The 222,514-nt window shown below is 62.7% G+C and carries 217 protein-coding genes (1 of these 217 cut by a window edge); 84 read left to right on the top strand and 133 right to left on the bottom strand.

The window, feature by feature from the left end:
* The 3 genes in view from J4P02_RS16420 to J4P02_RS16410 are tightly spaced (at most 31 nt apart) and all read left to right on the top strand, a layout consistent with a single transcriptional unit that may run on beyond the window.
* On the top strand, nucleotides 1–228 hold the 3' portion of the coding sequence (locus J4P02_RS16420; protein ID WP_426192058.1) for an FMN-binding negative transcriptional regulator. It extends 396 nt beyond the left edge of the window; only the last 228 of its 624 coding nucleotides appear in the window; its start codon lies beyond the left edge, outside the window; it ends in the stop codon at nucleotides 226–228.
* Between the two features lie 31 nt (nucleotides 229–259).
* Nucleotides 260–700, top strand: coding sequence for a GNAT family N-acetyltransferase (locus tag J4P02_RS16415; protein ID WP_426192056.1), 441 nt, complete (start codon nucleotides 260–262; stop codon nucleotides 698–700).
* 19 nt (nucleotides 701–719) lie between these two features.
* Nucleotides 720–1,391: a GNAT family N-acetyltransferase gene (locus tag J4P02_RS16410; RefSeq protein WP_426192054.1), complete on the top strand. Its 672-nt coding sequence runs from the start codon at nucleotides 720–722 to the stop codon at nucleotides 1,389–1,391.
* A gap of 99 nt (nucleotides 1,392–1,490) precedes the next feature.
* Here J4P02_RS16410 and J4P02_RS16405 read toward each other — a convergent pair whose 3' ends face one another.
* Nucleotides 1,491–2,390: a homocysteine S-methyltransferase family protein gene (locus J4P02_RS16405; RefSeq protein ID WP_426192052.1), complete on the bottom strand. Its 900-nt coding sequence runs from the start codon at nucleotides 2,388–2,390 to the stop codon at nucleotides 1,491–1,493.
* A gap of 110 nt (nucleotides 2,391–2,500) precedes the next feature.
* Here J4P02_RS16405 and J4P02_RS16400 point away from each other — a divergent pair, with 110 nt between their 5' ends.
* Together J4P02_RS16400 and J4P02_RS16395 are read left to right on the top strand one after the other, a co-directional pair.
* The gene (locus tag J4P02_RS16400) at nucleotides 2,501–3,322 is read left to right on the top strand and encodes an ABC transporter substrate-binding protein (protein ID WP_426192050.1); all 822 of its coding nucleotides are present in this window, start codon (nucleotides 2,501–2,503) and stop codon (nucleotides 3,320–3,322) included.
* The gene (locus J4P02_RS16395; RefSeq protein ID WP_426192048.1) at nucleotides 3,319–4,146 is read left to right on the top strand and encodes an amino acid ABC transporter permease; all 828 of its coding nucleotides are present in this window, start codon (nucleotides 3,319–3,321) and stop codon (nucleotides 4,144–4,146) included. Before J4P02_RS16400 ends, J4P02_RS16395 begins: the two co-directional genes overlap by 4 nt.
* 132 nt (nucleotides 4,147–4,278) lie before the next feature.
* Here the strand turns inward: J4P02_RS16395 and J4P02_RS16390 are convergent, their stop codons facing one another.
* From J4P02_RS16390 to J4P02_RS16375, 4 genes are all read right to left on the bottom strand, one after another.
* Entirely contained in the window at nucleotides 4,279–4,599 is a 321-nt protein-coding gene (locus J4P02_RS16390; protein ID WP_426192046.1) for a helix-turn-helix domain-containing protein, read from the bottom strand.
* Nucleotides 4,596–5,852, bottom strand: a complete 1,257-nt coding sequence (locus J4P02_RS16385) for a type II toxin-antitoxin system HipA family toxin (protein WP_426192044.1) — start codon at nucleotides 5,850–5,852, stop codon at nucleotides 4,596–4,598. The genes J4P02_RS16390 and J4P02_RS16385 overlap by 4 nt, the downstream gene beginning before the upstream one ends.
* A 259-nt stretch (nucleotides 5,853–6,111) precedes the next feature.
* Nucleotides 6,112–7,920, bottom strand: coding sequence for a sodium-extruding oxaloacetate decarboxylase subunit alpha (oadA, locus tag J4P02_RS16380; RefSeq protein ID WP_426192042.1), 1,809 nt, complete (start codon nucleotides 7,918–7,920; stop codon nucleotides 6,112–6,114).
* 93 nt (nucleotides 7,921–8,013) lie between these two features.
* On the bottom strand, nucleotides 8,014–9,429 hold the full coding sequence (locus tag J4P02_RS16375; RefSeq protein WP_426192040.1) for an acetyl-CoA carboxylase biotin carboxylase subunit: 1,416 nt from the start codon (nucleotides 9,427–9,429) through the stop codon (nucleotides 8,014–8,016).
* Nucleotides 9,430–9,619: 190 nt separating this feature from the next.
* Between J4P02_RS16375 and J4P02_RS16370 the strand changes: the two genes are divergently transcribed.
* A complete protein-coding gene (locus J4P02_RS16370; RefSeq protein ID WP_426192038.1) occupies nucleotides 9,620–10,582 on the top strand; it encodes a LysR family transcriptional regulator in 963 nt (320 codons plus the stop codon).
* Here J4P02_RS16370 and J4P02_RS16365 read toward each other — a convergent pair.
* The 3 genes from J4P02_RS16365 to J4P02_RS16355 all read right to left on the bottom strand — a co-directional run bounded on the left by J4P02_RS16365 (nucleotide 10,524) and on the right by J4P02_RS16355 (nucleotide 14,747).
* The gene (locus tag J4P02_RS16365; RefSeq protein WP_426192036.1) at nucleotides 10,524–10,736 is read right to left on the bottom strand and encodes a PA3496 family putative envelope integrity protein; all 213 of its coding nucleotides are present in this window, start codon (nucleotides 10,734–10,736) and stop codon (nucleotides 10,524–10,526) included. The two genes, J4P02_RS16370 and J4P02_RS16365, sit on opposite strands and share 59 nt — an antisense overlap.
* Nucleotides 10,737–10,848: 112 nt before the next feature.
* Nucleotides 10,849–11,715: a transcriptional regulator HexR gene (gene hexR, locus J4P02_RS16360; RefSeq protein ID WP_426192034.1), complete on the bottom strand. Its 867-nt coding sequence runs from the start codon at nucleotides 11,713–11,715 to the stop codon at nucleotides 10,849–10,851.
* 167 nt (nucleotides 11,716–11,882) lie between these two features.
* Nucleotides 11,883–14,747 (bottom strand): EAL domain-containing protein, encoded by a 2,865-nt coding sequence (locus J4P02_RS16355; RefSeq protein ID WP_426192032.1) that lies wholly within the window; start codon nucleotides 14,745–14,747, stop codon nucleotides 11,883–11,885.
* Between the two features lie 246 nt (nucleotides 14,748–14,993).
* Between J4P02_RS16355 and uvrD the strand changes: the two genes are divergently transcribed.
* From uvrD to J4P02_RS16335, 4 genes are all read left to right on the top strand, one after another.
* Complete coding sequence (uvrD, locus tag J4P02_RS16350; protein ID WP_426192030.1) at nucleotides 14,994–17,177, top strand: DNA helicase II; 2,184 nt, start codon at nucleotides 14,994–14,996, stop codon at nucleotides 17,175–17,177.
* Nucleotides 17,178–17,259: 82 nt separating this feature from the next.
* The gene (locus J4P02_RS16345; protein ID WP_426192028.1) at nucleotides 17,260–17,700 is read left to right on the top strand and encodes an EamA family transporter; all 441 of its coding nucleotides are present in this window, start codon (nucleotides 17,260–17,262) and stop codon (nucleotides 17,698–17,700) included.
* 180 nt (nucleotides 17,701–17,880) lie between these two features.
* Nucleotides 17,881–18,756, top strand: coding sequence for a Tim44 domain-containing protein (locus tag J4P02_RS16340; protein WP_426192026.1), 876 nt, complete (start codon nucleotides 17,881–17,883; stop codon nucleotides 18,754–18,756).
* Between the two features lie 138 nt (nucleotides 18,757–18,894).
* Nucleotides 18,895–19,302, top strand: coding sequence for an SMI1/KNR4 family protein (locus tag J4P02_RS16335; protein WP_426192024.1), 408 nt, complete (start codon nucleotides 18,895–18,897; stop codon nucleotides 19,300–19,302).
* A 74-nt stretch (nucleotides 19,303–19,376) separates the two neighbouring features.
* On the opposite strand, the gene J4P02_RS16330 is transcribed toward J4P02_RS16335, so the two are convergent.
* On the bottom strand, nucleotides 19,377–21,140 hold the full coding sequence (locus J4P02_RS16330) for a cation:proton antiporter (protein ID WP_426192022.1): 1,764 nt from the start codon (nucleotides 21,138–21,140) through the stop codon (nucleotides 19,377–19,379).
* Nucleotides 21,141–21,427: 287 nt separating this feature from the next.
* On the opposite strand from J4P02_RS16330, the gene J4P02_RS16325 reads away from it, so the two are divergent.
* Together J4P02_RS16325 and J4P02_RS16320 are read left to right on the top strand one after the other, a co-directional pair.
* Entirely contained in the window at nucleotides 21,428–21,913 is a 486-nt protein-coding gene (locus J4P02_RS16325) for an acyl-CoA thioesterase (RefSeq protein WP_426192020.1), read from the top strand.
* 253 nt (nucleotides 21,914–22,166) lie between these two features.
* Nucleotides 22,167–23,567 (top strand): APC family permease, encoded by a 1,401-nt coding sequence (locus J4P02_RS16320; protein WP_426192018.1) that lies wholly within the window; start codon nucleotides 22,167–22,169, stop codon nucleotides 23,565–23,567.
* A gap of 13 nt (nucleotides 23,568–23,580) precedes the next feature.
* Here J4P02_RS16320 and pdxY read toward each other — a convergent pair whose 3' ends face one another.
* Entirely contained in the window at nucleotides 23,581–24,453 is an 873-nt protein-coding gene (gene pdxY / locus J4P02_RS16315) for a pyridoxal kinase PdxY (RefSeq protein ID WP_426192016.1), read from the bottom strand.
* Nucleotides 24,454–24,570: 117 nt separating this feature from the next.
* Here pdxY and J4P02_RS16310 point away from each other — a divergent pair, with 117 nt between their 5' ends.
* Nucleotides 24,571–24,963, top strand: coding sequence for a DUF3301 domain-containing protein (locus J4P02_RS16310; RefSeq protein ID WP_426192014.1), 393 nt, complete (start codon nucleotides 24,571–24,573; stop codon nucleotides 24,961–24,963).
* 20 nt (nucleotides 24,964–24,983) lie between these two features.
* Here J4P02_RS16310 and J4P02_RS16305 read toward each other — a convergent pair whose 3' ends face one another.
* The 4 genes from J4P02_RS16305 to dksA form a co-directional block, all read right to left on the bottom strand.
* Entirely contained in the window at nucleotides 24,984–25,946 is a 963-nt protein-coding gene (locus tag J4P02_RS16305) for a CobW family GTP-binding protein (protein ID WP_426192012.1), read from the bottom strand.
* Between the two features lie 104 nt (nucleotides 25,947–26,050).
* Entirely contained in the window at nucleotides 26,051–26,758 is a 708-nt protein-coding gene (locus J4P02_RS16300) for a DUF1826 domain-containing protein (RefSeq protein WP_426192010.1), read from the bottom strand.
* Nucleotides 26,758–27,966, bottom strand: coding sequence for a zinc metallochaperone GTPase ZigA (zigA, locus tag J4P02_RS16295; protein ID WP_426192008.1), 1,209 nt, complete (start codon nucleotides 27,964–27,966; stop codon nucleotides 26,758–26,760). Before zigA ends, J4P02_RS16300 begins: the two co-directional genes overlap by 1 nt.
* Before the next feature lie 29 nt (nucleotides 27,967–27,995).
* Complete coding sequence (gene dksA / locus J4P02_RS16290) at nucleotides 27,996–28,400, bottom strand: RNA polymerase-binding protein DksA (protein ID WP_426192006.1); 405 nt, start codon at nucleotides 28,398–28,400, stop codon at nucleotides 27,996–27,998.
* 121 nt (nucleotides 28,401–28,521) lie between these two features.
* On the opposite strand from dksA, the gene J4P02_RS16285 reads away from it, so the two are divergent.
* Complete coding sequence (locus tag J4P02_RS16285; protein ID WP_426192004.1) at nucleotides 28,522–28,899, top strand: glutamine synthetase; 378 nt, start codon at nucleotides 28,522–28,524, stop codon at nucleotides 28,897–28,899.
* A gap of 10 nt (nucleotides 28,900–28,909) precedes the next feature.
* On the opposite strand, the gene J4P02_RS16280 is transcribed toward J4P02_RS16285, so the two are convergent.
* A complete protein-coding gene (locus J4P02_RS16280) occupies nucleotides 28,910–30,130 on the bottom strand; it encodes an N-acetylmuramoyl-L-alanine amidase (protein WP_426192002.1) in 1,221 nt (406 codons plus the stop codon).
* 132 nt (nucleotides 30,131–30,262) lie between these two features.
* Between J4P02_RS16280 and folE2 the strand changes: the two genes are divergently transcribed.
* The 4 genes from folE2 to J4P02_RS16260 all read left to right on the top strand — a co-directional run bounded on the left by folE2 (nucleotide 30,263) and on the right by J4P02_RS16260 (nucleotide 33,551).
* On the top strand, nucleotides 30,263–31,156 hold the full coding sequence (gene folE2 / locus J4P02_RS16275) for a GTP cyclohydrolase FolE2 (RefSeq protein ID WP_426192000.1): 894 nt from the start codon (nucleotides 30,263–30,265) through the stop codon (nucleotides 31,154–31,156).
* Between the two features lie 64 nt (nucleotides 31,157–31,220).
* Nucleotides 31,221–31,664, top strand: a complete 444-nt coding sequence (hisI, locus tag J4P02_RS16270; RefSeq protein WP_426191998.1) for a phosphoribosyl-AMP cyclohydrolase — start codon at nucleotides 31,221–31,223, stop codon at nucleotides 31,662–31,664.
* Nucleotides 31,654–32,214, top strand: a complete 561-nt coding sequence (locus J4P02_RS16265) for a DapH/DapD/GlmU-related protein (protein WP_426191996.1) — start codon at nucleotides 31,654–31,656, stop codon at nucleotides 32,212–32,214. Before hisI ends, J4P02_RS16265 begins: the two co-directional genes overlap by 11 nt.
* A gap of 2 nt (nucleotides 32,215–32,216) precedes the next feature.
* Entirely contained in the window at nucleotides 32,217–33,551 is a 1,335-nt protein-coding gene (locus J4P02_RS16260; protein ID WP_426191994.1) for a dihydroorotase, read from the top strand.
* A gap of 1 nt (nucleotide 33,552) precedes the next feature.
* Here J4P02_RS16260 and J4P02_RS16255 read toward each other — a convergent pair whose 3' ends face one another.
* Nucleotides 33,553–34,077 carry a DUF3617 domain-containing protein gene (locus tag J4P02_RS16255; protein WP_426191992.1) on the bottom strand — a complete coding sequence of 175 codons (525 nt, stop codon included), beginning with the start codon at nucleotides 34,075–34,077 and terminating at the stop codon, nucleotides 33,553–33,555.
* 131 nt (nucleotides 34,078–34,208) lie between these two features.
* Here J4P02_RS16255 and cls point away from each other — a divergent pair, with 131 nt between their 5' ends.
* Complete coding sequence (gene cls / locus J4P02_RS16250) at nucleotides 34,209–35,648, top strand: cardiolipin synthase (protein WP_426191990.1); 1,440 nt, start codon at nucleotides 34,209–34,211, stop codon at nucleotides 35,646–35,648.
* A gap of 7 nt (nucleotides 35,649–35,655) precedes the next feature.
* Here the strand turns inward: cls and cfaB are convergent, their stop codons facing one another.
* From cfaB to hflK (J4P02_RS16210), 8 genes are all read right to left on the bottom strand, one after another.
* Nucleotides 35,656–36,843, bottom strand: coding sequence for a C17 cyclopropane fatty acid synthase CfaB (gene cfaB, locus J4P02_RS16245; protein WP_426191988.1), 1,188 nt, complete (start codon nucleotides 36,841–36,843; stop codon nucleotides 35,656–35,658).
* A gap of 85 nt (nucleotides 36,844–36,928) precedes the next feature.
* Nucleotides 36,929–37,717, bottom strand: coding sequence for a putative DNA-binding domain-containing protein (locus tag J4P02_RS16240; protein ID WP_426191986.1), 789 nt, complete (start codon nucleotides 37,715–37,717; stop codon nucleotides 36,929–36,931).
* The gene (locus J4P02_RS16235) at nucleotides 37,708–38,553 is read right to left on the bottom strand and encodes a DUF692 domain-containing protein (protein WP_426191984.1); all 846 of its coding nucleotides are present in this window, start codon (nucleotides 38,551–38,553) and stop codon (nucleotides 37,708–37,710) included. The genes J4P02_RS16240 and J4P02_RS16235 overlap by 10 nt, the downstream gene beginning before the upstream one ends.
* A 65-nt stretch (nucleotides 38,554–38,618) precedes the next feature.
* Entirely contained in the window at nucleotides 38,619–38,870 is a 252-nt protein-coding gene (locus J4P02_RS16230) for a membrane protein (protein ID WP_011064355.1), read from the bottom strand.
* A gap of 140 nt (nucleotides 38,871–39,010) precedes the next feature.
* Nucleotides 39,011–40,915, bottom strand: coding sequence for a heavy metal translocating P-type ATPase (locus J4P02_RS16225; RefSeq protein WP_426191982.1), 1,905 nt, complete (start codon nucleotides 40,913–40,915; stop codon nucleotides 39,011–39,013).
* Nucleotides 40,912–41,970 carry a protease modulator HflK gene (hflK, locus tag J4P02_RS16220; protein ID WP_426191980.1) on the bottom strand — a complete coding sequence of 353 codons (1,059 nt, stop codon included), beginning with the start codon at nucleotides 41,968–41,970 and terminating at the stop codon, nucleotides 40,912–40,914. The genes J4P02_RS16225 and hflK (J4P02_RS16220) overlap by 4 nt, the downstream gene beginning before the upstream one ends.
* Complete coding sequence (gene hflC / locus J4P02_RS16215) at nucleotides 41,967–43,007, bottom strand: protease modulator HflC (RefSeq protein WP_426191978.1); 1,041 nt, start codon at nucleotides 43,005–43,007, stop codon at nucleotides 41,967–41,969. Before hflC ends, hflK (J4P02_RS16220) begins: the two co-directional genes overlap by 4 nt.
* On the bottom strand, nucleotides 43,004–44,950 hold the full coding sequence (gene hflK, locus J4P02_RS16210) for a protease modulator HflK (protein ID WP_426191976.1): 1,947 nt from the start codon (nucleotides 44,948–44,950) through the stop codon (nucleotides 43,004–43,006). The genes hflC and hflK (J4P02_RS16210) overlap by 4 nt, the downstream gene beginning before the upstream one ends.
* A 245-nt stretch (nucleotides 44,951–45,195) precedes the next feature.
* Here hflK (J4P02_RS16210) and J4P02_RS16205 point away from each other — a divergent pair, with 245 nt between their 5' ends.
* From J4P02_RS16205 to J4P02_RS16180, 6 genes are read left to right on the top strand one after another with little or no spacing between them, the layout of a single operon-like run.
* Nucleotides 45,196–45,819: a CDP-alcohol phosphatidyltransferase family protein gene (locus J4P02_RS16205; RefSeq protein ID WP_426191974.1), complete on the top strand. Its 624-nt coding sequence runs from the start codon at nucleotides 45,196–45,198 to the stop codon at nucleotides 45,817–45,819.
* 10 nt (nucleotides 45,820–45,829) lie between these two features.
* A complete protein-coding gene (locus J4P02_RS16200; RefSeq protein WP_426191972.1) occupies nucleotides 45,830–47,587 on the top strand; it encodes a bifunctional alpha/beta hydrolase/class I SAM-dependent methyltransferase in 1,758 nt (585 codons plus the stop codon).
* A complete protein-coding gene (locus J4P02_RS16195) occupies nucleotides 47,587–48,933 on the top strand; it encodes a phosphatase PAP2/dual specificity phosphatase family protein (protein WP_426191970.1) in 1,347 nt (448 codons plus the stop codon). The genes J4P02_RS16200 and J4P02_RS16195 overlap by 1 nt, the downstream gene beginning before the upstream one ends.
* Nucleotides 48,923–49,378: a hypothetical protein gene (locus J4P02_RS16190; protein ID WP_426191968.1), complete on the top strand. Its 456-nt coding sequence runs from the start codon at nucleotides 48,923–48,925 to the stop codon at nucleotides 49,376–49,378. Before J4P02_RS16195 ends, J4P02_RS16190 begins: the two co-directional genes overlap by 11 nt.
* Before the next feature lie 11 nt (nucleotides 49,379–49,389).
* On the top strand, nucleotides 49,390–50,013 hold the full coding sequence (locus tag J4P02_RS16185) for a lysophospholipid acyltransferase family protein (RefSeq protein ID WP_426191966.1): 624 nt from the start codon (nucleotides 49,390–49,392) through the stop codon (nucleotides 50,011–50,013).
* A gap of 1 nt (nucleotide 50,014) precedes the next feature.
* Nucleotides 50,015–50,947, top strand: a complete 933-nt coding sequence (locus J4P02_RS16180; RefSeq protein ID WP_426191964.1) for a phosphatidate cytidylyltransferase — start codon at nucleotides 50,015–50,017, stop codon at nucleotides 50,945–50,947.
* Nucleotides 50,948–51,302: 355 nt separating this feature from the next.
* On the opposite strand, the gene J4P02_RS16175 is transcribed toward J4P02_RS16180, so the two are convergent.
* The gene (locus J4P02_RS16175; RefSeq protein WP_426191962.1) at nucleotides 51,303–51,776 is read right to left on the bottom strand and encodes an Lrp/AsnC family transcriptional regulator; all 474 of its coding nucleotides are present in this window, start codon (nucleotides 51,774–51,776) and stop codon (nucleotides 51,303–51,305) included.
* A 132-nt stretch (nucleotides 51,777–51,908) separates the two neighbouring features.
* Between J4P02_RS16175 and J4P02_RS16170 the strand changes: the two genes are divergently transcribed.
* Nucleotides 51,909–52,547 carry a LysE family translocator gene (locus tag J4P02_RS16170; protein WP_426191960.1) on the top strand — a complete coding sequence of 213 codons (639 nt, stop codon included), beginning with the start codon at nucleotides 51,909–51,911 and terminating at the stop codon, nucleotides 52,545–52,547.
* A gap of 9 nt (nucleotides 52,548–52,556) precedes the next feature.
* Here the strand turns inward: J4P02_RS16170 and J4P02_RS16165 are convergent, their stop codons facing one another.
* The 44 genes from J4P02_RS16165 to J4P02_RS15950 form a co-directional block, all read right to left on the bottom strand.
* Nucleotides 52,557–54,689, bottom strand: a complete 2,133-nt coding sequence (locus tag J4P02_RS16165; RefSeq protein ID WP_426191958.1) for a hypothetical protein — start codon at nucleotides 54,687–54,689, stop codon at nucleotides 52,557–52,559.
* A complete protein-coding gene (locus tag J4P02_RS16160) occupies nucleotides 54,676–55,878 on the bottom strand; it encodes a DUF3142 domain-containing protein (protein ID WP_426191956.1) in 1,203 nt (400 codons plus the stop codon). Before J4P02_RS16160 ends, J4P02_RS16165 begins: the two co-directional genes overlap by 14 nt.
* 136 nt (nucleotides 55,879–56,014) lie before the next feature.
* Nucleotides 56,015–58,054 carry a pyridoxamine 5'-phosphate oxidase family protein gene (locus tag J4P02_RS16155; RefSeq protein WP_426191954.1) on the bottom strand — a complete coding sequence of 680 codons (2,040 nt, stop codon included), beginning with the start codon at nucleotides 58,052–58,054 and terminating at the stop codon, nucleotides 56,015–56,017.
* Nucleotides 58,055–58,078: 24 nt separating this feature from the next.
* A complete protein-coding gene (locus J4P02_RS16150; protein WP_426191952.1) occupies nucleotides 58,079–58,708 on the bottom strand; it encodes a glutathione S-transferase family protein in 630 nt (209 codons plus the stop codon).
* Between the two features lie 125 nt (nucleotides 58,709–58,833).
* A complete protein-coding gene (locus tag J4P02_RS16145; RefSeq protein WP_426191950.1) occupies nucleotides 58,834–59,736 on the bottom strand; it encodes a LysR family transcriptional regulator in 903 nt (300 codons plus the stop codon).
* Between the two features lie 93 nt (nucleotides 59,737–59,829).
* Nucleotides 59,830–61,071 carry an MFS transporter gene (locus tag J4P02_RS16140; protein WP_426191948.1) on the bottom strand — a complete coding sequence of 414 codons (1,242 nt, stop codon included), beginning with the start codon at nucleotides 61,069–61,071 and terminating at the stop codon, nucleotides 59,830–59,832.
* Entirely contained in the window at nucleotides 61,058–61,792 is a 735-nt protein-coding gene (locus J4P02_RS16135; RefSeq protein WP_426191946.1) for a 2OG-Fe dioxygenase family protein, read from the bottom strand. Before J4P02_RS16135 ends, J4P02_RS16140 begins: the two co-directional genes overlap by 14 nt.
* 4 nt (nucleotides 61,793–61,796) lie before the next feature.
* Complete coding sequence (locus J4P02_RS16130) at nucleotides 61,797–63,164, bottom strand: ATP-grasp domain-containing protein (protein ID WP_426191944.1); 1,368 nt, start codon at nucleotides 63,162–63,164, stop codon at nucleotides 61,797–61,799.
* Between the two features lie 31 nt (nucleotides 63,165–63,195).
* Nucleotides 63,196–64,350: a KamA family radical SAM protein gene (locus tag J4P02_RS16125; protein WP_426191942.1), complete on the bottom strand. Its 1,155-nt coding sequence runs from the start codon at nucleotides 64,348–64,350 to the stop codon at nucleotides 63,196–63,198.
* A 193-nt stretch (nucleotides 64,351–64,543) separates the two neighbouring features.
* Nucleotides 64,544–65,755 carry a hypothetical protein gene (locus J4P02_RS16120; RefSeq protein WP_426191941.1) on the bottom strand — a complete coding sequence of 404 codons (1,212 nt, stop codon included), beginning with the start codon at nucleotides 65,753–65,755 and terminating at the stop codon, nucleotides 64,544–64,546.
* 27 nt (nucleotides 65,756–65,782) lie between these two features.
* Nucleotides 65,783–67,090 (bottom strand): ATP-grasp domain-containing protein, encoded by a 1,308-nt coding sequence (locus J4P02_RS16115; RefSeq protein ID WP_426191939.1) that lies wholly within the window; start codon nucleotides 67,088–67,090, stop codon nucleotides 65,783–65,785.
* On the bottom strand, nucleotides 67,087–67,956 hold the full coding sequence (locus J4P02_RS16110; protein WP_426191937.1) for an arylamine N-acetyltransferase family protein: 870 nt from the start codon (nucleotides 67,954–67,956) through the stop codon (nucleotides 67,087–67,089). Before J4P02_RS16110 ends, J4P02_RS16115 begins: the two co-directional genes overlap by 4 nt.
* Nucleotides 67,946–68,668, bottom strand: coding sequence for an SDR family NAD(P)-dependent oxidoreductase (locus tag J4P02_RS16105; RefSeq protein WP_426191935.1), 723 nt, complete (start codon nucleotides 68,666–68,668; stop codon nucleotides 67,946–67,948). Before J4P02_RS16105 ends, J4P02_RS16110 begins: the two co-directional genes overlap by 11 nt.
* Nucleotides 68,661–69,002, bottom strand: a complete 342-nt coding sequence (locus tag J4P02_RS16100; RefSeq protein WP_426191933.1) for a hypothetical protein — start codon at nucleotides 69,000–69,002, stop codon at nucleotides 68,661–68,663. Before J4P02_RS16100 ends, J4P02_RS16105 begins: the two co-directional genes overlap by 8 nt.
* Nucleotides 68,992–69,540, bottom strand: a complete 549-nt coding sequence (locus tag J4P02_RS16095) for a hypothetical protein (protein WP_426191931.1) — start codon at nucleotides 69,538–69,540, stop codon at nucleotides 68,992–68,994. Before J4P02_RS16095 ends, J4P02_RS16100 begins: the two co-directional genes overlap by 11 nt.
* A 475-nt stretch (nucleotides 69,541–70,015) precedes the next feature.
* Entirely contained in the window at nucleotides 70,016–70,546 is a 531-nt protein-coding gene (locus tag J4P02_RS16090; RefSeq protein WP_426191929.1) for a hypothetical protein, read from the bottom strand.
* A gap of 8 nt (nucleotides 70,547–70,554) precedes the next feature.
* Entirely contained in the window at nucleotides 70,555–72,576 is a 2,022-nt protein-coding gene (locus J4P02_RS16085; protein ID WP_426191927.1) for a nicotianamine synthase family protein, read from the bottom strand.
* A gap of 15 nt (nucleotides 72,577–72,591) precedes the next feature.
* On the bottom strand, nucleotides 72,592–73,854 hold the full coding sequence (locus J4P02_RS16080; RefSeq protein WP_426191925.1) for a beta-ketoacyl-[acyl-carrier-protein] synthase family protein: 1,263 nt from the start codon (nucleotides 73,852–73,854) through the stop codon (nucleotides 72,592–72,594).
* On the bottom strand, nucleotides 73,851–74,993 hold the full coding sequence (locus J4P02_RS16075) for a hypothetical protein (RefSeq protein WP_426191923.1): 1,143 nt from the start codon (nucleotides 74,991–74,993) through the stop codon (nucleotides 73,851–73,853). The genes J4P02_RS16080 and J4P02_RS16075 overlap by 4 nt, the downstream gene beginning before the upstream one ends.
* Nucleotides 74,986–75,354, bottom strand: coding sequence for a phosphopantetheine-binding protein (locus J4P02_RS16070; RefSeq protein WP_426191921.1), 369 nt, complete (start codon nucleotides 75,352–75,354; stop codon nucleotides 74,986–74,988). Before J4P02_RS16070 ends, J4P02_RS16075 begins: the two co-directional genes overlap by 8 nt.
* 337 nt (nucleotides 75,355–75,691) lie before the next feature.
* Entirely contained in the window at nucleotides 75,692–78,739 is a 3,048-nt protein-coding gene (locus J4P02_RS16065; protein ID WP_426191920.1) for a multidrug efflux RND transporter permease subunit, read from the bottom strand.
* Nucleotides 78,736–79,896, bottom strand: coding sequence for an efflux RND transporter periplasmic adaptor subunit (locus J4P02_RS16060; RefSeq protein WP_426191918.1), 1,161 nt, complete (start codon nucleotides 79,894–79,896; stop codon nucleotides 78,736–78,738). Before J4P02_RS16060 ends, J4P02_RS16065 begins: the two co-directional genes overlap by 4 nt.
* 312 nt (nucleotides 79,897–80,208) lie before the next feature.
* A complete protein-coding gene (locus J4P02_RS16055; protein WP_426191916.1) occupies nucleotides 80,209–80,490 on the bottom strand; it encodes an SMI1/KNR4 family protein in 282 nt (93 codons plus the stop codon).
* A gap of 30 nt (nucleotides 80,491–80,520) precedes the next feature.
* Nucleotides 80,521–80,844, bottom strand: coding sequence for a hypothetical protein (locus J4P02_RS16050; protein ID WP_426191914.1), 324 nt, complete (start codon nucleotides 80,842–80,844; stop codon nucleotides 80,521–80,523).
* A 122-nt stretch (nucleotides 80,845–80,966) separates the two neighbouring features.
* Complete coding sequence (locus tag J4P02_RS16045) at nucleotides 80,967–81,317, bottom strand: hypothetical protein (RefSeq protein ID WP_426191912.1); 351 nt, start codon at nucleotides 81,315–81,317, stop codon at nucleotides 80,967–80,969.
* 107 nt (nucleotides 81,318–81,424) lie between these two features.
* Nucleotides 81,425–83,257 (bottom strand): glutamine--fructose-6-phosphate transaminase (isomerizing), encoded by a 1,833-nt coding sequence (gene glmS / locus J4P02_RS16040; RefSeq protein ID WP_426191910.1) that lies wholly within the window; start codon nucleotides 83,255–83,257, stop codon nucleotides 81,425–81,427.
* Between the two features lie 10 nt (nucleotides 83,258–83,267).
* On the bottom strand, nucleotides 83,268–84,035 hold the full coding sequence (locus J4P02_RS16035) for a DeoR/GlpR family DNA-binding transcription regulator (protein WP_426191908.1): 768 nt from the start codon (nucleotides 84,033–84,035) through the stop codon (nucleotides 83,268–83,270).
* A gap of 207 nt (nucleotides 84,036–84,242) precedes the next feature.
* Complete coding sequence (gene glmU, locus J4P02_RS16030) at nucleotides 84,243–85,610, bottom strand: bifunctional UDP-N-acetylglucosamine diphosphorylase/glucosamine-1-phosphate N-acetyltransferase GlmU (RefSeq protein WP_426191906.1); 1,368 nt, start codon at nucleotides 85,608–85,610, stop codon at nucleotides 84,243–84,245.
* Nucleotides 85,611–85,722: 112 nt separating this feature from the next.
* Nucleotides 85,723–86,148: a F0F1 ATP synthase subunit epsilon gene (locus J4P02_RS16025; protein ID WP_058438442.1), complete on the bottom strand. Its 426-nt coding sequence runs from the start codon at nucleotides 86,146–86,148 to the stop codon at nucleotides 85,723–85,725.
* A 45-nt stretch (nucleotides 86,149–86,193) separates the two neighbouring features.
* Nucleotides 86,194–87,570: a F0F1 ATP synthase subunit beta gene (gene atpD, locus J4P02_RS16020; protein ID WP_044465897.1), complete on the bottom strand. Its 1,377-nt coding sequence runs from the start codon at nucleotides 87,568–87,570 to the stop codon at nucleotides 86,194–86,196.
* 27 nt (nucleotides 87,571–87,597) lie between these two features.
* Complete coding sequence (gene atpG / locus J4P02_RS16015) at nucleotides 87,598–88,458, bottom strand: F0F1 ATP synthase subunit gamma (RefSeq protein WP_031320767.1); 861 nt, start codon at nucleotides 88,456–88,458, stop codon at nucleotides 87,598–87,600.
* Nucleotides 88,459–88,508: 50 nt separating this feature from the next.
* Nucleotides 88,509–90,053, bottom strand: coding sequence for a F0F1 ATP synthase subunit alpha (gene atpA, locus J4P02_RS16010; RefSeq protein WP_068576573.1), 1,545 nt, complete (start codon nucleotides 90,051–90,053; stop codon nucleotides 88,509–88,511).
* A gap of 21 nt (nucleotides 90,054–90,074) precedes the next feature.
* Nucleotides 90,075–90,611 carry a F0F1 ATP synthase subunit delta gene (locus J4P02_RS16005; RefSeq protein ID WP_282879133.1) on the bottom strand — a complete coding sequence of 179 codons (537 nt, stop codon included), beginning with the start codon at nucleotides 90,609–90,611 and terminating at the stop codon, nucleotides 90,075–90,077.
* Nucleotides 90,612–90,623: 12 nt separating this feature from the next.
* A complete protein-coding gene (locus J4P02_RS16000; protein WP_426191902.1) occupies nucleotides 90,624–91,094 on the bottom strand; it encodes a F0F1 ATP synthase subunit B in 471 nt (156 codons plus the stop codon).
* A 57-nt stretch (nucleotides 91,095–91,151) separates the two neighbouring features.
* A complete protein-coding gene (atpE, locus tag J4P02_RS15995) occupies nucleotides 91,152–91,409 on the bottom strand; it encodes a F0F1 ATP synthase subunit C (protein WP_002555987.1) in 258 nt (85 codons plus the stop codon).
* A gap of 134 nt (nucleotides 91,410–91,543) precedes the next feature.
* The gene (gene atpB / locus J4P02_RS15990; RefSeq protein ID WP_426191900.1) at nucleotides 91,544–92,416 is read right to left on the bottom strand and encodes a F0F1 ATP synthase subunit A; all 873 of its coding nucleotides are present in this window, start codon (nucleotides 92,414–92,416) and stop codon (nucleotides 91,544–91,546) included.
* 16 nt (nucleotides 92,417–92,432) lie between these two features.
* Nucleotides 92,433–92,840 (bottom strand): F0F1 ATP synthase subunit I, encoded by a 408-nt coding sequence (locus J4P02_RS15985; RefSeq protein ID WP_016964883.1) that lies wholly within the window; start codon nucleotides 92,838–92,840, stop codon nucleotides 92,433–92,435.
* A gap of 148 nt (nucleotides 92,841–92,988) precedes the next feature.
* A complete protein-coding gene (locus J4P02_RS15980; RefSeq protein ID WP_426191897.1) occupies nucleotides 92,989–93,861 on the bottom strand; it encodes a ParB/RepB/Spo0J family partition protein in 873 nt (290 codons plus the stop codon).
* 9 nt (nucleotides 93,862–93,870) lie between these two features.
* Nucleotides 93,871–94,668, bottom strand: a complete 798-nt coding sequence (locus J4P02_RS15975; protein WP_047290154.1) for a ParA family protein — start codon at nucleotides 94,666–94,668, stop codon at nucleotides 93,871–93,873.
* Nucleotides 94,669–94,686: 18 nt separating this feature from the next.
* A complete protein-coding gene (rsmG, locus tag J4P02_RS15970; RefSeq protein ID WP_426191895.1) occupies nucleotides 94,687–95,331 on the bottom strand; it encodes a 16S rRNA (guanine(527)-N(7))-methyltransferase RsmG in 645 nt (214 codons plus the stop codon).
* Nucleotides 95,328–97,220, bottom strand: a complete 1,893-nt coding sequence (gene mnmG, locus J4P02_RS15965) for a tRNA uridine-5-carboxymethylaminomethyl(34) synthesis enzyme MnmG (RefSeq protein WP_426191893.1) — start codon at nucleotides 97,218–97,220, stop codon at nucleotides 95,328–95,330. Before mnmG ends, rsmG begins: the two co-directional genes overlap by 4 nt.
* A gap of 547 nt (nucleotides 97,221–97,767) precedes the next feature.
* On the bottom strand, nucleotides 97,768–98,466 hold the full coding sequence (locus tag J4P02_RS15960; RefSeq protein WP_426191891.1) for a hypothetical protein: 699 nt from the start codon (nucleotides 98,464–98,466) through the stop codon (nucleotides 97,768–97,770).
* 224 nt (nucleotides 98,467–98,690) lie between these two features.
* The gene (locus J4P02_RS15955; RefSeq protein ID WP_426191889.1) at nucleotides 98,691–99,503 is read right to left on the bottom strand and encodes a phytanoyl-CoA dioxygenase family protein; all 813 of its coding nucleotides are present in this window, start codon (nucleotides 99,501–99,503) and stop codon (nucleotides 98,691–98,693) included.
* A 4-nt stretch (nucleotides 99,504–99,507) separates the two neighbouring features.
* Nucleotides 99,508–100,911, bottom strand: coding sequence for an amino acid permease (locus tag J4P02_RS15950; RefSeq protein ID WP_426191887.1), 1,404 nt, complete (start codon nucleotides 100,909–100,911; stop codon nucleotides 99,508–99,510).
* 326 nt (nucleotides 100,912–101,237) lie between these two features.
* On the opposite strand from J4P02_RS15950, the gene J4P02_RS15945 reads away from it, so the two are divergent.
* Nucleotides 101,238–102,071 (top strand): AraC family transcriptional regulator, encoded by an 834-nt coding sequence (locus J4P02_RS15945; protein ID WP_426191885.1) that lies wholly within the window; start codon nucleotides 101,238–101,240, stop codon nucleotides 102,069–102,071.
* Nucleotides 102,072–102,114: 43 nt separating this feature from the next.
* On the opposite strand, the gene mnmE is transcribed toward J4P02_RS15945, so the two are convergent.
* The 5 genes from mnmE to rpmH all read right to left on the bottom strand — a co-directional run bounded on the left by mnmE (nucleotide 102,115) and on the right by rpmH (nucleotide 106,058).
* Nucleotides 102,115–103,485 carry a tRNA uridine-5-carboxymethylaminomethyl(34) synthesis GTPase MnmE gene (gene mnmE / locus J4P02_RS15940; RefSeq protein ID WP_426191883.1) on the bottom strand — a complete coding sequence of 457 codons (1,371 nt, stop codon included), beginning with the start codon at nucleotides 103,483–103,485 and terminating at the stop codon, nucleotides 102,115–102,117.
* 79 nt (nucleotides 103,486–103,564) lie between these two features.
* Nucleotides 103,565–105,265, bottom strand: coding sequence for a membrane protein insertase YidC (gene yidC, locus J4P02_RS15935; RefSeq protein WP_426191881.1), 1,701 nt, complete (start codon nucleotides 105,263–105,265; stop codon nucleotides 103,565–103,567).
* Nucleotides 105,266–105,267: 2 nt separating this feature from the next.
* Nucleotides 105,268–105,513, bottom strand: a complete 246-nt coding sequence (yidD, locus tag J4P02_RS15930; RefSeq protein WP_426191879.1) for a membrane protein insertion efficiency factor YidD — start codon at nucleotides 105,511–105,513, stop codon at nucleotides 105,268–105,270.
* Nucleotides 105,506–105,907: a ribonuclease P protein component gene (rnpA, locus tag J4P02_RS15925; protein ID WP_426191877.1), complete on the bottom strand. Its 402-nt coding sequence runs from the start codon at nucleotides 105,905–105,907 to the stop codon at nucleotides 105,506–105,508. The genes yidD and rnpA overlap by 8 nt, the downstream gene beginning before the upstream one ends.
* Before the next feature lie 16 nt (nucleotides 105,908–105,923).
* Nucleotides 105,924–106,058, bottom strand: coding sequence for a 50S ribosomal protein L34 (rpmH, locus tag J4P02_RS15920; protein WP_003213577.1), 135 nt, complete (start codon nucleotides 106,056–106,058; stop codon nucleotides 105,924–105,926).
* Nucleotides 106,059–106,623: 565 nt separating this feature from the next.
* Between rpmH and dnaA the strand changes: the two genes are divergently transcribed.
* The 6 genes from dnaA (at nucleotide 106,624) to J4P02_RS15890 (ending at nucleotide 113,799) form a co-directional block, all read left to right on the top strand.
* Nucleotides 106,624–108,156, top strand: a complete 1,533-nt coding sequence (dnaA, locus tag J4P02_RS15915) for a chromosomal replication initiator protein DnaA (protein ID WP_426191875.1) — start codon at nucleotides 106,624–106,626, stop codon at nucleotides 108,154–108,156.
* Nucleotides 108,157–108,194: 38 nt separating this feature from the next.
* Complete coding sequence (dnaN, locus tag J4P02_RS15910) at nucleotides 108,195–109,298, top strand: DNA polymerase III subunit beta (RefSeq protein WP_023967688.1); 1,104 nt, start codon at nucleotides 108,195–108,197, stop codon at nucleotides 109,296–109,298.
* Nucleotides 109,299–109,315: 17 nt separating this feature from the next.
* Complete coding sequence (gene recF, locus J4P02_RS15905) at nucleotides 109,316–110,419, top strand: DNA replication/repair protein RecF (protein WP_426191873.1); 1,104 nt, start codon at nucleotides 109,316–109,318, stop codon at nucleotides 110,417–110,419.
* A gap of 4 nt (nucleotides 110,420–110,423) precedes the next feature.
* Entirely contained in the window at nucleotides 110,424–112,841 is a 2,418-nt protein-coding gene (gene gyrB, locus J4P02_RS15900) for a DNA topoisomerase (ATP-hydrolyzing) subunit B (protein WP_426191871.1), read from the top strand.
* 120 nt (nucleotides 112,842–112,961) lie between these two features.
* Nucleotides 112,962–113,453 carry a DUF4265 domain-containing protein gene (locus tag J4P02_RS15895; protein ID WP_426191869.1) on the top strand — a complete coding sequence of 164 codons (492 nt, stop codon included), beginning with the start codon at nucleotides 112,962–112,964 and terminating at the stop codon, nucleotides 113,451–113,453.
* Nucleotides 113,437–113,799 carry an immunity protein Imm33 domain-containing protein gene (locus J4P02_RS15890; protein ID WP_426191867.1) on the top strand — a complete coding sequence of 121 codons (363 nt, stop codon included), beginning with the start codon at nucleotides 113,437–113,439 and terminating at the stop codon, nucleotides 113,797–113,799. Before J4P02_RS15895 ends, J4P02_RS15890 begins: the two co-directional genes overlap by 17 nt.
* 3 nt (nucleotides 113,800–113,802) lie before the next feature.
* On the opposite strand, the gene J4P02_RS15885 is transcribed toward J4P02_RS15890, so the two are convergent.
* Entirely contained in the window at nucleotides 113,803–114,525 is a 723-nt protein-coding gene (locus tag J4P02_RS15885; protein ID WP_426191865.1) for a response regulator transcription factor, read from the bottom strand.
* A gap of 232 nt (nucleotides 114,526–114,757) precedes the next feature.
* Here J4P02_RS15885 and J4P02_RS15880 point away from each other — a divergent pair, with 232 nt between their 5' ends.
* The 3 genes from J4P02_RS15880 (at nucleotide 114,758) to J4P02_RS15870 (ending at nucleotide 118,757) form a co-directional block, all read left to right on the top strand.
* A complete protein-coding gene (locus tag J4P02_RS15880; protein WP_426191863.1) occupies nucleotides 114,758–115,045 on the top strand; it encodes a hypothetical protein in 288 nt (95 codons plus the stop codon).
* 382 nt (nucleotides 115,046–115,427) lie between these two features.
* Nucleotides 115,428–116,420 (top strand): FecR family protein, encoded by a 993-nt coding sequence (locus J4P02_RS15875; protein WP_426191861.1) that lies wholly within the window; start codon nucleotides 115,428–115,430, stop codon nucleotides 116,418–116,420.
* An 18-nt stretch (nucleotides 116,421–116,438) separates the two neighbouring features.
* A complete protein-coding gene (locus J4P02_RS15870; protein ID WP_426191859.1) occupies nucleotides 116,439–118,757 on the top strand; it encodes a CHASE2 domain-containing protein in 2,319 nt (772 codons plus the stop codon).
* 180 nt (nucleotides 118,758–118,937) lie between these two features.
* On the opposite strand, the gene J4P02_RS15865 is transcribed toward J4P02_RS15870, so the two are convergent.
* The 4 genes from J4P02_RS15865 to glyQ form a co-directional block, all read right to left on the bottom strand.
* The gene (locus J4P02_RS15865; protein ID WP_426191857.1) at nucleotides 118,938–119,708 is read right to left on the bottom strand and encodes a lysophospholipid acyltransferase family protein; all 771 of its coding nucleotides are present in this window, start codon (nucleotides 119,706–119,708) and stop codon (nucleotides 118,938–118,940) included.
* A gap of 81 nt (nucleotides 119,709–119,789) precedes the next feature.
* Nucleotides 119,790–120,323 carry a D-glycero-beta-D-manno-heptose 1,7-bisphosphate 7-phosphatase gene (gmhB, locus tag J4P02_RS15860; protein ID WP_426191855.1) on the bottom strand — a complete coding sequence of 178 codons (534 nt, stop codon included), beginning with the start codon at nucleotides 120,321–120,323 and terminating at the stop codon, nucleotides 119,790–119,792.
* A 17-nt stretch (nucleotides 120,324–120,340) separates the two neighbouring features.
* Nucleotides 120,341–122,395: a glycine--tRNA ligase subunit beta gene (gene glyS, locus J4P02_RS15855; protein WP_426191853.1), complete on the bottom strand. Its 2,055-nt coding sequence runs from the start codon at nucleotides 122,393–122,395 to the stop codon at nucleotides 120,341–120,343.
* The gene (gene glyQ, locus J4P02_RS15850) at nucleotides 122,392–123,345 is read right to left on the bottom strand and encodes a glycine--tRNA ligase subunit alpha (RefSeq protein ID WP_003177094.1); all 954 of its coding nucleotides are present in this window, start codon (nucleotides 123,343–123,345) and stop codon (nucleotides 122,392–122,394) included. Before glyQ ends, glyS begins: the two co-directional genes overlap by 4 nt.
* 82 nt (nucleotides 123,346–123,427) lie before the next feature.
* On the opposite strand from glyQ, the gene tag reads away from it, so the two are divergent.
* The 3 genes from tag to J4P02_RS15835 all read left to right on the top strand — a co-directional run bounded on the left by tag (nucleotide 123,428) and on the right by J4P02_RS15835 (nucleotide 125,233).
* Nucleotides 123,428–123,991 (top strand): DNA-3-methyladenine glycosylase I, encoded by a 564-nt coding sequence (gene tag, locus J4P02_RS15845; RefSeq protein WP_426191850.1) that lies wholly within the window; start codon nucleotides 123,428–123,430, stop codon nucleotides 123,989–123,991.
* 42 nt (nucleotides 123,992–124,033) lie between these two features.
* Nucleotides 124,034–124,921 (top strand): lysophospholipid acyltransferase, encoded by an 888-nt coding sequence (locus J4P02_RS15840; RefSeq protein ID WP_426191848.1) that lies wholly within the window; start codon nucleotides 124,034–124,036, stop codon nucleotides 124,919–124,921.
* 72 nt (nucleotides 124,922–124,993) lie between these two features.
* Nucleotides 124,994–125,233 carry a PilZ domain-containing protein gene (locus J4P02_RS15835; RefSeq protein ID WP_426191846.1) on the top strand — a complete coding sequence of 80 codons (240 nt, stop codon included), beginning with the start codon at nucleotides 124,994–124,996 and terminating at the stop codon, nucleotides 125,231–125,233.
* A 17-nt stretch (nucleotides 125,234–125,250) separates the two neighbouring features.
* Here J4P02_RS15835 and J4P02_RS15830 read toward each other — a convergent pair whose 3' ends face one another.
* From J4P02_RS15830 to def, 5 genes are all read right to left on the bottom strand, one after another.
* Nucleotides 125,251–125,568, bottom strand: coding sequence for a tetratricopeptide repeat protein (locus tag J4P02_RS15830; RefSeq protein WP_426191844.1), 318 nt, complete (start codon nucleotides 125,566–125,568; stop codon nucleotides 125,251–125,253).
* Nucleotides 125,569–125,664: 96 nt separating this feature from the next.
* The gene (gene trkA, locus J4P02_RS15825) at nucleotides 125,665–127,038 is read right to left on the bottom strand and encodes a Trk system potassium transporter TrkA (RefSeq protein WP_426191842.1); all 1,374 of its coding nucleotides are present in this window, start codon (nucleotides 127,036–127,038) and stop codon (nucleotides 125,665–125,667) included.
* Nucleotides 127,039–127,060: 22 nt separating this feature from the next.
* The gene (rsmB, locus tag J4P02_RS15820) at nucleotides 127,061–128,386 is read right to left on the bottom strand and encodes a 16S rRNA (cytosine(967)-C(5))-methyltransferase RsmB (RefSeq protein ID WP_426191840.1); all 1,326 of its coding nucleotides are present in this window, start codon (nucleotides 128,384–128,386) and stop codon (nucleotides 127,061–127,063) included.
* On the bottom strand, nucleotides 128,383–129,330 hold the full coding sequence (gene fmt / locus J4P02_RS15815; RefSeq protein ID WP_426191838.1) for a methionyl-tRNA formyltransferase: 948 nt from the start codon (nucleotides 129,328–129,330) through the stop codon (nucleotides 128,383–128,385). The genes rsmB and fmt overlap by 4 nt, the downstream gene beginning before the upstream one ends.
* A gap of 116 nt (nucleotides 129,331–129,446) precedes the next feature.
* A complete protein-coding gene (gene def, locus J4P02_RS15810; protein ID WP_102862442.1) occupies nucleotides 129,447–129,953 on the bottom strand; it encodes a peptide deformylase in 507 nt (168 codons plus the stop codon).
* Between the two features lie 331 nt (nucleotides 129,954–130,284).
* Here def and dprA point away from each other — a divergent pair, with 331 nt between their 5' ends.
* Together dprA and J4P02_RS15800 are read left to right on the top strand one after the other, a co-directional pair.
* Nucleotides 130,285–131,391 carry a DNA-processing protein DprA gene (dprA, locus tag J4P02_RS15805; RefSeq protein ID WP_426191836.1) on the top strand — a complete coding sequence of 369 codons (1,107 nt, stop codon included), beginning with the start codon at nucleotides 130,285–130,287 and terminating at the stop codon, nucleotides 131,389–131,391.
* A gap of 54 nt (nucleotides 131,392–131,445) precedes the next feature.
* A complete protein-coding gene (locus J4P02_RS15800; RefSeq protein WP_426191834.1) occupies nucleotides 131,446–132,003 on the top strand; it encodes an L-threonylcarbamoyladenylate synthase in 558 nt (185 codons plus the stop codon).
* Between the two features lie 75 nt (nucleotides 132,004–132,078).
* Here J4P02_RS15800 and J4P02_RS15795 read toward each other — a convergent pair whose 3' ends face one another.
* The gene (locus J4P02_RS15795) at nucleotides 132,079–133,056 is read right to left on the bottom strand and encodes an NADPH:quinone reductase (protein WP_426191832.1); all 978 of its coding nucleotides are present in this window, start codon (nucleotides 133,054–133,056) and stop codon (nucleotides 132,079–132,081) included.
* A 166-nt stretch (nucleotides 133,057–133,222) separates the two neighbouring features.
* Between J4P02_RS15795 and hemF the strand changes: the two genes are divergently transcribed.
* Complete coding sequence (gene hemF, locus J4P02_RS15790) at nucleotides 133,223–134,140, top strand: oxygen-dependent coproporphyrinogen oxidase (protein ID WP_426191830.1); 918 nt, start codon at nucleotides 133,223–133,225, stop codon at nucleotides 134,138–134,140.
* Nucleotides 134,141–134,236: 96 nt separating this feature from the next.
* A complete protein-coding gene (gene aroE / locus J4P02_RS15785) occupies nucleotides 134,237–135,058 on the top strand; it encodes a shikimate dehydrogenase (RefSeq protein WP_426191828.1) in 822 nt (273 codons plus the stop codon).
* 173 nt (nucleotides 135,059–135,231) lie between these two features.
* On the opposite strand, the gene J4P02_RS15780 is transcribed toward aroE, so the two are convergent.
* The 3 genes from J4P02_RS15780 to betC all read right to left on the bottom strand — a co-directional run bounded on the left by J4P02_RS15780 (nucleotide 135,232) and on the right by betC (nucleotide 139,451).
* Complete coding sequence (locus J4P02_RS15780) at nucleotides 135,232–136,800, bottom strand: SulP family inorganic anion transporter (protein ID WP_426191826.1); 1,569 nt, start codon at nucleotides 136,798–136,800, stop codon at nucleotides 135,232–135,234.
* Nucleotides 136,801–137,001: 201 nt separating this feature from the next.
* Entirely contained in the window at nucleotides 137,002–137,919 is a 918-nt protein-coding gene (gene choX, locus J4P02_RS15775; protein ID WP_426191824.1) for a choline ABC transporter substrate-binding protein, read from the bottom strand.
* A gap of 17 nt (nucleotides 137,920–137,936) precedes the next feature.
* Nucleotides 137,937–139,451 (bottom strand): choline-sulfatase, encoded by a 1,515-nt coding sequence (gene betC, locus J4P02_RS15770; RefSeq protein ID WP_426191822.1) that lies wholly within the window; start codon nucleotides 139,449–139,451, stop codon nucleotides 137,937–137,939.
* A 114-nt stretch (nucleotides 139,452–139,565) separates the two neighbouring features.
* On the opposite strand from betC, the gene J4P02_RS15765 reads away from it, so the two are divergent.
* Together J4P02_RS15765 and J4P02_RS15760 are read left to right on the top strand one after the other, a co-directional pair.
* Nucleotides 139,566–140,516 carry a choline sulfate utilization transcriptional regulator gene (locus tag J4P02_RS15765; RefSeq protein WP_426191820.1) on the top strand — a complete coding sequence of 317 codons (951 nt, stop codon included), beginning with the start codon at nucleotides 139,566–139,568 and terminating at the stop codon, nucleotides 140,514–140,516.
* Between the two features lie 147 nt (nucleotides 140,517–140,663).
* Complete coding sequence (locus tag J4P02_RS15760; RefSeq protein WP_426191818.1) at nucleotides 140,664–140,990, top strand: DOPA 4,5-dioxygenase family protein; 327 nt, start codon at nucleotides 140,664–140,666, stop codon at nucleotides 140,988–140,990.
* 66 nt (nucleotides 140,991–141,056) lie between these two features.
* On the opposite strand, the gene J4P02_RS15755 is transcribed toward J4P02_RS15760, so the two are convergent.
* The 3 genes from J4P02_RS15755 to trpB form a co-directional block, all read right to left on the bottom strand.
* On the bottom strand, nucleotides 141,057–141,500 hold the full coding sequence (locus J4P02_RS15755; RefSeq protein WP_426191816.1) for an RcnB family protein: 444 nt from the start codon (nucleotides 141,498–141,500) through the stop codon (nucleotides 141,057–141,059).
* Between the two features lie 121 nt (nucleotides 141,501–141,621).
* A complete protein-coding gene (gene trpA / locus J4P02_RS15750) occupies nucleotides 141,622–142,434 on the bottom strand; it encodes a tryptophan synthase subunit alpha (RefSeq protein ID WP_426191814.1) in 813 nt (270 codons plus the stop codon).
* Nucleotides 142,434–143,654, bottom strand: coding sequence for a tryptophan synthase subunit beta (gene trpB / locus J4P02_RS15745; RefSeq protein ID WP_426191812.1), 1,221 nt, complete (start codon nucleotides 143,652–143,654; stop codon nucleotides 142,434–142,436). Before trpB ends, trpA begins: the two co-directional genes overlap by 1 nt.
* A gap of 129 nt (nucleotides 143,655–143,783) precedes the next feature.
* Between trpB and J4P02_RS15740 the strand changes: the two genes are divergently transcribed.
* Complete coding sequence (locus J4P02_RS15740; RefSeq protein ID WP_426191810.1) at nucleotides 143,784–144,677, top strand: LysR family transcriptional regulator; 894 nt, start codon at nucleotides 143,784–143,786, stop codon at nucleotides 144,675–144,677.
* Here the strand turns inward: J4P02_RS15740 and J4P02_RS15735 are convergent.
* Nucleotides 144,674–145,000, bottom strand: a complete 327-nt coding sequence (locus tag J4P02_RS15735) for a DUF883 family protein (RefSeq protein ID WP_426191808.1) — start codon at nucleotides 144,998–145,000, stop codon at nucleotides 144,674–144,676. The two genes, J4P02_RS15740 and J4P02_RS15735, sit on opposite strands and share 4 nt — an antisense overlap.
* A gap of 158 nt (nucleotides 145,001–145,158) precedes the next feature.
* Between J4P02_RS15735 and J4P02_RS15730 the strand changes: the two genes are divergently transcribed.
* Nucleotides 145,159–145,374: a dodecin gene (locus J4P02_RS15730; protein ID WP_092318141.1), complete on the top strand. Its 216-nt coding sequence runs from the start codon at nucleotides 145,159–145,161 to the stop codon at nucleotides 145,372–145,374.
* A gap of 134 nt (nucleotides 145,375–145,508) precedes the next feature.
* Nucleotides 145,509–145,733 carry a DUF1161 domain-containing protein gene (locus J4P02_RS15725; protein ID WP_426191806.1) on the top strand — a complete coding sequence of 75 codons (225 nt, stop codon included), beginning with the start codon at nucleotides 145,509–145,511 and terminating at the stop codon, nucleotides 145,731–145,733.
* Between the two features lie 61 nt (nucleotides 145,734–145,794).
* On the opposite strand, the gene J4P02_RS15720 is transcribed toward J4P02_RS15725, so the two are convergent.
* Nucleotides 145,795–146,796, bottom strand: a complete 1,002-nt coding sequence (locus J4P02_RS15720; protein ID WP_426191804.1) for an LLM class flavin-dependent oxidoreductase — start codon at nucleotides 146,794–146,796, stop codon at nucleotides 145,795–145,797.
* A 239-nt stretch (nucleotides 146,797–147,035) separates the two neighbouring features.
* Here J4P02_RS15720 and J4P02_RS15715 point away from each other — a divergent pair, with 239 nt between their 5' ends.
* Both J4P02_RS15715 and J4P02_RS15710 read left to right on the top strand, forming a co-directional pair.
* The gene (locus tag J4P02_RS15715; RefSeq protein ID WP_426191802.1) at nucleotides 147,036–147,467 is read left to right on the top strand and encodes an OsmC family protein; all 432 of its coding nucleotides are present in this window, start codon (nucleotides 147,036–147,038) and stop codon (nucleotides 147,465–147,467) included.
* Between the two features lie 154 nt (nucleotides 147,468–147,621).
* Nucleotides 147,622–147,855: a DUF1161 domain-containing protein gene (locus tag J4P02_RS15710; protein ID WP_426191800.1), complete on the top strand. Its 234-nt coding sequence runs from the start codon at nucleotides 147,622–147,624 to the stop codon at nucleotides 147,853–147,855.
* A gap of 6 nt (nucleotides 147,856–147,861) precedes the next feature.
* Here the strand turns inward: J4P02_RS15710 and J4P02_RS15705 are convergent, their stop codons facing one another.
* Both J4P02_RS15705 and J4P02_RS15700 read right to left on the bottom strand, forming a co-directional pair.
* Nucleotides 147,862–148,281 carry a hypothetical protein gene (locus J4P02_RS15705; RefSeq protein WP_426191798.1) on the bottom strand — a complete coding sequence of 140 codons (420 nt, stop codon included), beginning with the start codon at nucleotides 148,279–148,281 and terminating at the stop codon, nucleotides 147,862–147,864.
* Nucleotides 148,282–148,323: 42 nt separating this feature from the next.
* Nucleotides 148,324–148,737, bottom strand: a complete 414-nt coding sequence (locus tag J4P02_RS15700) for a hypothetical protein (protein ID WP_426191796.1) — start codon at nucleotides 148,735–148,737, stop codon at nucleotides 148,324–148,326.
* Between the two features lie 59 nt (nucleotides 148,738–148,796).
* On the opposite strand from J4P02_RS15700, the gene J4P02_RS15695 reads away from it, so the two are divergent.
* The gene (locus tag J4P02_RS15695; protein ID WP_426191794.1) at nucleotides 148,797–149,870 is read left to right on the top strand and encodes an aminopeptidase; all 1,074 of its coding nucleotides are present in this window, start codon (nucleotides 148,797–148,799) and stop codon (nucleotides 149,868–149,870) included.
* Between the two features lie 135 nt (nucleotides 149,871–150,005).
* On the opposite strand, the gene J4P02_RS15690 is transcribed toward J4P02_RS15695, so the two are convergent.
* A complete protein-coding gene (locus J4P02_RS15690) occupies nucleotides 150,006–150,656 on the bottom strand; it encodes an HAD family hydrolase (protein WP_426191792.1) in 651 nt (216 codons plus the stop codon).
* Nucleotides 150,657–150,682: 26 nt separating this feature from the next.
* The gene (locus tag J4P02_RS15685) at nucleotides 150,683–151,228 is read right to left on the bottom strand and encodes a gamma carbonic anhydrase family protein (RefSeq protein ID WP_426191790.1); all 546 of its coding nucleotides are present in this window, start codon (nucleotides 151,226–151,228) and stop codon (nucleotides 150,683–150,685) included.
* A gap of 75 nt (nucleotides 151,229–151,303) precedes the next feature.
* On the opposite strand from J4P02_RS15685, the gene prlC reads away from it, so the two are divergent.
* Both prlC and J4P02_RS15675 read left to right on the top strand, forming a co-directional pair.
* Nucleotides 151,304–153,382 (top strand): oligopeptidase A, encoded by a 2,079-nt coding sequence (gene prlC / locus J4P02_RS15680; protein WP_426191788.1) that lies wholly within the window; start codon nucleotides 151,304–151,306, stop codon nucleotides 153,380–153,382.
* Nucleotides 153,379–153,657, top strand: a complete 279-nt coding sequence (locus tag J4P02_RS15675; RefSeq protein WP_426191786.1) for a YheV family putative zinc ribbon protein — start codon at nucleotides 153,379–153,381, stop codon at nucleotides 153,655–153,657. The genes prlC and J4P02_RS15675 overlap by 4 nt, the downstream gene beginning before the upstream one ends.
* Before the next feature lie 94 nt (nucleotides 153,658–153,751).
* On the opposite strand, the gene J4P02_RS15670 is transcribed toward J4P02_RS15675, so the two are convergent.
* Nucleotides 153,752–154,411, bottom strand: a complete 660-nt coding sequence (locus J4P02_RS15670; protein ID WP_426191784.1) for a dual specificity protein phosphatase family protein — start codon at nucleotides 154,409–154,411, stop codon at nucleotides 153,752–153,754.
* A 288-nt stretch (nucleotides 154,412–154,699) separates the two neighbouring features.
* On the opposite strand from J4P02_RS15670, the gene J4P02_RS15665 reads away from it, so the two are divergent.
* From J4P02_RS15665 to J4P02_RS15655, 3 genes are read left to right on the top strand one after another with little or no spacing between them, the layout of a single operon-like run.
* Nucleotides 154,700–155,452 carry a gluconate 2-dehydrogenase subunit 3 family protein gene (locus tag J4P02_RS15665; RefSeq protein ID WP_426191782.1) on the top strand — a complete coding sequence of 251 codons (753 nt, stop codon included), beginning with the start codon at nucleotides 154,700–154,702 and terminating at the stop codon, nucleotides 155,450–155,452.
* A gap of 2 nt (nucleotides 155,453–155,454) precedes the next feature.
* The gene (locus J4P02_RS15660; protein ID WP_426191781.1) at nucleotides 155,455–157,239 is read left to right on the top strand and encodes a GMC family oxidoreductase; all 1,785 of its coding nucleotides are present in this window, start codon (nucleotides 155,455–155,457) and stop codon (nucleotides 157,237–157,239) included.
* Nucleotides 157,240–157,251: 12 nt separating this feature from the next.
* A complete protein-coding gene (locus J4P02_RS15655; protein WP_426191780.1) occupies nucleotides 157,252–158,553 on the top strand; it encodes a c-type cytochrome in 1,302 nt (433 codons plus the stop codon).
* Between the two features lie 46 nt (nucleotides 158,554–158,599).
* On the opposite strand, the gene J4P02_RS15650 is transcribed toward J4P02_RS15655, so the two are convergent.
* The gene (locus J4P02_RS15650) at nucleotides 158,600–158,956 is read right to left on the bottom strand and encodes a hypothetical protein (RefSeq protein ID WP_426191778.1); all 357 of its coding nucleotides are present in this window, start codon (nucleotides 158,954–158,956) and stop codon (nucleotides 158,600–158,602) included.
* A gap of 136 nt (nucleotides 158,957–159,092) precedes the next feature.
* Between J4P02_RS15650 and J4P02_RS15645 the strand changes: the two genes are divergently transcribed.
* On the top strand, nucleotides 159,093–160,151 hold the full coding sequence (locus J4P02_RS15645) for a PA0069 family radical SAM protein (RefSeq protein ID WP_426191776.1): 1,059 nt from the start codon (nucleotides 159,093–159,095) through the stop codon (nucleotides 160,149–160,151).
* A gap of 234 nt (nucleotides 160,152–160,385) precedes the next feature.
* Nucleotides 160,386–161,120 carry a carbonic anhydrase gene (locus J4P02_RS15640; RefSeq protein WP_426191774.1) on the top strand — a complete coding sequence of 245 codons (735 nt, stop codon included), beginning with the start codon at nucleotides 160,386–160,388 and terminating at the stop codon, nucleotides 161,118–161,120.
* A gap of 102 nt (nucleotides 161,121–161,222) precedes the next feature.
* Here J4P02_RS15640 and J4P02_RS15635 read toward each other — a convergent pair whose 3' ends face one another.
* Nucleotides 161,223–161,873 carry a hypothetical protein gene (locus tag J4P02_RS15635; RefSeq protein WP_426191772.1) on the bottom strand — a complete coding sequence of 217 codons (651 nt, stop codon included), beginning with the start codon at nucleotides 161,871–161,873 and terminating at the stop codon, nucleotides 161,223–161,225.
* A 370-nt stretch (nucleotides 161,874–162,243) separates the two neighbouring features.
* Here J4P02_RS15635 and coxB point away from each other — a divergent pair, with 370 nt between their 5' ends.
* From coxB to J4P02_RS15615, 4 genes are all read left to right on the top strand, one after another.
* Nucleotides 162,244–163,371: a cytochrome c oxidase subunit II gene (coxB, locus tag J4P02_RS15630; protein ID WP_426191770.1), complete on the top strand. Its 1,128-nt coding sequence runs from the start codon at nucleotides 162,244–162,246 to the stop codon at nucleotides 163,369–163,371.
* 82 nt (nucleotides 163,372–163,453) lie between these two features.
* Nucleotides 163,454–165,049, top strand: coding sequence for a cytochrome c oxidase subunit I (gene ctaD, locus J4P02_RS15625; protein WP_426191768.1), 1,596 nt, complete (start codon nucleotides 163,454–163,456; stop codon nucleotides 165,047–165,049).
* A gap of 120 nt (nucleotides 165,050–165,169) precedes the next feature.
* Nucleotides 165,170–165,727 (top strand): cytochrome c oxidase assembly protein, encoded by a 558-nt coding sequence (locus tag J4P02_RS15620; RefSeq protein ID WP_426191766.1) that lies wholly within the window; start codon nucleotides 165,170–165,172, stop codon nucleotides 165,725–165,727.
* Nucleotides 165,728–165,760: 33 nt separating this feature from the next.
* On the top strand, nucleotides 165,761–166,648 hold the full coding sequence (locus J4P02_RS15615; RefSeq protein WP_426191764.1) for a cytochrome c oxidase subunit 3: 888 nt from the start codon (nucleotides 165,761–165,763) through the stop codon (nucleotides 166,646–166,648).
* Nucleotides 166,649–166,655: 7 nt separating this feature from the next.
* Here J4P02_RS15615 and J4P02_RS15610 read toward each other — a convergent pair whose 3' ends face one another.
* Nucleotides 166,656–166,859, bottom strand: a complete 204-nt coding sequence (locus J4P02_RS15610; RefSeq protein ID WP_426191762.1) for a twin transmembrane helix small protein — start codon at nucleotides 166,857–166,859, stop codon at nucleotides 166,656–166,658.
* 70 nt (nucleotides 166,860–166,929) lie between these two features.
* Here J4P02_RS15610 and J4P02_RS15605 point away from each other — a divergent pair, with 70 nt between their 5' ends.
* The 5 genes from J4P02_RS15605 to J4P02_RS15585 are packed head-to-tail and all read left to right on the top strand — an operon-like array spanning nucleotide 166,930 to nucleotide 170,838.
* Nucleotides 166,930–167,670: an SURF1 family protein gene (locus J4P02_RS15605; RefSeq protein ID WP_426191760.1), complete on the top strand. Its 741-nt coding sequence runs from the start codon at nucleotides 166,930–166,932 to the stop codon at nucleotides 167,668–167,670.
* Entirely contained in the window at nucleotides 167,636–168,226 is a 591-nt protein-coding gene (locus J4P02_RS15600) for a hypothetical protein (protein ID WP_426191758.1), read from the top strand. The genes J4P02_RS15605 and J4P02_RS15600 overlap by 35 nt, the downstream gene beginning before the upstream one ends.
* A gap of 10 nt (nucleotides 168,227–168,236) precedes the next feature.
* Nucleotides 168,237–169,316, top strand: a complete 1,080-nt coding sequence (locus tag J4P02_RS15595; protein ID WP_426191756.1) for a COX15/CtaA family protein — start codon at nucleotides 168,237–168,239, stop codon at nucleotides 169,314–169,316.
* Nucleotides 169,304–170,206, top strand: coding sequence for a heme o synthase (gene cyoE, locus J4P02_RS15590; RefSeq protein WP_426191754.1), 903 nt, complete (start codon nucleotides 169,304–169,306; stop codon nucleotides 170,204–170,206). Before J4P02_RS15595 ends, cyoE begins: the two co-directional genes overlap by 13 nt.
* A complete protein-coding gene (locus J4P02_RS15585) occupies nucleotides 170,203–170,838 on the top strand; it encodes an SCO family protein (protein ID WP_426191752.1) in 636 nt (211 codons plus the stop codon). Before cyoE ends, J4P02_RS15585 begins: the two co-directional genes overlap by 4 nt.
* Before the next feature lie 87 nt (nucleotides 170,839–170,925).
* Here the strand turns inward: J4P02_RS15585 and J4P02_RS15580 are convergent, their stop codons facing one another.
* From J4P02_RS15580 to zur, 7 genes are all read right to left on the bottom strand, one after another.
* Nucleotides 170,926–171,699 carry a MetQ/NlpA family ABC transporter substrate-binding protein gene (locus J4P02_RS15580; RefSeq protein ID WP_426191750.1) on the bottom strand — a complete coding sequence of 258 codons (774 nt, stop codon included), beginning with the start codon at nucleotides 171,697–171,699 and terminating at the stop codon, nucleotides 170,926–170,928.
* Between the two features lie 58 nt (nucleotides 171,700–171,757).
* Nucleotides 171,758–172,429, bottom strand: coding sequence for a methionine ABC transporter permease (locus tag J4P02_RS15575; protein WP_426191747.1), 672 nt, complete (start codon nucleotides 172,427–172,429; stop codon nucleotides 171,758–171,760).
* On the bottom strand, nucleotides 172,429–173,436 hold the full coding sequence (locus tag J4P02_RS15570; protein ID WP_426191745.1) for a methionine ABC transporter ATP-binding protein: 1,008 nt from the start codon (nucleotides 173,434–173,436) through the stop codon (nucleotides 172,429–172,431). Before J4P02_RS15570 ends, J4P02_RS15575 begins: the two co-directional genes overlap by 1 nt.
* A gap of 225 nt (nucleotides 173,437–173,661) precedes the next feature.
* Nucleotides 173,662–174,381 (bottom strand): PA5502 family lipoprotein, encoded by a 720-nt coding sequence (locus tag J4P02_RS15565; protein ID WP_426191743.1) that lies wholly within the window; start codon nucleotides 174,379–174,381, stop codon nucleotides 173,662–173,664.
* A 37-nt stretch (nucleotides 174,382–174,418) separates the two neighbouring features.
* Nucleotides 174,419–175,207: a zinc ABC transporter permease subunit ZnuB gene (gene znuB / locus J4P02_RS15560; protein WP_426191741.1), complete on the bottom strand. Its 789-nt coding sequence runs from the start codon at nucleotides 175,205–175,207 to the stop codon at nucleotides 174,419–174,421.
* Nucleotides 175,200–175,985 carry a zinc ABC transporter ATP-binding protein ZnuC gene (gene znuC / locus J4P02_RS15555; protein ID WP_426191739.1) on the bottom strand — a complete coding sequence of 262 codons (786 nt, stop codon included), beginning with the start codon at nucleotides 175,983–175,985 and terminating at the stop codon, nucleotides 175,200–175,202. The genes znuB and znuC overlap by 8 nt, the downstream gene beginning before the upstream one ends.
* A complete protein-coding gene (gene zur, locus J4P02_RS15550) occupies nucleotides 175,985–176,467 on the bottom strand; it encodes a zinc uptake transcriptional repressor Zur (RefSeq protein WP_426191737.1) in 483 nt (160 codons plus the stop codon). Before zur ends, znuC begins: the two co-directional genes overlap by 1 nt.
* Nucleotides 176,468–176,533: 66 nt before the next feature.
* Here zur and J4P02_RS15545 point away from each other — a divergent pair, with 66 nt between their 5' ends.
* Nucleotides 176,534–177,454 (top strand): zinc ABC transporter substrate-binding protein, encoded by a 921-nt coding sequence (locus J4P02_RS15545; protein ID WP_426191735.1) that lies wholly within the window; start codon nucleotides 176,534–176,536, stop codon nucleotides 177,452–177,454.
* A gap of 90 nt (nucleotides 177,455–177,544) precedes the next feature.
* Here J4P02_RS15545 and J4P02_RS15540 read toward each other — a convergent pair whose 3' ends face one another.
* On the bottom strand, nucleotides 177,545–178,495 hold the full coding sequence (locus J4P02_RS15540) for a homoserine kinase (protein WP_426191733.1): 951 nt from the start codon (nucleotides 178,493–178,495) through the stop codon (nucleotides 177,545–177,547).
* A 65-nt stretch (nucleotides 178,496–178,560) separates the two neighbouring features.
* Nucleotides 178,561–178,848 (bottom strand): DUF2782 domain-containing protein, encoded by a 288-nt coding sequence (locus J4P02_RS15535; RefSeq protein ID WP_426191731.1) that lies wholly within the window; start codon nucleotides 178,846–178,848, stop codon nucleotides 178,561–178,563.
* A 74-nt stretch (nucleotides 178,849–178,922) separates the two neighbouring features.
* Between J4P02_RS15535 and polA the strand changes: the two genes are divergently transcribed.
* Nucleotides 178,923–181,712, top strand: a complete 2,790-nt coding sequence (gene polA / locus J4P02_RS15530; protein ID WP_426191729.1) for a DNA polymerase I — start codon at nucleotides 178,923–178,925, stop codon at nucleotides 181,710–181,712.
* 418 nt (nucleotides 181,713–182,130) lie between these two features.
* Here the strand turns inward: polA and yihA are convergent, their stop codons facing one another.
* Complete coding sequence (gene yihA / locus J4P02_RS15525) at nucleotides 182,131–182,772, bottom strand: ribosome biogenesis GTP-binding protein YihA/YsxC (RefSeq protein WP_426191728.1); 642 nt, start codon at nucleotides 182,770–182,772, stop codon at nucleotides 182,131–182,133.
* Between the two features lie 193 nt (nucleotides 182,773–182,965).
* Here yihA and J4P02_RS15520 point away from each other — a divergent pair, with 193 nt between their 5' ends.
* The 7 genes from J4P02_RS15520 to J4P02_RS15490 all read left to right on the top strand — a co-directional run bounded on the left by J4P02_RS15520 (nucleotide 182,966) and on the right by J4P02_RS15490 (nucleotide 190,394).
* Nucleotides 182,966–183,256, top strand: a complete 291-nt coding sequence (locus tag J4P02_RS15520) for a c-type cytochrome (protein ID WP_426191725.1) — start codon at nucleotides 182,966–182,968, stop codon at nucleotides 183,254–183,256.
* 45 nt (nucleotides 183,257–183,301) lie between these two features.
* Nucleotides 183,302–183,907 carry a c-type cytochrome gene (locus J4P02_RS15515; RefSeq protein ID WP_426191723.1) on the top strand — a complete coding sequence of 202 codons (606 nt, stop codon included), beginning with the start codon at nucleotides 183,302–183,304 and terminating at the stop codon, nucleotides 183,905–183,907.
* A gap of 197 nt (nucleotides 183,908–184,104) precedes the next feature.
* Complete coding sequence (locus tag J4P02_RS15510) at nucleotides 184,105–184,734, top strand: thiol:disulfide interchange protein DsbA/DsbL (RefSeq protein ID WP_426191721.1); 630 nt, start codon at nucleotides 184,105–184,107, stop codon at nucleotides 184,732–184,734.
* Between the two features lie 11 nt (nucleotides 184,735–184,745).
* Entirely contained in the window at nucleotides 184,746–185,624 is an 879-nt protein-coding gene (locus tag J4P02_RS15505) for an endonuclease/exonuclease/phosphatase family protein (protein ID WP_426191719.1), read from the top strand.
* The gene (locus tag J4P02_RS15500; RefSeq protein ID WP_426191717.1) at nucleotides 185,621–187,819 is read left to right on the top strand and encodes a diguanylate cyclase; all 2,199 of its coding nucleotides are present in this window, start codon (nucleotides 185,621–185,623) and stop codon (nucleotides 187,817–187,819) included. The genes J4P02_RS15505 and J4P02_RS15500 overlap by 4 nt, the downstream gene beginning before the upstream one ends.
* 99 nt (nucleotides 187,820–187,918) lie before the next feature.
* Nucleotides 187,919–188,698 carry an N-acetylmuramoyl-L-alanine amidase gene (locus J4P02_RS15495; RefSeq protein WP_426191715.1) on the top strand — a complete coding sequence of 260 codons (780 nt, stop codon included), beginning with the start codon at nucleotides 187,919–187,921 and terminating at the stop codon, nucleotides 188,696–188,698.
* A 76-nt stretch (nucleotides 188,699–188,774) separates the two neighbouring features.
* A complete protein-coding gene (locus tag J4P02_RS15490; protein ID WP_426191713.1) occupies nucleotides 188,775–190,394 on the top strand; it encodes an EAL domain-containing protein in 1,620 nt (539 codons plus the stop codon).
* Here the strand turns inward: J4P02_RS15490 and J4P02_RS15485 are convergent.
* Together J4P02_RS15485 and algB are read right to left on the bottom strand one after the other, a co-directional pair.
* Nucleotides 190,391–192,178 (bottom strand): KinB sensor domain-containing domain, encoded by a 1,788-nt coding sequence (locus J4P02_RS15485; protein WP_426191711.1) that lies wholly within the window; start codon nucleotides 192,176–192,178, stop codon nucleotides 190,391–190,393. The genes J4P02_RS15490 and J4P02_RS15485 overlap by 4 nt on opposite strands.
* A gap of 10 nt (nucleotides 192,179–192,188) precedes the next feature.
* A complete protein-coding gene (gene algB, locus J4P02_RS15480; RefSeq protein ID WP_426191709.1) occupies nucleotides 192,189–193,535 on the bottom strand; it encodes a sigma-54-dependent response regulator transcription factor AlgB in 1,347 nt (448 codons plus the stop codon).
* A 440-nt stretch (nucleotides 193,536–193,975) separates the two neighbouring features.
* Between algB and J4P02_RS15475 the strand changes: the two genes are divergently transcribed.
* The 5 genes from J4P02_RS15475 (at nucleotide 193,976) to J4P02_RS15455 (ending at nucleotide 198,367) form a co-directional block, all read left to right on the top strand.
* The gene (locus J4P02_RS15475) at nucleotides 193,976–194,251 is read left to right on the top strand and encodes a hypothetical protein (protein ID WP_426191707.1); all 276 of its coding nucleotides are present in this window, start codon (nucleotides 193,976–193,978) and stop codon (nucleotides 194,249–194,251) included.
* A gap of 81 nt (nucleotides 194,252–194,332) precedes the next feature.
* Entirely contained in the window at nucleotides 194,333–194,497 is a 165-nt protein-coding gene (locus tag J4P02_RS15470; RefSeq protein ID WP_003170804.1) for a DUF1328 domain-containing protein, read from the top strand.
* 2 nt (nucleotides 194,498–194,499) lie between these two features.
* Complete coding sequence (locus J4P02_RS15465) at nucleotides 194,500–194,964, top strand: inhibitor of vertebrate lysozyme family protein (RefSeq protein WP_426191705.1); 465 nt, start codon at nucleotides 194,500–194,502, stop codon at nucleotides 194,962–194,964.
* A 745-nt stretch (nucleotides 194,965–195,709) separates the two neighbouring features.
* Nucleotides 195,710–197,041 (top strand): glutamate/aspartate:proton symporter GltP, encoded by a 1,332-nt coding sequence (gltP, locus tag J4P02_RS15460; RefSeq protein ID WP_426191703.1) that lies wholly within the window; start codon nucleotides 195,710–195,712, stop codon nucleotides 197,039–197,041.
* A gap of 96 nt (nucleotides 197,042–197,137) precedes the next feature.
* On the top strand, nucleotides 197,138–198,367 hold the full coding sequence (locus tag J4P02_RS15455) for a nucleoside recognition domain-containing protein (protein ID WP_426191701.1): 1,230 nt from the start codon (nucleotides 197,138–197,140) through the stop codon (nucleotides 198,365–198,367).
* 131 nt (nucleotides 198,368–198,498) lie between these two features.
* On the opposite strand, the gene J4P02_RS15450 is transcribed toward J4P02_RS15455, so the two are convergent.
* The 9 genes from J4P02_RS15450 to J4P02_RS15410 all read right to left on the bottom strand — a co-directional run bounded on the left by J4P02_RS15450 (nucleotide 198,499) and on the right by J4P02_RS15410 (nucleotide 208,658).
* Nucleotides 198,499–199,128, bottom strand: coding sequence for an ABC-type transport auxiliary lipoprotein family protein (locus J4P02_RS15450; RefSeq protein WP_426191699.1), 630 nt, complete (start codon nucleotides 199,126–199,128; stop codon nucleotides 198,499–198,501).
* Entirely contained in the window at nucleotides 199,125–200,063 is a 939-nt protein-coding gene (locus J4P02_RS15445; RefSeq protein ID WP_426191697.1) for an MlaD family protein, read from the bottom strand. Before J4P02_RS15445 ends, J4P02_RS15450 begins: the two co-directional genes overlap by 4 nt.
* Before the next feature lies 1 nt (nucleotide 200,064).
* A complete protein-coding gene (locus J4P02_RS15440; RefSeq protein WP_426191695.1) occupies nucleotides 200,065–200,868 on the bottom strand; it encodes an ABC transporter ATP-binding protein in 804 nt (267 codons plus the stop codon).
* Nucleotides 200,865–202,013, bottom strand: coding sequence for an MlaE family lipid ABC transporter permease subunit (locus J4P02_RS15435; protein WP_426191693.1), 1,149 nt, complete (start codon nucleotides 202,011–202,013; stop codon nucleotides 200,865–200,867). Before J4P02_RS15435 ends, J4P02_RS15440 begins: the two co-directional genes overlap by 4 nt.
* 54 nt (nucleotides 202,014–202,067) lie before the next feature.
* The gene (locus J4P02_RS15430) at nucleotides 202,068–203,111 is read right to left on the bottom strand and encodes a DUF5924 family protein (protein WP_426191691.1); all 1,044 of its coding nucleotides are present in this window, start codon (nucleotides 203,109–203,111) and stop codon (nucleotides 202,068–202,070) included.
* Between the two features lie 89 nt (nucleotides 203,112–203,200).
* Complete coding sequence (locus J4P02_RS15425) at nucleotides 203,201–204,583, bottom strand: M16 family metallopeptidase (protein ID WP_426191689.1); 1,383 nt, start codon at nucleotides 204,581–204,583, stop codon at nucleotides 203,201–203,203.
* A 56-nt stretch (nucleotides 204,584–204,639) separates the two neighbouring features.
* Complete coding sequence (locus J4P02_RS15420; protein ID WP_426191688.1) at nucleotides 204,640–206,298, bottom strand: Na/Pi cotransporter family protein; 1,659 nt, start codon at nucleotides 206,296–206,298, stop codon at nucleotides 204,640–204,642.
* Between the two features lie 217 nt (nucleotides 206,299–206,515).
* Nucleotides 206,516–207,283 carry a TerC family protein gene (locus J4P02_RS15415; RefSeq protein WP_426191686.1) on the bottom strand — a complete coding sequence of 256 codons (768 nt, stop codon included), beginning with the start codon at nucleotides 207,281–207,283 and terminating at the stop codon, nucleotides 206,516–206,518.
* Nucleotides 207,284–207,350: 67 nt separating this feature from the next.
* Entirely contained in the window at nucleotides 207,351–208,658 is a 1,308-nt protein-coding gene (locus tag J4P02_RS15410; RefSeq protein ID WP_123723794.1) for a CitMHS family transporter, read from the bottom strand.
* A 319-nt stretch (nucleotides 208,659–208,977) separates the two neighbouring features.
* Here J4P02_RS15410 and J4P02_RS15405 point away from each other — a divergent pair, with 319 nt between their 5' ends.
* The gene (locus J4P02_RS15405; RefSeq protein ID WP_426191684.1) at nucleotides 208,978–209,379 is read left to right on the top strand and encodes a GFA family protein; all 402 of its coding nucleotides are present in this window, start codon (nucleotides 208,978–208,980) and stop codon (nucleotides 209,377–209,379) included.
* Nucleotides 209,380–209,396: 17 nt separating this feature from the next.
* On the opposite strand, the gene J4P02_RS15400 is transcribed toward J4P02_RS15405, so the two are convergent.
* The 11 genes from J4P02_RS15400 to J4P02_RS15350 all read right to left on the bottom strand — a co-directional run bounded on the left by J4P02_RS15400 (nucleotide 209,397) and on the right by J4P02_RS15350 (nucleotide 219,519).
* Nucleotides 209,397–211,358 carry a DUF4105 domain-containing protein gene (locus tag J4P02_RS15400; protein WP_426191682.1) on the bottom strand — a complete coding sequence of 654 codons (1,962 nt, stop codon included), beginning with the start codon at nucleotides 211,356–211,358 and terminating at the stop codon, nucleotides 209,397–209,399.
* Entirely contained in the window at nucleotides 211,355–211,675 is a 321-nt protein-coding gene (locus tag J4P02_RS15395; protein ID WP_426191680.1) for a DUF2388 domain-containing protein, read from the bottom strand. The genes J4P02_RS15400 and J4P02_RS15395 overlap by 4 nt, the downstream gene beginning before the upstream one ends.
* A gap of 27 nt (nucleotides 211,676–211,702) precedes the next feature.
* Complete coding sequence (locus J4P02_RS15390; RefSeq protein WP_426192102.1) at nucleotides 211,703–211,975, bottom strand: DUF2388 domain-containing protein; 273 nt, start codon at nucleotides 211,973–211,975, stop codon at nucleotides 211,703–211,705.
* A 126-nt stretch (nucleotides 211,976–212,101) separates the two neighbouring features.
* Nucleotides 212,102–212,419, bottom strand: a complete 318-nt coding sequence (locus J4P02_RS15385; protein ID WP_426191678.1) for a DUF2388 domain-containing protein — start codon at nucleotides 212,417–212,419, stop codon at nucleotides 212,102–212,104.
* 168 nt (nucleotides 212,420–212,587) lie between these two features.
* Complete coding sequence (locus J4P02_RS15380; RefSeq protein ID WP_426191676.1) at nucleotides 212,588–212,797, bottom strand: DUF1127 domain-containing protein; 210 nt, start codon at nucleotides 212,795–212,797, stop codon at nucleotides 212,588–212,590.
* A gap of 267 nt (nucleotides 212,798–213,064) precedes the next feature.
* Nucleotides 213,065–213,280 carry a DUF1127 domain-containing protein gene (locus J4P02_RS15375; RefSeq protein ID WP_426191674.1) on the bottom strand — a complete coding sequence of 72 codons (216 nt, stop codon included), beginning with the start codon at nucleotides 213,278–213,280 and terminating at the stop codon, nucleotides 213,065–213,067.
* Nucleotides 213,281–213,599: 319 nt separating this feature from the next.
* Nucleotides 213,600–215,093: an acetyl-CoA hydrolase/transferase family protein gene (locus tag J4P02_RS15370; protein WP_426191672.1), complete on the bottom strand. Its 1,494-nt coding sequence runs from the start codon at nucleotides 215,091–215,093 to the stop codon at nucleotides 213,600–213,602.
* 179 nt (nucleotides 215,094–215,272) lie between these two features.
* Nucleotides 215,273–216,709: an NAD(P)(+) transhydrogenase (Re/Si-specific) subunit beta gene (locus J4P02_RS15365; protein ID WP_426191670.1), complete on the bottom strand. Its 1,437-nt coding sequence runs from the start codon at nucleotides 216,707–216,709 to the stop codon at nucleotides 215,273–215,275.
* Nucleotides 216,709–217,032 carry an NAD(P) transhydrogenase subunit alpha gene (locus tag J4P02_RS15360; RefSeq protein ID WP_005783507.1) on the bottom strand — a complete coding sequence of 108 codons (324 nt, stop codon included), beginning with the start codon at nucleotides 217,030–217,032 and terminating at the stop codon, nucleotides 216,709–216,711. The genes J4P02_RS15365 and J4P02_RS15360 overlap by 1 nt, the downstream gene beginning before the upstream one ends.
* A 15-nt stretch (nucleotides 217,033–217,047) precedes the next feature.
* A complete protein-coding gene (locus J4P02_RS15355; RefSeq protein WP_426191667.1) occupies nucleotides 217,048–218,169 on the bottom strand; it encodes a Re/Si-specific NAD(P)(+) transhydrogenase subunit alpha in 1,122 nt (373 codons plus the stop codon).
* A 450-nt stretch (nucleotides 218,170–218,619) separates the two neighbouring features.
* Nucleotides 218,620–219,519, bottom strand: a complete 900-nt coding sequence (locus J4P02_RS15350; RefSeq protein ID WP_426191665.1) for a LysR family transcriptional regulator — start codon at nucleotides 219,517–219,519, stop codon at nucleotides 218,620–218,622.
* 157 nt (nucleotides 219,520–219,676) lie between these two features.
* Here J4P02_RS15350 and J4P02_RS15345 point away from each other — a divergent pair, with 157 nt between their 5' ends.
* Both J4P02_RS15345 and J4P02_RS15340 read left to right on the top strand, forming a co-directional pair.
* Entirely contained in the window at nucleotides 219,677–220,858 is a 1,182-nt protein-coding gene (locus tag J4P02_RS15345) for an acyl-CoA dehydrogenase (RefSeq protein WP_426191663.1), read from the top strand.
* A gap of 13 nt (nucleotides 220,859–220,871) precedes the next feature.
* On the top strand, nucleotides 220,872–222,092 hold the full coding sequence (locus J4P02_RS15340) for a CaiB/BaiF CoA transferase family protein (protein ID WP_426191661.1): 1,221 nt from the start codon (nucleotides 220,872–220,874) through the stop codon (nucleotides 222,090–222,092).
* Nucleotides 222,093–222,514: the final 422 nt, after the last annotated feature.

The following is a 222,514-nucleotide window of genomic DNA, read 5'->3' as shown; positions in this document are numbered from 1 at the left end:
CGCCACGAGGCCGGCCGCAAGCAGCCATGGAAGGTGGAAGACGCCCCCGCCGACTATATCGATGGCATGCTGCGGGCCATTGTCGGCTTCGCCCTGCCGATCCAGCGCCTGGAGGGCAAGCGCAAGCTCAGCCAGAACCGCAGCGCCGAGGACAGCGCCGGGGTGCGTGAAGGCTTGGCGGCCAGCAGCGACCTGCGTGACCGCCAGCTGGCCCAGTTGATGCCCTAGCTTTCCATCCAGAACAACAACAGGAGATTGCATGAGCCAGATCCGCCCCGTTACCGCCGCCGATAAGGCCGCCTGGCTGCCACTGTGGCAGGCCTACCTGCGCTTCTACCAAACCGAGCTGGCGGACGACGTGACCCAGAGCACCTGGCAGCGCCTGCTCGACGAGCGCGAGCCCACCCACGCCGCCCTGGCCTGGGACGGCGAGCGTGCGGTGGGCTTGGTGCATTTCATCTACCACCGCTCCAACTGGAGCATCGAGAACGCCTGCTACCTGCAGGACCTGCTGGTGGCCCCGGAGCAGCGCGGCACCGGCGTGGGCCGGCAGTTGATCGAGTTCGTCTATGCCCAGGCGAAGAAGGACGGTTGCGCCAAGGTCCATTGGCTGACCCATGAAACCAATGCCACGGCCATCCAGCTGTATGAGCGGATTGCCGAGCGCCCCGGCTTCATCCAATTCCGCAAAGCCCTTTAAGCCCTCTAGGAGCCTTCACATGTCTATCTCCCTTGCCGACTGGAAAGGCGCCCCGGCGCCTTCGGCCACGCTGCTGGAAGGGCGCTTCATCCGCCTGGAACGCCTTGACCCGGCACGCCACGGCGATCAGTTGTTCCAAGCCCTGCAAGGCCCTGGCGCCGACCCCAAGCTGTGGGACTACCTGCCTTACGGCCCCTACCCCGAACGCCCGGTGTTCGACACCTGGCTGGCGGGCCACGCGGCGGCCAGCGACCCGTATTTCTTCAGCGTGATCGACAGTGCCAGCGGCCAGGTGCAGGGCCTCATCAGCCTGATGTCGATCGTGCCGGTGCACGGCCGGATCGAGATCGGCCACGTGACCTTCGGCGCGGCCATGCAGCGCTCGCCCAAGAGCACCGAAGCAGTGTACCTGCTGGCCAGGGAAGCCTTCGCCATGGGCTACCGGCGCCTGGAGTGGAAATGCAACAACGCCAATGGCCGCTCACGCTATGCCGCGGAGCGCTTGGGCTTCAGTTTTGAAGGGGTGTTTCGCCAGCATATGGTGGCCAAGGGGCAGAACCGGGATACCGCGTGGTTCTCGATTCTCGACTCGGAATGGCCGGCCATCGCCCGGGGGTTCGAGCGGTGGCTCAGCGATGAGAACCAGAGCGGTTCGGGGCAGCTCAAGACACTGGCGGAGTGCCGCGGCTAGAGGGCTTTTTCGCCGCCCATGCCTCGCGTAAGAGCTGGCCGGGCGGCGCAAGGCTTGAAGGCCCTTTCGCCGGCAAGCCGGCTCCTACCAGTGCTGTGGTTAACCCAACTGCTGCGCCAACACCGCAATATGCTCCGGGCCGATGCCGCAGCACCCGCCGATATGACTGGCACCGCGCTGGTGCCAGTCGGCCACCCAGCGCAGGTAGCCCGGCGGGTCCAGGTCTTCGCGCAGCGGGCACAGGCCATCGTTGGCGGTGGCATCCTCGGGCTGCGGCGGGAAGGCGTTGGCGTACACGCCGATATCGATCTGCACACCCAGGCGCTCGAACGTTTCACGGGCCGCGTCCACCGCCGCCCCGATGACTTCTGGCTGGCTGCAATTGAACAGCAGGGTCTGCACCCCGAGTTCGGCCGCTACCGCCGCCGCTTCAGCCACTGTTTCACCGGAGCGCAGGCGCGGCACTTCATCGACCTCTTCGTCCTTCAGGGTGAAGGACAACCAGAACGGCTTGCCGTCCTTGGGCAGGCCACTGTGAATGGCCCGCGCCTCGACGATGGCGCTCTGGGTTTCCGCCAGCCACAGGTCGACATGGGGCGCCAGGCCCGTGACCAGCGGCTGCAGCAGCTCCGCGGCCCGTGCGGCATCGAACAGATCCGGGCGATAGGAACCGAACAGTGGCGGCAACGACCCCGCCACCCGCACCGGCTTGCCGGAAGCCTGCACCGCACGGCGCGCCAGCTCGCCGGCCAGGGCGGCCAGGGCCTGGCCTTCAGCGGCAAAGCGCTGCTCGCCGATATGGAACGGCACCACCGCGTAACTGTTGCTGGTGATCACCTGGGCCCCGCTATCGATATAGGCCGCGTGCACCGCCTGCACCGCCTCGGGCGCTTCGCTCAACGCCAGGGCCGACCACTCGGGTTGCCGGAACGGCGCACCACGGCGCTGCAGTTCACGACCCATACCGCCATCCAGAATTACCGCCTTGCCTGCGCCCATATGCTTTTCGCTCATATGCTTATGAAAATAACTCACTACCGGAGTCGTTCTTATAACTATTAAATACGCACCATTCAGTTAATAACAACTCTTTTTCAGTCAGGTTTCCGATGAATTTCAAACCCCTGCTGGCCCTCGGCCTTGGCCTTCTCGCCGCCTCTTCCCAAGCCTTCGCCGGCACCACCCTGGAGCGTATCGAGCAGAAGAAAGAGCTGGTGGGGGTGTTGATGGAAAGCTATCCGCCCTTCTCCTTCCTCAACGAGCAGAACCAGCTGGACGGCTTCGATGTCGAGGTGGCCAAGGCGGTGGCCGACAAGCTCGGGGTCAAGCTGCGCCTGGAGACACCTTCCTGGGACGTGATCGCCGCCGGCCACTGGAGCGGGCGCTACGACATCTGCATCTGCTCCATGACCCCGAGCAAGGCCCGCGCCGAAGTCTTCGACTTCCCGGTGCAGTACTACGCTTCGCCGGCGGTGATAGTGGTCAACGCCAAGGATGAGCGTATTCACGGCGCCCAGGACCTGAGCCAGAAGAAGGTCGGCCTCACCGCGGCGTCCAGCTACGAGGGCTACCTGAACAAGAACCTGGTGATCGAGGGGGCCGAGGACACCCAGCTGCAATACCCCTTCGAGAACGTGCAGATCGCCCCCTACGACACCGACAACGTGGCCTTCCAGGACCTCGGCCTGGGCCCCGGCGTGCGCCTGGATGCAATCCTTACCAACCTGGTAACCGCGCAACCGCGCCTGAACCAGGACTCGCGCTTCAAGCTGGCCGGCGAGCCGCTGTACGCCGAGCCCAACTCGGTGGCCATCGAGAAAGGCGATGCGCAGTGGAACGCCAAGGTGCGTGAGGTGTTCGCCCAGCTGAAGCAGGACGGCACCCTGAGCCGGCTCTCGCAGAAGTGGATCGGCGCCGATATCAGCCAATGACTGCCTATACACCACCCCCCGCGCCCGAGGCCGAATCGCGCTTCAGGCGCCTGCTGGGCTTTCGTACTCGCCTGTACCTGACCTGGGCGGTGTTGCTGGGGTTGTTCGCCAGCTTCTTCCTGGGGTTCGAGCTGAAGTTCTCGATCATCCTCGACAAGCTGCCGAACCTGATCGGCCTGCACCTGTCCCCCAGCGGTTTTCTCCAGGGCGCGGCGCTGACCCTGTTCCTTTGCGCCTGCTCCATGGTCGCCTCGTCGCTGCTGGGCTTTGCCACCGCGCTGGCACGGCTGTCGTCCAGCGCCGTGGGGTTCGGCATCGCCAGCTTCTATGCCTCGTTCTTTCGCGGCACGCCGCTGCTGATCCAGATCCTCTTGATCTACCTCGGCCTGCCGCAGTTGGGGGTGGTACCGGGCGCCATCACGGCCGGGATCATCGCCCTGTCGCTGAACTACGGCGCCTACCTCAGCGAGATCTTCCGCGCCGGCATCCTCGGCGTGCCCCACGGCCAGCGCCAGGCGGCCTTGGCCCTGGGCATGAGTGACCGGGTGATCTTCTGGCAGGTGACCCTGCCCCAGGCCATGCGCACCATCATTCCGCCGGCCACCAACCAGTTCATCTCGATGCTCAAGGATTCGTCGCTGATCTCGGTGATGGGGGTGTGGGAGGTGATGTTCCTGGCCCAGTCCTATGGCCGTTCCAGCTACCGCTATATCGAGATGCTGAGCACCGCGGCGCTGATCTACTGGCTGCTGTCCATCGGCCTGGAACTGATCCAGGCGCAGTTGGAAAAGCATTACGGCAAGGGCTACGCCAAGCGCGGCTGAAACCCTGGCGGCCAGTAGATAACCTGTGGCGAGGGAGCTTGCTCCCGCTGGACTGCATGGCAGGCCCATTTTTGGGGCCACTTCGCGGCCCAGCGGGAGCAAGCTCCCTCGCCACTCCTGATGTGTTTGCCGTTATGGCTGTAGCGGGCGCTCAAGCGAGTTGAGCAACGAACGGGCACGGCTGGTTTTCTGCACTTTCACCACGCCCATCTGCAAGCCGAAAGGCTTGAACACCGCGGTCAGTGACTTGAGGGTCGGGTTGCCATCACCGTGCTCGATATGGATCAGGGTGCGCAGGGAAATCCGGCACATGCGGGCGAACTGGCTCTGGTGCAGGCCCGTGACTTCGGTGCGCAGGCGTCGCACCGCATCCCCCAGGGACAGGCGGCCGGCGGCCAGTTCCTGCTGGATCTCGTCGATCAGCGCGCCTCGCTGCTCCAGGCTCATGTTCATCGCAAACCCCACTCCTTAAGGCATTGGTCCAGATCGCGCAGATGAATGCGCGGATGGTTCAGGGTCACCGCGGGCAGGCCGCTGGCGCTCAGCAGGTCGGGTAGGGCCCGCAGGCGCTCGGCGTCTTCGCGCAGCCGCGCCAGGGCAGCCTCGGGATCGGTCAGCGGCTTCAGGCTGGCGCAAACCAGGCGCCAGTCCACTTCGCCGGCCACTTCCATGCGCCCGGGCCATTTCAGGGTGCGGGTAATGCCTGCCGCGTCCATGACCCTGGGCGCCAAGTCGTAGATCGGCGCCAGCCGTACCCCCTGGTCGCTGCGGATAACCGCGAGGCTGCGGCCATGGTTGTCCGAGTTGCCGAGGATCTTGTTCAGCAGGTCGCGCCGCAGATAATCCGCCACCAGTTCGGGGATCGACGCTGCCTGGCCGGTGGCTCGCCACAGTTCGGCGAGGATGCCCAGCACCTCGGTATGGCGCATGCCCTGGCCATGCCCCACCAGCCCGGCCAGGGAATAGATCGACTCCAGCGCCAACCGCTCGACCCCTTGCGCCGATACCCGGCGGTCGAAGCGCTGCATCCATAGGCTCGGCCTGCTTGCCTCTTCCAGCGCCAGCCCCTGGACCGGAACGGTATCGATGCCCAGTTGCTGCAGGGCCCGGTAGTAGTGGAACTCGCTCCTGAGAATGTCGTCATCCTGCTGGCTGGCCGGGTTGCGCGGCAGCTTCACCCGCCAATGGGCTAGCGTGGCGCCATCGTCGAGCAACACGTCGGGGTAGAACAGGCCATCACGGCCCTGGCTCAGCAGCAGGTCATTGGCCGCGCCCCCCAGGGCCACGCGCTGCTCCTGGGCATATTCGAGAAAGCGATTGTCGAGCTGGCTCACCTGCTCCCGGGAGAAACCCCGCAGTGGCCTGCGCCCCAATGCCGCCAGCGATTCCTTGATCCGCAGGTTGCCCAGCGGCGCGGCGCCGCAGCGAGCCAGCAGAAACAACTCGGCGCTGACGCCGTCCGGCCGTTCGTGACCGATCTGTTCCAGGGCAGAACCTGCGGCGGCGCCTGTGGGGGTCAGGTCATAGAGAAAGGCCGGGGCCCGCTCTTCCCGCCAGGGCTCCCAACCCAGGGGCACCAGGGCACTGACCGAACGGGCCAGCGGGCTGCCAACGGCTTCGAGGTTGTGCACCAGGTATTGCTGCACATAACCGAAGTGGCAGGGGCTGGCGAAGCCCGCTTCGGGCCGCTCGAACGCCAGGGTCATGGCATCGCTCCAGGCCCCTGCGTGATGGATTTGTAAGGTCAGCCGCAACACTGAAACACCTGCATTTTAATACACATATTAATATTCAATATTCTATTTAATGTATTTTAATGCATTAACAACCAAACTCTACCTATCAGAATGCAGTAAAAAGCATTTTATTTTCTCAACCCTCCCCCCCTTTACCGCACAAATTGCAGGCAAAAAAAGGGAGGCCGTAGCCCCCCCGAGGTAAACAGTTGCAGATGAAGGCCTGAACTCAGCCCTCGATCTCGATCAGGATCTCGCCCGGGTTGACCCGGTCGCCCTTGGCCACGTGAATGGCCACGACCTTGCCGGCAATGGCCGCCTGGACTTCGGTCTCCATCTTCATGGCTTCAGTGATCAGTACCGCCTGACCTTCCTTGACCACGTCGCCTTCCTTGACCAGCACGTCGACGATATTGCCCGGCATGGCGGTGCTCACATGGCCCGGCTCGCTGGCTTGCTTGCGCTTGCTGCTGCCGCCGCCGACGAATTCGTTGAGCGGCTCGAACACCACCTCTTCCGGCATGCCGTCGATGGACAGGTAGAAGTGACGCTTGCCTTCGGCCTTGACCCCTACGCCGGTGATATCGACGCGGTAGGTTTCACCGTGCACGTCGATGACGAACTCGGTCGGCACGCCCTCGCCGCCCGGCTTGCTGACGCCGCCCGCCTCGGGAATCGGCAGCAGCGCTTCCGGCACCAGGGTGCCGGCCTCGCGCTCTTCGAGGAACTTGCGCCCGATGTCCGGGAACATGGCGTAGGTCAGCACGTCTTCTTCGCTATGGGCCAGGGCGCCGATTTCGCCGCGCAGCTTGGTCATTTCCGGCTTCAGCAGGTCGGCCGGGCGCACGTCGATCACCTCTTCGTTGCCGATGGCCTGGCGCCGCAGTTGCTCGTCCACCTGGCCCGGCGCCTTGCCGTAGCCGCCTTGCAGGTAGAGCTTCACTTCGTTGGTGATGGTCTTGTAGCGCTCGCCGGCCAGCACGTTGAAGAACGCCTGGGTACCGACGATCTGCGAGGTCGGGGTCACCAGCGGCGGGTAGCCCAGGTCGTGGCGCACCCGCGGGATCTCGGCCAGCACTTCGTTCATGCGGTTCAACGCGCCCTGCTCTTTCAGCTGGTTGGCCAGGTTGGAAATCATCCCGCCGGGCACCTGGTTGACCTGCACCCGGGTGTCCACTGCGGTGAACTCGCTTTCGAACTGGTGGTACTTCTTGCGCACCGCGTAGAAGTACAGGCCGATTTCCTGCAGCAGCTCCAGGTCCAGGCCGGTGTCGAATTCGCTGCCTTTAAGGGCCGCGACCATGGACTCGGTGCCCGGGTGGCTGGTGCCCCAGGCGAAGCTGGAGATGGCGGTGTCGATATGGTCGGCGCCGTTCTCGATGGCCTTGAGCTGGCACATCGCGGCCAGGCCGGCAGTGTCGTGGGAGTGGATGAATACCGGCAGCGACTGCTCGGCCTTCAGCGCCTTGACCAGCTCGCCGGTGGCGTAGGGGGTCAGCAGGCCGGCCATGTCCTTGATCGCGATGGAGTCGCAGCCCATGGCTTCCATCTGCTTGGCCTGGGCCACGAAGGCCTCGATAGTGTGCACCGGGCTGGTGGTGTAGGCGATGGTGCCCTGGGCATGCTTGCCCGCGGCCTTTACCGCTTCGATGGCCACCCGCAGGTTACGCACGTCGTTCATGGCGTCGAAGATGCGGAACACATCGATGCCATTGACCGCCGCCTTGGCCACGAACGCCTTGACCACGTCGTCGCTGTAATGCCGATAGCCCAGCAGGTTCTGCCCGCGCAGGAGCATTTGCAGGCGGGTGTTGGGCAGCGCCGCGCGCAGTTTGCGCAGGCGCTCCCAGGGGTCTTCCTTGAGGAAGCGCACGCAGGCGTCGAAGGTGGCGCCGCCCCAGACTTCCAGGGACCAGTAGCCGACTTTGTCGAGCTTGTCGCAGATCGGCAGCATGTCGTCGGTGCGCATGCGGGTCGCCAGTAGCGATTGGTGGGCGTCGCGCAGGATGGTGTCGGTAACGAAGATCTTTTTAGTCATTGGTATCTCCTCATAGCGGCGAGCTTCAAGCTACAAGCTGCAAGAACAAGCCAATCGGCTGTTGCTTGCCGCTGAAAACTTGCCGCTGCTAATTCATAGGCCTGCGTGGGCGGCGATGGCGGCGGCGATGGCCAGGGCCAGCTCTTCGGGTTTGCGCTTGATCGAGTAGTTGGTCAGTTCCGGGTGGCTCTCGACGAAGCTGGTATTGAACTGGCCGCTACGGAATTCCGGGTTGCGGAGGATTTCCTGGTAGTAGGCCGCAGTGGTCTTCACCCCTTGCAGACGCATGTCGTCGAGGGCGCGCAGGCCACGGTCCATGGCTTCTTCCCAGGTCAGGGCCCAGACCACCAGCTTCAGGCACATGGAGTCGTAGAACGGCGGAATGGTGTAGCCGGTGTAGATCGCCGTGTCGGTGCGCACACCAGGGCCGCCGGGAGCGTAGTAACGGGTGATCTTGCCGAAGCTGGGGAGGAAGTTGTTCTTCGGGTCTTCGGCATTGATGCGGAACTGCAGGGCAAAACCACGGTGGTGGATGTCTTCCTGCTTGACCGAAAGCGGCAGGCCCGAGGCAATGCGGATCTGCTCACGGACGATGTCGATGCCGGTGATTTCCTCGGTGATGGTGTGTTCCACCTGGACCCGGGTGTTCATCTCCATGAAGTACACCTCGCCATCGGCGAGCAGGAACTCCACGGTGCCGGCGTTCTCGTAGCCCACGGCCTTGGCCGCGCGCACCGACAGGTCGCCGATATAGGCGCGCTGTTCCGGGGTCAGTTGCGGGCTCGGGGCAATCTCGATGAGCTTCTGGTTGCGCCGCTGGATCGAGCAGTCGCGCTCGAACAGGTGCACCACGTTGCCAAAGCTGTCGCCGAGGATCTGCGCCTCGATGTGCTTGGGATTGACGATGCACTTTTCCAGGAACACTTCCGCCGAGCCGAAGGCCTTGGTGGCCTCGGAAATCACCCGGGGGAAGGCCTGTTCCAGTTCTTCACGGCTGTTGCAGCGACGAATGCCGCGGCCGCCACCGCCGGAGGTGGCCTTGAGCATCACCGGGTAGCCGATGCGATCGCCTTCGGTCAGGGCTTCGTGGATATCCGCCACGTTGCCTTCGGTGCCCGGGGTCACCGGCACGCCGGCCTTGATCATGCTGCGGCGGGCTTCGGTCTTGTCGCCCATGCGCCGGATCACTTCCGCCGACGGGCCAATGAACTTGATCCCGCGTTCGGCGCAGATATCCGCCAGCTCGGCATTTTCCGAGAGGAAGCCATAGCCGGGATGCAGGGCATCACAGCCGGTTTCCACCGCCAGGTTCACCAGCTTGCGCGGGTTCAGGTAGCCGGCCAGGGGCTCGGCACCAATGCTGTGGGCCTCGTCCGCACGCTTAACATGCAGGGCATGGCGATCGGCGTCGGAGAAGATCGCCACCGAACGTATGCCCATCTCGGCGCAGGCACGCACGATTCGTACGGCGATCTCACCGCGGTTGGCAATCAGGATCTTTTTTATCACTTGGAGGTTCCCTTGAGCCGTTGACACAAACGACCCGCTAGACCGAGTCGGCGCGTGACCAAATGTTTCAAGCCAGTCGCAGCGACACACTAGCTCCGAGGAGGGATTAACAAAAATCAATAATTATTGGGCTGGTCATAAGTAAAGACTTATAGTCGCTTCACCACCCCTTGGCGCGAGCCCTGAAGAAATGCGTAAGTCCCTGATGAGGCTGACTTTGCGTCAGCTACAGATCTTCAATGAAGTCTGCGATCTGCGCTCCTACAGCCGCGCCGCCGAGGAAATGGCCCTGACCCAACCGGCGGTGAGCCTGCAGATTCGCCAGCTGGAGGAGCTGATCGGCCAGCCGCTGTTCGACTATGTGGGCAAGAAGCTCTACATGACCGAGGCCGCCGAAGCCCTGCAACGGGCCAGCCGGGACATCTTCGGGCGCCTGGAAAACCTCGACATGCAGCTTTCCGACATGCAGGGCTCGCTGCAGGGCCAGCTCAAGCTGGCGGTGGAGTCCAGCGCCAAGTACTTCGTGCCGCACCTGTTCGCCGCGTTCAAGCGCCAGCACCCGGAAGTGCACCTGCAACTGACGGTGGTCAATCGGGCCCAGGTGATCCGCCGGCTTTCGGACAACCGCGACGACCTGGTGATCATGTCCATGGTGCCCCAGGACATGGAGCTGGAGTTCTTGCCCTTCCTCAACAACCCGATCGTCGCCGTGGCCCCGCCGGATCACCCCCTGAGCCATATGGGCGCGCTGCGCCTGCAAGACCTGGAGCCCTACACCCTGGTGCTGCGCGAGCAGGGGTCGGGCACGCGCCTGGCCTGCGAGGAATACTTCAAGGAGAAGCGCGTGCACTTCACGCAGATTCTCGAAGTGTCGTCGGCGGAAGCTCAGCGTGAGTGTGTGCGGGCAGGCCTGGGCGTGGCCTTGCTGACGCGCCACGCCCTGAACCTTGAGTTGGCGACCGGCGGCTTGATCGAGTTGCCGGTCGAAGAGCTGCCATTGCTGCGCAGCTGGTGCCTGGTGCAGGCCAAGGCCAAGCGCCTGTCACCTGTAGCCCATGCCTTCCTGGGCTTTATCCGCAGTGAGCGGGTGCAGATCAGCGGGCTGGTTGCGCGCTTTGACGGGAAGCTGCCGGGGCCGCCTGCCAGTAGTTGACGGCTTCCAGCTCGGGGTAATCGTTGAATTCCTGCTGCAGGCGGCGCAGTTCCGAGCGGTGCTCGATCGCACGACGAAATTCCATGCGCCGCTGGTCTTCCTGCTGACGGCGGGTTTTGACTGCGCTGTTGCTGTCTTCGTAAGGCCGGGCCATTTCGAGTCTCCCAATGCGAGTACGGGAGCTTCACGATGGACGTCGGCAGTTACGGTTTGGCGGCGGGTCGGTTACAGGACGATGAACATTCACCGCGCCCGGCAGGCCCGGCTCAATCGTCCAGGGCTTTGACCGCCTTGGGCGACAGGCGCAGGCTGCGCAAGCTGCGCTTGACGCTTTTCAGGTGGTTGACCAGGCTCGGGCCACGGGCCATGGCCACGCCCATCGCCAGCACATCGATCACCACCAGGTGGGCGATACGCGAGGTCAGCGGGGTGTAGATCTCGGTGTCCTCGTGCACGTCGATGGCCAGGTTGACCGTGGACAGCTCGGCCAAGGGGGTCTGGCTCGGGCACAGGGTGATCAGCGAGGCGCCGCTTTCGCGCACCAGGTTGGCGGTGATCAGCAGGTCCTTGGAGCGTCCGGACTGGGAAATGCAGATGGCCACGTCGCTGGGCTTGAGGGTGACCGCCGACATTGCCTGCATGTGCGGGTCGGAATAGGCCGCAGCGGTCAGCAGCAGGCGGAAGAACTTGTGCTGGGCATCCGCCGCCACCGCGCCCGAGGCGCCAAAACCGTAGAACTCCACGCGCTGGGCCTGGGACATCAGGGTCACGGCCCGCTGCAACTCCACCGGATCGAGCTTCTCGCGCACTTCCATCAGGGTGTGCAGGGTGGTGTCGAAGATTTTCAGGCTGTAGTCGGCGACGGAATCGTCTTCATGGATCGCGAACTGGCCGAAGCTGGCCCCGGCCGCAAGGCTTTGCGCCAGCTTGAGCTTGAGGTCCTGGAACCCCGAGCAGCCGATGGCCCGGCAGAAGCGCACGATGGTCGGCTCGCTGATGCCCACGCTGTGCGCCAGGTCCGCCATGGAGCTGTGCATTACGGCCGCCGGATCAAGGAGCACGTGATCGGCGACCTTGAGTTCCGATTTGCGTAACAGATGACGTGACTGGGCGATGTGCTGCAACAGGTTCAAAGGGCTGGACTCATTGTTATTGGCGGGTGCCGGGGATGTAGCGAGCTTGTAGTTATACTACAGGAATCGGCTTTTTGCCCGTTCAATGCATCACTAACTTGCCTGCCTGCCCCCCATTTTCAGCCGGGTACGACTTATGTAGCCCTTGCGGCGCACCGCGTCGGCAGCTACCGGGCCTGAGCCCGCAACAGCAGCGCCAGGCCGTCGGCATCCACCGGGCGGCTGATCAGGTAGCCCTGCACTTCATCGCAGCCCTCGGCCCGCAGGAAGTTCAGCTGGGCCGGCTCCTCCACCCCCTCGGCCACCACTTTCAGCGACAGCCCATGGGCCATGGCAATGATCGCCCGGGTGATTGCCGCATCTTCGCCACCCTCGGCCAGGCCGCGGATGAACGCCTGGTCGATCTTCACGTAGTCCACCGGAATCCGCTTCAGGTAGCTCAGGGACGAATACCCGGTGCCGAAGTCGTCGATGGCCAGCTTCACCCCCAGGTCACGCAGCTGCTGGAAGGTGGCGATGATGTGCTCGACGCTGTCGAGCAACTGGCTTTCGGTCAGCTCCAGTTCGAGAAAATGCGGCGCCAGGCCGGTTTCCTCCAGCACCTGGCGCACCAGGCTCACCAGCTTGCCCTGGCGCAACTGGTGCACCGACAAGTTCACCGACACGCGAATCGGCTCCAGGCCCTGGCGCTGCCACTCACAGGCTTGCAGGCAGGCCTGGCGCAGCACGAACTCGCCAATCGGGCCGATCAGCCCGGTTTCCTCGGCCAGGCCGATAAAGTCCCCTGGCGGCACCCGCCCCAGCACCGGATGCTCCCAGCGCACCAGGGCTTCGGCGGCATTCAGGCGGCCCGTGGCCAGGCACAGCTTGGGCTGATAGAACACCATCAGCTGGTCTTCCTCGATGGCCTTGCGCAGCTGGTTCTCCAGTTGCAGGCGCTCCAGGGTGCTGGCCTGCAAGCTCTCGGTGTAGAACTGGAAGTTGTTACCCCCCAGGTGCTTGGCATGGACCATGGCCATGTTCGCCTGGCTGATCAGGGCCGGAATCTGCCGCGCGCTGTCGGGCAGCATGCTGATGCCGATCGAGGCACTGACCACCAGCTCATGGCCTTCGACGGTGATCGGCAGGCGCAGCTTGCTCAGCAACCGGGTCGCTACCCGGGTCAGGCTCGACAGGCTGCCGTAGGCATCGAACAGCACGGCGAACTCGTCCCCGGACAAGCGGGCGATGGTGTCGGCCTCGGGCAGGGCATTGACCAGGCGCCGGGCCATTTTCTGCAACAACTGGTCAGCCACTTCATGACCGAGGCTGTCGTTGAGCAGCTTGAAGCGGTCCAGGTCGATATGCAGCAAGGCCAGGCTGCGACCGCCCTGGCGCACCCGCTGGTGAGCCTCGCGCAGCCGTTCACGGAACAGCGAACGATTGGCCAGCCCGGTGAGCTCGTCATAGTGGGTGAGGTAGCGCATGCGCTCCTCGGACTCACGGCGAGCGGAAAGATCGGCGAAGAAGCCGACGATATGCCGCACTTTCCCCCGCTTGTCCCGCACCGCATTCAATTGCAGCCACTGTGGATACAGCTCGCCGCTCTTGCGGGTTTCCACCAGCTCGCCCTGCCAGCTGCCGTACTGCTCCAGGGCCTGGTGAATCAGCGGGTAATGCCGACGGGCGTCGCGACTGCAGGGCAGTTCCACCACATTGCGCCCGAGCATGTCTTCGATCTGGTAGCCGGTGACCCGGCTGAAGGCCTGGTTGGCGGCGATCAGGGCATAGTCCGGATCAAGGATGACAATGCCCTCGCTGGCCGCCTCGAACACCGTGGCCGCCAGGTTGCGCTGCACTTCCTGCTCCTTGTCGGCGCTGATATCGCGCCGCGTGCCCACCATGCGCAGCACCCGCCCATCGGCCGCGCGCTCCACCGCTCGGCCCCGATCCTCGACCCAGACCCAGTGCCCATCGCCGTGACGCACCCGGTACTCCACCTGGTAATCCTCACTGCGGCCCTTGAGGTGTTCCACCAGGGCGCGCTTGAGCAGCGGCAGGTCCTCGGCGTGCAGGCGCGGCTTGAGATGGCTGAGCATCGCCGTGACGCCCTCGGGCTCCAGGCCGAACAGCTCCTTGAGCTGGGTGTGATGGACTTCGTCGGTTTCCAGGTTCCAGTCCCACAGCCCCAGTTCACTGGCGCTCAGGGCCAGGGCCAGGCGTGCCTCGCTCTTGCTCAGGGCCTGGTTGGCGGCGTCCAGCTCCAGGCTGCGCTGCACCACCCGCTGCTCCAGGCCGACCTGGGCCTGGCGCAATTGCTCCTCGGCGCGGCGGCGCTGTTCAACTTCCCGGGCCAGCTCGCGGTTGAGCTGCTCGCTGCGAGCCTGGGCGTCCTGCAGGTGCTCGATCAGCGCCTGGTTCTGAAAACGCCGCAACAGGCCGCCCTGGATCAGCCGGTTGACCTGCCAGGCCACCACACTCAGGGACACCAGCAGAATCAGTCCCAGCCAGCCCCAGCCGCGCTGTTGTTCGTCGCCCCCCCAGAACAGGTAGGCGATGGCCGGCAACAGGCAAGGCAAGGTGAAGGAAAGAAAGGCCTGCAGGCTGACCGCATAAGCCACGCTGGCAGAGAGGATCGCCGCGCCGATCAGGCCGAACACCCAGGCCTGCTGCAAGAAGCTGTCGGTGGGCACCAGGGCGATACCGGCGCAGGCCAGGGTCAGGCCGCTGACCGTGGAACCCAGGAGAAACATCCGCTGCCACACCGGCTGCGCCTGCCGACTGGGAATCGCCGAGTCGAACGCCGCCACCTGGATCACCCGCAGGGCCACCAGGGCCAGCAGCCAGACCATCCAGATGCTGAGTAACAGATAGCGCGTCGGGTTCCACAGCAACCAGGTGCATACCAGGCCATTGAGCAGCATGAACAGGGTCGGCAGCAGCGAGCCCTGATACAGCAGGCGTGTACGCTCCACCGCCATCTCGACGGCGTAGCGCTGACGGATGACCCGCAGCTCGACGAAGGGCCCGGACAGGTCGGGGTTAAGGGTCATAGGCAGTGTTCTTATAATGGTTGAGCCTGAAACGTCGCCGGAGCATACACAAGCGCAGGCGCGAGCCAAACTGCTCCAAGTCATAAAATCGATAAAACTGCGCGCCGCTCATCCACCGCGAAAGTGCCCGGGCAAGAAGCGCCAACCGCTGCGGCCCGTGACCGGCCGGTCGTCCCCCACCGCTGTTTTATCGGCTAATGCACTGCCGGGTTTGCCCGGGGTGGCGTCGCCCCCTAGAATGCGCCGATGCGCGATGATCTCTCTCTCCTGTTGAATTCCCTCAACGATGCCCAACGCCAGGCCGTAGCCGCCTCCGTGGGTCGTCAGTTGGTCCTGGCCGGTGCTGGCTCCGGCAAAACCCGTGTGCTGGTGCACCGTATCGCCTGGTTGATCCAGGTCGAAAACGCCTCGCCGCACTCGATCCTGTCGGTGACCTTCACCAACAAGGCCGCAGCCGAGATGCGCCACCGCATCGAGCAACTGCTGGGCATCAACCCGGCAGGGATGTGGGTCGGCACCTTCCACGGCCTGGCCCACCGCCTGCTGCGAGCCCATTGGCAGGAAGCCGGCCTGAGCCAGACCTTCCAGATTCTCGACAGCGACGACCAGCAGCGCCTGGTCAAGCGGGTGATCCGCGAGCTGGGCCTGGACGAGCAACGCTGGCCGGCCCGCCAGGCCCAGTGGTTTATCAACGCGCAAAAAGACGAAGGCCTGCGCCCGCAGCATATCCAGGCCAGCGGCGACCTGTACCTGGCCACCATGCGTGGCATCTACGAAGCCTACGAGGCCGCCTGCCAGCGCGCCGGGGTCATCGATTTCTCCGAATTGCTGCTGCGTGCCCTGGACCTGTGGCGCGATCACCCGGGCCTGCTGGCGCACTACCAGAAGCGCTTCCGTCACGTGCTGGTGGACGAGTTCCAGGACACCAACGCCGTGCAATACGCCTGGCTGCGGTTGCTGGCCAAGGGCGGTGACAGCCTGATGGTGGTGGGCGACGACGACCAGTCGATCTACGGCTGGCGCGGGGCGAAGATCGAGAATATCCACCAGTATTCCGCCGACTTCCCCGACACCGAAGTGATCCGCCTGGAGCAGAACTACCGCTCCACCGCCGGCATCCTCAAGGCCGCCAACGCCCTGATCGCCAACAACACCGGGCGCCTGGGCAAGGAGCTGTGGACCGACGGCGGCGACGGCGAGGCCATCAACCTGTACGCCGCCTTCAACGAGCACGATGAAGCCCGCTATGTGGTGGAAACCATCGAAAGCGCGCTGAAGACCGGCATGGCCCGCAGCGACATCGCCATTCTCTACCGTTCCAACGCCCAGTCCCGGGTGCTGGAAGAGGCCCTGCTGCGCGAGCGCATTCCGTACCGCATCTATGGCGGCCAGCGCTTCTTCGAGCGCGCCGAGATCAAGAACGCCATGGCCTACCTGCGCCTGCTGGAAGGCCGTGGCAACGATGCGGCCCTGGAACGGGTGATCAACGTGCCGGCCCGGGGCATCGGCGAGAAGACCGTCGAGGCGATTCGCGAGCACGCGCGCCACAGCGATGTATCGATGTGGGAAGCCATGCGCCAGCTGGTGGCCAACAAGGGCCTCACCGGCCGTGCCGCCGGCGCCCTCGGGGCCTTTATCGAGCTGATCGAGAACCTCGCGGCCAAGACCCTGGACATGCCCCTGCACCTGATGACCCAGACGGTGATCGAACAGTCCGGTCTGATTGCCTACCACGAGGCGGAAAAGGGCGAGAAAGGCCAGGCCCGAGTGGAAAACCTCGAGGAACTGGTGAGCGCCGCGCGCAACTTCGAGAACAGCGAAGAGGACGAAGACCTGACGCCGCTGGCGGCCTTCCTCGGCCATGCCTCCCTGGAAGCCGGCGATACCCAGGCCGACGAGCATGAAGACAGCATCCAGCTGATGACCCTGCACAGCGCCAAGGGCCTGGAATTTCCCTATGTGTTCCTGGTGGGCATGGAAGAGGGCTTGTTCCCGCACAAGATGAGCCTGGAAGAACCCGGCCGCCTTGAGGAAGAACGGCGCCTGGCCTATGTCGGCATCACCCGGGCGATGCAGAACCTGGTGATGACCTACGCAGAAACCCGCCGCCTGTATGGCAGCGAGACTTACAACAAGGTGTCGCGTTTCGTACGCGAAGTGCCCAAGGGGCTGATTCAGGAAGTGCGTCTGTCCAACAGCGTCAGCCGACCTTTCGGCGGCGGCCAGTCGCAAAGCACCAGCAGCCTGTTCGGCGGCACGGCGATTCCGGAGACTGGCCTGAGCCTGGGCCAGGCGGTCCGCCATTCGGTATTCGGCGACGGGGTGATCCTCAACTTCGAAGGCGCCGGCGCCCAGGCCCGGGTCCAGGTGAACTTCAGCGAAGGCAGCAAATGGCTGATGCTGGGCTACGCCAAGCTGGAAGCCATCTAACCTCACTGGCGAAGATCGGCTCCAGGGCCTCTTCGCCGGCAAGCCGGCTCCTACAGGTCAGTGCAAAAAGGGCAGCGCGAACATGGGTTCAGGCTTTTTTTCCTCGTGGACATTCTGGGCCCTGTTGTCGGCGGTTTTCGCCGCATTGACGGCGATCTTCGCCAAAGTCGGGATAGAAAACGTCAATTCCGACTTCGCCACCCTGCTGCGCACCTGCGTGGTACTGGTCAGCCTGGCCTTGATTTTGTACGCAACGGGCCAATATCAGTCCCTGGGATCTATTTCCTCCAAAAGCTACCTGTTCCTGCTGCTGTCCGGATTGGCCACGGGCGCGTCCTGGCTGTGCTACTTTCGCGCCTTGAAGCTCGGCCCCGCCTCGTTGGTGGCTCCTGTGGACAAGCTTAGCGTGGTGTTCGTCGCGATCATCGGCGTGGCGCTGCTGGGGGAGAAACTCGATCTGCGGCAATGGGGCGGAATCGGCCTGATCACGGCCGGCGTGGTGCTGCTGGCACTGCGTCGCTGAACCCTCCGGAACCTGCACCATAACCGCGTCCCCAGGGACCAAAATCCACCGGCGAAGCATCTGCGCCGACAGCGCTGGACCGAGCCTGTCAGGCAAAAGCCCGAAACATTATGCCGCTCGCCACTGTCACTTCACCTGTGCAATATGGCGCGCGTGCAACCACAAATGGGAATCCCCTTTATGAAACGTTTTCTTAGCATCGCCATGGCGCTGTGCATCGGCTTGACGATGAGCCTCGATGCCAACGCCAAGCGCTTTGGTGGCGGCAAAAGCGCCGGCGCGGCGCCTACCCACCAGACCCGCCAGGCGGCACCCGCCGCTCCGGGCGCCCCTGCCGCTGCAGCCACCGCTGGCGCAGCCGGTGCTGCGGGCGCCGCGGCCAAGGCCGGTGGTGCTTCGCGCTGGCTCGGCCCTCTGGCCGGCATCGCCGCCGGCGGCCTGCTGGCGTCCATGTTCATGGGCGGCGGCTTCCAGGGCATGCAGATCTTCGACATCCTGATCATGGCGGTCATCGCGTTCGTGATCTTCCGCTTCATCGCCGCCCGTCGTCGCAAGCAGCAGGAGCAGTTCGCGCCGGCAGGCCATGCGCCAATGCAACGTGAAGCCTTCCAGCCGCAGCCACCTGCCGGCGGTTCGATCTTCGGTGGTTCGGCTGCACCTGCCGCACGCCCCGTGATCAACGCCCCGGCCTGGTTCAATGAAGAGCGCTTCATCGAGGCCGCGCGCAACCACTTCCAGTCCCTGCAGCAACACTGGGACGCCAACGAAATGGACAAGATCGCCGAGTTCGTGACCCCGCAGATGTTGCAATTCCTCAAGCAGGAACGTGCCGATCTGGGCGACGGCTTCCAGTCCACCTACATCGACAACCTGCAAGTGCAACTTGAAGGCGTGGATGATCGTGCCGAGAAGACCATCGCCACCCTGACCTTCAGCGGTGTGTCGAAGACCTCGCGCTTCGACCAGGGCGAAGTCTTCAGCGAAAGCTGGAACATGGAACGCGCCCAGGGCGACAACCAGCCATGGCTGGTGGCAGGTATCCGCCAGAACGGCTGATTCATTCCGCTGTCACAGCAGTAAGGCAAAACCCCGACTCAGGTCGGGGTTTTGCATTTCACGATTGCACTTATAGCGAGCTACTGTATAAACCGCCGTCAAATAAACCGCGCCATAGAAGCTAAGAGGACCCAGGCCGTGGAAGAAGTCATCGAACAACTGCGAGAAGCCAACGAACCAGTACCCGTCCCCCTGGAGCTGCCGGACGAAGACATGCTGGTGGAAATTGAGGAACAGCTGTTCATCAATATCCCGTTCGTCTTCAAGGAGTTCCTGTTGACGGTCAGCGATGTGGTGTACGGCAGCCTGGAACCCGTGACCGTTACCGACCCGCAATCCCACACCTACCTGCCGGAAGTGGCGGCGACGGCCTGGGACATCGGTGTACCCCGCGAGCTGATTCCGCTCTGCCAGGACGGCGACGACTACTACTGCGTCGAGGAAGACGGCACCGTGGTGCTGTGGTCCGGCGAAGAAGAACTGATCACCGAGGAATCCTGGGAATCGGTGTGGCACTGGGCTCGGGACGTCTGGCTGGAAAGCTGAGGTCCTGGCGTTGCCGCCTCATCAGGCCGCAACGCCCGCCAGGCTCGCCAGCACCCTGCTGGCGAGTGGCAGGGTCAATGCCCGCCGTTGTCCTTGCTGTGCTCGAAGGTTTCGATCAGCGCCACCTGCATCCGCGTATGCACGCGGATAAACCAGCGCCAGAGCAGCGCGGCCACCACCGACGCCACCACGGCGATCAGCAGCAGTAGTTCCAGGGTCGGCAAGATGCTCGACGACAACGCCGCCAGCAGCAGGAAAATCACCAGCAGCGAGAGGATCGGAATCACCTCGGCGATCACTCGACGTACCCGCTGGGTATGGCGCCCGGCCATTTCCGCCTTGACCCCCATCTCTGCCAGCAACATCGACAGCGCCTTGAGCTTGCGATAGGCGGCGATCAGGAACGGCAACGACAGCAACAGCGCCCCGCCCCAGATCAGCGCCTTCTGCCCGCCAGGGTCGCTGACCCAATCTTCCAGGTAAGTGCCTATGCGCTGGGCGAAGTAGCCGCCGGAAAAGAAGATCGCCACCACCAGCGCCAGATTCACCCCCACTTGCAGCAGGATCTTGCGGATCATCGACGCCAGCAACGCGCCCTCACCCTGGGGCTGGATGCTGCGCAGCCACTCGCCGTACATGCCCAATACCCGGCTCAAGCGCTTGGGCAGTATTCCCGCGAGCTTGATCGACAAGGGATCGGCACCACGAATCAGATAGGGCGTGAGCAAGGTGGTGATGGCCGAAACCGCCACCGCCACCGGGTAGAGGAAATCGCTGGTGACCTGCAGGGTCATGCCCAGGGCGGCGATGATGAAGGAAAATTCGCCGATCTGTGACAGGCCCATGCCCACCCGCAACGAGGTTCGTCCGTCATTGCCGGCGATAAAAGCCCCCATGCCACAGGACAGCATCTTGCCCAGCACCACCGCTACGCTGATCACCGCAATCGGCCAGGCGTATTGCAGCAGGATCTGCGGATCGATCATCAGGCCGATGGCAACGAAGAAGATCGCGCTGAACAGGTCGCGAACCGGTTCGATCAACCGCTCGATCTTCAGCAACTGCCGGGACTCGGCCATGATCGCGCCAATCAGGAAGGCCCCCAGCACCATGCTGTATTCCAGCTTGACCACCAGCAGGCAGAAGCCGAAGCACAGGCCCAACACGGTAATCAGGAGCATTTCGTTGCTGTCGAATTTCGCCACATAAGCCAACAGCCGTGGCACCAGCAGGATGCCGATCACCAGCGCCACGATCATGAACAACGAGAGCTTGCCCACCGTGGAAAACACCTCGCCGGAGCTCACCGTGCCGCTGACCGCGATGCTCGACAGCAGGGCAATGATGCCGATACCGAGGATGTCCTCGACGATCAGCACACCAAAGATCAGCTGGGCGAAGCGCTCGTTCTTCATCTTCAGGTCGTTGAGCGCCTTGACGATGATGGTGGTGGAGGAAATGGCCAGGATCGCCCCGAGGAACAGCGAATCCATGGTGCTCCAGTCGAACCAGCGGCCGATCTCGTAGCCGATCCAGATCATCAGCACGATTTCCAGGAACGCCGCGATAAACGCCGTGGCCCCAACCCTGAACAGCTTGCGCAGGCTGAACTCCAGGCCTAGGCAGAACATCAGGAAGATCACCCCCAGCTCGGCCAGGGTCTTGATCGTCTGCTCGTCATGAATCAGGCCGAACGGTGGCGTGTGCGGGCCGATGATAAAGCCGGCGACTATATAGCCCAGCACCACCGGCTGCTTGAGCCGGTGAAAGAGCACCGTCACCACCCCGGCCACCAGCATGATCACGGCCAGGTCCTGAATGAAGCTGATGGCATGCATGGCCGGGGCTCTCCTTGAATGCGGGGCGGGGGCAAGCGCCTAAAAAGAAAATTCTTATCAGTAGAAGGAAATATCCAAATAAGGAGCGGAAACTGCCCAGGAATGGCTGTTTTGCAGGTTAACACCGCGACTTCCGCCAGCAAGGCGATGCAATATAAGGAAACAGATCCACCTCAGCGTGACGGCGCGGCCCGCCCCGGCGTCCCGTTATCGATGGTTTGAAAACCCTTGAACCCAGCACCCGCAGAGGTGCTCAAGCAACCCCTGCCTTGAATCGTGAGTGCGCTATGGAACCCGGAAACGCCCAGCTGTCGATGACGGTACTGATGACCCCTGACATGGCCAATTTCTCTGGCAATGTCCACGGCGGCACCCTGCTCAAGTACCTCGATGAAGTCGCCTATGCCTGCGCCAGCCGCTACGCCGGCCGCTACGTGGTGACCCTGTCGGTGGATCAGGTGATCTTCCGCGAGCCGGTGCATGTCGGCGAGTTGGTGACCTTCCTGGCCTCGGTCAACTACACCGGCAACACCTCCATGGAAGTGGGCATCAAGGTGGTGACCGAGAATATCCGCGAGCGCTCGGTGCGCCATACCAACAGCTGCTTCTTCACCATGGTGGCCGTGGACGACCAGCGCAAACCGGCGCCGGTGCCGCCCCTGGAGCCCGAGACCGCCGACGGCAAGCGTCGTTACATCCAGGCCCAGCAACGCCGGCAGATCCGCCAGGAACTGGAAAAGCGCTACCAGGAAATCAAGGCCGACGCGCCTTGAGCCTCTCGCCAACCCGCTGATTCAGCCGGGCCACGGACGGCCCCCCAGTGACCCTCGCCCCCAAGCCTTTGCGCTTCCTCAACGCCTTTGCAGGCAGTCTTCTGCGGTCATCCCGATTGGCCAGATCCATCCCTTTTTGACCACTTAGAGAGTTATCCCCACCCGGCAGCGCTGCCAGAATCCTTGGGCACGGCACAAACGCACTCCCCTTACCGGGAGCCTTCGAGCCAACGAACGCGTGAGAACAATAACAATGCCCAGCGCCAACTCTGTGTCCCACAACCCCGCCCTCGCCTCCAGCGATTTCACCCACAGCGCCCAGGGCACCTCCCTGCGGCGAATTCTCGGCCTGCCGGCCCTGGTGTTCTTCGGCCTGGTGTACATGGTGCCGCTGACCATCTTCACCACCTATGGCGTGGTCACCCAAATCACCGGCGGACGCACTGCCGCTGCCTATGTGGTGACCTTGCTGGCGATGATCTTCACCGCGCTGTCCTACAGCGTGATGGTGCGCAAATACCCGATTGCCGGCTCGGCCTATTCCTACGCCAGCCTCAGCTTCGGCCCGAGCATCGGCTTTCTCGCCGGCTGGTCGCTGCTGCTGGATTACCTGTTCCTGCCGATGATCAATTACCTGGTGATCGGCCTGTTTCTCAACCTGGCCTTCCCCGCCGTACCGGCCTGGGTCTTTGTGCTGGCGACCATTGCCCTGGTGACCCTGCTGAACATTCGCGGCATCGGCTCGGTATCGGGCATGAGCAACCTGATCGTCTGCGCCCAGCTGGTGTTCGTGGTGGTGTTTGTCGCCCTGGTGATCCGCCAGCAGGCCCAGGCCCCGAGCCTGGACCTGGCCGCCCCCTGGATTGGCGACGGCAGCCAGCCCGGCCTGCTACCGCTGATGGCCGGCGCCGCAGTATTGTGCCTGTCGTTCCTGGGGTTCGACGCGGTGTCGACCCTGGCCGAGGAAACCCGCGAGCCACGCCGGGACATCCCCCGGGCCATCGTCATCACCACCCTGGGCGCCGGCCTGCTGTTCATTGTGTTGGCCATGGCCAGCCAGCTGGCCTTCCCCGGCAGCAGCTTCAAGGATGCCGACTCGGCGGCCAGCGAGGTGATGCTGCACGCCGGCGGGCGCTTCCTGGAGATGTTTTTCACCGCCGCCTATGTCGCCGGCGCCGCCGGCTCGGCGCTGGCCTCCCAGGCTTCGGTGTCGCGCATCCTCTACAGCATGGGCCGCGACGGCATCCTGCCGCAGCGGGTGTTCGGCAGCCTGTCGGCGCGCTACAAGACCCCGGTGATTGCCATTGTCCTGGTGTCGCTGGTGTCTTTGCTGGCGGTGGTGGTGGACCTGACCACCCTGGCCTCGATGATCAGTTTCGGTGCCCTGGTGGCGTTCTCGGTGGTCAACCTGGCGGTGATCAAGAGCCACCTGGGCCAGGGCCAGGGCCAGCCCCGCAGCACTGCACGGCTGCTGCAATACGGCCTGCTGCCGCTGATCGGCTTCGCCCTGATCGCCTGGCTCTGGACCAGCCTCTCGCTCCTGACCCTGGGCATTGGCCTGGCCTGGTTCGCCCTGGGCCTGGGCTACCTGGCGCTGCATACCCGGGGGTTCCGCCAGCCGGCGCCCCAGGTGCAGTTCTCGGAACAGGGCTGAGGCGCGGCGCCAATCAGAAGCCGATCGGCGTGGCCTCGAAGCGCACCCGCGGATGGGCGATCCGATCCTGGGCCCGTACCAGCTCCAGCTCGTAGCTGGCACAGGCCTGGGTTTCCAGCAGCACTTCATGCACCGCCGCAGCGGTGAACTCGAACGCCGCCAGTAGGCTGTCGCCCAGCAGCACCCGGGCCAGGAACAGGCCCGAAGTCAGGTCGCCCACCCCCACCGGCTGGCGCGGGAAGGCCAGCAGCGGGCGCCGCAGGTGCCAGCTGCCGTCGGCAGTCACCAGCAGCATCTCGAAGCCATCGGCCAGCTTGCCCGGGTAATCCAGGTGCTTGACCAGCACCGCCTTGGGGCCCTTGTCCAGCAGCGAACGGGCCATGCCCAGGCAGTCGAACAGCGACTGCGGCCGGCGTCCGCAGAAGCTGTCCAGCTCTAGCTGGTTGGGGCAGAGAAAGTCCGCCATGGCCAGCGCTTCGTCCAGCAGGAAATCACTGACTTCAGCCGGCACGCTGCAGCCCTTTTCCGGATGCCCCATCACTGGGTCGCACAGGTACAGGGCCTTGGGATTGACCGCCTTGATCCGCGCCACCCCGCTGAGAATCGCCCGGCCCTGGGCGGCGCTACCCAGGTAGCCGGAAAGCACCGCGTCGCAGTTGCCCAGCTCGCCGATGCTGGCGATGCCTTCCACCAGCTCGGGAATCTGCTGCGGCGCCAGCACGTCCCCGGCCCACTGGCCATACTGAGTGTGGTTGGAAAACTGTACGGTGTTCAGGGGCCAGACATTCACCCCAACCCGCTGCATGGGGAATACCGCGGCACTGTTGCCGGCGTGGCCAAAGACCACATGAGACTGGATCGCAAGCAGATGAGGCGTACGTTTCATGCAGGATTTTCCATAGAACCGGTGGAATTCAAGCCGCGCAGTATGCGACTAAACGCAGCCTGTACGACAGACCGGAGTCACAGTTAAGCTGATGCCACTTCGTTGGAGCAAACCTTCATGCTGACCCTTGGAAACATCTTTGTGCTGATGCTGCTGGCAACCGGCGCGGCCTGGCTTTGGCACAACCACGGCCTGCGCGAGCGCGCCCTGGAGCGGGTCAAGCAGCACTGCGCGCGGCTGGATATCGAGCTGCTGGACGGCAACGTGGCGCTCAAGCGCATCGGTTTCGTCAAGGATGCCAATGGTCGGCGGCGCCTGGCGCGAATCTACAACTTCGAATTCACCGTGACCGGCGAAACCCGTCACGCCGGCACCATCACCCAGTTCGGCGCCCACAGCGCGCAGATCGAGCTGGCGCCCTACCCGTTCGAAGCCAAGGAGCCGCTGCCCAGCGCCGAGGTGATCGAGCTGAGCCAATGGCGCGAGGAACATCGCAAGTGGCGGCAGTGAAAGGCAAAGGCTTGTCGCCCCTACAATCGACAGGCCGCAAGGCTGGCTTGCAGCGCGGCAATCTCTTGCGGGGCACTGAAGATCAATTCCAGGCGTGAATCCCGCCGCCACTCGCTGGGCAGCCAGTTGGGCGGCGAGTTGTCCAGGCCGTTGCCCGAGCGCCAGCCCTGGTCGCTGTGGATCACCAGCTTGGCCCGACGCCAGTCGAGGTTCTGCAACCAGTGCTCGACCCGGGCCAGATCGAATTGCTGGCTCGGGTGCCAGCGCCAGCCAATGCTCCAGCCGTCTTCCTGGGCCTGACTCAGGCAGATCGGCAGCGCCGGATCGCTCCAGACCGTCGCCAAGGGCGTTTGCCCCAGGGGAATATCCAACTGCTCCAGCGCCGCACCGGCGCACGCCTCCAGCCCCGGCAGTTCGGCCAGGGGCAAGGCGGCGTGGCGGGTCCAGAACAGCGGCAGGTCGGGCAGTTGCTCCAACACCCGCAGGCGATCGCTGTCGCTGAGCAATTCTTCCTTGTTCAATACCAACAGGCCAGCGCTAGCCAGGGCCTCCTGCTGGGCCTGGGGCAATGGCTTGCCGGCCGCCAGGGCCTGGGCGTCCAGCACCAGCACGCAAGGCTGCAGCGCCAGCACCCCTTGCCAGGGCGCGACACTCAACTGCTTGAGCAACTGCGCCGGGTGACCGAGGCCTGACGGTTCGATAAACAAGCGGTCCGGCCGGGCCTTGCGCAACAGGCGACCCAACCCCACCTGGAACGGCGCGCCATTCACGCAGCACAGGCAGCCACCGGCCACTTCGCCGAGGGCGATACCGTCTGCATCCCGGGTCAGCAGCGCCGCATCCAGGCCGATCTGGCCAAACTCGTTGATCAGCACCGCCCAGCGCTCATGGGCCGGGCGCTGTTCCAGCAGATGGCGGATCAGGCTGGTCTTGCCAGCACCCAGCGGGCCGGCAATCACGTGGGTAGGAATGTTCTGCAGCATGAAGGGATTTCCGCAACCTTGTGCGCCGATGCTACGCCCTCCCCGCCAAGGCGAAAACCGCCCCTGCAGAAACCAGGCATATGTGAAGGCGAACGGCCCGTGACTTATCCCAGCCAATCCAGGGTGAGAATCAACCGGCGCTCCCCCGGTGCCGGCTGCGGCGAACGGTGGATCACGCCGAACCCTTGGTTGCCATGCCATTTCTCGCCCTTGAACAGCGCCACCTCGCCGCTGCCGATCTGCTGGATCAGCGCCGCGCTGCGGGGTTCGGCCTCGGCCTGGCCCAGGCGCCGGCGGTCCATCACCCCTTCGCGCAACCACTGGCTGCCGATGCCGGCATAGGTGGTAATCAGGCGCACCGGTACATGGTCGACGTGAAAGCGCGGGCACATGGCCTTGTCCAGCACCCGCAGGCGCAAGCCCACGCGCTTGGCCCCCAGCAGGCAGGCAAAGGCGCTGACCAGCCAGGCCACATCGGCGATAAAGCCCTCGTAACCCTGCAAGTCGCTGTAGCCCGAGGCCAGGCCTCGCAGGTCGGGCTGCGAGTCTTCCTCGGGCAGTTCCAGGAACAGGGACTCGGCCAAGGGTTCGTTCAGCGACAGCAGCAACTCGGCAAAATCGGCGATGTGCACCGGCAACCGGCGCTGCCAGAGGCCGAGGTTGACCTCATCTTGCAGCACTTCGGCGAGTACCGCCGGGGTCGTGCCCAGGGCCTGGCGTCGAGACAGCAGCGGCGTCACAGTCGGCAGCAGCAGCCATTGGGCCGGTAGCGGATTGGCAAGGGGTATCACCGGCGAATTCAGGGTCAGCATCAGGCCGCCTCCTCTTCATGCCAGGGCCCGAAGGGGTCGTTCATCAGGCTCCAGCCTTCGACGCCAAGGGCCATTTCGTCGTCGTCCAGCAGGCACAGGTCGAGCTCGGCGCCGAGCCGGGCAAAGTCGATGTTCTGACCGATGAATACCAGCTCCTGGCGACAGTCGCCGCTGGCCGGGGTCCAGTTGTGCATGATCGCCGCGGTGCTTTCCTGATCCTCGGGCCAGTGCTGCTTGGGCACGAAACGCCACCAGCGACCGGCGAAGCCGTGACGCATCAAGCCGCCGGCCTGGGACCAACTGCCGGCCTCCTGATACTTACTGGCCAGCCAGAAGTAACCCTTGGAACGCAGCAGCTTGCCGTTGACCCAGGGCCGGTTGATGAAGTTGAAGAAACGCTGGGGATGAAAAGGCCGGCGCGCCCGGTAGGCGGTGGAAGCGATGCCGTACTCCTCGGTTTCCGGTACATGCTCGCCGCGCAGTTCCTGGAGCCAGCCCGGCGCCTGGGACGCGCGCTCGAAGTCGAAGCGGCCAGTGTTGAGAATCCGCTCCAGGGGCACCTGGCCCATGACCATGGGAATGATCTCGGCCTGGGCATTGAGCCGCGCCAGGATCGCCATCAGTTCTTCGCGCTCGGCGCTGCTGATCAGGTCGATCTTGCTGATCAGGATCACGTCGGCGAACTCCACCTGCTCGATCAGCAAGTCGGTGATCGAACGCTCGTCCTCCTCGCCCAGGGTTTCCCCCCGGGAGGCCAGGCTGTTCGCGGCCTGGTAATCGGCGAGGAAGTTCATGCCGTCGACCACGGTGACCATGGTGTCGAGCCGGGCGATGTCCGCCAGGCTCTGGCCCGACTCGTCGCGAAAGGTGAAGGTCTCGGCCACCGGCAGCGGCTCGGAAATACCGGTAGATTCGATCAGCAAGTAGTCGAAACGGCCGTCGCGAGCCAGCTTGCCGACTTCTTCCAGCAAGTCTTCGCGCAGGGTGCAGCAGATGCAGCCGTTGCTCATCTCCACCAGTTTCTCTTCGGCGCGATTGAGGCTGACATCGCGCTGCACTTCGCCGCCATCGATATTGATTTCACTCATATCGTTGACGATCACCGCCACCCGCAGCTGGTCGCGGTTGCGCAATACGTGGTTGAGCAGGGTGCTCTTGCCGGCGCCGAGAAAGCCGGACAGCACGGTAACGGGAAGACGCTCGGTCATGGGGGTTCCTCATCAGGTTCGGGGCTGGGTCAAAGCACCCGCAGGTGGCGTTCGCGCAGCTCTTGGCGTTCTTTGGCTTCGATACACAGGGTGGCGGTGGGACGCAGCAACAGGCGCTTGAGGCCGATTGGCTCGCCGGTGTCGCGGCACCAGCCGTATTCCCCCCGGGCCAGGCGCTCCAGGGCTTCGTCGATCTTGTCCAGCAGCTTCTTTTCCCGTTCCAGCAGGCGCAGTTGCCATTGCCGCTGCTCTTCGGCGCTGCCGATATCGGCGGGGTCGCTGTGGGGTTCCTGTTCGCGCAACTGGTCGAACTCAGCGGCGATGCGCTCCTGCAGCTCGCTGCGCTGGCTCAGCAGCAGTGCGCGGAAATAGCCCTGCTGGGCGTCATTCATGTAATGCGCCTGAGGTTCGGCGAGGAGCTCTTGTTCAGTCATGGCAAGTCACGAGTCGGGCGTTCACTTAATGTTATATTATAACAATGCAAATTAGCCAACACTCCCTTGCCGCCCACGACGAAGGGCGCGATGCTGAGCCCCTGCCGCCACGAGAACCGCCATGCGCCCCGTCCTGCCCACCCTGCTTTCGAGCCTTCTGCTGTTTGCCGGCCATGCCGCTGCCGCCATGCCCAGCACCCTGGCCACCTGCACCCGCAGCGCCACCTTGCTGGCCTGCGTCGATCCCCTGGGCAATGCCTACAGCGTCGCCACCGCCGGCAGCACCACTTACCTGCGGGGCTTTGAAGTGATCGGCAAACGCTATTGGGCGCAGACCAACAGCCGCTACGGGCAACTGACGTTCTTCACCGGGCTGGCCTCCGACGGCGAGGCCTGGGTGGGCTACAGCCAGCGCGTGGGCTGGACCACCCGCAACCGTTTCTCCAGCTCCGGCGGCAGCAGCGGCAAGTTCACTTGCAGCCGCATCAGCGGTTGCTAGCTCGCCACGCTTACGCCGGGCGGTTGTTTTTCGATTCCTGGAGCCAGGCCATGTAGCTGTTGGCCGGCGGATTTTTCTCGAAATAGCGCTGCAAGCCCTGGAACAGGCCGTCGGCAATCGCCTGTTGATGCCGCGCCGTCACCAGTCGCTGGCTGTCGCGGCTGTTGGAGATAAAGCCGGTTTCCACCAGGATCGACGGCACGTCCGGCGACTTGAGCACGGCAAAACCGGCCTGTTCCACGCGCTTCTGATGCAGGCTGGTGATCCCCGCCAGGCTGCCCAGGATGCTGCCTCCCAGTTGCAGGCTGGCGGCGATGGTGGCGTTCATCGACATATCCACAATCACCCCCGCCAGCATCGGGTCCTTGTCCTTGAGGTTGAGCAGGGTGCTAGCCCCCAACAGGTCGGCACCGTTTTCCCGCTGGGCCATCAGGCGCGCGGTGGCCGAGGTGGCGCCGCCTTCGGACAGGGCATACACCGAAGCCCCCGAAGCGGTGAGACGGGGCGCGGCGTCGGCATGCACCGAGATAAACATGTCGGCCTGGTGCTGGCGGGCAATCTCCACCCGCTTGCGCAGCGGCACGAAGAAGTCATCGTTGCGCACCAGCTTCACGCTGAAACCCTTCTCGCGCTTGAGACGCTTGGCCAGCAACTGGGCGATGGCCAGTACCACGTCCTTTTCCCGCTCGCCCCTGGCCCCCACCGCGCCCGGGTCCTTGCCACCGTGGCCGGGGTCCACCACCACCGTGATGTCGCGCTTGGGGTGCGGCTTGTTCGGGGCGCGCTCGGGCTGGGGCACGGCCGCAGCAGCCGCGATTTGCAGCGGCGCGTTGCCGGCGCGGCTCAGGTCCAGCACCAGGCGATGGCCCTGGCCTTGCTGGGGTGGCAATTGAAAGCTGTTGAGCTGCAGCGGCTCGTTCAGGTCGAGCACTATCCGGGTATCGCCCTGGCCGAAATGCCCGGAGCGGATCGAGTGAATCGGTGTATTGGCCAGGGGTAACCGGCTGAAGTCACCACTCAGGCGCGCGCCGCTCATGTCGATGATCAAGCGCTCCGGCGCACTCAGGGTGAAGGTCTTGTACTGCACCGGGCCACTCAGATCGAACACCAGCCGCAGCTTGTCGGCATCCTTCCACAGCCGCGCATTGCGGATCTGCACCGCATGAGCGCTCCAGGGCAACAACAGGGCCGTACCGGCCAACAGCAGGTTGAGCAATTGACGTCTGTGCATGGCAAATACCGCAGATAGGGGAGCGTCCGTACTCACAGGAACAGGTTGAAGAGGCGTTGCGGAAAAAGTGTTCACCGATTGAATTGTTATAATATAACATATTCAATTATTCCCCCAACGACGGACCTTTCCATGAACGCGCTGACTCTGCCGGATATCGCCGCGCAGGCCTCACGCCAAGCCTTGCCCCTGGAATGGGTGGGCATGTGCGGCATTGCCTTACCTGTTTTGCTCGATGGCCAGCGCATTGCCGCCAAAGCCGATGCCGGGGTCAGCCTCAACGACGGCGAAGCTCGGGGCATCCATATGTCGCGGCTGTACCTGGCCCTGGAAATGCTCGAACAGCAGAACCTCACCCCAGCGTTGCTGCGCCGCCTGCTGCAACGTTTTCTCGACAGCCACGAGGGCCTGGCCCACAACGCCTACCTGCGCCTGCACCTGGATCTGCTGCTCAAGCGCCCGGCGCTGGTCAGCCCCCTGGCCGGCTGGAAAAGCTATCCGCTGAGCATCGAAGCGCGGCTGAAAAACGCAATGTTCCACGTGGAACTAAAAATCCAGGTGCCTTATTCCTCGACCTGCCCTTGCTCGGCGGCACTATCGCGGCAATTGATACAGCAGCAATTTATCGAGGATTTCGCCGACCAGCCGCTGCAACACGCCGAGATTCTGGCCTGGCTGGGTTCGGCGCAAGGCATAGTCGCCACCCCTCACAGCCAGCGCAGCCACGCCGAACTGCACCTGCGCCTGGATGATTTTCTCGATGAGTTGCCGCTGATCGCGGTGATCGACGATGCGGAAAACGCCCTGGGCACCGCAGTGCAAACCGCGGTTAAACGCGCCGATGAGCAGGCCTTCGCCTTGGCCAACGGGCAGAACCTGATGTTCTGCGAAGACGCCGCGCGCCGCCTGAATCTGGCCCTGCGCCGCTCCCCCGGAATCAATGCCTGCCAACTGCGGGTGGTGCATGCCGAAAGCCTGCACGCCCATGATGCCGTGGCCCACAGTCAGTGGAACTGGGAGAGCTGATGATCGGTTGCCAGGGTTTGCGCTGGCTGCACGCCAGCGGCCTGTACCAGGCTCTGAACCAGCCATGAGCGAAGGTCCGCCCCTGTCGCTGCTGGATCTGGAAGGCGCGCCCCTGGGCAGCCGCTGGCCTTTGACCGCAGTACTCGACGCCCTGCCCTGGAACAGCGACGGGTTAATTGCCGCCATCGCCCAGCAACACTCCAGCGGCGAAGTGCTGATGCTGGCCTGGATGAACCGCCAGGCCCTGGCCGTCACCCTGGATAGCGGCCAGGTGTGCTACTGGTCGCGCTCGCGCCAATGCCTGTGGCGCAAGGGTGAAAGCTCCGGGCATCGGCAGCGGCTGATCGAGGCCCGACTGGATTGCGACGGCGATGCCCTGTTGCTGCTGGTGGAGCAACAGGGCCCCGCCTGCCACACCGGTCGCCCCAACTGTTTCTACAACGCCATCCGCGATGGCGCGGTGGAAGTCATCAGTTCCCCCATGAAGGACACCCGCCATGATCCGTAAGAACCCCTCCGGCGACCTGCCGGTCATCGCCGAATCCGCCTATGTCGACAAGACCGCCATCATCTGCGGCAAGGTGGTGATCGGCGACAACGTCTTCGTCGGTCCCTACGCGGTAATCCGCGCCGACGAGGTGGACGCCAGCGGCCAGATGGAGCCCATCACCATCGGTGCCAATTCCAATATCCAGGATGGCGTGGTGATCCACTCCAAATCCGGCGCGGCAGTGACCATCGGCCAGCACACCTCCATCGCCCACCGCTCCATCGTCCACGGCCCCTGCGTGGTCGGCGACCGGGTGTTCATCGGTTTCAACAGCGTGCTGTTCAACTGCGTGGTGGGCGACGGCAGCGTGGTGCGGCACAACTCGGTGGTGGACGGCCGCGATCTGCCCCAGGGGTTCTACGTGCCCTCCACCACCCGCATCGGCCCCAAGACCGACCTCGGGCAATTCCCGCCGGTGAGCATCAGCGCCTCGGAATTCTCCGAAGACGTGGCCCGCACCAATATCGATCTGGTGCGCGGCTACAAGGCCCTGCAGAACGAGTTCTGAACATGAGCCGAATCCTTATCCGCAATGCCCGGCTGGTCAATGAAGGACGGGAAATGGACGCCGACCTGCTGGTGCGGCATGGCCGAATCGACAGCATCGGCAGCCTCGACCACCTCAGCGCCGAGGTGGAGATCGACGCCCAGGGCCAATGGCTGCTGCCGGGAATGATCGACGACCAGGTGCATTTTCGTGACCCCGGCGCACCGGACAAAGGCAGCATTCACAGTGAATCGCGGGCGGCCGTGGCAGGTGGCATCACCAGCTTCATGGACATGCCCAACACCTCGCCGGCAACCCTGACCCTGGACGCCCTGGAGGCGAAGAAACGTCGCGCGGCGGCAACCTCGGTGGCCAACTACGGGTTTCACTTCGGCGTCAGCAACCACAACCTGGATACGGTTGCCGCCCTCGACCCGAGCACGGTGGCCGGGGTGAAAGTCTTTATGGGGGCCTCCACCGGCAATATGCTGGTGGACGATCCGCGGGTGCTGGAGCGGCTGTTTCGCCAGATGCCGACCCTCCTCCTCGCCCACTGCGAACACACCCCGAGCATCCAGCTCCAGCAACAGCGCTGGCAGCAGCTCTATGGCGAACAGATTCCCGCCGCCGCCCACCCGCGCATCCGCGATGCCGAGGCCTGTTATCGCTCATCGTCCCTGGCGGTGGAACTGGCTCGGCGCCATGGCACGCGCCTGCATGTGCTGCACCTGACCAGCGCTCGGGAACTGGCGCTGTTCGAAGACCGGCCACTGGCCGAGAAACGCATCACCGCCGAAGTCTGCCTGCATCACCTGTTGTTCGATGACCGCGACTATTCACGCCTCGGCCACCTGATCAAATGCAATCCGGCGATCAAGACCCAGGCCGACCGCGATGCTCTGCGCCAGGCCCTCAACAGCCATCGCCTGGACGTCATCGGCAGCGATCACGCGCCCCACACCTGGGAGCAGAAGCAGCAGCCCTATACCCGTGCGCCTGCCGGCCTGCCCCTGGTGCAGCACGCCTTGCCGGCGCTGCTGGAACTGGTGGCGGACGGGCTTTTGCCACTGACCACCCTGGTGGCCAAGACCAGCCACCGGGTGGCCGACCTGTTCGCCATCCCCGACCGTGGCTACCTGCGCGAAGGCTACTGGGCCGACCTGGTGCTGATCCGCCCCGAGCCCCAGGGGCTGGCCGTGGACAGCCAGCCGATCCTCGCCCATTGCGGTTGGACGCCGTTCGCCGGGCAACGCCTGCGCCATAGCGTGGCCACCACCCTGGTGTCGGGCCAGCTGGCCTGGCACCAGGGGCGCCTCTATCCGCAGTGCCAGGGGTTGCCCTTGCGCTTTACACGCTAGTTCAGGACGCCCGTGGCTTGACCGTGCCGCAGTCCTGGCCGAGCCACACCGCACGGGTGTCCATGCTGCCCTTCTGCTGCATGCCGGTGATATTGAAGGTGCCCAGCACATTGGTGGTGAACTCGCGGTCACTGACGAACTTGGCCACGCCATTGCCCTGGGCCTTGGGGCAACTGAAGCGGAATTTCCACTGGTTGCCGTTGCGTTCGGTGATCTGCTGCTGGCAACCCGATTGCGGGTCTTGCAGGGGAATGGTGTCGGACTTCACCTGCTCTGGCGTCAGGCAAACCCGGATGCCCTTGCCGCCCATGGTCACGCCCTGCTTCTCCAGCATGGCCCGTTGCTGCGGGGTCATCTGCTGCTGCAACTGGCCGAGGATCAGCGACAGGTCCGGCATGTTCTGGTCATCGACCTTCATATTGCTGCTGGTCAGTTCCCACAAACCCGGCTGCAGCATCTGCGCCTGTGCAACCAGTGGCACTGCCAATCCGGCCGCCAGGGCCCAACCCAGTAAACGAAGTTTCATCGAATGACTCCTAGACAATAGTGGCCGTTAGACTTCGGCCAGGGCACGGCGTTGCATGCAGAATAAAATAGCGACATTCGCTGTGGAACATGGTCTGTTAGGCATTGAATCTTCAGGAGCACGACTGCCCCATGGATTATTTTGGCCCGCACCCCTTTGGATATCTCATCGCGCTGCTGCACCTGCTTGGGCTGATCGCCGCCATCCATGCAGTGTTCACCGTGCGCACCGCCCAAGGCGCCATCGCCTGGGCCCTGTCGTTGATGTTCATCCCCTACCTGACGCTGATTCCCTACCTGGTGTTCGGTCGCAGCACCTTCGATGCCTATATCCAGGCGCGGCGCCAGGCCAACCTGGAAATGCACAAGGCCATCAGCGCCCTGAACTGGCGTCCCTGGGTCGAGGAAGCGCTCACCGCCCGGGCATCCCAGGCCTATGCCGCATTGCGGGCCATGCCCAAGCTCGGGCGCATGCCGTGCCTGGCCAATAATCAGGTACGCCTGTTGATCAACGGCGACGCCACGTTCGAGGCGATCTTCAATGCCATCCGCCGCGCGCACAAGGCGGTGCTGATCCAGTTCTTCATCATTCACGACGACGAACTGGGCCGACGCCTGCAACGTCTGTTGCTGCAGAAAGCCGCCGAGGGCGTGGAGATCCACCTGCTGTATGACCGCATCGGCAGCCACTCGCTGCCCGCCAGTTATGTGCAGCCACTGCGCGACGCCGGGGTCCAGGTGCACGCCTTCGCCACCCGCAGCGGTTGGCTCAACCGCTTCCAGGTGAACTTCCGCAACCACCGCAAGATCGTGGTGGTGGACGGCATGCTGGGTTTTGTCGGCGGGCACAACGTCGGCGACGAATACCTGGGCATGAAACCGCCCCTGACGCCCTGGCGCGACACCCATATCCAGGTCAGCGGCCCGGTGGTGGCCTGCCTGCAGGAATCTTTCGCCGAAGACTGGTTCTGGGCCGCGCGGCAATTGCCACCGTTGATCCTCCCCGACACCTACCCCGATGGCGGCGTGCTCTGCCAGCTGCTTGCCAGCGGCCCGGCGGATGCCTACGAAACCTGCTCGCTGTTCTTTGTCGAGGCCATCCATGCCGCCACCGAGCGGGTGTGGATCACCAGCCCCTACTTCATCCCCGACGAAGCGGTGTTTGCCGCGTTGCGCCTGGCGGTACTGCGGGATGTGGATGTGCGCATCCTGCTGCCGTCACGCCCGGACCATCGCATTGTCTACGCCGCCTCCAGCCTGTTCGCCTTCGAGGCGGTGCGCGCCGGGGTCCGGGTGTTCCGCTATCAGCCCGGGTTCCTGCACCAGAAGGTGGTGCTGATCGACAACGAGATCAGCGCCATCGGCAGCGCCAACCTGGACAACCGCTCGTTCCGGCTGAATTTCGAAGTGATGTTGCTGACCGTGGACGACGACTTCGCCACCGAGGTCGAGCAGATGCTTGAGGCCGACTTCGCCAGGGCCCGGGAAGTGGCACGGGAAGACAGCCGCCAGACCCACCGCCTGCAACAACTGGGCATGCGGGTCGCGCGGCTGATTTCACCGATTCTGTGATGGCTGTTTACGGTAGATAGAGATCGTCGCGGGTCCAGGGCAACTCATGACTACCATCGGCATGCGCCTTGACCGCAAGAATCTGATGCAGGTTGATCCAGCCCTTGGCGAAGGCATAGGCGCAGCCGGCCAGGTACAGCCGCCAGATGCGCAGCGCCTGCTCCGGCACCTGCTTGGCGGCAGCCTCCAGATTGTCTTCCAGGCGTTCGCTCCAGTGATCCAGGGTGCGCGCGTAATGCAGGCGCAGGCTTTCCACATCGACGATTTCCAGCCCGGCTTCGCTGATCTGCGCCGAGATCATCGACAGGTGCGGCAACTCGCCATTGGGGAACACATAACGCTCGATGAAATCCCCGGCGCCCCGCCCCACCGGGCGACCATCGATATGCTTGGCGGTGATCCCGTGGTTCATCACCAGCCCGCCCTCGCGCACCGCATTGAACAGGGTCCGGCAATACTGCGGCAGGTTGGCGTGGCCCACATGCTCGAACATGCCAACGCTGACCACCTTGTCGAAACGGCCATCCTGGGGCAGGTCGCGATAGTCCAGCAGTTGCAGCTCCACCAAGTCATCCAGGCCCTCGGCGCTGACTCGCTCACGCGCCAGGGCCAGTTGCTCCTTGCTCAGGGTGATACCGAACACCTTGGCGCCGAACTCGCGGGCGGCATAGCGCGCCAGCCCGCCCCAGCCGCAACCCACATCCAGCAGGTAATCCCCCGGTTGCAGGCGCAGCTTGCGGCACAGATGGCGGAACTTGGCTTGCTGGGCCTGTTCCAGGGATTCGCTGCCGGTCTCGAAATAGGCACAGGAATAGGCCATGTCGCTGTCCAGCCACAGCTGATAGAAGGCGTTGGACAGGTCGTAGTGATAGGAAATGGCGGCAGCGTCGGTGGCCTTGTCGTGCAGTGAACGCACCGGCTGATCGTCGTCATCCTCGTTGAGCAGGGCCTGGCTGAGTTCGTCACAAACCCGGATCACCTCGCTGATGGAGCCTTCCAGCTCCAGCTTGCCTTCGACAAAGGCGCCCCCCAAGGCGTCCAGGCTGGGATGCGTGAATTGGGCGACCAATTGCGGGTCCTTGACCACTATGGTGACGTTGGGCTCCGGGCCCAGATTGATTTCGTGGCCGTCCCAGAGCCGCAGGCGCAAGGGCAATTGCAGATTCTGTAAGGCCGGTGGAAGTTGCACGAGCATGGAAAATCCCCCTTGTTTCAGACGTCTGAAAATGAGGGTAGACCATCCCTGAAAATTAGCAGGCTATCGATCTGATAGCGGCCGTCTATGACAGGTCATGCACAACCAGGCCATCCTCGACCCACTGTTTCAGCCAGGTCACCGCCTGCAACGGAGCCCCCTCGGCATAAGTGACGGCCAGTTCGGCGCAGAGTTCCGCGAAATTCCAGCGCGCCTCGATCATGCCCTTCAAGGCCTGGGCTTCCTCGACCGGCAGGCTGCGATAACGGCACACCCGCTCCGCGCGCCACACCAGGCAAACCTGTTGCTGATCGAGCAAGGCACTGTCGGGAAACGCCGCCTGATCCTTGACCGCACGCCACTGCGCCACGCTGTTGTAGCGACAGTCGAGCCACTGCACACAGGGCGCCAGGCGCAGTTGCAGCGCCGGCCATTGCTCGGCGTCCAGCCCGGCCATGGCAGCCACCGTCAACACCTGGGCTTCGGCCGCATCGAAGGCCAGGGTGAAGGCCCATTCCAGCCGCGCCAGTTCCGCCAGGGGCGCGCCCTGCTCCGGCACCAGATGGCCCTGGATAAACTCGGCGAAGCCCTGCCCCAACCAGCGCAGGCTGAAATGCCGGGACGGGCACTGGCGTAGATAGGCACCCGCCAGTGCCTGGAACTCGGCATCGCCCAGCCAGTGCCAGATCACCGGGAAGTCGCTGCCCATGACCTCCTGCAGTCGCGCCATATAGGCGTTGTGATAGATCGCCAGGCCGGTCTCGACATCCAGGGTCGGGCCACCGATCAGGCTGTCGCCCAGAACGGCGCCGGCCTGGGCCTGTTCGCCCAACAGATAGGCCTCAAACGCCAGTTGCCAGTCATTCAGGCGCATTGCTGCCTCCCGGCCAAGGTCTGGTGGCCCAGTTCACGGGCCTTGTGCAGTTCGGCCAGCAGCTCCTCCAGGGGCGGAAAATGATCGTCGCGCTCCAGCAGGGTCGCCACCGGCCCCAGGTGTTCCAGGGTGCGTTGATACAGCGCCCAGACCGGATCGCACACCGGATGATCGTGGGTGTCGATCACGTAGTCGCCGTAGTCCTGGTGACCGGCCAGGTGCAGTTGCCGCACGCGATGCGCCGGCAGAGCTTGGATAAAGTGCCAGGGATCGAAACCATGGTTGCGCGAGCTGACATAGACATTGTTCACATCCAGCAGCAGCTCGCAGCCGCTGAGTTGGCTCAAGGCGGCGAGAAACTCCCACTCGCTGAATTCGTCGGCCGCCGCCCGCACATAGCTGGAGACGTTCTCCAGCACCAGCGGGCGCTCGAGGATTTCCTGCACCTGACGCACCCGGCCGGCCACGTACTCCAGGCTTTCCTCGGTATAGGGCAGCGGCAGCAGGTCGTGCAATTGATGGGCGTTGCCCCGGCTCCAGCACAGGTGGTCGGAGATCCAGGCCGGGTGTACCCGCTTGGCCAATTGCTTGAGCTGTTGCAGGTAGTCCCGGTCCAGGGCATGGGGACCGCCGATGGACAGCGACACCCCGTGCATCACGATCGGGTAGCGCTCGGCGATGGCGTCCAGGTAATACAAAGCCTTGCCGCCCTGCACCATGAAGTTCTCCGACACCACTTCGAACCAGTCCACATCCGGAGCTTGATCGAGAATCTGCTGGTAGTAGGCGCTGCGCAAACCCAGGCCATAGCCCAGGCTTGAAGACAATTCAGACATCACGAACTCCTTGGCAAGTGGCCGCAGTGGTTGCCAACCCCACTGCGGCAGCACTCGATCGCCGCTTACTCGCCGACTTTGCCGCCCGCTTTGTCGCACGCGGCCTGGGTCATGGCCTTGAAGCCCTGGCCTTTGCAGGCGCCCATGCCTTTGCAGGCGTGGTCCTTGGTCTTGCAGTCGTTCTGGCCTTTGCAGGCGTTGACGCCGTAGCAGTGCACCTGGGCATCGGCAGCCGACGCTTGAGTCACGACACCGGCAAACAGAGTGGCGGCAGCGAAGGCCAGGGCAGCGCCGGCAGCGGTTTTCTTCATGTTCATTTTTTATTCCTCAATAGTCGCAGGGGGTCGGCGGGTGCTTGTGCAAGCCCGTCATAGCACTAGAGAGAAGCGCCACCCCGGCGTTACAGCCGGGATGAAAAAAACTGAAAAATAAATACCCCGCCGAACAACCGACCCGGCTACAGCTTGAGCAGCGGTTCCTGGAAACGCAGCAGGCGCCCGGCATTGCCCAGCACCAGCAAGGTGCTGAGGTTGTGCAGCAGCGCCGCGATCATCGCCCCCGCAGCCCCCAGCCAGCCGAACGCGGCAAAGGCGACTATGGCCAGGGTCCAGCCCAGGCCGATGATCACATTCACCTGCAAGGTGCGCCGGCATTCACGGCTCAGGCGCACGCAGGTGCCAAGGCGGCGCAGGTCGCTGCCGATCAGCACCACATCGGCCGAAGCCAGGGCGATATCCGCACCACCGGCGCCCATGGCCACCCCCACTACCCCGGCCTTGAGCGCCAGGGAATCGTTGATGCCGTCGCCCACCACCAGCGGCCGGAAACCCTTGTCGATTTCGCTCAGCACCCGTTCGAGCTTGTCCTGGGGCAAGGCCTGGGCCTCGACATCGCGGATGCCCACTTGCGCCGCCAAGCTGTCGGCCACGCTCTGGCGGTCGCCGGTCAGCAGCAGTTGGCGCCCCAGGCCCAGCTCGCGCAGTTCAGTGAGTGCTAGCCCGGCCTCGGGCTTGACGCTGTCGGCCAGCAGCAGCCAGCCCAGAAACTCGCCATTGAGCGCCAGCCCGGCAATCGGCCCGTCATGCTCCGGCACCGGGGTGCTGGCAATGCCCAACTGCACGAACAGCTCTGGTCGTCCCAGCGCCGCTTCGCCTTCGGCGGTGCCTGCCACTACACCCAGGCCCTGACGTTCATGGATATCGCCCAGGGCCCACTGCTGTTCCTGAGGCACCAGCCCGGCCAGTGCCCGACTCACCGGGTGGCTGCTGGCCGAACCCAGGCTGGCGGCCAGAGCGAGCATGGCGCGCTGATCTTCTTGCTCAGTGTCGATGGATTGCAGACGCAAGGTGCCGTAAGTCAGGGTGCCGGTCTTGTCCACCACCAGCGAGGTCAGGTCGGCCAACTCTTCGAGGAACGCCGAGCTGCGAATCAGGATGCCGTGGCGCGCCGCCACGGCAATTCCGGCAATCGCCGTGGCCGGCGCCGACAGCACCAGGGCACACGGACACGCCGCCACCAGCACCGCAAGCATGGCCTGGGCATCGTTGGTAATGAACCAGGTCACCGCCGCCAGCAGCAGCACCAGCACCAGGTAACTGCCTGCGTAGCGCTCCAGCAAACGGGTGATCGGTGGCTTGGCGCGTTCGGCGCTCTGCATCAGGGCAATCACCTTGCCCAGGGTCGACTCCTCGCCGGTGCGGGTCACTTGCAGGCGCAACAGACCGTCGAGGTTGATCGCCCCGCCATAGACCTGGGTACCGACGCTGGCTTCCAGAGGCACCGACTCGCCGGTGATCGGCGCAGTGTCCAGGCTCGCCTGGCCGGACAGCACCACACCGTCGGCCGGCACTCGGTCACCGGCGCGCACCTCCACCCAGTCCCCGGCCTTGAGGCTGGCGTTATCCACTTCCTGCACGCTGCCATCGGCCAGGACCCGGCGCGCCTGACTGCGGGTCAAGCGCCCCAGGGCATCGATGGCTTCCTGGCTGCCGATCACGCTGCGCTCTTCCAGCACATGGCCGAAGATCATGATCACCGGCAGCAAGGCGGCGGTCAGCAGATCACCCGTGGCCCAGGCGCCAAGCATGGCCAGGGCGATCAGTTGATCGGTGATGCCGTGCAGGCTGGGATAACGCAGGCTGAACCAGGCCGAACGCATCACCGGCAAGGCCACCAGCAACGAGGCCACACCCAGCAGAAGCTGGCTCACGCCCTCCTGCTCCGGTGCCAGCCAGCGCCATGCCAGGCCCAGGCCGAGCAAGCCCAGGGCGAGCATGGCCAGGGTCAACTGGCGTGCGGCGCTGCGCTGTTCGGTCGAGGTCAGCATGCTGGCGGCGGCCGGCCCATGGCTACAAGCACTCATTGTTCAGCTCCCTGGATGATCAGGCGGGAATCGTCTTTGGGGTCGACCGTGGTCACTGAGCCGGCCTGCCCGAGAACCTTCGGCAAGCGCTCGCGGTAGATACGCAGGAGCATTTCCGGGTCGCTGCCGTTGCGTTGCGCCTCGGCCAGGCTCTGCACCGTGGCGGTCTGGGCGCGAGCCAGGGCCAGGCGTTCACTGGCCTGGGCATGGGCCACTTGCAGGCTGTGGTCGGCCTGCTGGTTGGCGCCCTGGGTCAGCTTCTCGGCGTCGGTGCGGGCATTGGCCACGGCCTTGTCGGCTTGCTGGCTGGCGGTCAGCACTGCGTTGAAGGCACTCACCGCCGGGCCAGGCAGGCTCGACTGCACATCCACCCGGGTCACCTCCACGCCAATGCCCTGGCCGCTGGCGGTCAATTGGGCCAGGCGCTGGTTGATGCTTTGCAGCAAGTCGCCACGCAGGCGTTCGCGGCGCTCGGCGGCCTGCTTGTCACTGCCGAGCAATTCCGGGCGCGCCACCAGAATGGTGTCCAGGTCCCGAGCCGCGGTCAGGGCCACGGCACTGCGGGTCACCAGGCGGTCGAGGGCCGGCAGCACATGCTCGCCCTGCAACACATAGGCGTAGGGCTCGCTGACCTTGTAGAACACCCGCACATCCAGTTGCACCACCCCGGCGTCGCCGGTCAGCAGGTAACCCGATCCGGCCAGGGCATCGCTCAAGGGCGTGGCCAGAGTCGCCACCCGGTCGCCCTCCACCGCCGCATCAGAGCGCAGCAAGCCTTCTATCCGCCGCTCCAGTACCCGGTCGGCAGCGGGCAACAACACCACCTGTTCGAAAGGCCGCGGCCAGGCCAGCAGCAAGCCGGCATTCTGCACCCGCTGCAAGGCACCAAAGTGCAGGACCAGGGCGCGATTCTGCGGATCGATCTGCCGCACATTGGACAAAGCCCAGGCCAGGGCGGCCAGTACCGTCACGCCATACAGGGCGATAAAGGCCAGGCGTCCGGCCTGAATCCACGGGCTGCTCAGCTCATTTGTTCCACGTGGAACCTTGTTCATGGCTGCGATCCGGGCGCTTTGTTCGGCAGGCTCGGCGGGCCATCCACCAGCACCCGGAACGGCGCCGCATCGGTGCGCAGGATCAGCTTGGTGCCCGGGGTGACCACGGTACCCAGGGTGTCCAGCGAGCGCAGCAGGTTATACAGCTGCGGCGAGCTGGCGTAGGCGCGACCGTAGATCTGCGCCGCTTCGACCCGGGATTGCGCTTCTATATCCGCGGCCTTGACCCTGGCGTCAGCCTGGACGATCCGCGCATCGCGCTCGGCGGCGGAACGGATCTGCGCCGCCTCGCGCTTGCCGATGGCGGTGCGTTCGGTGGCGATGGTTTCGCGTTCGGCGCGCATGCGGTCGACGGTGGCGGTCAGGGTCACCGAGGGCAAGGTCAGGCGTTCCACCCCCACTTGCACCACTTGCACGCCATAGGTGGAGAGCAATGGCTGTTCGATCTGCTTGCGCAACTGCGCTTCAAAATCGGCAATCCGCACCTTGTCCCCATCGGTGTTCACCAGGTTGGCCAGATCGAAACTGCTGGCGGTGGTTTCCAGGGCCGAGCCAACGAAGGTGCGAATCTGCCGCGCCGCTTCATCGGGCTGGTTCTGTACCGCGCGCATAAAGCGCTGCACGTTGCCCCCATCGCCCTGCACCCGCCAAGCCACATAGGCCTGGACAATGATCCGCAAACCGTCGCGGGTGCCCACATCCTGCAGGCCGCTGGAGGTGGTGCGCAGACGCAGGTCCACCGGAATCGCCGCTTCGAAAGGTGCCGGCCAGCGCCAGCTCAAGCCCGGCTCCAGCAACACCCGCGCCGGGTTGCCGAAACGGGTGATCACCGTGGCTTCGCCGGAACGCACCTGCACCAGGCTCGCCGCGGCCACGGCGAACAGCACCAGCAGCAGGGCCCAGCCCATGCGCCGCCAGGGGAAAGGCCCGGCCTCGGCCGGCGCGCCATGGTGATGGTGGTGATGCCCGTGATGGTGATGAGCATGACTGTGGTCATGGGCAGGTGGGTGGCTGTGGCTATGGGCAGACTGGCTCAATGGACGGCTCCTGGCTGAGCGGCTTTAGGCGACGCCGCAGGGTCGGCCGGCAAGGTGAAGGTACGCAGATCGAGGGTCGGCGCACTGTCGCCCCCCAGACGATGATCAAGAATCAGCAAGCGGGCCTGGCTCAAGCCCTGGCTCAACTGGCTCAGGTACTGCTCCAGCACAAAGGCCTGCCCGGCAGTGGCATAGGCGCGCTGCTCGGCGGCAAACCGCAGGTTGGCGGCCTGGGCTGTGGCCTGGGTTTCCCGCGCGTCGGCGCGGGCCTGGTCGTCGGCCACGCTGGCCTGCAACTGCGCCTGGTTGGTCTGCTCGGCGGCGGCGCCGCGCTCCCGGGCGATCAGCGCCTGGGCGGCGATCTGCGCAGCCTGCACCCCGTGATAGGCATTGGCCGCCCCTGCCGGAGGATGAATGGCCTCGACCACGGTGGCGAGAATCTCCACGCCGCTGTCGAGCCGCGCCAGGTCGGCCTGCACTGCCCGGCCGATATCGTCCGCCAGGCGCGTGCGGTCTGCGCCCAGCAAACCGTCCAGGGTGCGGGCGGCAAAGTCGTGTACCAGCACCCGGCTGGCGGTGCTGCGAATCAGGGTCGGCACATCGTTGCTGTTGTAGGTCGCGGCCAGGGCGGCCGCATCGTCCAGGCCGATGCGATAGACGAAACGCACGTCCATATTGACGATCTGCAAGCTCTGCTGCTGGCCGCTGCCACTGGCGATCACCTGGGACTTGTCATTCACATGGCTGGCGTCCCACAACCGGTTGGCGATGGCAGGCGGCGGGCCTTCGGCCGCGGCCGGCTGCAGCACTGGCGGCGTATCGCCGACGCTGGTGGCCAGCTCATGCACCACGCCGTTTTCCAGGGTGATCACCCGCCCCAGGGGCCAAGGCAGGCCCAGGTGCAAGCCAGGACCGAAGACCGTCACCGGCTTGCCGAAACGCTCATAAATACCGCGACTCTGCATGGATAACTCATGAACCCCGGTCAACAGCCAGCCAATAAACAGCACCAGGGCCAGAATCGGCAGGAATGCCCGGCGCATATAGGCGAAGGCCCAGATCTGCCGCAGATCGATGCCGAAACGGTTGTGCAATTCATGTTGCAGGCTGAGCAACGGCTGCGGCGGCCAGCGCAGCATATCGGCGATAAAACTGTGGGCCAGCAGCCGCGGTTCCAGCTGTTCGCGCCGTGGACTGAACAGCGACAGCAGCGCCCGCAGCAGCAACTCGGCGGCCACCAGCATCGGCAACAGCCCGATCAACACCGCCAGGCGCACCGGCCACAGCGCCTCGGCACTGCTGAACAACAGGCACAGGGCGCTGCCCAGCAGGCACAGAATGGCCACCCGCAACAGCTGCGCCAGGGCTCCGGCTTCCGGCCATTGGGCGGCGGATTCCTGGGCCAGCCGGCGTTCCAGCACCAACAGGGCAAAGGCCAGCAACAGGGCCAATACCGCGGCAACGCTGGCGCTCAGGCCCAGGGCACTGGCAGGCAGCGCCAGGTTGAACACCTGCAGCGCGCTGTAGAGGATCAGCAGCGACCAGCCGGCCAGCCACAGGGTGGGCGCGCCGATCTGCTGCAACAACCGGCGCCAGCGCTGCATCACCAGCGCCGAGAGCCCTGTGGGGGGCGGCTCCTCGGTTTGCGCCAGTGCCTCGGGCGGCGCAGGGTTGATCGCCTCCTCGCGCCAGCGGCTGACCCAGCAGGCCGACTGCAGGCCCGCCACCGCCACCAGCAAGGCGCAGGACAGGTTCACCAGCACCACCGGCCAGAGGGTCAGCGCGGCGAACAGATCGACAAATACCGCCGACACCAGCCCCAGCACCGCCAGGCCAAGCAACACCCGGCCCCAGCGCTGCAACCCCGAGGCGTGCACCGCGGCCTGCTGAAAACGTGGCAAGGCCGGCACTTCGGCCGCTTGCGTGTGTAGATCGACTTGCATACCACCCCGCCGCTCTGGTCCGGCCCTGTGGATCATTTCCGCGGCCGAAGAAAACCGAAATAATTCGTTACTGTATAACGAAGCGAGTGAAATTTTTGTCGCTCGCCATGCCTTTTCATCTATTGCGTACGTCGTAGACGAAGAAACGGCCGTTTGCTGCTGCTGAAACTTCTGATGTCAGCCCCCTGGCATTTAAGGCAATAATCCAGCCCTGCTCCCCGCGTGCGACAAGGAACCGTCCCATCATGCTCTCGATTTACCAGCTCAAACCGCGCTTTCAGAACCTGCTGCGGCCCCTGGTGCAGCGCCTGTACGACAACGGCACCACGGCCAACCAGATCACCCTGCTGGCCGCCGTCATCTCGCTGCTGGTGGGCACCGTCATCGCCCTGTTCGCCAGCCACGCCTGGCTGTTCGCACTGATTCCCCTGTGGATGATCCTGCGCATGGCGCTGAATGCCATCGACGGCATGCTGGCCCGGGAATTTGGCCAGCAATCGCGCCTGGGTGCCTACCTCAACGAACTCTGCGATGTGGTCGCCGACAGCGCGCTGATCCTGCCTTTCGCCCTGCTGCCCGATGTCAGCCTGCTACTGGTGCTGGGCGTGACCCTGCTGGCGCTGTTCAGCGAATACGCCGGGGTGCTCGGGCCCATGGTCGGGGCCTCGCGACGCTACGACGGCCCCATGGGCAAGAGCGACCGGGCCTTTATCCTCGGCGTGCTGGCCAGCGGCATCGCCCTGGGCTGGCTTGGCGCCCTGTGGGTCAACGGCGTGCTGGCACTGGTCGCCGCGCTGTTGGTCTACACCCTGATCAACCGGGTCCGCCAGGGCCTTAAAGAAGTTCAGCACAACGCTCCCTCTGCATAAGGAAATGGCTATGCGCGACGCTCAACACCAGACGTTCCGAACCCATGACGGTGTCGAACTGTTTTACCGCCACTGGCCGGCCACCGAGGTCGCCCTGGGCGCGCCACGGCAGGCGGTGATGCTGTTCCATCGCGGCCATGAGCATTCCGGGCGCATCGCCCACCTGGTGGAACAACTCAACCTGCCGCAGTTCGATTTCTTCGCCTGGGACGCCCGTGGCCATGGCCAGTCGCCGGGCGAACGCGGCGACAGCCCGAGCTTCGCCACCAGCGTGCGCGACGTGCAAACCTTCTGCGACCACCTGGGCAGCGCCCACGGCATCGACGAGGAAAACATCGCGGTGGTGGCGCAGAGCGTCGGCGCGGTGATCGCCTCCACCTGGGTCCACGACTACGCGCCACGAATTCGCTCCCTGGTGCTGGCCTCGCCGGCGTTCAAGGTCAAGCTGTACGTGCCCTTCGCCCGTCCCGGCCTGGCCCTGATGCGGCGCTTTCGCGGCAACTTCTTCGTCAACAGCTACGTCAAGGCGCGCTTCTTGAGCCACGACCCGGAGCGCGTGCGCAGCTACGACAGCGACCCGCTGATCACCAAGGCGATCTCGGTGAACGTGCTGCTGGGCCTCTATGAAGCGGCGGACCGGGTGGTGGCCGATGCCCAGGCGATCCAGGTGCCGACCCAATTGCTGATCTCCGGCTCCGACTTCGTGGTGCACCGCAAACCCCAGGAGCAGTTCTTCGAGCGCCTGGGCAGCCTGCGCAAGGAAAAACACATCCTCCCGGGCTTCTTCCACGACACCCTGGGGGAGAAGAACCGGGCGCCGGCCATGGCCAGCATCCGCCGCTTTATCCTGGAAAATTTCGCCCAGCCGCTGAACCGCCCTGCCCTGCTGGACGCCGACCGCCTAGGGGCCACCTGCACCGAGGCCGAAGCCCTGGCCGCGCCGTTGCCGCACAACTCCCTGCGTGACCTGTACTGGCGCACCACCCGCGCCAGCATGCGCCTGGGCAGCCAGCTGTCGGCGGGGGTCAAGCTGGGCTTCGACACCGGTTTCGACTCCGGCAGCACCCTGGACTACGTCTACCGCAACCAGCCCACCGGGCACTCGGCCCTGGGCCGGATGATCGACCAGAACTACCTGAACTCCATCGGCTGGCGCGGCATTCGCCAGCGCAAGCTGCATGTGGAAGAACTGCTGCGCCTGGCCATGGAAAAGCTCCGTGAACAAGACAGCCCGGTGCGCATCGTCGATATCGCCGCCGGCCACGGCCGCTACATCCTCGAAGCCCTGCAGGGCGAGGCCGCGCTGCCGGAGTCGATCCTGCTGCGCGACTACAGCGATATCAACGTGCGCGACGGCAGCGCCCTGATCCAGGAGAAAGGCCTGGGCGACATCGCCCGTTTCGTCAAAGGCAACGCTTTTGATCGCGAAGACCTGGCGGCCCTCGATCCCAAGCCGACCCTGGCGGTGGTGTCCGGTCTCTATGAGCTGTTCGCCGACAACCAGATGGTCGGCGACTCCCTGGCCGGCCTGGCCAGCGCCGTGGAACCCGGCGGCTACCTGGTGTACACCGGCCAACCCTGGCACCCGCAGCTGGAACTGATTGCCCGGGCCCTGACCAGCCACCGCGAAGGCCAGGCCTGGGTGATGCGGCGCCGTACCCAGGCGGAGATGGACCAGTTGGTGGAGGCCGCGGGCTTTCGCAAGGTCACCATGCGCGTGGATGAGTGGGGCATTTTCAGCGTATCCCTGGCGCAGCGGGTGCAATGATGGCCGCAGGCGCCTTGCCGGCGCGGGAGCCGGGCCTGCTGAAACCCGCGGTGCTCTGGCTGCTGTTGCTGGCACCGCTGTTCTTCGGCACCTACGGCTTCGCCACCTGGGTCAGCGCGCAGCGGGACGACGTCGGCAGCCTGGTCTTCGACTGGGAACGGCATATGCCGTTCTGGGCCTGGACCATCGTGCCCTACTGGTCCATCGACCTGCTCTACGGCTTCTCCCTGCTGCTGCCCCGCAGCCGTGACGAGCTCAAGCGCCACGCCCTGCGCCTGCTCAGCGCCCAACTGATCGCGGTCAGCTGCTTCCTGATCTGGCCACTGCGCTTCACCTTTCCCCGGCCGGAACTGGACGGGGTGTTCGGCTGGCTGTTCGCGGTGCTGGCGGGGTTCGACAAGCCCTTCAACCAGGCGCCGTCGCTGCATATCGCCCTGCTGGTGGTGCTCTGGGTCTGCTATGCGCGGCATACCCAGGGCTTCTGGCGCTGGCTGGTGCACGGCTGGTTCGCCTTGATCGGGGTCTCGGTGCTGAGCACCTATCAACACCACTTTATCGATGTACCCACAGGCGCCCTGGCCGGCTGGCTGTGCGTCTGGCTGTGGCCGCTGGATCGCCCCAGCCCGCTGTTCAGTGCGCGCCTGGCGCAAGACCCGAAGCGCCGCCAACTGGCCCTGCGCTATGGCCTGGGGGCGGCACTGCTGGCCGTCGCGGCCCTGGCCTGGGGCGGTACGGCGCTGTGGCTGATCTGGCCCGCCGTGGCGCTGCTGCTGGTGGCCCTGAACTACGCCCTGCTGGGCGCCGCGGGTTTCCAGAAGCGCCAGGACGGCAGCCTGAGCCCCGCCGCGCGCTGGCTGCTGGCGCCTTACCTGGCGGCGGCCTGGATCAACTCGCGGCTCTGGACCCGCAAGCATCCACAGCCGGACCCGGTTGTGGATAACCTCTGGCTCGGGCGCCTGCCCACCCCGGCGGAACTCAAGGACAGCCCCTTTGCCGCGGTGCTCGACCTGTGTGCCGAGCTGTCCCTGGACAGCCGCGGGCTGCGGGCCTACCAGAGCCTGCCAGTGCTCGACCTGTGCGCCCCCAGCGCCGAACAGTGCCGGGCCGCCGCCGAAGCCATCGAACGCCTGCGCCAGCATGGCCCGCTGCTGGTGTGCTGCGCCCTGGGTTACTCGCGCAGCGCCACGGCGCTGGCCGCCTGGCTGCTGCACAGCGGCCGCGCCGCCACGGTGGATGCCGCCCTGGTGCAGATCCAGCGGGCGCGCCCGCAGATCGTCCTGCATGCGGCCCATCGCCAGGCCCTGGAAAGCCTGGTGGGTAACCGGAGGCCGGCCCATGTCCAGTGAAATGCAGCTCTACAGCGTCGCCAGCCTGCTGCGCCGGGGTCGCGCCCTGGATCAGTTATCCACAGGCCTGACCCTGCTCGGCGCGCTGTATGGCCTGGGCCAGTACCTGCTGGCCAGCGTCAGCCTCGGCGGCCTGCTGGTGAGCCTGGCCCTGGTGCTGCTGGGCCTGGTGGAAAAGTACCTGGCGCTGCGGGTGGCATTCGACGCCGAGCTGTTTCAGCGCGTGGCCGATGCCCCTGTACCGCTTGAACACAGCACCCAGGCCCTGGACCAGGCCCTGAGCGCCCTTGGCCTGCAACCGGCGGAACGCGGCGGGCGGCCCTGGGACCAGCGCAGCCGTGGCGCCCTGGGCCTGTTGCGACGCCAGGCGTTGCTGCTGGCCGCCCAGGTGCTGGTGCTGTTGAGCGTGATTCTGGTCAGCCCCTGGCTGACCTTCACCGGATAAGGAGTGCCCCGATGTTCGAACCCCTGGTTGCCAGCCTGATCACCACCGCCGCCCGCAGCATCACCGGCGCCCGCAGCCTGTGGCTCGGCTCGGCGCCGCGGCCGGTGCAGCGCATCTACTTCGCCAACCACAGCAGCCACGGCGACTTCGTGCTGCTCTGGGCCTCGTTGCCGCCTAGCCTGCGCAAGCTGACCCGGCCCGTGGCCGGCGCCGACTACTGGCAGAAAAGCGGCCTGCGCCGCTACATCATCAACCGGGTGTTCAACGGCGTGCTGATCGACCGTGAACGCAAGGAGCCCGGGGACAGCAACCCCCTGCAACCCATGCTCGACGCCCTGGACCACGGCGACTCGCTGATCATCTTCCCGGAAGGCACGCGCAACCCCGAAGAGGGCCTGCTGCCGTTCAAGAGCGGCATCTACCACCTGGCCAAGGGTTATCCACAGGTGGAGGTGATTCCGGTGTGGATCGCCAACCTCAACCGGGTCATGCCCAAGGGCCGCTTCCTGCCCCTGCCGCTGCTGTGCACCACCAGCTTCGGTGCGCCATTGACCCTGGAAGAGGATGAAAGCAAGGCACACTTTCTCGAACGCAGCCGCGCCGCATTGCTGGCCCTGGCCCCGGAGCACAGCTGAGATGGATAAGCAGACCCTGATGTTGTTCGGCGGCATCGGCGCCATTCTGGTGCTGGCCTCGCTGATCGGTTTCATCCTCAAGTGGCGCACCCGTGGCGCACCCAACTCGGTGATCGACAACCTCAACGCGCGGATCAACGCCTGGTGGGTGATGGTGCTGGTGATCGGCATCGCCTTCTGGCTCGGCACCGCGGCGGTGATCCTGCTGTTCTACGCGGTGTCGTTCTACGCCCTGCGCGAGTTCCTCACCCTGACCCCGACCCGGCGCAGCGACTACCCGGCCCTGGTGGCGGCCTTCTACCTGGCCCTGCCCCTGCAATACCTGCTGATCTACTCCGACTGGTATGGATTGTTCTCGATCTTCATTCCGGTCTATGTGTTCCTGCTGCTGCCGATCCTCGCCTCCCTGGGCGGCGACAGCACGCACTTCCTCGAGCGCGCCTCCAAGGTCCAGTGGGGGCTGATGATCGCGGTGTTCTGCGTGTCCTTCGTGCCGGCCCTGCTGACCCTGGACATCGCCGGCTACGAGGGCCGCAACCTGCTGCTGATCGCCTTCCTGGTGATAGTGGTGCAGCTCTCGGACGTGTTGCAGTACGTCTGTGGAAAACTCTTCGGCAAGCGCAAGATCGCCCCCAACCTGTCGCCGTCCAAGACCGTCGAGGGTTTTGTCGGCGGTGTGCTGCTGGCGTCGATGATCGGTGGCGCGCTGTTCTGGATCACCCCGTTCAAGATCTGGCAGGCCTTCCTCATCGCCCTGCTGATCAACCTGCTGGGCTTTGCCGGGGGCATCGTGATGTCGGCGATCAAGCGCGACCGCGGGGTCAAGGACTGGGGGCACATGATCGAAGGCCATGGCGGCATGCTCGATCGGCTGGATTCGGTGTGCTTCGCCGCGCCAATCTTCTTCCATCTGGTGCGCTACTGGTGGACCTGAGCCACTGAAGGGCAGCCACAAGCTGCCCGCCCTGTGGCAAGCGAGCTTGCTCGCGCTGGAAGGCGCAGCCTTCCCGAGGCCTGAGTCCGCGGTCTATCAGGCAGATCGCAGATTCAGGGTATGCGGCCGCTGCGCGCCCGAGCGGGAGCGAGCTCCCTCGCCACTGAAGGACAACCCAAGCCCTGTGGCGAGCGAGCTTGCTCGCGCTGGAAGGCGCAGCCTTCCCGAGGCCTGAGTCCACGGTCTATCAGGCAGATCGCAGATTCAGGGCATGCGGCCGCTGCGCGCCGGGACGCCGGCCGCCCGGGCGGGAGCGAGCTCCCTCGCCACGAACGGCAACGCGCTTGCGGGATCATCAGCTGGGCAAATGCCCCAATGGCAGGGGCCCCGGGGTTTTCACCGTGTGAATGGCGAAGTTGCTGCGAATATCGCTGACCCCGGGGATCTTCAGCAGGCAACCGGTGAGGAAGCGGTCGTAGCCACGCAAGTCCGGCACCACCACCTGCAGCAGGAAATCCGACTCGCCGGACACCAGGAACGCCGAGATCACTTCCGGCAATTGCAGCACCGCCTGGCGAAAGGCCTCGGCCTCGGCGTCGTTGTGCCGTTCCACCTTGACCCCGACGAACACCGTCAGCCCCAGGCCTACTTCATCGCGGTCCAAGGTCGCCTGGTAGCCACGGATCACCCCGGCTTCCTCCAGCATGCGCACCCGACGCAGGCAGGGTGACGGCGACAGGCCGATCTCCTCCGCCAGCTGCACATTGCTCAGGCGTCCGTCGCGCTGCAGGGCGGCGAGGATCTTGCGGTCGTAGGCATCGAGTTTCATCTTTGGCACATCCGCCTGGTCAGCCCATTGAAAAATGGAAGATTATGCCAATTTCAGAGCCATTGCTGGTTGATTACGCAAGCACCTGCCCTGCCCTTCGGTCCTAAACTGGGCGCTCCAACTCGATAACCAATGGGGTGCAAGGTGGCGCAACTGTGGATGTATTTCCTGGCCCTGGCGGTGGTCTACCTGCTGCCGGGCCCCGACATGATCCTGCTGCTGCAGACCGGCGCTCGCCAGGGGCGGGCCCAGGCGTTGGCCACGGCCCTGGGCCTGGCCATCTCCCGCGGCTGCCATGTGGCCCTGGCCGCCCTGGGCCTGGCGGCGCTGTTCAAGGCCGCGCCCTGGACCTTCGACCTGGTGCGCCTGGCGGGTGCCGCCTACTTGCTGTGGATCGGCATCCAGTGCCTGCGGGCCAATCTGTTGCCCAGCCTCGAAGGCCATGGCCAAGCCGCCACGCCCCTGCGCTGGCGCCAGGCGATCCAGCGCGGGGTGCTGACCAACCTGCTGAACCCCAAGGCGCTGCTGTTCTGCTCGGTATTGCTGCCGCAGTTCATCGACCCCGAGGCCCTGGTAGCACCGCAGTTCGTCACTCTGGGAGTGCTGCTGGTGGCCGTGGGCGGCTTGTTCGATTGCTGCTACGCCCTGGCCGGCGCCGGGCTGGGTCGCTGGATGCAACGCAGCCCTTCGGCGCAGCGCGTGCAGCAGTGGCTGTTCGGCAGCCTGCTGATCGGCTTTGCCTTGCGCCTGACCTTTGTCCAGCAGGCCTGAGGGCCCGGGTCAGGCGCTGCGCCGACGGCGTAGCAGGTAGGCCGCCCCCAGCACCAGCAGACCAGCGCCTGCGGCGCTCAGCAACGTGTGGCGAACCACGGCCGAGCGGGCGGCATCCAGCCCTTGGGTCAGGTAGCGCTTGTTGGCGCTGCCGAAGTCCGGCTCCTCGCAGTTCATGCCGAAGTTGCCGGCCCACTCCACAAAGGGGCCGTTCTTCACATAGCGCTGGTAGTAGTCGATCTCGGCATCGCTGCCCCGGGTCCAGCGCGCCGCCTTGCACAGCACCGCGGCGTAGGCCTGGCTAGTGTGGGGCAGGAAGTCCGCGGCGCGGTTGCCCAACTCCCCCGCCACGTAGCGGTAGTGGTAGCGCACATCGGGCTCGGCGGTGGTGGCCTGCTGGCGCTGCACTTCGTCGGCACTGATGAAGGGCCCGGCCTGCACCGGCGGGATCTCCAGGTTATAGCTGCCCCACAGGCTGTGATAATCCGGGCCCATCTCGTAGCCGAGAATCTCCATCCCCGAAGCCCGCGCCAGCTTGCCCGCCTGGTAATAGGCCTCGGCCCGGCGCGTGGGCAGCCAGGCGGACTCGGCACTGCGCCGGTACTCGCCGTAAGCCTTGGCAATGGCCTGGCGTTCCGGGCTGTCGAAGTAGCCCCAGCCTTCCTCGTAGCGGCCTTCTCGCAGCAGCCGCCGGCCCAGCAGTTCTCGCACCTGGGCGGCAATCGGCAGGCTTTCGTAGTAGGCGTCGGCCTGTTTTGGGGTCGGCGGCGGCGCGGGTACCTGGGTGTCGACGAAGTGCTTGAGCTCATCCAGGGTCAGCACCCGCTCGGCCACGGTCGCCGCGTCGTGCCAGTAGATATCGCCACTGCGGTAGAGCAGCTCGAACGCCTGTACGTAGTCGCCACGATCCAGGGCCAGCACGGCGCTTTCGCCCTCGACCCGGCAGCCCGGCTTGAGGTCTTCATAGTTGCCGTCGTAGTCGCCACGAAAGCCCCAGCTCTCGTCCCGGGGAAAGGCCGCGGCCGCCTTGGCGTAGGCAGCTGCGGCCGCCACCTTGTCGCCACCGCGCACGGCCATCTTGGCCCGCAGCCACCAGGCCAGGCCGCCGTCGCCAGCATGCTCCAGCAACTGCTGGGTGGTGACGAAATCGCCGTTCTGGTAATTCAGCGCCGCCAGCCGGTCGGCGTTGTCGAACGTGCCGGCGGTGCCCTGGCTCAGCAGCTTGATCAGGTTCAGCTCGGAGGCCGGCCGCTCGCCAAAGGACCAGGCCTGATGGGCCACCAGCGAGGCCGTCAGCAAGCGCGCCACCAAGGGTTGCTTGAGCTGCTCCAGCAACTGCGCGTCGGGCAGGCCGCCGAGCTCGCCCACCACCTGCTTCAGCGAGCTGTAGCCGACGATCGAGCCCAGGCGGCTCTGGCTGGCATACAGCTCGATGGCCTGGCTCCAATGATTCTGGTTCTTGAGGATCAGCGCCTCCTCGCCCAGGCTGGCCACGCCCAGGGCCAGGGGATCGCTGAAACCCTCGATGCTCAGCTGGCGCGCCTGGACAAAGGCCTGGCGCGCCGCCTGCAGGGTGTCGAGCCGGCCCTGGTCATCCAGCTCGTTGGCCTCCTGGCTGATCAACACCAGGGCCCGGCCCAGGGAATAGGCCGCCCAGGTACTGCGCAGGGGCCGCTGTTCGGCGGGCAGCGCCAGCACCTGGCGGAAATACTCTGCCGCCAGTTGGTGATCGCCGGCGCCGAAGGCCACGGCGCCCGCCGTGTAGAGATTGACCTCCGGCGCCAGGCTGCTGCCCTGCTGCTGCGCCGCCCGCCCATCGGCCAGCTTGCGCAGCTCGGCGACCAGGGCCCGCTGAGCCGGGTTCAGCCCCTGCTCTTCAGCCTTGGTGCGCTCTTGCACATCGGCACTGATGGGGCTGCTGTAGTCGGGGCTGAAGCCTTCCTTGGGCAGCGGCTTGAGCCCGGCGATGTCCTGGCCCAGGCGGTTGACCTCGAACTGGAAGCTGCCTTCGGGCAACTGCGCCAGGGTGTGCGGCCGGTCGTCCAGCAGGCGCATGGGAAAGGTCGGCCCACAGGCCAGGGCTGGAGCCAGGGGCAGGCACAGGCTCAGGCACAGCAGATGGCGGGATCTAGGGACGAACATGCGCAGCTCCTTGGTCAATTTTTGTGCAGCGGGCCCAGGCCACGGCCCGGCTGGCGCCAGCGGCCAGACGGCCACTCTGCTGGCGGGTCAACAGCAGCTGGCCGTCGACCAACCGGGCGCTGTAGCCACCCAGCCCGTCGAATCCGTCGCATTGGGCAACGGCCAGGGTCAGTTGTTCAGGCAGGGGCCTATCAAGATTGCCCGGGTTGTCCAGGCGAATATCGAACAGGCCGTCCTGCTCATGCAGGCGGATGCCCAGGCGGCTGTCCAGGGCGTCGCCGCGGGCCACGGCGCGCAGGGTGTCCAGGCTCCAGGCGCGGACATCGCCCTTGAGCGGCAGGCGGAACCAGATCAGCCCCGCCAGGTGCGGCGGCGGGTCTTGCCGCAGGCGCAGGCCCAGGCGGCTCAGTTGTTCAGGGTCGGCCAGCAGTTCCTGGCGCTGGCCGGGCCGGGCCAGCGGCGCCTCGCTTTCCACCAGGGGCGCACCATCGCCCGCGGGTAGCAGGGCCACGCCATAGGCAGGCAGGGCCAGGTAGAAAGGCTTGTCGCTGACTTGCCCCCAGCGCCTGGCCCATTGCTCGGCCTGCTTGGGGTCGAACAGGCCACGTCGCGGATCGCTCACCGCATGCACTTGCAGCACGCTGCTGTCGACCTGGGCCAGCAGCGCCGGCAACTCGCGGCTGTCGAGCCAGGCCGGCAAGGCGGTGATGCTCAGGGGCAGCTCTGGCGGCAGTGTGGCCCGCAATCGTTGCAGGAACTTGGCATAGGCCGGCAGGCGCGCACTGCCGGCATCGTGATCGATCTCGATACCGGCCAGGGTCAGGCCCTGGGCGTGCCAGTCGAGCAGCAGTTGCTGGATCTGGCGGACGATTTCGGCGCCGTCCAGGGCCGGCAGTTGCCCATCGAGACGCACCACCGCGATCAGCCGCCGACCATCCTGCTTGAGCAATGCCGAGTCGATCCGCGCACGGCTCCAGCCGGCCTGTGGAAAAGCCTGCAGGGCCAGCACCCGGACTGTGGAAAAGTCGGCCCGCGAGGCCGCCAGGGCGTCGCTGTGGGCCGGGGTCCACTGGCGTTGCCAGATATACAGTTGTTGTTCCAGGGCGGGTGCGTTGGCGTTGCCGCAGGCATTGAGCAACAGCCCGCAGAACAGCAGGGTGCAAAGGCGCAGAAAGACCCGGGGGAGCATGAATCGTTGATTCCCTTTAACGCTAAGACTCCGGGTGGCCACGGCAGGAAAGCCGCCCAAGCCCTCACCCGAATCGCGCCAGCCTACGCAGGGCCGGGGCTGGCGGCAATCGCTGGCGGGGACTTTTTTCTCGCGGTTACAGGTCCAGCACCAGGGGCGCTGAGTCTTTATCCACAGCGGCAGGCACCGCACAACAGATCAGCACCTGGCCAGGCTCGGGCAATTGCGCGGGCACCTGTGGATAACTGACCTGGCCGCTGATCAGGCGGGTCTGGCAGGTGCCACAGGAACCGCCTCGGCAGCTGAAGGGCGGCTGCAGGCCGGCGCTTTCCGCCAGTTGCAGCAGGCTGCCGCTGGCGGGGCTCCAGCACAAGGATAGAGCGGCCTGCTGCAAGCCTACGGTCACCTCGCCGGTGGCCGCGGGCGGTTGCGGGAACGCTGGCGCCTGGGAGTCGGCGCGGCGGCGCAGGGTGGAAGGGCCGAAGGTTTCGGCATGAATCTGCCGGTCGTCGATATCCAGGTCACGCAGGCTGTCGTACAGGCCCTGGGTAAAGGCGCCGGGACCACAGAGCACGAAATCCGCACGGTCCAGATCCAGCTCCGGCTGGGCCAGCAGCAACGGGGTAGCGATGCGCCCGCACTCATCGAAATCGATACCCAAGCGCGCCTCCGCTTCCGGCTGGCTGAGCAGGCGCAGCACTCGCACCGAGTCTCCGCCCTGTTCACGCAAGGCCTGCAGTTCGGCGGCGAAGGGCTGCTCGGCGAGGCTACGGGACCCCAGGATCAGCCAGGTGGGACGGGTACGACGGGTGCGCCGGCCCTGGTACAGCACTTCGCGCAGCATCGACAGCAAGGGCGTGATCCCCACCCCGGCGGCCAACAGCACCAGGGGCTGCGTGGCCTGGGGGTCGGCACTGAACAGGCCCTGGGCAGCCCGTACCTGGAGCAGGTCGCCGACCTTGAGCTGCTGGTGCAGGTAGCTGGAAACCCGGCCCTCGCGCTTGACGCTGATACGCAGGAAATCATCGGAAGGCGCGCTGGACAGGCTGTAGGTGCGCACCAAAGGCTGGCCATCGATCAGCACCTGCAGCGGCAGGTGCTGGCCGGGCAGGAAGCTTGGGAAACCGGCGCCATCGGCCGGTTCCAGGTAGAAGGAACGGATGCTGCGGCTCTCGTCCTCGATGCGCACCACCCGCAACGGCCGCCATTGCCGCCCCAGGGCACTGGCCCGCAGGCGTGCCTCGGCTTGCGACCAGTTGCCGGTGAGCAGGCTGTTGGGAGAAAAACCCTGCAATTGCCCGCGCAGGGACAGGGCCGCAGGGCGGCGCACCAGGCGCTCCACATGAAAACGCCAGAGCCGTTCGGCCCCCTGGAAGGCGCTGAGCAGCGGCCCGTCGAGCATGATCTCGGTGTGGCCAGTCAGGTGCAGCAGCTCACCGCTGAGAAAGTCGATGAACAGCAACCCGGCCCGTGGGTTGAGCAGCAGGTTGCCCAGGGTATTGAAATGCAGGTTGCCGGAGAAATCCGGGATGGTCAGGCAATTGCCCTCGATCCGCACGAACCCTGCCTGCCCGCCACGGTGGGACACATCCACACTGCGCTCACCGGCCAGGTCGACGTAGCTGGCGACGAAAAAAGTATCGGCAGCGCTGATCAGGGCCCGGGCGGCAGCGTCCAGGTCCTGTCGATATTCGGCCGGGCGACTGGCCGGATCGCTCAAGGGCTGGGGCTGCATGTCCCGCAGTTGGATGTACTGCGGGCAGTTGCCGAAGCTCTGCTGCACCCTGACGCTGAAGCCGGTGCCATCCAGGGTACTGACCAGGCCATTGAGGCGGTTGCGGCGCCGGGTGTGCAACTCGATGCCCAGCAGGCCCAGGGCCGCGCCGGGCTGCAATTGCAGCGGATCGTCAGCGGCCGGCAGCCGCTCCAGGCGCAACAGGTCGGCTTGGGGCGCCTGGGCGAACCCGGGCGGCCCTTCGAGAAGGCTCGCCCAGGGGTTGCCCTGGTTATCCACACCTCCCAGCAGGATGAACGGCAGCTGTGGATAAAACTGCCGGTGCTGCTCGGGCATCTCACGGCGAATAACCTTGCTGCCGTAGGCCTGCATGCGCTCGGCCACCCCGGCCTGGGCCTGCAATTGCCGCTCGCCGGCATGCCAGGGGGAATCCGTGCTCATGTCACCACCTCCGCGGGTTCGACTTCAGGCGCTTTTCAAGCCGGCCGCCGTGGCGGGCATGGGGACAAAACCGGGCAAGGCTTCGATCCGCTCGAGCCAGGCGCGCACATGGGGGTAATCGTCCAGCGACACGTTGCCCTCGGGGGCATGGGCGATGTAGCTGTAGCCGGCGACATCGGCGATGGTCGCCTGCTGCCCCACCAGGAACGGCCGCTGGCTCAGCTGCTGATCCATGACCTTGAGCAGGGCATGGGCGCGGGCAATCACTTCCTCGGCATTGAAGCTGGCGCCGAACACCGTGATCAGCCGCGCAGCGGCCGGGCCAAAGGCGATGGGACCGGCCGCGACCGAGAGCCAGCGCTGCACCTGGGCCGCACCGGCCGGGTCCTCGGGCAGCCAGCGGCCCTTGCCGTATTGCTGCGCCAGGTACACCAGGATCGCGTTGGAATCTGCCACCACCACGCCCTGGTCATCGATCACCGGCACCTGGCCAAAGGGGTTGAGGGCGAGGAACTCGGGCTGTTTGTGGGCGCCCTTGGCCAGGTCGACAAAGATGGTTTCAGTGGGCAGGTCGAGCAGCGACAGCATCAGCTCCACGCGATGGGCATGCCCGGAACGGGGAAAGTTGTAGAACTTGATGGGTAGCAGGGACATGGGCGACTCCACGGCTGGAGCGCGAGCGAAAGGTCGCGCTGGGAGAGCCATCTTGATCCCCGGACAAAAACAACAGAATCACCAGAAATCGCAATCCATCATTTCATCCAGCGTAATAAATCCCCTCAAGAATCGAGCGCCGGGTGTTCCCGCAGGGCCTGCACGGCGAAGTCGACAAAGCTGCGCACCCGCGCCGGCGCCTTGCGCCCACCCTGGTACACCACATGGATCGGCAGCGGCGCCAGCTCGAAGTCTTCGAGGACGATTTCCAGTTGCCCGGCGGCGACCTTGTCGGCCACCTGATAGGACAGCACCCGGGTCAGGCCCAGCCCCAGGCAGGCGGCGCTGATGGCCGCCTGGTTGGCGCTGACCAGCAGCCGCGGTTCGGGGCGCAGGCTCAGGGCGCGACCGCCATCGTTGAACGGCCAGTTGCGTGCCTGGCCGATCGACGACGGCGCGATCAGCGGCGCCTGGCGCAGGTCATCGGGATGTTGTGGCCGGCCGTGGGCAGCGAGGAACTCCGGCGCGGCACACACCACCCGCCGCACCTGGCCGACGCGGATGCCGTGCTGGCCGCTGTCGGCCAGCTCGCCAATGCGCACCGCCACATCGATGCCCTCCTCCACCATGCCCGCCACCCTGTCCATCAGCAGCGCATTGACCCGCACCTGTGGATAACGTTGCAGGTAGCGCACCAGCAGCGGGGTGACGAAGAGTTCGCCGAACAGCACCGGCGCGGTCAGGGTCAGCAGGCCCCGGGGCTGGGCATGGATGCCGGCGGCCGAGGCTTCGGCGTCCTGGACCTCGGCGAGAATGCGCCGGCAATCCTCCAGGTAGCCCTGCCCGGCCTCGCTCAGGTGCACGCTGCGGGTGGTGCGAATCAGCAACTGGATGCCGATGCGCTGCTCCAGGGCGGCGATCGCCCGGGTCACGCTGGCCGCCGACAGGTTCAAGCGCCGCGCGGCCGCGGCAAAACCCTGCTCCTGGGCGACGCAGACGAACACCTGCATTTCCTGAAATCTGTCCATGCCTTACCTCAACTGCCGGCACCTGCCCGGTGGGCACCGCGAGCCGGCAGCATAATCCAGCGGCATGGCCACCGGGGATGGTGCAGACGCCTGTCACTCCTTCAGAAGGGCCTTCACTGGGAATCGTCGACGCTTGAAATACATCCACAAGCCCATGATCAGCAGTGCGGTTAAAGGCAAGCCATGGAACAGCACAATCACCTGCGCCGGCGCCCAAACCACATAGAACGGCCCCACGATAAGCATCCCCACGCCAAAGCCGGCCATCTGAATCAGGGTCAACAAGCTGAACAGGGGAAGGCGCAGCGTCTCGGGCTCGCTTTGCGCCCGGGAGATCAACGCCACCTCGGCAAAACCGTCTCCCAAGCCCGCCCAGACAATGAACACCAGCGCCAGCCACAGCTCCGTTTGCTGGAATGTGCAGATGAAACCGCTGGACATCAGGGCCACACCTGCCATGAACAGGCGTTCCATGCCGCGGGTGCCACGTCCGTTCAAGATCACACTGGCCAGCCGCGCACCGGCAAACTTGCCGCAGGCCCAGACAGCCAGCAAATAGCCCATGACGGTGTTCGACGTATCAGGGGCCATGTACTGCGACAGGACGGGGAAGCCGACGTTATGGGCCGCGCTGCCCAGGGTATCGAGCAGGCTGATCAACAACATGGCCGCAAGCACCGGTGAGCTGCGCAACCCGACCCGCAGTTTGCGCCACTCGCTGGATATGCCCTTCTGCTCGGCGGCGGTGGCCGGGTACAAGGCTCGCAATGGCAGAATCAGGCAGGCGGCGAGCACATAAGTGGCGATGTTGGTTGCAAAGACCGCTTCGAATCCCCCATTGGCGATCAGTAACCCGGACAGCAAGCTACCCAGCACCGCCCCGGTGGCAGCGGCAGAAGTCACCCAGGCGTTGGTGGCCACACGCTGGCTGGCCGCGACCCATGTCGGCAACTGGCTATTGAGACCGATGGCAAAGAGCGAGTTGCACAGCCCAATGCCGAAGGCGATGAAGGGCAGGAGGCTCAGTTGATGCGCAGGCGCCAGGAACAGCAGCGGTACCAGTAGCAGAGCCCTGAACGCATCCAGCCCGGCCAAGGCACCACGGCCGGCAAAACGCCTGAAGAAGCTGATCCCCAGCAAACTGGCAACAATCCCTCCTATGACCCGACACGCCAGAAAAACGCTGACGAACACCACGCTTTGGCTGAGCCAGTACACATAGGTGGATAACGCCACCATATTGAGAAAGGCGCCGAAATCGGAAACGCCCCGGGCAAAGATGATCAGGCGTCCGTTCCGCGTGGACTGGGCCAACCCAGCGTCATCCTTCAGCATGAGCGGTCTCCTCTGCATCATTTGCCAGGCGGCGAAACCCGACCAGCAGCAAGTCGCGCCAGGCAGGCTGCTGGCGGGCCATCTGCTGGACATCCCCGGCGCGGTGATAGAGCACGTTGTCATCAAGCACGATGGTTTCCAGGAAGCGCTCCATGGGCACACTCAGCAGGCAACTATCCGCCTCCTGCGTGGCGTAGATATCGGACACCACCGGAACGGTATTGCACGCGTCGATAAAGTGCATGAACACCCAATCCAACCCGTCCTGGTGGATGCCCGAGGTCGTCGGGCTGCTGGTTTCACTGTCCGTCCTGACCCGAAACTGATGGATATCGATGGCATAGGAGTGCCCTGCCAAGGCTGCGCCAAGTGCAGCGATATCGGTGGCCAACAGTTGCTGCATGATCGGATGGGCGATAAAGCCGTCTTCAGAGTAAGTCAGGGCATTCACGCCCTGGCGATAGTTGATGGGATAGACGACCGACGATTTGTACTCGGCATTTCTATCCATCTGCAGTTGCCCGCAAGGCAGCAGGCGATAACGCAGGATGCGCCGCTCGCGGTGGGTGTATTCCTTGAAGGCCTCGTCCCGCACCAGGTTCGACCAGTACGCCCGAAAGCTCTGTTCTTCATCGGCTTCGATATGGATCAACTCGCGAAAGTGACGTCCATGCCAGTAATGATGCTGGCTCAAGTGAGCCGAGATCTGTGAGATATCCATTACGCTACCCTGCGATGGTGTTTTCGATGATTGCACTGAGGTTGTCGCTGACGGCGGCATGCAGGGCATGGGCCTGTGCGGCGCCCTCGACCTTGGCCCAGCACTTGAGCAAGTAGTGCTCTTCAATATCGGCGTCGATGTAACTGCCGGCGTCCTGCACCGCGTACTCCACTACGCAAGCGTTCTGGTCCAGGTAGTCGACGCCTTCAAACCCTTTGAAATAGCCGCTTGTTTCGGGATAGACCGCCAACATTGCATAGCCTTGCGTGGCCTCGCCAACCTGTTGCGCAGCGGCCTCGAGCCGGGCATCCAGCGCCTCGTCGCGCAACAGCAGCGAGATGTAGAGTTCATAGGGATTGATACCCGCCAGGTCGCGTAGCGCCGAATTGACGTACAAGCCCCCCAGGCGCGGGTTGATCTCGATGACGATCGGCCCAGCCTCGGTCATGCGAAACTCGAAATGCACACAGGCATTGGTCAGGCCCACCGCCTCCAGGCACTGCACCGCATAGCGGCGAATCTCAGCGCATTGGCCCGCAGTGAATGACGCAGGCGGGGTGATCAGCAGGTTCTCCAGCATGGTGCCGCTGCGTTCCGTGAGCAGAAGCTTCTCGTTGATCAGAATCGGGTGAATGCGCTTATCGGTAGCCACACACTCCAGGGTGCCTTCGGTGCCCTCGATATAACCTTCAAGCAGGATGCTTCGACCCGGAATGTAGTCGCGTGCAAGCCCGTCATCGCCGGCCAGGGTATGCGCGCACCCATAGAAGTCGGCGTAGGCCGCGTCAGCATGATGGGCAAGGAACAGTTGGTAATGACTGTGCAACTGTGCCCAGTTTTCACACCGCTTGATAAACACCGAAGCGCCACCAAACGCCGGCTTGGCGATCAGTGGAAAACCCACGCGCGCCGCGCTGGCTTCCAGCTCTTGTTGATCATTGCAAAGTGCGAATGGAACAGACCGCAACCCGTGCGCCTGCAGCACCTGGCGCATCAGGAACTTGTTGTTGCAAGCGGCTATCGCCTCGGCCGGCGCAGAGACCAGACCCAACTGCTGGCAGACCCCGGCGACAATGCAGCCCACCTGCCCTTGCGCCGATGCATGGCCGGCGTGGCAGAAGATTGCGCGCACCTGGTATTGCCCATCGAGCTCCTGTACCAACTCGAGAATGCTTTGCTCGCTCAAGGCTTCGAGTAGAAAGACTTCATCACTGTCACGCCGCAGGCGGTCCAGGTGATTGCGTCCGGACAGACCCGCGATCAGACACGCCAACCCGCGTGAGCGGGCAGCGGCAAAGTGTGGTTCACGGTAGCTATAGCGAACGGATGGGCTGTCATCGACATCAATGAAAAGAATAGCGTCTTGTTTCATGATTGATCACCACTTCAGGCTGGAGGTTCGCTTATGCATCGTGCCAAGTGCATCGTTGACCATCCCACCCCTGGAATGAGTAATAGCGCTGGCCGTTATGTAGTTCAAAACGAGGCAGTTCGTCGGGCTGTTCGAAGTTCAACAATGGCACGGTGAACTTCCCCCGCGCGTGGGGCAGGACGTATTCCGGCAAGGCGATGTTGGACACACGTCTCTTGAGGCGACTCATAATGGCGATGGCATCGCCAATGGACGCCTTGTATTCCGAGGCACCGGGAGAAAACGGCATGAAGTGGTACAGGTAGTAGGGCTTGACCCCCAGCCGGTACAAGTCGATGAACAGGCTATGAAGTGTTTCTTCATCGTCATTCACACCGCGTAGCAGAGGCGTGTTGGCAAAGACTATTGGCACAGCCCCGCGGATGCGTTTGACCGCCGCGGCAAAGTCGCTACTGAGTTCGAGCGGGTGACAGACATGCACGCCAAAGGCATTGACCTTGTACTTCTCCAGCATGGCCACCAACTCATCGGTGACCCGGAACGGGTTGAAACTCAATGCCCGTGAGTGAAGGCGGATCAGCAGGTCGTCACTGATGGAACGCAGTGCCGCCAGGTGTTCCTCCAACTTGCGATCAGCGAGCATCAGCGGATCGCCACCGCTGAGGATGACTTCCTCGATAGCCGGTGTATTGCGGATATAGTCGATCGAATCGGCAAATGAGTCGGTGTTGGCGTTCGCTTTCTCGGTGCCCACCTGCAAGGTTCGTAGAGCCTCGAAACAGAACTGGCAATAGGCATTGCAGGTGTTGGTCATGCGCAGAATGACGCGGTTGTCGTACTTGTGCTGGCAGATGGGTGTCTTCATCTCATGATGCAACTCCCAGTTCTCCGAGACCCCATCGTAGTCATTGAGTACGTTTTCATTCCAATAAGGTACAACCTGTCGCCACAGTGGGTGTTCAGTCACCTGGTTTGACTCGAGCGAACTCATGATCAAGTCAATGTAGTAAGGCGTGATCTGCATCTTGCGCCCTTGCAAATTGTGCTCGATATGGGCGGTCACCTCTTCCGTCCAACCGCCACAGGCCGTGCGCAGGGCCATTTCATCGCGCACGGCATTCTTCTGCTGCCAGCGCCAGTCACTCCACTGACCCGAGCCAAGAATATTCTGCTTAAATATCGACATTTTGCGGTGCCTCCACTAAGTAGATCATTATTAAGGATTAGTTCATCCAACTAAGGCCAGGCCCGTTTAAAAACAGGATCGGCCAAAACCATTCAATAAATAATCGGGTTCAACAGGTTAATCAGGCGTGCGCATGCCGCGCCGACATTCAATAACGTCAAGCATCTGGTTTAGGCATGAGCACTATTTATCGCTAGCGTAAATCGCGCAAAGTTGGAACTTTCTCACGGGCACTCAGCCAGAGTTCGGTATTGCACTCGACACTGATCGTGGCCACTCCACGGCGCAGTCCTTCTTCCAACGCCGCCATTCCAAGCAGTGCAGACTCAATATCAAGGCAGGCCGCCTGCGGATCGGCAAATGAAGTGAAATCGCCACTGACGCATAAATGATCCTTGCCTGCATCACCGCTGGTGAGCGTCAACTGCAGTACAAATGACTGGCCGCAATGGCGCCATATCGTTTCGCAAACATGGGCAAGGCTTAATAAATTACCGCAGAAGTTGAAGCTGGTATCACTGCGGCCCTGCAAGACCAACGTACCGATGCGGTTGTGTGAAGCCGGTAGCAAGGTTGCCAGGTCACCTGTTTCATAACGAATGACCGGGACAATAGGAGCCTTTAAGTCGCTCAAGTACAACTTGCCGCTTTCATCGACTTCAGCGAACACCCACTTGCTTAGAAAATCGTAATGCCCCGGGGGATGGGCTGGGGTCGAGACGCCGATAAAGCCGACTTCGGTATTCCCATAGAGACCATAAAACTGTGCATCCGGCCAGACCGACCTGATGTAGTTCTGTTTTGCCGCAGAGAATGCCTCGCCAATATAGACAACCTTCTTGATATCTAACTGTATTCCCGCCTTCTGCGCCAAGTGAGCAGCTTGAACTATGCCTCCGGGGGTCGCCAACAAGGCGGAAACCCCGGCTTCGCGGCAAACCTCCAAACACACATGAGGCAGATCCTGTGCGTCCAAACGCCCCACCGGCAAGATCGTGCAGCCAATGGGTTCCAGCAGGCGCGAAAGGCCTTCGTAGAGACAGCCGAACCCGCCAGGCACCAGTAGATTGGCTACCACGTCTTTGCTGGAAAATACTTTCTGTCCCAGAAAACGGCGTACTTCCAACGAGTAAGCGTCTCTCGACACGCTGGGCCAGAAGTCATTGGCAATGACCAGCGGTGATGCCGTGGTACCTGAAGAACTGACCAGGTAGCAGTTGCGCAAACGGCCTTCGAGCCGAGCCTTTTCCGCCAGACGCTGCACGTCGGATTTCGAAGAGGTGGGATACAGGCGGGCAAAGGTCTCATAGTCCTGTACCTGCCGATAACCGGCATAGCCCGCACTGTCATAGTGCTCGAACAGTCGAGCGAAAGACTGGGTATCAAAAAAAGAGTGTCTCATCATGTAAGCTTCCGTCCTTGGAGAGTCTCACTAAAAATAGGCGCAATACTCCTCCCGGAGGTACTGCCACATGGGGGGACTCAATTGCGCGCCATTTAGAGAACTGCCTGTCAGTGCTTCAAAAGCCTGCAGGTCTTGCCAAAGAATATCGTCATCGGCATGAGAAAAAGCGGCATTCATTGAAGAAGAGAACAAGTCGCTGGTTTTCTTGAAGCGTTCTCCCTGTTCAATTGAAATCTGCATGCCCTTTAAACTTTCAAGACGATCGAGTGCTGTAGAAAAGCCATTATCAGGGGAATTGAAAACCCCAGGCTCGGAACTGATGACATCGCTGATGATGCCTGGCTGTATCAAGCTAGCAGGCTTGACCTGATCCCGCCCCATGACGCTGGAAGAATAAAGCTGCTCGAGCAAATGAGGCTCATAGCAATGCGCGAACAGCACGGGCGTAATAGTCCCGTGCAGCCGTGCCCCCACTTCAATCATCACCGGGCCATTCGGGCTATCGAGCAATTCCATATGAATGGCGCCGGTACGAATACCCAAGGCTGCAGCGGCCTTTTCCGCATATTCAACCAAGGCCCTCAGGGATTTCGCGCCGGGGTCCAGGAGGAAGGTGAATTTTTTAACGAAAGGGCAACTATCAATACCCAGCTCATCACATCGAATGTATCGACACACCGAAGAGACGAAGTACTGCCCTTCATGGGCAACCATATCAACCACGTACTCTTTGCCGGTGATGAAAGGTTGTAAGACGAAGCGCTCGTTGTCTGACCAGGTCGAAGAAAAGCCCCCCCAGTCAGCCCCCCGAATGGCCTGCTGCAGTTCGACGCGATCCCGGCACAGTACAACCCCTTCACCCCCCGCCGAAGAATGAGGTTTCAACACACAGGGATAGCTGTCCCAGTGCTCCAGTACTGAAGCGGCCGCCTGCGGCCCATCGATCGAGCGCGTCGGTATAAAGGCCAACCCGGCGTTGGCCAAAGCCTGTTGCATGGCGTCTTTATGGCGGCGGAGTTGGGAATGCTGTGGATCATTGCCAGGCAAACCGTGGCGTTGGCTCAAGAGATCGGCAAGAAAAACACCATTCTCGCTACCGGCCAGAATAATATCGAAGGGCAATGCTTCGGGCCCTGGAACATCGTCTGCCGATATGAAAATGCCCTGATAGAGTTCGGCATTGAACTCGCCTTTCTTCGTTTCACTCAAGACCGGCATCTTCTCGACTTTATCCATCTCGATGACGGCATAACAGTCCACGCCCTGCTCCTTCAAGTACCCCACCAGGAGATTGGCATTGGACACAGGGTTGGTGATCAGGCAACGCTTAGTCATCGTATGTCATCCTTGATGATTCCCGGAGGCAGATGCTGAAAGTGTTGTGCACAAAGAACGATGTTGAAATGCGCCTGCAGCAGGTCGATCAACTCATCAAGGTGACTGGCTGTATAACTCGAGCGGCGTTTGCCTCGCACACAGACCAAGGTCCCATTCTGTAGGAGGTCGCCTCCTTCCAAATGCGGCCGAGCACAGATCAAGTGTTGGGCAAACAGTGATGTCGGCGCATGGGTGTTATAAAAATGGGTCACGCGAAACTCTTCATAGCTGTAGTCGGCATCACGCACTACCAGCAACCCCTGCCAGCATTCACCGCGCAGATACTCCACCAGCCACTCGCGATTGATCAGACGCTTGACCCTGTAACGGTGACATCCTTGAACTTGCGGAACCTGTTCATCGCACTGCTCGAGTGACAGAGGCCTGATGGGACCTCGCAGGCCAAACCCGACATCGCAAAGCCAGCGTTTGCCCTCGACCTTGACCAACAACACCATATGGGTGGACAGCTCCCGACATACTCCGTGCTGAAAGGTCTTGGCCAACGTGCGTTGAACCGAGAACCCGAGGCTGTGCAGCACCTCGGCAAAAATGCCATTCATCTGCGTACAGCCACCGCCCCGCCGCTCGTAGACAATTTTCTGGACCACATGCTCCAACGTAAAGGGCACGTCCTGGCCCAGAAAACCGTCCGCCATATCGAATGGAATATGGGTGATGTGCGCCTCGTGCAGCCGAGCCAGGGTGGCCAGATCCAACTTGCACGCGCCGGGATTTTCCAGGCGTTCAAGGTACCCGGCCAACCACGGCAGCGTGCCCTCCAAGGGGGGGGCCTGGCGCTCCGTTGAATGCTCAGCCGACATTTTCGCCATTCCCCACACGCAGCAGACTGCCGGTGGTAGAAAGACGCCGGGTCGCCAGCAGGCTAACCATCTCGGCAACTTCTTCGGCGGTCATTACCCGTCTTCCGGGTATCGACTTGAGAATCTCCCTGGCGTGTTCACCGGCGAAAGCCTGAAACATTTCAGTGTCGACAAAACCGGGCGAAACGCAGTTGACGCGAACATCGAAGCGGGCCAACTCTGCGGACAAGCCCAGGCTCAAACGCTCAATGGCGGCCTTGGCGCAACCGTAGGCGGTATTACCCAATTTGACCTTCTGCGCTGCCACAGAGCCTATGTTGATGATATTGCCGTGGCGGACCGTGGCCATGTGCGGTGCAAAGACTTCACAGAAATTCAATGTACCGCCGAAGTTATTGGCCATGACCTGTTCGAAGGTGGCCGGTTCCTGACTCAGGAACAGCCCGTCACGGGCAATACCGGCGTTGTTCACCAGCACCGAAGGCATTGGATAATCGACAAACTGTTGGCGAAACTGCTCGACCTGATCGCGCTGGCTGCCGTCCACCCGCGCCGTGATTACCCTCGCCCCCAACTCGTCACTGAGGCACTGTGCGGCGGCCTCATCCTTGTGGTAAGTGGCAAACACAGTAAAGTCCTGGGCAATCAGTTTTCTGACAATGGCCCGCCCTATTCCACGCGTTCCCCCCGTCACAACAGCAGTCTTAGACATACATCACGCTCCCTCGACAATGTATAAAACCGGAGGAGCTGAGGGTAAAACCCAACTCTCTTGGCTCACTCCGGTGCAACCCCGTGAACTGCAACTGCAAGGACAATCCTGGTGTGATCGGCTCGGTGAATACCACCCGTTTCACCTGAAAGGATTTACCCGGCATCAGTGTTCGACAGCAGGCCAGGACAAAACCCACAGTGAACGCCGCCGGGACAATCGGATAACCGGGAAAATGCTCAGCAAAAATGGGCGCAAGCGTGTCGACCTCAACCTGCAGGGTCGAGTTTGAATCCATCAAATCCATTGATGTGCTGAAGACTTCATATTGCACGACTGCTCTCTCCATGAGCCAGGTAATAGTCCGGGTACTTCTCGGTAAAGACCACGGCACACAAAATCGTAAAATAGGACATCAACAAGTAGATGGGCCAGTAATCAACAAACATCAGGCTCAATAGCGCAAACCCTAAGTTCAAGCTGAATACGCTATTCCACACCAGGGTGATTCTCTTGTTTATGGATAGAAAAGTCGGTGTATGCCAAAACTCTTCAGGCGTTTCTTGCCGGGCATACTGCTGAGTAAAGGGTTTGCCCACTCCGTAGGAAATCCACCCCGCCAGTGCCAATACGCCATAAATAAGCGGCTTGGTGTATGAGAGGCTAAAGAAGCTCGGCTTGACTAGAGAAACCATCAGGATCAGAGCAAAGCCGAACGCCACGCTCCAATCGATGACAAACTTGTTCTTCAGCCCCTTGTAGCAAAGAACCAGCAACACCAAGAGCGCCAGCAGCGCCGCTTCAGCGTAATTACCAGCCCGCCACTCGAGGAAATAGGGGAACAACAACGGCGGAATAATCAGGTTGATCATGACAGGTTCACCTCAACGCAACAGCGAAGCTGCAAGCGTTAGTGCAGTGTTAGTTTGTAGTTCGTGTGTCCATCACCGTCACCGAACAAAACAGGTCTTCATGTTCATTTGAACCCGTGGATGAATAGACCTGTACTATTCCACCCCGCTCTTCCCTGGAAACCTGGCCAAACAAATAACTCACGTCGCGGATATTTTCGCCATGCAAATTACGCAGGGACACAGGTAGAAATCGGCCATTTATCGACGTTTCGGGGTTGCTGGCTCTAACGCACCTGACCGCAAATTGGTTACACAACTCCACCGTAACCAGGCTGATGTCGTAACGTGAAAGAAATCTTTCCAGCAACTCATGATCCAGCCGAACACGAAAGAACTCTCCGTGCCTCTCTACGACAGGACACAGATCAAGATAATTAAAAGCCCGCACGATCACCGCCTCGTCAGTCTTGTTAACACCCGGGAAATAAGCACCTTATTGCTTTTTAATGGTGCCTATCGCGGCAATGTCACTGTTACGAGAAAACGTATTCAAGATCGACAGCATCTTCCATGCCCTTCCACACAGCAGACCAATGGTCAAACCTGAAGCAGCGCCCATCAAGAGCAGCATCGGCAGTGAATGGGCAAATACCGGATCAGTCGCTTGTTGATAACCGACATAGTATTTAATGCAAAAGAAGAACATTGATATCACCAGGAGCTTGAAGGATCCCGGAACAGAGATTGAATGAGGAGCGTCACCTTCGGTAATGCCATGGTAATCGAACCATAGCACCGCAATAACTATCCCAGCCAACAGCCCTGTTCCCCAACTACCGATCGATACCAGGGGCTGCTGCGTATAGTCCATCGCGGCCAACGACCAGAGCATAAAGATAACCGGACTGATCAACAGTGAGCGACGAGTTTCATTGCTGTTGAAACAGGCCATCACACCGTAGTAAAGAAGCAGGAAAAAGACCGCGTAAACCCACAGGGGTGTTTCACGTAATATATTAAGCATGGTATCCCTCAATCCTTGGGTCGAATGCGGTAGACGCTACTGCTGATAGGGCAACCCGAATGTTCAGCAACCAACTCCAACTGCTGTTGCTCAGGCAAACCGACAGACTGATAGATGAACTGCTTCCAGCCGTCTGTATCTCGCAAGACAATTCGAACTTGAGGCTGTTTACAGGTATCAAGAATACGCTGCACTACTTCGGAGCGACCTGAAACAGTCATGGATAACACCACAACATCATAACTGGTGTAATCGAAATCCGCCCCGGCCGCCTCGATCAGGCTCAAGCGTTCGGAGGGGATATCCAGCGCTTCAAAAGCAGCGGCCATACCGCGCCTGGCCTGCACGATGGCATGACTGTCAATATCGATGCCGGTGACGAAGAAGGAGGTTTTCTGCACGTAGAGGAGGATGCTCAGCGGCATCGCCCCAACCCCAACCTGGCACAGCCGCCCGCTATGGCCATCGAGACTGGTGAGTTCGTTGCTGACCATGCGCTGGTAAATTCGATAGAAGAAGCGGCTCAGTTTGTTGCCATCATTCAACAAACTTGCCCATTGCCCACTCAGTTCCAGCTCGAACAGCCGCTCTATGTCCAGAACTTTGCGCTGGCAGTCCTCAATCCGATACCCCTCGGCGCTGCCTGTGCTGTTGTAGGGAAGGGTACGTTGCAGGCTGTTCAGCAGAACCAGCAACTCGGAGTACGCGTTGAAGAGCTCATCCAGCCGACGATGTTCTGTGGGGATATCGAGCAACCTGTCGATACGCCGTGACAACTCCGAGCCTGTTTGCAGCACTTCAGCGCGTTGTCGCTGATCGCGTATCGCTGGCAGTTTTTGCCTGGCGTTGAATTCAAAGTGTTCACGGCCCACCACGCCTAGTTCGGCAACCCCGCGACGCAGCGCCTCCCCCAGTTTGGGAATCTGGCTCAAGATCGCCTCCAAGCGTAGCTGGGCTGCTGCATCCAGCTCCTGCTGCGGCAGATCCAGCGCCACCTCCACTCGGTCCCGACCCAGCTCGGATGAGCGAAGCGTGACCTGGCAATACGTAGGGTCGACCCCGGCAGCAGCCAGCTGCTTGCGAATGTGCTCATGACGAATCCTGTGCCCTCCCAGGCTGAACTCTTCCTCAACCCTGTCGCCAATGCACAAGTAGAATTCATTGCTGTCTGGTGCAGATAGGAGCTGGCCGTAATCACCAATCTTGTAGCGAATGAGCGGCACCACGGGTGCCTTCAGATCGGTGATCAGCAGCTCCCCTTGCGCGTTGGTCTCGACGAAAAACCAATCCGAAAGCACCAGGTGATGCCCCGCATTCATCTGCGGGGTGTTGATCGCGGCAAAGCCCAATTCCGTAGCGCCGTAGATGCTGTAGAAGCGCGCTTGCGGCCATTGTTCACTGACAAAGGTTCGCTTGGACGGGTGAAATGCCTCGCCGACAAAGACTATTTTTCGTATCGGTAGTGAAACCCCGGCGCTGAGTGCCGCCTGAGCCAACTGCACAATTCCGCTTGGCGATCCGACGAGGACATCCACGGAAAACCGCTCGAGCAAATCGAGTAGCAACGCGTTATTGGACAGGGTATCGGGCCGCCCGACGGGAAGAATGGTGACCCCGATACTCTCGAGCAACCGACACATGCCTTCGTAACTGTTGCCCAGCCCGCCCGCCGTGAGCAGGTTTGCAACGATGTCCGTGGCATCGAATACATGGGTGGCCATGGCCACACGCACTTGATAGGGATAGCTGTGCTCCGTGACGCCTTGCAAAAACCTGTTGGCAAGAATGACCGGGCTGCTGGTTGTGCCGGACGTGGACACCACATAACAACCTTGCATCTTTCCCGCAGCGAGAAGCTGCCGGCCTGATGCCGCCAATGCAGCTTTTTCCATCACCGGATAAGCGTCGATAAACCCTTGGTAGTCCTCAACGGGCTGAAACTCGCCCGGGTAATCATTGCTGATATACCCCATCACCATTTGATTGAATTTTTCGACTGGAAAATCGGTTCGACTCTGGATTGTTTTCATCGCGCAATCCTATTTTTATAGTTCAACTCGGCGAAAGATCATCGATGCGGCAAGCCCGCCCATGCCAAAAGAGTTCTTGAGGCAATATTCAACGTGAGCGCTGCGCGTCTCGGCTACCAGGTTGGCTTTGCAATTCGGGTCTCGAACTTCGAGATTACGAGTGCCTGGAATGAAACCCTCGCGCAAACCAATCAAGGTATTGAGGGTTTCCATGGCCCCGGCCGCCGCAATCATGTGCCCGTGCAGGGATTTGTTCGCCGTTACCGGAACCGTCTCGGATAACACCGAACAGATGGCTGCCGACTCGTGCAAATCATTGAGCACCGTTGAGGTTCCATGGGCATTGACCAAGCCGATCTGACTCGCGTCGAGCCCGGCACTGGCCAGCGCACGGGTCATTGAAAGCTTCATTTCTCGCGCGTCAGGATCCGGTTTGACGATATGGCTGGCATTCATACTGGCGCCATATCCAACGATCTCCATCAAGGGCGTTGAGCCTCTCTTGCGCGCGCTGGCATAGGTTTCCAATAAAAACAGCACGGCGCCTTCTGCAGGAACATACCCGGAACGACGGCTATCAAACGGACGCGACAGGCCATCAAAAGGCAGCGCTGGGTCCGTGCAGATGACGTCGACAGACTCAAGGCCGATGTAGTGCTCCGGAGTTACCTTGGCGCTGGCGCCGCCGACGATCGCCGCCTCCACTCGTCCACAGGCCACCTGCTCAAAGCCGGTTCCAATAGCCTGCAGCGAGGCAGAACAGAGCCCGAGGTGGACCATGGTCGGCCCATGGAAAGGTATCTGGGCATGTATCTGACGTAACAACTGAGTTGAATCCAGGCGCGCAAAGTCACTGATCCGATAATGTTTTTCCATCATCGCGGCCATGTTCGAAAACGCTTTATCTGCGCCCCGTTCGAGGTCAAATACGAAGTCGATCGTCTGATGGATATCGGGGACGGGTTCATCAACCCCGAGAAAACATCCGATGCGCTCCGGGGAAATACCACCCAGGTCGAAACCAGGCCATGCCATCAGCCCCTTGAGAGCGACGCCCATGTAAAGCTCATCCCACGAGCGACGACGCTTTGAAGCGGGCGGACTGATATTGCCCTCTTCAGGAATGCCGGCGTAGTGGCTCTTGAAGGTGCTGGTATCGAACTTGCGGATCTGCCGAATCCCCGATGCACCTGCGCTCAAGGCGGCGCTTACCGAATCGTATGTACTTCCCAGGGGCGTACAGCATCCCAGGGCAGTGATAACCACGCGCTCCCTCATGATGCCTCTCCGGCTAACGGCCGATCAGTGGCCAGATGCTCGAGTTTTCTGACCACCGCGCACGCACAACCGATGCCGATGCCCATCCCGTTGACCAGCAACGTGCGCCCGACCTCGATGCTCTTGTCCGCCAAGGCACAGGCCAGGTCGACGAGGCCACTGGTGCTGCCCGCATAACCGGTATAAGGCTTGTAACGGCGCACTTCGGGGGCGCCGATGATTTCGACAATCGCCGCCTCTTCTTCTTGGCGCAGGTCAGGCGCCCCATTGTCATACAGGACAACAACCGGTTGCCCATTGATCACCGTCGAGGGCAAGTTGCGATACAAGGCCTCCCAGTCGGCTTGCCTGGAATATATCTGTGCATCGAACCGACTATAAACAGCGATAACTTCAGCCAGTGCCAGATGCCCGGAAGCCTGCTGCATTACAGTATTTTCGAGCATCAAGGCCACTGCCCCGGAACTTACACTAACTTTATTGGCTGGTGAGTTTTCCAAGTCCGAGTCCACTAGACCCATCTTGCGAAACGCCTCGAAGTTATCCGCTTTAGTCATATCTCCGACCGCACATAATAGAGCCCCTCCTCGCTCATGACCCTCGAGCTTGAACAAGGCATGCTCTAACATGGACAGCCCACCCAAAGACATACTGCGCAATGGGTAACCGCCTCCGGTAAAGTCAAAAAACTTGGAGATGTGGTAGAGGTTATTGGTGGGTAACTTTCTGAACAACCGAAGCGGGTGCACCGTACCAGCCACACGCCCTAACTCTTTATGCATATCCTGCGAGGAAAGTTCCGGGTGCTTGACTCGGTACTCATAAAGAATCTCGTAAAAGTCGCGAACGATTTCTGCAGTTGTATAGACCTTGATAACCGCGCGATCTTCTTCACTGAAAGAACCCGTCCGTTGCGCCATTGTGCAGGCTGCATGAGAGACCAGCAGACTTTGTATGGCCGCATCGGACAAGATCGCCCGGTCTTCACGAGCGATATCCTTGGCGATCTCTGGAGAAAGAACTGCCGGCGCCCTGGACCTTCGCTCAGTGGTCACTGAGGCGCCGCCGTGCAGTTCAAGGTCGGCCAGGTCAAACCCTGCTTGTCGTACGCCTATCCCGGTGACCAATACCCTAGCCATTGGCAAGGGCCTCTAGGCGCCGAGAGCAAAACTCTGGCGTCCAGAAACTGCCTATCTTATCGGGCTCGACAACATTGATATCGGAAACTTGAAGTATTTCCCGGGTGACTTCGCGGCCTTTGGCGGTCCACTTTTTGTCAACGCACAACGCCGGGTCAGCCAGCATCTTATGGAACGGCCACAAGTAGTCAGGCTCGACTTCGGAGTTTATCTGCGACTTGACTTCAAAGCAGAAGTCGATGAAGTCGATAGAGGTAAACCCTATCTGGTCAAATGACTTGTCACTGGGAATTGAATCGGGTCCATCCAGGAAAAGAATATCTGCTGCAATTTCTTTTATTTTTATCAGATACATGCTCATCACACCCCTTCTTCCATGTTTTTATAAAAAACTTGAGCGGCAGAAAAGTCAGTTGACTTTATTGTTCTTATAATTCGATGAAAGCCAGACTAATGAAATAGCTATAAGGCTGTCAAAAAATATTACAGTTTTTCCAGCGAACCCGACGAACGGTATTGACAAAACAAAGAGCGAATAAGTTCGCAGCTTCAAACATGAGCTGAACACGCTGTAAGTGCCGTTTTACTTGAGCCGCCAGCCTCTAATGAATCAACACTAGAGGCTGCGCATTGCGGCAATTCTATTGACGCTACTCACTAAGGTAAGCAAGTCCGGCAATCTTCGGCATGGGATAAGTTCAAAGAGTCTGCCAGGCCGCCACCTCCTCCTCGCGTTTAGCCAGGAGCGTATAAACACAAGGCAGAACAAATAACGTAAACAGGGTGCCGATCGACATTCCGGTGGCAATCACCATACCGATGTCATACCGGCTCACCGCCCCGGCCCCTGTCGCCAGAATCAGCGGCACCATGCCAAACACCATTGCCGCCGTGGTCATCAACACCGGCCGCAGGCGAATTGCCGCGGCCTCCTCCACCGCCTCTCGCGGCGAGAGGCCCTTGTCCCTGCGCAACTGGTTGCTGAACTCGACAATCAGAATCCCGTGTTTGCTGATCAGCCCGATCAAGGTGACCAACCCCACCTGGGTGTAGATATTCATGCTCGACCAGCCGAGAAACAGCGGAAGCAAGGCCCCGCAAATCGATAGCGGCACCGTCACCAGAATCACCAACGGATCGCGGAAGCTCTCAAACTGCGCTGCCAACACCAGAAAGATAATCGCCAGCGCCAGGCCAAAGGTCACCCACAGCGCACTCCCTTCCTGCACGAATTGGCGCGACGCTCCGCTGTAGTCAAAGGCATACCCGGGAGGTGTTTCCTCAATGGCAATCTGCTTCACCGTTTCAATGGCTTCGCCCATGCTGACAAGCGGAAAGCCGGAAATCAGCGCCGAATTGAGTTGCTGAAACTGGTTCAACTGCCGCGGTCGTGCCCGGTCCGTGACGCTGATCAAGGTCGACAGCGGCAGCAGCTCGCCCTTGATATTTCTCACGTAGTAGTTGTTCAGCCACTCGGGGTTGTCGCGGTAGGCCCGTTCCACCTGGGCAATCACTTTGTAGCTGCGGCCTTCGATGGTGAACCGGTTTATTTCCGCCTCCGCCAGCAGCGTCGCCAGTGTGCTGCCGAGGTCTTGCATCGACACGCCCATCTGCGCGGCCTTGGCGCGGTCGATGTCCACCACCACTTCCGGCTTGTCAAAGGCCAGGTCGATATCGACAAAGCCGAACTTGCCCGATTCCATGGCGCGTTTCTTGATCCGCTCCGCCACGTTCAGCAGCGACTCATAGTCATTGGCGGTATTGATCACGAAGCCAAACGGCAAGCCTTCGCCGGTTCCGGGAAGCGAGGGCAGGTTGAAGCCAAAAACCTGCAAGCCCGGAATCTGATCCAGTCGGTACTGCAGCTCGGGCAAGATCTGCATCTGAGTACGCTCGCGCTCGTTCCACGGCTTGAGCAGGAAACCGCCAATCCCCGACTGCACGCCGTTGTAGCCGTTGATCTGGAACGAGGAGTAGTACTCGGGAAATGCTTTGAAGATGTTGATGAATTCTTCGGTGTAGGTGTTCAGGTAATTCAGGTTGGTTGGCTGGGGCGCATTGGACATCATGAAAATGATGCCCTGGTCTTCGGCTGGGGCCAGTTCCGACTTGGTGAAATTGAGGAGTACCGGGATCAGGCACATCACGATCAGCGCAAACACCAGCACCACCGGCCGGGTGTTCAGGGTGGCATGCAGCAGGCGTTGATAACGTCGTTTGAGACCGTCGAAAATCCCATCCAGTCGATGGGCCAGCCCCGAGGGATTTTCATCGCGGCGCAGTAACAGGGCACACATCATCGGCGACAGCGTCAGGGCAACGATGCCGGAAATCACCACCGCGCCCGCCAGGGTCAGGGCGAACTCCTTGAACAGCGCCCCGGTCAGCCCTTCGAGAAAACCGATCGGCGCGTAGACCGCCGCCAGGGTGATAGTCATCGACACCACCGGCAGGGCAATTTCCCGGGCGCCTTCCAGGGCCGCCGTCAATGGGCGCTTGCCGTCCTCGATATGGCGATGAATGTTCTCCACCACCACGATCGCATCGTCCACCACTAGGCCAATGGCCAGGACCATGGCCAGCAGGGTCAGCAGGTTGATGGAGTAGCCCATCAATTGCATGAAAAACAGTACGCCAATCATCGACAGTGGAATGGTGATCACCGGGATCACCACCGAACGCAGTGCACCCAGGAACAGGAACACCACCACAATCACAATCAGCACCGCTTCAAACAGGGTCTTTACCACCTCATTGATGGACGCCTGGATAAACAGCGTGGCGTCGTAGGCAACATCCACCTTGAGACCGGGCGGCAGCTGGGCCTCCAGTTCCGGCATGATCTTGCGCACTTCCTTGATCACCTCCAGGGGGTTGGAACTCGGCGTGGCCTTGATCGCGATGTACACCGAAGGCGTACCGCCAAAGGAGCTGATGGCGTTGTAGTTTTCCGCGCCCATTTCCACCCGCGCCACATCCCGTAGCAGTACCCGGCTGTCGCCTTCGGTCTTCAACGGGATCGCGGCAAACGCATCGGCAGATTTCAGCTCGGTGTTGGCATTGATGCTGGTGACCACATACTCGCCTTTGACCTCGCCGGCCGCCGACAGGTAGTTGTATCGACGCACCGCGGTGGTGACGTCGTTGGCGCTCAAGCCAAAGCCCGCGAGCTTTACCGGGTCCAACCAGATGCGCATGGCAAACACCTGGCTGCCGAGGATTTCCGCGCCGGCCATGCCAGGCAAGGTGGCGAGCTTGGGCTGAATGACCCGCGACAGGTAGTCGGAAATCTGCGGGTTATTCATTTGCTCACTGGAGAAGCTGATGTACATCAGCGCCGAGGCGTCGGCTGATTCCTTGCTCAGCACCGGGTCTTCAGCATCCTGCGGCAGTTTGTTCTTGACCTCATTGGCCTTGGCCAGCAGTTCGGTAAACAGCCGGTCGCTGTTGGAACCAATGCGTGCGTAGATGGAAATCACCGAGTAGTTCTGGCGACTGACCGAGGTCATGTAGTCGATACCCTCGGCACTCGCCAGGCTTTGCTGCAAGGGTTGGGTGATGTAGCCCTGAATCGTCTCGGCATTGGCCCCGGAATAGTTGGTGGTCACCGTGATCAGGGCGTTTTCCATCTTGGGGAATTGGCGCAGCGGAAGTTTGCTGTAGGCCTGGAACCCCAACAGCACGATCAACAGACTGACCACCATGGCCAACACCGGGCGGCGGATAAAGACGTCGGTGAATTTCATAGTGCCCCTTCAGCGCGTGGCGGCTGGCCCGGCGTCGCGGCCAGGGTCTTGTCGGGGCTGATGGCGATGGGGGTGCCGGTGTCCAGCTTGAGCTGGCCGGCGCTGACGACCTGGTCGCCCTGTTGCAACCCTTTGGTCACTAGCACCAGGCCGTTACGGCGTTCGCCGGTTTCAGTGAATCGCCGTTCGGCGATCAGCACCGGTTGGCCATCGGCGTCTTTCTCCACGCTGCCGTCGTCGGCCTTTTTCTCCACCACGGCAAACACCGAATTACCGTAGAGGCTGTAAGTCACCGCGCTTTCCGGCACCACGATCTGAGGCGCCGGATTGGCTAGCAGCACCTGCAGGCTGGCAAACATTCCGGGTAGCAGTTTGTTATCGGGGTTGGCCAGAGTGGCGCGCACCAGCACGTTGCGCGTGCTGTTCTCGACTTTGGGGTTGATGGCGCTGACGGTGCCGGGAAAAATCTGCTGCGGATAGACCGAGACTTCCACTTGCACCGCTTGGCCGATCGCCATCTTGGGCACCGATTGCTCGGGGACGTAGAAGTCGACGTAGAGGCTGCTGAGGTCCTGCAAGGTGGCAATCACCGTGCCGCTGGCCAGGTAGTCACCCACGTCGACCTGGCGAATGCCGATGACGCCGCCGAATGGCGCGAGGATGTGTTTCTTCGCCAGGGAAGCCTTGAGTTGATTGACCGTGGCTTTGTTCTTCTGCAACTGAGCGGAGAGTCGATCGAACTCGCCCTTGGAGATGGCCCGGTCCCCCACCAGTTGGCTGCCGCGTGCGAAATCGTACTGCGCCAGACCGAGGTCCGCCTGAGCGGTTTCCAGCAGCGCCTGTTCCACTGCGCTGTCCAGCTGGATCAGGGGCTGCCCGACCTTGACCTTTTGCCCCGACTCGAATTGCACGTCCTTGACCGTGCCAGCCATTTCCAGACTCAGGCTGACCCCGCGCAGGGCCTTGAGCGTGCCCACCGCTGGCAGACGCTGCTGCCAGGGTTGCTCGATCACCGTCGCCACAGCGACGCTGACCGGAGGCCGAGGCTTGGTATAGACCTGGATCTGCTGGTAGATGGAAAAGGCTTTATGGCCCGCCAGGAGCAAAACGATGAAAAAACAGGCACCCAACATCATCAGCATGCGACGACGCAACATATTCCTAATCCTTGGAAAAATATGGACCCGCTGAAAAATCTTGCGGAACATTACCCTGAGTATTTGGAGGATTCCAGTAGGTAGTTTTCGCTACCTGAATCTGCGGAGAACGCCGATGATCCCCCCAAAGTCCTACTCGCAAGCCTAAAATGCTTTGCTATCAACGGCTTCTGTCGATTGCCCGCGAAAGCGTCAATGCCCTGGCTCGGATCACCCAAACCCATCCGCAAAAAAACCTCGCCTGAGCACAGGCGACGCGAAAATGATGAGCCAGAAACAGTCCGCGACGTGCCAAAGAACCCAGCAGCCAGATCAAGAAAAGAGCTGGATAAAATCTTCGAAACTATTTGAGATTTTTCGCCAGTAATCATCATCCCAGCAGATGACGCTCGGTTCTTTGCGATCCTGTCTGAAGTCAAAACAAAACGGGCTGCCATCGCCAGCCATGGCAAAGCAGGCAATGTGCGAGAAGTCGGTGAGGTCAGCGATGGCACCAGGCCCTTCATTCAGATCTCCGGGCTCTGCGTAATACCCATCGCACACGAAGGCCTCTTTGAGTTTCTCGGACTTTGCCAGCAGCTCCGATTCACTCACATGGATCTGTGCAAGCTCACTACAGAAGCGTCAGTTCGATGTACACCAGGTGCCAACATCATGCCTGTCGAACCCCGGGCAAGGGTTGTTCTTGGCAATCAACCGATAAGGCTGGTCCTTGGCGTAGGAAAAGTAGAAGTAGTACTGCCGATCTTCCCCGTATAGCCAATAGGAAGCGGAGCCCTGGTTGATCAGGGTCGGCTCGAAAGTCCAGATGGAGGATTCGGCGGGAATGAAGTTGCTCCGTTCCATCAGCAACAGCAGGCTGTTGGACAGCACTGGGGTGACAGCTCCCAGCAACAGGGCAAGCAGCACCAGGGCAATCATCCAGCCATGCAGCGGGCGCAGGTTCATGGGCTTTCCATAGTGGATAAAGAAAATCCCGGCGGGTACACAAGCCGGGATTTTCTGGGGCATCTGTCAGCTAACGGGGCACAAGCCGCTGACGACAGCAAGCGGCCCCGACTGTCGAAAAATTACTGCGCGTTGATCCAAGCGGAAATTTTCTTGTTTATTTCGTCCAGCAAGGCCAGCTTGCCGATCAGCACAAGCTCACACCCTGCTTCCTTGTCGCGATAGGAACAAAGCTCATGGGCATCCTCGTCTAATACCACTCTGAGGATCTGTCCATTCACTTCATTTTTCGCGGAGAACATTGGATTGGCGTCCATGAAGGGCAAGCCATTGGAAAAAAAAGTATTGTAATACGGCACTTTGAATACTTTTTCGCCAACTGGGCTCGCCTGGGCCCTCAATCGGAAATAATCATAAAAACTCCGCTCCAGCTCGAGATAGCAATCCTTATTATTCAGATAGTCATTGAACAATTTGCTACTCCACAGAAGCTGTACCAGTCATTGCTTCGATATCAACACCCTCACTTTCCGGGTCTTTTGCCATGAACATCTGACCGATGCGCGCAGCTGTGGATAACTCACTCCACCGTCACCGACTTGGCCAGGTTGCGCGGCTGGTCGACGTCGGTGCCCTTGAGCACGGCCACGTAGTAGGACAGCAGCTGCAGCGGGATGGTGTAGAGGATCGGCGAAAGGATGTCGTGGATATGCGGCATCTGGATCACGTGGGTGCCTTCACCATTGCTCATGCCGGCTTGTTCGTCGGCAAACACGATCAGTTCACCGCCACGGGCACGGACTTCCTGCAGGTTGGACTTGAGCTTCTCCAGCAGTTCGTTGTTCGGTGCCACGGTAACCACCGGCATATCGTTATCCACAAGCGCCAGCGGGCCGTGCTTGAGTTCGCCGGCCGGATAGGCTTCGGCGTGGATGTAGGAAATCTCCTTGAGCTTGAGGGAGCCTTCCATCGCCACCGGGTACTGGGCGCCACGGCCGAGGAACAGGGTGTGGTGCTTGTCGGCAAACAGCTCGGCGGTTTTCTCCACCACGCTGTCCATGGCCAGGGCTTCACCCAGGCGGGTCGGCAGGCGCCGCAGTTCTTCCACCAGCTCGGCTTCGACGCCGGCCGCCAGGGTGCCACGCACCTGGCCCAGGGACAGGGTCAGCAGCAGCAGGCTGACCAGCTGGGTGGTGAAGGCCTTGGTCGAGGCCACGCCGATTTCGCGACCGGCTTGGGTCAGCAGGGTCAGGTCCGATTCGCGCACTAGGGAGCTGATACCGACGTTGCAGATCGCCAGGCTGGCCAGGTAACCCAGCTCTTTGGCATTGCGCAGGGCAGCCAGGGTGTCGGCAGTTTCACCGGACTGGGAAATGGTCACGAACAGGCTGTCGGGCTGCACCACCACCTTGCGGTAGCGGAACTCGCTGGCCACTTCCACCTGGCACGGAATGCCGGCCAGTTCTTCCAGCCAGTAACGGGCAACCATGCCGGCGTGGTAGCTGGTGCCGCAGGCGACGATCTGCACATTGCGCACCTTGGCGAACAGTTCGGCGGCTTGCGGGCCGAAGGCCTGGACCAGCACCTGGTTGGCGCTCAGGCGGCCTTCCAGGGTGCGTTGCACCACGGATGGCTGCTCGTGGATTTCCTTGAGCATGTAGTGGCGGTATTCACCCTTGTCGGCGGCTTCGGCGCCATCGCGGTACTGCACCGCCTCGCGCTCCACGGCCTGGCCGGCGAGGTCCCAGATCTGCACGCTGTCGCGGCGGATCTCGGCGATATCGCCCTCTTCCAAGTACATGAAGCGGTCGGTGACCTGGCGCAGGGCCAGTTGGTCGGAAGCCAGGAAGTTTTCCCCCAGGCCCAGGCCGATCACCAGCGGGCTGCCGCTGCGGGCTGCAACCAGGCGGTCCGGCTGGCTGGCGCTGATCACGGCCAGGCCGTAGGCACCGTGCAGTTCCTTGACGGTGGCCTTGAGGGCCACAGTGAGGTCGCCCAGGGCCTTGAGCTTGTGGTCCAGCAGGTGGGCGATGACTTCGGTGTCGGTGTCCGAAGTGAAGGCGTAGCCCAGGGCCTTGAGCTCTTCGCGCAGGGCTTCGTGGTTCTCGATGATGCCGTTGTGCACGATCGCCAGATCGCCGGAGAAATGCGGGTGGGCGTTACGTTCGCAAGGTGCGCCGTGGGTGGCCCAGCGGGTGTGGGCGATGCCCAGGCGACCGACCAGCGGCTCGTCGCCCAGGGCCTGCTCCAGTTCGCTGACCTTGCCCGGGCGACGCATGCGCTCGAGCTTACCGGCATTGGTATAGACCGCCACACCGGCGCTGTCGTAGCCGCGGTATTCGAGGCGCTTGAGGCCTTCCAGCAAAATGGCGCTGATATTGCGTTCAGCAACGGCGCCAACAATTCCACACATGGTTTCTCTCCTAGCTGACAGCCGCGCAAATCAGAGTTATGCCGCGGGCCTGGATCTGGTCGCGGACCTCGGAAGGCAGGCGATCATCGGTAATAAGGGTATGGACGCTGCTCCATGGCAGCTCCAGGTTGGGAATCTTGCGGCCGATCTTGTCGGACTCGACCATCACCACCACTTCGCGGGCCACTTCGGCCATGACCCGGCTCAACCCCAGCAATTCGTTGAAGGTGGTGGTACCACGGGCCAGGTCGATGCCATCGGCACCGATAAACAGCTGGTCGAAGTCGTATGAGCGTAGAACCTGTTCGGCCACCTGGCCCTGGAAAGACTCGGAATGCGGGTCCCAGGTGCCGCCGGTCATCAGCAGCACCGGTTCGTGTTCCAGTTCGCTCAGGGCATTGGCCACATGCAATGAGTTGGTCATGACCACCAGGCCAGGCTGCTGGCCCAGCTCGGGGATCATCGCGGCAGTGGTGCTGCCACTGTCGATGATGATCCGCGCGTGCTCACGAATGCGCTGCACTGCGGCCCGGGCAATGGCTTGCTTGTGCCGGGACACGGGCTGGCCAATATCGCTGACCAGTTCCTGGGGCATGGTGATGGCGCCGCCGTAGCGACGCAGCAGCAGGCCATGGCTTTCCAGGGCGGCCAGGTCCTTTCGAATCGTAACTTCCGATGTTTCGAAACGCTTGGCCAGCGCGTCGACACTCACTTCGCCCTGTTCGTTGAGCAAGGCGAGGATGTTATGGCGACGTTGGGGTGTGTTGCGTTTCGACATGGTGGTTTAAGTTTCGATTCGAAAGATAACGACGCAATAAAAACCCATGACCGAAACTTCGTCAAGCGCGGAGGCGAAAAAAATCGCGAGTAGCAGCGGGGGAGTTATCCACAGAGGGTGGCGCGGGGTTCGCTGGCAAGCCAGCTCCTACAGATCGGCGTAGGAGCCGGCTTGCCGGCGAACAGGGTTCCACGCTTGTGGATAACCTTAGCCCTTGTTGATTTTCTCCGGCCGCTTCCAGCCGTCGATGTTCTTCTGCCGTGCCCGGCCTACCGCCAGTTGGGTCGGCGCCACGTTCTGGGTGATGGTGGAACCGGCAGCGGTGGTGGCCCCGGACAAGATATCCACAGGCGCCACCAGGGAGTTGTTGGAACCGATGAAGACGTCTTCGCCCAACACTGTCTTGTGCTTGTTCACCCCGTCGTAGTTGCAGGTGATGGTGCCGGCACCGATGTTGGTGCGGGCGCCGATCTGCGCGTCACCCAGGTAGGTCAGGTGGCCGGCCTTGGCGCCCTGCCCCAGGTGGGCGTTCTTCAGTTCGACAAAGTTACCCACATGGGCGCGGGCTTCCAGCACGGTGCCCGGACGCAGTCGAGCAAACGGACCGGCATCGCTGCCCTCGCCCATGACCGCGCCGTCCAAGTGGCTGTTGGCCTTGATCACCACGCCCTGGCGCAGGGTGCTGTCCTTGATCACGCAGTTGGGGCCGATCACCACGTCGTCCTCGATCACCACCCGGCCTTCGAGAATCACGTTGATGTCGATCAGCACGTCGCGGCCCACTGTCACTTCGCCGCGCACATCGAAACGTGCCGGGTCGCGCAGGGTCACGCCCTGGGCCATCAGCCGGCGCGCGGCGCGCAGCTGGTAGTGACGTTCCAGTTCCGCGAGTTGCTTGCGGTCGTTGGCGCCCTGCACTTCCATGGCGTCGTGGGGCTGCTCGGTGGCAACCAGCAGGCCGTCGCCGACGGCCATGGCAATCACGTCGGTGAGGTAGTACTCGCCCTGGGCGTTGTTGTTGGACAGACGGCTGGTCCAGTCTCCCAGGCGCTTGCCGGGCACCGCGAGAATCCCGGTGTTGCCTTCGCTGATGGCGCGCTGGGCTTCATCGGCATCTTTCTGCTCGACGATGGCCATCACCTTGCCGGCAGCGTCACGCACGATGCGGCCGTAGCCGGTGGGGTCGTCGAGCTCGACGGTGAGCAGGCCGAGCTGGTCCGGCCCGGCTTGCTGGAGCAGGCGCTGCAGGGTCTCGACCTCGATCAGCGGCACGTCGCCGTAGAGAATCAGCACGGTGTCGGCGGTGATGAAGGGCACCGCCTGGGCCACGGCGTGACCGGTACCCAGTTGCTTGTCCTGCAGCACGAAATTCAGGTCGTCGGCTGCCAGGCGCTCGCGCACCGCATCCGCGCCATGGCCGATGACCACGTGGATGCGCTGGGGAGCGAGCTGCCGGGCGCTGTGGATAACATGCCCGAGCATGGAGTTGCCGGCGACCGGATGCAGGACCTTCGGCAGCGCCGAACGCATGCGAGTGCCCTGGCCTGCTGCGAGGATAACGATTTCGAGAGACATGACTGGCTACCAATCCTGAAAGGTCAGACTGCGACCAAAAGGGGGGAATACGGAAAATAAAAAGGGTAGCCGAGGCTACCCTTTTTAATCAATCACACAGAAAGCCTGCGACTTAGCCGCCGAACTTCTTGCGGATCTGCTGGACGGTACGCAGCTGGGCTGCGGCCTCGGCCAGACGTGCAGCGGCAGAACCGTAGTCGAAATCTGCGCCTTTTTCATTCAGGGCCTTCTCAGCAGCCTTGACGGCTTCCTGAGCGGAGGCTTCGTCCAGGTCGGCAGCACGTTGCACGGTGTCGGCAAGAACCTTGACCATGTTCGGCTGAACCTCGAGGAAACCACCGGAGATGTAGAACACCTCGGTTTCCCCGCCCTGCTTGATCAAGCGGATCGGACCCGGCTTGAGGTTGGTGATCAGCGGCGCGTGGCCCAGGGCGATACCAAGATCACCCAGTTCACCGTGCGCAACCACCATCTCAACCAGACCGGAGAAGATTTCTCCTTCCGCGCTGACGATATCGCAATGGACTGTCATAGCCATCTGCTTGCCTCAACCTAAATTAGCGCCCGTTGCCGGGCGCCGGGATTACAGTTTCTTGGCTTTCTCGATCGCTTCTTCGATGCCGCCGACCATGTAGAACGCTTGTTCTGGCAGGTGGTCGTAGTCACCGTTGAGGATGCCTTTGAAGCCCGCGATGGTGTCTTTCAGGGAAACGTATTTGCCTGGAGAACCAGTGAAGACTTCAGCCACGAAGAACGGCTGCGACAAGAAGCGCTGGATCTTACGAGCGCGGGATACCAACTGCTTGTCGGCTTCCGACAGCTCGTCCATACCCAGGATCGCGATGATGTCCTTCAGCTCTTTGTAGCGCTGCAGTACGTACTGAACGCCGCGAGCGGTCTCGTAGTGCTCGTTGCCGATCACGTTCGGGTCCAGCTGACGGGAAGTCGAGTCCAGTGGGTCTACCGCTGGGTAGATACCCAGGGAAGCGATGTCACGGGACAGAACGACGGTGGCGTCCAAGTGGGCGAAGGTGGTCGCTGGCGACGGGTCGGTCAAGTCGTCCGCAGGTACGTATACCGCTTGGATCGAGGTGATCGAGCCTTGCTTGGTCGAAGTGATGCGCTCTTGCAGCACGCCCATCTCTTCAGCCAGGGTCGGCTGGTAGCCTACTGCGGAAGGCATACGGCCCAGCAGTGCGGATACTTCGGTACCGGCCAGGGTGTAACGATAGATGTTGTCGACGAACAGCAGAACGTCGTTACCTTCGTCACGGAACTTCTCGGCCATGGTCAGGCCGGTCAGCGCTACGCGCAGACGGTTTCCTGGTGGCTCGTTCATCTGGCCGTAGACCAGTGCCACTTTGTCGAGAACGTTGGAGTCCTTCATCTCGTGGTAGAAGTCGTTACCCTCACGAGTACGCTCACCCACACCGGCGAACACGGAATAACCGCTGTGCTCGATGGCGATGTTACGGATCAGTTCCATCATGTTTACGGTCTTGCCTACACCGGCACCACCGAACAGACCAACTTTACCGCCCTTGGCGAACGGGCAAACCAGGTCGATTACCTTGATCCCGGTTTCCAGCAGGTCGTTGCCGCCTGCCTGTTCTGCGAAGGAAGGAGCGGCGCGGTGGATACCCCAACGCTCTTCTTCACCGATAGGACCGGCTTCGTCGATTGGGTTGCCCAGTACGTCCATGATCCGGCCCAGGGTCGCTTTACCGACCGGTACGGAGATGGCTGCGCCAGTGTTGTTGACGTCCAGACCGCGCTTCAAGCCTTCGGTGGAGCCCATCGCAATGGTACGCACCACGCCGTCGCCCAGCTGCTGCTGAACTTCCAGAGTGGTTTCGGCGCCTTGAACCTTCAAGGCGTCGTAGATGCTCGGTACGCTGTCGCGTGGAAATTCCACGTCGATAACGGCGCCGATGATTTGAACGATACGTCCGCTACTCATAGCTGGATCCTCTGAATATTTGAACCGTTAAACCGCGGCAGCGCCGCCGACGATTTCCGAGATCTCTTGGGTGATCGCAGCCTGACGCGCCTTGTTGTAGATCAGCTGCAAATCGCTGATCAAATCACCGGCGTTGTCGGTGGCGTTCTTCATTGCGATCATCCGCGCGGCTTGTTCAGCTGCGTTGTTCTCGACCACCGCCTGGTAGACCTGCGATTCCACGTAACGGACCATCAAGCCGTCCAGCAGCTCCTTGGCATCCGGTTCGTAGAGGTAGTCCCAGTGGTGCTTGAGTTCCTGATCCGGGGTTGCCTCCAGTGGAATCAACTGCTCCACGGTCGGCTGCTGGGTCATGGTGTTGACGAACTTGTTGGATACCACGGACAGGCGGTCGATCCGGCCTTCCAGGTACGCATCCAGCATCACCTTGACGCTGCCGATCAGGTCATTGATCGACGGCTCTTCACCCAGATGGCTGATAGCTGCAACGACGTTACCGCCGAAGTTGCGGAAGAAGGCCGCACCCTTGCTACCGACCACACACAGATCGATCTCGACGCCTTGTTCGCGGTTTACCGCCATGTCCTTGACCAGGGCCTTGAACAGGTTGGTGTTCAAGCCACCACACAGACCACGGTCACTGCTCACCACGATATAACCGACGCGCTTGATGGCGCGGTCGATCATGAACGGGTGACGATATTCCGGGTTGGCGTTGGCCAGATGACCAATAACCTGGCGGATGCGCTCCGCATAAGGACGGCTAGCAGCCATGCGCATTTGTGCCTTGCGCATTTTGCTGACCGCCACTTTTTCCATGGCGCTGGTAATTTTTTGCGTGCTTTTGATGCTCGCAATCTTACTGCGAATCTCTTTTGCGCCTGCCATGTAACACCTATCAGGTTAGCAAGCGGGAGCCTTGCGGCTCCCGCTGCGGCTTACCAGGTTTGGGTGGCCTTGAACTTCTCGATACCGGCTTTCAGGCCAGCGTCGATTTCGTCATTGAAGTCACCCTTCACGTTGATCTTCGCCATCAGGTCGGCGTGATCGCGGTTGAAGTAAGCAATCAGCGCTTGTTCGAAGCTGCCGATCTTGGTGATTTCGACGTCAGTCAGGAACCCACGCTCAGCGGCATACAGCGACAGCGACATGTCAGCGATGGACATAGGCGCGTATTGCTTCTGCTTCATCAGCTCGGTAACGCGCTGACCGTGTTCAAGTTGCTTACGGGTCGCTTCGTCCAGGTCAGAAGCGAACTGGGCGAATGCCGCCAGTTCACGGTACTGAGCCAGAGCGGTACGGATACCACCGGACAGCTTCTTGATGATCTTGGTCTGAGCGGCACCACCTACGCGGGATACCGAAACACCGGCGTTCACTGCAGGGCGGATGCCCGAGTTGAACATGGCCGATTCCAGGAAGATCTGACCGTCGGTGATGGAAATCACGTTGGTCGGAACGAACGCGGAAACGTCGCCAGCCTGGGTTTCGATGATCGGCAGCGCGGTCAGGGAACCGGTCTTGCCAGTGACTGCACCGTTGGTGAACTTCTCTACGTACTCTTCGGAAACGCGGGAAGCGCGCTCCAGCAGACGGGAGTGGAGATAGAACACGTCACCTGGGTAGGCTTCACGGCCTGGTGGACGGCGCAGCAGCAGGGAAATCTGGCGGTAGGCCACTGCTTGCTTGGACAGATCGTCATAAACGATCAGCGCGTCTTCACCGCGGTCACGGAAGTATTCACCCATGGTGCAACCGGAGTACGGAGCCAGGAACTGCAGGGCAGCCGATTCCGAAGCACTGGCGGCAACGATGATGGTGTTGGCCAGGGCGCCGTTTTCTTCCAGCTTGCGAACCACGTTGGCGATGGTCGATTGCTTCTGACCGATGGCTACGTAGACGCAGAAAATGCCGCTGTCTTTCTGGTTGATGATCGCGTCGATCGCCAGAGCGGTCTTACCGATCTGACGGTCACCGATGATCAGCTCACGCTGGCCACGGCCGACAGGGATCATGGCATCGACAGCCTTGTAGCCAGTCTGTACAGGCTGGTCTACCGACTTACGCCAGATCACGCCTGGAGCAACTTTCTCGACCGCGTCGGTCTCGGTGTTGTTCAGCGGACCTTTGCCGTCAACTGGGTTACCCAGTGCGTCGACTACGCGACCCAGCAGTTCCTTACCAACCGGAACTTCGAGGATGCGGCCGGTGCACTTGGCGCTCATGCCTTCAGCCAGAGTGGTGTACGCGCCCAGTACTACGGCACCTACAGAGTCTTGCTCGAGGTTGAGGGCCATACCGTAGACGCCGCCCGGAAACTCGATCATCTCGCCGTACATTACGTCGGCCAGACCGTGAATCCGCACGATGCCGTCAGATACGCTGACGACAGTGCCTTCGTTACGGGCTTGGGAGGTCACATCGAGTTTTTCGATGCGGCCCTTGATAATTTCACTTATTTCGGAAGGATTGAGTTGCTGCATTGCTCTGCTGCCCCTTCAAACTCAAGATTTCAATGCTTCGGCAAGATTCGCGAGTTTGCCGCGAATCGAGCCATCGATAACCAGGTCGCCGGCGCGGATTACGACGCCACCAATCAGGCTGGCATCCTCCGCAGCGTGCAGTCGCACTTCCCGGCCGAGCCGTGCACTGAGAACCTTGGCGAGTTTGTCTTGCTGTTCTTGGTTCAATGCGAAAGCACTGGTTACATCCACGTCCACCGATTTCTCTTGTTCGGCCTTGTACAGGTCGAACAGAGCGGAGATCTCCGGCAACAGCAGGAGACGGTCGTTTTCGGCGGCAACCTGAATGAAATTCTGTGCCTGTGCATCAAACTTGTCGCCACACACCTCGATGAAGGTGCTGGCCTTTTCTGCGCTCGTCAGTCGCGGGGCCTTAAGCACGCGCTGCATGGTGTCATCTTGTGACACCGCTGCAGCCAGGCCGAGCATGGCTGACCAAGAGGCCAGCTGCTGGTGGGCCTGAGCGTGCTCGAAGGCCGCCTTAGCGTAAGGTCGGGCCAACGTGGTCAGTTCTGCCATGATCGCCCTCGCTTAAATTTCAGCAGCCAGTTTGTTAACCAGCTCTGCGTGCGCGTTTTGATCGATTGTGGCACCCAGGATCTTCTCTGCGCCGTTGACTGCCAGGCTGCCCAGTTGGGCGCGCAGCGCGTCTTTGACACCGTTCAGTTCCTGCTCGATCTCGGCCTGAGCCTGAGCCTTCACACGTTCAGCTTCGACGCGAGCCTGTTCCCGGGCTTCGTCGACGATCTGAGAACCGCGCTTCTTGGCTTGCTCGATGATTTCAGCTGCCTGAGTTTTAGCTTCGCGCAGTTGCTGACCCGCTTTATCTTGGGCCAGTTCCAGGTCACGAGCTGCTCGGCTGGCAGCGTCCAGTCCATCCGCGATCTTCTTTTGACGTTCGTGCAGAGCTGCAATGACCGGAGGCCAAATGAACTTCATGCAGAACAATACAAAAATCAAGAACGCAACGGACTGGCCAATCAGGGTTGCATTAATGTTCACGCCAACACCTCGCTCGTTCGTTGTCCGTCACACCAATCAACTCGAATACTCGAGTGATTAGCCAGCGAGTTGACCAACGAAGGGGTTTGCGAAGGTGAAGAACAGAGCAATACCAACACCGATCATGGTTACGGCGTCGAGCAGACCGGCAACGATGAACATCTTAACTTGCAGCATTGGAACCATTTCTGGTTGACGCGCAGCGCCTTCCAGGAACTTGCCGCCCAGCAGGCCGAAACCAATTGCGGTACCCAGTGCGCCCAGGCCGATCAACAGTGCAACAGCGATAGCGGTTAGACCAACTACAGTTTCCATCTTTCCTCCCGACTTTTACGTCGTATGGTTTAGGTTTTTTAGATTAAAGCGGTAAAACAAATCGTTTCATTGAGCCCCGCAAAGGGCACCCTCTCGCCACAACGAGAGGGACATCAGTACAGCAGAAGCTGGACTTAATGATTCTCTTCGTGAGCCATCGACAGGTAGACGATGGTCAGCATCATGAAGATGAAGGCCTGCAGGGTGATGATCAGGATGTGGAACACAGCCCACGCCCACTGCAGAACCACACCCATGCCGCTGAGCCACAGCAGGCCGCTGCCGAACATCACTGCAATCAGGATGAACACCAGCTCGCCGGCATACATGTTGCCGAACAGACGCAGTGCCAGAGAGATTGGCTTGGCGATCAGGGTCACGAACTCCAGCAGGAAGTTCACCGGAATCAGCAGCGCCTGAACCAGGATGTTCTTGCTGCCGAACGGGTGCAGGGTCAGTTCGCCGATGAAGCCGCCGATGCCCTTGACCTTGATGCTGTAGAAAATGATCAGCGCGAACACCGACAGAGCCATGCCCAGGGTGGCATTCGGGTCAGTGGTGGAAACAGCGCGGAATGGGATGTGCGGGTCGCCCGAGAGCAGCATCGCCAGTTGCGGGATCCAGTCCACAGGCACCAGGTCGATGGCGTTCATCAGGAACACCCAGACGAAGATGGTCAGTGCCAGCGGTGCAATCACCGGGCTGCGACCGTGGAAGCTGTCCTTCACGCTGCCATCGACGAAGCCAACCATCACTTCAACGAAGTTCTGCAGCGCGCCCGGCACGCCGGAAGTCGCCTTCTTGGCCGCCATGCGGAACAGGAGAATGAAGATCACACCCAGTGCGACGGACCAGCCGAGGGTATCGACGTGGAACGCCCAGAAGCCCATTTCCTTGGCTTCTGCTGCGGAGTGGGCAAAGCCCCAGCTCCCATTGGGTAGCTGACCGAAGGTCAGGTTCTGCAAGTGGTGCTGGATATAGCCCGAAGCGGTTGTTTCTGCTGACATGGTTGCCTCAAACGCCCTAAGGTCTCGAAAGTCTTGTTCTCATTAGCAGGGGCGCGAACCAGCTGACCAGTTGGGTCAGCACGAAGACGCCGAATACAGCCAGCGGCGCCAATGGCTTCACACCTGCAAACGTCAATGCAAAAAGCACTGCCGTCAAAATCAATTTGCCCGCCTCGCCGGCATAAAAAGACCGGACTATGGCTTGGGCTGCTCGGGCGCCGGAAAACCGAAATGCCCGGTGAGCGAAATACACATTGGGCAGCAAGGCTATCAGTCCTCCGCAAAGGCCTGAGTATCCGGCAACGACTCCACGCCATTGCCAGAGCGCCAGAGCGGCAATCAGTAATATGACCAACTGAGCCAATAAAACCGGAAAAACCGCCAAGCGATGAAACGGCAAGCGGTTTGGCGTGCGGGTTTCCATCGCTCTTGCTCCTCAAGGGTCGGCTGCCAGAATTCAATAACTTGGCATAATTTGTGCCGACAAAATGCGCGCAGAGTATAGGGGCGGTTCAGCCCCTATTCAACTGCCGGGTAGTGATTTCCGACTGCACGCTACATAAGGAAATGTTTCAGCGGATGTGAGCGAGTACGCCTTGCAACTCATCCAGAGAGTTGTAGCCGATCACCAGTTGCCCCTTGCCCTTCTTGCCGTGGCGAATCTGCACCGCAGAGCCCAGGCGCTCGGCCAGGCGCTGTTCGAGTCGGGCGATATCCGGGTCGGGTTTGGCGGCTTCGACAGGCTCGGGTTTGCCACTCAGCCACTGGCGCACCAGGGCTTCGGTCTGGCGAACGGTGAGGCCTCGTGCGACAACGTGTCGCGCCCCTTCAACCTGTTGATTTTCCGGCAATCCGAGCAAGGCACGGGCGTGCCCCATTTCCAGGTCACCGTGGGACAGCATGGTCTTGATCACCTCGGGCAAGGCAATCAGGCGCAGCAGGTTGGCCACGCTGACGCGGGACTTGCCCACCGCCTCGGCGACCTGTTGCTGAGTCAGCTGGAATTCCTGCTGCAAGCGCTGCAGGGCCACCGCTTCCTCGATGGGATTGAGGTCCTCGCGCTGGATGTTCTCGATCAGCGCCATGGCGATGGCGGTTTCATCCGGCACATCGCGGACCATCGCCGGGATGGTTTCCTGGCCAGCCTGCTGGCTGGCGCGCCAGCGACGTTCGCCGGCGATGATTTCAAAGCGTCCGGCACCGATGGGGCGTACCACGATCGGCTGCATCACGCCCTGGGTCTTGATCGAGCTGGCCAGTTCTTCCAGCGCCTGGGGGTCCATGTCCCGGCGCGGCTGGTACTTGCCGCGCTGGATCAGGTCCAGCGGCAGGTGCTGCAGCTCGCGCTGGTCGACCTGGGTGGCTTGTTCTTCCAGGGCACTGACAGTCGGACCACTCAACAGTGCATCCAGTCCACGTCCGAGACCTCGTTTCTTGACGGCCATGGGGATTCCTTAAGTTGGCTGGGCGGCTGCGACGCGGGATTGTTTACGTTGCCGGCGAACCATCTCGCCCGCCAGGGCCAGGTAGGCCAGCGCACCACGGGATTGCTTGTCGTAGGCCAGTGCCGGCATGCCATAGCTCGGCGCCTCGGCCAGACGGATATTGCGCGGAATCACCGTGTCGTACAGCTGATCGCCGAAGTGTTCCTTGAGCTGTGCGGACACATCGTTCATCAGGCTCAAGCGCGGGTCGAACATGGTGCGCAGCAAGCCCTCGATCTTCAGCTCGGGGTTGAGCAGTTCGCCGATGCGCTTGATGTTATCCACAAGGTCGCTCAAGCCTTCCAGCGCGTAGTACTCGCACTGCATGGGGATAATCACCCCATCGGCGGCCACCAGGGCGTTCAGGGTGAGCATCGACAGCGACGGCGGGCAGTCGATCAGGATGTAGTCGTAGTTTTCGCGGATCGGCGCCAGCGCGCTGCGCAGGCGGCTTTCCTTCATCTGCATTTCCAGCAGCACCACTTCCGCGGCAGTCAGGTCGCGGTTGGCCGGCAGCAGTTGATAACCGCCGTGCTCGGAGAAATGCATGGCCTGGGCCAGGTCGCACTCGCCGATCAGCAGGTCGTAGACCGAGTTTTCCAGGCCATGTTTATCCACACCGCTACCCATGGTGGCGTTGCCCTGTGGATCGAGATCGATCAGCAGCACCCGACGCTTGGTCGCGACCAGGGATGCTGCGAGGTTGATGCAGGTGGTGGTCTTGCCCACACCACCCTTCTGGTTCGCTATCGCGAATACCTTAGCCATTCTTGCTTGTGTTCCCAATCATGCCGTGCGGCGCAGTATCAGCAGATGGCGTTGGCCTTGGCAACCGGGTACGGCCAAGGCGTGTTCGCTATCGAGGTGGAAGTCTGCCGGCAATGCTAACAGCTCATCCGAGGGATGGACGCCCTTCATTGCCAGCCAGCGGGTATCGCGGTCGCCGAGGTGGCGGGTCCAGTTGGTGAAGTTCTCCATGCTGCTGAATGCCCGGGAAATGATCCCGTTGAATGGCTGTTCAGGCGTGAAGGCTTCGACCCGGCTGTGGATAACTTGCAGGTTATCCAGTTTGAGTTCGAGTTTGACCTGGGTCAGGAAGCGGGTCTTCTTGCCATTGCTGTCCAGGCAGGTGACCTGGGACTCGGGAAACAGGATGGCCAAGGGGATGCCGGGCATCCCGCCGCCACTGCCAACATCCAGCCAGCGGCCGTTGTCGATGAAGGACATCACGCTCAGGCTGTCGAGCAGGTGCCGCGAAACCATTTCGTCCGGATCGCGCACCGCGGTCAGGTTGTAGGCCTGGTTCCATTTGATCAACAGGGCCAGGTAACCCAGCAGTTGCTCGTGCTGGTTCGCGCTCAGTTCGACGCCAAGCTGGCGCGCGCCTGTGGATAATTCATCCGCGTGTTGCGAGGTGACCAATGAACTCAAGCGCTTTGCTCCAACTGACGGCCAGCGCCGCGTTTTTTCAGGTGAATCATCAACAGGGAAATGGCTGCGGGGGTCACACCCGGGATGCGTGAAGCCTGGCCCAGGGTTTCCGGACGAGTGGCGCCGAGCTTGCTCTGGATTTCCTTGGACAGCCCGGAAATCCCCGTGTAATCGATATCCACAGGCAATTTGGTGTCTTCACTGGCCCGCAGACGGGCAATTTCGTCCTGCTGGCGATCGATGTAGCCGGCGTACTTGGTCTTGATCTCGACCTGTTCCGCGACCTGTGGATCTTCCGCGCCCTGGCCTGTCACTTCCACCAGGCCAGCGTAGTCGATTTCCGGACGGCTCAGCAGGTTCAGCAGGTTGTACTCGTGGGTCAGCGGCGTGCCGAATTTTTCCGCAATGGCATCGCCCTGCTCGGTTCCGGGACGAACCCAGGTAGATTTCAAACGCTGCTCTTCCAGGGCAATGCCTTCGCGTTTCTTGCAAAAGGCGGCCCAGCGCACGTCATCCACCAGGCCCAATTCGCGGCCTTTTTCGGTCAGGCGCAGATCGGCGTTGTCTTCCCGCAGGATCAGCCGGTATTCCGCCCGGGACGTAAACATCCGGTAGGGTTCCTGGGTTCCCAGGGTAATCAGGTCGTCCACCAGCACGCCGATATAGGCCTCGTCGCGACGCGGGCACCAGCTGTCCTTGCCCTGGGCGCGCAATGCGGCGTTGGCTCCGGCCAACAATCCCTGGGCCCCGGCCTCTTCGTAGCCTGTGGTGCCGTTGATCTGGCCGGCGAAGAACAGACCGCCGATGGCCTTGGTTTCCAGGCTGTATTTCAGGTCCCGCGGGTCGAAATAGTCGTATTCGATGGCATAGCCCGGACGCACGATATGGGCGTTTTCCATGCCGCGGATCGACTGCACGATTTGCAACTGCACATCGAATGGCAGGGATGTGGATATCCCGTTCGGATACAGCTCATGGGTGGTCAGGCCTTCGGGCTCGATGAACACCTGATGACTTTCCTTGTCGGCAAAGCGATGGATCTTGTCTTCGATCGACGGGCAATAGCGCGGGCCAATGCCTTCGATCACCCCGGAATACATCGGCGAACGATCGAGGTTCGAGGCAATGATCTCGTGGGTCCGGGCGTTGGTATGGGTGATCCAGCAGCTGACCTGCCGTGGATGCTGTTCCTTGGAACCGAGGAACGACATCACCGGAATCGGCGTATCGCCCGGCTGCTCGGTCATCACCGAGAAATCCACGGAACGCGCGTCGATACGCGGAGGGGTACCGGTTTTCAGGCGACCGACTCGCAGCGGCAGTTCGCGCAGGCGATGGGCCAGGGCAATCGACGGTGGATCACCGGCGCGCCCGCCGGAGAAGTTCTGCATGCCGATGTGGATAAGTCCACCGAGGAAGGTGCCGGTGGTCAGCACCACCGAATCGGCGAAGAACCGCAGGCCCATCTGGGTGACCACACCCCGTACCTGGTCCTGCTCGACGATCAGGTCATCGGCAGCCTGCTGGAATATCCACAGGTTGGGCTGGTTCTCGAGAATCTCGCGCACCGCCGCCTTGTACAGAATGCGGTCGGCCTGAGCCCGGGTTGCGCGTACAGCCGGACCTTTGCGGCTGTTAAGCACGCGAAACTGAATACCACCTTTATCGGTAGCCATGGCCATCGCGCCGCCCAGGGCATCGATTTCCTTGACCAGATGGCTCTTGCCAATGCCGCCAATCGCCGGATTGCAGCTCATGGCACCGAGGGTTTCCACGTTATGCGTCAGCAACAGGGTTTTAACCCCCATGCGTGCTGATGCAAGTGCTGCCTCGGTACCGGCATGACCGCCGCCGATGACGATCACTTCAAAACGGGAAGGGAAATCCACCACGCACCTCGTGCCTGCTTCAAGTAGGAGTAATTAGGAGTAGTTGTCGGGTTGGTTTTTGGACCAAGGCGGCAAGTATAGGGACTTCGCCCTTTCTAAAGAACCCTTTGCACAAAATTTAACCAGCTGTGGATGAATCACAGACAAAAGAAATAAAGAGAGAGAAATTTAATAAAACCTTGTTTTTATGTTTATTCTTATGCCTCGACCTTTCTGTGGATAGATTGCTACAGCCCTTTACATTCAATGTGTACAGAGATTTTAAACTCTGTGATTAGGTGGCAATAAGGCCCTTGGATAACCGATTTAAACCTGTGGATGAATGGGGTGGTTATCCACAGGGTGGGTTTTCCTCAGGATCCAAGCCCGTTTATCAACGGAGCTGAAGGGCAGTTATTCACAGGGCTTAATCCACAGAAAATCGCCCCCTGGGTCGAACCAACGCCCACCACAAAGCACTCCGTCGAAGCAGTACTGCGACAAAACGATCAACCAGGAAGGACAGACCGTCGCAACGGCCTGTCTGTGGAAAACAATCAGCGGGTATTCAGGTGGTGCTGCGAGTCAGGCGTGCCTGAACCCACCAGCTCAGCGCCAGCAGCAAGGCGGCCAGGGCTACCCAGTACTTTTTCAGCAGCAGGTTCCCGCGTTCCAGGGCATCCATATGCCGATAGGCAAAGGCATCCGCCAATTTCTGCGCGTGCAGTTGCCCTACCTCACTACCCTGCGCTGTTGCGGTGAGGCTCAGGACAAAGGGCCTGTCGATACCGTGGTTGCCCTGCAGCAGCGCAATGATCGGGTTTCTTGTTTCAATAGTGGAATCGTGGATCCAGCCTGAGGATTGCAGGGCGTCCAGGCCCTGGCCTTCGGCCGTGGCAACCTGCACATGGCGGGCGTCATAGGCGCTGCCCTTGGGGTCGGGAAGGTCCACGGAAACCAGCCAGTGCTGGCCGTGATCCTTGGGAAACACCAGGCCCAGCACTTCCGAGGCCACTGCCGTCGGGTCCAGGGAATGCAACACCTGGAAAGCGTGCGGAGGCCCGACGAATACATAGTCCTGTGCCAGCTCCAGGGTCGCCTTGCCCAGCAACTCGATACTGGCAGGACCCGTCACGGCGACCCGACTGGCCTGCTCGAAGACCTTGTCGCGCTCGATCGTCGATGGTCGTTCGGCAGAGGGTTGAGCCATCAGGCCCTGGCATGCGAGGACCAGGCCCAGGGCTACAAAGCTACGACTGAAGCGCATAAACACCTTCCCTAACCTAAGGTTCATACACTGGCCGGCGACTGTTTCATCCGGGCATGCCCAGCGGCTGCACGCAGGCCCACCAAATTGCAGCAACCGGCGATGGTGGTCCGCTTTTGCAGGGGGAAATATCGGATAAGTCTGATTCTGCTGTGCGGGAATCCGATGCCCCTGTTTGTCCACAGGGGGGCGGATGCATCAAGGCGTTTTGTGGATAAAACGCCTTAGATGGGCCAGAGCTGTGGAAACAGCTCATGTTCCAGAGGGGCATCGGCGGGCAACTGCTCCCTCAAGCCGGGAAATTCCGGCGAGGTACGCCAAGGGCGCGGGGCATGACGCATGTCCTCGCCGAGAAAACGCAGGGAAAAGGCTCGGCGCCGGCGATCACCGCCCACACCACCGGAGGCATGCAGGGTCAGCATGTGGAAAAACACCGCATCGCCAGGCTGCAGCTCCCAACCAAGTATGTTCCACGCGCCCCGATCGGCTTCTATATCGGGCAGGTCCGCCAGGCTGCCTTCGGGGAACCACTTGGCCTGGTGGTCGAGAAAGGTTCGCGGCATCAACCAGGGCCCCAGGTGCGAGCCGGCAACGAATTCCAGGGTCGACTCCCGGGTGACCGGGTCCACCGGCATCCACATGCTGCAGTTCTGCCGTCCTTCGACGTTGTAATAGGGCTGATCCTGATGCCAGGGCGTGCGCTGCCGGGTATTGGGTTCCTTGACCAGCAGGTGGTCGTGATACAGCCGGGCCTGTGCACAACCCATCAACTGCGCGGCCACATGGCCAACCCGGCTGTCGAAGATAAAACGCCGATAAGCCGGGTTTTCCTGCCAGTTGCAGAAGTCCTCGAAAAACCAGCCCGGATCGTCCGGACGACTGGCGACCTTGGCCCGCTCGCTGGGGCGCGCCAGGTTGTGTTCGATGCCCTGTTCCAGCAAGGCCACCTCGTCGGGGTTGAACAATTGGCGGATGCACACCGCACCGTCACGCTGGAAGGCCTTGAGTGTGGCGAGCGGCAGTTGATATGAGCGCATGGCGTTATCCCTTGTGCTGAGTCTGAATACCGGAGGCCTGGTCCAGGTCACTCGGTCTGATCCATATCCAGTAGGCCAGCGACAGCAGTGCCAGCCAGCCCACTCCCACATACAGCGCCAGGCGGGTATCGGCGAAGGCCCCCAGCACGGCGAAGATAAACAGCATGAAGATCACCGCGCCAAGCTGAGCAGCCGGGCCCAACGGCACCGGGAACTGCAGCTCGCGGATCTGCGCTGCGCTCATGCCACGACGCATGGCCATCTGCGACAGCAGAATCATCAACCAGACCCAGACCACCGAAAAGGTCACCAGCGAGGCGAAGATCAGGAACAGTTCCTCCGGAACCCAGTAGTTGAGCAGCACCCCGAACAACAGCGCCAGCGACATCACCAGCACCGTCATCCAGGGCACCCCGGAACGCGAGGTGCTGGCGAAGACCCTGGGCGCCTGGCCAATGGCGGCCATGCCGTAGAGCATGCGCCCGGCACTGAAGATGTCGCTGTTGATCGCCGACACCACCGCCGAGATCACCACGATGTTCAACAGGGTAGCCGCCGAATCTATCCCCAGGCTGCTGAATATCTGCACGAACGGGCTGCCCTGGCTGCCGACGCTCGACCAGGGCAGCAGCATCAACAACACCAGCAGGGTCAGCACATAGAAGATCAGGATGCGCAGCGGCACCGAGTTGATGGCCTTGGGAATCATCCGTTGTGGGTCCTTGGCCTCGCCGGCGGTAATGCCGATCACCTCGATCCCGCCGAAAGCGAACATGACAATGGTGAAGGAGGCGATCATGCCCTCCAGCCCATTGGGGAAGAAACCGCCGTATTCCCAGAGATTGGCCAGGCCCACGCTGCCCTGCCCCTCTCCCAGGCGAATGCCGAAGAACAGCAAGGTAAAGCCGCCAACTATCATGGCGAGGATGGCGCAGACCTTGAGCAGCGACAGCCAGAACTCCAGCTCGCCAAACACCCGCACGTTGCATAGGTTCAAGGCCGCGATGCCGAGGACAATGCTCAGTACCCAGATCCACCTGGGGGTATCGGGAAACCACAGGCCCATGTAGAGGCCAAAGGCGGTGACGTCCGCCAGGCACACCATCAGCATCGAGAAGGCGTAGCTCCAGCCGGTCAGAAACCCGGCATAGCGCCCAAGATACTGGCTGGCGTAATGCCCGAAGGAGCCGGATACCGGCGTTCTGACCGCCATCTCGCCCAGGGCGCGCATGGTCAGGTAGATGGCCGCGCCACCAATCAGATAGGCCAGCAGCACCGAGGGGCCGGCCCTCTGGATAGCCGCCGCCGAACCGTAGAACAACCCGGTGCCGATGGCCGAGCCCAGGGCGATGAAGCGGATGTGCCGGGTGCTCAGGCCACGGTGTAAAGCAGAGCCCGCGTTAGCCATTGTCTGTTCCTTGAATGCAGGTTCATCGGGACCAGCCGGCGTCCACAGCCGGCCCAGGCGTTTAGTCGAGGTGGATTTCCTCGGCTGTACAAGCCTGTACATTGATCGGGATGCAAATCAGGGACCAGAGGCAAAAACAGCGGAAACCCCGGGTTATTGTGGATAACTCCAGGAAAACGGGCGGCTTTGTACAGTTTCTCTGTTACTCATGGCCGCAGCTGCAGCGCCGATATTCTGCAAAGGGCACAAAGGTAACGCCGAGCCGCAGGAAAAATCGCAAAATCTGCAAATCCGCCATCGCTACAGTGGAACGCCAAGGAGGCCCCATGAAACCTGAAACCCGAATCCACTATGCCCAGCGTCTGGAGCCGGTGCTGCGGTGGCTGGCCAGCCATGCCGACAGCGATCCGGATCTGCACCACCTGGCGGACCTGGCCTGCATGTCGGCGTACCACTTCCATCGGATTTACCGCGCCATGCTGGGAGAAACGCTGAACGCCACGGTGCAACGGCTGCGCATGCACCTGGCCGCTGCGGCGCTGGCTGAAAGCCAGGATTCCCTGGCCGATGTCGCCATGCGTGCGGGGTACGAATCGGGGGCCGCCTTCAACCGTGCATTCTCCAGCGTCTTCGGGCTGCCGCCCGGGCGCTATCGCACACAGAGTTCCCGTCCTTACGACCCTGAGGAGCAAGCCATGTACCCCATCAGCATCGAAACCCTTCCTGCCATCACCCTGGCCACCCTGACCCATCAGGGCTCCTACCAGGAAATCGGCCCGGTATTCACCCGTGTATTCATGCTGGCCGCCAGCCGTGGGCTGATGGGCCCAGATAGTCGCGGCTTCGGCGTGTACTTCAACGATCCCGAGCAGGTCCCGCTTGAACAGCTGCGTTCACTGGCCGGGGTGGTGGTGGCTGCGGATGCCGAACTGGGCGATGAACTGCAACGCTTCGCGATCCCCGCTGGGCGGCATGCAGTGCTGACCCATGTCGGCCCTTACAACGAGATGGGCAAGGCCTATGCCTGGATGTTCTCGCAATGGTTGCCGGACAGCGGGCTGAACACCGCGGACTTTCCGATGTTCGAGGAGTATGTGAACGATCCGCGCAGCACCCCGCCGGCACAGCTGCAAACGCGGATCTGCCTGCCCCTGGCGTGAAATGCCGGCGCCCGGGTTGTGGATAACCCGGGCGCGGCCACGGCTACTTGCCGATGCAGAAGCTGGAGAAGATCCGCCCCAGCAGATCGTCGGAACTGAAGGCCCCGGTGATTTCCCCCAGCGCTTGCTGGGCCTGGCGCAGATCCTCGGCCAGCAGCTCGCCGGCACCGGCCAGGGTCAGCTGCGAACGGCCGTGTTCCAGGGCGGTGCTGGCATGGTGCAAGGCTTCCAGGTGTCGGCGCCGGGCGCTGAAGCTGCTTTCGGAGGTCTGTTCATAACCCATGCAGGCCTTCAGATGCTCGCGCAACAGCTCGAGCCCGGTGCCGGCGGCCATGGCGCTGAGGCTGATGGTGACGTGGCCGTCGTCACAGGTTTGCAGGGCGATGGGCTCACCGGTCAGATCGGCCTTGTTGCGAATCAGCGTGACCTTGGCCGGGTCCGGGCGCTGTTCGAGAAATTCCGGCCACAGGGCGAAAGGGTCCGCCGCTTCCGCGGCACTGGCGTCCACCACCAGCAGCACCCGGTCGGCTTCATTGATGGCCTTGAGCGCCCGTTCGACGCCAATCCGCTCCACCTGGTCCTCGGTATCCCGCAGGCCTGCGGTGTCCACCACATGCAACGGCATGCCATCGATGTGGATATGTTCACGCAGCACATCCCGGGTGGTGCCGGCGATATCGGTGACAATCGCCGCCTCGCGCCCGGCCAGGGCATTGAGCAGGCTGGACTTGCCAGCATTCGGCCGGCCGGCGATCACCACGGTCATGCCATCACGGAGCAAGGCGCCTTGCCCGGCTTCGCGCAGCACTGTGGATAACTCGGCGCGTACCCCATCGAGCATGCCCAGCACGTGGCCATCGGCGAGAAAGTCGATTTCCTCCTCGGGAAAATCGATCGCCGCCTCGACGTAGATGCGCAAGGCAATCAGCTGCTCGGTCAAGTTATGCACACGCTGCGAGAACGCACCCTGCAGCGAGCGCAGGGCATTGCGCGCAGCCTGTGCGGAACTGGCCTCGATCAGGTCGGCGATGGCTTCGGCCTGGGCCAGGTCGAGCTTGTCGTTGAGGAAGGCGCGTTCGCTGAACTCTCCGGGACGGGCCAGGCGGCAGCCCAGTTCCAGGCAGCGCTGCAGCAGCATGTCGAGTACCACCGGGCCGCCGTGCCCCTGGAGTTCCAGCACATCTTCGCCGGTGAAGGAGTTGGGCCCGGGGAAATACAGGGCAATGCCTTCATCCAGAACCTCGCCCTGCTGGTCGCGGAACGGGCCGTAATGGGCGAACCGCGGCTTCAACTCGCGGCCACTGATGGCCTGGGCAGCGCTCGCCGCCAGAGGGCCGGAGATACGGACGATGCCCACGCCTCCACGACCCTGGGCAGTGGCAATGGCGGCGATGGTTTCACGAGGGACGGTCATAACCCGAGATCCAGACAAAAGTGACAGATAGCAAAACGCCCCACTAGGGGGCGTCTTGTGTGGTTATCCACAGCGTAGGTCAGGCAGCTGCTTTCTTGGTAGCGGCTTCGATCTTGCGTGTGATGTACCACTGTTGGGCGATCGACAGGCAGTTGTTCACTACCCAGTACAGCACCAGACCGGCCGGGAACCAGAGGAAGAAGAAGGTGAAGATGATCGGCATCATTTTCATCACCTTGGCCTGCATCGGATCCGGAGGCGTAGGGTTCAGTTGCTGCTGGATGAACATGGTGGCGCCCATGATGATCGGCAGGATGAAGAACGGATCCTTGATCGACAGGTCGGTAATCCACAGCATGAACGGTGCCTGGCGCATTTCCACGCTTTCCAGGAGTACCCAGTACAAGGACAGGAAGACCGGCATCTGCACCAGGATCGGCAAGCAGCCGCCCAGTGGATTGATCTTCTCCTTCTTGTACAGCTCCATCATCGCCTGGGACATTTTCTGGCGATCGTCGCCGAATTTTTCCTTGAGCGCGGCCAGTTTCGGAGCCACTGCACGCATGCGCGCCATGGACTTGTAGCTGGCGGCCGACAGTGGGAAGAAGATCCCCTTGATCAGCATGGTGAGGAAAATGATCGACCAGCCCCAGTTACCCACCAGGCTGTGGATATGTTGCAGCAGCCAGAAGATAGGTTGGGCGATAAACCACAGGAAGCCGTAGTCCACGGTCAGTTCCAGACCTGGAGACAACTCCTTGAGTACTGCCTGGCTTTTCGGACCGGCGTACAGAATGGCGCTGGTTTCGGCCTTGGCACCTGGAGCAACGGTCATCGAAGGGCCGGTGTAGCCGATGATGTAGTTGCCTTTGCTGTCCTTGCGCGCCAGAACCTGGTTGTTCTCGCCTTTTGGCGGAATCCAGGCCGTCACGAAGTAGTGCTGCAGCCAGGCAACCCAGCCACCCTGGACGCTTTCAGTGATCGGGGCCTTGGATTTGTCCTCGTTCACCTTGTCCATGTCCTTCATGGACACTTTTTTGTACGGCTCGGAACTTGTCCACAGGGCGGCGCCCAGGTAGGTCGCGGTGCCGGTAGCGGTGCTCGAAGACGGATCGGAACTGGCGTCGCGCTTGAGCTGGGCAAACATGGAACCGGTCCATGGTTGCGCGCTTTCGTTGTCGATCACGTAGGAAACGGTGATGTCATACAGGCCACGTTTCAGGGTGAAACGCTTGATGTAGTTGACGCCGTCCTTGCTGAACTTCAGGTCGACCACCAGTTGGTCCTGACCGTCAGCCAGTTGATAACTTTTCTTCTCCGAGGAGTAGATCGGACGACCAACCGGGCTGGCGTCCGGACCGTTGCTGCCGATCAGGCCACTTTGCGCCAGGTAGGTGCGCTCGTTGCCGTTATCGAACAGCTGGAAAGGAATTTCCGGGTGGTCCTGACGACGTGGATACAGTGGCAAACGCAGTTGCGCGATATCCCCACCTTGTGGATCGACTGCCAGGTCCAGGACATCGGTCTTGATCTGGATGAGATCTTTGCTGGCAGCAACCGGCGCTTCAGCGGGTGCAGCGGTATCGCTTGCCGCGCGCGGAATGTCGTCGTTGGCAGCAGCAGCGCCAGTTGGCGAATCCGGCAAACCCGGGGTGGTCGTGCTGGAAGCAACATTCTGAGTCGGCAGGGCAGCCTGGCCATAATCCTGGTTCCATTTAAGAACCATGACGTAGGACACGATTGCCAGGGCGACGATCAGGATCGTGCGTTTGATATCCATGATTACTCGGCCATCGAAGAAGAACGGGAGGTAGGGATAGGTGGAACCGGGTCATAACCACCGGCATTCCACGGATGACAGCGACCTAAACGACGAAAGGTCAGCCAGCCGCCGCGCAGAACGCCATGAGTTTCGATGGCTTCCAACGCGTAGCAGGAACAACTGGGGTAGAAACGACAGTGATCGGCCATCAGAGGACTAATGGCATAGCGGTAAAACTGGATCGGAACGAGGGCCAGTTTACGCATCGGGACTGTCTACCCCTACAGTTTCGGATGGAACTGCTGGTGCCGGCTTGTTGCGCGCCAGGCGTTTCCAGAGCTTGCCGAAATGCTGAATCAATTCGGGGTTTTCTACATCGCCCAAACCTTTACGCGCGACGATGACGATATCCCATCCGACCAGTGAGTCCTGGTGGAGGCGAAACGATTCGCGCATCAGACGCTTGAGGCGATTGCGCTCAACAGAGAGTTTCACGCTTTTTTTCCCGATCACGAGCCCCAGACGGGGGTGATCAAGGTCATTGTTGCGTGCAAGGAGCAGGAGATTCTTCCCCGGAACCTTGCCGGTAGGGGAGTCAAAGACTGCCTTGAAGTGCCGGGGTGTAAGCAGACGCTTTTCCCGACTGAAGTCCTGACTCACCTCCAGTGCCGGATTATCAAACGGCCAGACGCGCACGACCTTTGGCGCGACGACGCGACAGGACGGCGCGGCCGTTCTTGGTAGCCATGCGAGCACGGAAACCGTGGGTACGAGCGCGTTTGATAGTGCTTGGTTGGAAAGTACGTTTCATGTCGTGTTACCTGGTTCGTCCACAACGGGCCGGAATGGCCCCCGTTTTAAGAGACCGGCGATTCTAGAGAAAGCAAGCCTCTAGGTCAATTTCCAACCAAGGTTTCCTTTATCTATGTATGTCCGCCCGCGTCTTGTTAACCAGGGACCGGCAAACATAAAAATAAAGAAGGAAAGTATTTAAAGCTTTTTTGAAACGTTTATAAAGGCTAGGCTCGGCCTCTTCTGTGGATAACTGGCTCAAGGCCTTCTAATCCGTACTGTACAGAGAATGACAACACGGTTGAGAAACGGTGTCCTGCCTGTGCCGTACCCGCGGAAAAGCTGTGTGTGGAATGCGCTGTTATCCACAGGCGAGTTATCCACCGAGTTTCGCCCCGAGTTGTACAACCCCCTCAAGCGTGGTTATCCACAGAGCTTATGCACATACCATTGGTCGTGTTTATTCGGGGTAAGACGTTGATTCTTAGTGCTCTGAGGGCACGCTACATGTGGATAAGTGGACGGCTGATCGCTACAATGGCCGCTTGTTTTTGCCTCACCGGCTTTCAACTCAGGGGATATCCGTGTCAGTGGAACTTTGGCAGCAGTGCGTAGAGCTTCTGCGTGATGAGCTGCCTGCCCAGCAATTCAACACCTGGATCCGTCCACTACAGGTCGAAGCCGAAGGCGACGAGTTGCGTGTTTACGCACCCAATCGTTTCGTTCTCGATTGGGTCAATGAAAAGTACCTGGGTCGCGTGCTCGAGCTGCTGGATGAACACGGCAACGGCATGGCGCCGGTTCTTTCCTTATTAATAGGCAGCAAACGCAGTTCGGCACCTCGCGCTGCGCCGAATGCCCCGCTGGCGGCTGCCGCCTCGCAAGCACTGCAGGCCCAGGCCGCTGCGGCCGCACCTGTCCCGGCACAGGCGGCACCTGCTCCTGCCCCGGCGAAGAAGGCCGCTGCGCAGAAGGCCGCCGAGGTCAGCGAAGAACCCTCTCGTGACAGCTTCGACCCGATGGCGGGCGCCAGTTCGCAGCAGGCGCCGGTACGCGCCGAGCAGCGCACCGTGCAGGTGGAAGGTGCGCTCAAGCACACCAGCTACCTGAACCGCACCTTCACCTTCGAGAACTTCGTCGAGGGCAAGTCCAACCAGCTGGCCCGCGCTGCGGCCTGGCAAGTGGCAGACAACCCCAAGCATGGCTACAACCCGCTGTTCCTGTATGGCGGCGTCGGCTTGGGTAAGACCCACTTGATGCATGCCGTGGGTAACCACCTATTGAAGAAGAACCCGAATGCCAAGGTCGTGTACCTGCATTCCGAGCGCTTCGTGGCGGATATGGTCAAGGCCTTGCAGCTCAACGCCATCAATGAATTCAAGCGCTTCTACCGTTCGGTGGATGCTCTGTTGATCGACGATATCCAGTTCTTCGCCCGCAAGGAGCGTTCCCAGGAAGAGTTCTTCCACACCTTCAACGCCCTTCTGGAAGGCGGCCAGCAGGTGATTCTCACCAGCGACCGTTATCCGAAGGAAATCGAAGGCCTGGAAGAGCGCCTCAAGTCCCGCTTCGGCTGGGGCCTGACGGTGGCGGTCGAGCCGCCGGAGCTGGAAACCCGGGTGGCGATCCTGATGAAGAAGGCCGACCAGGCCAAGGTCGAGCTGCCTCACGATGCGGCGTTCTTCATTGCCCAGCGCATTCGTTCCAACGTCCGCGAGCTGGAAGGCGCGCTGAAGCGGGTTATCGCCCACTCGCACTTCATGGGCCGCGACATCACCATCGAGCTGATTCGCGAATCCCTGAAGGACCTGCTGGCCCTGCAGGACAAGCTGGTGTCTGTGGATAACATCCAGCGCACCGTCGCCGAGTACTACAAGATCAAGATCTCCGATCTGCTGTCCAAGCGACGTTCGCGTTCGGTGGCCCGTCCGCGTCAGGTGGCCATGGCCCTGTCCAAGGAACTGACCAACCACAGCCTGCCGGAAATCGGCGATGTGTTCGGCGGCCGCGACCACACCACGGTGCTGCACGCCTGCCGCAAGATCAATGAACTTAAGGAATCCGACGCGGACATCCGCGAGGACTACAAGAACCTGCTGCGTACTCTGACCACTTGATGACTCCAACGCAGCTTATTAAGGCAAGGGACTAGACCATGCATTTCACCATTCAACGCGAAGCCCTGTTGAAACCCCTGCAACTGGTCGCCGGCGTCGTCGAACGTCGTCAGACCTTGCCGGTACTTTCCAACGTGCTGCTGGTTGTCGAAGGCCAGCAACTGTCGCTGACCGGTACCGACCTGGAAGTCGAACTGGTCGGTCGCGTGCAACTCGAAGAGCCGGCAGAGCCGGGGGAAATCACCGTTCCCGCGCGCAAGCTGATGGACATCTGCAAGAGCCTGCCCAACGACGCGCTGATCGACATCAAGGTCGACGAGCAGAAGTTGGTGGTGAAGGCCGGCCGTAGCCGCTTCACCCTGTCGACCCTGCCGGCCAACGACTTCCCCACCGTGGAAGAAGGCCCGGGTTCGCTGACCTGCCAGCTGGAGCAGAGCAAGCTGCGCCGCCTGATCGAACGCACCAGCTTCGCCATGGCCCAGCAGGACGTGCGCTACTACCTCAATGGCATGCTGTTGGAAGTGTCCGCCGGAATCATCCGCGCCGTTGCCACCGATGGTCACCGTTTGGCCATGTGCTCGATGCAGGCGGATATCGGCCAGCCGGACCGTCACCAGGTCATTGTGCCGCGCAAAGGCATCCTGGAACTGGCACGCCTGCTCACCGAACCTGATGGCAATGTCAGCATCGTCCTGGGCCAGCACCATATCCGCGCCACCACTGGCGAATTCACCTTCACCTCCAAGCTGGTGGACGGCAAGTTCCCGGACTACGAGCGCGTGCTGCCAAAAGGCGGTGACAAGCTGGTGCTCGGTGATCGCCAGGCCCTGCGCGAAGCCTTCAGCCGTACCGCGATCCTGTCCAACGAGAAGTACCGCGGCATCCGTCTGCAACTGGCCAGCGGTCAGTTGAAGATCCAGGCCAACAACCCGGAGCAGGAAGAAGCGGAAGAAGAAGTGGGCGTGGAATACAACGGCGGCTCGCTGGAAATCGGCTTCAACGTCAGCTACCTGCTGGACGTGCTGGGGGTGATGACCACCGAACAGGTTCGCCTGATCCTGTCCGACTCCAACAGCAGTGCGCTGGTGCAGGAATCCGACAACGACGACTCGGCCTACGTTGTCATGCCGATGCGCCTGTAACCTTCAGCAGAAGCTAGATGTCCCTCAGTCGCGTCTCGGTCACCGCGGTGCGCAATCTGCACCCGGTGACCTTCTCCCCCTCTCCCCGCATCAACCTTCTCTACGGTGCCAACGGCAGCGGCAAGACCAGTGTGCTGGAAGCCATCCACCTGCTGGGGTTGGCGCGCTCGTTCCGCAGTGCCCGGCTGTTGCCGGTGATCCAGTACGAGCAACTGGCCTGCACCGTGTTCGGCCAGGTCGAGCTGGCTGAGGGCGGCCACAGCAACCTGGGCATTTCCCGGGATCGCCAGGGTGAATTCCAGATCCGCATCGACGGACAGAACGCCCGTAGCGCGGCGCAACTGGCGGAAATCCTGCCCTTGCAACTGATCAACCCCGACAGCTTTCGCCTACTGGAAGGCGCGCCGAAGATCCGTCGGCAGTTCCTGGATTGGGGAGTGTTCCATGTGGAACCACGCTTCATGTCCACCTGGCAGCGCTTGCAGAAGGCCCTGCGGCAGCGGAACTCATGGCTGCGGCATGGTACACTTGACGCCGCTTCGCAAGCGGCCTGGGACCGGGAACTGTGTCAGGCCAGCGCTGAAATCGATGAATACCGCCGCGCTTACATCAAAGCCTTGAAACCAGTCTTTGAGCGGACCTTGAGCGAACTGTTGCAGCTCGAGGGCCTGACGCTTAGTTATTACCGTGGTTGGGACAAGGACCGGGAGCTCAGTGAAGTGCTCGCCGCCGCCCTGCACCGTGATCAGCAGATGGGTCATACCCAGGCCGGCCCCCAGCGTGCTGATTTGCGTCTGCGTCTTGGCGGACACAACGCCGCGGACATCTTGTCCCGTGGCCAGCAGAAGCTGGTGGTCTGTGCCTTGCGCATCGCCCAGGGGCACCTGGTCAGCCAGGCCCGCCGCGGGCAGTGTATTTATCTGGTGGATGACTTGCCGTCCGAACTGGACGAGCAGCATCGCCGCGCACTTTGTCGCTTGTTGGAAGACTTACGCTGCCAGGTGTTCATCACCTGTGTAGACCACGAATTATTGAGGGAAGGCTGGCAGACGGAAACGCCAGTTGCTTTGTTCCACGTGGAACAAGGCCGTATCACCCAGACCCACGACCATCGGGAGTGAAGGCATGAGCGAAGAAAATACGTACGACTCGAACAGCATCAAGGTGCTGAAAGGTTTGGATGCCGTGCGCAAACGTCCCGGTATGTACATTGGTGACACCGATGACGGCAGCGGTCTGCACCACATGGTGTTCGAGGTGGTCGACAACTCCATCGACGAAGCTCTGGCCGGTCATTGCGACGACATCAGCGTCATCATCCACCCGGACGAATCCATCACCGTGCGCGACAACGGTCGCGGTATCCCGGTGGATGTGCATAAAGAAGAAGGCGTTTCGGCGGCAGAGGTCATCATGACCGTGCTCCACGCCGGCGGTAAGTTCGACGACAACTCCTACAAGGTCTCCGGCGGTCTGCACGGCGTGGGTGTGTCGGTAGTGAACGCGCTGTCCGAGGAACTGATCCTCACCGTGCGCCGCAGCGGCAAGATCTGGGAACAGACCTATGTCCACGGTGTACCGCAAGAGCGGATGAAGATCGTTGGCGACAGCGAAACCACCGGTACCCAGATCCACTTCAAGCCTTCGGCGGAAACCTTCAAGAACATCCATTTCAGCTGGGATGTCCTGGCCAAGCGGATTCGTGAACTGTCCTTCCTCAACTCCGGTGTCGGCATCATCCTCAAGGATGAACGCAGCGGCAAGGAAGAGCTGTTCAAGTACGAAGGCGGCCTGCGTGCATTCGTTGAATACCTGAACACCAACAAGACTGCGGTCAACCAGGTGTTCCACTTCAACATCCAGCGTGAAGACGGCATTGGCGTGGAAGTCGCCCTGCAGTGGAACGACAGCTTCAACGAGAACCTGTTGTGCTTCACCAACAACATTCCACAGCGCGATGGCGGCACCCACCTGGTGGGCTTCCGTTCGGCCCTGACCCGTAACCTGAACAACTACATCGAGCAGGAAGGCCTGGCCAAGAAGCACAAAGTCGCCACCACCGGTGACGACGCTCGGGAAGGCCTGACCGCGATCATCTCGGTGAAAGTGCCGGATCCGAAGTTCAGCTCCCAGACCAAAGACAAGCTGGTGTCTTCCGAAGTGAAGACCGCGGTCGAACAGGAAATGGGCAAGTACTTCTCCGACTTCCTGCTGGAGAACCCCAACGAAGCCAAGCTGGTGGTGGGCAAGATGCTCGATGCCGCCCGTGCCCGTGAAGCGGCGCGCAAGGCCCGTGAGATGACCCGCCGCAAAGGCGCCCTGGATATCGCCGGCCTGCCGGGCAAACTGGCGGACTGCCAGGAAAAGGACCCGGCCCTGTCCGAGCTGTACCTGGTGGAAGGTGACTCTGCTGGCGGTTCCGCCAAGCAGGGACGCAACCGTCGTACCCAGGCGATCCTGCCGCTCAAGGGCAAGATCCTCAACGTCGAGAAGGCGCGCTTCGACAAGATGATCTCCTCGCAAGAGGTTGGCACCCTGATCACCGCGCTGGGCTGTGGTATCGGCCGCGAAGAGTACAACATCGACAAGCTGCGTTATCACAACATCATCATCATGACCGATGCTGACGTCGACGGTTCGCACATCCGTACCCTGCTGCTGACCTTCTTCTTCCGGCAGCTGCCGGAGCTGATCGAGCGCGGCTACATCTACATTGCCCAGCCACCGCTGTACAAGGTCAAGAAAGGCAAGCAGGAGCAGTACATCAAGGACGACGAGGCCATGGAAGACTACATGACCCAGTCGGCCCTGGAAGATGCCAGCCTGCACCTGAACGACGAGGCCCCGGGCATTTCCGGCGAGGCCCTGGAGCGCCTGGTCAACGATTTCCGCATGGTGATGAAGACCCTCAAGCGCCTGTCGCGCCTGTACCCGCAGGAGCTGACCGAGCACTTCATCTACCTGCCGGCGGTGAGCCTGGAGCAGTTGTCCGATCACGCCGCCATGCAGGATTGGCTGGCCAAGTACGATGCTCGCCTGCGCAATTCCGAGAAGTCGGGCCTGGTGTACAAGGCCAGCCTGCGTGAAGACCGCGAGCGTAACCTGTGGCTGCCGGAAGTCGAGCTGATCTCCCATGGCCTGTCCAACTACGTCACCTTCAACCGCGACTTCTTCGGCAGCAACGACTACAAGACCGTGGTTTCCCTGGGCGCGCAACTGAGCACCCTGCTGGACGAAGGCGCCTACGTGCAGCGTGGCGAGCGCAAGAAGTCGGTGACCGAGTTCAAGGAAGCCCTGGACTGGCTGATGGCCGAAAGCACCAAGCGTCACACCATCCAGCGCTATAAGGGTCTGGGCGAGATGAACCCGGAGCAGCTGTGGGAAACCACCATGGACCCGACCATGCGCCGCATGCTCAAGGTCACCGTGGAAGACGCCATCGCCGCCGACCAGATCTTCAACACCCTGATGGGGGATGCGGTCGAGCCACGTCGCGACTTTATCGAAAGCAATGCCCTGGCGGTGTCCAACCTGGACTTCTGATCCGCGGATCGCTGCCACGAAAAAGGCCAACGCATTGCGTTGGCCTTTTTTTTCGCCGGCGCTCAGGCCCAGGTAGAATCCCCCTCCTCTTCAATGCATGACGACAGGATCGACAACCGTATGGACGTGGACCAGCAGGAAATGGTGATCAAGGTAGTGGCTGATAGAAGGCGCACCAGACCGGTGTATGAGCCCCTGCACGTACGCCCCATCGAGCAGGATGTGTACGAAGTGCTGTATTGCCCCGGGCTGACCCTGAACCTGGCCAAGGGCGATGTGATCGCCATCCGCGACCCCCAGGCCCCCGCCGAGGTGCTCAAGCGTGGTGGCAACTTCTGTATCCACCTGTATGCCGATGAAATCCCCCAGGCGTTGATCAACGAGCTGGATCAAGAGGTCCGCTCGAAACTGGGAGGCATGCTCGATGGACGCTACAAGGGCAACCTGACCCTCAGCGTGCCGGCGCGCAATGGCCGGGGCAAGATTGCCGAGGTGTTCAACCGCTTCCGGGAAAAGAGCGGGGTGGAGTGGTACTACTCCAACGTCTACAAGAATTTCGAAGACCCCGAAGACGAAACCCTGCTGGATTGGTGGCATGAATTCTGTGAATGAAATGACCTCCGACGCCATCGAGGCCCGCCAGAGACAGCTGTGTGCCCGCCATGACCTGCCCTTCCAGGCTCCGGAGGAACTGGTGGCGCTGGCCCAGGGTACGCTGGGCCAGTCGCCCATCTACGGCTGCCGTATCGTGCTGCCGGAAAATGGCAACATCAGCTGGTTCATCCACTGCGGAGAACACCGGCAAGACCTGGACTTCTACCAGCCGCTGCACAGCTATCACCTGGCCGAACTGCTGCCCCAGGCCCTGGACTACCTTGGCCTGCCTACCCATGCCCGCTTCATCATCGACCGCGAGGGCTACGAGGATGTCTGGCAGCAGGACGATGTCCAGGACTGAGGGTCAGTCCGCCGCGCTCGGCGCCACGCTTTCCAGGCGGTAGCCGTAGCCGTAGATGGTCAGCAACTGCCAGCCGCGATCGGCGGTCAGCCCCAGCTTGTTGCGCAAGCGGTAGATATGGGTGTCCAGGGGCCGCGAGGAGAGGATTTCCTCGTGGGTCCAGAAACGCTCGTAGAGGTATTCCCGGGACAGTGGCCGGCCCAGGTTGGCGAACAGGCAGCGCGCCAGGCGGTACTCGCGCTCGGTCAGGCTGATGGGCGCGCCGGCGCGGGTCACGGTCAGCTCGGCATCGTCGAAGCTCAGGTCGTTGAAGGTCAGCAGCTCTTCGCTGGGGTTGCGCTGCAGGCCATTGCGCCGCAGCACCGCGTTGACCCGGGCCTTGAGCTCATTGGGCCTGAACGGCTTGCTCAGGTAGTCGTCGGCGCCGGTGTTCAGGGCCTGGACGATATCGCTCTCGGCATCGCGGCTGGTGAGCATGATGGCTGCCGGCGGCGCGTCCATATGCTCCCGAGTCCAGCGCAGCAGGGCCAGGCCGCTCATCTCCGGCACCTGCCAGTCGAGAATCAGCAGGTCGAAGGTTTCCCGTCGCAGTTGCCGCAGCAGGTCCTCGCTGCGCTGGAAGCTGTGCAGGGTCCAGGGCTGTTCGCCGGGGCCGGGAATTTCTCGCAGTGTCTGTTCCACCCGCGCCAGTTCTGCGGGTTCGTCATCCAGTATCGCGACACGCATGCGAGGCAGTTCCTTAAGGTTCGAGAAGGGCGCCGGAGCGGGGCTTGCACGCCTGCGGCTGTGGACAAGTTTAGGCTGCGCCCCTGAATCTGAACAATTGTGGCGAATTGCTCCAAGGCGCCTGCGCCCTCGGTACGCTGATATCAAATAGCCGGTAGCGCACCAGGAGCACTGGAGCCGCCAGGCTGTTGCAGCGGCACGATACCGGCTCGCACACGCAAGGAAAAGGACCATGGGGAACATGCTCAGGAAAAGCCAGGTCGCGCTTCACACACTGTTCAGCGGCGATGATCCGCTGCGCCTGTTCAGCCTGATGTTAGCGGCGTATCTGGGGATAAGTGCCAGCGCGATGCACGGGACGACCGCGTCCTGCTGCCAGGTCGACAGCGGGCCAAACTACCCGACGACGATGCTGCCAGTGAGCAGTGAAGCCACGTTGACCCTGGACGATGACGCGGTGATTGGGCGAACCGCGCTGCCCTTCAGCCAGCAGCAGGCCGCACCGCGCTGGGTGTTTTAGGAAAGCCTGGGATGATTCTGAATAAATATTGCAAAAGCGTCGTGGCTGCCATGCCGGCGTTACATTGCTTCCCGCTGAGTGGCACACGGGGGCACCTGGAAGTGCTCCGACACAGGGAGTGTCAACCGCCAGGCTGGCGGGATCGGGCACGCCTGCGTGCCGGATTGAAGGGGAATACAAGGAGTGCCTCCTCAGGACTCTGGACCGGGCGGACAGTGGCCCTGGTCCCGACACAGGGACGTGTCACCCTCTCCTGCCCTGCCCGTTCCCCTGCCCTGCCAGGCCATCCATGCATCATGGATGCTACGACGCTGCGCGCGGTTTTCTGCGGTATGGTGCTGAGGATTTCGCCGCGGTTTCGCCAAAGGCTCAAAGCACATCCATGAATGACCGACCTTCTGCTCCGTTCACCGACCGGCTGCCCCGTGCCCTGCTTCTGCTGGCGGCAGTGCTGTTGCCGCTGTGCTGTGCCCAGGCCGCCGGCCCGCGCCTGCCTTATATAGATGACCAGCAACAGTGCCGCGGCCAGCCACTGCCGGCCACGGTCGAGCACCTGACCGGCGAAGCCTGGAAGCTGGATGCCAAGGGTCGTGAAGTGGCCCTTGAGGAAGGCATGAGCGTCGACGAAAAGGAGAGCGTGAAAACCTCGCCGTCGGCCTTTGTCAGCCTGTCCCTGGGGGACGGTTCGCGGGTGGTGCTGCCATCCAGTTCCCAGGTCACCTTGCTGCTCAACGCCCAGTACGGCATTCCCCAGGTGGTGCTGGAGCAGGGCCAGATCGAGTCCTACGTGATCAAGCGCAAGAGCGACCATGACCGCTTCCAGATCGTCACTCCGGTAGGCGTGCTTGGCGTGCGTGGCACGCATTTCCGCGTACGCAACGACGATCAGCAGTCCCTGGTGGAAGTGCTCAATGGCCAGGTGGCGGTCAACCGCGACGAGGAACCGACTGGCAAGAAGCCTCTGCGTTCGCCCAAGCCGGCTGTGGATAAACCCGTCGCGCCGCAGCCGGGAGAAGTCCAGGTGATGGCGCGCCAGGGCCTGCGTATCCACAAGCAGGGCGAACTCAAACCGGTGGAGTTGCTGGCCGCGCCGCGCTTGCTGGGGCAGGCCGGCCGCACCGGTGCGCAGCCAGTCTGGCAACTGATCCTGCAACCGCTGCCCGGGGCCCGGCGCTACCGGGCCCAGGTGGCTACCGACAAGGACTTCCTCAACATCAAGCAGGAACAGTTCTCCAGCTCCCCGGAAGTCAACTTCACTGGCTTACAGGCGTTTTTCTATCATGTGCGTCTCTCGGCCTTCGACGAACATGGCCTGGAAGGAGAAACCGGGGTCTATGACATCTTCTACTACCCCAGAACCACCCGTGTTCAGTAAGCCGCCGGCGGGCCGCCCATGAGGCTGTGGCGAGCGCGGCGCGATGGCCGCGAAGCGACCCAGGCCCAGCGCCTGTTTCGCGGGTTGGTCAGGGAGTGGCTGGGGGTCAGCCTGCTGCTGCTGCCGTTGACGGCGGCGCTGTCCCTGAGCCATGGCCTGGCCTTGAACAACCTGTTCTACGACAACCTGCGGCGCTTCACCCCACTGCCGGTGGACCCGCGCATCCTGTTGGTGACCATCGACGACTACAGCCTGCAGCAACTGGGCCGCTGGCCTTGGCCACGGGCGGTGCATGGGCAGATGCTCGACCAACTGACAGCCGCCGGGGCCAAGGGCGTGCTGTTCGATGTGATCCTCAGCGAACCCGGTAGCACTGTGGAAAACGACACCCGCCTGGCGGCAGCGCTGTGCCGGGCCGGCAATGTGTTCCTGCCGGTGCTGCGCGAAGGCGTGGCCCGCTACGGCCAGGACCTGGGGGAAATCCCCCCGGTACCGTTATTGCGCAACTGTGCCCGGGGCCTGGGCCATATCAATGCCGAGGCCGATGTCGATGGCACGGTGCGCAGCGTCTACCTGCGCGAAGGTCCGCAGCAGGCGCCCCGGGCCCAATTGACTTGGCTGCTCTATCAGCTCACGGCCAGCGAACCGCTGGCGCAGCGAATGCCCGGTATTGACGAACCCCAGGTGACCCAGGGCTGGCTGCGGGCCAACCCGGTGCGGATTCCCTTTATCAGCCAGGCTGCAGGGTTTCCCAGCGTGCCTTATGTCAGCGTGCTGCGGGGCGAGGTGCCACCGGAGTTGCTGCGTGATCGGCTGATTCTGGTGGGCTCCACCGCCCCGGGGCTGGGGGATCGCTACGTGACCGCGCAATCGGGCAGCCAGGGCACCACCGCGGGAGTGGAGATCCAGGCCAACCTGCTCAACGGCCTGCTGCAGCAGCGCAACGTGGTTGCCCTGGGCCAGTGGTCGGGCATGCTGTTGGCCATGGCCCTGGTCGCCGCCCTGCTCGGGCTGTTGTTGTGGCGTCCGCGGCATGCCCTGTGGCTGACCCTGGGCTGCATGAGTCTGGCCCTGCTGGGGGCCGTGCTGATGCTGCGCCTGGGTTTCTGGTGGTCGCCGGTGGCCAGCCTGCTGGGCATGCTGCTGGCCTACCTGATCTGGAACTGGCGCCGGCTGAGTGTGATTCTGGCTTACTTCGGCTGGGAGCTGGAGCGCCTGGACAACGAACCCAAGGTGCTGCCCGAACGGCGCCGCACCCAGATCCCGGCGGGCGATGTGCTGCAAGGGCAGATAGTCGCCCTGGAACAGGCCCTGGGCCGCACTCGGGATACCCGACGCTTTATCGCCGATGGCCTGGAGTACCTGCCGGTGGCGACCCTGATCAGCGACCCGGACGGCATGATCCTGCTGGCCAACCGCAATGCCCGGGAGGTGTTCGCCCACCCACTGGTAGGCCAGCCTCTACTCGCGCAACTGGCGGCCCTGGGCTATCCGGGGCTGGATGATCCGGCGCTCTACCCAAGCCTGGCGCAGCTGCCGGCCCTGGAATTTCGCGACATACGGCAACGCAGCCTGCGTATGGAACTGGCTCCGCTGCTGCCGGTGGACGGCGACACCGCCATCGGCTGGCTGCTGAGCCTCACCGACCTCAGTGTCGAGCGCGATGCCGAACAGCAGCGTGGCGTGCTGCTGCGGTTTCTCTCCCATGACCTGCGTGCCCCCCATTCGGCGATTCTTGCCCTGCTGGACATGCAAAGCCGCCAACCGGCGTTGCCCAAGCAGGTCTATGGGCAGATCGAGCAGCAAGTGCGCCGGGCCCTGGCGCTGACCGAAGCCTTCGTGCAACTGGCCAAGGCCGAGTCGGAGGCCTACCAGTTCGCCCCGAGCATATTTGCCATGCTGCTGCTGGATGCCTTCGACCAGGCCACCACCCTGGCCCAGTTGAAGAACATCCAGCTGGTCCATGACCTGGACGAAGAAGACGAGAGCATGCTCCTGGCGGACCAGTCGCTACTGACCCGGGCCCTGTTCAACCTGCTGGAGAACGCCATCAAGTACAGCCCGGCAGGTTCCACCGTCAGCGTCCAGGTGAGTTGCGCCGAAGGCTGGCTGCGTTGCCGGATCAGCGACCAGGGCCAGGGCATTGCCGCGGCCGACCTGCCCCGGCTGTTCGGCCAGTACCAGCGTTTCGCCTCGGCCAGGGGTATCGATGGCCTGGGCCTGGGGTTGTCCATGGTCAAGGCGGTGATGGACCGGCATCAAGGTCGTATCAGTTGCGAGAGCGTGGTGGGCCAAGGCTCGTGTTTTATCCTCGAACTGCCGCTGCTGGAGGAGTGAATCCGCGGCGTAACCCAGGCGAAAAAAAACCGGCATCAAGGCCGGTTTTTTTTGCTGCGGTAAAACTTATGCACCTTTTTCCACATTTTATGAGCTTGAGAAATATGCATATAAATCAGCGATTTATACGTAAATTTCAGCCCGTGTGAGCAAACTCGTACACAGGTTATCCACAGATGCTCATACAACAGCCTTATCCGTGGAAGTTGCCAATGGTGGCAATGAGCCCATATCCCGTTGAGCCTGTTCGTTCCAAGCTGCCACCCGGTCATTGAGCTCGGCAATGGCCCGTGGGCCGCTGCCTTCGGCGTACATCGGCGCGCCAATGGTCACGGTAATGGTGCCCGGGCGTTTGGCCCAGCCGCTCTTCGGCCAGAATTTGCCGGCATTGTGGGCCACCGGCAGCACCGGCAATTCGGCGTTCACCGCCAGGGCGCTGCCGCTGCGGGAGAACTTGCCGACCTGGCCATGGGGCACCCGGGTGCCTTCCGGGAAAATCAGCACCCAGACATTGTCCTTGAGCAGCTCGTCGCCCTTGCTCGCCACTTGCTTGAGGGCGGCCTTGGGGTTGTCCCGGTCGATGGCGATGGGCCGCAGCATGGCCATGGCCCAGCCAAAGAACGGTACATACAGCAGCTCGCGCTTGAGCACCTGGCTCAAGGGCTGGAAGTAGGCCGAGAGAAAGAACGTCTCCCAGGTGCTCTGGTGATTGGAAACGATCACGCACGGACGCTCGGGAACGTTTTCAGCTCCCTGCACTTGCACGCGAATGTTGAGGAATACCTTGGTCAGCCACAGCGCGCAGCGACACCAGTAGACATTGATAAAGCGATAGCGCGCCTTGAACGGCAGAAACGGCGCGATGAAAAAGCTCAGGGAACACCACAGCAAGGCACTGGTGCTCAACAGCAGGTAAAAGAAAAAGGTTCTGATGGCCTGCAGGATCGACATAGCGGCATTTACCATTGCGGGCACGCCCGCCTGTTAAAAAGCGCTCTCCCGAACAGTCCTTGGTCAGGATGCCAGAAGGGCCTAATTGTGGATAAGTTCAGCGGCCACGGCCGCCAGGTCGTCAAAAATCAAGCTGCCCAGTGGCAGCGTCTTGCCCAGGGTCTTCTCGCCCTTTCCGGTCTTGACCAAAACCGGCTGACAGTCGACGGCTTTGGCAGCCTCCAGGTCACTGATACTGTCACCGACAAACCATAGACCCTGCAGATCGACCTGGTAATGCTCGGCGATGGTGCGCAGCATGCCGGGCTTGGGCTTGCGGCAGGCGCAGCCTTGATCCGGGCCGTGCGGGCAGTAGACGATCAGGCCAACCTCGCCGCCCTGCTCCACCACCAGCTCGCGCAGGCGCGCGTGCATGGCGTCGAGGGTGGCCAGGTCGTAGTAGCCGCGGGCAATGCCGGACTGGTTGGTGGCGATCGCCACCGTCCAGCCGGCCTTGCTCAACTGCGCGATGGCATCGATCGCACCGGGCAGTGGAATCCACTCCTGCACCGATTTGATGTAGGCATCGGAGTCGTGATTGATCACGCCGTCACGATCGAGTATCAGCAGTTTCACAGCAGTTCCTTACCTGATCAGCTCAGCACCGAAATATCCGCCACACCGAGGAACAGGCCCCGCAGCCGCGCCAGCAGCGCATAGCGGTTGGCCCGCACCTTGGCGTCCTCGGCATTGACCATCACCGCCTCGAAGAAGGCGTCCACCGGCTCGCGCAGGGCGGCCAGGCGGGCCAGGGTCTCGCTGTACTGACGGGCCGCGGCCATCGGCTGTACTGCCTGGTCTGCCTGCTGGATCGCCGAATACAGGGAGAACTCGTTGGCGTTGTCGAAGTACTTGGCCTCGACGCTGGTGGGCACCGTGCCTTCGACCTTGCTCAGCAGGTTCGATACGCGCTTGTTCACCGCGGCCAGGGCGGCGGCTTCCGGCAGCTTGCGGAAGGCCTGCACGGCCTGCACGCGCTGGTCGAAATCCAGGGCCGAGCCCGGCTTCAGGGCACGTACCGAGAGGTAGGTGGCCACGTCCACGCCTTCGTCTTCATAACGGGCACGCAGGCGATCGAAGATGAACTCCAGTACCTGCTCGGCCAGGCCAGCGGCCTTGACCTTGCTGCCGAAGGCGCTGACGGCGAAGGCCACGGCGTCGTTCAGGTCGAGGTCGAACTTCTTCTCGATCAGGATCCGCAGCACGCCCAGGGCCGCGCGGCGCAGGGCGTAGGGGTCCTTGCTGCCGGTGGGCAGCATGCCGATGCCGAAGATCCCCACCAGGGTGTCCAGCTTGTCGGCGATGGCCACGGCAGCGCCGGTCACGGTGCTCGGCAGCTCGGCGCCGGCGCCACGGGGCATGTACTGCTCGTTGAGGGCCAGGGCCACGTCTTCCGGCTCGCCGTCATTGAGGGCGTAGTAGTAGCCGGCGATGCCTTGCATCTCCGGGAACTCGCCGACCATTTCGGTGGACAGGTCGCATTTCGAGAGGAGGCCGGCACGGGCCGCGCGCTGAGCGTCGCCGCCGATGCGTGGGGCGATGAACGCGGCCAGCTTGGAGATCCGCTCGGCCTTGTCGTAGACGCTGCCGAGTTTTTCCTGGAAGACCACGTTCTGCAGGCGCAGGTTGAAGTCTTCGAGTTTCTGCTTCTTGTCCTGCTTGAAGAAGAACTCGGCGTCGGTCAGGCGTGGACGCACGACTTTCTCGTTGCCCTCGATGATCTGGCTCGGGTCCTTGCTCTCGATGTTGGCCACGGTGATGAAACGCGGCAGCAGCTTGCCGTCCACATCCAGCAGGCAGAAGTACTTCTGGTTGTCCTGCATGGTGGTGATCAGGGCTTCCTGGGGCACTTCGAGGAAACGCTCTTCGAACGAGCACACCAGCGGCACTGGCCATTCCACCAGGGCGGTGACTTCGTCCAGCAGGTCGGCTGGAACGATGGCGGTGCCTTCCTGGCGGGTGGCCAGCTCGGCGGTGCGCTTGCTGATCAGCTCGCGACGCTCATTGGCATCGGCCAGCACGTAGGCGGCGCGCAGGTCGGCCAGGTAGTTGGCCGGCGAAGTGATGCGCACGCTTTCCGGGTGGTGGAAGCGGTGCCCGCGGGAGTCGCGGCCAGACTTCTGGGCGAGGATGGTGCAGTCGATGACCTCATCGCCGAGCAGCATCACCAGCCATTGGGTCGGACGCACGAACTCTTCCTTGCGCGCGGCCCAGCGCATGCGCTTGGGAATCGGCAGGTCGTTGAGCGAGTCCTCGACTATGGTCGGCAGCAGGCTGGCGGTGGGCTTGCCCTTGATGCTCTGGCTGTAGCGCAGTTTCGGGCCGCTCTGGTCGATTTCGCTAAGGTCCACGCCGCACTTCTTGGCAAAGCCCAGGGCTGCCTGGGTCGGGTTGCCTTCAGCGTCGAACGCCGCCTGGCGTGGCGGGCCGTCGAGGTTGATGCTGCGATCCGGCTGCTGGGTGTCCAGCTGGCTGATCAGTACCGCCAGGCGCCGTGGCGCGGCGTACACGTGCTTGGCCTTGAAGCCCAGGCCGGCGCCTTGCAGGCCCTTCTCGATGCCCGCCAGAAAGGCTTCGGCCAGGGTGTTCAGGGCCTTGGGTGGCAGTTCTTCAGTGCCCAGTTCAACCAGAAAATCTTGCGCACTCATTGTGCCGCCTCCAACTTAGCCAACACTTCATCACGCAGGTCTGGGGTTGCCATCGGGAAGCCCAGCTTGGCGCGAGCCAACAGGTAGGCTTGGGCGACGGAACGCGCCAGGGTACGCACACGCAGGATGTACTGCTGGCGCGCGGTCACCGAGATCGCCCGGCGTGCATCCAGCAGGTTGAAGGTGTGGGATGCCTTGAGCACCATTTCATAGCTCGGCAGCGGCAGCGGCTGGTCCAGCTCGATCAGGCGCTTGGCTTCGCTCTCGTAGAAATCGAACAGCTCGAACAGTTTCTCGACGTTGGCGTGTTCGAAGTTGTAGGTCGACTGCTCCACTTCGTTCTGGTGGAACACATCGCCATAGGTGACCTTGCCGAACGGGCCGTCGGCCCACACCAGGTCGTACACCGAATCCACGCCCTGCAGGTACATGGCCAGGCGTTCCAGGCCGTAGGTGATCTCGCCGGTCACCGGGTAGCACTCGATGCCACCGGCCTGCTGGAAGTAGGTGAACTGAGTCACTTCCATGCCATTGAGCCAGACTTCCCAGCCCAGGCCCCAGGCGCCCAGGGTCGGCGATTCCCAGTTGTCTTCGACGAAGCGGATGTCGTGCACCAGCGGGTCCAGGCCCACGTGCTTCAGGGAACCCAGGTACAGCTCCTGGAAGTTCTCCGGATTGGGTTTCAACACCACCTGGAACTGGTAGTAGTGCTGCAGGCGATTGGGGTTCTCGCCGTAGCGGCCGTCAGTCGGGCGACGACTGGGCTGCACATAAGCGGCGTTCCAGGTTTCCGGGCCTATGGCCCGCAGGAAGGTGGCGGTGTGGAAAGTGCCGGCGCCTACTTCCATATCGTAGGGCTGAAGTACCACACAACCTTGCTCGGCCCAGTACTGCTGGAGGGCGAGGATCAAGTCTTGGAAGGTACGCACGGCTGGCGTAGGCTGGCTCACGAAATTCACCTGTTACTTGGGCTGCGATTTAAGGAGCGGGAGTATACCCGATTCAGTCCTGCGCACGTCCCCCTGGAGCCTTATGCCACGCTGCTTTTGGTGTTCCGACGATCCTTTGTACATGGCATATCACGATCAGGAGTGGGGCGTGCCGCTGCGCGATGGGCAGCGCTTGTTCGAGTTGCTATTGCTCGAAGGGTTCCAGGCCGGGCTGTCCTGGATCACCGTGCTGAAGAAACGCGAGCACTATCGCCGGGTGCTGTTCGGCTTCGACGTGCAGCGCGTGGCGCAGATGAGCGATGCCGAGATCGAGGACCTGATGCAGGACCCGGGCATCATCCGCAACCGCCTCAAGCTCAATGCCGCGCGGCGCAATGCCCAGGCCTGGCTGGAGCTGGACGACCCGGTGGAGTTGCTCTGGTCCTTCGTTGGCGGGGTGCCGAAAATCAACCATTTCAAGGACCGCAGCCAGGTCCCGGCGGTGACCCCGGAGGCCGAGGCCATGAGCCGCGGCCTGCGCAAGGCCGGCTTCACCTTCGTCGGGCCGACCATCTGTTACGCCCTGATGCAGGCCTCGGGCATGGTCATGGACCACACGCAGGACTGTGATCGCTACGCCATCCTGGCTGATGCGCGGTTAGAATAGCCGGCTGGCGACACGCTTCATGACCAAGATCAGGAGTCACTTGTGGATAAGTTCAAAGGCGCCCTGCTGGTGGGTGCTCTGCGGTTGTTTGCCCTGCTGCCCTGGCGCGCGGTGCAGGCGGTCGGCGCGGCCATCGGCTGGATCATGTGGAAGACCCCCAACCGCTCCCGCGATGTGGTGCGCATCAACCTGGCCAAATGTTTTCCACAGATGGACCCGGCCGAGCGCGAGCGCCTGGTGGGCCAGAGCCTCAAGGACATCGGCAAGTCCCTGACCGAAAGCGCCTGTGCCTGGATCTGGCCGGCCGAGCGTTCCATCGCCCTGGTGCGGGAAGTCGAAGGCCTCGAGGTGCTCAAGCAGGCCCTGGCCTCGGGCAAGGGTGTGGTCGGCATCACCAGCCACCTGGGCAACTGGGAAGTGCTCAACCACTTCTATTGCAGCCAGTGCAAACCGATCATTTTCTACCGCCCGCCCAAGCTCAAGGCGGTGGACGAACTGCTGCGCAAGCAGCGGGTGCAACTGGGCAACCGGGTAGCGGCTTCCACCAAGGAAGGCATCCTCAGTGTCATCAAGGAAGTGCGCAAAGGCGGTGCAGTGGGGATTCCCGCCGACCCGGAACCGGCCGAATCCGCCGGGATCTTCGTGCCCTTCTTCGCCACCCAGGCCCTGACCAGCAAGTTCGTGCCGAACATGCTGGCCGGCGGCAAGGCGGTCGGGGTGTTCCTCCACGCCCTGCGCCTGCCCGATGGCTCGGGCTACAAGGTAATACTCGAAGCGGCCCCCGAAGACATGTACAGCACCGATACCGAAACCTCCTGCGCGGCCATGAGCAAGGTGGTCGAGCGTTATGTGGGGGCTTACCCGAGCCAGTACATGTGGAGCATGAAACGCTTCAAGAAGCGCCCGCCGGGCGAGGCACGCTGGTACTGACAGAGCTGGCACGATCTGTGGATAACCTCGCGCAGGGAGTTATCCACAAGGCACCGAACAAGGGCGCAGAAGATGTCCGAGCACCGCAAGTCGTTCCGCATCAAGATTTCCCACGAAAGCATCGGCGAATGCCTGGGGCAGACCCGCAACCTGTCCGCCAGCGGCGTCTATGTGCAGAGCCCGGCCCTGGCCCGATTGCCCAAGGGCGCGGTGGTCTATGGCCAGGTGCAAGGCCTGCCGCTGGGTGCGCCGCGGGTGCGCATGGAAGTGGTGCAGGTGGACGCCGAGGGTATCGCCCTGCGCTATCTCTGAGCAGATACCGCTACCGCTCAGGTCCCTGACTGGCGCTCGAGTTTCTTGAGGAACACGGTCATTTCCTTTTCCGCCTGCTTGTCGCCATGGGCGCGGGCCGCTTCCAGCCCCTGCTCCCAGGCCTGACGTGCGCCCGTAAGGTCGCCCTGGCCCTGATGGGCCTTGCCCAGCAGCTTCCAGGCCGCCGAATACTTGGGGTCGAAGGTCACGCAGCGTTGCAGGTGCTCGGCAGCGCGGGCGAACTCGCCCTGGTCCAGGTAGCCCTTGCCCAGGCCGAAGCGCAGCAGGGCGTTATCCACACCCTTGGCGAGCATTTTTTCCAGGGATTCAAGCATGGGCGGGTTCCTTCGCTGATTATTGGCGGGGTTGAGTCATACCTGTAGGGGCGAGCTTGCTCGCGATTGGCCGGCCCTGACTACACAGGTTCCGGCTCAGAAGAAGCTCAGGCCCACGTGGAACAGCTTTTCCACATCGCGAATGTGTTTCTTGTCCACCAGGAACAGGATCACATGGTCACCGGTCTCGATCACCGTATCGTCGTGGGCGATCAGCACTTCCTCATCGCGAATGATGGCGCCGATGGTGGTGCCCGGCGGCAGGCCGATGTCCTCGATGGCCCGGCCGATAACCTTGCTCGACTTGGCGTCGCCATGGGCGATGGCCTCGATGGCTTCCGCCGCACCACGGCGCAGGGAGTGCACGCTGACGATATCGCCGCGGCGCACGTGGGCCAGCAGGGTACCGATGGTGGCCAGCTGCGGGCTGATGGCGATATCGATGTCACCACCCTGGATCAGGTCGACATAGGCCGGGTTGTTGATGATGGTCATGACCTTCTTCGCGCCCAGGCGCTTGGCCAGCAGCGAGGACATGATGTTGGCCTCGTCGTCGTTGGTCAGGGCCAGGAAGATATCGGCGTCGGCGATGTTCTCTTCCAGCAGCAAGTCGCGGTCGGAGGCGCTGCCCTGCAGCACCACGGTGCTGTCCAGGGTGTCGGACAGGTAACGGCAGCGGGCCGGGTTCATCTCGATGATCTTTACCTGGTAGCGGCTTTCGATGGCCTCGGCCAGGCGCTCGCCGATTTGCCCGCCACCGGCGATCACAATGCGCTTGTAGGACTCTTCCAGGCGCCGCATCTCGCTCATCACCGCGCGGATATGGGCCTTGGCGGCAATAAAGAACACCTCGTCGTCGGCCTCGATCACCGTATCGCCCTTGGGCATGATCGGCCGGTCACGGCGGAAGATCGCCGCCACCCGGGTGTCGCCGTTGGGCATGTGCTCGCGCAGCTGGCGCAGTTGTTGGCCCACCAGCGGGCCGCCGTAGTAGGCCTTGACCGCCACCAGCTGGGCCTTGCCCTCGGCGAAGTCGATCACCTGCAGAGCGCCGGGGTGTTCGATCAGGCGCTTGATGTAGTTGGTCACCACCTGTTCGGGGCTGATCAGCACATCCACCGGAATGGCGTCGTTGTCGAACAGCCCGGCGCGGGTCAGGTAGGCGGCTTCACGCACCCGGGCGATCTTGGTCGGGGTGTGGAACAGGGTGTGGGCCACCTGGCAGGCGACCATATTGGTCTCGTCGCTGTTGGTCACCGCCACCAACATGTCGGCGTCGTCGGCACCGGCCTGGCGCAGCACCGTGGGAAACGAGCCGCGGCCGTGCACGGTGCGGATGTCGAGGCGGTCGCCGAGGTCGCGCAGGCGTTCACCGTCGGTGTCCACCACGGTGATGTCGTTGGCTTCGCTGGCCAGGTGTTCCGCCAGCGTACCGCCCACTTGCCCGGCGCCGAGGATGATGATCTTCATCCAGTCACTCCCTTAAAAGCGTTTAGCCACGAGCCGCGGCGATCTTGATCAGCTTGGCGTAGTAGAAGCCGTCATGGCCGCCCTCTTGCGCCAGCAACTGGCGCCCGTGGGGCTGCTTGAGGCCGGCCGCAGGCTGCCCCAACTGGCCGCCGATGTCCAATTCCCGAGCGCCCGGGGTGCGCTCCAGGAAGGCGGCGATCACCTCGGTGTTCTCGGTGGGCAGGGTCGAGCAGGTGGCGTAGAGCAGGATGCCGCCCACTTCCAGGGCCTGCCACATGGCGTCCAGCAGCTCGCCTTGGAGCTGGGCCAGGGCAGCGATGTCCTCGGCCTGGCGGGTCAGCTTGATATCCGGGTGACGACGGATCACCCCGGTGGCCGAGCAGGGTGCGTCCAGCAGGATGCGCTGGAACGGCTTGCCGTCCCACCAGGCCTGGGTGTCGCGGCCATCGGCGGCGATCAACTGGGCATCGAGCCCCAGGCGCTCGAGGTTTTCCCGCACCCGTACCAGGCGCTTGGCTTCCAGGTCCACCGCCACCACCCCGGCCAGCTCCGGCTGTACTTCGAGGATGTGGCAGGTCTTGCCCCCCGGGGCGCAGCAGGCATCCAGCACCCGTTGCCCGGGCGCCAGCTCCAGCAACTCGGCGGCCAGTTGCGCGGCTTCGTCCTGCACGCTGACCCAGCCTTCGGCAAAGCCCGGCAGGGCCCGTACATCGCCGGCCGCGTCGAGGATGATGCCGTCCTGGCTATAGGTACAGGCCCGGGCCGCCACGCCGGCTTCCCTCAGCAGTTGCAGGTAGGCATCGCGGGCATGATGGCGGCGATTGACCCGCAGGATCATCGGCGGGTGGGCGTTGTTGGCGGCGCAGATGGCTTCCCACTGCTCGGGCCAGAACGCCTTGAGGGATTTCTGCAGCCAGCGCGGGTGGGCGGTGCGCACCACCGGGTCGCGTTCCAGCTCGGCCAAAAGCTCGCTGCTTTCACGCTGGGCGCGGCGCAGCAAGGCGTTGAGCAGGGCCTTGGCCCAGGGCTTTTTCAGCTTGTCGGCGCAGCCCACGGTTTCACCGATGGCGGCGTGGGCCGGCACCCGGGTGTAGAGCAACTGATAGAGGCCCACCAGCAGCAGCGCCTCGACATCGGCATCGGCGGCCTTGAACGGCTTCTGCAGCAGCTTGGCCGCCAGCGCCGACAGGCGTGGCTGCCAGCGTGCGGTGCCGAAGGCCAGGTCCTGGGTGAAGCCGCGATCGCGGTCTTCGACCTTGTCCAGCTGCACCGGCAGCGAACTGTTGAGCGAGGCCTTGCCGCTGAGCACGGCGGCCAGGGCCTTGGCGGCGGCCAAACGCGGGTTCATTGGGCGTCCGCCGCTTGGCCGAGGACCGTGCCGATGGCGAATTTCTCGCGACGGCTATTGAACAGGTCGCTGAAGTTCAGCGCCTTGCCGCCGGGCAGTTGCAGGCGGGTCAGGCACAGCGCCTGTTCACCACAGGCGACGATCAGGCCGTCCTTGCTGGCGCCGAGGATCTGCCCCGGGGCGCCCTTGCCTTCGGCCAGGGTCGCGGCCAGCACTTTCAGCGCTTCGCCATTCAAGGTGCTGTGGCAGATCGGCCAGGGGTTGAAAGCCCGCACCAGGCGTTCCAGCTCCAGGGCCGGACGCGCCCAGTCGATGCGCGCCTCGTCCTTGTTCAGCTTGTGGGCGTAGGTGGCCAGGCTGTCGTCCTGGATTTCGCCTTGCAAGGTACCGTCGGCGAGGCCGGCAATGGCTTGCAACACTGCCGGCGGGCCCATCTCGGCCAGGCGATCGTGCAGGCTGCCGCCGGTGTCTTCGGCGCTGATCGGGGTGCTGACCTTGAGCAGCATCGGCCCGGTGTCCAGGCCGGCTTCCATGCGCATCACGGTCACGCCGCTGGTCGCGTCGCCCGCCTCTACCGCGCGCTGGATCGGCGCCGCACCGCGCCAGCGTGGCAGCAGCGAGGCATGGCTGTTGATGCAGCCCAGGCGCGGAATATCCAGCACCACCTGGGGCAGGATCAGGCCGTAGGCCACCACCACCATCAGGTCCGGCTTGAGTGCCGCCAGTTCGGCCTGGGCCTCGGCATTGCGCAAGGTTGGCGGTTGCAGCACGGGAATGGCATGTTCCAGGGCCAGCTGCTTGACCGGGCTGGGCATCAGTTTCTGCCCGCGTCCGGCCGGGCGGTCCGGCTGGGTGTAGACCGCGACAATCTGATAAGGGCTGTCGAGCAGGGCCTTGAGGTGTTCGGCGGCGAATTCGGGGGTGCCGGCAAAGACGATGCGCATCTTGGGTACTCGCTTGGAAAGGGGGCGCAGGTGAAACGATCGCGGGCAAGCCCGCTCCTACACAAATGAACCATTGTAGGAGCGGGCTTGCCCGCGATGCACCACTGGATAAGGAATCAAGCCTGTTGGCGATGCTGCTTTTCCAGCTTCTTCTTGATCCGGTCACGCTTGAGCGTGGACAGATAATCGACAAACAGCTTGCCGTTGAGGTGGTCGCACTCGTGCTGGATGCATACCGCCAGCAGGCCTTCGGCGATCAGCTCGTAGGGCTGGCCGTCGCGGTCCAGGGCCTTGATCTTGACTCGCTGCGGACGGTCTACGTTCTCGTAGAAGCCAGGCACCGAGAGGCAGCCTTCCTGGTACTGGTCCATCTCGTCGGTCAGGGCTTCGAACTCGGGGTTGATGAAAACCCGGGGCTCGCTGCGGTCTTCGGACAGGTCCATCACCACCACGCGCTTGTGCACGTTGACCTGGGTCGCCGCCAGCCCGATACCTGGGGCCTCATACATTGTTTCAAACATGTCGTCGACCAACTGACGCACTTCGTCGTCCACTACGGCCACCGGTTTGGCGATAGTGCGCAGGCGCGAATCGGGGAATTCGAGGATGTTTAAAATGGCCATAAGCGTAATTGCTACACGTGTGAAGTAAGGGCGGAGTCGGCGTCCGCGCAGGTTTGGACCTGGGCCGCCGATGCAAAACGTGCTCTGCGAAGGAGCGAGCCGCAGAGGCTCTGGCGTTTCACGCGAACGCACATGATAAAGGGATTCAGCTCACGAGGAAATCACTCTTCGCCTTGCTGGCATTGGCTTGGGCGGTTGTTCATCGCCGCCGTCGCTGGCTTGGCGCGACCTTTCCAAGGCCTGTGGGAAATCTTTCCTCAACAAGTTGCCCACAGACTTATCCACAGCTTGTTCCGGTTCCGGCCGGAGCCCTGACGATCAAGGATGATCCATGTCGAACTCGACTGCCCGGGCCATTTCCCCTGCGGAACTGGAGGCCCGTTTACGTTTGCATGCCCTGCCGGATCTTGGCCCACAGCGTTTCCAGCGCCTGCTTCAGGCCTTCGGTTCGGCGTCCAAGGCGCTCAGTGCACCGGCCAGTGCCTGGCGCTCATTGGGGCTGCCCAGCGCCTGCGGCGACGCCCGGCGCAGTGCCCAAGTGCGTGATGACGCCCGCCATGCCCTGGCCTGGCTGGAGCCTGCGGCCCAGCATTTGCTGATGTGGGACCAGCCCGGCTACCCGCCGCTGCTGGCGCAACTGGACGATGCACCGCCGCTGCTGTTCGTCGCCGGCGACCCGAAGATTCTCGAACTGCCGCAGCTGGCGCTGGTGGGCAGCCGCCGTGCCTCGCCCCCAGGGCTGGATACCGCCCGGGCGTTTTCCCGGAGCCTGGCCGGGGCCGGTTTCGTGATTACCAGCGGCCTGGCCCTGGGCATCGATGGCGCCGCGCACCAGGCCGCCCTGGATGTCGGAGGGCGCACCGTGGGGGTGCTGGGCAGTGGCCTGGAAAATATTTATCCACAGCGCCACCGCTCGCTGGCCCGGGCCATGATCGAGCGCGGTAGCGCAGTCGTTTCCGAGTTTCCCCTGGGCTGCAGCCCGCGCCCGGACCACTTCCCCCGGCGCAACCGGATCATCAGCGGGTTGTCCCTGGGGGTGCTGGTGGTGGAGGCCAGCGTGGCCAGCGGTTCACTGATCACCGCGCGGCTGGCGGCGCAGCAGGGGCGCGAGGTGTATGCCATTCCCGGTTCCATCCACCACCCCGGTGCCCGGGGTTGCCATCAATTGATCCGCGATGGCGCGCTGCTGGTGGAAAGCGTGCAGCAGATCCTCGAGACCCTGAGCGGCTGGCAAAACCTGCCGCCGTCCCCAGCCCCGTCGCCCGAGCCCATTGCTCATCCGTTGCTGGCCCTGCTGCATGCTGCGCCCCACAGCAGCGAGGGCTTGGCGCTGGCCAGCGGCTGGTCGCTGCCGCAGGTGCTGGCGGCCCTCACCGAGCTGGAGATCGAAGGCCGTGCCCAGCGTGAAAATGGCCGCTGGTTTGCACGCCTGAGCTAGGTTTTATAGGCAGGATGGGTAAACTGCGCACAGCTTTTATCTGGAGAGTCGGCAATGGTCAGCAGTTGGCGTGTGCAACAAGCCGCACGAGAGATTCGCGCAGGGGCGGTGATTGCCTATCCAACCGAAGCGGTCTGGGGCCTGGGGTGCGATCCGTGGAATGAAGAGGCGGTGGATCGCCTGTTGGCGATCAAGTCACGGTCGGTGGACAAGGGGCTGATTCTGATCGCCGACAACATCCACCAGTTCGACTTCCTGTTTGAAGACTTCCCCGATACCTGGATCGAGCGCATGTCCAGTACCTGGCCAGGGCCCAACACCTGGCTGGTGCCCCATCAGAACCTGCTGCCCGAATGGGTGACCGGGGTGCATGACACCGTGGCGCTGCGGGTCAGCGATCACCCGCTGGTGCGCGAGCTGTGCGCCCTGGTGGGCCCGCTGATTTCCACCTCGGCCAACCCCCAGGGGCGGCCGGCGGCCCGCACGCGGATCCGTATCGAGCAGTACTTCCGTGGCCAGCTGGACCTGGTGCTGGGTGGCAGCCTGGGCGGGCGCAAGAACCCGAGCCTGATCCGCGACCTGGCCACCGGCAGGGTGGTTCGGCCTTCCTGACAGCTTCGCCGGCCAGCCGGCTCCTACAGGTCATCGCGATGCGTGCTGTAGGAGCCGGCTGGCCGGCGAAGGCGTTTAAGGCAACAGCACAGTCGAACCGGTCGTGCGCCGCGCCGAGAGCTCGGTATGGGCCTTGGCCGCATCCGCCAGGGCAAAGCGCTGGCCGATCTCGATCTTCAGCTGGCCGCTGGTAATCATGCCGAACAGGTCATCGGCCATGCGTTGCAGGTTCTCGGCGTTGTTGGCGTAGGTGGCCAAAGTCGGCCGGGTCACGTACAGCGAGCCCTTGGCCGAGAGAATCCCCAGGTTGACCCCGTCCACCGCCCCCGAGGCATTGCCGAAGCTGACCATCAGGCCCCGCGGCTGCAGGCAGTCCAGGGAGGTCAGCCAGGTGTCCTTGCCGACCCCGTCGTAGACCACCGGGCACTTGTTTCCGGCGGTCAGTTCCAGCACCCGCTGGGCCACGTCCTCATGGCTGTAGTCGATGGTTTCCCAGGCGCCCAGGGCCTTGGCGATGGCGGCTTTTTCCGGCGAACTGACGGTGCCGATCAGCTTCACCCCCAGGGCCTTGGCCCACTGGCAGGCCAGGGAGCCGACGCCGCCGGCCGCCGCGTGGAACAACACGGTTTCACCGCCCTTGAGTTCATAGGTCTGGCGCAGCAGGTACTGCACGGTCAGGCCCTTGAGCATCACCGCGGCGGCCTGCTCGAAGCTGATGCTGTCCGGCAGGTGCACCAGGTTGGCTTCGGGCAGCACATGCACTTGGCTGTAGGCCCCCAGCGGGCCGCTGCCGTAGGCCACGCGATCACCGACCTTGAAGCGCGTCACGCCACTGCCCACGGCCTCGACCACCCCGGCGCCCTCGGCACCCAGCCCGGAAGGCAAGGCCGGCGGGGCATACAGGCCACTGCGAAAATAGGTGTCGATAAAGTTCAGGCCGATGGCCTGGTTGCTGACGCGAACCTGCTGCGGACCGGGCTCGGCCGGCTGGTAATCCACATACTCGAGCACTTCGGGGCCACCATGGGCACGGAACTGGATACGTTTGGCCATCTGCACTCTCTCCTGGGTCGAATCGTCAAAGTGCTCTATCGGACTCCTGTGCTTGACCTTCGTCAACTGCGGAGCGCCCCGGGGCGGTGTTATGCTACGCGCCCATTTGCGCCGGCCCTGCTCCATCCCTGGCGCCGCCTAGCTTTGCCCGATTCAAGGTGATGCCATGACTACCCGCACCGAGGCCGTAAAAGCCTACCTGCTCGACCTGCAAGACCGCATTTGCGCCGCCCTGGAAACCGCAGACGGCAGCGCCCGCTTTATCGAAGACGCCTGGACCCGCCCAGCCGGCGGTGGCGGTCGCACCCGGGTGATTGGCGAGGGTGCGGTGATCGAGAAAGGCGGGGTCAACTTCTCCCATGTATTCGGCAGCGGCCTGCCGCCTTCGGCCAGCGCCCACCGTCCGGAACTGGCCGGCCGTGGCTTCGAGGCCCTGGGCGTGTCCTTGGTGATCCACCCGCACAACCCCCATGTACCGACCTCCCACGCCAATGTGCGGTTCTTTATCGCCGAGAAGGAAGGTGAAGAACCGGTGTGGTGGTTCGGCGGTGGTTTCGACCTGACCCCCTACTACGGCAATGAAGAAGACTGCGTGCACTGGCACCGAGTGGCCGAGCGCGCCTGCGCGCCGTTTGGCGCCGACGTCTATCCGCGCTACAAGGCCTGGTGCGACAGCTACTTCCACCTCAAGCACCGCAATGAGCCGCGGGGTATCGGCGGCCTGTTCTTCGACGACCTGAACCAGTGGGACTTCGACACCAGCTTCGCCTTCATGCGCGCCATCGGCGACGCCTACATCGAGGCCTACCTGCCCATAGTCCAGCGGCGCAAGGCCATGGCCTACACCGAGCAGCAGCGCGAGTTCCAGGAGTACCGCCGCGGGCGCTACGTCGAGTTCAACCTGGTCTACGACCGTGGCACCCTGTTCGGCCTGCAGTCGGGCGGACGCACCGAGTCCATCCTGATGTCGCTGCCGCCACAAGTGCGCTGGGGCTACGACTGGAAGGCCGAGCCGGGCACCGAGGAAGCGCGGCTGACCGAATACTTCCTGCAGGACCGCGACTGGCTGGCCGACAGCCACTGACACAGCACCCACCCGGATGTAGGAGCTGGCTTGCCAGCGAAGGGGCCTTCGAGGTCGAGACTGTTCGCCGTGCTGTTGAGTAATTGGGGGAAAGAGATGGATCAGTACGTTGTCTTTGGTAATCCGATCGGCCACAGCAAGTCGCCGCTGATCCACCGCTTGTTCGCCGCGCAAACCGGCCAGCAGCTGGAATACAACACCCTGCTGGCGCCCCTGGACGATTTTCCCGACACCGCCCGGCGCTTCTTCGCCGAGGGGCGCGGAGCCAATGTCACTGTGCCCTTCAAGGAACAGGCCTATGGCCTGTGCGACAGCCTGACCGAGCGCGCCCGGCGCGCCGGGGCGGTGAATACCCTGTGCAAGCAGGCCGATGGCCGCCTGCTGGGGGACAACACCGATGGCGCCGGGCTGGTGCGTGACCTGAGGGTAAATGCCGGGGTTGAGCTCAAGGGCAAATGCATCCTGGTGCTGGGGGCTGGCGGTGCGGTGCGTGGCGCCCTCGAACCCTTGCTGGCGCAGCAGCCGGCCTCGCTGATCATCGCCAATCGCACCGTGGAAAAGGCCGAGCACCTAGCCGAGCTGTTCGCCGACCTGGGGCCGGTTTCGGCCAGCGGTTTCGACTGGTTGCAGGAGCCGGTGGACCTGATCATCAATGCCACCTCCGCCAGCCTGGCGGGGGATTTGCCGCCGATTGCCAGCAGCCTGATCGAACCGGGCAAAACGGTGTGCTACGACATGATGTACGGCAAGGAGCCCACGCCCTTCTGCCGCTGGGCCAGCGAACATGGCGCGGCATTGGTGCTCGATGGCCTGGGCATGCTGGCCGAACAGGCGGCGGAAGCCTTTCATCTGTGGCGTGGCGTGCGCCCGGACAGCGCTCCGGTGCTGGCCGAACTGCGTCGTCAGCTGGCCCAGTAATCCCGTGTGGCGAGGGAGCTTGCTCCCGCTCGGGCGCGCAGCGGCCGCAGAGACCAGCAACGCGGTGCATCAGCTGGAGCGCGGTGGTCGGGGTTGGGGCTGCTGCGCAGCCCGGCGCGAGCAAGCTCGCTCGCCACAGGGAGCGGTTGCTCTTCTGGCATGGAGCGAATGCCTCAGTCTTCGAAGAGGATCGGGCAACGCTCCGCGCCCTCCAGCTTCACCAACTCCTCCTTCACCGTCTGCCGCGCCCGGCGCAGGGTCAGGCTGCGGCCCTGGCGTCTTAGCCGGCGCGCTTCCTGGTGCAGCATCTCCACCCCCGAGTAATCGATAAAGTTGATCTGCCGCGCGTCGATCACCAGCTTCGGGGCATGGCAGCGTTGCATGCGTACCTGCAGGTAATGGCTGGCGCCGAAGAAGATCGAGCCGCCCACCCGCAGCACATCGGCCTGTTCTTCACTGGCGTGCTGTACCCGGGGCCGCGAGGTGCGCTTGAGGTAGAAGAACAGCGAGGCCAGCACCCCGGCATAGATCGCCGTCTGCAACTCCAGCAGCAGGGTGGCCAGGCAGGTCAGGCCCATCACCGCGAACTCGGCGCGACTGACCCGGAACAAGGCGCGAATGCCCCGGTGATCCACCAAGCCCCAGCAGATCAGCAGGATGCTGCCGGCCATGGCCGGGATCGGAATATGCGCGATCAGCCCGGCGCCGGTCAGGGCGAACAGCGCCACCCAGAGCGCCGAGAACACCCCGGCCAGGGGCGAGCGGGCCCCGGCTTCATAGCTCAAGCCCGAGCGGGTGAACGAGCCTGCGGACAGGTAGCCGGAGAAAAACGCGCCGAGGATGTTCGACAGGCCCTGGGCGCGCACTTCCTGGTTGGCGTCCAGCAGTTGCTCCGAGCGCACCGCCAGCGAGCGGGCGATCGACAGGCTGGTGACCAGACCCAGCATGCCCACCGCCACCGCGCTGGGCAGCAAGCGCAGGATCAGTTCCAGGTCCAGCGGCAGTGGGCTCAGGGGCGGCAAGCGGCCAACGAAGGCACTGACCCGCTGCACATGGCCGAACCATCCCGGCAGCAGCCACACTGCCAGGGCGCTGAGCATCAGGCTCAGCAGCAGGGCCGGCCAGCGTGGCGCCAGCAGCTTGATGGCGATGCCCACGCCCAGGGTGCCCAGCCCCAGCCACAGGGACGGCAGGTCCACGGCATCCAGGTGTTGCAGCAGCAGGCTCAGGCCGTTGAGGGCAGTGCTCTGGCTCGGCAGCTCCAGGCCCAGCAGGCTGGGCAGTTGCCCCAGGGCGATCACCAGGGCCGCGCCCAGGGTGAAGCCCAGCACCACCGAGTGCGAGACGAAGTTCACCAGGGCGCCGAAGCGCAGCAGGCCCAGCAGCCACTGGAAGACCCCGGCCAGCAGGGTCAGCAGCAGGATCAGGGTGATGTAGTCCGCGGAGGTCGGTACCGCCAGCGGGCTGACGCTGGCGTAGAGGACGATGGAGATCGCCGCCGTGGGGCCGCAGATCAGGTGCCAGGAAGAGCCCCAGAGGCAGGCGATCAGCACCGGCACTATGGCCGCATACAACCCGTATTCCGCCGGCAGGCCGGCGATCAGCGCATAGGCGATGGACTGCGGCAGGGCCAGGACCGCGCCACTCAGGCCCACCAGCAGGTCGCGGCCGACGCTGGCCCGGGTCTGCCGCGGCAGCCAGTCGAGGAACGGCAGGAGTGAACGGCGATCGGGCCAGGCCATGGTGTCTCGCGGGTCTATGGGTGAAGTGGGCTCAGGTTAAAGCATCCTGCACGGGGTTCCAGCCTGAGCACTGTTGTCTTGTGGCGAGGGAGCTTGCTCCCGCTCGGAGGCGCAGCGGCCGTAGAGCCAGGCGACGCGGTGTCCGGGGTTGGGGCTGCTGTGCAGCCCAGCGCGAGCACGCTCGCTCGCCACTGCTTCGGGCTAGAGCCTGGTTTTCACCGCTGCCAGGGCGTCTTTGTCGTCGAGGGTCCGCACCCCTTGCAGCCACTGTTCCAGCACCGCCGGATTCGCCTTGATCCAGGCCTTGGCGGCGTCGGCGTTGCTGAGCTTCTGGTTCACCACTGCGGCCATGATGCTGTTCTCCATGTCCTGGGTGAAACGCAGGTTGCCCAGCAGTTTGGCCACGTTCGGGCAGGCCTGTGCATAACCCTTGCGGCTCAGGGTGTAGACGCTGCCGCTGGCGCCGAAGTACTTCTCGCCGCCGCTCAAGTAGCGCATTTTCAGCTGCACGTTCATCGGGTGCGGGGTCCAGCCGAGGAAGGTGATGAAGCGCTGCTTCCGGGTGGCGCGGGAGACTTCGGCGAGCATCGCCTGTTCGCTGGACTCGATCAGCTTCCACTGGCCCAGGCCAAATTCGTTGTTCTTGATGATTTCCTGCAGCGACAGGTTGGCCGGGGCCCCGGAGCCGATGCCGTAGAGCTTCTTGTCGAACTTGTCGGCAAATTTGTTCAGGTCGGAAAAGTCATGCACCCCGGCCTCCCACACATAATCCGGAACCGCCAGGGTGAACTCGGTGCCCTCCAGGTTCTTCGCCAGTTGCACCACTTCGCCATTGGCCACGAACTTGTCGTAGAAACCCTGTTGCGCCGGCATCCAGTTGCCGAGGAACAGGTCCACCTGGCCATCCTTGAGCCCGCCGAAAATGATCGGCACTGCCAGGGTGTCGACCTTGGGCTTGTAGCCCATGCCGTCCAGCAGGAAGCTGGCGATGGCATTGGTGGCGGCGATGTCGCTCCAGCCCGGGTCGGCCATCTTCACCGTCTCGCAGGAGTCGGCCCAGGCAGGCGAGCTGCCCAGGGCGAGGATGGCGCAAGCCAGTGCTGTGGATAACTTTTGCATGCTGTTCCCCTTGGGTTTTATTGGTTTGGGCAGGGTTGTGGATAACGTGCCTTGCGCTCCAGATCGTCGAGGTCGATATGGTTGCGCATGTATTGCTGGCTGGCGTCCACCAGCGGCTGGTGATCCCAGCTCTTGAGCTTGCCCCGGCTCAGCGCCTCGGCCACCAGGCGGCGCCGGCGCTGGCTGGCCAGGACCTGTTGGTGCAGGGTCGGGATGTCCCACTTGGCCCGGGCCTCGGCCAGGAACGCGGCGAACAGTGGCCGATGCTCGGGCGACTGGCCCAGGTCGATGCGTTCCTGGGGGTCGTTGTGCACATCGAAGAGTAGGCAGGGGTCGTCTTCGCTGTAGATGAATTTGTAGGCGCCGCGGCGGATCATCATCAGCGGGCTCACGGTGCCTTCGGCCATGTATTCGCCAAACACCTCGTCGTGGCCGCCCTGCCCCAGCAGGTGCGGCACCAGGGAGCGGCCGTCCAGGGGCAGGTTCGCCTCGACCTGGCCGCCGGCCAGTTCCACCAGGGTCGGCAGCAGGTCGGCGGTGGACACCGCGGCGCCCACTCGCCCGGCGCCGAACTGCCCCGGGGCATGGATCAGCAGCGGCACCCGGGCGGCCATTTCGAACCAGTGCATCTTGTACCAGAGGCCGCGCTCGCCAAGCATGTCGCCGTGGTCGCCGGAAAACACGATCAGGGTGTCATTGGCCAGGCCCGTGTCTTCCAGGGTCTGCAGCAGCTTGCCGACATTGCTGTCGATGTAGCTGCAGGCACCGAAATAGGCGCGCCGCGCATCGCGGATCTTGTCCACAGGCAGGGGCTTGTCCCACAGGTCGTAGACTTTGAGCAGGCGCTGGGAATGGGGGTCCAGCTCGGTTTGCGGCGGGGTCTGCGGCAGCGGGATCTGATCGTCGCGATACAGGTCCCAGAAGGCCTTGGGAATGGTGTAGGGATCGTGGGGATGGGTCATGGAGACGGTCAGGCAGAACGGTTGCGCGCCGGCTTCGCGCACATGATCGAACAGGTATTGCTGGGCCTTGAACACCACCTCTTCATCGAAATCCAGCTGGTTGGTGCGCACGCAGGGGCCGGCCTGCAACACCGAGGACATGTTGTGGTACCAGCTGGGACGCACCTCGGGCTGGTCCCAGTTCACCGCCCAGCCGTAGTCGGCGGGGTAGATATCGCTGGTCAGGCGCTCTTCGTAGCCGTGCAGTTGGTCCGGGCCGCAGAAGTGCATCTTGCCCGACAGCGCCGTGCGGTAGCCCAGGCGCCGCAGGTAGTGGGCGTAGGTGGGCACGTCGGCGGGAAAATCCGCGGCATTGTCGTAGGCGCCGATCCGGCTCGGCAGCTGGCCGCTGACCAGGGTGAAGCGCGATGGCGCGCACAGCGGGCTGTTGCAATAGGCGGCGTCGAACACCACGCCCTGGGCGGCCAGGCGCTCCAGGTGCGGCATGCGGATCGGCGACGGACCGTAGAACGGCAACAGCGGCGCGGCCATCTGGTCGGCCATGATGAAAAGAATGTTCTTGCGCTTCATGGGATCACGGCATTCCATAGTCGATGGTTATGCGAAAGTGCTGCAATCGAGCATGGATTCCATGCTTGCAGCGGTAAAGCCCATGCACGGCAATGACTAGGATAAGTACAGCTTATGTATGAAGCCCTTGGCGACCTGTCCCTGGACCTGCTCCGGGTGTTTGAAGCTGCGGCCCGTTTGCGCAGTTTCACCGCGGCTGCGGTGGAGCTGGGCACTACCCAGCCGGCCATCAGCCAGCAGATCAAGCGCCTGGAAGAACAGCTGGGCGTGCGCCTGTTCGACCGCATCTACCGTGGCATCGAGTTGACCGAGTCCGCGGCCTTGCTGCTGGAGCAGGTACAGGCCGGCCTGCAGAGCATCGATGCCGGCCTCAGCGCCCTGAGCCAGCAGCATCAGCATGAAGTGCTGCAAGTGGCCACGGATTTTGCCTTCGCCGCCTACTGGCTGATGCCGCGTTTGCACCGGTTCCACCAGGCCAACCCGCAGGTGGACGTCAGCCTGGTGACCAGCGAACGCAGCCACGGCATGCTGCGCAGCGATATCGACGTGGCGGTGCTGTTCGGCGACGGGCGCTTCAAGCATGGCGAAAGTCGCTGGCTGTTCAGCGAAGAAGTGTTTCCCGTGTGCAGCCCGCTGCTGCTCAAGGAACGCCCCGCGCCGTTGCCCAGTGCAACCCTGCTGGACTTTCCACTGCTGCACTTGCGCAGCGAGAACAGCAACCACTGGTTCGACTGGAGCGGCGTGTTCCGTGAGCTGGGCATCGCCAGCGCCCCGGCCTCCGGGCAATTGCGCTTCGACAACTACACCTTGCTGATCCAGGCCGCCATTGGTGGCCAGGGCGTGGCCATCGGCTGGCGCCACCTGGTGGACGACCTGCTGGACCAGGGCCTGCTGTGCCGGCCCATCGCCCAGACGCTGATCTCCAGCTACGGCTATTACGTGGTACTGCCCCCGCGCAAGCGGCGCGGGGCCTTGATCCAGCGGTTCGTCGACTGGCTGATCAGCGAGCAGGCTGCCAGTGCCCAGAGTCTCAAGGGTTTGGCATTGCCGGCAATCGCTCTTTAGCGGCGCCGGCCGGGTGCTGTCGTGGCACCATGGCGCATGTGCTTGAACAGGAGGGCTTGGCGGTTTAAGCGGCCGCTCGCTGTTGCCCCCCATAGGCTCAGAATCTGAGGCGAACCTTGAGGGTTCGTCGGTTATCGCGAGGTTTGCATGCAACGGATCAAGGGTTATCACGCCCATGTCTACTTTGACGCCAGCACCATCGACCAGGCCCGGGCCCTGTGCGAGCAGGCGGCGCAGCTGTTCCCGCTGAAGATGGGCCGGGTTCATGAGCGGCTGGTGGGGCCGCATCCGGACTGGAGCTGCCAGTTGGCCTTCACGCCGGAGGTGTTTGCTCAGGTGGTGCCGTGGCTGGCGCTCAATCGCAGGGGCTTGGTGGTGTTCCTGCACCCGGACACCGGTGATGACCTGCGCGATCACACCGACCATGCGATCTGGATGGGCGCCATGCGGCCGCTGGATCTGACGGGGTTTTGAGGCGATTTTTCGGTCAGCCGCGCGTTAGCCTGCCGGCCCCGCAGGGGCCGGCGGCTGTGGCAGAGATCAGTAGAGCACGCCGTCGAGAATGTCGTAGACGATGCCGCTGCCGACTTCGATCAGGAAGATATCGCCGCCCATGCGTCGCCATTCATAGCCGTGGTACACCGGCAGGCGCGACAGCGCACGTGGGTCCAGGCGTTCACCGTAGTAGCCACGGGGCAGCGGCTGGCCGCGCACCAGGCGAATGCCGGGCGGTGGCGGTGCACCCCGGACGAAATAGCCATGGTTGTCACGGATGGCCTGGCGTACGGGGCCGAAATCCCGCGGTGGGCCGTCCCGGCGTTCGTGGCCGGGGCCATCGCGGTGTTCATTGCCGCGATTGTCCCAATGGCCCTGTGGCGGGCCGCCGTGTTCGTAGCCGCGCTCGTCGGCCATGGCCGGTAGCAGGGGGCTGGCGCTGAGGATCAGCAGGGCGGCAGCGGCCATCAGGCGTGTGGGCATTTTCATCGGCTATTCCTCGCAGCGCATACAGCAAAAAGGGGGGCGGAACCTTGATTCCGCACCCCCAGGTCTTGTTGTTTAGTCTGCCTGGCGAGGCGCTAATTCCTCTGTATCAGGAACTTTACCCTCAGCTGACGCGAGCCTTACGTACGCCTTCGGACAGCGCCGCGCACAGGCTCAGTACCCCGTCCACCGCTTGCTGGGACGACTGGGCGTTGGCGATCTGGTCGATCAGCGCCGAGCCCACCACCACGCCATCCGCCAGGCGGGCGATGGCCGCAGCCTGCTCCGGGGTGCGGATGCCGAAACCAATGCTCACCGGCAGGTCGGTGTGCCGACGCAGGCGGGCCACGGCCTCTTCCACATGTTCCAGGGTGGCGGCGCCGGCGCCGGTGACCCCGGCCACCGAGACGTAGTAGACAAAGCCCGAGCTGCCATCGAGCACCTTGGGCAGGCGCGTGTCGTCGGTAGTGGGCGTGGTCAGGCGGATAAAGTCGATGCCGGCGGCCTGGGCCGGGTCGCACAGCTCGCTGTTATGTTCCGGCGGCAGGTCGACCACGATCAGGCCGTCGACACCGGCGGCCTTGGCGTCGGCGATAAAGCGCGGCACGCCATAGTGGTGGATGGGGTTGAAGTAGCCCATCAGCACCAGCGGGGTTTCGCTGTTGCCCGCGCGGAACTCGCGGACCATCTGCAGGGTTTTCGCCAGGTTCTGTTTGGCCCCCAGGGCACGGATATTGGCCAGCTGGATCGCCGGGCCGTCGGCCATCGGGTCGGTAAAGGGCATGCCCAGCTCGATCACGTCGGCGCCCGCCGCAGGCAGGCCCTTGAGGATGGCCAGGGAGGTGTCGTAGTCCGGGTCGCCGGCGGTGATGAAGGTCACCAGGGCGGCGCGGTTCTGTTGCTTCAGCTCGGCAAAGCGGGTGTGCAGGCGGCTCATCAGTGTTTCTCCTGCTGGGACTGTTGCATGTGGTGCATCACGGTCTGCATGTCTTTGTCGCCACGACCCGAGAGGTTGACCACCATCAGGTGATCCTTGGGCAGGGTGGGCGCGCGCTTGAATACTTCGGCCAGGGCATGGGCGCTTTCCAGGGCCGGGATGATGCCTTCCAGGCGGCAGCATTGGTGGAACGCGGCCAGGGCTTCGTCGTCGGTCACCGAGGTGTACTGGACGCGGCCGATATCGTGCAACCAGGCGTGTTCCGGGCCGATGCCGGGGTAGTCCAGGCCGGCGGAGATCGAGTGGGCGTCGATGATCTGGCCATCGTCGTCCTGCAGCAGGAAGGTGCGGTTGCCGTGCAGTACGCCGGGCACCCCGCCGTTGAGGCTGGCGGCGTGCTTGCCGGTCTCGATGCCGAAGCCGGCCGCTTCAACGCCGATGATCTCGACGCTCTGGTCATCGAGGAACGGGTGGAACAGGCCCATGGCGTTGGAGCCACCGCCGATGCAGGCCACCAGGCTGTCGGGCAGGCGACCTTCCTGGGCTTGCAGCTGTTCGCGGGTTTCCTTGCCGATCACCGCCTGGAAGTCGCGCACCATGGCTGGGTATGGGTGCGGGCCGGCGACGGTGCCGATCAGGTAGAAGGTGTTGTCGACATTGGTCACCCAGTCGCGCAGGGCTTCGTTCATGGCGTCTTTCAGGGTGCCGGTGCCGGCGGTCACCGGGATCACTTCGGCGCCCAGCAGCTTCATGCGAAACACGTTGGCCTGCTGGCGCTCGATGTCGGTGGTGCCCATGTAGATCACGCATTGCAGGCCGAAGCGCGCGGCCACGGTGGCGGTGGCCACGCCGTGCATGCCGGCGCCGGTCTCGGCGATGATGCGTTGCTTGCCCATGCGCCGGGCCAGGAGGATCTGGCCGATGCAGTTGTTGATCTTATGCGCGCCGGTGTGGTTGAGCTCTTCGCGCTTGAGGTAGATCTTGGCGCCGCCGCAGTGCTCGGTCAGGCGCTCGGCGAAGTACAGCGGGCTTGGGCGGCCGACGTAGTCGCGCTGGAAGTAGGCCAGCTCCTTGAGAAACTCGGGGTCTTGCTTGGCCTTGTCATATTCGCGGCCCAGGTCGAGGATCAGCGGCATCAGGGTTTCGGCCACGTAGCGGCCGCCGAACGCGCCGAACAGGCCGTTGTCGTCAGGGCCATTACGCAATTGGGACTGGGTCATTGCAGCGCTCCCGGGGAAGTGGGTGGAGAAAGCTCTTCAGAGCAGACGATGGGGCCACTCTACCCCCTGACGGCGGCCGCTGAAAACCGATAAGATCGCCACAACCTGTGAGGAAAACTCAACTATCTCATGAGCCGAGACCTGCCCCCCCTGAATGCCCTGCGGGCCTTCGAAGCCACTGCCCGGCTCAATAGCGTCAGCCAGGCCGCCGAGCAACTGCACGTAACCCACGGTGCGGTCAGCCGGCAGTTGAAGGTGCTGGAAGAGCACCTGGGCCTGAGCCTGTTCATCAAGGATGGGCGTGGCCTTAAACTCACAGATGCCGGGGTGCGCCTGCGGGATGCCAGCAGCGAAGCCTTCGAGCGTCTGCGGGATGTCTGCGCCGAATTGACCCAGGGCAGCGCCGATGCGCCCTTCGTGCTCGGTTGCTCCGGCAGCCTGCTGGCGCGCTGGTTGATTCCGCGCCTGGGGCGGTTGAATGCCGAGTTGCCGGACCTGCGCCTGCACCTGTCCGCCGCCGAGGGCGACCAGGACCCACGGCGCCCGGGGCTGGATGCGCTGCTGGTGTTCGCCGAACCGCCGTGGCCGGCGGACATGCAAGTGCATGAGCTGGCCAGCGAGCGCATCGGTCCGGTGCTGAGCCCGCGTTATGCCGGCTATTCGCGGCTGTGCGCGGCACCGGCCGCGGCGCTGTTGCAGGAACCCCTGTTGCACACCACCTCGCGCCCCCAGGCCTGGCCCAGCTGGGCGCGGCACAACGGCATCAACGCCGCAGGGCTGAAGTACGGGCAGGGTTTCGAGCATCTGTATTACTTGCTGGAAGCGGCGGTGGCCGGGCTGGGGGTGGCGATTGCCCCGCAGCCGCTGGTGGCCGAGGACCTGCAAGCCGGCAGGCTGGTGGCGCCCTGGGGTTTTTCCGATACCCCGGGGCAACTGGCCCTGTGGTTACCCAAGCGCGCCGCGGATGGGCGCGCCCGGCAATTGGCCCAGTGGTTGAAAAACGAACTGCGCCTGCAGCCTTAGTCGCCGCGTTTGCACAGCAAATAGGCGGCCAGCAGGCCCAGGGCACCGACCGCGACACCGGCGGTGGTCCAGGGGTGTTGCTGGGCGTAGTCGCGAGTGGCGATCCCGGTTTCGCGGGTTTTCACTTTCACCTCTTCATAAGCGTCGCTGAGCAGGCTGCGGGAATGCTTGAGCGCATTCTCGGCATTGCTTTTGAGCGCCTTGAGGGTCTTGCGCGACTCGTCGGAGGCGTCGTCCTTGAGGCTTTCCAGCGATTTGAGCAGGCTGGCGATCTCGGCTTCCATCGTTTCCAGCGAGGCTTTGCGTAGTGCGTTGTTGGCCATGTCGGCTCTCCTGCGAGGGGGTGAACGGGCTGTGTAGGTTCCGACTGCGGCCGGTTGGGAAAGTGCAGAATTTCTGAATTTCCTGTTGTTAGAGGCGCCACAAGTCATAGGAAAAATCGCTGCTAGGCTGTAGTTCACCGTCAGAAAAGGAGAACGTCATGAGTGATCATCACACTTACAAGAAAGTCGAACTGGTGGGTTCGTCGCCGAACAGCATCGAAGAAGCGATCAACAACGCCCTGGCCGAGGCGCACAAGAGCATCAAGCACCTGGAGTGGTTCGAAGTGACCGAAACCCGGGGCCATATCAAGGACGGCAAAGCGGCGCATTTTCAGGTCACGCTCAAGGTCGGCTTTCGAATTGCCAATAGTTGAAACCTTGGGCTAGGCTCTGGAACTTGTGCGCTGGCCGAGTGCCATAGGAAGTGGCAAAGCGCTACAACTGTCTTGAGCTTCTGTCAGGCTGGCGTCTACGCCGCCTCTTTTGATCCGACCAGGGAATGTGACCGATGAAAAAACTAGTATTAGCTGCTGCTTTGTTGAGTCTTGCGGGAACTGCCCTTGCCGCCGGCAAGCCGTGCGAAGAGCTGAAAGGCGAGATCGCCGCGAAGATCGATGCCAAAGGCGCCAAACACTACTCGCTGGAAGTGGTGGACAAAGGCGCGGCAGCGGACGGCAAGGTGGTCGGCACTTGCGAAGCCGGCACCAAGGAGATTGTCTACAAGCGCGGTTGAGCCTTGCTAGGCACCCATTGAAAAGCCGACGCCAAAGCGTCGGCTTTTTTCTGCCCGGCGTTCAGCCCTGCATCACCTGGGACAGCAGCTCGTAGGAGCGCAGGCGGTCGGCGTGCTGGTACAGGTCACAGGTAAAGATCAGCTCGTCGGCGCCGGTCTGCTCGATCAGCACTTCCAGCTTGGCGCGGATTTTCGCCGGGCTGCCGATCATCGCCAGGCCGAGGAAACTCGATACGGCCTCCTTCTCATGGGGCAGCCACAGGCCATCCATGCTCTGCACCGGCTTGCGCTGCACCAGGCTCTGGCCGCGCATCAGCGCGAGGATGCGCTGGAACACCGAAGTGGCCAGGTAGTCGGCCTGCTCGTCGGTGTCGGCTGCCACCAGCGGCACTCCCAGCATCACGTAGGGCTTGTCGAGAACCGCCGAAGGCTTGAAGTGGTTGCGGTACACGCGAATCGCTTCATGCATATAGCGCGGTGCGAAATGTGAGGCGAAGGCGTAGGGCAAACCCCGTTCCCCGGCCAGTTGCGCGCTGAACAGGCTGGAACCCAGCAGCCACACCGGCACATTGCTGCCTGTGCCCGGCATGGCGATCACCCGCTGTTCCGGGGTGCGCGGGCCAAGATAGGCCATCAGTTCGGCCACATCCTCGGGAAAATCGTCGGCGCTGCCCGAGCGCTCCCGGCGTAGGGCGCGGGCGGTCATCTGGTCGGAACCCGGGGCGCGCCCCAGGCCCAGGTCAATGCGCCCCGGGTAGAGGCTTTCCAGAGTGCCGAACTGTTCGGCGATCACCAGTGGTGCATGGTTGGGCAGCATGACCCCGCCGGAGCCGACGCGAATCGTCGACGTGCCGCCGGCCAGGTAACCGATCAGCACCGAGGTGGCGGAGCTGGCGATGCCGTCCATGTTGTGGTGCTCGGCGACCCAGAAGCGGGTGTAGCCGAGCTTTTCCACGTGCTGCGCCAGGTCCAGGGAATTGCGCAACGATTGCCCCGGGCTGCCGTCTTCACGCACGGGCACCAGGTCGAGGGTCGAGAATTTGACTGCGGACAACGGTTTCATAAGCCTGCTTCTCCTTGGGCGTGCAGGCATTTGTCATCAGCCAAAACCTGCCGGGATCTGAAAGTCAGGTTTATGCAATGTGGGCATATACCCGAGTTTCAATAGGCAGAGTAATTTTGTCGGATAAATAAGCGTCCGGCACAAGGTCTGAACTTTGCCGTCAGATCTATCCTCAGAACCCTTAGGTAAGACAAACCAGCTTGGTGCGAGCCTTCGCATCGGTACTTGAGGAGACTGCGATGAGTATCAAAAAGAAAGCCTCGGCGCATTGGCAAGGCGACCTGAAGACCGGCATCGGCTCGATCTCGACCGAAACCGGCGTGCTGCGTGAAGCGCCCTACGGCTTCAAGGCGCGTTTTGAAGGCGGCAAGGGCACCAACCCGGAGGAACTGATCGGCGCGGCCCATGCGGGCTGCTTCTCCATGGCTTTTTCAATGATTCTTGGCGAGGCCGGGCTTACGGCGGACAGCATCGATACCCAGGCCGAAGTGACCCTGGACCAGGTCGATGGCGGTTTTGCCATCACCGCTGTGCACCTGATCCTCAAGGCCAGGATTCCCGGCGCCAGCCAGCAGCAATTCGAGGCGCTGAGCAACAAGGCCAAGGAAGGTTGCCCGGTATCCAAGGTGCTCAATGCCAGGATCAGCCTGGATGCAACGCTGCTCAATTGAGGCGGCGAGTTCGCCGGCCGCTGCCTCCTGCTGTTTGGGTGGCAGCCGGCATGCTGGCGACGGCGTCTGTGCGGCGAGTGAGCACCTGTGGTCGAATACCTCATTGCGGCTTCAGCGCATGTTCGTGCGCGCCGCAGCAAGGGAGCTTTAGATCATGAAACGTTTTGCCTTGGCGGTTATCAGTTGCGCGCTGGCCACATTGGCCCTGGCCGCCCCCAAGCCCTGCGAGGAACTCAAGGCCGAGATCGAAGCCAAGATCCAGGCCCAGGGCGTTGCCTCTTACACCCTCGAAATCGTCACCAATGACGAGGTCCACGACAACAACATGGTGGTCGGCAGCTGCGACAACGGCACCCGGAAGATCATCTATCAGAAGAACGACCGCTGAGCCTTATCAGGGCACGCAGTTGACCATGCGTTCCTCGGCGACGATCTCGCGCTGGGCATTGTACAGTCGGGCGCTGGGGGTGAAGGCCAGGTTGCGGGCTTCCAGGCGGTAGCGCTGGCCGGCCTGGAAGTGGTCGTAGCGCAGGCTCAGGTAGCACAGGCGCTCCTGGGGATCGGTGGTCATGCCCATGCCGCCGGCGAACACTTCGAAGTCGAAGCGCACCATCAGTTCGTGGCTGCCGGGGCTGACCTGGAAGAACCGCCCGTCCGTCAGGCGTTGGTTGTCCAGGCGTTCGGCCATCAGCAGCTTGCCTCCCGGCGTCGGGGTGGCAAGGTCGATCCAGGCCTGTTGTGGATCGACGCTGGGCAAGGGTGTGCTGCAGGCGCAAAGAGTGGCAAGGGTGAGGATCAACAGTGGCTGGCGCATGACAGGGGCCGAATGATCGAGAGAACGCCAGCATAACGCCGATCAGCTGCGCTGGCAGCCTGTCGGTCGGGCTTTGCCGAGCAGTGTGTGTTGTTCGTCGTAGAGCCGGGCCCAGGGGTGGAAACCGATGTTTCCGGCCTGCACCCGATAACGCTGGCCGGCGGCAAAATCCTGGAATTTCACGTTTAGCTGGCAGTCGCGCCACAGCGGTTCGGCGTCGGGCCCGATATTGCTTGGCTGCACGGCGAACTGGTAGCGCAGGGTCAGTTCATGGCTGCCGGGCTGCACCTGAAAATAGCGCGGATCGTCGATGGCCCGGGTGTCCACCTCCAGGGCCTGCAAATGGCTGTTGCGGGGCGGGGCGAGGTCGATCCAGGCCTGGTTCGGATCGGGCCTGGGCAATCCGGCGCAGCCAGCGAGGGAAAGCATTGCGGTGGTTAGCAGCAACAGGCGCATGGCGAAACTCCAAGGTGGCGAGATAGTCTTGCGGGCAGACTTTCTATGGATGATTCGATGTGAACAGGCCGCGTTCGAGCCATGGGCTACTTGATCCCGTTTTGCGCCTTTGGTTTCCGGCCCTGATGCTTTTGCTGCTCAACGGTTGCAGCAGCCTGGGTTACTACAGCCAGCTGGCCAGTGGCCAAATGCAGCTGTTGCGAGCTCGCACACCGGTGGCCGAGGTGGTGGCGGACCCCTCCCGCGATCCCGCCTTGCGCGCCCACCTGGCCCAGTCGCAACAGGCCCGGGACTTTGCCAGCCAGCACCTGCACCTGCCGGACAACCGCAGTTATCGGCTGTACGTCGATATCGGCCGGCCCTATGTGGTGTGGAATGTGTTCGCCACGGCGGAATTCTCCCTGAGCCCGCAGACCCATTGCTTCCCGATTGCCGGTTGTGTGGCCTACCGCGGCTATTACAGCCAGGGCGCGGCCCGCGGTGCCGCGGCGCTGCAGCAGCAACAAGGCATGGACGTGGCGATTGGCGGCGTCGAGGCCTATTCGACCCTGGGCTGGTTCGACGACCCGATCATCAGTTCGATGCTGCATTGGGGCGATGAGCGCCTGGCCACGCTGATTTTCCACGAGCTGGCGCACCAGCGCTTCTATGTGCAGGACGACACCGAGTTCAACGAGTCTTTCGCCACCTTCGTCGAGCAGGAAGGCACCCGGCAATGGCGGGCCTATCGTGGGCTGCCGCCTCTGGAGGATGCCGAGACCCGTCAGCGCGATCAGTTTATCCAGCTGCTGCTCGACACTCGCAAACGCCTGGCACAGCTGTATGCCCTACCCTTGCCCGCCGAGCAGATGCGCCAGCGTAAGGCTGCGCAATTCGAGCGCTTGCGCCGCGACTATCGCCAGCTGCGGGACAGCCAGTGGGCCGGCAACAAGCGTTATGACGCCTGGATCAACCTGCCACTGAACAACGCCCGGCTGCTGCCCTTTGGTTTATACGACCAGTGGGTGCCGGCCTTCGCCGCCTTGTTCAGGCAGGTGAACGGCGATTGGCCGGCGTTTTTCAGCGAGGTGGAAAAGCTGGGGCGCTTGCCGGCCCAGCAGCGCAAGCTGGCCCTGGCCAGGCTGGAGGCCTGAGTTTCAGGGGCGTGGCGAGGGAGCTTGCTCCCGTTCGCCTGCGTAGCAGGCGCAGAGCCTGCCTCTGAACCTGTGCAGTTGGGGGCGCTGCGCACCCCGGCGGGAGCAAGCTCCCTCGCCACACAGAGGCTGGGGTCAGCGGCGCAAGAACGCCTGGTGCAGCTCGTCCAGGGTCTGGAAATGATGGGCCGGTGCCTCGGCGCTCAATTCCTCGTGGCTGCCGAAGCCGTAGCCTACCGCCGCTGCATCCAGGCCGTTGCGCCGAGCGCCGATCAGGTCGTGCTTGCGGTCGCCGATCATCAGGGTGCTGGCCGGGTCGAGGCGTTCCTGCTCCAGCAGGTGGGCGATCAGTTCCACCTTGTCGGTGCGGGTGCCGTCCAGCTCGCTGCCGTAGATCACCTTGAAGTGCTTGGCGAAGTCGAAGTGGCGGGCGATTTCCCGGGCGAACACCCAGGGCTTTGAGGTGGCGATATACAGCTGCCGCCCTTGCCCGCCGAGGGTTTCCAGCAGCGGCGTGACGCCCTCGAAGACTCGGTTCTCATACAGGCCGGTGACCTTGAAGCGCTCGCGGTAGAAGTTCACCGCTTCCCAGGCCCGGGCCTCGTCGAAACCATAGAACTGCATGAAGGCCTGCAACAGCGGCGGGCCGATAAAGTGTTCCAGCTTGCTCAGGTCGGGCTCGTCGATGCCCAGTTTGGCCAAGGCGAACTGGATCGACCGGGTGATGCCCTCGCGGGGGTCGGTCAGGGTGCCGTCGAGGTCGAACAGCACGGTTTGGTAATGCATGGCAATTCCTCGGCAATCAGAAAGGGTCAGGGGCGGTCGTAGCCTTCGGCCAGGTGCTGATCCTTGAGCTTCACGTAGTTGTTGGCGCTGTAGCTGAAAAAGGCTCGCTCCTTGTCGGTCAGCGGGCGCACCTGCTTCACCGGGCTGCCGACATAGAGGAAGCCGCTGGCCAGGCGCTTGCCCGGCGGCACCAGGCTGCCGGCGCCGACTATCACTTCGTCCTCCACCACCGCGCCGTCCATGACGATGCTGCCCATGCCGATCAACACCCGGTTGCCGATGCTGCAACCGTGGAGCATGACCTTGTGGGCGATGGTCACTTCGTCGCCGATCAGCAGGGGGAAACCCTCGGGGTTGAACGGGCCGGCATGGGTGATGTGCAGCACGCTGGCGTCCTGCACGCTGGTGCGCGCGCCGATGCGGATGCGGTGCATGTCGCCGCGGATCACCGTCAGCGGCCAGACCGAACTGTCGGCGCCGATCTCGACGTCGCCGATGACCACCGCCGAGTGGTCGACGAAGGCCCGCTCGCCCAGGCTCGGGCGGTGATTCTGGTAGGTGCGGATGGCCAAGTGGGCGTGCCTCTCTGAGATTTATTAATGGGGGCTATAGCTGCGGTGGCTGCCGATTGTAATTAAGATGGCGCAATGTTTCTTCCAGCCAAGGTGCCCACCGTGAGCCTGAACAACCCGCTTCTGCAGCCCTACGACCTGCCGCCGTTCTCGGCGATCCGTGCCGAGCATGTGCAGCCGGCCATCGAACAGATCCTGGCTGACAACCGCACCGCCATCGCTGAAATCCTCAAGACCCAGGCCACCCGGCCAACCTGGGCCGGCCTGGTGCTGGCCATGGACGAACTCAACGATCGCCTGGGCGCCGCCTGGAGCCCGGTGAGCCACCTGAATGCGGTGTGCAACAGCGCCGAACTGCGCGAAGCCTATGAGGCCTGCCTGCCTGCCCTGAGCGCCTACGCCACCGAAATGGGCCAGAACCGCGAGCTGTTCCAGGCCTACGAGGCCCTGGCCAACAGCCCTGAAGCCGCTGGCTTCGACGTGGCGCAGAAGACCATTCTCGAGCACTCGCTGCGGGACTTCCGCCTGTCGGGCATCGACCTGCCGCCCGAGCAGCAGAAGCGCTACGCCGAGGTACAGAGCAAGCTGTCGGAGCTGGGCAGCCGCTTCTCCAACCAGTTGCTGGACGCCACCCAGGCCTGGACCAAGCACATCACCGAAGAGGCGGCCCTGGCCGGCCTGACCGATTCGGCCAAGGCGCAAATGGCCGCCGCGGCCCAGGCCAAGGACCTGGAAGGCTGGCTGATCACCCTGGAGTTCCCCAGCTACTACGCAGTGATGACCTACGCCCAGGACCGCGCCCTGCGCGAAGAGGTGTACGCGGCCTATTGCACCCGCGCCTCGGACCAGGGCCCCAATGCCGGTCAGAACGATAACGGCCCGGTGATGGAAGAGATCCTCGACCTGCGTCAGGAACTGGCCAAGCTGCTGGGCTTTGCCAGCTTCTCCGAGCTGAGCCTGGCCACCAAGATGGCCGAATCCAGCGATCAGGTGCTGGGTTTCCTGCGGGACCTGGCCAAGTGCAGCAAGCCGTTCGCCGCCCAGGACCTGCAACAGCTCAAGGCCTACGCCGCCGAACAGGGCTGCCCTGACCTGCAAAGCTGGGACAGCGGTTTCTATGGCGAGAAGCTGCGCGAGCAGCGCTACAGCGTGTCCCAGGAAGCCCTGCGCGCCTACTTCCCCATCGACAAGGTGCTGGGCGGGCTGTTCGCCATCGTGCAGCGCCTGTACGGCATCGAGATCGCCGAGCAGCAAGGCTTCGACAGCTGGCACCCGGACGTGCGGCTGTTCGAGATCAAGGAAAACGGCCAGCACGTCGGGCGCTTCTTCTTCGACCTCTACGCCCGCGCCAACAAGCGTGGCGGTGCCTGGATGGACGGTGCCCGTGATCGGCGGCGGACCCTCGAGGGCGTGTTGCAGAACCCGGTGGCCAACCTGGTGTGCAACTTCACCCCGGCGGTCAGCGGCAAGCCGGCCCTGCTGACTCACGATGAAGTCACCACCCTGTTCCACGAATTCGGTCACGGCCTGCATCATCTGCTGACCCGGGTCGAGCACGCCGGGGTGTCCGGGATCAATGGCGTGGCCTGGGACGCGGTGGAGCTGCCGAGCCAGTTCATGGAGAACTGGTGCTGGGAGCCCGAAGGCCTGGCGCTGATCTCCGGCCACTACGAGAGCGGCGAAGCCCTGCCCGAGGACCTGCTGCAGAAGATGCTGGCGGCGAAGAACTTCCAGTCCGGGCTGATGATGGTGCGTCAGCTGGAGTTCTCGCTGTTCGACTTCGAACTGCATGCCACCCACGACGATGGCCGCAGCGTGCTGCAGGTGCTGGAAACCGTGCGCGACGAGGTCTCGGTGATGCGTCCACCGGCCTACAACCGTTTCCCCAACAGCTTTGCCCATATCTTCGCCGGCGGTTATGCCGCGGGTTACTACAGCTACAAGTGGGCCGAAGTGCTATCGGCCGACGCCTTCTCGCGCTTCGAGGATGAGGGTGTGCTCAACGCCGAGACCGGCCGCGCGTTCCGTGAGGCAATCCTGGCCCGTGGCGGCTCCCAGGAGCCGATGCTGCTGTTCGTCGACTTCCGCGGACGGGCGCCGTCGATTGACGCACTCTTGCGCCACAGCGGCCTCAGCGAGGACGCGGCAGCATGAGTGAAGCACCCGTGAAGACCAAGAAACGCTTTATCGCCGGGGCCGTATGCCCGGCGTGCAGTGAGATGGACAAGCTGATGATGTGGAGCGAGGACGACGTGCCCCATCGCGAGTGCGTGGCCTGCGGCTACGCCGATACCCTCAATGCCCAGGGGCTGTCGGTGCCCAAGGAACTGGGCACCCGGGTCAACGGCCCGGCCGCCAAGGTCGCGGATACCAAGGTGCAATCGGTGCAGTTTTTCCCCAATCCCAAGTTGAAGAAAAAGACCGACTGAACCTGCAAGAAAAAGCCGGCTCCCTTTCGGGAGCCGGCTTTCTTTCGACTTTCGCGCTTTCGCGAGCAAGCTCGCTCCTACACGGTGGATGGGTTTATTTGCTCAGCGGCTTGCTGGCACTCACCGTCTCGAACCAGCTTTTCACCGAACAGGTGGCGAACACGCTGGTGCTGCAATCGCCGTTGGCCAGTGCGGTGCGCAGTTTGTCTACATCGGCCTGCATCATGTAGCGAATGCCGTCCTTGAAGTGGGAACTGTCGCCGAACCCGCCCTGGGTCATTTCATTCAGCGCATCCTCTTTGCTCCAGCCCTGGATCACCACCCGGTACATCGCCGCCATCAGGCCGGTGCGGTCCGAACCATGCTTGCAGTGCATCAGTACCGGGCCTTCGGCCTCGGCGCTCTGGATGGCGCGCAGGGCCTTGAGCACATCGGCGTCATCCACATGGTTGGTGCGGTAAGGCAGTTGCACCTGGTGGATATCCGGCGTGCTCAGCCAGCTGGAGTCGGACTCCGGCAAGAAGTTGATCACGGTCCCCACCTTGAGTTTCTGCAGCAGCGGCACGGCGTCTTTGTCCGGCAGCGCGCTGCGGTACAGGGTCGGCGACATCTGGTACAGGTTGTATTGCTTTTCCAGCGGCTGGGCCCATTGCTCGGGGCGGCTGGAGGGCGCATCGGCGGCGTGCGCCTGGGCGCCGACCAGCAGTGCCAGCAGCGACAGGCAAAGGGCAGCGATAAAGCGAAGTCTCGACATGTGCGGGGGTCACCGATGAGGGGATTCAATGCCGCGTAGTGTCCCTGTGCAGCAGTCAAAGCCCTGTGAGCCGACTGTCAAAGAAACGTGAAGCTGACCCTGTGGCTGGGGCATTTTATTTTTCAGCTGAAACGATTCTTCTTGATGCTTAGCCTGCTACCATTTGTAACTAAAGTTTGCTGATGTGTTCATAAAACCGGGCCCTGCCCGGCTTTTTGCGTTGCCCCACCATAAAGTCGCGCCATGACGCGGCTGATCAATCCATCAATGCCTGATGAGGTGCACTCCATGTCCGATCAAGATCGCGACAACCCGCGGCGTGAGTTCTTGCGTAAATCCCTGACCCTGATCCCCGTGGTGACCGTCGCCAGTACCGGCCTGGGCAGTTCCATGCTCGCCGCTGCGCCGGAAACCGCCGCCCCGGCCAAGCCGGCGGCGCAACACAAGCTGCCCAGCGGCAGCCAGGACTATCAGCCGAGCTACTTCACCGCCGAAGAGTGGGCCTTTATCCAGGCCGCGGTGGAACGCCTGATTCCCGCCGACGAAATGGGCCCGGGCGCCCTGGAAGCCGGCGTGCCGGAGTACATCGACCGGCAGATGAACACCCCCTACGCCGCCGGTGCCCTGTGGTACATGCAGGGCCCGTTCAAGGCCGATGCCGCGCCGGAGATGGGCTGGCAGAGCAAGCTGGTGCCCAAGGACATCTATCGCCTGGGCATTGCTGCCGTGGAGGCCTGGTGCAAAGACCTCAAAGGTCAAACTTTTGCCGCGCAAGACAGCGCTACCCGAGACGCTTTGCTCAAGCAACTGGAAGCCGGAGAGCCGCAGTTCGAGGCGGTTCCGGCCAAGGTTTTCTTCAGCTTGCTGCTGCAGAACACCAAGGAGGGTTTCTTCAGCGACCCGATCCACGGCGGCAATAAGGGTCTGGTGGGCTGGACCCTGATCGGCTTTCCCGGCGCCCGCGCCGATTTCATGGATTGGGTGGAACGCAACGAGCAATACCCCTTCCCGGCAGTATCGATTCGCGGCGAGAGGGCCTGAACATGGCAACGGTAATGAACAAGGTCGACGCGGTGATCGTCGGTTTCGGTTGGACTGGCGCGATCATGGCCAAGGAACTGACCGAGGCCGGGCTCAATGTGCTGGCGCTGGAGCGCGGGCCGATGCAGGACACCTACCCCGACGGCAGTTATCCCCAGGTGATCGACGAGCTCACCTACAGCGTGCGCAAGAAACTCTTCCAGGACATTTCCAAGGAAACCGTGACCATCCGCCACAGCGTCAATGATGTGGCCTTGCCCAACCGTCAGCTCGGTGCCTTTTTGCCGGGCAATGGCGTGGGCGGTGCCGGCCTGCACTGGTCCGGGGTGCACTTTCGCGTCGACCCCATCGAGCTGCGCATGCGCAGCCACTATGAAGAGCGCTACGGCAAGAACTTCATCCCCAAGGACATGACCATCCAGGACTTCGGCGTCAGCTATGAAGAGCTGGAGCCGTTCTTCGACTATGCGGAGAAGGTCTTCGGCACCTCGGGCCAGGCCTGGACGGTGAAAGGCCAGTTGGTAGGCGATGGCAAGGGCGGCAACCCTTATGCGCCGGATCGCTCGGATCACTTCCCGCTGGAGTCGCAGAAAAACACCTATTCCGCACAGCTGTTCCAGAAAGCGGCCAGCGAGGTGGGCTACAAGCCTTACAACCTGCCGTCGGCCAATACCTCGGGGCCTTACACCAACCCCTACGGTGCGCAGATGGGGCCGTGCAATTTCTGCGGTTTCTGCAGCGGCTACGTCTGCTACATGTATTCCAAGGCTTCGCCCAATGTGAACATTCTGCCGGCGCTCAAGCCGCTGGCGAATTTTGAGTTGCGGGCCAATGCCCATGTGCTCAGGGTCAACCTCGACAGCAGCAAGACCCGCGCCACCGGGGTGACCTATGTCGACGGCCAGGGCCGGGAGATCGAGCAACCGGCGGATTTGGTGATCCTCGGCGCCTTCCAGTTGCACAACGTGCGCTTGATGCTGCTCTCGGGCATTGGCAAGCCCTATGACCCGATCACCGGCGAAGGTGTGGTAGGGCGCAATTTCGCCTATCAGAACATGGCCACCATCAAGGCCTACTTCGACAAGGATGTGCACACCAACAACTTTATCGGCGCCGGCGGCAACGGCGTGGCGGTGGACGACTTCAACGCCGACAACTTCGACCATGGCCCCCACGGCTTTGTCGGCGGCTCGCCGATGTGGGTCAACCAGGCCGGCAGCCGGCCGATTGCCGGCACCTCGAACCCGCCGGGCACCCCGGCCTGGGGCAGCGCCTGGAAGAAGGCCACGGCCGAGTACTACACCCATCAGGTGTCGATGGATGCCCACGGTGCGCATCAGTCCTACCGGAGCAACTACCTGGATCTGGACCCGGTGTACCGCGATGCCTGCGGCTTGCCCCTGCTGCGGATGACCTTCGACTGGCAGGAAAACGACATCAAGATGAACCGCTTCATGGTGGAGAAGATGGGCAAGATCGCCCAGGCGATGAACCCCAAGGCCATTGCCCTGCTGGGCAAGAAGGTTGGTGAGCACTTCAACACCGCGTCCTACCAGACCACCCACCTGAACGGCGGCGCGATCATGGGCACCGACCCCAAGACCAGCGCCCTGAACCGCTACCTGCAAAGCTGGGACGTGCACAACGTGTTCGTTCCCGGGGCCTCGGCCTTTCCTCAGGGCCTGGGCTACAACCCCACCGGCCTGGTGGCGGCGCTGACCTACTGGTCGGCGCGGGCGATCCGCGAGCAGTACCTGAAAAACCCCGGCCCGCTGGTGCAGGCATAAGGAGCGATGACCATGAAAGCACTCGTTATCGCTACCCTGGCGCTGCTGGGCAGCGCCTCCCTCCACGCCGCCGAGGTCGACCAGGCCCTGGTCAAGCAGGGCGAATACCTGGCCCGCGCCGGTGACTGCGTGGCCTGCCATACCGCCAAGGGCGGCCAGCCGTTCGCCGGCGGCTTGCCCATGGAAACCCCGATCGGGGTGATCTATTCCACCAATATCACCCCGGACCAGAGCGGCATCGGCGGCTACAGCTTCGAGGACTTCGACCAGGCCGTGCGCCATGGCGTGGCCAAGAACGGCAGCAGCCTGTATCCGGCCATGCCCTTCCCGTCCTATGCGCGGGTCAGCGACGCCGATATGCGGGCGCTCTATGCCTACTTCATGCAAGGCGTGGCGCCGGTGGCGAGGGACAACCAGGACAGTGATATCCCCTGGCCCCTGAGCATGCGCTGGCCGTTGTCGATCTGGCGCTGGATGTTCGCCCCGAGCGTGGCGCCTGGCGCGGTTGCCGCCGACAGCGATCCGCTGGTCAGCCGTGGTGCCTACCTGGTGGAGGGCCTGGGTCACTGTGGCGCCTGCCATACGCCGCGGGCCCTGACCATGCAGGAGAAGGCCCTGAGCGCGACGGACGGCAGCAGCTTCCTGGCCGGCAGCGCGCCCCTGGAAGGCTGGATCGCCAAGAACCTGCGGGGTGACCACAAGGACGGCCTGGGCAGCTGGAGCGAAGCGCAGCTGGTGCAGTTCCTCAAGACCGGCCGCAGCGACCGCAGCGCGGTGTTCGGCGGCATGAGCGATGTGGTGGAGCACAGCATGCAGTACATGAGCGACCAGGACCTGACGGCGATTGCCCGCTACCTCAAGTCGCTGCCCGCCAGCGATCCCAAGGACCAGCCGCATGTCTATGACAAGCAGGTGGCCGACGCCCTGTGGAAAGGTGACGACAGCAAGCCGGGGGCCTCGGTGTACATCGACAACTGCGCGGCCTGCCACCGCACCGATGGCCATGGCTACACCCGGGTGTTCCCGGCGCTGGCGGGCAATCCGGTGCTGCAGTCGGCGGATGCCACCTCGCTGATCCATATCGTGCTCAAGGGCGGCACCTTGCCTGCGACTCACACAGCGCCCTCGACCATCACCATGCCGCCCTTCGCCTGGCGCCTGTCGGACCAGGAGGTGGCCGATGTGGTCAACTTTATCCGCAGCAGCTGGGGCAACCAGGGCGCGGCGGTGAAGGCCGCGGAGGTGGCCGAGCTACGGGGCAATGACCTGCAGAGCAGATCCAGCGACGACCTGGGGCCGATGACCGGCAAGTGACGGCGTGGCTGGCGCTCCCAGGCGGAGCGCTGGCCCGTTGCGCGCTTCAGTCTGCAACGAAGCGCTGGATGCCCAGCCGGCTTTCCAGTTGGTAACCGGTGATAAAGTCTGCCAGCCCGGCCTGGGTCAGGTCCTCCCAGGTTGCGGGAACCAGACCGAGGCTGTCGTCGCAGGTGCTCCAGCGGGCAGCGGCGAATTTCGGGTCCGCGACATCAAACGGCTGGTGGCAGTGCACCGCTGCCTTGTCGATGTCCCGGGTGCAGAGCTCGAACTCGCAGGCCACTGCCCACAACTGCCCGTCTGCTGCCCTGACAATGATCAGGTCGGCGCCTTGTTCGTAGCTGGGCAGGTAGGCCTCTGCCGCATAGAAGATCTTTTCCAGCTTGCCGGGTGTCCTGGACATCGCGTTGCTCCCGTGAGTGAGCCCGCCTTATACCGCACCGTCGGCGAATATCGGGCAGGGGTTTTCGGTCCGGCGGTGCTGGTCAGATAAATCTGACTCCTTTACTGTATTTATATACAGTAAAGGAGCCGCTTTCATGTCCAGTCCCCTGCCTCCCCGTGGTCGCGGCACCGCCAGCAATCCGCACAACCGCTTCGCCCCCAGTCGCTCGGTGGTCGAGGATGACGGCTGGTACCAGGAAGTACCGCTGACCCAGGGCACCGAGGTGCGCTTTGAAACGGCGAAATCCATCATCACCCGCAACAACTCGCCAGACCTGCCCTTCGATCGTTCGATCAACCCCTATCGTGGTTGCGAGCATGGCTGCATCTACTGCTATGCGCGGCCCAGCCATGCCTATTGGGACATGTCCCCGGGGCTGGATTTCGAAACCCGGCTGATCGCCAAGAGCAACACCGCGCCCCTGCTGGAGCAGCAGCTATCCAAGCCCGGCTACCAGTGCGCGCCGATCAACCTGGGTTCCAATACCGACCCCTACCAGCCCATCGAGCGCGAACAGCAACTGACCCGGCGCACCCTGGAAGTGCTGCTGCGCTATCGGCATCCCGTCACCATCGTCACCAAGGGTTCGCTGATCCTGCGCGACCTCGACCTGCTGAGCGAGCTGGCGCAGCAGCGGCTGGTGGCGGTGATGATCAGCCTGACCACCCTGGACGACGAGCTCAAACGCATTCTCGAACCCCGGGCCGCGGCGCCCAAGGCGCGCTTGCGGGCAATCCGGGTGCTGCGCGAGGCGGGCATTCCGGTGGGGGTGCTGTGTTCGCCGATGATTCCGATGATCAACGACAGCGAGCTGGAAAGCCTGCTGGCCGAGGCCCATGCCGCCGGGGCGCAGAGCGCGGCCTACATGATGCTGCGCCTGCCCCTGGAGGTGGCGCCGCTGTTCGAGGAATGGCTGGCGGCGCATTACCCGCAACGGGCCGCCCATGTGCTCAGCCTGATTCGCCAGAGCCGCGGCGGCGAGCTCTATGACAGTCGTTTCGGTAGCCGCATGCGCGGCGAGGGGCCTTTCGCCGACCTGTTGGCCCAGCGCTTCGCCAAGGCGCTCAAGCGCCTGGGCCTGGAGCGTCGCGCGGGCTTCGACCTGGATTGCTCGGCCTTCTGTCCACCGGGACGGCAGATGGCCTTGCTGTAAAGCGGATTGGCCTATCGTTGAAGAGTTGGCCCCGGTTCCCCGGGCAGCCTTCCATAGCGTCCGAAGTTGCACGCTAGAGAGCTTCATGGGCTTTGCGCTAGGTTTTTTGCGGTGGTCTGGCCCTGCCGGTGATCAGTGGTTTCTGCTGGAAAAATCGGTTGTTTTTTAATCGATTGCTGGCATCGCGTCAGATAATTCTGGAAAATTCAGTAAATCCGACTGAGAGAATCAACTATGAGTGACAAGGATAAACAGCCGTTGGCTGCGTCGGCTCCAGCCTCCCCCGAGGTCGCCGAAACCGCCGATGCAGCGCTGCAGCATATTGTTGACGGCTTTTTGCATTTCCATCACGAAGTCTTCCCGCAGCAGGAAGAGCTGTTCAAGAAACTCGCCACCGCCCAGCGGCCACGGGCGATGTTCATTGCCTGCGCAGACTCGCGCATCGTGCCCGAGCTCATCACCCAGAGTTCTCCCGGCGACCTGTTCGTGACCCGCAACGTGGGCAACGTGGTACCGCCTTACGGGCAGATGAACGGCGGCGTATCCACGGCGATCGAGTACGCGGTGCTGGCTCTTGGCGTGCATCACATCATCGTTTGCGGGCACTCGGACTGCGGCGCCATGCGTGCGGTGCTCAACCCGCAGAGCCTGGAGAAGATGCCCACGGTGAAGGCCTGGCTGCGCCACGCCGAAGTGGCCCGGACCATGGTTCACGAGAATTGCGATTGCGCCGATGAAGCCTCGAGCATGCATGTGCTGACCGAGGAAAACGTCATCGCCCAGCTGCAGCATTTGCGCACCCACCCTTCGGTGGCGTCGCGCATGGCCAACGGCCAGCTGTTCATCCATGGCTGGGTCTATGACATCGAGACCAGTTCGATCAAGGCCTACGATGCCGACAAGGGCTGCTTCCTGCCGCTGGACGGCAGCCATCCGATTCCCGTGGCCACGCCCAAGGCGCGTTTCTGATCCCTTTTGGAAACTGCAGGTGAGGTTTGGCCAGGAGCGCCATGGAGGCGGCCGGCCCCTTCGCCACAAGGCCCTGTGCGGGCCTTGCTGGCGAGGCTTGGGTCAGGCGGCGGGCTGGTCGAGTTCCAGTTCCACGCCCAATTGGCGTGACAGGCAGGGCCAGCGTTTCCAGGCGGCTTCGGTGTCCGGGCTGACCAACTTTTCGCGGTAGGTCTCCACCGATTCCAGGGCGAAGCTTTCTTCGTCGAGCATGGCATCGAGGGCGTGGTGCACCGCTTCATCGAGCTGGTTGGCGAAGGTTTCGCCGATCAGTTGGTGAGCGATGAGGTTGGCGACCGTCATGTCCAGGGGGATCAGTGGACGGGCGAAATGCTTGATGTACAGGTCGTTGACTTCTTCCACCAGGCGCAGCGCCAGGTAGGCTTCGTCCAGCAGGCTGTCGAGGCCGATATGGCCGTCCATGATGGCCGGGGGCTGGAGGAAGAATTGCTCGGCAATCTTCAGTACCGGCTTGATCTGCGATTCGATGCCGGCTTCACGGGCCACCGCGTTGGCGGCGTCCAGCAGGTCCGGGACCTGATCGATATAGGCGCTGACAAAACGGGTCATGACGCCCTTGGCGTCGACTTCGGGCAGCAGGATGGCGGGGTGCAGGTGCGGCAGTTGGCTCTCCAATTGCCGGGTCAAGAGACCCGTGCTGGCTTCGTGCTGCTGGGCCAGGCGGATCTGCTCGCGCAATGCGGCGGTGTTCATGCAATCTCCGGGGAACGAGGGGACGGGTTAGGGAAGACATAAGTTAGCGTGCTTACAAAATCGCTTAAGACGCATTTGTCATAATTATTTCATGCTTAGTCATCGGGGTTATATCGCTTTGCGATCCTGCCAGCCCTATCCCTTTCCCGCCGTGGCCTGCAAACCCGACACCAGGTGTTTCAGCTGATTTACGCCATCGCATTGCGAGGCAGAACTCGCTGTCTATACTCGCCAGAGTATGAAGTTAGCTGATGACGCCCGACTGCAAATGCAGCGAGGCTCGGCGGTTTAAGTTCGTAGTCTAGGCAGCCGCTCCCTTGCCGCAGGTGTAAAGCCGGCGGGATAACAAGAACGATAAGGGGAACCCGCAATGATGCGACATCCACATGTCTGGATGGGCCTCCTGTTGTGGTCGGTATTCAGCCAGGCGCAAGCCGCCTGGACAGTGAATATGACGCCTGGGGCTACCGAGATAAGCCACGCGGTATTCGACCTGCACATGACCATCTTCTGGATCTGTGTGGTGATCGGCGTCATCGTCTTCGGCGCGATGTTCTGGTCGATGATCGTTCACCGCCGCTCCACCGGCCAGGTCGCGGCCAGGTTCCACGAAAGCACCACGGTGGAAATCCTCTGGACCATCATTCCCTTCCTGATCCTGGTGGCCATGGCCGTGCCGGCCACCGCGACCCTGATCAAGATGTACGACACCAGCGAGCCGGACGTCGACATCCAGATCACCGGCTACCAGTGGAAGTGGCACTACAAGTACCTGGGCCAGGATGTGGAGTTCTTCAGCAACCTGGCCACCCCCGCCGAGCAGATCCACAACAAGAGCGCCAAGGGCGAGCATTACCTGCTGGAGGTCGACCAGCCTCTGGTGCTGCCGGTGGGCGTCAAGGTGCGCTTTTTGGTCACCGCCGCCGACGTGATTCATTCCTGGTGGGTGCCGGCCTTCGCGGTCAAGCGTGATGCCATCCCCGGTTTCGTCAACGAGGCCTGGACCCGGGTCGACAAGCCCGGCATCTACCGCGGCCAGTGTGCCGAGCTGTGCGGCAAGGACCACGGCTTCATGCCCATAGTGGTGGAGGTCAAGAGCCAGGCCGACTACGACACCTGGATGGGCGAGCGCAAGGCCGAGGCGGCCAAGCTCAAGGAGCTGACCAGCAAGGAATGGACCCTCGACGAGCTGGTGGCCCGGGGTGACAAGATCTACCACACCACCTGCGTGGCCTGTCACCAGGCCGAAGGCCAGGGCCTGCCGCCGATGTTCCCGGCGCTCAAGGGCTCGAAGATCGCCACCGGACCCAAGGACGCGCACCTGAGCCTGGTGTTCCACGGCAAGCCCGGCACGGCCATGGCGGCCTTCGGCAAGCAGCTGTCGGAAGTCGATATCGCGGCCGTGGTCACCTACGAACGCAACGCCTGGGGCAACAACAAGGGCGACATGGTGACGCCCAAGGAAGTCCTGGCGCTGAAACAGGCGGAAAGCAAATGAGCCGGCCTGTGGGGTATTCGCACAAGGGGTCGCGGCGCGCCGCTGCCGATCATCCCGTCCATTCGCTCGCAGGAGACAGGACATGAGTGCTGTGATCGACGACCACGGCCACGCCGGCCACGATGACCACGCCCATGGCCCTGCCAAGGGCCTGATGCGCTGGGTACTGACCACCAACCACAAGGACATCGGCACGTTGTACCTGTGGTTCAGCTTCAGCATGTTCCTGGTGGGCGGCTGCTTCGCCATGGTGATCCGTGCCGAACTGTTCCAGCCCGGGCTGCAGATAGTCGAGCCGGCGTTCTTCAACCAGATGACCACCATGCACGGCCTGGTGATGGTCTTCGGCGCGGTGATGCCGGCTTTCGTCGGCCTGGCCAACTGGATGATCCCGCTGATGATCGGGGCGCCGGACATGGCCCTGCCGCGGATGAACAACTTCAGCTTCTGGCTGTTGCCGGCGGCGTTCCTGCTGCTGCTGTCGACCCTGTTCATGGCCGGTGGCGGGCCCAACTTCGGCTGGACCTTCTACGCCCCGCTGTCCACCACTTACGCCCCGGCAAGCGTGACCTTCTTCATCTTCGCCATCCACCTGATGGGCATCAGCTCGATCATGGGGGCGATCAACGTGATCGCCACCATCCTCAACCTGCGAGCCCCGGGCATGACCCTGATGAAGATGCCGCTGTTCGTCTGGACCTGGCTGATCACCGCCTTCCTGCTGATCGCGGTGATGCCGGTGCTGGCCGGCGTGGTGACCATGATGCTGATGGACATCCATTTCGGCACCAGCTTCTTCAGCGCCGCCGGCGGTGGTGACCCGGTGCTGTTCCAGCACGTGTTCTGGTTCTTCGGCCACCCCGAGGTGTACATCATGATCCTGCCGGCGTTCGGCGCCGTCAGCTCGATCATCCCCACCTTCAGCCGCAAGCCGCTGTTCGGCTACACCTCGATGGTCTACGCCACCGGGGCCATCGCCTTCCTGTCGTTCATCGTCTGGGCGCACCACATGTTCGTGGTCGGCATCCCGCTGGTGGGCGAGCTGTTCTTCATGTACGCCACCCTGCTGATCGCGGTGCCCACCGGGGTCAAGGTGTTCAACTGGGCGAGCACCATGTGGCAGGGTTCGCTGACCTTCGAGACGCCGATGCTGTTTGCCGTGGCCTTCGTCATCCTGTTCACCATCGGCGGCTTCTCCGGGCTGATGCTGGCCATTGCCCCGGCGGACTTCCAGTACCAGGACACCTACTTCGTGGTGGCGCACTTCCACTACGTGCTGGTACCGGGGGCGATTTTCGGGATCTTCGCCTCGGCCTACTACTGGCTGCCCAAGTGGACCGGGCACATGTACGACGAAACCCTGGGCAAGCTGCACTTCTGGCTGTCCTTCATCGGCATGAACATGGCCTTCTTCCCCATGCACTTCGTTGGCCTGGCGGGCATGCCTCGACGGATTCCGGACTACAACCTGCAGTTCGCCGACTTCAACATGATCTCCTCCATTGGTGCCTTCACCTTCGGCGCCACGCAGATCTTCTTCCTGTTCATTGTCATCAAGTGCATCCGTGGCGGCGCGCCGGCGCCGGCCAAACCCTGGGACGGTGCCGAAGGGCTGGAGTGGAGCATTCCATCGCCAGCGCCCTACCACACCTTCGTCACGCCACCGGAAGTGAAATGAACGCTGTCGTAGGAGCGAGCTTGCTCGCGATAGCCACGAAGTGGCGTTCCATCAGCCACCAGGCGTCATCGTTGACGATTTTTTCGCGAGCAAGCTCGCTCCTACAGGGACGACGTTGAGATGGCCGAGCTCTCGCTGAAGAAACTGGTGACCCGCCTGCTGCTGGTGGTGGCCGCGATGTTCGTCTTCGGCTTTGCCCTGGTGCCGATCTACGACGTGATGTGCAAGGCCCTGGGGATCAATGGCAAGACCGGCGGGCAGTACGCGGACCAGGGGCAGCAGGTGGATGTGTCGCGTCAGGTGCGAGTGCAGTTCCTGTCCACCAATGCCATCGACATGGTCTGGGATTTCTACCCCAAGTCCGATGACATCGTGGTTCATCCGGGGGCGGTCAACGAGATGATCTTCATTGCCCGCAACCCCAGCGATCACCCCATGAGCGCCCAGGCCATCCCGAGCATTTCCCCCAGCAGTGCGGCGATGTACTTCCACAAGACCGAGTGCTTCTGCTTTACCCAGCAGGTGCTGCAGCCCGGTGAAAAGATCGAGATGCCGGTGCGTTTCATCGTTGATCGCGACATGCCCAAGGATGTGAAGCACCTGACGCTGGCTTACACGCTGTTCGATATCACCGCGCGTCATCCACCGGTGGCGGTTGCCGCCAAGACCGGTGGCTAGACGTTCTAGCGTGCCCGATAAGGAGAACACCCCATGGCGACTCATGAGCACTATTACGTTCCCGCCCAGAGCAAGTGGCCGATCATCGCGACGGTGGGCATGTTCGTCACCGTGGCGGGGCTGGCGACCTGGTTCAACGATCTCAAGGCGGGGCACCCGGAATCCCATGGGCCGCTGATCTTCTTCGTTGGCGCCCTGTTGCTGGCCTATATGCTGTTCGGCTGGTTCGGCTCGGTGATCAGGGAAAGTCGCGCCGGCCTCTACAGTGCTCAGCTCGACCGCTCGTTCCGCTGGGGCATGAGCTGGTTCATCTTTTCCGAAGTGATGTTCTTCATGGCCTTCTTCGGCGCCCTGTTCTATGTGCGGCACTTGTCCGGGCCCTGGCTGGGCGGCGAAGGGCACAAAGGCATCGCCCATATGCTCTGGCCGAACTTCGAATTCGTCTGGCCGCTGCTGGAAAACCCCGACCCGAAACTCTTTCCATCGCCCAAGGGCACCATCAGCCCCTGGGGCTTGCCGCTGCTCAATACCGTGCTGCTGGTGAGTTCCAGCGTCACCGTGACCATTGCCCACCACGCCTTGAAGAAGGGCCATCGCGGCGCGCTGAAGATCTGGCTGGCGCTGACCGTGCTGCTGGGCTGCGCCTTCCTGGGCTTTCAGGCCGAGGAATACATCCACGCCTATCACGAGCTTGGCCTGACCTTGGGTTCGGGGATCTACGGCGCGACCTTCTTCATGCTCACCGGTTTTCACGGCGCCCACGTGACCATCGGCACGCTGATTCTGTTCGTGATGCTGATGCGCATTCTGCGTGGGCATTTCGATGCCGATCACCAGTTCGGCTTCGAAGCCGCCAGCTGGTATTGGCACTTTGTCGATGTGGTGTGGATCGGCCTGTTTGTCTTTGTCTACGTGCTTTGAGGCGCGGTTACCAGGGCGAATGGGAGACCAGCTGGCCGCTGAAGAAACCCCAGGCGATCAGCCCCACGGTGATCGCGGCCAGTGCCACGCGGATACTCAGGGCGGTCAGCAGTCGCTTGGATTGACTGTCGTCCTTGACCAGAAAGAACAGGCCGCTGAACAGGCTGACAACCGTGGCAATCAGCATCAGGACGATGGCTGCTTTGAGCATGGTGGGACTCCGAGGGAGACGCGATGCAAGTCAGTATAGCGAGTGGATTTCGTCGACTCTGGGGCCATCCATGAAGGGTTTCCGGCCGGGCCTCGCGCCGACCCTGGTGGTGCTGTTACTGCTGCCGCTGCTGGTGGCCCTGGGTTTCTGGCAACTGGACCGCGGCGAGCAGAAGCGCCAGTTGCTGGCCAGTTATGCCGAGCACCGTGCCGCCGAACCCTTGGCCCTGTTCGAGCTGCTGGCCACAGCGGACCCAGCCTTTCGCCGGGTGCGCCTGCAGGGGCATTTCGATGCCGGGCACAGCCTGCTGCTGGACAACCGCCTGCACGACGGCAAGGTCGGGGTCGAGTTGCTGCAGCCCTTTCTCGACCAGGCCAGCGGCCGCTGGCTGCTGATCAACCGTGGCTGGCTGCCCTGGCCCGACCGGCGCACGCCGCCCGTGTTCAACACCCCCGAGCAGAGCCTGAGCCTGGTGGCCTGGGTGTACGTCGCCCCGGGCGCCGCCTTCCAGTTGCACGCCGACCCGACCGCCGCGCTCTGGCCACGGCTGATCACCGCAGTGGCGCCGCAGGCGTTGTGGGCCGAGCTGGGCCGCAGCGGTTTCGCGCATGAGCTGCGCCAGGAATCCGGGCCGGGGGCCTACCTGACCCAATGGCCGGTGGTGGCCATGGGCCCGGAGAAACATCAGGCCTATGCGGTGCAGTGGTTCGCCCTGGCCGTGGTCCTGTTCGCGCTTTACCTCTACTTCGGCTGGCACAACACAAGGGAGAAACGCCATGGGAACGGCCATGAATCCACCCAGCACCTCTGACATTCGGTTGCCCAATCGGCGTCGTGGCCGTTGGCAGCTGATCCTGATCCTGCTGCTGGCGATCGGCCCGATGATCCTCGCCACCGGCATGTACAAGTTGCAGTTCTGGGTGCCGGACAGCCGCAGTTATCACGGCGAGTTGATCGGCACCGGGCAGACCCGGGCCGAAATCGGCGTGCCATCTACGGACGATCGCTGGCAGGTGCTGGTGACCGCCCCCGGGGACTGCGCCGCGGACTGCCAGCAACTGGTGTACCTGGCGCGGCAGATTCAGGTGGCCCTGGGCCGTGACGCCTCGCGGGCCAGCCATGCCCTGGCCAGCGCCCGGCCCCTGAGCGCCGAGTACGAGGCCCGGTTGCAACGCGAATACCCACAGTTGCAACGCTATCCCCTGGACCTGGCGACCTTCGCCAAGGGCGCCGGCAACCCCCAGGCGCCACAGCTGTGGATAGTCGATCCGCACAGCAACCTGGTGTTGCGCTACGACGCCAAGGTCAAGGGCAAGGACTTGCTCAACGACCTGCGCCACCTGCTGAAACTGTCAAATATCGGATAAGGGCATCGTCATGGCCAAACCTGGATTTCGCCTCGCGTTGTTCGCCACCTTGCTGGCCCTGATCGTGGTGTTGCTGGGCGCCTACACCCGCCTGACCCACGCCGGCCTCGGTTGCCCCGACTGGCCCGGCTGTTACGGCTTTATCAGCGTGCCGAAAAGCGAGGCCCAGCTGGCCCACGCCGAGCTGCATTTTCCCGATGCGCCGGTAGAGGCCCACAAGGGCTGGAACGAGATGATCCACCGTTATTTCGCCGGCACCCTGGGGCTGTTGATCGTGCTGTTGGCGGCCCGGGCCTGGAGTCATCGTCGGCATCCCGGGCAACCCCTGAAGCTGCCGCTGTTCCTCTTGGCAGTGGTGTTCGCCCAGGCGGCCTTCGGCATGTGGACCGTGACCCTCAAGCTCTGGCCCCAGGTGGTCACCGCGCACTTGCTGGGTGGTTTCGCCACCCTGAGCCTGCTGTTCCTGCTGACGTTGCGCCTGTCTGGCGTGCTGCCGGCGCTGATCGTGCCGCGACGCCTGCAGTACTGGGCCACCGCGGGCCTGGTGCTGGTGATCGGGCAGATTGCCCTGGGCGGCTGGGTCAGTTCCAACTACGCGGCAGTGGCCTGCATCGACCTGCCCACCTGCCATGGCCAGTGGTGGCCGAACATGGATTTTGCCAATGGTTTCCACCTGACCCAGCATATCGGCCCCAACTACCTGGGCGGGCAGCTGGACAGCGACGCCCGCACCGCCATCCACATGACCCACAGGATTGGCGCAGTGCTGGTGACCCTGGTGCTGCTGGGGCTGGCCTGGCAGCTCAAACAGACCGGCATGAGCCGCCTTGCCGGCCTGGTGCTGGTGGCCCTGGCGGTGCAGGTCAGCCTGGGCCTGAGCAATGTGTTGTTGCATTTGCCGCTGCCGGTGGCGGTGGCCCATAACGCCGGGGGCGCGGCCTTGCTGCTGACCCTGGTGCTGGTCAATTACCACGCCCGTACCAGCCTGGTTCAGGCCCGGGATCGCCTGCCCCTGGGTTGGCGCCTGATTCCGCGCAAACCCGTGGCCGGGCCCATCACCCTCAAAGGAGAGATGCCATGGCGACTCTGATTGGTGAACGCCAGCGCAGCCAGGCGATCTGGCGCGACTACCTGGAGCTGACCAAACCCAAGGTGGTGGTGCTGATGCTGATCACCTCGCTGGTGGGCATGTTCCTCGCCACCCGTGCCGGTGTGCCCTGGACGGTATTGGTGTTCGGCAACCTGGGCATCGGCCTGTGCGCGGGCGGTGCGGCGGCGGTCAATCATGTGGTGGACCGGCGGATCGACGCGGTCATGGCCCGCACCCACAAGCGGCCACTGGCTGAAGGGCGGGTATCGCCGCTGGCGGCGCTGGGCTTCGCGCTGCTGCTGGCGCTGGCCGGGCAGGCCTTGCTGCTGGCCTTCACCAACCCGCTGACGGCCTGGCTGACCCTGGCCTCGCTGCTGGGCTATGCAGTGGTCTACACCGGCTATCTGAAGCGTGCGACGCCGCAGAATATCGTGATCGGCGGGCTGGCCGGGGCGGCACCACCGCTGCTGGGCTGGGTGGCGGCCACCGGGCACCTGAGCGCCGAACCGCTGCTGCTGGTGCTGATCATCTTCGCCTGGACCCCGCCGCACTTCTGGGCCCTGGCCATCCACCGCAAGGAGGAGTACGCCAAGGCCGATATCCCGATGCTGCCGGTGACCCATGGCGAGCACTACACCAAGGTGCATATCCTGCTCTATACCTTTGCCCTGCTGGCGGTGAGCCTGCTGCCCTTTGTCATCCACATGAGCGGTGTGCTGTACCTGGTGTGTGCCCTGGCCCTGGGCGGGCGCTTCCTGCAATGGGCCTGGGTGCTGTACCGTGGCACTCGGCCGCACGCGGCGATCAACACCTTCAAGTATTCTATTTACTACTTGTTCCTGCTGTTTATCGCCCTGCTCGTAGACCACTACCTATTGTTGAACCTATGACTCGAACTCAGAAAACCGTCTTTATTCTCGTTGCGCTGGTGGCCCTGATCCTGGGGCTGACCGTCAACAAAGTACTGTCCGGCAAGGGTCAGGGCGACCCGACCGCGCTGATCGACGCCGGCATCATCCTGCTGCCCCAGAGCCGCACCCTGCCGGCAGTGAAGATGCTCGACCAGGACGGCCAGCCGGTGCAGGTGGATGAGTTGAAGGGCAAGTGGTCGCTGCTGTTCTTCGGCTACACCTTCTGCCCGGACATCTGCCCCACCACCCTGGCCCAGCTGCGGCAGATCAAGAGCGAGCTGCCCAAGGAGGCGGTGGACCAACTGCAGGTGGTGCTGGTCAGCGTCGACCCCAACCGCGACACGCCGCAGCAGCTCAAGCAGTACCTGGGTTACTTCGACAAGGACTTCAAGGGCCTGACCGCCTCCTCGGTGGACGACCTGCAGAAGCTCGCCAATGCGGTGAGCATTCCCTTTATTCCGGCTGATACCAGCAAGCCCAACTACACCGTGGACCACAGCGGCAACCTGGCGGTGATTGGCCCGGATGGCAGCCAGCGCGGCTTTATCCGTGCGCCGCTGAACAACCAGAAACTGGTGGCCCAATTGCCGCTGATGTTGCAGCGCAAATAACCCTTGGCAGCCGGCTTGCCGGCGTAAGGTTCGGCCATAAACAAAACGGGGCGCCTCAAGGCGCCCCGTTTGTATTTCGGCAGTCGATCAGAACGCCGGCACGATGGCGCCTTTGTACTTCTCGTTGATGAACTGCTTCACTTCCGGGCTGTGCAGGGCCGTGATCAGCTTCTTCATGGCGTCCGAGTCCTTGTCGTCAGGACGGGCCACCAGGATGTTCACGTAAGGCGAGTCCTTGCCTTCGATCACCAGGGCATCCTTGGCCGGGTCCAGCTTGGCTTCCAGGGCGTAGTTGGTGTTGATCAGCGCCAGGTCGACCTGGGTCAGCACGCGCGGAATGGTGGCGGCTTCCAGTTCACGGAATTTCAGGCCCTTGGCGTTCTCGCTGATGTCCTTGATGGTGGCCAGGATGTTGTTCGAGTCCTTGAGCTTGATCAGGCCGGCCTTGTCCAGCAGCAACAGCGCACGGCCGCCGTTGGTGGCGTCGTTGGGGATGACCACGGTGGCGCCGCCCGGCAGTTCGGAAAGCTGCTTGTACTTGCTGGAGTAGGCGCCCAGGGGCTCCACGTGCACACCGGCCACGCTCACCAGTTTGGTGCCCTTGGCCTTGTTGAACTCATCCAGGTACGGCTGGTGCTGGAAGAAGTTGGCGTCCAGGCGCTTTTCGGCCACCTGTACGTTGGGTTGCACGTAGTCGGTGAAGACCTTGACCTTGAGGTCCACGCCTTCTTTGGCCAGGGCCGGTTTGACGAATTCCAGGATCTCGGCGTGGGGCACCGGTGTGGCGGCCACGGTCAGGGTTTCGGCGGCGTGCGCGGAGAACGCGGCCACGGCTGCGAAAGCGACGAGCAGTTTTTTCATCGATCAAGCTCCTTGTAAGTCGCCCGACCTGGGCGCCTGCCGGCCTGGGCCGGCAATGTTATTTGCGGGAAAAGTGCACCACCAGCTTATCGCCGAAGGTTTGCAGAACCTGAACCAGAACCAGCAGCAGGACCACGGTGACCACCATCACGTCGGTCTGGAAGCGCTGGTAGCCGAAACGGATCGCCAGGTCGCCCAGGCCGCCGGCACCCACCACGCCAGCCATGGCGGTGTAGGACACCAGGGTGATGGCGGTCACGGTGATGGCGGCAAAGATGCCCGGACGGGCCTCTGGCAGCAAGGCGTTGGTAATGATCTGCCGGGTGCTGGCGCCCATGGATTGGGTGGCCTCGATGATGCCGCGATCCACTTCACGCAGGGCGGTTTCCACCAGCCGGGCGAAGAATGGCGTGGCCCCCACCACCAGCGGCGGAATGGCCCCGGCCACCCCCAGCGAAGTGCCGGTGATCAGCACGGTGAAGGGAATCATCACGATCAGCAGGATGATGAACGGCAGCGAGCGCAGGATGTTGACGATCAACGACAGCAGCGCGTACAGGCCTTTCTGCTCGAGCAGCTGGCGCGGGCTGCAAAGGAACAGCAGCACGCCCAGGGGCAGGCCCAGGAGCACGGTGAACAGCAGCGAACCGCCGAGCATCATCAGGGTGTCGACGGTGGCCTGGCTGATTTCCAGCCAGTCGATGTTGTTGAAGAAATTGCTCGCTTCCATCAGCGCAGCACCTCCATATGGACATCCGCCGCGGTGAAGCGGGCGAAGGCCGCCTCCATGTCACCGCCGGTGATGGCCAGGGTCAGTTGCCCGTAAGGGGTGTCTTTGATGCGGTCGATGCGCCCGGCGAGGATGCTGTAGTCGACCCCGGTCTCCCGGGCCACGGTACCCAGCAGCGGCGCGTAGGTGGCGTCGCCCTGGAAGGTCAGGCGCACGATGCGCCCCGGTACGTGGGCGAAGTCGTCGCGCTGCTCGTCTTCGTCGACTTGCTCGTCTTCCTGGACGAAACGCTTGGTGGTCGGGTGCTTGGGATGCAGGAACACCTCGGCCACCGAGCCTTGCTCGACAATGCGGCCGGCATCCATCACCGCCACCTGGTCGCAGACGCGCCGGATCACGTCCATTTCGTGGGTGATCAGGACGATGGTCAGCTTGAGTTCGCGGTTGATCTCCGCCAGCAGTTGCAGGACCGAGGCGGTGGTCTGCGGGTCGAGGGCGCTGGTGGCCTCGTCGCACAGCAGGATCTTGGGTTGGGTGGCCAGGGCGCGGGCGATGCCGACGCGCTGCTTCTGGCCGCCGGACAGCTGCGCCGGGTATTTCTTGGCGTGGTCGGCCAGGCCCACTCGCGCCAGCAGCTCGGCCACCCGGCGCTCGATGTCGCTGCGCGACAGTTCGCCGGCCAGGGTCAGGGGCAGCGCGACGTTGTCGGCCACGGTCTTGGACGACAGCAGGTTGAAGTGCTGGAAGATCATCCCGACTTGCTGGCGGAAGCGCCGCAGGCCATTGGCGTCCAGCGCGGTGATTTCTTCGCCATCGACGATGATCTTGCCGCCGCTGGGGTTCTCCAGGCGGTTGATCAGGCGCAGCAGGGTACTTTTACCCGCGCCGGAATGGCCGATCAGGCCGAAGACCTGGCCATTCTCGACCTGAAGACTGGTCGGGTGCAGGGCGGGAATATCCTTACCGGCGACCCGGTAGGTTTTATGGACACTTTGAAACTCGATCACGTAGCGAACCTTGTGGGGCGCGTTAGAAAAGGATCAGCGGTTAGCCGGGCGCGCATTTTAGCCTGTCCGTATAGAGGTTCTTAGCATTTATTTTGCAATCATCCTGCCATTTGGCAATAACGCGATCAAAGGTCATCGACAATCGCGGATGCTTGCGTCATGCAGCTCTAGGGGCAGGCTGGCGGGGCGCGGTGGTGCGCCAGCCCATGGGCTGGCGCTCGGGAATCACTGGGCCTGGCGTGGGGTCAGCACCATTTGCGCCGGTACATGGCGCACGATCTGCCGGCTGATCTTCTGCTGGAAGTCGGGGTCGAGCCTGTTCAGGCGCTTGCCCAGCAAGGTCGACAGCCAGGGGTAATCCTCGGTGCGGGGCACCTGGATGGTCACGTCGCACTGGTAGTTCACCGTATCGGCGGCCAGGGCATCGAGTTGTCGACGCAGTTTGCGGATATCCGTGACATTCAGGGCGATGGTACTGCTGGGCGCTGTCGGGTCGATCAAGCGCGCGGCCGGGCGTGCCTCGGCTGCCTTGAGCGCGGCTTCGGCCTTGTCCAGCTCGGCCTTGCGCGCATGGGCGATGGCGTTGTTGACTCCGCCGGTCAGCGCTGGCGCCTTGGGCATCAGGGCCCGGGCCCGGCTCAGGGCGGTGGCGGCGGCATTCACGTCGCCCTTTTGCAGGACGATCTGGCTGCGTTGCAGATAGGCTTCAGCCAGCTGCCGCTGGTACTGCACCAGCTGCGGATCATCCGGCGTCTGCGCCTGGAGCGCGGCCAGCTGGTCTTCGGCGGTGGCCAGCTCGCTGCTGGCAATGTTCTGTTCCAGCTGCGCAATGGCCGTGGCCCGCGCATCGGGGACCTCGGTGGCCGCCGGCGGCGTGCTTTGGCAGGCCCCCAACAGCAGGGAGAATGCGACAAGGAGCAGATAACGGGAGGCGAACGGCTTCATTCCTGCGACTCTCTATTTGCGCAAAAAGCGAGCAAGTCTACACCCCTCGACGGGGCAGAACAAAACTCAGCAGAAACAATGCGGCGGCCGTGACCACGATCGAGGGGCCGGCCGGGGTGTCCTTGAACCAGGACAGCGCCAACCCGCCGCAGACCGCGAGCATGCCCAGCAGGCTGGCGCCCAGGGCCATTTGCTCCGGCGAGCGGGCATGGCGCTGGGCGGCGGCGGCGGGGATGATCAGCAGGGAGGTGATCAGCAGCACCCCGACAATCTTCATCGCTACCGCAATCACCACGGCGATCAGCAGCATCAGCGCCATGCGCAGCGAGGCTACGGGCAGGCCTTCGACCCTGGCCAGCTCCTCGTGCACGGTGATCGCCAGCAAGGGCCGCCACAACGCCACCAGCAGCAACAGCACCGCGGCGCTGCCACCGAGAATCCACCCCAGGTCGCCGGGGCTGATCGCCAGCAGGTCACCGAACAGGTAGGCCATCAGGTCGATCCGCACTTCATGCATGAAGCTTAGTACCACCAGGCCCAGGGACAGGGTGCTGGGGGCGAGAATTCCCAACAGCGTGTCGGATGCCAGGGGCTGGCGCTGTTGCAGGGTCACCAGCAGCACCGCCAGCAGCAGGCAGCCCACGGTGACCGCCACCGCCGGGCTGACATCCAGCAGGAAGCCCAGGGCTACCCCGAGCAGCGCGGCGTGGGACAGGGTGTCGCCAAAATAGGCCATGCGCCGCCAGACCACGAACGAACCCAAGGGGCCGGCGACCACCGCCAGGGCCAGACCTGCAAGCAGGGCGTAGAGCAGAAAATCAGCCATGCTTGCAGTTTTCTCCATGGACATGGGCGCCGCCCGCAGCGGGCTGGGTGACCACTGAACCGTGCAGGTCGTGGGCGTGATCGTGATGGTGGTGGTAGATCGCCAGGCTTGGTGCGTTCTTGCCGAACAGTTCGACGAAGGCCGGGTCGCCGCTTACCTGCTCGGGGTGGCCGGAGCAGCAGACATGACGGTTGAGGCAGACCACCTGGTCGGTGGTGCTCATCACCAGGTGCAGGTCGTGGGAAACCATCAGCACGCCGCAGCCGTGACGGTCCCGCAGGCGGGTGATCAGGCTGTAGAGCTCGGCCTGGCCGGCGACGTCGACGCCTTGCACCGGTTCGTCGAGCACCAGCAGTTCCGGCTCGCGCAGCAGCGCCCGGGCCAGCAGCACGCGCTGCATCTCGCCACCGGAAATGCTTTGCACCGGGCTGTCGATCACCTGTTCGGCGCCGACCTCCTTGAGCGCGGCCAGGGCTCGGGCGCGGTCCACACCCGGCACCAGGCGCAGGAAGCGCAGCACCGACAGGGGCAGGGTCGGGTCGACATGAAGTTTCTGCGGCATGTAGCCCACGCGCAGTTTGGGCTTGCGCCAGACGCTGCCGCTGTCGGGCTTGAGCAGGCCGAGCACGGCGCGCACCAGGGTGGTCTTGCCGGCGCCATTGGGGCCGATCAGGGTGACGATCTGCCCGGGCTCGACGCTGAGCTGGATATTCTCCAGTACGCTTTGCCCGGCAAAATTCACCCCGACCTGCTCGAGGCGGATCAACGCAGTGCTCATCACGCCCCCTGGCAGCCCGAGCAGAGCCCGACCACTTCGACGGTCTGGCCTTCGACCACGAAACCGACGTCCTGGGCGCTGCTGATGATGGCGTCGCTGATGGATTTCTGTTCCAGCTCGATGGCCGCGTGGCACTCGCGGCAGATCAGGAACTGGCCCTGGTGCGCGTGCTCCGGGTGGTTGCAGCCGACAAAGGCGTTGAGCGAGGCAATGCGGTGCACCAGGCCGTTTTCCAGGAGGAAGTCCAGGGCTCGGTACACGGTCGGCGGCGCGGCGCGGCGGCCGTCCTGCTCGCTGAGCACGGCGAGGATGTCGTAGGCGCCCAAGGGCTTGTGGCTTTGCCACACCAGCTCCAGCACCCGCCGGCGCAGGGCGGTCAGGCGCAGGCCTTGCCGTGCGCACAGGGCGTCGGCCTCAGACAGTGCGCTGTGGACGCAGTGAGAGTGGTCGTGTGGTCGGCTGGCAAGGGGTGTTTTAGGCATGGGCGGCGACGAGGTTGGTGAGAGACGTTATTATGTTACCCGTTCTCGCCTCTTCGAGTGTCCATCGTGCCCAGACTTTTTCGCCTTTTTGTCGCTTTTACCCTCGGCCTGTTCGCGATCGGCTCGGCCCAGGCCGAAGTCCGGGTGCTCACCAGCATCAAGCCCCTGCAGTTGATCGCGGCGGCGGTGCAGGATGGCGTGGCGGTGCCCGAGGTGTTGCTGCCGCCGGGGGCTTCGCCGCACAACTATGCGCTGCGCCCCTCCGATGTACGCAAGGTGCAGACCGTGGACCTGCTGTACTGGATCGGCCCGGACATGGAGGGCTTTCTGCCGCGGGTATTGAAGGGCCGCAGCCTGCCGTCGGTGGCGGTACAGGACCTGCCCGGGATGAAACTCCGGCATTTCGCCGAGGATAGCCACTCCCACGCCGAAGAGGCCGACGAGCATGACCACGATCATCGCCCCGGCACCCTGGACGCGCACCTCTGGCTGTCGCCGGTCAATGCCCGGGTGATCGCTACCCGCATCGCCGCCGACCTGAGCGCGGCCGATCCGGCCAACGCCGCTCGTTACCAGAGCAACCTGAAAGCCTTCGATACGCGCCTGGATGCCCTGGATGAGCGCTTGAAGGCGCGCCTGGCCGGAATCGCCGGCAAGCCCTACTTCGTGTTCCACGAGGCCTTCGACTATTTCGAGGATGCCTATGGCCTCAAGCACACCGGGGTGTTCAGCGTGGCCGCCGAAGTGCAGCCGGGCGCGCAGCATGTCGCAGCGATGCGCGCGCGCTTGCAGCAGGTGGGCAAGACCTGTGTGTTCAGCGAGCCGCCGCTGCGTCCGCGACTGGCGGAAACCCTGGTGGCCGGCTTGCCGGTGAAGCTGGCGGAGCTGGATGCGCTGGGTGGCTATACGCCGGCCACCGCCCAGGGCTATGAGCAGGTGCTGGAGAAGCTGGGCAACGACCTGGCGGGCTGCCTGGAGCAGTTGTAGGCAGGGACTGTTACGGGTTGTTTTTCGCGGGCGAGCCCGCTCCTACAGATGTTCATCATCTTGTGGGAGCGGGTTCGCCCGCAGTGCATTTCAGAGGGCGAAAGGCAGGGCGATTCTGGCTTGCTGGCGCTGTTCCAGGCGCTGCTGGAATTCCATCGGGTCGTGAATCAGCACGTCCTGGCCGGCAAAGCTTTCGGCGGCAATCAGGCGTGACAGCCAGAAGCGCACGCAGGCTACCCGCAGCATGGTCGGCCAGAGCTCGGCTTCCGCCGCAGTGAACGGCCGCAGCGCCGCGTAGGCGCCCAGCAGGGCTCGGGCGCGCTGGCCATCGAGCACGCCTTCGGCATCCGAGCACCAGTCGTTCAGGGCAATCGCCACGTCGTAGAGCATGGGGCCCGAACAAGCGTTGTAGAAGTCGATCAGACCGGTGAGGTGGGTGCCTTCGAACATGGCGTTGTCGCGGAACAGGTCGGCATGGATATTGGCCCGAGGCAGGGCGAGGATTGCGGTCTTCTGTTGGTTGATTTCGTCCAGCGCCCGTTGCAGCAGCGCCTGGGCCGTTGCATCCAGGTGCGGCAGCAGTTGTGCGCCCTGTTCCTGCATCCAGTCCAGGCCGCGATCGGTCTTGCGCTTGATCATCCGGTCCTTGGTGGCCACATGCAGATGGCCGAGCAGTTCGCCAACCTGGGCGCAATGCTGGGCGTTGGCGTGCTGGATGTGCTTGCCCGCCAGGCGCGGTTGCAGCAGCGCCGGCTTGCCCGCCAGCTCACGCAGGGCCACGCCGTCGGTGGTGCGCAGCGCGTAGGGCACTGGCAGGTTGGCGTCGTGCAGCACGTCCAGCAGTTCGATGAAGAACGGCATTTCCTGCACCGGGCCACGTTCCACCAGGGTCAGGACGAACTCGCCCTGTTCCAGGCTGATAAAGAAATTGGTGTTTTCGCTGCCAGCGGCGATCCCCTGGAAGTCAAGCAGGCGGCCGAGCCCGTAGGGGGCGAGAAAGGTTTCCAGCTCGGGCCGAGCCAGGGGAGTAAACACAGACATGGTTGAGCACTGCCAGTACGGGCGCCGGGCTCAGGCCGGCGCCATTGAGTTGAAATCGAAGTGGTTTACCACTCGAATATTTTCCACGCGGGAATCAGCATATCCGGCTGATCCGAACGAATGAAGTTGCCGTCCGAGCCATCGGCGCGCACCAGGAAATAGGGCTTGCCACCCTTTGGCGTGACCTTGATGGCATACAGGAAGCCGTTTTGCCGGTATTCCTGGATGGTCTTGTCGCCTTCCGTGCGAATGGTCACTTCCGGGTCCGCTGACGGCGCATCCTCGGCGGCGATCACGGCCAGTGGGGCGATTGCAATCAAGCTGGCCAGCAGCAAGCGATTCAGTGTGCGCATGATAACCTTGTCCCTTTGTCGTCAACGGTCCCGCTATTCTAGCGCCGGACCCGCCGAAAAGGTTGATCCTACTCATGAGCCAAGCCCCCCTCGTCCTGGTGGACGGTTCTTCCTATCTGTATCGCGCCTTCCATGCGCTGCCACCGCTGACCACCTCCAAAGGCCTGCCCACCGGTGCGGTCAAGGGCGTGCTGAACATGCTCAAGAGCCTGCGCAAGCAGTACCCGGACAGCCCGTTCGCCGTGGTCTTCGACGCCAAGGGCGGCACCTTCCGCGATGACATGTACGCCGAGTACAAGGCCAATCGCCCGAGCATGCCGGACGATATGCGGGTGCAGATCGAGCCCTTGCACGCCAGCGTGATCGCCCTGGGTTTCCCCCTGCTGTGCGTCGAAGGCGTCGAGGCCGATGACGTGATCGGCACCCTGGCCCGCAGCAGCGCGGCGGCGGATCGTCCGGTGGTGATTTCCACCGGCGACAAGGACATGGCGCAGTTGGTGGATGGGCACATTACGCTGGTCAACACCATGTCCGGTAGCAGCATGGACGTGGAGGGCGTGAAGGAGAAATTCGGCGTCGCTCCCGAGCAGATCATCGATTACCTGGCGCTGATGGGCGACTCTTCCGACAACATTCCGGGGGTTCCGGGCATTGGTCCGAAGACCGCTTCCGGCCTGCTGGTGGGGGTCAATGGTGGCTTGAAGGAGCTCTACGAGCAGCTCGACATCGTGCCGACCCTGCCGATTCGCGGGGCCAAGACCCTGCCGGCCAAGCTCGAAGAGCACAAGGAAATGGCCTTCCTTTCCTATCAGTTGGCCACCATCAAGGTGGACGTGGCCCTGGATGTGGGGCTGGACGACCTGCACCTGCGCGAGCCGGATCGCGACAAGCTGGCGGAGCTCTATAGCCTGCTGGAATTCAAGAGCTGGTTCGACGACCTGCAACGCGATGCCAAGCGCGTCGAACTCGGTGCCAGCGAGGCACCAGCTGCTGCGCCACAACCCGAGGCCGCTGAGCAGGAGCCGTTGGAACTGCGTTATGAAACCATCCTCGACCAGGCGCGTTTCGACGCCTGGCTGGAGAAGCTGAAGAACGCCAAGCTGATCGCCTTCGACACCGAAACCACCGGTATCGATGCGCAGCAGGCGCAACTGGTGGGCCTGTCCTTCTCGGTGCAGGCTGGCGAGGCCGCCTATGTGCCGCTGACCCACTCCTATATGGGGGCGCCGGAGCAGCTCGATCGTGATGCGGTGCTGCTGGCTCTCAAGCCATTGCTGGAAGATCCCAAGCTGCTCAAGGTCGGCCAGCACGCCAAGTTCGACATGAACATCCTGGCCAATTGCGCCATCGGTGGCGATCCGGCCCATGGCATCAGCATGCGTGGCATTGCCTTCGACACCATGCTCGAATCCTATGTGCTCAATTCCACGGCCACCCGTCATGACATGGACAGCCTGGCGCAGAAATACCTGGACCACAGCACCGTGAGCTTCCAGGACATCGCCGGCAAGGGCGCCAAGCAGCTGACCTTCGACCAGATCCCGCTGGAGCAGGCCGGGCCCTATGCCGCCGAAGATGCCGACGTGACCCTGCGCCTGCACCAGACCCTGTTCGACAAGCTGACGGCCATCCCGAGCCTGGCCAGCGTGCTGACCGATATCGAGATGCCGCTGGTGCCGGTACTGGCGCGCATCGAGCGCCAGGGCGCCCTGGTGGATGCCAAGTTGCTGGGGGTGCAGAGCGTCGAGCTGGGGGACAAGATGGTCGCCCTGGAGCGTGAGGCCTACGCAATTGCCGGGGAGGAATTCAACCTGGGCTCGCCCAAGCAGCTGGGTTCGATTCTCTACGACAAGCTGGGCCTGCCGGTGCTGAAGAAGACCGCCAAGGGCCAGCCCTCCACTGCCGAGGAAGTCCTGGCCAAGCTGGCGGAGGACGACTACCCGCTGCCGCGGGTGCTGATGCAGTACCGCTCCATGAGCAAACTCAAAAGCACCTATACCGATCGCCTGCCGGAGCAGATCAACCCGCGCACCGGGCGCATCCATACCTCCTATCACCAGGCGGTGGCGTCTACCGGACGCCTGTCGTCCAGCGATCCGAACCTGCAGAACATCCCGGTGCGTACCGCTGAAGGCCGGCGCATTCGCCAGGCCTTTGTCGCGCCGGCCGGCTACAAGCTGCTGGCGGCGGACTATTCGCAGATCGAGTTGCGGATCATGGCCCACCTGTCTCGGGACGAAGGCCTGCTCAACGCCTTCCGCAACAACCTGGACGTGCACACCGCCACCGCGGCCGAGGTGTTCAAGGTCGACCTCGAGGACGTGACTTCCGACCAGCGCCGCAGTGCCAAGGCCATCAACTTCGGCCTGATCTACGGCATGGGGGCGCAGAAGCTGGGCAAGGACATCGGTGTCGATACCAAGCAGGCCAAGGCCTATATCGATACTTACTTCGCCCGCTACCCAGGGGTGCGCGAGTACATGGACCGCACCCGCGCCCAGGCGGCGGACCAGGGTTATGTGGAAACCATCTTCGGGCGCCGCCTGTATCTGCCGGAAATCAATTCCAACAAGCCCCAGGAGCGAGCCGCTGCCGAGCGCACGGCGATCAACGCGCCCATGCAGGGCACGGCGGCAGACATCATCAAGAAAGCCATGGTGGCGGTGGACAACTGGCTGGCCTCGTCGGGGCTCGATGCCCGGGTGATTCTCCAGGTGCACGACGAACTGGTGCTGGAAGTGCGGGAAGACCTGGTGGAGCAGGTCAGCGAAGAAATTCGCCGCCATATGAGCGCCGCAGCGACCCTGGATGTACCGCTATTGGTGGAAGTCGGGGTAGGAAATAACTGGGATGAGGCCCACTAAGGGCACTTTTTAGCGGCTTTTGCCGCGGCATAGTGTCGCGGTAATAGCTGGCTAAAGGCTATTAGCACGGAAATTTTCATCGCTTATTGCCAATAGTTTTTGCAATGGGTTGGAACTAAATCGGCGAGCGCCCACTCAGAGTTACTGAATGGCTGGTGAAGCCCTTCGATGCTCCTATGTTGTGTTAAGTGTTGGCAGATATCTGGACCCCGCCCTAGCGGTCTAGAACTTGAACCCCGAACTTCCCCCTCCCCATATGAAGTCCGGGGTTTTTTTTGCCTCGAGAAAACTGCCTGTGGAATGACCATGCTGCGTTAAAAGCGCGCTGCGAAATGCTCATTTACAGCCAGTAAACTCCGCTTTCGAACCGCGCTTTTGCCTTGCCTGATCATCCCCCAGGCAGTTTTCCTTATGGCTCTCAGGCCTCGACTTCGGCGCTTTTGTCCGCCAGTTCCATCCAGTTCGCCAGCACGCTGTAAGCCTCTTCCAGGCCCATGCGCTTGGGCGCCGAGAACAGTTGAATGGTGATGGTGTCGCCCCAATCCTTGCGGATCTGCGCCTGGACCTTGAGCAGGGTGTTCTTGGCTGCGCCGTAGGTCAGCTTGTCGGCCTTGGTCAGCAGGATATGCATCGGCATGCCACTGGCGACCGCCCAATCCAGCATAAGCAGGTCGAAGTCGGTCATGGGATGGCGAATATCCATCATCAGGATCAGCCCTTTGAGGCTCTCGCGGCTGCCCAGGTAGGCTTCCAGGTGGCGCTGCCAGTGCTGCTTGAGCGGGATCGGCACCTTGGCGTAACCGTAGCCCGGCAGGTCGACCAGACGGCGATCGTCGTCTAGCTTGAAGAAGTTCAACAACTGCGTACGCCCCGGGGTTTTCGAGGTGCGCGCCAGGCTGGCGTGGGTCAGGGTGTTCAGGGCGCTGGATTTGCCGGCGTTGGAACGCCCGGCAAAGGCCACTTCAAAGCCGGCATCGTCAGGGCATTGGTCGACTTTGGCGGCGCTGAGCATGAACGTAGCCTGTTGGCACAGGCCGAGGATGGGGTTCTTGAGTTGCATGGGATTTCCGAGATAGGGGCGATGCCGAGAGTGGACGCGGCGAGCGGTGTCGTTTCCGTTTCAGTAGCGCCAGTATATAATGCCGCAGATTTTGTGTGCGCTTTGTCCCAGCGTAGGATGAAGTACACGAGAGCGATAAACCTTGAATGCGCACTAGAACGCATCACGCTCTCAACCCTGAAAAGGTCGTTTTATGACGAAATGGCTGCTAGCTGCCGGTGTCTTGGTGCCGCTTTACAGCGCTCAGGCTACACAGGATCCGGAAGCTGTGTACAACCGTGTTTGTGGGGCTTGTCATTCCGGCCAACTACCCACGGCGCCCCGCAAGGGCGACCAGGAAGCTTGGGCGCCGAGGTTGGCGCAAGGTATGGAGACGCTGGTGCAACACGTGACCCAGGGTTTCAAGGCGATGCCGCCGCGTGGTTTGTGCATGGACTGCAGTGCCGAGGATTACCGAGCCATCATCCATTGGATGAGCGAGTGATCCCGGCCCATAACTCTTAACCCTTAGCCGTAGTTGGATTAGCTGATGAACAAATTACTCGTGAGTCTGCTGTTGACCCTGGGCATCACAGGCGTTGCCCATGCCGCAGGCGACGCTGCTGCCGGTCAGGCGAAAGCCGCAGTCTGTGGCGCTTGCCACGGCCCTGATGGGAACAGCATGGCGCCAAACTTTCCAAAACTGGCGGGTCAGGGGGAAAAGTACCTGGAGAAGCAGTTGCACGATATCAAGTCGGGCAAGCGCCAGGTGCTGGAAATGACCGGCCTGCTAACCAACCTGAGCGATCAGGACATGTCTGATATCGCCGCCTACTTCGCCAGCCAGAAAGGCAGCGTCGGCGCAGCAGATCCGAAAGTCGTGGCCCGTGGCGAGGAACTGTTCCGCGGCGGCAAGCTGGATCAGGGCATGCCTGCCTGCACCGGTTGCCACTCGCCGAATGGCGCGGGTAACGCAGCGGCCGGTTTCCCTCATCTGGGCGGCCAGCACGCACAGTATGTAGCCAAGCAACTGACCGACTTCCGCGAAGGCAATCGCACCAACGACGGCGACACTCTGGTCATGCGCAGCATCGCTGCCAAGCTGAGCAACAAAGACATCGAAGCGGTGTCCAGCTATATTCAGGGCCTGCACTGAGGCCCGCTCGATCGACGTTCCTGCGGGTGCTAAGCCACGGCAACGTTAATGATCGATTAATCTGACGGTGCAAGTATAAAGGGTGGCTCAGGCCGCCCTTTTTTATGGCGTCTGCCGCTACACTAGCGAACTCAAGCCCGCCATGGCCTGTCTGCAATCAGGCCGCGCGAGGCGCCAAAATTGTCCAGGAGTAAAGCATGCGTAATCTGATTCTCAGCGCCGCTCTCGTCACCGCCAGCCTGTTCGGTGTGACCGCTCAAGCCGCCGAGCCGCTTGAAGCCGGTAAAACCTATGTCGAGTTGAGCAGCGCCGTTCCGGTTGCCGTGCCTGGCAAGATCGAAGTAGTGGAGCTGTTCTGGTATGGCTGCCCGCACTGCTACGCCTTCGAGCCGACCATCAATCCCTGGGTCGAAAAACTCCCTGCCGACGTCAATTTCGTGCGTATTCCGGCGATGTTCGGCGGCATCTGGAACGTTCACGGCCAACTGTTCATCACCCTGGAAGCCATGGGCGTCGAGCACAAGGTACACAAGGCCGTATTCGAAGCTATCCACAGCGGCAAGAAACTCGCCACCCCCGAAGAGATGGCCGAGTTCCTGACTGGCGAAGGCGTCGACAAGGACAAGTTCCTGAGCACCTACAATTCCTTCGCCGTCAAAGGCAAGGTCGAGGACGCCAAGAAGAAGGCCCAGGCCTATCAGATCACTGGTGTACCGACCATGGTGGTCAACGGCAAGTACCGTTTCGACCTGGGCACCGCCGGTGGTCCTGAAGGCGCGCTGAGCGTGGCCGACCAGCTGATCGCCAAAGAGCGCGCGGCCAAGTAAGCGCCGCCGCCATGCCGCGCTGGAGCTCGGAACGCATCGTTGGCCTGCATGATCCGCAGGTCAACGAGCACCATTTGGCTTCGACCGGCCTGCCGGCGGACAGCCGCCTGCGTTTACTCAGCTTCAATATCCAGGTCGGTATCAGCACCGAACGCTATCGCCATTACCTGACGCGTGGCTGGCAGCATCTGTTACCCCACAACGGTCGAGCGGACAACCTGCAGAAAATCGGCAACCTGCTTGGGGATTTCGACCTGGTGGCCCTGCAGGAAGCCGATGGCGGCAGCTTGCGTTCGGGCTACGTCAATCAGGTGGAACACCTGGCCCAACTGGGCGCCTTCCCTTACTGGTACCAACAGCTCAATCGCAACCTGGGACGCCTGGCACAGCACAGCAATGGCGTGCTCAGCCGCTTGCGTCCCTGGGCCATCGAAGACCATCCGCTGCCCGGCCCCAAAGGTCGTGGTGCGATCCTCGTGCGTTTCGGCGAAGGCCCCGAGGCCCTGGTGGTGGTGATGATGCACCTGGCGCTCGGTGCCCGGGCCCGCACCCGGCAACTGGCGTATATCCGTGAGTTGATCGGCGGCTACAAGCATCAGGTGCTGATGGGCGACATGAACACCCATGCCAGCGATCTGCTGGAGCATTCCCCCTTGCGCGACCTCAGCCTGTTGGCGCCGCAACTCCAGGCGACCTTCCCCAGCTGGCGTCCGCAACGCTGCCTGGACCACATTCTGCTCAGCCCCAGCCTGACCCTGGAGCGTGTCGAGGTCCTGGCCCAACCCATATCCGATCACCTGCCGGTCGCGGTAGAGATTCGTCTGCCGGGTTCGCTCACGGCCGATGCATTGCCCGCGTTGAGTCCTGCCCCTCGCGGAACCGATGAATGAGCGACGACGCCCAGCGCTGGAAAGAGAAATACCTCAAGAGTATTGAACAGCAGGAAAAACTCGAGCGCCGCTGGGCTGCTCGTCTCGACCTGCTGCGCCGTGGCCTGGTGCGCAGCACCCTGGCGGCGGAAGGCACTGATCGTGCGGTCGACCAGTGCATGAAGGAAATGCGCGAGGTGGTGCGCACCGACGAGATGGACGCCGGGCTGGCAGCCCTGCTGCCGCGTCTGGAGAAAGCCGTGCTGGATTCCGAGCAGCGCCGCGAAACCCGGGTCGAGCAGATGAGCAACGCCCTGACGTCCCTGGTCAGCCAGTTGCAGTCCCTGCCCCTGCCCCGGGAAGTCAGCCGTCCGCTGAAGACCTTCGCCAAGCAGCTCGACGGCCGGGTCAGCCAGGCGCGGGAGATTCCCCTGTTGCTGGGAGAGTTGAGCAACCTGCAAGGCAAGGCCCTGAGCCAGCTGGAGACCCCGTCTGAGCCAGGTCGACCCAGCCTGTTGCAGCGCCTGTTCGGTGGCCGTGAAAGCACCGATCCAACCAGCCCGACAGAAGCGCTTGCCGCCGCTCCGACACCCTTGCCTGCCGCGCCCCAGAGCCTGGAGGTCGCCCCGCCAGCGGACGAGCCTGAGGATGCGCATGAGGCGGCTCACGAACACTATCAGACCCCTACCACACCCCTGCCTGAAGCCGCCGAAGTGCTGCCGGCTCCGCCGATATCGAGCCCTGCCGAGCCGGAGGCCGCTGCGGTGCCGGAATCGCTCAGCGCAGAAACCCCTGAACTCGCCAGCGCTGAGCCGCCGGCCCCGGTGGTGGCGTTCGTGCCCCCGGTGCTGCTGGTGGAAGCAGCAGCCAGCCCAGCGCCGGAAAACGACGATCAGGCGCCAACGCCTGAGCCTGCCGAGCCTGAATCCGAAGCGGACGCACCGCTCGCGACCCAGCTTGCCGTGGTTCCGGTAGAGCCATCCGAGGTCGCCCCAAACGATGTCGCGCCGCTCAATCCCGACGAATTGCTGCCTCTGGCGCCCGTTTCCGCAGCGATGCTGCTGGACAGCCTGCCCCTGCCGCCGGTGATGGCCGAGGCCCTGGCGGCCATCGATCCCGAGCAGCCGGAGCACGATGTGCTCTATGCCCTGCCGGATTCCCCAGAGCCGTCCTACAGCTCGGTGGCCAAGCACATCGAGCACACGCTGCTGGGGTTGCTCGACGACCTGAGCCTGCCGGAGCGTCATCGGCCCCAGGCCGAGGCCATGCGCGACCGCCTGCAACATGGGTTGAACTGGTACGAACTGCTGCCGATCCTCGACGATCTGGCGGTGCTGATGCTGGCGATCACCGACTCCGGCCAGCACGAGTTCGAGGCCTATCTCAAGCAGCTCAACGAGCGCCTGGAGTCCTTCCAGAGCAATCTGCAGGCGGCCAGCGATGGTCATGCCGACAGCAGTTCGGCGGCGCGGGCCATGGATACGCAGATCCGTGAGCAGGTCGATGGCCTGCAGAGCAGCGTGCAGGAAGCGGCTGACCTGGATGACCTCAAGCAAGTGCTGGAAAGTCACCTGGAGGGCTTGCTGGGCACCATGGACCAGCATCAGAAGCAGCGCGACGAGCGTGAGCAGGAAGTCGCCGCCCGCCTGCAAAGCCTGGCCGAGCGCGTGTCCAGCATGGAGCAGGAAGCCCAGGGCTATCGCGAGCACCTGGAAGAACAGCGGCAGAAAGCCTTGGTCGATCCATTGACCGGCTTGCCCAACCGCGCGGCCTGGGCCGAGCGCCTGGAGCACGAGGTTGGCCAGTGGCAGCAACATGGCAACAGCCTGCTGCTGGCCATGCTCGACCTCGATCACTTCAAGCGGATCAACGACAACTATGGTCACCTGGCCGGCGACAAGGTGCTGAAGATCATCGCCAACGTATTGCGCAAGCGCTTGCGCGGCAGCGACTTCATTGCCCGCTTTGGCGGCGAGGAGTTCGTCCTGCTGCTGCCCAATACCCCCTGGCCTACAGGTATGCGGATTGTCGAAGCCTTGCGGGCAGCGATCGAAGCCTGTCCGTTCCACTTCAAGGGCGAGCCGGTGACCATCACCGTGTCGGTCGGCCTCAGTGCGTTCAAGGCCGGTGATCGCAGCGAACTGGTGATCAAAAGAGCCGATCAGGCGTTGTACCGGGCCAAGGATGCCGGCCGCAACCGGGTCGAGGCCGGTTGAGGCAGCGGTTGATTCCTGGCGGCGAGCATTGTTTTGCCCATGCGGGCGAAGGCAGTACGTTACACTGTTGCATTATTTTTTAGCGTACTGCCCTTTGCCATGAAACTTCTTGCCCTTGCCTTCTCTCTGCTGGTCCTGGCTGGCTGCGCCAGTGGTCCGCGTATCGACACCCGCCATCCTTCGGTCAACTACGACTCCCGTGCCCAGTTCATCGTGGTTCATTACACCTCGGCGTCCCTGGAGCGCTCCCTGGCCCTGTTGACCCACGGCCAGGTCAGTGCCCATTACCTGATTGGCGACGACAAGGCGGCCACCATCTACCAGCTGGTGGACGAGCAGTACCGCGCCTGGCATGCCGGCGAGAGCCAGTGGCAGGGCCGTACCTGGCTCAATTCCAGCTCCATCGGCATCGAGATCGTCAACCCGGGCTTTCGCGACGGCCCCAATGGACGGCTCTGGTATCCCTATAGCGAAGCGCAGGTGCAGAACCTGATCGTGCTGCTCAAGGACATCAGCAAGCGCCACAATATTTCCCCGCAGCACATCATCGGGCACAGCGACATTGCCCCCCTGCGCAAGCTGGACCCAGGCCCGCTGTTTCCCTGGAAGCGCCTGGCCGACGCCGGGCTCGGCCAGTGGCCTGAAGCCCAGGCGGTGGCGCGTCAGCAGGCCTACTTTGCGCTGAGCCTGCCAAGCATCACCTGGTTCCAGCAGCAGCTGGCGCGCCTGGGTTATGCCACGCCGCAGACCGGCGAACTGGATGTCGCTACCCGCCATGTACTGGCGGCCTTCCAGATGCACTATCGCCCGGGTCGCTTCGACGGAACCCCGGACGCTGAAAGTGCAGCGATCCTCCAGGTGCTCAACCAGCCAAAATAATGACGCCGCCGGACGGTCCGCGCCGATTGGCCAATCAGTTGCTATAACTCATTGCTAATCCTTCGGATCTTGCCAAATGCCGGCTGTTCACGAGCCCCAGCGCACCTGGTTCCATCGCCCCTGGTTGCTGGCGATGCTGACGGCTGCGCTGAGTGCGGCGCTACTGTTGCTGGGCAGTGTCGGGCTGGCCATGCATCAGGTGCAGCAGCAGGAAAGCGAACAGATGAATGCCCAGGGCCAGCGCTTCCTGGAGCGCCTGGAGCAACTGTTCGGACAATTGCGCGAGGGCCTGGATGCGCTCGAGGCCCAGCCACTGCGCGAGTGCAACGCCGAGCTGATCGCGGCCCTGCAACAGATCAGCTACAGCTATCGCTTCATCTATGAAGCCGCCTACCTGGACGCCACCCAGAGCTGCTCCAACTGGCCGCGGCAAAACCTGGAGTCGGCGTTGCGTGCGCCGGATATTCGCGGGCCGACCTACAGCTACTGGCTCAACACGTCGGCCGAACCCAATGAAAACCTGGCCGCGCTGATGTTGGGGCGGGGCAATTTTCGTGTGGCCACTTCCCGCGGGCACTTGACCGATGTGGTCGACCTGCCCGTGGACGGCAGCCTGATGGTGGTAGTGGATCACGGCACCCGGGCGATTCCGGTGTTGGGGCCGGCCCGCGCCTGGCCACCGGTGGAGCCCTGGCGAGCGGGTCGCGACGGGGCCTTGCAGGTGACTCAGAACCTGCTGATCTATCGCATGCCGACGCACAATCCCGAATACCAGTTGGTGATGATCGCGCCGCGGGCCAGCATGCCGGCGGAAATGCTCGACGGCTGGTGGTGGTTGCTGCCGGTCAGCCTGTTGCTGGCGCTGTTCTTTGGCGCGCTGGTGTACCAGCTGGTGCGTCAGCGCCAGTCACTGGGGGCGGAGCTGCAAGGCGCCCTGCGTCGCGGCGAGTTGCAGGTGTTGTACCAGCCGATCTTCGACTTGAGCAGCCGGCTGTGCGTCGGTGCCGAAGCGCTGCTGCGCTGGCGGCGGCCGGACGGCACCCTGACCAGCCCCGACCTGTTCATCCCCCTGGCGGAAAACACCGGGCAGATCCGCCAGATCACTGACTTCGTCCTGCAACGCCTGCTGGAGCAACTGGGGCAGTTGCTGCGGGCCAATCCACAGCTGTACATCTCGGTCAACCTGGCGGCCTGCGATGTCATGGTGCCGCGCATCGGCCTGGTGATGGCGCGCCTGCTGGCGCTGCACAAGGTGGCGGCGCGGCAGATCGCCTTCGAGGTCACCGAGCGCGGCCTGATCGATGTGGTGGTGGCACGCAACAATCTGCAAGCCCTGCGGGATGTCGGGCATCAGGTGCTGATCGACGATTTCGGCACCGGCTATTGCAGCCTGGCCTACCTGCAGAGCCTGCCGGTGGATTGCCTGAAGATCGACAAGGCCTTTATCGATGCCCTGGGCCATGATGCCGCCAGCAGTGGCGTGGCGCCGCACATCATTCGCATGGCCCATGCGCTGAAGCTCAAGGTGATAGCCGAAGGCATCGAGTTCGAGGACCAGGCCCTGTTGCTCAGCAGCGAGGGCGTGAGCTATGGCCAGGGCTGGCTGTTCGCCCACGCCTTGAGTGCTCTGCAGTTCAGTGAGTTGATCACGCGCGGCCGACGCCTGGTGGCCCGGCGCATGGACGACGAAGCCTAGAGCGGCAGTGCCAGGTAGAACTGGGTGCCCTGCCCCGGCCTTGAGTAAACCCCCATCCGTCCGCCGTGGAGCTGGACGATTTCCTTGCACAAGGCCAGTCCGAGCCCGGCGCCGCCTTTCTTGCGTCCCACCTGGACGAAGGGTTCGAAGATTCGCCCCTGTTGGCCATAGGCGATGCCCTCGCCATTGTCCTCGACGCTGACAATCACCCGCTCGCCATGGCGCCGCGCTTGCAGGCGGATCTGCCCGCCGCTGGCGGTATGGCGCAAGGCGTTGTCGATCAGGTTGTCCAGCACCCGCTCCAGCTGCGGCCGGTCGGCATGCAGCCGTGGCAGCGGCGCCTGGATTTCCAGCAGCAGGTCGATGCCCTGGCGTTGTGCCTGCTCGTTGAAGCGGCCCTGGGCCTGGTCCAGCAGCTCCTCCAGGGGACAAGGGGCCAGGTTGAGCTTCTGCAGGCCGTTCTGGTAGCGCGAGAAGTTCAGCAGGTCGTTGATCAATTGCATCAGGCGCTGCATTTCTTCGTTGACCGTATTGAGCAGGTCGGTTTCCCGGGATTCCTCGGCAAAGTGCAGCCGCTCCTGAAGCAGGCCGAAGGCCATGTGCATACCGGTAACCGGGGTGCGCAGTTCGTGGGACGCGCGCAGCACGAACTCGCTGCGTACACGCTCGAAGGCCCGCTGTTCGGTGACGTCGTGAAGCACCATCACCGCACCGAGGATATGGCCCTGGGTGTGGCTCACCGGGGTCAGGCTGTAGGTCAGCAGGCGCGATTCGCCGTCCACCTCGATATTCAGATCCTCCGGGGCCCGTTCCAGATTGCCGCCACGCAACACCAGTTGCAGTTGTTCGTCCAGTTCCGGGCGCTGCAGGGCCGTGCCCAGGCCCTGGCCGAGGCGTTCCTGATCCCAGCCCAACTGGCGCTGGGCTACCGGGTTGAGGTGCTCCAGGCGGCCTTGGCGATCGATCATCAGCAGGCCGTCGTCAATGCTGTCGAGCACCGCTTGCAGGCGCTGCTGGCCGGCCAGCAACTCGTCGACATTGGTTGCCTGATGCTGGCGCAGGGCTTCGGCCATGATGCCGAAGCGCCGGGTCAGCAGGTTCATCTCCGCGGCGGCGGAAATGGGCAGGGTGACGTCGAAATTGCCCTGGCCGATCTTGTCCGCAGCCTTGGCCAGGGCCTCGATGGGGCCGCCGAAACGCCGGGCAATGGCATGGGCGGTGACAAAGCCGATGATCAGCACCGCCAGCCCCACCAGGCCCAGCAGGCCGGCCACCAGCAACGCATGGTCACGGGCCTGGTGCTGCACCAGGCTGATGTTGTCCAGGGCGCGCTTGTGTTCGTTGATCAAGCCATTGCGCAGGGTATTGAAGCGTTCGGTCAGTGGGTTGTTCTCGCTCATCCCCGAGTCAGGGCCATTGCTGTGTTCGAAGGCCTGGTAAAAGCTCAGGTAGTCGCTGCGAGCCTGGGTGAAGCCGCTCGGGGTCTGGTTCTGCTGTTCGTGGGCGATGCCCTGGTCGAGCAACTCCAGGTAGTGCTGCCGGGAGGCCTCCAGGGCGGCGCGGTCGGGTTTGCTGCTGAGCATGATGATCAGCTGGTCGCCCAGGGTCTGGCGCAGCTTGAGCCCCAGGTCCAGGGTGATGAAGTTGTTGCGGATCAGCGATTCCTGGCTGCTGGCCATCTGCATCACGCTGACCAGCCCGAGCACCAGCCCCAGCAGGGCCACGGTGATCAGGGCCGAGATGCTCAGAAACAGCCGGGTCCGCAGTTTCATCGCTAGCTTCATAGGGTACTGCTCACAGGTTGTACTGTTTGCGCTTGCGGTACAGCGTCGAGGCGTCGATGCCGAGGGTCTTGGCCGCCTGGTCCAGGGTTTCGCTGGTGGCCAGGACCGCGCCGATATGGGCCTTTTCCAGTTCCTCCAGGCTCAAGGGCGCGCCGATTCGCGGCGCATTGTTGGTGGGCTGCTCGGCCATGCCGAGGTGGCTGATCTCCACCCATTCCTGGGAACAGATGATGCTCGCCCGCTCCACCACGTTGCGCAGTTCGCGGATGTTGCCCGGCCAACGGTAGTTGAGCAGGGCTTCCCGGGCCTCGTCGCTGAAGCCCCGGGCCGGTCGCGAGTACTCCTTGACGAAGCGCGCGAGGAAGCGATCGGCCAGGGTCAGGATGTCCTCGCTGCGTTCGCGCAGCGGCGGCAGGTGCAGGGTGATGACGTTGAGGCGGTACAGCAGGTCTTCGCGGAAACGTCCTTCGCGCACCATGTCCTCGAGGTTGAGGTTGGTGGCGGCGAGGATGCGCACATCGGCGCGGCGGGTCACCGGGTCGCCGACGCGCTCGTATTCCTTGTCCTGGATAAAGCGCAGCAGCTTGGGTTGCAGGGTCAGTGGAAAATCGCCGATCTCGTCCAGAAACAGCGTGCCACCGTCGGCCTGGTTGACCCGACCCAAGGTGCTTTCGCTGGCCCCGGTAAAGGCCCCGCGGCTGTGGCCGAAGAGTTCGCTCTCCATCAGCTCGGCGGTCAAGGAGGGGCAGTTGATGGTCACGCAGGACTTCTTCGCCCGTTTGCTCCAGCCGTGGATGGCCCGGGCCAGCTCGCCCTTGCCCGTTCCGGACTCGCCGAGGATCAGGATGTTGGCGTCGGTACCCGCGACCTGGCGGGCGGTTTCCAGCACCACCTTCATTGCCGGGCTGTGAGAATCCAGGCCGTCCTTGGGCTTGCGTACCTCGCCTTCCAGAGCCTCCAGACGTGCCGAAAGCTGGCGCACTTCCAGTTGCTTGGCGGTGGCCAGGCGCAGTTGATCCGGGCTGCAGGGCTTGACCAGGTAGTCGGCGGCACCGGCCTGGATCGCGTCCACCGCGGTGTCCACGGCGGAGTGGGCGGTGACAATCACCACCCGCATCCAGGGCGCCTGCACGCGCATCTGCGCCAGCACGTCGAGGCCGTTGTCCTCACCCAGGCGCAGGTCGAGGAAGCACAGGTCGAACACCTGGCGTTGCAACAGGGCGTCGGCCTGGGCCGCGCTGTTGGCGGTGGCCACGGTGTAGCCCTCGTCCTCCAGGCAATAGCGGAAGGTACGCAGGATCGCGGATTCATCATCCACCAGAAGGATGCGGCCTTGATTCTCCGGCGATGACTCCATTTTCCGGGCTCCTTTAATGAATAGTCTTATTTAGTCCCGGGGAAATCGGGCAAGTTGCAAGATTGATTCTGATGTATTGCACGGCTTGCAGCTTAGATATCTGCGCCTGAATTGGCTAACAGGCTGAAATCTGGCCGATTTTCCCATGCCCAGAGCGTGGCCGGGTCTGCTTCAGGCCGCTTGCCGCTCGGCAAAGTTCCCCCTGTTTTGCAAATGCCCTCCGGGCGGGTGGTGTCGATCGTGCATTTCGCCCGGTCGACCTCGGGGCATCGTGCAGGATGCGTGTCGGCGGTTTCTTCAGATTATCTGTAAGTTATTGATTTTATTGCATTTAATCCAATGAAAAAAACTGGCATGCAGGCTGCAATGTCCTTCCTATCGAGAAGCGCAGGCTCAGGCTTGCCTAACCACATCGCCATCGGAGCGGGAGGAGTTTCAGGATGAATCGCCAACGTCTTGCCCAATTGCGCATTGCGCCGCGGCCTCTGCAACAAGGCTTGTTCGCCAGCTTGGCGTTGCTGGTCACGCTGATTGCCGGGCAACAGTTCCTGCGCTGGCAAGACAGCCAGGCACCCGCTGTGCAGGTACCGCTGCATCACTTCACCCAGAGCCATTTCAGTTCGCTGGGCAACCGCTCCGCCGAAGTCGCCCCCGCGCAGTTGATGGTGGTCGACGAGGCGCAACGGGCGCCACGCCAGGAGCGCTGGGTGTTCTAGGCACCAAGGCCAGGCCCGCAACGGCGGCGCCCGGCTGGCTTCACCGGCAGCACCCTTAATAGAAGAGTAAGGAGAATCATCATGCTGAGCTGGGCTATCACATTCCTGATCATTGCCATTGTCGCCGCGGTACTGGGCTTCGGTGGTATCGCGGGCACCGCCACGGGTATCGCCAAGATTCTCTTCGTGGTGTTCCTGGTGATGTTCATCGCTTCGTTCTTCTTTGGCCGCCGTGGCCGAGGCTGACCATGAGTCTTTCGTTCAAGGTACTGGCCGCGACGCTGCTGCTGGGCGCCAGCGCCCTGGCGTCGGCGGCCAATGATGGGCAGGCCTGGGCCAATCAGTTGCTGGATTCGGACCCGCAGTTTCGGCAAACCTGGCAGGACGTGGTGCAAAAGGAAGAGCGCTTGCCCGAATGGGTGATGAACCTGTCGGGGGATGCGCAACAGATGCACGCGGTTACCGAGGACGGCGACCAGTACCTGGTGGGGCCGCTGTGCGAAACCGCGCAGAGCTGTCAGCAGCAGCGTCTGATCCTGGCCTTCAGCTTCGACAAGAAGCATGCCTACGCCATGCTGGTGGAGGTGCCGGCGGGCTTGCCCGCGGACAAATCGCCCACGCGCCACGCCAACTACCGTTTTCTCGGCAAGCCGGACCCGGGCATGCAGGCAATGCTGCAAGAGCAGCTGCGCAAGGATCCGAACTGGTATTGAGGGCGGAGTTGCCGAAATTGCATAACAGACAGGGGGAAAGTGCCGACAGGGCGCTTTCGACCTTTGCACAGCCCGAGGAGGGCCAGTGCATGACCAGGGGGCCGGGATGTTCTGATCCATCGGTGATCGGAGTGACCTAGGGGCACAGGGAGTGCCTCCGCAAGGGCCGGGTCAGGCAAGGGTGTCGACGCAGGCTCGCCAAGGCTATGAATGTGGTGGGCTTGCGCCGCGCTTCAACAAGCAAATACTCGTGCTAGAGCCTTCGATAAATCCAGAGCGGCGTTTTTTGCTGGGAAAAACTTCTTTTGACCTTGATCAAACGTTTCCTAGTGTTTCTCTGCGACCGTATATCGAGAAACTTTGTGGAAAATCCGCAACCTTTCCAAGTGCCTGAAACACGACATTGGTCATTTTTTCAGGAGTGTTTCCTGACCCCTCCGACAAGCCTGCACGCCGCCTGAAATGGCTGTTTCACGGTATTCTTGTCTGCCGAAATGTCGTATTCGAACCCGTTGGGACGCCCGTTTTGTTTGCGAAATCTCATGCCGATTCGGCATAGGGTAGGCGCTTACGGCATTAGACGCGCCCCCCTGGCATCGGAATAGTTGCGCCTTTTTTCGCCCGCACAGAGCTGTAAATGCTCGCCTGGGATGACCTTATACGGGGGCCGATGCACAAACTTTTCCGCCATTGAGCGTTGCAGTTCGCGCATCTGCCCGAGTCCAACTGAAGTAAGGGTAATGATATGAAGAAGGCCAAGTTAAGCCTCGCCTGGCAGATCCTCATCGGTCTGGTTCTGGGGATTGCGATAGGCGCACTGCTCAACCATTTCAGTGCTGAAAAGGCCTGGTGGGTCAGCAACGTCCTGCAGCCTGCCGGCGATATCTTTATCCGCTTGATCAAGATGATCGTGATCCCGATCGTCATCTCCTCGCTGATTGTCGGCATTGCCGGGGTTGGCGACGCCAAGAAGCTTGGCCGCATCGGCCTCAAGACCATCATCTACTTCGAAGTGGTGACCACCATCGCCATCGTCGTCGGCCTGCTGCTGGCCAACCTGTTCCATCCCGGCGCAGGCATCGACATGAGCACCCTGGGCACCGTGGACATCTCCAAGTACCAGGCCACCGCCGCCGAAGTGCAGCATGAGCATGCGTTCATCGAGACCATCCTCAACCTGATCCCATCGAACATCTTCGCCGCCATGGCCCGTGGCGAAATGCTGCCGATCATCTTCTTCTCGGTGCTCTTCGGCCTTGGCCTGTCGAGCTTGCAGGCCGACCTGCGCGAGCCGCTGGTGAAGATGTTCCAGGGCGTCTCGGAAAGCATGTTCAAGGTCACCCACATGATCATGAACTACGCCCCGATCGGCGTATTCGCCCTGATCGCGGTGACCGTCGCCAACTTTGGCTTCGCCTCCCTGCTGCCGCTGGCCAAGCTGGTGATCCTGGTCTACGTGGCCATCGCCTTCTTCGCCTTTGTCATCCTTGGCCTGATTGCCCGCCTGTTCGGCTTCTCGGTGCTCAAGCTGATGCGCATCTTCAAGGACGAGCTGGTGCTCGCCTACTCCACCGCCAGCTCGGAAACCGTGCTGCCGCGAGTGATCGAGAAGATGGAAGCCTACGGCGCGCCGAAAGCCATCTGCAGCTTCGTGGTGCCCACCGGCTACTCCTTCAACCTCGACGGTTCGACCCTGTACCAGAGCATCGCGGCGATCTTTATCGCCCAGCTGTACGGCATCGATCTGTCCATCAGCCAGCAAGTGCTGCTGGTGCTGACCCTGATGGTCACTTCCAAGGGTATCGCCGGGGTTCCGGGCGTGTCCTTCGTGGTGCTGCTGGCCACCCTGGGCAGCGTTGGCATCCCGCTGGAAGGCCTGGCCTTCATCGCCGGTGTCGATCGTGTGATGGACATGGCGCGTACCGCCCTGAACGTGATCGGCAACGCCCTGGCGGTGCTGGTGATCGCTCGTTGGGAAGGCATGTACGACGACGCCAAGGGCCAGCGCTACTGGAACTCCCTGCCGCACTGGCGCAGCAAGGAAAAACTGCCGGCGGGTGAAGCCTCCAACGGCTAAGCGAACCGTTGCAATCAACAAACCCCGGTTAATCCGGGGTTTGTCGTTTCTGCCCGCCCCGCTATCATTCGCCCCATCTTTCGAGGGATATGACCGATGCTCAACGGCCTGTGGCTTGGCTTCTTTATCGTGGCGGCCGTGTCGGCCCTGGCGCAGTGGCTGCTGGGCGGCAACGCCGGGATCTTCGCCGCCATGGTGGAAAGCATCTTCGCCATGGCCAAGCTGTCGGTGGAGGTGATGGTGCTGCTGTTCGGTACCCTGACCCTGTGGCTGGGCTTTCTGCGCATCGCCGAGAAGGCCGGCATCGTCGAATGGCTGGCCAAGGTGCTGGGCCCGCTGTTCAAGCGCCTGATGCCGGAGGTGCCACCCGGGCACCCGGCCCTGGGCCTGATCACCCTGAACTTCGCCGCCAATGGCCTGGGCCTGGACAATGCCGCCACCCCCATCGGCCTGAAGGCCATGCGCGCCCTGCAGGAGCTCAACCCCAGCGCCACCACCGCGAGCAATGCGCAGATCCTGTTCCTGGTGCTCAACGCTTCGTCCCTGACCCTGCTGCCGGTGACCATCTTCATGTACCGCGCCCAGCAAGGCGCGGCCGACCCGACCCTGGTGTTCCTGCCGATTCTCCTGGCCACCAGCGCCTCGACCCTGGTGGGCCTGCTGTCGGTGGCGGTAATGCAGCGCCTGCGCCTGTGGGACCCAGTGGTGCTGGCCTACCTGATTCCTGGCGCCCTGGCCCTGGGGGCCTTCATGGCGCTGTTGGCGACCCTCTCGGCCAGTGCCCTGGCGTCACTGTCGTCGATCCTCGGTAACCTCACCCTGTTCGGCCTGATCATGCTGTTCCTGGTGATTGGCGCGTTGCGCAAGGTCAAGGTCTACGAGGCCTTCGTCGAGGGCGCCAAGGAAGGTTTCGACGTGGCCAAGAGCCTGTTGCCCTACCTGGTGGCCATGCTTTGCGCGATTGGCGTGCTGCGGGCTTCCGGGGCCCTGGATTTCGGCCTCGACGGTATTCGCCACCTGGTGGCCTGGGCCGGTTGGGACACGCGCTTCGTCGATGCCCTGCCCACCGCCATGGTCAAGCCGTTCTCCGGCAGCGCGGCGCGGGCGATGCTGATCGAGACCATGAAGACCCAGGGCGTGGACAGCTTCCCGGCCCTGGTGGCAGCGACCATCCAGGGCAGCACCGAAACCACCTTCTATGTGCTGGCGGTATATTTCGGTGCGGTGGGCATCCAGCGCGTGCGGCACGCCGTGGGCTGTGCCTTGCTGGCGGAGTTTGCCGGGGTGGTGGCGGCAATCGCGGTTTGCTACTGGTTCTTTGGTTGAGTTGAGCTAGCCTGCGCCGGCAAGCCATGAGCCGGTCATGCCGGCGTCTTCGCTGGCAAGCCAGCTCCTACAGAAGCGGATGCGTCGTCGTTTGCAATGGGGTAGGAGCCGGCTTGTCGGCGAAAGGAACCTCAGCGCTTTAGCGCCTGGTTGCCCTGCCCCACGGCCCAGTCCACCACTTGCCGGGTCAGGGTATCGCTGGCCTGGCCAAATCCCGTGACCACTGCCGGCACCTGGGTTTGCGCCAAGGGCTGGCGCACTTCAAAGCGTCGGCTGGCGAGGATCTTCTGGTCATAACCACGAATCAGTCGCGCATCCAGGCGGATCACCACCTGGGCGGCCTGGCCCTGGTACTCGGTCTGGAAGGCTTGCAGGTCGCCCCCCAGGGCCAGGTCGGTCTGCAGGTTGCTGTCATCGGTGCTCAACAGCTGTACCCGACCATCGCGTTGGAAACCGTCCAGCAGGCGGTTGCGCAGCAGGATCGGTGCCGGATCGCTCCAGCGCGAGGCCTTGTAGCTGCTGATCAGGTTGCCTTGGGGCAGCACCGCGATCCGTGCGCTGTTCAGCGCATCACCGGCCTGGGGCTTGAGCAATTGCAACGACCAGGGCAAGGCCTGGCCCGTGGCGCTGGCCGGGCCCTGGGCTACGGGCAGGCGGTAGATGTCCAGGGGCTCGGCCTTGGGCAGGATCGAGCAGGCACTGCTCAAGGCCAGGGCGCCGCCCAGGGCCAGAGGGGCAAACAGACGATAGGCACGCTTCATGGCGTGAACTCCTTGTTCTTCTCGTTACCCAGCAGGTAGCCACCGGGGTTGGCTTCCAGGCGTCGGGTAATGGCTCGCAGCGAGCCGAGGGTTTCGCGCAGTTCGCGTACCGCCGGCGCCAGGCCGTTGAGCCCCTGCATGCCATTGTTCAGCGAATCCTGATTGTCGTTCAGCAGTTTGTTCAGGGTGGCGCTGCTTTGCTCCAGGGAACGCATGGCCTGTTCCGCGCTGCCGAACATCTGCCGTCCCTGATCGTTGAGCAGGCCGTTGGCATTGCGCATCAGCGAGGTGGTCTGTTCCAGCATGGCGCTGGTCTGCTTGGTGATGGTGCCCAGTTGCTGCATCAGCTGGCGCAAGTCATCCCGTTGCCCGGCAATGCTCGCCGAAGTCTTCTGCAGGTTGTCCAGGGTGTTGCTGACCCGCTCCACGTTGTCCGGGGAGAACATGCGATTGGCGTTGTGCAGCAGCAGGTTGACCCCCGTCATCAGGTCGTTGCTGTTGTTCAGCAGGCGGGCAATGGGCGATGGCGAGGCGATGATGGTTGGCAGTTGGCCGTCCTTGCCCTTGAGCACCGGGCTCTGCGGGGTGCCACCGCTGAGCTGGATGATCGAGGTGCCAGTGATGCCGGTCAGGGCCAGCTTGGCCTGGGTGTCTTCCTTGATCGGCGTGTCGCTGCCCAGGCGGATTTGCGCCAGTACCCGGCGCGGGTCTTTCGGGTCCAGGCGCAGGTTGACCACGTCGCCGACCTTGATTCCGCTGTACTGCACCGAGCTGCCCTTGGACAGGCCGCTGACCGCTTCATTGAAGACGATCTGGTAATCCTGGAAGGCGCTGTCGACGCTGGACTTGGCCAGCCACAGGCCGAACAGCAAGGCGCTGGCCACCCCGATCACGGTGAACAGGCCGATCAATACATGATGGGCTCGGGTTTCCATGTCATCCCTCGTTGGTCTGTGTAGCGGCCTGATAGGCCGCGCGGCCGCGAGGGCCATGGAAGTACTGCTGGATCCATTCATCCGGGTGCTCCGCCACCCGCTCGATGGCATCCGCCACCAACACTTTCTTCTGCGCCAGCACCGCCACCCGGTCGGTAATGGTGTAGAGGGTGTCGAGGTCGTGGGTGACCAGGAACACGCTCAGGCCCAGGGCGTCGCGCAGGGTCAGGATCAGCTGGTCGAAGGCGGCGGCGCCCACCGGGTCGAGGCCGGCGGTGGGTTCGTCGAGAAACAGGATGTCCGGGTCCAGGGCCAGGGCGCGGGCCAGGGCCGCGCGCTTGATCATGCCGCCGGACAGCGAGGCCGGGTATTTGTCGGCCGCCGAGAGCGGCAGGCCGGCCAGGGCCAGTTTCACCGCCGCCAGGTGTTCGGCATCGGCGCGTGACAGCCCGGCATGCTCGATCAGCGGCAGGGCGACGTTTTCGGTCACGGTCAGCGAGGTGAACAGCGCGCCCTTCTGGAACAGCACGCCAAAGCGCCGCTCGATCAGCGAGCGCTGCTGCTCCGACAGGCTTGGCAGGTCCTGGCCGAAGACCCGCACCGCACCTGCGCTGGGCTGGCGCAGGCCGACGATGCTGCGCAGCAATACCGACTTGCCGCTGCCCGAGCCGCCGACCACGCCGAGGATCTCGCCCTGGTAGACGTCCAGGTCGAGGTTCTCGTGCACGCTCTGCTTGCCGAAGCGGTTGCACAGGCCGCGGACCTCGATCACCGCCTCGGCGGGCGCCCGCGGTGCCCGGCTCACCAGCCCATCTCCATGAAGAACAATGCGGCCACGGCGTCGATGACAATCACCACGAAGATCGACTGGACCACGCTGGAGGTGGTGTGGGCGCCCACCGACTCGGCGCTGCCGCTGACCTTGAAGCCCTCCAGGCAACCGATGGCGGCGATCAGGAAAGCGAAGATCGGTGCCTTGACCATGCCCAGCAGGAAGTGTTTCACGCCGATATCCGAATGCAGCAGCGAGAGGAACATGGCCGGCGAGATATCCAGGGACAGGGCGCAGACCACGGCGCCGCCGATGATCCCCGAGAGCATCGCGAGAAAGGTCAGCATCGGTAGCGCCACCAGCAGCGCCAGCACCCGGGGCAGTACCAGCAGCTCCATCGGGTCCAGGCCCAGGGTGCGAATGGCGTCGATCTCTTCATTGGCCTTCATCGAGCCGATTTGCGCAGTGAAGGCGCTGGCGGTGCGGCCGGCCATGAGAATCGCCGTGAGCAGCACGCCGAACTCGCGCAGGAAGGAGAAGCCCACCAGGTCCACGGTAAAGATGCTGGCGCCGAAATTGGCCAATACCGTGGCGCCGAGAAAGGCCACCACCGCGCCCACCAGGAAGGTCAGCAGGGCGACGATGGGAGCGGCATCGAGGCCGGTCTGCTCGATATGCGCCACCACCGGGGTGATGCGCCAGCGCTTGGGGCGCAGCAGGCCGCGGGCCAGGGTCTCGAGGATCAGGCCGATAAAGCCGAGGACTTTCAGGGTGTCTTGCCAGACCGTGTACACCGCACTGCCAATGCGCGAGAGCAGTTGGATGCTGACCGGGATTTCCGCTTCCTTGATGGGTACGCAGAAGTCTTTCAGCGAGCAGTAGACCGTTTGCAGCAGCGCACGGTCGGCGGCGGACAGGCTGCATTCGGGGTGTTGGGCCGAGCGTTCGAGGCGCTCGGCACCCAGCAGTTCCACCAGCAGCGAAGCGCCGGCGGTGTCCAGGGCACCCAGGCCATTGAGGTCGATCGGGGTGTCGCTGTCGTAGCGTTGGTGAAGGCTTTGGCAGAGCTGCTTGAGGTCGCTGTAGTGCGCCAGGGTCCAGTCCCCGGCGATACGCAGCAGCGCCGGCGAGTGGGCGGTATCCAGTTGAGCGGTGCCGGGCGTCACGCTGCTAGTCATAAGCTCCAAGCTTGGGTGGCGATTGCGCAGTGCTACGTAATAGCACGATCGAGGTTACTTTGCCTCGCCGGCTTTGCCGCCGTCTTGACCTGTGTCGGTGATCTCGAAACGCAGCACGCCGATCACCTGGCCGTCTTCGGTAATCACCCGTACCTGCCATTTTCCCGCCGGATTGGCGGGGAAGTTCTGCTTGTGCGACCAGGCGCGATAGCCCTCTTTGCGCCCGCCGTGGATATCCAGGGCGACCCGGTCCACTTCGTTGCCGTTGAATTTCCAGACATGGTAGATGCGCTCGTCCAGGCCGCGGGGGGCATTGATCGCGGTGTAGGCATAGAGGCCGTTGCTGCGTACCTGGGCGACGCTGACCTGCTCCAGGCTGGCGCCCGGGGTGCGGTCCTGGAGCAGGGTGCTGATGGCGTCCTCGGTTAGCCACAGGGTGGCCGGTGGCACCCAGGAGCGCAGCAGCCAGCCGGTGCTGCCAATCGCCAGGGTGATGGCCAGCACTGCCAGGGCGCTGCGCAGGCTGCGGATCGGCAGGATCGAGGCCAGGCTCGGGAATGACAGCAGCATGGCGGTGCCCAGTGCCAGCTTGAAGCTCTGGGCGGTGGTCAGGTGCAGGATCAGCGGCAGCGCGGTAAGCAACACGGCGAACAGGGTCAGGGTATGCAGGGCGAGGAACAGCCAGCGCCGCGGGGCCAGCCACTTGTAGTACAGCGGATCGGTGATGGAGATCAGCGCCGCCGCCCCCAGCAGCCCGGTGAACACCAGCTGACCACTGTTCCAGCTGGTGGTGATAAAGAAGAACGGCAGGACGAAGAACAGGCTTTCCTGATGGATCATCTGCGTTGCGTAGCGCAGCAGCGGCTGCGGGATCTCGCGCTTGAACACCTTGGCGAACATTTCGGTGAGGCTGTTTTCCAGCATCAGCCAGACCCAGCTCACCAGCATGATCACGGCGATCCACGAGGCCAGGCTTTGTTGCCGGTCCACCAGGATGAAGCTGCAGACCCCGGAGATGAAACCGCCGAGTGCAATGACCCCCGGGTAGCGCTTCATCAGTTCGAGAATGCGCTGGATAACGTGGCTCAGGTTGGGCATCGGGCGGGGATCACAGTCATGGCGGGGGAAAACCGCGACAGGATAACGTTGACCGGAGCCTGTGGCGAGGGAGCAGGTGCCCTCGCCACTCAACCGGCGCGGCGGCGCACCAGGTAGACACCGCAGCTGCCGAGAAGAACCAGGGCCAGCAGGCCGCCGATCAGCCACAGCAGTTGCTCGTCACTGAGCAGCGGTTGCTCGATGCGCAGGTAGCCCGGCTGTTGCAGCAGCTGGCGCAGCGCCTGGTTGGCCTGTTGCAGGCTCACTTCCTGCAGGCGCCTGGCCGGATCGCTGAAGCGCTTGCCGTCGAAGTCTCCCAGGGCACTCCAGTAGTAGTCGGCCAGGGCGCTGTTGCCCTGCACCGCCCAGGCCTGGCGGTCGATGGCGGCCTGCTTCAGGCGTTCGAAGGTGGCCCGGTCCAGGCCGTGCTGCAGCAGGTTGGCCTTGAGTTGTTGCACCACCTGCCGGGCCTGGGGCAGGTCGTTGCGCTCGAGGTCGGCGTTGAGGCTGAGAAAACCCACGCCGCCGAAGACCTCGCGGTCGCTCCAAGGGCCGTAGGACAGCTCGTGCTCCAGGCGCAGTTGGCGGTACAGCGCCCAGTCCAGGTAATCCTTGAGCAGGTCGAAGGTGGCGTCGTGCTGCTGCTCCAGCACGGGTTCGGGAAACAGCCAGTGCAGTTGCGCGCTCTGCCCTACCCAGCCACGGATCAAGGTGCGCTCGGCCGCCGCCTGGCCCTGGATCTGCGGCAGTGGAGGATGCTCGTTGGGTTCCACCGGCTCCAGGGCGCCGTAGGTGCGCTCCAGGTAGGCCGGAAGCAGGCGATCGAGCTCGCCGACCACGATCAGGCTCATGTTGTTGGGGGCGTACCAGTCCTTGCGGACCTGCTCCAGCTGGGCCAGGCGCAGGTGCCCGACTTCGGCGCGCTCGGCGCATTTGAGCCCCAGTTCCACCGCCAGCTGGTTGCTGGCCTTGTGGCCCAGGTCCTGGCGGTCGAGCCAGCGTTGCAGGTGCGAGTAATGGCCACCGTCCTCGCGCTCCACCACCTGCTTGGCGGCGGCCACCGCCTTGTCGTCGAGCCGGGTATGGGTCAACAGCGACAGCAGCAGGTCGAGGACCTTGCGCTGGTTTTTCGCCGGGGCCTCGATCACGAAGGTGGTGTCGGCGTTGCTGGTATAGGCGTTCCACTCGCCACCCAGGGCTTGCATGCGCTCTTCCAGGCCGCCTTCGCCGCTGGCGTCGATGCCGCTGAACAGCAGGTGTTCGAGCAGGTGCGGCAGTTCCTTCTCGCTGCAGGGGAAATCGTCCAGGCCCACGCCCACCACCAGGCGGATGGCCACGTGGCCACGTTCGCTACCGGGCTTGAGCACGACTTGCAGGCCATTGGCCAGGGTGTAGCCCTCAACCTGGAACCGGTCCAGGGCCCAACCTTGAGCACTGCCCAGCAACAGGCAGGCGAATAACAGACAACGCATAACAAGCTTCCTTACGGCGTGCGTAAGTTGTACAGACTTCGTGGGACTGTGGACGTTCAGGGTGAATGCGTGATGTCGGCCATATCGTCGACTTCAAGCGCGCCGGTGTCGGAGGTTTCCAGCACCACATAGGCGCTGCTGCAGAACAGTGAGTTGAGACGCTTCATGTCGGCGATCAGTTCCAGGTGCAGGGAGCTGGTTTCGATGCTCTGCACTATCTTGCGCTGCAAGCGGCTGACGTGGGCGTGGGCCAGGCGCCGCTCCTGGGCGCGGAAGCGACGTTTTTCCCGCAGCAGCTGGCGGGCGCTTTCCGGGTCGGCACTGAGAAACACCGAGAGGCCCAGGCGCAGGTTGGCGATCAGTTGTTGCTGCAGCCCGGTCAGTTCTTCCAGGCCGACTTCGGAGAAGGAGCGACGTTGGGCGGTCTTCTGCTGTTGGACCTTGCGCAGCATGCGTTCGATCAGGTCGCTGGCCAGCTTGAGGTTGATCGCCAGTTCGATGACCTCGGCCCAGCGTCGGCTGTCCTGTTCGCTGAGGTCTTCGCGGGGCATCTGCGCCAGGTACAGCTTGATGGCGCTGTACAGGGCCTCGACGTCGTCGCTCAGGGCCCGGGTTTCCTGGGTGATGGCGGTCTGCTTGGCGCGCAGCACATCCAGCATGGCTTCCAGCAGGTTGTCGATCAGGTCACCGATGCGCAGGGTTTCCCGGGCGGCATTGGCCAGGGCCAGGCTAGGGGTGGTGAGTGCGGTGGGGTCGAGGTGGCGTGGCCGGGCCCGGCCGTTTTCCTGCTGCCGTTCCGGCAGCAGCCAGGCGCAGAGCCGGGCCATGGGGCCTACCGTGGGCAGTAGCAACAGGCAGCGGGCGGTGTTGTACAGCAGGTGGAAACCTATCACCACTTCCTGGGGGCTGAAGTCCAGGCTGTCCATCCAGTGCGCCAGGGGGTCGAGCACCGGGATGATCAGCAGCAGGCCAATCAGTTTGTACAGCAGGCTGCCCAGGGCCACTTGGCGCCCGGCGGCGTTCTGCATGCTGGTGCTGAGGAACGCCAGCACGCCGCTGCCGATATTGGCGCCGATCACCAGGCCGATGGCCACCGGCAGGCTGATCACCCCGGCGCCGGCCAGGGTCGCGGTAAGCAGCACCGCCGCCAGGCTGGAGTAGGAGACCATGGCGAACACCGCGCCCATCAAGGCATCGAGGAGGATGTCGCCGGTCAGCGAGGCGAACAGCACCTTCACACCCTGGGCATGGGTGATGGGGGCCGCGGCTTCGACTATCAGTTGCAGGGCGAGGATGATCAGGCCCAGGCCGATGCCGACTCGGCCCAACTGCCCGGCACGGGTCTGCTTGCGTGACAGAAAGAAGATCACCCCGAGGAAGATCAGCAGCGGCGACAGCCACGACAGGTCGAAGGTCAGCACCCGGGCCATCAGCGCGGTACCGACATCGGCGCCGAGCATGGTCGCCAGGGCCGGGGTCAGCGCCATCAGGCCCTGGCCGACGAAGGAGGTCACCAGCATCGCGGTGGCGTTGCTGCTCTGGACCATGGCCGTGACCAGGATGCCGGCGACGAAGGCCAGGGGGCGGCGGGCCATGTTCTGGCCGATCACATGGCGCAGGTTGGAGCCGTAAACCCGCAGGATGCCGGTACGCACTATATGGGTGCCCCAGATCAGCAGGGCCACGGCGGAAAGCAGATTGAGCAGGGTCAGCATGAGAGGCCCCCCCTGGGGTGAAGAGCCCCAAGCGGGGCCAATGGACATTGTTGCGCGCGGTTCTTGGTTATCTACTTAAAGCTTTAGTTGGCTTGCGCTCAAGGCGCCAGCATCGCATAGGCAAACGGCCCATTGAAACAAAACCGTCATGAAGATTGCGGGCCGCAGACGTGAAAAAGGGGCTCGAAAGCCCCTTTTCCATTAGCGCGTTCCCAGGTTATTGACCGGGAATGTCCTTGCGCAGTTTCACTGGCTCCTGCTGTTTTTTCTTTTTCGCGATGGCGGTGCGCATCTTGATGTTGATGGCTTCCACCGCCAGGGAGAAGCCCATGGCGAAGTACACATAGCCTTTTGGCACGTGCACGCCGAAGGCTTCGGCGATCAGTACCGTACCCACCACCAGCAGGAACGACAGGGCCAGCATCTTCAGCGACGGGTGCTTGTCGATGAATTCGCTGATGGTGCCCGAGGCCAGCATCATCACCAGCACCGCGACGATGATCGCCGCCACCATCACCGGCACATGGGAAACCATGCCCACGGCGGTGATCACCGAGTCCAGGGAGAAGACGATGTCGATGATCGCGATCTGGATGATGGTGTAGATGAAGTTGCCGCCCTTGCCCTTGGGTTCGTCGGCGGTTTCATCCTCGCCTTCCAGGGCGTGGTACATCTCCTGGGAGCTTTTCCACAGCAGGAACAGGCCGCCGAAGAACAGGATCAGGTCGCGTCCGGAAATGCCCTGGCCGAAGACCACGAACAGGTCGGCGGTAAGGCGCATGACCCAGGTGATCGACAGCAGCAGCAAGATTCGCGTGACCATGGCCAGGGCCAGGCCGAAGATCCGGGTGCGGGCCTGCATGTGCTTGGGCATGCGGCTGACCAGGATCGAAATCATGATGATGTTGTCGATGCCCAGGACGATTTCCAGGGCGGTCAGGGTGAAGAAGGCAACCCAGATTTCCGGGTTGGTCAGCCATTCCATGTGTATTCCTTTGAGCGAGTGTTATAGCCCGGGTTGCCAGAGCGGCCCAGGCGGAGGATCAGTGCTTCTACAGGGTGCTGAACAGCGGAAAGATCCCCATCAGCAGGGCGGCGAACATTATGCACAGGCAGACCAGCACTGCCCACTTGAGGGTGAAGCGCTGGTGGTCGCCGAACTCGATACCGGCCAGGGCCACTAGCAGGTAGGTCGAGGGTACCAGCGGGCTGAGCAGGTGCACCGGTTGGCCGACGATCGACGCGCGGGCCATTTCCACCGCGGTGATGCCGTAGTGGCTGGCGGCTTCGGCCAGTACCGGCAGCACGCCGTAGTAGAAGGCATCGTTGGACATGAAGAAGGTGAAGGGCATGCTCACCAGCGCGGTGATCACCGCCAGGTAAGGGCCCAATGCATCCGGAATCACCGCCAGCAGGCTCTTGGACATGGCGTCGACCATGCCGGTGCCGGAAAGGATGCCGGTGAAGATGCCCGCGGCGAAGATCAGCCCGACCACCGCCAGCACGCTGCCGGCGTGGGCCGCGACCCGGTCCTTCTGCTGCTGCAGGCAGGGGTAGTTGACGATCATGGCGATACTGAAGGCCACCATGAACAGCACCGGCAGCGGCAGCAGGCCGGCGATCAGCGCGCACATCAGGGCGAAGGTCAGGGCGCCGTTGAACCAGATCAGCTTCGGCCGCCGGGCATCCGGGTACTGCGAGACGCTGATTTCACTGTGGTCGATCTCGTCACCCGCCAGGTGCAGTTCCCCCAGGCGAGCACGTTCGCGCTTGCCGTACAGATAGGCGATGGCCAGGATGGCCACCACGCCGGCGAGCATGGCCGGGATCATGGGTACGAAGATATCCGACGGGTCTACGTGCAGGGCGCTGGCGGCGCGAGCGGTGGGGCCGCCCCAGGGGGTCATGTTCATCACCCCGCCGGCGAGGATGATCAGCCCGGCCATGATCCGCGGGCTCATGCCGATGCGGCTGTACAGCGGCAGCATGGCGGCCACGCAGATCATGTAGGTGGTGGCGCCGTCACCGTCCAGGGACACCACCAGGGCCAGCACCGCGGTGCCGACCGAGACTTTCAGCGGGTCGCCCTTGACCAGCTTGAGGATCTTGCGCACCGCCGGGTCGAACAGACCGGAGTCGATCATCAGGGCGAAATACAGAATGGCGAACATCAGCATCACGCCGGTGGGCGCCAGCTTGGTGATGCCTTCGAGCATCATGGGGCCGATTTTCGGCGCGAAACCGCCGAACAGGGCGAACAGGATCGGCACTATGATCAGGGCGATCAGCGCCGACAGGCGCTTGGTCATGATCAGGAACATGAAGGTGATGACCATGGCAAAGCCAAGGAAAGTCAGCATGGGAATACTCCAGGCGTAGCGCGGCTAGGGAATGGCGAACCGGGTGGGATCAGCGCAGAACGGCAAGCACGAGGCGTACGGGAGGAGTCGAAGCGAACAGGCGGGTAGGAGCGGACATCAGAATCACCATTGTTGTTGTTAATAGGGCCGGGAGCGCGAGAAACGCCCGCTATGGCCAACCGGTCTGTTGCCGGTAGTGGGGGCGATGCTAATCGGGGAAGCTTTCAGCCAGCTTTCGGCGCTGCAAGGAAACACCGGATGTTTGATCCGCCGACAGGCGGCATGACATGGCGGGAATTCGCCCGCAGGAGAAAGACACATGAGCCAACTGCACAGCGGAGGCTGCCATTGCGGCCGGCTGCGTTATCAATTCAGCGGGCCGTTGCAGGATATCGCCCACTGCCATTGTTCAATCTGTCGGCGAGTCAGTGGCGGCCTGGTGATCACCTGGATCACCCTGCCCGCCTCGGCGTTCAGCTGGGTGCGGGGCACCGCGGCGCGGTATGACTCATCCGCCAGTTGCGCGCGTTACTTCTGCGCCCACTGCGGTGCGCACTTGGCGCTGGTCACCCACCTGAGCCCTGACAGCATCGACGTGACCACCGCCACCCTGGATCACCCGGAGCTGGCGCCGGCCGAAAAGCATATCTGGACCGACAGCCGCCTGCCCTGGCTGCATCTGGATGAGCACTTGCCCGGGGAGCCGCAGGAGACGTTGTAGGCGCCGGCTTGCCGGCTTCAGGGCAGCTCCAGCCCGCCCGCCGCCTTGTGCAGCTTGCGCAAATGCTCGCCCACCGACTTCAGGTTGGCCTCGTTGGCGGCAATTTCCGCTGCCCGCGCCGGCTCCAGCAAGGCCCGCACTTCCTTGTCCAGCTCGCCGGTCAGGGATTGCAGCTGCTGTTGCCGCTGGCTGCTTTCGGATTCCAGGCGCTGCCACTCACCGGGTTGCGGCAGGCCATAGCCGCTGCTGCCCAAGAGTTCCGCCGGGCGGCTGAGGAAGCCGCTGTTGGCGAGGATCGCCTGCAGGGTCTTGTTGGCCTGCTCCATGCCGCCGTTCTTCAGCTCCCGGGCGCCCAGGTAACGCTGCTTGACCTCGTCCTGGGCCAGCAGCAGTTGCCGTCGATAGCTGGCCTGTTCCAGCAGCAGCAAGGCGGCGCTGGTGCGCAGGTCGGCGCGGTCGAACCACGGGCGACGTTCCGCGGCACTGAGTGCCAGCCAGTCCTCGACACTGGTCTGCTGGATTGGCAGGTACTTGCGGATCACCTCGAACATTGCCTGGTAGCGGTCGCGGAAGGAGTCGAAGCGATAGCCCAGGCGCAGTGCCTCACGAGGGTCGTCGAGCACGCTGGTGTCCGCCAGCCCCCTGCCCTTGAGCACTTCCAGCAAACCGTTGGGCATGATGCTGTCCAGGCCCAGCAGTTGCCGGTTGTTGCTGCCGCTGCGCAGCAGCTTGAGGCTTTCCACGGCGCAGTTGTTGGACAGGAAGTAGTAGTTGCCGTCGTAGCTCCAGTGCATCTCGGCGGCGCGTTCCACCACCTCTTCGATTTCCTCGCGCGACAGCTTCAAGGGCACCGAGGCCAGGCTGCGCAGTTCGGTCTTGGTGTACTCATCGATCACCTGGGACAGCGGCAGGACGAACAACCGCGACGGGTACTTGCCCACCAGGCCATCCCAGCTGGACAGCTGCACATCACCGACGAAGGCGCGATAGGACAGCACCAGGTGCTGGTCCAGGTCCAGGCGGCAATCCGGCCCTCGGGGCCGGCCCGGGGCGCAGATCACCAGGCGCAGCATGCTGTGGCCCCAGCGGCTGACCCAGTTCTGGTTGGCTTCGGCCAGCAGGTAGTCCACGGCGTAGACCCGCTCTGGGTCCACCTTGCCCAGGGGGGTCTTGGCGAAGTCGTTGCCGGCATTGAGGAAGGCGAAGGACTTGGCGCAACTGTCCTTGGCGGCGGGCGCCCAGCCGAAGTGCTGCTGATAGTAGCGGTACAGGCCCGGGCGACGGCAGGCGTAGCTCGGGTCGAGGAGGAAGTACTCCATGTTCACCGCCACGAACTCTTTCGGGTTGGTGGTCTCGTAGATATCCGGGCTGCGGGCGACCTGGCGGTTGTGCTGCTCGCGTTCGCCGCGGCGGCCGACGTATTGCGGCCAGCCGGCCAGGTCGAGCAGGCGCGGGTCGTCGCTGAGGGTGAAGCGCCGATCGTTCTGCCCGCGGCATTGATCCTGCAGGCCAACCAGGCCCAGGGTGCTGTTGTTGCGGGTGCAACGCTGGATCAGGCTGCGTTCGGCGCTGGGCCACAGGCGCGCCCGATCATAGATATGGGTCAGCTCATGGAGCACGGTGGCGAGCAGTTCGCGGCGCACGGTGCCATGGGGGCGACTGGTTTTCTGGGTGGCCGCGGAGCCGTCGGTGAGGCTTGGCAGCAGGGCGCGATTGAGGTCCAGCTCGGATATCAGAGACGCCTGGCCGTAGGCGTTGTCGGGCATTTGGTCGGTCCAGCCGACGTCGATGCGGCGGTCCAGTTGCTGGACGAAGCGCGGCGGCAGGGCCTGCATCGCTTCATCCAGCAGTGCCTGGCTGGCCTGTTGTTGCGCTGGGCTCAAGCCATCGGTCTTGAGGCGTAGCTGCAGGTCGGCCTGGGCGGTGCCGCAGAGCAGCGCCAGGCATCCGGCCAGCAGCCAGGCAAGAACGGGTTTCACAGGGCGAGGATGGCTTCGGCGAGAACCTGATCGCTGGCGTCACGGGCTTCCGGCACCTGGGTACGCAGGGCGTTGAACGCGGCTTCCAGTTGCGCGCCGCGGATTTCACCGTGGCTGGCGACGAAGCTGGCGGCATCGTCGTGGGCTTCACGTACGACTTTGGAGTCACGGATCGAGGTGGTGGTGTCCGAGGTGAAATCGATCGTGCGGCCGGAGGCACGGACGATGATGTTACTGGTGGCCACCAGGGTGTGTGCCTGAGCCACATCGGCCAACAACAACAGGCCAAGGGTGGCGGCAATCAGCGGGCTACGCATGGAACGACTCCGGAATATCAGGGATGACTATTGGACGAGAATTGCCTGCGCCAGTTCAAGGTCGCTGGCATGAAGTTTTGCCTGGTGTCGCCGCAGGTAATTCAGTGCGGATTCCAGGCGCCCGCCACGCAGTTGGCCGTCACTTGCAATAAAGGTGGCGGCATCATCCTGGGCGGCGAGCAGCAGTTTATGGTCGAAGGGCGCCGAGGTCACCTGGCTGGTGGCGTAAGCGGTGACGACCGGGCCCTGGGTGGTCAGGTCCAGTGCCTGCGACAGGCTGGCCCAACAGACGGTGAACAATGCACAAGCGGAACGCGAAATCCTGAACAAACCTACGAGTCTCGACAGCTGAAAATCAGCGGCAAGGCTAGCGCAATGGTCCGGACAGGGCCAGCGCAGAGGGTTTCAGCTGCGCTGGCGCACGGCTCAGATCGCCAGGATGGCCTGGGCCAGTTGGGCGTCGGTGGCCTGCAGTTGCGGCGCCTGCTGGCGAATATGGGCCAAGGCGCTTTCCAGTTTTACCCCGCGAATGGCGCCGTTGGTGGCGACGAAGCTGGCGGCGTCATCCCGTGCGGCGAGAACGATCTTATTGTCGCGCAGCGAGGAGGTGGCGTCGGAAGTGGCATCGGTGGTGGCCTTGAGCGCACCGACAATGGCGTCGGTAGTGACGATCAGGCTGGTGGCCTGGGCGTTGGCAGCCAGGGCCAGCAGTGCGGCAGCGCTGAGCAGGCGAAGACGGGACATGGGTAACTCCTGTGAATGAACAGACAATTGAAGAGGCGCTGAGTGAGACGCCGGGCAGCCACTGCTAAGTGCTGTGTCTGATTTATCTGACGCAGCTCGCAGATAAATCGCCACGTCACCCCAGATATTAGGCTGAGCTGTTCTATTCGCACAGCGCTGTATCAGGCCTCAACGCCAGAACGGCTGTTGCAGTTCCTGCGCTCTTTCGCAGTGGCTGATGCCGCTATCGGTTAGTTGTCGGTCGTCCATCTGTGCCAGCAGGCGCCGTGTACGCGCTCTTTCGCCAATGTTGTGCAACGCTCTGGCCCAGCGTTGCAGCAGGCTGGGTGGTGGTAATGCCTGGGCGTGGTGGGTGGATCTGGTGGTTGCTGAGTCCATGGTGCAGTCCTCGCCGGGAAGTCGAGCGATTGGCTCGCAACACCATGGTGTCGGCTTGCGAGCGCGCGGGGCAGATACACCAGGATAAAATTGTACTGGTACACGTGTGTATTTTTTGAAACTGTACCTGTGCTGGTGAGCGAGGCTGTACTCCAGCCTTTCGCCTGCCCTGAAACGACAAAACCCGCCGCGGTTTCCCGTGGCGGGTTCTGTATGCAATTCGGGTGCTGGCGGTGGACCCGGTGGGTCAGGGCCAGCGACGCTGAGTTAGCGCCAGAACGGCTTGCTCAGCTCTTCGTAGCGTTGTGCTTCGCTGATCCCGGCGTCGGCCAGCAGACGCGAATCCAGACGAGCCAGTTGATGGCGGCTGGAGATGCGACGTTGCCACAGCATCAGGTTGGCGAACAGGCGCAGAGGCAGGGAAGCCTGGGATTTTACAGCTTTGTCTTCGAAGAACAGTTCGGAACTGAGTGTACGTTCCATGGTTGACATCCTTCCGCTTGTGGCGGGATCAGGTAGTGGTTTAACTGGTGCCCATGATCCTCTTCCGGCGCAAGACTCTGTAGATACAGTTCACTTGTATTGTGAAGGTCCAGTTAACTGTTTATAGGGGCTGTACTGTTCGAAAATGGCGCAACTGTACCTGTCAGCACTTTTTTGGTGCACTTCAAGTGTTTTAGGCCAGAAAGGAAGGGGTTTAAGCGAGGAAATGACCAGTACAGCGGTACAGTTTTTGTCGCATACTGGTGACGGATCGGCAAGCTGACGAAACTGTGTTTGCGTCAGCTGCCAACTGTATCAATCACTCGGTGAGCATTTTCCCGGTTTCATCCAGGTTGATGTGCCAGCTCAGGGCCTCGCGCAGGATGTGCGGCGTGTGGCCGCCCAGGGCGCAGGCCTTGGTGAAGTAGTCGTTCAGTGCGTCGCGGTAGGACGGGTGCACGCAATTGTCGATGATCACCCGGGCCCGTTCCCGTGGCGCCAGGCCGCGCAGGTCGGCCAGGCCGATTTCGGTCACCAGGATGTCGACGTCATGCTCGGTGTGGTCCACGTGGCTGACCATGGGTACCACGCTGGAGATAGCCCCGCCCTTGGCGATCGACTTGGTGACGAAGATTGCCAGGTGCGCGTTGCGGGCAAAGTCTCCGGAACCGCCGATGCCGTTCATCATCCGTGTACCGCAGACGTGGGTGGAATTGACGTTGCCGTAGATGTCGAACTCCAGCGCCGTGTTGATGCCGATGATGCCCAGGCGCCGCACCACTTCCGGGTGGTTGGAAATTTCCTGGGGCCGCAGCACCAGTTTTTCCTTGTAGCGCTCCAGGTTGCCGAACACGTCGGCGTTGCGCCGGCTCGACAGGGTGATGGAGCTGCCCGAGGCGAAGCTCAGCTTGCCGGCGTCGATCAGGTCGAAGGTCGAGTCCTGCAGCACTTCGGAGTACATGGTGAGGTTTTCGAAAGGCGACTCGATCAGGCCGCACATCACCGCGTTGGCGATGTTGCCGATACCGGCCTGCAGCGGGCCGAGCTTGTTGCTCATGCGCCCGGCCTGCACTTCCTGCTTGAGGAACTCGATCAGGTGGTTGGCGATGCCCTGGGTGTCGCTGTCCGGGGTCGATACGGTGGACGGCGAGTCGTGCTGGTCGGTGATGACGATGGCGGCGATCTTTTCCGCAGGAATCGGGATTGCCGTGCTGCCGATGCGATCGTCGACCTTGACCAGCGGGATCGGGGTGCGGGTTGGGCGATAGGTCGGGATATAGATGTCGTGCAAACCTTCCAGGTTCGGGTTGTGCGCCAGGTTGATCTCGACAATCACCTTCTTGGCGAAGATCGCGAAGCTGGCGGAGTTGCCCACCGAAGTGGTTGGCACTATATGGCCCTGCTCGGTGATGGCCACGGCTTCGATCACCGCGATATCCGGCAGCTTGAGCTGCTTGTTGCGCAGCTGCTCGACGGTTTCCGACAGGTGCTGGTCGATGAACATCACCTGGCCGGCGTTGATCGCCTTGCGCAGGGTGCTGTCCACCTGGAATGGCATGCGTCGGGCCAGGACGCCGGCTTCGGTGAGTTCCTTGTCCAGGTCGTTGCCCAGGCTGGCGCCGGTCATCAGGCTGATTTTCAGGGGCTGTGCCTTGGCCCGCTGGGCCAGGGCATGGGGCACGGCCTTGGCTTCACCGGCGCGGGTGAAGCCGCTCATGCCGACGGTCATGCCGTCCTCAATCAGCGCGGCTGCGTCAGCGGCGCTCATCACCTTTTCCAACAACGAAGGCAAGCGGATACGATCACGGTACATGGATTGTTATCTCGGGCAACGAAAGCAAGAAGCGCAGTCTAGTGATTTCAGAAAAAAACGCCCCGCGACCAAGGTCGAATGAAACGCCCTGATCTAGAGCCTTCTGTCGGCTTTATTGGGCAAATAAAAAACCTCAGCCTACTCGAGGCTGAGGTTTTGGGTATTGCGCTACAGCAGCTTTATTCGACGGCTTTGACCATGTCTTCGATGACCTTCTTGGCATCGCCGAAGACCATCATGGTCTTGTCCAGGTAAAACAGTTCGTTGTCCAGGCCGGCATAGCCGCTGGCCATGGAGCGCTTGTTGACGATGATGGTCTTGGCCTTGAAGGCTTCGAGGATCGGCATGCCGGCAATCGGCGACTTCGGATCGTTCTTGGCTGCCGGGTTGACCACGTCGTTGGCGCCCAGCACCAGCACCACGTCGGCCTGGCCGAACTCGGAGTTGATGTCTTCCATTTCGAACACCTGGTCGTAAGGCACTTCGGCCTCGGCCAGCAGCACGTTCATATGGCCAGGCATGCGCCCTGCCACCGGGTGGATCGCGTACTTCACGGTCACCCCGTGGTGCACCAGTTTCTCGGTCAGTTCCTTCAGCGCGTGCTGGGCACGGGCCACCGCCAGGCCGTAGCCGGGAACTATGATCACGGTGTCGGCGTTGGTCAGGAGGAAGGTCGCATCGTCGGCCGAGCCGGACTTCACCGGACGGGCTTCCTGGGCACCGGCCGGGCCACCGGCATCGGCGCTGTTGCCGAAGCCGCCGAGCAGCACGTTGAAGAACGAGCGGTTCATGGCCTTGCACATGATGTACGAGAGGATCGCACCGCTGGAGCCCACCAGGGAGCCGGCAATGATCAGCATCGAGTTGTTCAGGGAGAAACCGATCCCTGCCGCTGCCCAGCCCGAGTAGCTGTTGAGCATCGACACCACCACCGGCATATCGGCGCCGCCGATCGGGATGATGATCAGCACGCCCATGACGAAGGCCAGGGCCAGCATCAGGGCGAAGGCGCCCAGGTTGCCGGTAACCATAAAGGTGATGCCCAGGCCCAGGGTGGCCAGGCCCAGCACCAGGTTCAGCTTGTGCTGGCCGGCGAACTGTACCGGTGCGCCCTGGAACAGACGGAACTTGTACTTGCCCGAGAGCTTGCCGAAGGCGATCACCGAACCGGAGAAGGTGATGGCACCGATGGCGGCGCCGAGGAACAGCTCCAGGCGGTTGCCGGCGGGAATCGAGTCCCCCAGGTGCTTGACGATGCCCAGGGACTGCGGCTCGACCACCGCAGCGATGGCGATGAATACCGCGGCCAGGCCGATCATGCTGTGCATGAAGGCCACCAGCTCCGGCATCTTGGTCATTTCCACGCGCTTGGCCATGATCGAACCGGCGCTGCCGCCAATCAGCAGGCCGACAATCACGTAGCCGATGCCGGCGGTCGCCAGCTCAGCACCCAGCTTATAAATGAGGCCAACGGTGGTCAGCACCGCCAGGGCCATGCCCAGCATGCCGAACAGATTGCCGCGCCGCGACGTGGTGGGGTGCGAAAGGCCCTTGAGCGCCTGGATAAAGCACACCGAGGCGATCAGATAGAGGGTTGTTACCAGGTTCATACTCATTACTTCTGCACCTCTTCTTTCACGGCTTTGGGCGCTTTCTTCTTGAACATTTCCAGCATGCGACGAGTCACCAGGAAGCCGCCGAACACGTTGACCGCCGCCAGGGCTACGGCCAGGGTGCCCATGGTCTTGCCCAGCGGGGTCACGGTCAGCGCGGCGGCCAGCATGGCGCCGACGATGACGATTGCGGAAATGGCGTTGGTCACTGCCATCAGCGGTGTGTGCAGTGCGGGTGTGACGTTCCAGACCACGTGGTAACCGACATAGATCGCCAGCACGAAGATGATCAGGTTGTAGATACCGGGGGAGATAAGCTCTTCCATCGTCTGAATCCCTGCTTAGGCGTTTTTGCGGATGACTTGGCCGTCGCGGCACATCAGGCACGCAGCGACGATGTCGTCTTCTAGGTTGACTTCGAACTGCCCTTCTTTAGTGAAGACAAGCTTCAGGAAGTCCAGCAGGTTGCGCGCGTACAGCGCCGAGGCGTCTGCGGCGACGGCGCCGGCCAGGTTGGTCGGGCCGACGATGGTCACGCCGTTTTCCACCACGACCTGATCCGCCACGGTCAGTGGGCAGTTGCCGCCCTGGGCCGCGGCCAGGTCGATGACCACCGAGCCGGGTTTCATTTGCGCGACGGTTTCGGCGCTGAGCAGGGTCGGTGCCTTGCGCCCGGGAATCAGCGCAGTGGTGATGACGATATCCGCTTGCTTGGCGCGTTCGTGCACGGCCTGGGCCTGGCGCTGCATCCAGCTGGCGGGCATGGGCCGGGCGTAACCGCCGACACCGACGGCGCATTCACGCTCTTCATCGGTTTCGTAAGGCACGTCGACGAACTTAGCGCCCAGGGATTCGATTTGTTCCTTCACTGCTGGGCGTACGTCCGAGGCCTCGATCACCGCACCCAGGCGCTTGGCCGTGGCGATGGCCTGCAAGCCTGCCACACCGGCGCCGAGGATCAGCACGCGGGCGGCTTTCACCGTACCGGCGGCGGTCATCAGCATTGGCATGAAGCGCGGGTAGTAGTGGGCAGCCAGCAGCACCGACTTGTAGCCGGCGATGTTGGCCTGGGACGACAGCACGTCCAGGCTCTGGGCCCGGGAGGTGCGTGGCGCCGCTTCCAGGGCGAAGGCGGTGATCCCGCGTTCGGCCAGCTTGGCGATGGTTTCGTTGCTGAAGGGGTTGAGCATGCCCACCAGCACGGTGCCGCTCTTGATCAGCATCAGTTCACTGTCGTTGGGCGCCACGACCTTGAGGATCAGCTCGGCACCGAAGGCTTCGTTGGCGCTGCCAATGGTTGCCCCTGCCGCCTCATAGGCACTGTCGACCACGCTGGCATTGATGCCGGCGCCGCTTTGCACAGTGACCTTGTGACCCTGGCCGATCAGCTTCTTGATGGTTTCCGGGGTTGCAGCAACCCGTGTTTCACCCGTCTGGGTTTCGAGAGGAACACCAATGTGCACGTCAAATCTCCTGCTTGATCTTATTGCTTTCGATCTTTCTTAGAAGGCCAGTGCACTGCGGAGGGTGCGACTGGGGCGGCCGATCAGCACGATCCCGCTGAAACGACAGCGGGGCGCGGCATTTTGCAGTCGAACTTTGAGGCCTTCAAGGGATTCTGACTAGTGACGGAAAATTAACTACAAGTCACCCCGTGACCGAATGTCGCAACGTATCGGGTTTAAGCCTTGTAGACCGTGCCTTTCAAGGCTTTTGCCTGGAAATTAAGTTTTTTCTCATGCTTGCTGTGAATAGCCCTGCATCACCCCTGAATAAACCCTACAAGCCGCGTGGTTAGGCGCTTGTAGAACGATTGTTCAAGGTGTCGGTACAGTCTGTCTAAATGCGACAAATAGTTATATCTGTAGTGCTTTTTATTTTCTGACTACGGGGTCAATTAGTGCTGTGCGCGGCTATTTACCTGCGCTGTAGCTGTTTGCCTGGGTCACCAGCCAGTCGCGAAATGCTCGTAGCGAGGCGGATTCCACCTTGCGCTCGGGGATCATCAGGTAATAGGCCTTGATGCTCGACAGTGCTTGGGGGTTGGCGATCACCAGGCGCTTCTCGGCCAGTTCGCGCTGGATGAGAAAGGCCGGAATCAGGGCGATCCCCATGTCGTGCATGGCCGCCTGGGCGAGCATGGAGAATAGCTCGTAGCGGGGGCCTGTCATGTCTCTAGGGACATTCAGCTGTTGCGAGCTGAACCATTGTCGCCAGGCGTAGGGGCGCGTGGTCTGCTGCAGCAGGGGCAGCTCGGCGATGGCCTGGGCGCTCAGTTGCGAGTGATCGCCCAGCAGGTTCGGGCTGCATACGGGGACGGGATGCTCGTCCATCAGGCGATGGGACTGGGTGCCCGACCAGTCGGCGTCGCCGAAGTAGATGGCAGCATCGAACGGGGTATCGGCGAACAGGAAAGGACGGGTGCGGTTGGTCAGGTTGACCGTGACTTCAGGGTGCTGCTGCTGGAAGTCCTTGAGCCGGGGCAGCAGCCATTGGGTGCCGAAGGTCGGTACCACGGCCAGTTCGATGACATTGGCGCCCTGCTGGCCCATCACCGATAGGGTGTCGCGTTCCACGGCATCCAGTTGGGTGGCGACCCGGCGGCTATAGGACAGCCCGGCCTCGGTGAGTTTGACGCCGCGTCTTGAGCGGCGGAACAGTTCGACGCTGAGGAACTCCTCCAGGCTGGCGATCTGCCTGCAAACCGCACCCTGAGTCAGGGAAAGCTCTTGTGCGGCCTTGGTGAAGCTCTCATGGCGGGCGGCGGCTTCGAAGCTGATCAGGGCTGCAGTGCTGGGGATCTTTCTGCGCATGTACGGCAATCTCACTAATAGGTGCTTGAAAAGGCACTTCTCGCCATTTCGAAGTGAGAAATTAGCACAACAGTATGCGAAATCCTCGTTTGCCTGAGGCGCTGCCCGGGCCTAGGATCAATCCACGATAGTTGACCTACTTCACGAGGATTCACTCATGGGCGGCAAAGCAAGCTTCAACTGGATCGATCCCCTTCTGCTGGACCAGCAACTCACCGAAGAAGAGCGCATGGTTCGCGACAGTGCCCAGCAGTTCGCCCAGGACAAGTTGGCGCCACGGGTTCTGGAAGCTTTCCGCCATGAGAAGACCGACCCGGCGATTTTTCGTGAGATGGGCGAAGTTGGCCTGCTAGGGGCAACCATTCCCGAGCAGTACGGCGGCAGCGGCCTGAACTATGTGTGCTATGGCTTGATCGCCCGTGAAGTGGAGCGGGTGGATTCTGGTTACCGTTCGATGATGAGCGTGCAGTCGTCCCTGGTGATGGTGCCGATCAACGAGTTCGGAACCGAGGCGCAAAAACAGAAGTACCTGCCGAAACTGGCTTCAGGCGAATGGATCGGCTGCTTCGGCCTGACCGAGCCGAACCATGGTTCCGACCCGGGCGCGATGATTACCCGTGCTCGCAAGGTGGACGGCGGCTATAGCCTGACCGGCACCAAGATGTGGATCACCAACAGCCCGATCGCCGATGTGTTTGTGGTTTGGGGTAAGGATGATGCCGGCGACATTCGTGGTTTTGTCCTGGAGAAGGGCTGGAAAGGCCTGAGCGCTCCGGCGATTCACGGCAAGGTCGGCCTGCGGGCATCGATCACCGGCGAGATCGTGATGGATAACGTGTTTGTGCCGGAAGAGAACATCTTTCCGGATGTGCGTGGCTTGAAGGGGCCCTTCACCTGCCTGAACTCGGCACGTTATGGCATTTCCTGGGGCGCGCTGGGGGCTGCGGAGTTCTGCTGGCATACCGCGCGTCAATACACCCTGGATCGTCAACAGTTCGGTCGGCCATTGGCGGCGACTCAGCTGATTCAGAAGAAGCTGGCAGACATGCAGACCGAAATCACCCTCGCCTTGCAAGGCTGCTTGCGCCTGGGGCGGATGAAGGATGAGGGTACTGCGGCGGTGGAGATCACTTCGATCATGAAGCGCAACTCCTGCGGCAAATCCCTGGATGTCGCGCGCATGGCCCGTGACATGCTGGGGGGGAACGGTATCTCCGATGAGTTCGGTATCGCTCGTCACCTGGTGAACCTGGAAGTGGTCAATACCTATGAGGGGACCCATGACGTGCATGCGCTGATTCTCGGGCGCGCGCAAACCGGCATCCAGGCGTTCTATTAATAGGAGAGCGGCCATGGGCGCGTTGTCGCATCTGCGGGTACTGGATTTGTCGCGAGTACTGGCGGGACCTTGGTCCGGGCAGATTCTCGCGGACCTGGGGGCCGAGGTCATCAAGGTCGAGCGTCCCGGCAATGGTGACGATACCCGTGCCTGGGGGCCGCCCTTCCTCAAGGACGCTTATGGCGAGAACACCACGGAGGCTGCCTATTACTTGTCGGCCAACCGTAACAAGCAGTCGGTGACTATCGATTTCACTCGCCCTGAGGGGCAGCAGCTGGTGCGTGAGCTGGCGGCCAAGTCGGATATCGTCATCGAGAACTTCAAGGTGGGCGGCTTGGCGGCTTACGGGCTGGATTACCCGTCGCTCAAAGCGAGCAATCCCCACCTGATCTATTGCTCGATCACCGGGTTCGGCCAGACCGGGCCTTATGCCAAGCGCGCTGGCTATGACTTCATGATCCAGGGCTTGGGCGGGCTGATGAGCCTGACTGGACGTCCTGAGGGTGATGAGGGGGCTGGGCCGGTGAAGGTCGGTGTGGCCTTGACCGATATCCTCACTGGGCTTTATTCGACGGTGGCGATTCTGGCGGCCCTGGCTCACCGCGATCAGGGTGGTGGCGGGCAGCATATAGATATGGCGCTGCTGGATGTGCAGGTCGCTTGTCTGGCGAATCAGGCAATGAATTACCTGACCACAGGTGTGGCGCCCAAGCGTTTGGGTAATGCGCACCCGAATATAGTGCCTTATCAGGATTTTCCGACGGCAGATGGTGACTTCATTCTCACCGTGGGTAATGACGGGCAGTTCCGCAAGTTTGCCGAAGTGGCGGGTCAACCGCAGTGGGCAGATGATCCGCGGTTTATTACTAATAAGCTGCGGGTGGCCAATCGGGCGGAGCTGATTCCGTTGATTCGCCAGGCGACGGTGTTCAAGACCACTGCTGAATGGGTGAGTCAGCTGGAGCAGGCCGGGGTGCCTTGTGGTCCGATCAATGATCTGGCCCAGGTGTTTGCCGATCCGCAGGTTGTGTCTCGTGGCTTGGCGGTGGAGCTGCCTCATGCATTGGCGGGAAGGGTGCCGCAGGTGGCGAGTCCGATTCGTCTCTCTGAGACGCCTGTTGAGTACCGGTATGCCCCTCCTCTATTAGGGGAGCATACGGAGCAGGTACTGCAGAGGGTGCTGGGGTTGCAGGGCGAGGCGCTGGCGGTTCTGAAGCAATTGGGGGTGCTGTAGGGTTTCTCTTCTAAATAGAAGTGCGGTTTGGGTTTTCGTGGGAGCCTGCGGAGCACCTTTTTTGGGTGTTGCATGTCTTTTGATAGAAAATTGAAAATAACGGTTGACGGCTGATTATATCTCTCTATAATTCGCCCCACTTCCGGCGCAGTCGAAACGGAAAACTCCTTGAAATTCAACGAGTTAATCAGTTTCAGCAGCGCTTAAGCTTCAGTTCATCGAAGTCGGAAGCAGTGAGTAAGGCGGTGCGTTTTCGCCTTATTAACGATTCGATCCTCTCGGTCGAAAGCGGTTAAAAAAGAGGTGTTGACAGCAGCGTGTAACGCTGTAGAATTCGCCTCCCGCTAACGAGAGATCGAAAGCGCAAGTGGTTGAAGTTGTTGAGAAAATCCTCGAAAACTTCTGAAAATAATCACTTGACA

Source organism: Pseudomonas sp. NFXW11 (assembly GCF_049887815.1).
GTDB lineage: Bacteria > Pseudomonadota > Gammaproteobacteria > Pseudomonadales > Pseudomonadaceae > Aquipseudomonas.
The sequence above is the reverse complement of the archived record's forward strand: the minus strand, read 5'-3'. Positions and strand labels throughout refer to the sequence as shown.

Excerpts from the sequence above, each read along its gene's own strand:
- J4P02_RS15895 (WP_426191869.1), top strand. The coding sequence starts at position 112,962 with ATGGACGTGGACCAGCAGGAAATGGTGATCAAGGTAGTGGCTGATAGA.
- J4P02_RS15645 (WP_426191776.1), top strand. The coding sequence starts at position 159,093 with ATGTCCAGTCCCCTGCCTCCCCGTGGTCGCGGCACCGCCAGCAATCCG.
- J4P02_RS15875 (WP_426191861.1), top strand. The coding sequence starts at position 115,428 with ATGAATGACCGACCTTCTGCTCCGTTCACCGACCGGCTGCCCCGTGCC.
- folE2 (WP_426192000.1), top strand. The coding sequence starts at position 30,263 with ATGAACGCGCTGACTCTGCCGGATATCGCCGCGCAGGCCTCACGCCAA.
- J4P02_RS15595 (WP_426191756.1), top strand. The coding sequence starts at position 168,237 with ATGGCCAAACCTGGATTTCGCCTCGCGTTGTTCGCCACCTTGCTGGCC.
- J4P02_RS15870 (WP_426191859.1), top strand. The coding sequence starts at position 116,439 with ATGAGGCTGTGGCGAGCGCGGCGCGATGGCCGCGAAGCGACCCAGGCC.
- J4P02_RS16345 (WP_426192028.1), top strand. The coding sequence starts at position 17,260 with ATGGGTTCAGGCTTTTTTTCCTCGTGGACATTCTGGGCCCTGTTGTCG.
- gltP (WP_426191703.1), top strand. The coding sequence starts at position 195,710 with ATGAAGAAGGCCAAGTTAAGCCTCGCCTGGCAGATCCTCATCGGTCTG.
- mnmE (WP_426191883.1), bottom strand. The coding sequence starts at position 103,485 with ATGACCGTCCCTCGTGAAACCATCGCCGCCATTGCCACTGCCCAGGGT.
- tag (WP_426191850.1), top strand. The coding sequence starts at position 123,428 with ATGCCACGCTGCTTTTGGTGTTCCGACGATCCTTTGTACATGGCATAT.
- J4P02_RS15505 (WP_426191719.1), top strand. The coding sequence starts at position 184,746 with ATGCCGCGCTGGAGCTCGGAACGCATCGTTGGCCTGCATGATCCGCAG.
- J4P02_RS16355 (WP_426192032.1), bottom strand. The coding sequence starts at position 14,747 with ATGACCCTTAACCCCGACCTGTCCGGGCCCTTCGTCGAGCTGCGGGTC.
- dnaN (WP_023967688.1), top strand. The coding sequence starts at position 108,195 with ATGCATTTCACCATTCAACGCGAAGCCCTGTTGAAACCCCTGCAACTG.
- J4P02_RS16190 (WP_426191968.1), top strand. The coding sequence starts at position 48,923 with ATGTCCAGTGAAATGCAGCTCTACAGCGTCGCCAGCCTGCTGCGCCGG.
- J4P02_RS16115 (WP_426191939.1), bottom strand. The coding sequence starts at position 67,090 with ATGACTAAGCGTTGCCTGATCACCAACCCTGTGTCCAATGCCAATCTC.
- J4P02_RS16085 (WP_426191927.1), bottom strand. The coding sequence starts at position 72,576 with ATGAAAACAATCCAGAGTCGAACCGATTTTCCAGTCGAAAAATTCAAT.
- J4P02_RS15835 (WP_426191846.1), top strand. The coding sequence starts at position 124,994 with ATGTCCGAGCACCGCAAGTCGTTCCGCATCAAGATTTCCCACGAAAGC.
- J4P02_RS15365 (WP_426191670.1), bottom strand. The coding sequence starts at position 216,709 with ATGAGTATGAACCTGGTAACAACCCTCTATCTGATCGCCTCGGTGTGC.
- J4P02_RS16005 (WP_282879133.1), bottom strand. The coding sequence starts at position 90,611 with ATGGCAGAACTGACCACGTTGGCCCGACCTTACGCTAAGGCGGCCTTC.
- J4P02_RS16170 (WP_426191960.1), top strand. The coding sequence starts at position 51,909 with ATGGGGTGCAAGGTGGCGCAACTGTGGATGTATTTCCTGGCCCTGGCG.
- J4P02_RS15385 (WP_426191678.1), bottom strand. The coding sequence starts at position 212,419 with ATGTCCCGTCTTCGCCTGCTCAGCGCTGCCGCACTGCTGGCCCTGGCT.
- J4P02_RS15735 (WP_426191808.1), bottom strand. The coding sequence starts at position 145,000 with ATGGCCAACAACGCACTACGCAAAGCCTCGCTGGAAACGATGGAAGCC.
- J4P02_RS15865 (WP_426191857.1), bottom strand. The coding sequence starts at position 119,708 with ATGTCGATCCTGCAGGCCATCAGAACCTTTTTCTTTTACCTGCTGTTG.
- cyoE (WP_426191754.1), top strand. The coding sequence starts at position 169,304 with ATGGCGACTCTGATTGGTGAACGCCAGCGCAGCCAGGCGATCTGGCGC.
- J4P02_RS15510 (WP_426191721.1), top strand. The coding sequence starts at position 184,105 with ATGCGTAATCTGATTCTCAGCGCCGCTCTCGTCACCGCCAGCCTGTTC.
- trkA (WP_426191842.1), bottom strand. The coding sequence starts at position 127,038 with ATGAAGATCATCATCCTCGGCGCCGGGCAAGTGGGCGGTACGCTGGCG.
- pdxY (WP_426192016.1), bottom strand. The coding sequence starts at position 24,453 with ATGAAACGTACGCCTCATCTGCTTGCGATCCAGTCTCATGTGGTCTTT.
- J4P02_RS16025 (WP_058438442.1), bottom strand. The coding sequence starts at position 86,148 with ATGGCTATGACAGTCCATTGCGATATCGTCAGCGCGGAAGGAGAAATC.
- atpD (WP_044465897.1), bottom strand. The coding sequence starts at position 87,570 with ATGAGTAGCGGACGTATCGTTCAAATCATCGGCGCCGTTATCGACGTG.
- J4P02_RS15425 (WP_426191689.1), bottom strand. The coding sequence starts at position 204,583 with ATGCGTTGTCTGTTATTCGCCTGCCTGTTGCTGGGCAGTGCTCAAGGT.
- J4P02_RS16390 (WP_426192046.1), bottom strand. The coding sequence starts at position 4,599 with ATGAACATGAGCCTGGAGCAGCGAGGCGCGCTGATCGACGAGATCCAG.
- J4P02_RS15470 (WP_003170804.1), top strand. The coding sequence starts at position 194,333 with ATGCTGAGCTGGGCTATCACATTCCTGATCATTGCCATTGTCGCCGCG.
- coxB (WP_426191770.1), top strand. The coding sequence starts at position 162,244 with ATGATGCGACATCCACATGTCTGGATGGGCCTCCTGTTGTGGTCGGTA.
- J4P02_RS15665 (WP_426191782.1), top strand. The coding sequence starts at position 154,700 with ATGTCCGATCAAGATCGCGACAACCCGCGGCGTGAGTTCTTGCGTAAA.
- J4P02_RS16070 (WP_426191921.1), bottom strand. The coding sequence starts at position 75,354 with ATGAGCATGTATCTGATAAAAATAAAAGAAATTGCAGCAGATATTCTT.
- J4P02_RS16065 (WP_426191920.1), bottom strand. The coding sequence starts at position 78,739 with ATGAAATTCACCGACGTCTTTATCCGCCGCCCGGTGTTGGCCATGGTG.
- J4P02_RS15635 (WP_426191772.1), bottom strand. The coding sequence starts at position 161,873 with ATGAACACCGCCGCATTGCGCGAGCAGATCCGCCTGGCCCAGCAGCAC.
- J4P02_RS15415 (WP_426191686.1), bottom strand. The coding sequence starts at position 207,283 with ATGGAATGGCTGACCAACCCGGAAATCTGGGTTGCCTTCTTCACCCTG.
- zigA (WP_426192008.1), bottom strand. The coding sequence starts at position 27,966 with ATGACCGAGCGTCTTCCCGTTACCGTGCTGTCCGGCTTTCTCGGCGCC.
- J4P02_RS16060 (WP_426191918.1), bottom strand. The coding sequence starts at position 79,896 with ATGTTGCGTCGTCGCATGCTGATGATGTTGGGTGCCTGTTTTTTCATC.
- J4P02_RS16325 (WP_426192020.1), top strand. The coding sequence starts at position 21,428 with ATGGAACCCGGAAACGCCCAGCTGTCGATGACGGTACTGATGACCCCT.
- J4P02_RS15985 (WP_016964883.1), bottom strand. The coding sequence starts at position 92,840 with ATGGAAACCCGCACGCCAAACCGCTTGCCGTTTCATCGCTTGGCGGTT.
- J4P02_RS15430 (WP_426191691.1), bottom strand. The coding sequence starts at position 203,111 with ATGCCCAACCTGAGCCACGTTATCCAGCGCATTCTCGAACTGATGAAG.
- def (WP_102862442.1), bottom strand. The coding sequence starts at position 129,953 with ATGGCCATTTTAAACATCCTCGAATTCCCCGATTCGCGCCTGCGCACT.
- J4P02_RS16410 (WP_426192054.1), top strand. The coding sequence starts at position 720 with ATGTCTATCTCCCTTGCCGACTGGAAAGGCGCCCCGGCGCCTTCGGCC.
- J4P02_RS15980 (WP_426191897.1), bottom strand. The coding sequence starts at position 93,861 with ATGGCCGTCAAGAAACGAGGTCTCGGACGTGGACTGGATGCACTGTTG.
- J4P02_RS15575 (WP_426191747.1), bottom strand. The coding sequence starts at position 172,429 with ATGGAAGCGAGCAATTTCTTCAACAACATCGACTGGCTGGAAATCAGC.
- J4P02_RS15565 (WP_426191743.1), bottom strand. The coding sequence starts at position 174,381 with ATGAAGCCGTTCGCCTCCCGTTATCTGCTCCTTGTCGCATTCTCCCTG.
- J4P02_RS15710 (WP_426191800.1), top strand. The coding sequence starts at position 147,622 with ATGAAACGTTTTGCCTTGGCGGTTATCAGTTGCGCGCTGGCCACATTG.
- J4P02_RS15890 (WP_426191867.1), top strand. The coding sequence starts at position 113,437 with ATGAATTCTGTGAATGAAATGACCTCCGACGCCATCGAGGCCCGCCAG.
- J4P02_RS16365 (WP_426192036.1), bottom strand. The coding sequence starts at position 10,736 with ATGGCCCGGCCTTACGAAGACAGCAACAGCGCAGTCAAAACCCGCCGT.
- uvrD (WP_426192030.1), top strand. The coding sequence starts at position 14,994 with ATGCGCGATGATCTCTCTCTCCTGTTGAATTCCCTCAACGATGCCCAA.
- oadA (WP_426192042.1), bottom strand. The coding sequence starts at position 7,920 with ATGACTAAAAAGATCTTCGTTACCGACACCATCCTGCGCGACGCCCAC.
- J4P02_RS15795 (WP_426191832.1), bottom strand. The coding sequence starts at position 133,056 with ATGGCCAAACGTATCCAGTTCCGTGCCCATGGTGGCCCCGAAGTGCTC.
- J4P02_RS15655 (WP_426191780.1), top strand. The coding sequence starts at position 157,252 with ATGAAAGCACTCGTTATCGCTACCCTGGCGCTGCTGGGCAGCGCCTCC.
- rsmB (WP_426191840.1), bottom strand. The coding sequence starts at position 128,386 with ATGAACCCGCGTTTGGCCGCCGCCAAGGCCCTGGCCGCCGTGCTCAGC.
- J4P02_RS16185 (WP_426191966.1), top strand. The coding sequence starts at position 49,390 with ATGTTCGAACCCCTGGTTGCCAGCCTGATCACCACCGCCGCCCGCAGC.
- zur (WP_426191737.1), bottom strand. The coding sequence starts at position 176,467 with ATGCCTAAAACACCCCTTGCCAGCCGACCACACGACCACTCTCACTGC.
- J4P02_RS16195 (WP_426191970.1), top strand. The coding sequence starts at position 47,587 with ATGGCCGCAGGCGCCTTGCCGGCGCGGGAGCCGGGCCTGCTGAAACCC.
- J4P02_RS16075 (WP_426191923.1), bottom strand. The coding sequence starts at position 74,993 with ATGGCTAGGGTATTGGTCACCGGGATAGGCGTACGACAAGCAGGGTTT.
- J4P02_RS16415 (WP_426192056.1), top strand. The coding sequence starts at position 260 with ATGAGCCAGATCCGCCCCGTTACCGCCGCCGATAAGGCCGCCTGGCTG.
- J4P02_RS15500 (WP_426191717.1), top strand. The coding sequence starts at position 185,621 with ATGAGCGACGACGCCCAGCGCTGGAAAGAGAAATACCTCAAGAGTATT.
- J4P02_RS16395 (WP_426192048.1), top strand. The coding sequence starts at position 3,319 with ATGACTGCCTATACACCACCCCCCGCGCCCGAGGCCGAATCGCGCTTC.
- cls (WP_426191990.1), top strand. The coding sequence starts at position 34,209 with ATGGATTATTTTGGCCCGCACCCCTTTGGATATCTCATCGCGCTGCTG.
- J4P02_RS15725 (WP_426191806.1), top strand. The coding sequence starts at position 145,509 with ATGAAAAAACTAGTATTAGCTGCTGCTTTGTTGAGTCTTGCGGGAACT.
- J4P02_RS15690 (WP_426191792.1), bottom strand. The coding sequence starts at position 150,656 with ATGCATTACCAAACCGTGCTGTTCGACCTCGACGGCACCCTGACCGAC.
- J4P02_RS16400 (WP_426192050.1), top strand. The coding sequence starts at position 2,501 with ATGAATTTCAAACCCCTGCTGGCCCTCGGCCTTGGCCTTCTCGCCGCC.
- J4P02_RS16150 (WP_426191952.1), bottom strand. The coding sequence starts at position 58,708 with ATGTCCCTGCTACCCATCAAGTTCTACAACTTTCCCCGTTCCGGGCAT.
- J4P02_RS15495 (WP_426191715.1), top strand. The coding sequence starts at position 187,919 with ATGAAACTTCTTGCCCTTGCCTTCTCTCTGCTGGTCCTGGCTGGCTGC.
- yidD (WP_426191879.1), bottom strand. The coding sequence starts at position 105,513 with ATGCGTAAACTGGCCCTCGTTCCGATCCAGTTTTACCGCTATGCCATT.
- J4P02_RS15450 (WP_426191699.1), bottom strand. The coding sequence starts at position 199,128 with ATGAAGCGTGCCTATCGTCTGTTTGCCCCTCTGGCCCTGGGCGGCGCC.
- J4P02_RS15380 (WP_426191676.1), bottom strand. The coding sequence starts at position 212,797 with ATGGACTCAGCAACCACCAGATCCACCCACCACGCCCAGGCATTACCA.
- J4P02_RS16330 (WP_426192022.1), bottom strand. The coding sequence starts at position 21,140 with ATGCATGCCATCAGCTTCATTCAGGACCTGGCCGTGATCATGCTGGTG.
- J4P02_RS16155 (WP_426191954.1), bottom strand. The coding sequence starts at position 58,054 with ATGAGCACGGATTCCCCCTGGCATGCCGGCGAGCGGCAATTGCAGGCC.
- J4P02_RS15730 (WP_092318141.1), top strand. The coding sequence starts at position 145,159 with ATGAGTGATCATCACACTTACAAGAAAGTCGAACTGGTGGGTTCGTCG.
- J4P02_RS16175 (WP_426191962.1), bottom strand. The coding sequence starts at position 51,776 with ATGAAACTCGATGCCTACGACCGCAAGATCCTCGCCGCCCTGCAGCGC.
- ctaD (WP_426191768.1), top strand. The coding sequence starts at position 163,454 with ATGAGTGCTGTGATCGACGACCACGGCCACGCCGGCCACGATGACCAC.
- J4P02_RS15360 (WP_005783507.1), bottom strand. The coding sequence starts at position 217,032 with ATGGAAGAGCTTATCTCCCCCGGTATCTACAACCTGATCATCTTCGTG.
- glyS (WP_426191853.1), bottom strand. The coding sequence starts at position 122,395 with ATGAGTGCGCAAGATTTTCTGGTTGAACTGGGCACTGAAGAACTGCCA.
- J4P02_RS15465 (WP_426191705.1), top strand. The coding sequence starts at position 194,500 with ATGAGTCTTTCGTTCAAGGTACTGGCCGCGACGCTGCTGCTGGGCGCC.
- J4P02_RS16370 (WP_426192038.1), top strand. The coding sequence starts at position 9,620 with ATGCGTAAGTCCCTGATGAGGCTGACTTTGCGTCAGCTACAGATCTTC.
- J4P02_RS15975 (WP_047290154.1), bottom strand. The coding sequence starts at position 94,668 with ATGGCTAAGGTATTCGCGATAGCGAACCAGAAGGGTGGTGTGGGCAAG.
- J4P02_RS16405 (WP_426192052.1), bottom strand. The coding sequence starts at position 2,390 with ATGGGCGCAGGCAAGGCGGTAATTCTGGATGGCGGTATGGGTCGTGAA.
- J4P02_RS15760 (WP_426191818.1), top strand. The coding sequence starts at position 140,664 with ATGCAACGGATCAAGGGTTATCACGCCCATGTCTACTTTGACGCCAGC.
- dksA (WP_426192006.1), bottom strand. The coding sequence starts at position 28,400 with ATGACTGAACAAGAGCTCCTCGCCGAACCTCAGGCGCATTACATGAAT.
- J4P02_RS15455 (WP_426191701.1), top strand. The coding sequence starts at position 197,138 with ATGCTCAACGGCCTGTGGCTTGGCTTCTTTATCGTGGCGGCCGTGTCG.
- J4P02_RS16320 (WP_426192018.1), top strand. The coding sequence starts at position 22,167 with ATGCCCAGCGCCAACTCTGTGTCCCACAACCCCGCCCTCGCCTCCAGC.
- J4P02_RS15675 (WP_426191786.1), top strand. The coding sequence starts at position 153,379 with ATGAGTGAAGCACCCGTGAAGACCAAGAAACGCTTTATCGCCGGGGCC.
- J4P02_RS16180 (WP_426191964.1), top strand. The coding sequence starts at position 50,015 with ATGGATAAGCAGACCCTGATGTTGTTCGGCGGCATCGGCGCCATTCTG.
- J4P02_RS16205 (WP_426191974.1), top strand. The coding sequence starts at position 45,196 with ATGCTCTCGATTTACCAGCTCAAACCGCGCTTTCAGAACCTGCTGCGG.
- J4P02_RS15515 (WP_426191723.1), top strand. The coding sequence starts at position 183,302 with ATGAACAAATTACTCGTGAGTCTGCTGTTGACCCTGGGCATCACAGGC.
- J4P02_RS15640 (WP_426191774.1), top strand. The coding sequence starts at position 160,386 with ATGAGTGACAAGGATAAACAGCCGTTGGCTGCGTCGGCTCCAGCCTCC.
- J4P02_RS15705 (WP_426191798.1), bottom strand. The coding sequence starts at position 148,281 with ATGCGCCAGCCACTGTTGATCCTCACCCTTGCCACTCTTTGCGCCTGC.
- J4P02_RS15370 (WP_426191672.1), bottom strand. The coding sequence starts at position 215,093 with ATGTACCGTGATCGTATCCGCTTGCCTTCGTTGTTGGAAAAGGTGATG.
- J4P02_RS16095 (WP_426191931.1), bottom strand. The coding sequence starts at position 69,540 with ATGATCAACCTGATTATTCCGCCGTTGTTGTTCCCCTATTTCCTCGAG.
- J4P02_RS15885 (WP_426191865.1), bottom strand. The coding sequence starts at position 114,525 with ATGCGTGTCGCGATACTGGATGACGAACCCGCAGAACTGGCGCGGGTG.
- J4P02_RS15490 (WP_426191713.1), top strand. The coding sequence starts at position 188,775 with ATGCCGGCTGTTCACGAGCCCCAGCGCACCTGGTTCCATCGCCCCTGG.
- J4P02_RS16090 (WP_426191929.1), bottom strand. The coding sequence starts at position 70,546 with ATGCTTAATATATTACGTGAAACACCCCTGTGGGTTTACGCGGTCTTT.
- J4P02_RS16035 (WP_426191908.1), bottom strand. The coding sequence starts at position 84,035 with ATGTCGAAACGCAACACACCCCAACGTCGCCATAACATCCTCGCCTTG.
- J4P02_RS16200 (WP_426191972.1), top strand. The coding sequence starts at position 45,830 with ATGCGCGACGCTCAACACCAGACGTTCCGAACCCATGACGGTGTCGAA.
- hemF (WP_426191830.1), top strand. The coding sequence starts at position 133,223 with ATGACTACCCGCACCGAGGCCGTAAAAGCCTACCTGCTCGACCTGCAA.
- J4P02_RS15375 (WP_426191674.1), bottom strand. The coding sequence starts at position 213,280 with ATGGAACGTACACTCAGTTCCGAACTGTTCTTCGAAGACAAAGCTGTA.
- J4P02_RS15755 (WP_426191816.1), bottom strand. The coding sequence starts at position 141,500 with ATGAAAATGCCCACACGCCTGATGGCCGCTGCCGCCCTGCTGATCCTC.
- J4P02_RS16300 (WP_426192010.1), bottom strand. The coding sequence starts at position 26,758 with ATGCTGACCCTGAATTCGCCGGTGATACCCCTTGCCAATCCGCTACCG.
- J4P02_RS15345 (WP_426191663.1), top strand. The coding sequence starts at position 219,677 with ATGGGCGGCAAAGCAAGCTTCAACTGGATCGATCCCCTTCTGCTGGAC.
- J4P02_RS15660 (WP_426191781.1), top strand. The coding sequence starts at position 155,455 with ATGGCAACGGTAATGAACAAGGTCGACGCGGTGATCGTCGGTTTCGGT.
- J4P02_RS15395 (WP_426191680.1), bottom strand. The coding sequence starts at position 211,675 with ATGCGTAGCCCGCTGATTGCCGCCACCCTTGGCCTGTTGTTGTTGGCC.
- J4P02_RS15485 (WP_426191711.1), bottom strand. The coding sequence starts at position 192,178 with ATGAAGCTAGCGATGAAACTGCGGACCCGGCTGTTTCTGAGCATCTCG.
- atpA (WP_068576573.1), bottom strand. The coding sequence starts at position 90,053 with ATGCAGCAACTCAATCCTTCCGAAATAAGTGAAATTATCAAGGGCCGC.
- J4P02_RS16260 (WP_426191994.1), top strand. The coding sequence starts at position 32,217 with ATGAGCCGAATCCTTATCCGCAATGCCCGGCTGGTCAATGAAGGACGG.
- hisI (WP_426191998.1), top strand. The coding sequence starts at position 31,221 with ATGAGCGAAGGTCCGCCCCTGTCGCTGCTGGATCTGGAAGGCGCGCCC.
- aroE (WP_426191828.1), top strand. The coding sequence starts at position 134,237 with ATGGATCAGTACGTTGTCTTTGGTAATCCGATCGGCCACAGCAAGTCG.
- J4P02_RS16285 (WP_426192004.1), top strand. The coding sequence starts at position 28,522 with ATGCGCCCCGTCCTGCCCACCCTGCTTTCGAGCCTTCTGCTGTTTGCC.
- J4P02_RS15410 (WP_123723794.1), bottom strand. The coding sequence starts at position 208,658 with ATGCTGACTTTCCTTGGCTTTGCCATGGTCATCACCTTCATGTTCCTG.
- hflK (WP_426191976.1), bottom strand. The coding sequence starts at position 44,950 with ATGCAAGTCGATCTACACACGCAAGCGGCCGAAGTGCCGGCCTTGCCA.
- J4P02_RS15580 (WP_426191750.1), bottom strand. The coding sequence starts at position 171,699 with ATGAAAAAACTGCTCGTCGCTTTCGCAGCCGTGGCCGCGTTCTCCGCG.
- choX (WP_426191824.1), bottom strand. The coding sequence starts at position 137,919 with ATGCAAAAGTTATCCACAGCACTGGCTTGCGCCATCCTCGCCCTGGGC.
- J4P02_RS16135 (WP_426191946.1), bottom strand. The coding sequence starts at position 61,792 with ATGGATATCTCACAGATCTCGGCTCACTTGAGCCAGCATCATTACTGG.
- J4P02_RS15405 (WP_426191684.1), top strand. The coding sequence starts at position 208,978 with ATGAGCCAACTGCACAGCGGAGGCTGCCATTGCGGCCGGCTGCGTTAT.
- J4P02_RS16385 (WP_426192044.1), bottom strand. The coding sequence starts at position 5,852 with ATGACCCTGGCGTTCGAGCGGCCCGAAGCGGGCTTCGCCAGCCCCTGC.
- polA (WP_426191729.1), top strand. The coding sequence starts at position 178,923 with ATGAGCCAAGCCCCCCTCGTCCTGGTGGACGGTTCTTCCTATCTGTAT.
- J4P02_RS16145 (WP_426191950.1), bottom strand. The coding sequence starts at position 59,736 with ATGGACAGATTTCAGGAAATGCAGGTGTTCGTCTGCGTCGCCCAGGAG.
- glmU (WP_426191906.1), bottom strand. The coding sequence starts at position 85,610 with ATGTCTCTCGAAATCGTTATCCTCGCAGCAGGCCAGGGCACTCGCATG.
- fmt (WP_426191838.1), bottom strand. The coding sequence starts at position 129,330 with ATGCGCATCGTCTTTGCCGGCACCCCCGAATTCGCCGCCGAACACCTC.
- trpA (WP_426191814.1), bottom strand. The coding sequence starts at position 142,434 with ATGAGCCGCCTGCACACCCGCTTTGCCGAGCTGAAGCAACAGAACCGC.
- J4P02_RS15615 (WP_426191764.1), top strand. The coding sequence starts at position 165,761 with ATGGCGACTCATGAGCACTATTACGTTCCCGCCCAGAGCAAGTGGCCG.
- J4P02_RS15670 (WP_426191784.1), bottom strand. The coding sequence starts at position 154,411 with ATGTCGAGACTTCGCTTTATCGCTGCCCTTTGCCTGTCGCTGCTGGCA.
- hflK (WP_426191980.1), bottom strand. The coding sequence starts at position 41,970 with ATGAACAAGGTTCCACGTGGAACAAATGAGCTGAGCAGCCCGTGGATT.
- J4P02_RS15715 (WP_426191802.1), top strand. The coding sequence starts at position 147,036 with ATGAGTATCAAAAAGAAAGCCTCGGCGCATTGGCAAGGCGACCTGAAG.
- J4P02_RS15535 (WP_426191731.1), bottom strand. The coding sequence starts at position 178,848 with ATGCGCACACTGAATCGCTTGCTGCTGGCCAGCTTGATTGCAATCGCC.
- glmS (WP_426191910.1), bottom strand. The coding sequence starts at position 83,257 with ATGTGTGGAATTGTTGGCGCCGTTGCTGAACGCAATATCAGCGCCATT.
- J4P02_RS16110 (WP_426191937.1), bottom strand. The coding sequence starts at position 67,956 with ATGTCGGCTGAGCATTCAACGGAGCGCCAGGCCCCCCCCTTGGAGGGC.
- betC (WP_426191822.1), bottom strand. The coding sequence starts at position 139,451 with ATGAAGCGCAAGAACATTCTTTTCATCATGGCCGACCAGATGGCCGCG.
- atpE (WP_002555987.1), bottom strand. The coding sequence starts at position 91,409 with ATGGAAACTGTAGTTGGTCTAACCGCTATCGCTGTTGCACTGTTGATC.
- gyrB (WP_426191871.1), top strand. The coding sequence starts at position 110,424 with ATGAGCGAAGAAAATACGTACGACTCGAACAGCATCAAGGTGCTGAAA.
- J4P02_RS15610 (WP_426191762.1), bottom strand. The coding sequence starts at position 166,859 with ATGCTCAAAGCAGCCATCGTCCTGATGCTGATTGCCACGGTTGTCAGC.
- J4P02_RS15765 (WP_426191820.1), top strand. The coding sequence starts at position 139,566 with ATGTATGAAGCCCTTGGCGACCTGTCCCTGGACCTGCTCCGGGTGTTT.
- J4P02_RS16225 (WP_426191982.1), bottom strand. The coding sequence starts at position 40,915 with ATGAGTGCTTGTAGCCATGGGCCGGCCGCCGCCAGCATGCTGACCTCG.
- J4P02_RS16165 (WP_426191958.1), bottom strand. The coding sequence starts at position 54,689 with ATGTTCGTCCCTAGATCCCGCCATCTGCTGTGCCTGAGCCTGTGCCTG.
- J4P02_RS15600 (WP_426191758.1), top strand. The coding sequence starts at position 167,636 with ATGGGAACGGCCATGAATCCACCCAGCACCTCTGACATTCGGTTGCCC.
- J4P02_RS16265 (WP_426191996.1), top strand. The coding sequence starts at position 31,654 with ATGATCCGTAAGAACCCCTCCGGCGACCTGCCGGTCATCGCCGAATCC.
- J4P02_RS15800 (WP_426191834.1), top strand. The coding sequence starts at position 131,446 with ATGGTCAGCAGTTGGCGTGTGCAACAAGCCGCACGAGAGATTCGCGCA.
- J4P02_RS15420 (WP_426191688.1), bottom strand. The coding sequence starts at position 206,298 with ATGCTGACCCTGCTCAATCTGCTTTCCGCCGTGGCCCTGCTGATCTGG.
- J4P02_RS16235 (WP_426191984.1), bottom strand. The coding sequence starts at position 38,553 with ATGTCTGAATTGTCTTCAAGCCTGGGCTATGGCCTGGGTTTGCGCAGC.
- J4P02_RS15700 (WP_426191796.1), bottom strand. The coding sequence starts at position 148,737 with ATGCGCCTGTTGCTGCTAACCACCGCAATGCTTTCCCTCGCTGGCTGC.
- yidC (WP_426191881.1), bottom strand. The coding sequence starts at position 105,265 with ATGGATATCAAACGCACGATCCTGATCGTCGCCCTGGCAATCGTGTCC.
- rpmH (WP_003213577.1), bottom strand. The coding sequence starts at position 106,058 with ATGAAACGTACTTTCCAACCAAGCACTATCAAACGCGCTCGTACCCAC.
- J4P02_RS16125 (WP_426191942.1), bottom strand. The coding sequence starts at position 64,350 with ATGTCGATATTTAAGCAGAATATTCTTGGCTCGGGTCAGTGGAGTGAC.
- J4P02_RS16120 (WP_426191941.1), bottom strand. The coding sequence starts at position 65,755 with ATGATGAGACACTCTTTTTTTGATACCCAGTCTTTCGCTCGACTGTTC.
- J4P02_RS16140 (WP_426191948.1), bottom strand. The coding sequence starts at position 61,071 with ATGCTGAAGGATGACGCTGGGTTGGCCCAGTCCACGCGGAACGGACGC.
- atpG (WP_031320767.1), bottom strand. The coding sequence starts at position 88,458 with ATGGCAGGCGCAAAAGAGATTCGCAGTAAGATTGCGAGCATCAAAAGC.
- dprA (WP_426191836.1), top strand. The coding sequence starts at position 130,285 with ATGTCGAACTCGACTGCCCGGGCCATTTCCCCTGCGGAACTGGAGGCC.
- J4P02_RS15520 (WP_426191725.1), top strand. The coding sequence starts at position 182,966 with ATGACGAAATGGCTGCTAGCTGCCGGTGTCTTGGTGCCGCTTTACAGC.
- prlC (WP_426191788.1), top strand. The coding sequence starts at position 151,304 with ATGTTTCTTCCAGCCAAGGTGCCCACCGTGAGCCTGAACAACCCGCTT.
- J4P02_RS16230 (WP_011064355.1), bottom strand. The coding sequence starts at position 38,870 with ATGAACATGAAGAAAACCGCTGCCGGCGCTGCCCTGGCCTTCGCTGCC.
- cfaB (WP_426191988.1), bottom strand. The coding sequence starts at position 36,843 with ATGCTCGTGCAACTTCCACCGGCCTTACAGAATCTGCAATTGCCCTTG.
- J4P02_RS15585 (WP_426191752.1), top strand. The coding sequence starts at position 170,203 with ATGACTCGAACTCAGAAAACCGTCTTTATTCTCGTTGCGCTGGTGGCC.
- J4P02_RS15780 (WP_426191826.1), bottom strand. The coding sequence starts at position 136,800 with ATGGCCTGGCCCGATCGCCGTTCACTCCTGCCGTTCCTCGACTGGCTG.
- J4P02_RS15950 (WP_426191887.1), bottom strand. The coding sequence starts at position 100,911 with ATGGCTAACGCGGGCTCTGCTTTACACCGTGGCCTGAGCACCCGGCAC.
- J4P02_RS15740 (WP_426191810.1), top strand. The coding sequence starts at position 143,784 with ATGAGCCGAGACCTGCCCCCCCTGAATGCCCTGCGGGCCTTCGAAGCC.
- J4P02_RS15720 (WP_426191804.1), bottom strand. The coding sequence starts at position 146,796 with ATGAAACCGTTGTCCGCAGTCAAATTCTCGACCCTCGACCTGGTGCCC.
- J4P02_RS16310 (WP_426192014.1), top strand. The coding sequence starts at position 24,571 with ATGCTGACCCTTGGAAACATCTTTGTGCTGATGCTGCTGGCAACCGGC.
- J4P02_RS16160 (WP_426191956.1), bottom strand. The coding sequence starts at position 55,878 with ATGCTCCCCCGGGTCTTTCTGCGCCTTTGCACCCTGCTGTTCTGCGGG.
- J4P02_RS16255 (WP_426191992.1), bottom strand. The coding sequence starts at position 34,077 with ATGAAACTTCGTTTACTGGGTTGGGCCCTGGCGGCCGGATTGGCAGTG.
- J4P02_RS15605 (WP_426191760.1), top strand. The coding sequence starts at position 166,930 with ATGAAGGGTTTCCGGCCGGGCCTCGCGCCGACCCTGGTGGTGCTGTTA.
- J4P02_RS16280 (WP_426192002.1), bottom strand. The coding sequence starts at position 30,130 with ATGCACAGACGTCAATTGCTCAACCTGCTGTTGGCCGGTACGGCCCTG.
- J4P02_RS15945 (WP_426191885.1), top strand. The coding sequence starts at position 101,238 with ATGAAACCTGAAACCCGAATCCACTATGCCCAGCGTCTGGAGCCGGTG.
- J4P02_RS16130 (WP_426191944.1), bottom strand. The coding sequence starts at position 63,164 with ATGAAACAAGACGCTATTCTTTTCATTGATGTCGATGACAGCCCATCC.
- J4P02_RS15445 (WP_426191697.1), bottom strand. The coding sequence starts at position 200,063 with ATGGAAACCCGAGCCCATCATGTATTGATCGGCCTGTTCACCGTGATC.
- trpB (WP_426191812.1), bottom strand. The coding sequence starts at position 143,654 with ATGACCCAGTCCCAATTGCGTAATGGCCCTGACGACAACGGCCTGTTC.
- J4P02_RS15620 (WP_426191766.1), top strand. The coding sequence starts at position 165,170 with ATGGCCGAGCTCTCGCTGAAGAAACTGGTGACCCGCCTGCTGCTGGTG.
- znuB (WP_426191741.1), bottom strand. The coding sequence starts at position 175,207 with ATGGCTGATTTTCTGCTCTACGCCCTGCTTGCAGGTCTGGCCCTGGCG.
- J4P02_RS15955 (WP_426191889.1), bottom strand. The coding sequence starts at position 99,503 with ATGCGCTCATATCAACTGCCGCTCGCCACACTCAAGGCCTTCCAGCGT.
- J4P02_RS16050 (WP_426191914.1), bottom strand. The coding sequence starts at position 80,844 with ATGAACCTGCGCCCGCTGCATGGCTGGATGATTGCCCTGGTGCTGCTT.
- algB (WP_426191709.1), bottom strand. The coding sequence starts at position 193,535 with ATGGAGTCATCGCCGGAGAATCAAGGCCGCATCCTTCTGGTGGATGAT.
- J4P02_RS15960 (WP_426191891.1), bottom strand. The coding sequence starts at position 98,466 with ATGCGCTTCAGTCGTAGCTTTGTAGCCCTGGGCCTGGTCCTCGCATGC.
- J4P02_RS15880 (WP_426191863.1), top strand. The coding sequence starts at position 114,758 with ATGGGGAACATGCTCAGGAAAAGCCAGGTCGCGCTTCACACACTGTTC.
- znuC (WP_426191739.1), bottom strand. The coding sequence starts at position 175,985 with ATGAGCACTGCGTTGATCCGCCTCGAGCAGGTCGGGGTGAATTTTGCC.
- J4P02_RS16240 (WP_426191986.1), bottom strand. The coding sequence starts at position 37,717 with ATGCGCCTGAATGACTGGCAACTGGCGTTTGAGGCCTATCTGTTGGGC.
- J4P02_RS15650 (WP_426191778.1), bottom strand. The coding sequence starts at position 158,956 with ATGTCCAGGACACCCGGCAAGCTGGAAAAGATCTTCTATGCGGCAGAG.
- J4P02_RS15475 (WP_426191707.1), top strand. The coding sequence starts at position 193,976 with ATGAATCGCCAACGTCTTGCCCAATTGCGCATTGCGCCGCGGCCTCTG.
- J4P02_RS15830 (WP_426191844.1), bottom strand. The coding sequence starts at position 125,568 with ATGCTTGAATCCCTGGAAAAAATGCTCGCCAAGGGTGTGGATAACGCC.
- J4P02_RS16305 (WP_426192012.1), bottom strand. The coding sequence starts at position 25,946 with ATGCTGCAGAACATTCCTACCCACGTGATTGCCGGCCCGCTGGGTGCT.
- J4P02_RS15340 (WP_426191661.1), top strand. The coding sequence starts at position 220,872 with ATGGGCGCGTTGTCGCATCTGCGGGTACTGGATTTGTCGCGAGTACTG.
- J4P02_RS15540 (WP_426191733.1), bottom strand. The coding sequence starts at position 178,495 with ATGTCTGTGTTTACTCCCCTGGCTCGGCCCGAGCTGGAAACCTTTCTC.
- atpB (WP_426191900.1), bottom strand. The coding sequence starts at position 92,416 with ATGTCAGCAGAAACAACCGCTTCGGGCTATATCCAGCACCACTTGCAG.
- J4P02_RS16080 (WP_426191925.1), bottom strand. The coding sequence starts at position 73,854 with ATGAGGGAGCGCGTGGTTATCACTGCCCTGGGATGCTGTACGCCCCTG.
- J4P02_RS15350 (WP_426191665.1), bottom strand. The coding sequence starts at position 219,519 with ATGCGCAGAAAGATCCCCAGCACTGCAGCCCTGATCAGCTTCGAAGCC.
- J4P02_RS16340 (WP_426192026.1), top strand. The coding sequence starts at position 17,881 with ATGAAACGTTTTCTTAGCATCGCCATGGCGCTGTGCATCGGCTTGACG.
- J4P02_RS16105 (WP_426191935.1), bottom strand. The coding sequence starts at position 68,668 with ATGTCTAAGACTGCTGTTGTGACGGGGGGAACGCGTGGAATAGGGCGG.
- recF (WP_426191873.1), top strand. The coding sequence starts at position 109,316 with ATGTCCCTCAGTCGCGTCTCGGTCACCGCGGTGCGCAATCTGCACCCG.
- J4P02_RS15435 (WP_426191693.1), bottom strand. The coding sequence starts at position 202,013 with ATGACTAGCAGCGTGACGCCCGGCACCGCTCAACTGGATACCGCCCAC.
- yihA (WP_426191728.1), bottom strand. The coding sequence starts at position 182,772 with ATGCAACTCAAGAACCCCATCCTCGGCCTGTGCCAACAGGCTACGTTC.